The sequence below is a fragment of the Nocardioides speluncae genome, assembly GCF_003121585.1.
Classification (GTDB): domain Bacteria; phylum Actinomycetota; class Actinomycetes; order Propionibacteriales; family Nocardioidaceae; genus Nocardioides; species Nocardioides speluncae.
Map to the genome: position 1 here is coordinate 110126 of NZ_QEOO01000001.1, position 162528 is coordinate 272653.

Consider the following 162528-nt stretch of genomic DNA (forward strand, 5'->3'; position numbering starts at 1 on the left):
GTCCCGAGCCCGTCGCCGGTCTGGCCTGCCACGCGGAAGGGAGCTAGGGATGTACACGGCGGCGGTGCTTTCAACGGCGGGACTGTGCGGCGTACTGCTGACCTACCTCGCCCCGCGCGCGGTCATGGTCGTGGTCCTCGTTTTGCTGGCCTTCGTGCTTGCCGCGCTCGTCCGAGGTGGTTGGTCCCGCCTCTGAAAGTCGACGGTCGGCCAGACAGCCGAGCATCGCCGTCGCGGAGCGTCCGCGACCAAAGTAGGCGGCAGCGCCGACCTTCCGCCGATGTGCGAGGGTGCCCGGAATCGCTTCACTGCTGGGTATGACCACGGACAGCGCACCAACCACGAGCCAGCAGGCGGGCCCGGTCGCCCTGTCCGCCCGGGCACTCGGACCGGACCTGGCGCGCGGCTTCATGCTGCTGTTCATCGCGCTGGCCAACTCCCACTACTTCCTGCGCGGCGACAGCTACCGCGGCGGCTTCCCCGTGGGCGGGTCGGGCCTCGACTCGGCCGTGACCTGGGCGACCTCGACCTTCGTCGACGGCCGGGCGTTCCCGATGTTTGGCCTGCTCTTCGGGTACGGCGTGGCCCACATCGTCCGCCGCAACGAGGACCTCGGTCGCTGGCCGCTGCGCAAGCTGCTGTGGCGGCGCAGCCTGGTGCTGATCGTGGTCGGCTTCCTGCACTGCATGTTGCTGTACACCGGCGACATCCTCGCGGCGTACGGGATGTTGTTGCTGCTCGGCGCCTGGGCGGTGCGGTGGAAGGACCGCTGGCTGTTCGTGGTGGCGGCGCTGTTCTTCCTGCTCGCCTGCTTCCCGGCCATCGACGGCGCGACGATCGACACCGCCGGGCCGGACCAGGCGATGCTGTCACCGGACCTGCTCACCCAGCTCGGCGAGCGGATCGTGGTGCAGCCGCTGATCATGTTCCTCGGGCCGATCGGCTTCGCCTGCCCGTTCCTGATCGGCCTGTGGGCCGGCCGTCGCAAGATCCTGGAGCGGCCGGAGCAGTACGCCGTACTGCTGCGCTGGGTGGCCGCGATCGGGATCGGCGCTGCTGTCATCGGTGCGCAGCCGGCCGCCCTGCTGGCCGCCGGCGCCGCCTCGGCGCCGAGCGACGACGCGCTCTCCTGGTTCAGCCCGATGCACGACGCGACCGGCATCCTCGGCGGCTTCGGGTACGCCGCCCTGATCGCGCTGGTCGCGGGTCGGCTCAGCCGGCAGCCGGATGGGGAGCGCGGCTGGCTGGTGACCGCCATCGCCGCGACCGGCCAGCGGTCGATGACCTGCTACCTGGCGCAGTCGGTGGTCTGGGCGCTGGTGTTCACGCCGTACCTGCTCGACCTGTCCGACGACCTGAGCGTGACCGCGAACGCGCTGCTGGCGGCAAGTACCTGGTTCGGCACCGTGCTGCTCGCCGACCTGATGCACCGGCGCGACTACCGCGGCCCGTTTGAGCTGCTGGTCCGCAAGGTCACCTATCGACGGTGAATACTTCGCGTTCGCAAATTCTTTACCGGGGGCGGGTTTCGGGACGGCGATTTCGACGCATAACCAAGGCATGAGTCGTCGGTGACCGGGAGGTCACCCAGGCGCCCACCACAAGCCGCCCCGGCCGCCCAGCGGAGGCCGGGGCGTTCCACTGCCGGCCACCGTGCCAGGGACCCGTTTTACTCGGTGGCCGGCAGCTGGGCAGGACCCGGATGATGGAGCGCATGGCCGCGCTGACAGATCCCTTGGCAGTGCCGCTGGCAGGGCCGCTCGAGATCACCTGTGACGAGTCGGGCTCCGAGGGCGAGCGGCTGATCGGCGGCACCACCGACGTCTTCGCCCACGCCAGCGTGCAGATCGACGCCGACGTCGCCGCCGCCTGTATCGACCGGGTCCGGGTCGACGCCCGGTCGCCCGCCACCGAGGTCAAGGCGAGCGTGGTGCTGCGCCAGCAGAACCGGCGGGTGCTGGAGTGGCTGCTCGCGCCCGGCGGCCCGCTCCACGGCAACGCCCATGTGCACCTCACCGAGAAGGTCTTCCACCTGGTCGCCACCTTCGCCGCCCCGCTTGACGACCCGGACGCCACGCTGACGCTCTACCACGAGGGACCGAGGAGCCTCGGGTACGGCGCCTGGCACCGAATGCTCGCCGCCTACAACGAGTGGGTCCGCGACGCGCCCCCGGAGGCTGCGGGTGTGGTCCTGGACCCGCTGGTGCCCGCACTCGAGGCCGCGGTCCGGCACTGGGCAGGTGCCGGCCGGCCGGTCGCGATCGTGCACGACATCCAGGGCGCGCTCACCCCCGACCGGATCGCGGATCTCGAACGCCGCTGCGGAGACGACCTGGCGAGCCTGACCTTCATCGACTCCGAGACCGACCCGCGGATCCAGGTCACCGACTTCCTGGCCGGCGCCGCGCGCCGGATCGCGTCCGAGGAGCTCAACGGGCGCCGCGACGACGGCCTGGCCGCGCTGCTCCGCCCCTACGTGAGCAGCAGCTCGATCTGGGCACACGGCCCGTCGTGGGCACGGATCGGCCGCACTCCCGTCAACCGACCCAGGGGTTGAACACCCGCAGCGAGTACGGCGCGAACGCACGCACGTTGCGGGTGGCGATGCCGAGCCCGTGCACCGATGCGGTGGCCGCGATCAGGGTGTCGCGGTCCGGGCCGTTCAGCGCGGCCGCGGCGCGGGCGACCGGGGCGTCGACGGCGAGCACCCGGCCCTCGAACTCGGGCACCACCTGGTCGTCGTACCACCGTCGCGCCTCGATCCCGCGCGCCCGGTCCCGCTGCTCCAGCGTCCGCACGCTCAGCTCCAGCTCGATCAGGGTGACCACCGAGATGTGGTCGACGCCGGCCGGGCGGCGTGCCGCCCAGCGACGGAAGGCCGGGTCGCCGCCGTCCAGCAGCGAGGTACGCCGCAGCCCGCGGACCACATTGGTGTCCAGCAGCCAGCCCATCGACGGCCTGCTCACTGTGCCCAGGTGACGGTGTCGACGGCGAGCGTGACCAAGGGCAGCTCCACGACCTCGTCCATGCCGAGGGTCTCGGCGAGCGAGCGCTGTTCACCCCGGAGTGCTGCGTAGTCCTGCGCGCTGAGCAGCACGTGCGACGGCTGGCCGTGGTCGGTGATGAACACCGGGCCGGCGCTGGTCGCCTGCTGCGCGGCCTGCGTGTCCCGGCCGAATGCGCGGGTCGAGATGGACTTCATGGCCCCAACTATGCCCAACTTCCGGGAAATTTCACATCTGCAAAGACCGCGGATCTCACCGCGTTGCATGTGAACGGCGAGCACGACTCCGGCAGGATCTGCACATGAGACCGAAGGTCATCGCCCATCGGGGCGCCAGCCACGAGCTGGCCGAGCACACTCTCGGCGCCTACCTCGCCGCGCTCGACGCGGGTGCGGAGGGCCTGGAGTGCGACGTCCGGCTGACCGCCGACGGGCACCTGGTCTGTGTCCACGACCGCAACCTGCGACGGACCGCGCACAAGCGCGCGGTGGTCTCGGAGATGGAGCTCGCCGAGCTGTCCGAGCTGGACTTCGCGTCCTGGAAGAACCCGTGGGCCGACCTCGACGACGAGGCGCCCGATATCGACCCGGAGCTGGGCGGCGTACTCACCCTGCGCAAGCTCCTGGAGACGGTCGCCGGCCTGGACCGCCGGGTGGAGCTGGCGATCGAGACCAAGCACCCGACCCGGTACGGCGGCTTGGTCGAGCGCCGCGTCGTGAAGCTGCTGCGCGAGTTCGGCTGGACCGAGAAGGGGTCGCCGGCACGGGTGATGAGCTTCTCGTGGACCGCGCTGCAGCGGATCAAGCGGGCCGAGCCGGATCTGGACGTGGTGATGCTGATGGACAGCGCACAGCGGTGGCCGGTACTGAAGCCGACCATCGGCGACGACTGGCTGGTCGGCCCCGGGATCCGCGAGCTGCGCGAGCACCCCAGCCTCGGCAAGCGGCTGCGCAAGGCGGGGCACCGGATCCACGTCTGGACCGTCAACACCGAGGAAGATCTCAACCTCTGCCTCGACCTCGGCGTCGAGGCCGTGATCACCGACCGCCCGGCGTACCTCCTGGAGCTGCTGGACGGATAGATTCCGCCCTATGGGAAAGAGCTCACGCACCAAGGCCCGCGACGTCGCCACCAATCCCGGCGAGGTGGGCCCTCGGCAGCCGTGCCCGTGTGGCTCGGGCCGCCGCTACAAGGCCTGCCACGGCGACCCGAGCGGCGCGCCGGTCGCGTTCGTACGGCGGCCGTTCGAGGGCTTGCCGTCCGAGTGCGACGTGATCGCGCTCCGCGAGCTGGTCCCGGCCGCGACGGCGCCGCTCACGCTGAAGGACTCCGACAGGACGGTTCAGCTGTGCACGCTCCTGCCGGCTGCCGCGCCGGCGCTGGTCCGGGAGAGCGGCGAGATCTGGCTGGGCCTTCAGGTGCAGCACAACTTCGGTGACCCGGCCCGCGACCTCGGCGCAGTGCTGCTCAAGGCGCTGGACGCCGAGGAGGGCGTGGTCGGCCTGACCGCCCCGCCCGGTGACGGCCCGCGGCTGCAGGACCTGGTGACCGGCGACGTGCTCGCGGTGTCCGTGCACGACGGCTTCGGCTACTGGCTGTCGGATGTCGACGAGTCGCCGGAGGCGACGGCCGCGCTCGAGCAGGCCAACGGCGCCGCGAACCCGACCACGCGACTGGCGTCGGTCGAGGCGGCGTACTGGACGAACGTCGGGACCAAGGAGCACCTGCGATGGGTGATGCCGGAGCCCGAGGACGAGCTGCTCAGTGCGCTCGCCCGGCTGCACGCCGCCGGCAAGGACGTGATCGCTGAGGGCTCGCGGTTCGTCGGCATGTTCCGGGCGCATGGCCTGCTCGCACCCGTGTGGGATCTGCCGGTCGGCACCGGCGCTGAAGCGGTCGAGGACTCCGCGGCCCAGTTCAAGAGCGACCTCGACGCCGCGCTGGCCGACGACTCGCCGCTCACCAGCGAGGAGCGTTCGGCTCGCTCCGGCCTGGCCAACCGGCAGGTGACTATCCGGTGAACACCTTCGTGTCCAGGGTCACCCCAGGTTGAGAGAACTCACGTCGGAAATCTCGTCGTTTCGCTTGTGGCGCAGCATCTGACGACGTAAGTTTTCCACTGCCCGGTCGTTGTTGCATCCCCCGTCAGCAACGGCCGGGCTTTCCATGTCCCGGGCATCGAGGGGAGCCCAGCGCATGCGAGGACCCCTGCGCGCAGCGGCGGCCGTCGTCGCCGTGGCCCTGGGTGTCACCGGCTGCGGGCCCCCGAGTTCGGTGACGAGCCGAGCTCCTACTCCTCCAACTGGCCCCAGGCCGACCCCACTCCGAGCGATTCTCCTGCCGACGAGCCGGTCATCCATCTTCCGTCCTCGATCGGCGGCGAGGGCCAGGACGGCTCGGAGCCGAACTACGCCGCTGAGGTCGAGCTCCCGCTCGGCGGATCCCGCGTCGGCCGCAGCACCTGCGCGGCCAAGTCGACGTTGAGGGTCTGCTGGCGAGCCGACGATGCACTCGTCGTCTCGGTCACCGGCAGCCGGAAGCGATCCTTCGAGGACCTGGCAGCGGCTACGGACGACGGTTGGGCAGCACAGCCGGAGTCGTGAGCCGCTCTTGGTCCGATAGCCGGTCTAGTCCGCATTGCGGACATCCGTGACTCAGATACCCGTGCATCGTTCAACAAAACGCGCGAATCGACCATCGGGGGATGGTGAACCGCGAGCAAGAGGCGGTGCCCGCGACGCTCGTCCCAGCATCGCGGGCACCGCTGCCTCTTCGGCGGGTTTGGCATACCCCGGACGCCCGCGCCGTGCGGCGGTGATGTCAGGGCTTTACTTAAGTAGTCTGAAATCATGTCGCGTTCGGCCGCCGTCGCCGTCGCCGCCGTACTTGTGCTCGCCGGATGTGGGGCGCCCGACTACGGCGGCTACGACAGCGATGCCGACGACTGGCCGCAGGCGGACCCGATCTCGTACACCCAGCAGCCGGACGCCCAGCAGCAGCCGCAAGGCTCGCGACTCCCACTCAGCCTCGCCGGCGAGCCGCTCGATCCGGGTGCCGAGAGTGCGAAGTGGTTCTCGGGTACGACGCGGGGACTCACCCGGGACACCGGTCTGTACGCGCGCTCGGGCGGCCCGTTCGGGGTGGCGCTGATGGTCTACACAGGCAAGCCCGCGGCGATCGACACCATGGACAGCTTCTACCGAGGCGGCCGGGTCACCAGCGTGGGCCGGTCGGCGTGCGGGACCTACCCGGGCCGGCCGGACGCGCCGTTCTGCTGGCGTTCGGCCCGACGTCAGCTGGTGACCGTGATCGGAGTCGGCCAGCCGACCGAGCAGCAGCTGGCCCGCGCCGTCGACGAGGCCTGGACCTACCTCGAGCGCAACTCCTAGCCTTCACCCTGTGTTGCGACCGGCCGTCCTCGCCGTCACCGCCGTGCTCGTGCTCGCCGGATGTGGCGCGCCCGACTACGGCGGTCACGACAGCGACGCCAACAACTGGCCGAAGTCCGACGAGTCTTCTTCTACCGCATCGCCGGTGGGCAAGAGCCCCTCAGCCAAGCCGACGCAGACGGCCGACCCGTCTGAGCCGCCCACGGCTCCGGCGTCGCGGCTCCCGGAGAACCTCGTGGGCGTGCCCCTCGAGCCCAGGTCGAGGGCGATCGACGACGTCGTTACCGAGTTTGTGGGCGACGTGTCGGGCCTTGCCTGGGACGGTGGCATCTACGTGCGCGAGGGCGGCGACTTCGGTCTCGGCTTGTTCGTCTTCACCGGCAAGCCGCCGGCCATCGACGAGCTGGACCGCTTTCTTCGGAGCGGCTCTGTCACGAGTGTCGGCCGGTCGGCATGCGGCACCCTTCAGGCCCGTCAGGCGGCGCCGATCTGTTGGCGTTCCGCAGAACGGCGGCTCGTCTGGGTGCTCGGCATCGGTGAGCCGAGTCACCAGCAGCTCGCCGGGGCGGTCGACGAGGCCTGGGCCTACGTCAACCGACACCGGTAGCCGCGCGTCAGTCCTTGGTCTTCTGGCTCCAGGAGAGGCCCCAGCCGTACCGGTTGTCGAGGTGCTCGGCGTTGCCGACGTACACCACCTCGCGGCTGACGGTGAGCGCGCCGTTCTGGTTGGTGAGCAGCGCGATCCCGCAGGCGGGCGACTGGCCGGTGGCCTCGTCGAGGTGCACCTCGATCGGCGGCGCGCCGACCGGGTAGAGCGTGACCACCGCACGGGCGTCGGCCCAGTTGATCGCTCCGGAGTAGATCGCGGTGTAGATCAGGATCCGCTTGATCTGGTCCAGCCGGTCCAGGTTGATGGTGAGGTTCTCACCGCCCTCGCTGAAGCCGGAGCGGTCGTCACCGTCGAGCAGGATGTACGGCGGGCCGTCCAGCGAGCCGAACTGCTTGCCGAGCGCGTCCACGCCGCCCTTGAAGCCGTCCTGCATCTCGAACAGGCAGCGCAGGTCGAGGTCGACCTCGCCGGCCGCCTTGCTCTTGAACAAGCCGCGCTTGCCGCCCTGCTGCCAGTTGAGGTTGACCCGCATCAGCCCGCTCGCGCCAGCCGACTTCGCCAGCGAGATCGCCGGCGCCGCCTTGGTCAGCGTGACCTTGCTCAGGCTCACCTGCGGAGGGGGAGGACCGGCCTGGCCAGCCTGGGCGGCCTGGACGTACTGCTGCTGCCCGGCGAACTGCGGCGGGATCTGCGGCGTGTCCTCCCAGCCCTGCGGCTGCGCGGGCGGGGGAGGCGGTGCGGCGGGTGGCTGCGGCGGCTGGCTCGGCCGCTTGTTGTAGTCGATCCCCATGACGAGTCCTCTCGAGTGGATCCGGGTGGAAAGCAGGAGGGGCCGGCGTCGTCACGCGGACGACGGCGGCCCCTCCCGGCGTACTAGTGGGCATCTCCGGAGGTTCGTCGGGGTCTGAGCGGCCATGGCACGCACATCGCTGCGTTGTCGTCGGTCGACGGGCCGCCGGCCCGCCTCCCTCCGACGCCTTGCGCTGCGCGCACCCTGACCACTCAGACCCTCGATGAACCTCCGGAGATGCCCACTGGGTCGGTCTCAGACGTTGACGCCGAAGTCCGCCGCAATGCCGCGCAGGCCGGAGGCGTAGCCCTGGCCGACGGCCTTGAACTTCCACTCCTCGCCGGCACGGTAGAGCTCGCCGAAGACCATCGCGGTCTCCACCGAGGCGTCCTCGGTGAGGTCGTAGCGAGCGATCTCGGTCCCGCCGGCCTGGTTGACAACGCGGATGAAGGCGTTGCGGACCGCGCCGAAGTTCTGCTTGCGGTTGTCGGCATCGTAGATCGACACCACGAAGACGACCTTCTGGGCCTCGGCCGGCACGCCGGCGAGGTTGACCTTGATCAGCTCGTCGTCGCCCTCGCCTTCGCCGGTCAGGTTGTCGCCGGTGTGCTCGACCGAGCCGTCGGCCGACTTGAGGTTGTTGAAGAAGACGAAGTGCTGGTCGGAGATGACCTTGCCGGTGTCGTTCGTGATGATCGCCGACGCGTCGAGGTCGAACTCACCGCCGGAGAAGGTGTTGACGTCCCAGCCGAGACCCACGTTGACGGCGGTCAGACCCGGCGCCTCCTTGGAGAGTGAGACGTTGCCGCCCTTGCTGAGCGAGACTCCCATGAGCTTCCCTTTCGATTTTCCATGTTGGTTGCAATGTCAGTTCTACGCCGTCGCCCAAACTCACAACAGTCCTGGGCGACAACAGATGAGGAGTACGTCGAGTCTGTCCGACGTACCTGATTCACATGTTCGACTGCTGGGCGCGGGCGATCAGCTTGTGGCCGAGCGCACCGGCCGAGTTGGCGTCGAGCAGGTTGGTCTGCGACTCCACGATCCGCATCAGGGCGGAGTCGACCCGCAGCATCTCCGAGGACTGCATCAGGATGGTGCCGGCGCCGGTGAAGTCGTACTGCCGCTCCTCGCCGGACTCCCGGCCGAACATCCCCTGGATGCCCGCCATGAACGACTGCGCCATCCAGTTGTAGTCGTAGTGCTGCGACGGCGACGGGCAGTCGGCCCAGCCGAGCAGCGCGTCCGGGTCCGCGCGGAACGGCGGCTCCACAAAGATCACCGGGCCGTTGGACGACGCCAGGAACTTGCCGGTCCCGATCAGCGTGACGAAGCCGGGCACGATCGACTGCTTGAGCTCCAGGGACGGCTGGAAGGCGAGCAGGTTGACCGCCTTGATGGTGAGGTTGCCGTCCTCGAGGTCGTAGGAGTTGATGTCGTTGCCACGGTCACCGATGACGAGCTTGCCCTGACCGGCCGCGACCACCCAGTCCTGGGTGTACAGCGGCGACGAGAAGCGCGCGGCCACCCACGCGGCCCGCGACGCGAACGCCGCGACGCCGGAGAAGTCGATGTTGCCGTAGTAGGCGATCATCGCGCCCTTGGACGTGAACCACTCGCCGTTCAGGTCGATCGAAAAGGCGTAGTGGTTGATGTTGTCGTCGACCGGAAGCGAGTTCGGGTCGTAGATGGTGGGCATGAGTCCGCCGATCATCAGAACTTCTTCTCCGATGCTTGTACGTACACGGTGCCGTGTCCGGAAATGTGCAGTTGGAAGGCCTCGCCCGAGCCACGGCCGATCGCGTCGCGGAAGCCGACGGAGGCCTTGAGGTCGACCTGCAGTGCGCCGACGTGGCCGACGTACGCCTGGGGGTCCACGCCGACCATCTCGCCGTTCAGCTGGAGCGGGAAGGTGCCGCCGTGCGACAGCAGCGCGACCGTGCCCTGCCCGGACAACTTGGTGGTGAACAGGCCCTGGCCGGTCATCGCGCCGCGTACGGCGCCGCGGATCGCGCCGCCCATGCCGCCCCCACCGCCGACCATCTCGATGCTGGTCTGCAGGTTCGCGGAGTGGGCGAGCAGCCGGTCCGCCTCGACGGTCAGCGAGTCGCCGGTGATCTGGATAATCGTGACGTACAGGCCGCGGAAGCCGTAGAGCACTCGGCCCTGGCCCTCGGTCGCCATCATCTTGTTGGACTCGCCGGACATGACCGCACCGACTCGGCCGCCCACGCCCTGGCCCTGGCCGGCGAGCGGCCGGAACGTCACCTGGCCTTCGTAGCCGAGCATCGCGCCGCGCCGGGCCAGCACCTCCTGACCGGGGCCGACCTGGGCGCGCACGACCTTGGCGTTGATCTGTTCGAAAGTCATTCGCCCCTACCTCTCGGCCGGCTGGATGTAGACGGTGCCCTGGCCCTCGAAGCGCAGCGAGAACGGCTCGCCGCCGCCCTCGCCGACCAGGCTTCGCCAGCTCACGCCGGAGACCAGCGACATCTGGGTCTGGCCGGTGCCCGCGACGTACGCGTCCGGGTCGACGACCAGCGGCATGCCCGGCGCGACCGCGAGCGCGATCATCGGGCCGTCGGAGATGATCGCGGCCTGGCCGGTGCCCGACAGCTTGGTCGTCGCCAGGCCCTGGCCGGACGTCATCCCGCGCAGGCCGGCGAACTGGACGTCGTGCTGGATGCCCTTGGTGAACGCGAGGATGTGCTCGGACTCCACGGTCAGCGTGTCCTGCTGCAGGTCGACGACGGTGACGTCGAAGGCATCCTGGGCGAGGTAGACACGGCCGTGGCCGGTGCACTCCATGAGGTTCACGGCCTCTCCGGCGACGCGCTGGCGGACGGCAGCCCGCAGGCCACCACCGCCGCCCATGCCGGCGTTCTTGAACTCCACGTTGCCCTGATAGGCGACCATCGAGCCGGCAGCGGCCTTGACGGAATCACCTTCGAGGTCGGCGTGGAGGACCTTCTTCTCTGCGGTCAGTCTCGCCACAGAATGCCCCCTGATGCAGTGTGAGTGGGTTACGGCTAGCCAATCTTCGGGCAGCCTAGCGGTGCGACGGGTACGTCGTACCCCAGACCTGCCGGGCGCAACCCTGCGGTCTAGACGAGTGCCCTAACCGCTGCCCGTCCCGCTGATCGTCACCGAGGCATCTCGCGGAACCACCGCCGGCGGTCCGCGGGGTCGGGACCGACGCGGCGTCGGACCGGCGGCTCGGTGGTCACCGGCGCGTAGTGGTCGAGCCGGTTGGCGAGCACCGCCTCGCCGCCGGTGAGGTCGGGGAGCTGGCTGGTCAGCGCCCGGATCTGGGTCGCGGGCAGGTCGCCCTCCAGGCGGGTGACCCCGTCGCCGGGATGAGTGGTGAGTACGACGCCGCCCAGCCGCCCGAGCAGCGCGAGTACGGCGCCCAGCACCGTGGTCGGCACCTCCAGGTCGATCCGGTCAACCGGCTCGCACACCGTCGTACCCGCCTGCCGCAGCGCGGCCGTCACCACGACCTGCCCCAGGTTCCGGAAGTCGCCGGCCACGCTGGAGAAGGCCTTGTTGAACTTCTGGTGCGCGTGGCTCTGCCGGGCCCAGTAGCCGGAGTCGGTCATTGTCACCACGCAGTCGGTGACCTGCCAGCCGTGCCGGCCCTGCTCCAGCGCCTTCCGCACGCCCTCCTCGGTGGCGGCGAAGAACGCCGGCGGCATCGCGCCGCGCTCCACCTCGAGCTCGAACCGGATCCCGCTGCCGACCGGGGCCGGCTCGATCCGCAGCCCGACGGTGCCGAGGTAGGGGTTCTCGTCGACCTTGATCTGCTCCAGCGCCTGCCCGGTGCCGCGGACCCGCTCGATGCAGACCACGGTGGTCTCGCGGAAGGTGACCGCCAGCCCGTACCACTCCTGCAGCAGTGAGGCGATGACCTCCTTCTGCACCTCCCCGAAGAGGCTGACCGCGATCTCGTCGCCGGTGGTGCGGAGCGCGATCAGCGGGTCCTGCTCGGCGAGCTCGGTCAGCGCGGCGTACACGGCTCCCCGCTCGTGCGGCGTGGCCGGGACGACGACAGCCTGGAGCGTCGGCGGCACGAATCCGTCAACCTCGACCTGTCCCGGGCCGAACGAGTCGCCGATCCGGGCCGCGTCCAGCCCGCGGAGTACGGCGATCTGGCCGCCGACCGCGCGCTTGGCCGGGGCCAGCCCGCCGCCCGTCGAGACCTGCAGGCCGGTCACCCGCTCCCGCGACCGGCCGGTCAGCTGCAGCCGGTCGCGGACCGCCAGACTGCCGGAACGCATCCGGACGAAGACCCGCTTGCCGCGGTCGTCACGCTCGATCTTGAACACCACGCCGGCGGGCTCGGCCTCGACGTTGGGAGGCGACGACGGCAGCTCCGACGTGATCGCCGCGGCCAGCTTCGCCACCCCGTCGCCGGTGAGCGCGGAGCCGGCCAGCACCGGCGTCTCCTCGCTGCCCGGGAGCCGGCGCCGGATGTCGGCGCGCACGCGCTCCGGGTCGGCGCCGCGGCGGTCAGTCTTGTTGATGAACAGCAGCGTCGGCACGTCCAGCCGGCGCAGCGCGCGCCAGATCACGACCGTCTGCGGCTGCACGCCCTCGACGGCCGACAGCACCAGTACTGCACCGTCCAGTATCGCGAGCGCGCGCTCGACCTCGGCGATGAAGTCGGGGTGCCCGGGGGTGTCGACGATGTTCACGACGGTGCCGCCGGGGTCGTCCGCGACGTACGACGCGACCGCGGACCGCACGGTGATCCCGCGCCGCCGCTCGACGTCCATCGAGTCGGTGCGGGTGGTGCCGGCGTCGACGCTACCGACGGCGTCGAGCTCGCCGGCGTCGTACAGCAGACGTTCGGTGAGGCTGGTCTTGCCGGCGTCTACGTGGGCAAGGATGCCGAGGTTGAGCGAAGGGGACATGTGCATAGGGCTGTGGGCTCCGGGAGTCGACGGACGAGGGGCGGGGCGACCACAGCTGCTCGCATCGTTCGGCTCTCCTTCACATGTCGGTTTCGTTTCAACGTAGATCGGCGGGCCGTCGGCGCGCGACAGGTTTTCCGGTGTACGCCATGATTCAGCGCGTGACCGGCCCGGATCGCCAGCTCGCTGCCCACCGCCACCTGCTCATCGTCGCGGCCGTCCTGGTCGCCTGCCTGGTCGCCGTGAGCGGCCGATACGGCTACCACCGCGACGAGCTCTACTTCATCCTGCTCGGCGGCCACCCGCAGTGGGGGTACGTCGACCAGCCGCCGCTGATCCCGCTGCTCGCGCACGCCACCCACGTGCTCTTCGACGGGTCGCTGGTCGGGTTCCGGTTACCCTCGGCGCTGGTCGCCGGCGCCACGGCGTACGTCACCGGGCTGATCGCGCGCGAGTTCGGCGCCGGCGCGCGAGGGCAGGTGTTCGCGGCGGTCGCGTGGGCGATCTCTGCGGTGACGCTGGCGACCGGGCACCTGATGGGCACCACCTCGTTCGACCTGCTCTGCTGGGCGCTGGTCTGCTGGGCCGGCGTCCGGGCACTGCGCGACGGCGGCCGGGCCTGGCTCTGGGTCGGCCTGGCCGCGGGGGTCGGCATGGAGGTCAAGACGCTGATCGCGACCGGCCTGCTCGCGCTGCTGATCGGCGTGGCCGCTGCCGGACCGCGGCGCGCGCTGGCCTCGCCGCGGCTCTGGCTCGGCGCGCTGCTCGCGCTGGTCCTGGCCGCTCCGAACCTGTGGTGGCAGGCCGCCAACGACTGGCCGCAGCTTGAGATGTCCTCACAGATCGCGGCCGGCGAGTCCGGGACCAGCGAGCCGCGGTCGCTGTTCCTGCCGTTCCAGATCGTGCTGCTGTCGGCGTTCCTGGTCCCGGTCTGGACGATCGGCTGGTGGCGGCTGGCTCGCTCTGCTGATCTCGCGCTGTGGCGGGCCTTCGCCGTCGCGTACGTCGTCCTCGCCGCCTTCCTGATCGCCACCGGCGGCAAGCCCTACTACCTGTGCGGGATGTACCCGGTGCTGCTTGCCGCCGGCGCCCAGCCGGTCGTCGACTGGGCCGCGCAGGCCCGAGTGCGGGTGGTGGCGCTGGCCGCCGCGCTGGTGCTGACCGTCGCCGGCAACGCCTACCTGATGCTTCCGCTGCTGCCGCCCGGCGACGTCGCCGGATCGCCGGTGGAGGAGATCAACTACGACGCCGGCGAGCAGATCGGCTGGCCCGGCTTCGCCGACACCTTCGAGGCGGCGTACGCCGAGCTGCCCACCGCCGAGCGCCCGCGGACCGTCGTGCTCACGGCGAACTACGGGCAGGCCGGCGCGGTCAGCCGCTACACCTCGCTGCCGGTCTACAGCGGCCACAACAGCCTGCGCACCCTCGGCCCGCCGCCGGAGAGGTACGACGTGGTGCTCGCGGTCGGCTACCCGCAGACCGCGCTCGGCGACTGGTTCGGCTCGTGCGACGAGGTCGGCCGCACGCCCACGCCGTACGGCCTGGAGAACGACGAGGCCGACACCCCGGTCTACGTGTGCCGCGACCTCAGCGGCAGCTGGCGCGACCTGTGGCCGGAGATGGAGCGCACCGCCTGAGGCGCGCTTAGCTGGTGCTCTCCGCGACGACCCGGCAGTCGTCGTTTCCGACGTAGCAGCGGATCGCCGGCTGCTCCGACGCCTCGGGGAGTACGACGAACGCGGTGCCGCTCTCCCACACGATCCGGCCGGGCTCCAGGTCGGTCGGCCAGCCCAGCTGGTCGCCGTCTCCCGTGCCGTCGGCCGCGACCCGCAGGTCCGAGCCCTCGAACCAGGCCACCGCTCCGGTCGGCGACCAGGCGGCCTGGGCGCCGTCGACCGCGTGGCCCTCACCGAGGCCGGCGGGATACGGCTCTCGGTAGTTCGTCGAGGTGTCGCTGGTGCTGACCACCAGGCCGGTGCCGCCGGTCGCCACCGACTCGACCTTGTCCGGCGTGTCGAGGACGTAGGTGTTCTTCTCCCGGTCCCAGGCCCAGAGCCGGCCGTCCGGTGCGGCGATGTATGCGCGGGCGGAGCCGTCGAGAGCGACCGGCGCCGGGCCCTCCGGTCCGGGTGGGAACGGGAAGGCGGGCTGGCCGACCGCGCGTGCGGCAGAGAGGTCCCACACCAGCACGCCGGTGTGGGTCGGGAAGCGGCTGTCGGGGCTGAGTGGCCACACGGCGTACTTGGCGGCGGCGTCCACGACCGGCACCGCCGAGGCGCCGGAGCCGAGCTCGGTCACCCGGCCGGTCCTGTCGATCCGGACCACGCGGCCGTCCAGCGTGCGGAGCAGGACGTCGGGGCCGGCGTCGACCACATCGCCCCCGGGACCGCCGTACGGGATCGGCCGGCTGTCGGCGTACAGCGTGCCGTTGCTGAAGTGCGCGAGGGTGAGCGGGCCGGCACCGTCGAGGTCGGCGAGTACCGGGCCCGTGGCCTCGCCCGTCGAGTCGTCGTCGCCGCGTCCGAACCAGACTCCGGCCGCGGCCGCGGTCACCGCGATTGCGGCGATGGCCACCAAGGCTCCGAAGGCGCGCAGATCCAGTCCGCGCCTGCTACGCGGTGCGACCCGCGCACCTCGGCTCCGTTGTTCTCGCACCCTCGAAACCCTTCTCAACCCCCCAACGCGGCAGGGTAGTCGCGAACCGCGATCCGCGACCTGCCTTTCCTCATCTCGGACGCTGAGTCCGCTACCTATGATCTGGCGACCACTCCCACAGCGCCGAGATCGGCATCCCCCACAGTTTCTGTGCGTACTGATACCCGGAGTCGCTGGTGTTGAGTACGACGCCGCCGAGGAACCGGTCACCCGCATGATCGCGGAGCGTACGCAGGCCGCGGAAGTCGTCGCTCCGGTAGGTCCCGGATGCCTTCACCTCGATGCCGTAAAGGCGGCCGTCGGACAGCTCGATGATGATGTCGACCTCCACTCCAGCTCGGGTTCGGTAGTGGCTCAGCCGGAAGTCGGTGTCGCTCCAGCCCCGCTGCTTGATCAATTCGGCGACGACGAGACCCTCAAGGAGCGGTCCGAGGTGATCAGACCCGGTCAGGGAGACGAGAACGTCGTCGCTCACGTCAGCCAGGCGCATTGCTAGTGCGGGGTCGTTGACGATGGTCTTGTGTCGGCCAGCTTCGCGCCGAGTGAGGTTCGGTGTCCACGGCGGCAGCGAGGACACCAGGAACAGCGTGTGAAGCGCATCGAGGTAAGCGGTCACGGACGTTGCCGGGATGCCGGCATCGCGGGCGACTCTCGCTTTGACCAGCTCTCCGCTCTGGTTGGCGGCGAGCAATCGAAGCACGGACAACAGCCGCCCCGGCTGCGGTGTGTCGAGGATCAGGGAGGCGTCGCGCTGCACGATCCGATCGAGATAGCTGTCTATCCACATCGTTCGCGGACGACCTGCCTGGTCGCGTAGCTCCGGATATCCACCCTGGCGCAATGCGGCGACATAGTCCGCACGCCCCCACGTGGACGCGAAGTCCGGCGCCAACCTCAACGCGTCGAGTCGGCTCACGAAGTCGTCCGAAGTACCGGTCAGCTCGCCTTGGCTGAGACCGTGGAGCTTGAGTGTCACTGCGCGTCCCGCGAGGCTGTCTGGCGTCCGTTCCAGCCGCAACAGGTCGGACGAGCCGGTCAGCAGAAACCGGCCCGGCCGGCGATCTCGGTCTACCGAGGCCTTGAGGGGGAGGATCAGCCGCGGCACACGTTGGATCTCATCGATGAGCAAGGTGCCGTCGTGGAACTGCTCGGCGAACGAGGTGGGGTCGGTATGCGTGGCGGTCTCGGTCCGCGGGTCATCGAGGGTGACGCTCCGGGAGCGTCGCCCGTCGATCAGCATCTGCGCGAACGTGCTCTTGCCGACCTGACGTGCGCCCTCGACCACCACGATCGGAAACGCATCCAGCACTTCGGTCGCGACCTTGTGCAGGTGACGAGGAATCAGGTCATTGCTGCCCATGAGCGTTGATCGTAGCCGTGGGCCGTAGATTTGCCGACTCCAACTCGTAGGTTTGCCGCGCTTCGTTCGTAGGTTTGCCGGCTCCAACTCGTAGGTTTGCCGGGCTCTGGTCGTAGGTTTGCGGTCCCTTAGTTCAACGGCTCACGGGAGACGGGACAGCTCATGCAGCGCGGGCCGCCGCGGCCGGAGCCGAGCTCGGAGCCGGCGATCCGGACCACCTCGATGCCGGCGGCCTCGAGGCGGGCGTTGGTCTCGTCGTTGCGCTCGTAGGCGACCGCAACGCGGGGCGCGATCGCGAGGGTGTTGTTGCCGTCGTCCCACTGCTCCCGCTCGGCGGTGACCGGGTCCAGGCCGGTGTCGATCTGGTGCAGGGTGTCGATGTGCATCGCCTTGGCGGCGGCGACCAGGAACGGCTCGGCGGAGGCGACGTCGAGTTGCAGGTCGGCCGGGGACTCGCCGACCTCGCCGACGGTCACGGCGTACGCCCGGAGCGAGTCGGCCACGTTCGGGTACATCACGATCTTGTCGGTGTCGACCATCGTGCACACCGTGTCCAGGTGCATGGTGGCCCGCTCCTGCGCGATGGGTACGGCGAGCACGGTGTGCGCGAGACCGGCGTGGAAGACCTGGCGGGCCAGCCGCTCGACGCCGGCCGGCGTGGTCCGCTCGCCGACGCCGACCGCGATCACGCCCGGCGCCATCAGCAGTACGTCGCCGCCCTCGACGTGCTCGAAGTGCCAGCCGTGGATCTTGCGGGTGCCCTCCGGCACGTCGCGGAAGCGCGGGTGCTCGGTGTAGATCAGCTCGGTCAGCTGCGTCTCCCGCGCCCGCGCTGGCATCGCGAGGGAGGTGATCGCCACCCGGTCCCTGATCCACACCGACGAGTCGCGGGTGAACAGCAGGTTCGGCAGCGGGTCGATCAGGAAGTCGTCATGGGCGAGCAGGCTGGTGACCAGGCCGTGGCCGCCGCCGACCTCGTCGTTGCGGATGCCCGCCGTGAGGTACGACGCCAGCTCGGCCGGGCTGGCGTCGTGCAGCGCGCCGGCCAGGTAGGCGCGCAACGTGTCGCCGAGGTGCAGCCCGGACAGGGCGGTGGTGATCGCGAGGTTGCGGGCGATGTCGCTGTCAAGCGCCTCGACCAGCAGCTCGGTCAGGTAGAGGACCTCGACGCCCCGGTCGCGTAGCGCCGCCGCGAACGCGTCGTGCTCGTCCTGGGCCCGGCTCACCCACGGGATGCCGTCGAAGAGCAGCCGGTCGTTGTTGCGCGGCGTGAGCCGCTTCAGTTCCGGGCCGGGCCGGTGCAGCATCACCGTCTTCAGCCGGCCGACCTCGCTGTCGACGCCGTGAGATTCCATGGAGGGACTCTAGAACCTCCAGCCCAACAGACGGAGTCGAGCTCTAGACATCGGATATCTGGTCCGGCATTCTGGGTGCGCGCAGCGCGTGACCGCCATCACATCGCGTTGCGCCTAACGAATACCTCCGATGACTGCCACGAGTGAGGGTGCCATGACCGACCAGTTCCGTCTCGACCGACGCGGTGTGCTGAAGGCAGGAGGCGCGGCAGCCGCCGTCTCTCTCGCGTACGGCGCCGTCGGGGCCGCCGCGCCCGCCGCCGCTGGCCCGCGCTCCGGATCCCTGGTCTGGCCGCGGCTGTCGCCGAACTCGCTCTGGTACGGCAAGCCCGCGACCGACTGGCAGCGTCAGGCGCTCCCGCTGGGCAACGGCCGGCTAGGCGCGATGTTGTTCGGCGGCAGTACCCAGGAGCGGATCCAGTTCAACGAGGAGAGCCTTTGGGGTGGCGTCAACGACTACGACAACGCGCTGATGGGCCAGCCCGACGGCGCCTTCGACACCAGCGTCACCGGCTTCGGCTCCTACCGGAACTTCGGCGACCTGCGGGTCACCTTCGGCGGCACCGTCGAGGTGACCGCGCCGGGCGGCCCGTACCAGGACTCCAACAGCAACGAGAGCATCGCCCAGACCTACGACGGCAACCCCCGGACCAAGTGGTGCATCATCGGCCCGCCGGCCGAGGTGCTGTGGCAGGTGAGCCTGCCGGAGCCGGTCGCCGTCTCCTCCTACTCGCTGACCAGCGCGAACGACGTACCCGCGCGCGACCCGCAGACCTGGACCTTTGCCGGCTCGGCCGACGGCGTGACCTGGCAGGTGCTGGACAGCCAGGCGCTGGCGGCGCCGTTCGAGCAGCGGTTCCAGAAGAAGACGTTCGAGTTCACCAACACCACCGCCTACTCCTACTACCGGTTCACGTTCGAGCCGAAGGCCGGCGTCAGCCACTTCCAGGTGGGCGAGGTCGGGATCGGCGGCGTGGAGCTCCAGGGCGGCCAGGCGGTCTATGTCTCGTCGCCGAGCGGTGGCGACCTGTGGGCCACGGTCGACGGTGAGCCGGGTACGGCGTGGCGGGTGCGCCACGGCGGCGACAAGGTCAGCTGGCAGGCCGACCTGCCCAGCGGCGTCGCGCTGACGTCGTACCGGATCACCAGCGGTCCCGGCTCCCGCGACCAGGACCCGGTCGGCTGGACGCTGGCGGGCTCGACCGACGGCCTGGCCTGGGTCGACCTCGACGAGCGCACGGAGCGGTTCGCCGCTGCCGGCGAGACAAAGTCCTTCTCGGTGACGGTGCCGGTCGCGTACCCGGCGTACCGGCTCACCCTGCGCCCGAAGGCCGGGTCCGACTACGTCCAGGTCGCCGGCATCGAGCTCGCCGGCGCGGACTTCGACACCGCAGAGCGCGAGGTGCTCGCCGACTACCAGCGCGCCCTGGACCCGACGATCGGCATCCAGGTGACCCGGTACGCCGAGCGCGGGCACCGGGTGCTGCGGGAGGCGTTCGCGAGCAAGGCCGCGGACTGCCTGATCCTCCAGTACCGCACCGACGACCCCGACGGGCTGTCCGGCACGATCGCGCTCGCCTCCGCCCAGCCCGACACCCCGACCACCGTTGACGCCGACGGCCGCCGGCTCGGCTTCGCCGGCGTGATGGCCAACGACCTCAAGCACGCCTGCGCGGTCCGCGTCGTGCCGACCGACGGCACCGTCAGCAAGGACGGGACCGCGACCCGGTTCACGGGCTGCAGCACGCTCACCGTCTACCTGGACGCCCGCACCGACTACGCCATGAACGCCGCTGCCGGCTGGCGCGGCGAGGACCCCGCGCCGCGGGTGGCCGCCACCCTCGCGGCCGCCGTGGGCCAGGACTACTCGACGCTGCGGAGCAAGCAGGCCGCCTGGGTCCGCGAGCAGCTGTCGCGGGCCACGGTGACCTGGGGCGCGACCGCCGCCGCCGTCGCCGCGCTGCCCACCGACCTGCGCCGGGTCCGGTACGCCGCGGGCGCTGAGGACCCGAGCCTGGAGCAGCTGATGTTCGACTACGGCCGCTACCTGCTGATCAGCTCCTCGCAGCCGGGCGACCTGCCCGCCAACCTGCAGGGCGTGTGGAACGACAGCAACCAGCCGCCGTGGGCCTCGGACTACCACACCAACATCAACGTGCAGATGAACTACTGGGCCGCGGAGACCACGAACCTGTCGAACACGCACCGGCCGCTGGTCGACTTCGTCGAGCAGGTCGCCGTACCCAGCCGGGTGGCCACCCGCAACACCTTCGGCGCCGAGACCCGCGGCTGGACCGCGCGGACCAGCCAGAGCATCTTCGGCGGCAACGCGTGGGAGTGGAACACGGTCTCCAGCGCCTGGTACATGCAGCACGTCTACGAGCACTACGCCTTCAGCCAGGACCGCGAGTTCCTCCGCGACCAGGGTTATCCGCTGGTCAAGGAGATCTGCCAGTTCTGGGAGGACCGCCTCATCGAGAATGACGAGGGCCTGCTGGTCGCCCCCGACGGCTGGTCGCCCGAGCACGGGCCGCGCGAGGACGGCGTGATGCACGACCAGCAGATCATCTGGGACCTGTTCAGCAACTACCTCGAGCTCGCCCAGGCGCTCGACGTCGACCGCGACTACCAGGCCCGGGTCACCGAGATGAGGGACCGGCTGGCGCCGAACAAGGTCGGCCGGTGGGGTCAGCTGCAGGAGTGGCAGACCGACCGCGACGACCCCAACGACATCCACCGGCACACCTCGCACCTGTTCGCCGTCTACCCGGGCCGGCAGATCACCCCGGCCGGTACGCCGGAGCTCGCGGCCGCCGCCGTGGTCTCGCTCAAGGCGCGCTGCGGCGAGAAGGAGGGGGTCCCGTTCACCGCGGCCACCGTCTCCGGCGATAGCCGCCGGTCGTGGACCTGGCCGTGGCGGTGCGCGCTGTTCGCGCGGCTCGGCGACGGCCACCGGGCCCGGATCATGCTGCGCGGCCTGCTCACCTACAACACGCTGCCGAACCTGTTTTGCGACCACCCGCCGTTCCAGATGGACGGCAACTTCGGCATCCCGGGCGCGGTCACCGAGATGCTGCTGCAGAGCCACGACGGCGCCATCTCACTGCTCCCCGCCTGCCCCGCGGAGTGGTCGGCCGGCCAGTTCACCGGGCTCCGGGCGCGGGGAGGCTACGAGGTGAGCGCGACCTGGCGCGGCGGCCGGGTGACGTCGTACACGATCGTCGCGGACCGCGTGCACTCGCGCGCGAAGGTGAAGGTCCGGGTCAACGGCAAGGAGGTCTGGGTCCGGCCTGCGAGCGGCTAGGCCACCAGCTCGTACACCGTCAGCGCGGCCAGCGCCAGACAGACGAGCGCGCCGAGCTGGTGCAGCAGGCTGAGCCGGACGTGGTTGAGCAGCACCCGGCCGACGAGTACGGCGAGCCCGGAGACCGTCAGCAGCGCCACGAAGGCGCCGACGAAGACGCTGGCGGGCGCGTCGTACTTGGCCACCAGCGAGAGCGTCAGCAGCTGCGACAGGTCGCCCCACTCGGCCGCGAACAGCACCAGGAAGCAGGTCAGCACGATCCGGAAGCCGTGCGCCTCACCGGCCTTCGCGGCGTACTCGCGCTCCGTCTCGGCCTCCTCGGCGTCGGCCTCGCGCGACTCGCGATAGAGCAGAACCGCGCCGACTAGGAACATCACCGCAGCCGCGACCCGGACCACGTCGGTGGGCAGCAGTCCGGCCACCCCGCCGATCGCCACCGCGATCCCGGTCTGGACGGCGAACGCCAGGCCTACGCCCAGCCACACCAGCGGGCCGGGATAGCGGGTGGACAGCACCAGCGTCGCGATGAAGGTCTTGTCCGGCAGCTCCACCACGAAGATCGCGGCAAAGGCCAGGGCGACGACGATGGGGTCCACGGTCGCCGACGATACGTGGACAGTCGTCGGCGACCGCGGCCCCTACCCCACCGGCAGCTTGAGGAGTGTGCTGAAGGATCCGCCGTGCTGCGCGGCGCCCGGCACGCACGCTGGCTGCGTTGGCGTCGGTCGACGGGCCACCGGCCCGCCTCCCTCCGCCGCCTTGCCAGCGCACGCACCGGACACCGCCCAGCGACAGCCGGATCCTTCAGCACACTCCTGTGGAGTGACTAGAGGAACTGCACCCCGAAGTCGCGGCACTGCGGCTGGAAGCTCGCCGGACCGTCGGAGAGCGCGTTCAGCGTGAGCTGCATGGTCGGGCCGTCGTTGAACACCCCGACGTGGCCGGCCTGGTCCCACGGGCACTTGTCCTGCAGGAGGATGTTGGTGACGCCCGGCCCCTCCAGTACCTGCGAGGTGTACGGCGTGACCACCCGGTCCTGCTTGGTGTAGATCACGGTGTACTTCGGCCCGGCCGGGACCTGGTTGCCGTCGGCCCACAGCTCCCTGGTGTAGTCGCTGGCGTAGGTCTGGTCGGTGGCGCCGGGGAACTGCAGCAGGTTCGCCACCCCGGTGACGAAGCCGAGTAGGCCGAGGGTGTCGGCGAGGGTCGCGAGGCCGTTGAGCGTGGTGCCGTGCGAGGACGGCGCCCAGCCGACGTAGTGGGCCACCTCGGACGCGCCACCGAGCTTCTTGATGTACCACATCGGCGCGTTGCCGCCGCCCGAGTGGCCGACGATGTCGACCTTGTCCGCGCCGGTCGCCGCCTGCACCCGCTCCACGAACGCATCGAGCTCGGCCGCCGCGGTCTTGAGCGGGGCCAGCCCGCCGACCCGCCCGAGCGACGCCGCGTTCAGGCCGTGGGTGAACCCGAAGACGCAGTAGCCGTTGTTCTTCAGCCTCGGGCTGAGCTTGACGAAGTTGGCGCCGATGTTGGCGAACGTGCCCGGCAGCAGGATCACCGGGTTCGGGTGCGCCGCGGTGGGCTGGCAGTCCCAGTCGTTGCCGCCGCGCAGCGCGTTCGGCGCGAAGGCGTAGTTGTAGCCGGCCTCGATCAGGCCGCCCTCCGGCAGCGGTGCGGCCTGTGCCGCCGGTGACGTGCCGACGGCGAGCGCGACTGTGGTGGCGGCGGCAGCGACGAGCGTGCCGGCGCGGCGCACCAGGGTGATGGGTGTAGTCATTGGTCTCCCTCCCGAGACGTGACGACGATCACGTGACGACGATCACGCAAGGTTACTCGCGAGTCACTTCGTGAGGGAAGGGCTTGACCGGGAGTTGTCAGGCGGTGGCTCAGGATCCGTGGAAGAACGTCCGACTAGCGGCCACCGCGTCGGCGAGTACGTCGCTCACCGGTCGCCCCAGCGCGGCGGCGGCCCGCGCCACATCGTCGTACTCCGGCTGCGCGTTGACCAGTACGCCGTCGTGCCGGGCCAGCTTGACCGCGATCTCCTGGCCGGCGACCTCGACGGCGACCATCTCCCGGTCGAGTGCGTGCTTGCCGAGCGGCTGCTCGCGCAGGCCGATCGTCGAGGTCTGCCGGAAGATCGCCGCCCGGACCGAGGCCGCGTGGTCGGCGCGGGTCAGCACCGAGAGAGTGTGCGCGGGCCGACCCTTCTTCATCAGGATCGGGGTCAGCCAGGCGTCCGACGCACCGGCCTCGAGCAGCGCGGCGATCACGGCCGGCCACACCCGCGGGTCGAGGTCGTCGATGTTGGTCTCGATCAGCAGCGGCGCGCCGGTCGAGGCGCCGGCGTCCGCGGCGGCGCCGACGAACAGCCGCACCACGTTGGCGTGGGTCTCCGGGTCGCGGTGGCCGGCGCCGACGCCGACCTGCTCGGTGGTCATCGCCGGCTGCGGCCCGTACGCCGTTGCGAAGGTGGTCAGCAGCGCGGCGCCGGTCGGCGTACACGACTCGCCGGTGCCGGGCCCGGCCAGCGACGGCACCCCGCGCAGCAGCTCGGCCACCGCCGGCGGCGGCACCGGCAGCGGGCCGTGGGCTCCCCTCACCGACCCCGAGCCGACCGCCACCGGTGACACAACGATCCGAGCGGCGCCGATGTGGGCGAAGCCGGCGCAGACCCCGACGATGTCCGCGATCGCATCCAGCGCCCCGACCTCGTGGAAGGCGACGTCGAGCGGGTCGGCACCGTGGACGGTCGCCTCGGCGCGGGCCAACCGCTCGAAGACCCGGAGCGCGAGGTCGCGGACCGGCTCGTCGAGATCGGCCGCGCCGAGGATGGTGCGAATGTCGCGCCACGACCGGTGGTGGGCGGAGTCGGCCACCCCCACATGGCAGCGGGTCGCGGCGAACTCGTTGCGCCGTACCTGCTCCACGCGCAGCGTCACCGGTTCCGGCGACGCCGCGTCGACGGCGGTCTGGATGACGTCCAGCGGCACCCCCGCCCCGAGCAGCGCCCCGAGCAGCATGTCCCCGCTCGCCCCCGCCGACGCATCCACCCAGAGCGCCCGGCCCGGATAGTCCAGAACGTTTGACATCAAATTTCTGCCTCAGGTGATGTCGAACGTTCTGGACTATCCGGGGCTGGGCGCGGGCGGGCGTTGCGGGCGACCCGGGCGGCGAAGACGCCGGCGCCGTACCCGTTGTCGATGTTGACCACGGTCACGCCGGGGGCGCAGGAGTTGAGCATCGCGAGCAGCGCCGCGACCCCGCCGAAGGAGGCGCCGTAGCCGACGCTGGTGGGGACCGCGACGAGCGGTACGCCGGTGAGGCCGCCGACCACCGAGGGCAGGGCGCCCTCCATGCCGGCGACCACGATCAGGCAGTCCGCGGCGGTGAGCCGGTCGCGCACCCCGAGCACCCGGTGCAGACCGGCCACGCCGACATCGTCGATCTGGTCGACCTCGGCGCCGTACACCCGCACGGTGAGCGCGGCTTCGGCGGCGACCGGCCGGTCCGAGGTGCCGGCGCTGACGATCGCCACCCGTCCGGTCGGGCTGGGTAGCGGGCCGAGCGTGGCCGCGCGCGCAATCGGGTCGACGTCGGCGCCGATCGCGGCCACCGCGACGATCGCCTCGTCGGAGAGCCGGGTCGCGAGTACGGCGCGGTCGGGGTGGCGCTCGTGCAGCTTGGCCAGGATGGTCACGACCTGCTCGGCGGTCTTGCCCGCGCCGTACACCGTCTCGGTGTCGCCGGTGCGCGCCGCGCGCTCGATGTCGAGACGTGCGAACCCCAGATCATCAACACGCGGGTCCCCGGTCACGATCTGAAACCTAACCCAAGCATTCCTAGATGGCTCTGCTGGTAGCCCGGCGGGACGACGTAGATTGCGTTGTTGTCTGGATGAACTGGACGAACTGGACGTGAAGTGAGGAACTGTGCTTTTCGACAGCTATCCACCCGGTACGCCGAACTGGATCGAGGTCACCGCCCCGGACGTGGCGGCCTCGACCGAGTTCTACGGCGGCCTGTTCGGATGGACCTTCCACTCCTATGACATCGGCTTCGCCGAGCAGTACGTGCTCGCCTTCAAGGACGGCGACGTGGTGGCTGGGCTCGGCGGATCGCGGGTGGGGCAGCGTGCCGAGCCCGCCTACTGGAACGTCTACTTCGCCGTCGACGACCTCGAGAGCGCGATCAAGCGGGTCGACGTGGCCGGTGGCCGGCTGATCGCGGGACCGTACGTCGTCGAGGACGCCTGCCGGGCGGCCGTCGTGACCGACGCGCTCGGTGCCCAGTTCGGCCTCTGGCAGGCGATGGCGCTGCCCGGCGCCCGGCGCTGCAACGAGCCCGGCACGTTCCAGTGGAACGAGCTGGTCGCCGACGACGTGAGCGTCGCCGAGGAGTTCTACCGCGAGGCGTTCAGCCTCACGCTGGAGGACCATCCCGTCGGCGACGACGGACGCCCGTACCTCGGCTTCACCCTCGACGGGCACGCCGTTGCGGGCACCACGCCGTCACCCGTCGAGGGCATCCCGCCCTTCTGGAACATCTACCTCAACGTCGCCGATGCCGAAGCCACCTGCGCTCGTGCAGTCGAGCTCGGCGGGTCGGTGCTCACGCCGACGTTCGAGGTCGCGGGGATCGGCAGCGTCGCCGGCCTCCTCGACTCGCAAGGGGCGATGTTCTTCCTGCTGCAGGCCGAGCCGATGGAGCTCTACGACACCATGGTCTCGCAGCAGCACCCGGACTGAGCCCGGGCTGAGCGCGCCTGCCCATCGGTCGCCGGGTCCACCACTAGGCTCCGGCCCGTGCCGTACGTCGCTCTGGCCGTCGCCCTCCTCGCACTCGCGTGCGCGGCGCTGGCGCTGCGGCGTACCACCGGCGTGGTGCGGATCGGCGCCGACAGCGGCACCGCCCTGCCCGCCGACGTACACGGTCTCCGGCAGGAGGTCGCGGCCCTGCGGGCCGAGGCGGGCGACGCACTGCGGCACCTCGCCGTGGTCCGGTACGACGCCTTCGGCGACATGGGCGGCCACCTGTCCTGGTCGGTCGCGGTCCTCGACGACGGCGGTCACGGCGTCGTGCTGACCTCGATCCACGGCCGCAGCGAGGCCCGCACCTACGCCAAGAACATCGCCTCCTGGAGCTGCGAGCAGCAGCTGTCCCCGGAGGAAGAGGAAGCGATCGCCCACGCACGCCCGCGCTGAGCGCACGGCCTTCGCGCAACCTCGGTGGTCGCCACACGTCTAACCGGGTGTGACGACGGAAGTGAGGGGAGGGCCGGTGATGCTCGACGAGCTGTACGCCGCACACCGGCTGTCCCTGATACGGCTCGCGATCCTGCTGGTCGACGATCTTGCCTCGGCGGAGGACGTCGTGCAGGACGCCTTCGCCGCCTACGTCGCGCGGGCACCGCGCGTGGCCGACTCCTCCGCGGCTCTCGCCTACCTGCGCACCTCGGTGGTCAACGGCTCCCGCTCGGCGCTGCGCCGGAGGCGCACCGCTCGTGCCTATCAGCCGCCCCACCAGACTGGTCCCGACGGCCCGGACGAGCTGGCCGTCCTCGGCGAGGAGCACCGGGAGGTGCTGGCTGCGCTCGACCGGCTCGGCACCCGGCAGCGCGAGGTCGTGGTGCTCAGGTACTGGTCCGGTCTCAGCGAGGCCGAGATCGCCAGCACCCTCGACATCTCCCGGGGCGCGGTGAAGTCCACCGCCAGCCGCGCCCTCGACGTACTCGAGAAGATCCTGGAGGGAACCCGATGATCCCCGATCTCGAGGACCGCCTCACCGCTGCGCTCGCCGCTCGCGCCGACCTGATCCAGCCCGACGACCTGCGCCCGCTCGCCCCGCCGCGCCGCCAGCCGCGCCGCTCGGTCGCACTGCTCGCCGCTGCCAGCGTCGTGATCGCCGGAACGATCGCGGCGGTCTGGCTCACCAGTGGCGACGATCGGCCCGAGCCGGCCAAGCCACTGCCCGACGGGTACGTCGAGATCGACCGGCTGTCCGGCGATGTCGACGGCGACGGCCGCGACGATCTGGTGCGCCTCGCCCGGCCGACCGACCAAAGCCAGATCCCGTCGTCGCCGTTGCTGGTCGCAGACCTGGCGACTGCTGGCCGAGAGGTCGCCAAGCTCGATGCCGGACCGACGTCCAGGCAGATCGGCCTGACCGGGATCGGTCTGCCCGGCGAGGCCGTGGTCGTCCGTCGGCCCGAGGCCGGTGCGGACGCACTCCGGCTCGAGATCTATGCGATCGACGGCGACGCCGGGCTTCGGCGTATTCCAGAGCGCAAGCAGAACCGATCCAGCCTGACCGTACGAGCCGATCGGGCCGCGTTCGCCACCACGCCCGAGCTGACCACGTGGTCCTCGCTTGGTCGCAACCCGGACCGGCTCCAGGTTCAGAACGTTTACCGATGGGCATACCGCGACGGCGAGGTGGTCCCCGAGTCGACCGGCATCTACTGCTGGCGAGCAGGTGAGCCGGTCCCGACGATGTGCCCGGCAGTCCTTACCGTGCCGAGCGGGGTGAGCGCGACCGACTCGGTCTCGGCAGATCTGGACGGCGACGGCTTCGTCGACCCGATCGCGGTCTATCCGGCGTACGGCGCTGTCTCGATGAGCCTGATCTTCGCTCAGACGTACGAAGATGGGAAAGCCGGCGCGTACCTGCCCACGTCAATCTCGGGCCGGATCGACCGGGTTCGGCTCAGAACCGACGGCTCGACGGTGGAGGCAGTGATCGTGGAGGACGCACTCGCCTCGACGCTCTTCCACGTCTTCGGATGGGCTGACGGGCAGCTGCGAGAGCTCCGGGTGTCCAAGGACACCCCACTCCGACCGGAGACTGCGCCCGGGCTAACCACCGCGCCCGCACCCAACCGCGAACTGTTGACCTGGGAGTTCACCGAAGACTCGCCGTCTGGCGTGCGGACCGTCCAGGTCTACCGCTGGGACCTGCGGGATCGGGTTCTTGTGCCGGTCGACCTCGGCGAGCGGTGCCTCGACCCGGGACGCGGCAAGCTCCCGCGCGCGTGCTGAGGCCTACCCGTCAAACCCCTTCTCGCGGAAGGGATCGGCGGGGTAGACGCCGAGGATGGTGACGTCGGTGGTGAAGAAGGCGAGCTCCTCGAGCGCGCGCCGTACCGGCAGGTCGTCGCGGTGGCCGTCGACCTCGGCGAGGAACATGGTCGCGGAGAACTCGCCGCCGACCATGTAGCTCTCCAGCTTGGTCATGTTCACGCCATTGGTGGCGAAGCCGCCGAGCGCCTTGTAGAGCGCGGCCGGCAGGTTGCGGACGTTGAACACGAACGTCGTGACGACCGGGCCGTTGTCGACCGGCGGCTCGATCAGCTCGCGGGAGAGTACGACGAAGCGCGTGGTGTTGTGGTCCTCGTCCTCGACGTCCTCGCGCAGGATCTCCAGGCCGTAGATGCCCGCGGCCAGCGGCGGGGCGATCGCGGCCTGGCTGGGGTCGGCGTACTCCGCGACCTCGCGGGCGGCGCCGGCGGTGTCGCCGGAGACGACCGCCTTGAGCCCGAGCTCGCGGATCACCGAGCGGCACTGGCCGAGCGCGTGCACGTGGCTGTGCACCGTCTTGATCGTGTCGACCGTCGCACCGGGCAACGCCATCAGCGAGAACTGGATGCGCAGGAAGTGCTCGGCGACGATGTGCAGCCCCGAGGTCGGCAGGAAGTGGTGGATATCGGCGACCCGGCCGGCGATCGAGTTGTCGATCGGGATCATCGCCAGGTCGGCCTCGCCACTCGACACCGCCGCAAAGACGTCCTCGAACGACGGGCAGGCGACGGCCTCGGCGTCCGGGTAGCTCTGGACACAGATCAGGTGCGAGTTCGCGCCAGGCTCTCCCTGGTACGCGATGCGGCGAACGGTCACCCTGCGCATTCTGCCCCGGGTCGTGGGCCCGAGCATGCGCAGTAACGTGCGGTGAGACCCACGACCAGTTGTGATGCGCGTGATGCAGATAGTTGATGCTAGAGTCATCACCATGCGCACCACGGTGAATATCGACGACCGACTCCTTGAGTTCGCCAAGGAACGAGCCCACGAGCGGCACCTGACTCTTGGCGAGATGCTCGAAGAAGCCCTGCAGCGCTACCTGATGACACCGATCGTCGAGGAGTACCCAGAACTCCCGGTCTTCGAGGGAGGCGGCGGCTTCCTGCCCGGGATCGATCCGTCCAGCAACAGTTCGCTGTACGACGCGATGGATGAGGGCGAGGACTGGGTCAAGCTCCGGTGATCGTCCTCGACGTCAACGTCCTCGTGGCGCTCTTTCACCCCGGGCACCCACACCATGAAGCCGCCCGCGACTGGTGGCGCGGGACGCAGGAGGAAGGGATGCCGATCACGGCTCCCGACCTTGTGTGGGTCGGCTTCATGCGGGTTGTCACCAACGCCAAGGCGGTCAGTCCGCAGGTGAGCCCAACTGAGGCGTGGAGATTCGCAAGCACTTTCATGCGTCACCCGCTCTATCTGACCTACGCGCATCAGCCGCGAGTGCTTGGCGAGTTCGCCAAGCTGTGCGACGACGCTCGCGCCACGGGCAACCTCGTGACCGACGCCTATATCGCCGCCTCGGCTCGCGTGCTCGGCGCCGCGGTGGCGACGTTCGACCGCGACTTCCGCCGCTTCGACGACCTCCGCTTGGTCGAAATCGCCTGATCGGGCCGTCGTTGGCTGGCCGGTCATCGCCAAGCCAACTGGACGGGGTGGCACGCCCGACTGTGCAACTGCAAGGATGCGTCCACGTTCCAAAAGGGGAGGAGAAGGACGTGGCTGGACAAAAAAGGCGCAGTTCACGCCTGGTGGTCGGTGCCCTTGCATCGGCCGCCTGCGCACCGATCTGGATGGCTGGCGGCGCGGTCGACAAGCCGGCCCAGGCAGCGGGGTCGAGCTGTGGAGAGAACGAACCGCTCCTGGTGGGGCGAGGTTCGTCGTACTCGACATCGATCTACGGGGCCCGCGCCGCGATCGAGCGAAACGTGCCACAGCTGTGCAGTTCGGCGGGCGGCAGCCCTAGCCTGAGCACGGCCTGGGCGATGGTCAACAGCCGTAACGACTACTGGGCGCAGGCCGGCTACATCAAGGTCGGCGAGGAGAGCCCGAACTTCCCCGACCGCGAGGGGATGCTGATCGTCTCCCAGTGGATGCGGGCGAACCGTGGCCTGGTGACCAGATTCGCGCCGGACCCGGGTGGGGAGCGGATGTACTCCGCCTACCAGTCGCGCGGCGACGGCCATATCCACATGAAGGCCGACAACATCCAGATCGACGAGACCGAGTACAACCCCACCGGGGTGTGGGACCCGGCGTGGTCGGCCCAGTACGCCGGCGAGACCAGGCACTACGCCAGCGATGTCCCGGGCACCGCCTCGGACAAGACCACGTTCTCCTACCTGCAGCGGTTCGACGGCAACGGCGGCATCCACTTCGTGGGGAGCTTCCCGCTCGACGTCAACGAAGCCCCGTGGCGCTACAACAAGACGCTGTTCCCGGCCGCCGTCGGCGGTTACGGCATGAACATCTGGACAGATCCGCTCTAAGGAGGATGCCGAGATGACACTGCGCAGACTTGCCCCGATCGCGCTCGCGGTCGCCGTACCCGCATCGATCCTTGCGTACGGCGCCGCCGCCTCACCCGGCCCGGCGCCCGCCGCCGCGCCCGACCGGCCGACGTACGGCTCCCTCAACCTCAGCACCCACACCGAGCTGGCCAAGCTCGGGGTGGTCGTCGCCGAGCAGCCGGGCCGGGCGAAGACCATGCCCGGCAGCGTCACCTTCGTGGAGGCGAGCGACCGCGCCCGCGACCAGCTCGGCCTCGCCGGCTGGGTGAACGCCGACCGGGCGATCGAGGCCCTGATCACGACCCGGACCTACGGCAAGCAGCTAGCCGGCCCCAACGAGCCGTCCCAGGTCGAGCCGGAGCTCAAGAAGCAGCCGGTCTGGCTGGTCACGTTCGTGAACGCGCCGATCCCTGTCTTCGGACCGCTCACGGACCGGCCGAGGCAGGACACCGTCGCTGGTGAGTACGTTGCCGCGATGGACCTGGAGACCGGGAAGTTCCTGTACGCGGTGTCCTACTCCTCGACCGGGGTGAAGCCACCGCGGTAGAGCTCGCCGGTGGTCGCGTCGAACGCCGACCACGGGATCGCGCGGTACTTCGGGATCGCGCCCTCGTGGTCGAGCGGCACGCCCACGGCCTCGACCCACCGCACCTGGTCGGCCACGATCCAGCAGGTCCGCCAGGTGGTGTACGGGGTGCGGCCGTCGGGGTCGTGCCGGTAGCCGACCCGGAACGGCCCGTACGCCTTCTCGCCGTTGCCGAGCTCGATCGCCTCCTCCTCGGTGACCACCGGCCGCTGGTTGGCCGAGCGCCGGAGCGGGGTCGACCTGCCGACGAGCGCGCGCGCCTGCGCCAGCTCCGACTGCGGATCCTCGGTGGACGACGGGCTCGGGCTCTCGGGCAGCGCGCTGCCGCTGGGCCCGGCGGGTTCGGCCGTGTTGGACGGGGCTCGGTTGCGGTCAAGGACCAGCGTCGGCACGAGTACGGCGAGCAGCACCGCCGCGCTGGCCGCGACCACTGTGACCCAGGGCACATTGCGGCGAGGCCGCTCAGCCGTCAAGGCGGCGGACAGGTCGGGGACCTGCACCCGCTGCGCGACATCGCTCAGCATCTGCCGGACGTCGTCTTCGGTGGGCGTCATGGCTCCTCCTTCGCGGGCGGAGTTGGTACGGGTCGCAGCGGATAGTCCTCGTATTGCGCCCGCAGCCTGGCCAACCCCCGTGCAGCTAGGCTGCGGGCCGTCGTGGGAGGACAGCCCAGGACTTCGGCGATTTCGGGATAGCCGAGATCCTCGTAGTAGCGGAGCACCACGGCGGCACGCTGCCGCGCGGGCACGACCTGCAGCGCGGACCAGAGCTGGTCGCGCAGTGCCGAGGTCTCCTGCGGACCCTCGGTGACCTCGGGCTCGACCAGGCGATGCCGGAGCCGCAGCCAGCGGGCGTACCGCCGGCCCCGAGAGGTGAAGTCGTTGGTCAGCATCGAACGGGCGTAGCTGCGCGGGTTGCTGATCCGGTGCCACTCGGCCTCGCGCTCCAGCAGCTTGACGATGACGTCGTGAACCAGGTCCTCGGAGTCGGCGCGGGAGCCGGTGAGCAGGTAGGCATAGCGGAACAGGTGCGCGCTGTAGTCACGCACGAAGTCATGCACCGAGTGCTCTTCGCTCACGCGCTCCTCGATCGTCACAGCCTGAAGGCTCACACAATGGGGACGGATAACCCGGCCTCACTGTTGCAGTTCGCGGAAATTACGGCGAGCAGGGCTTTCCGGACAGACCGGACGCCGGTCGCCGGACGGTCAACGCGGGACGCGGACCAGGAGCCGGCCGTGGATGCACTCCATGTGCAGCTCGCGTCCCGGGCCGATCGAGTCGCCGTCGAGCTGGCGCGGGGTGTCGGAGGCGGCCCGGATCGAGACGGTGCGGCCGGTCATCCGGTCCAGGGTCTCGTCGGTCTGCGGGCGCCGCGCGAGCACCCGCCACACGATCGGCAGCCAGTTGATGAACCGCCGCGGGTGCAGGAGTACGACATCCAGCATGCCGTCGTCGATCCGGGCGTCGGGCAGCAGCGGCATCCCGGCCTGCAGGAAGCCGACGTTGCCGACGACCACGGTGCGTGCCCGGTGCTTGGTGTACGGCGCGCCGTCCACCGAGACCTCCACCTTCACGGCCGGGAACATCAGCGACTTCGCCCCCGACAGGAAGTACGCCAGCCAGCCGACCTTCTTCTTGATCTCCTCGTTGACGCCCTCCATGATCGCGGCGTCGAAGCCCATGCCGGCCATCACCATGAAGTTGGTGTCCTCGATGCCGTCGCCGGTCACCGCGACCAGGTCGACGGCCTGGTCCTGGCCGTTCAGGGCGACGTCGATCGCGGACCGCAGGTAGAGCGGGATGTCGAGGTTGCGGGCCAGCAGGTTGCCGGTGCCGGCCGGGACGATCCCGACCGGGATGCCGGTGCCGGCGAGCTCGGCGCACACCTCGCGCACCGTCCCGTCACCGCCGCAGACCAGCACCAGGTCGGCGCCACCGACCGCGGCCGCCTCGGCCATGCCGGTCCCCGGGTCCTCGATCGTCGTGTAGAACCAGGACGGTTCCGACCAGCCCGCCTCGGTCGCCATCGCCGAGACGATCGCCTTGAACTGGTCCTCGTCCTCGACCTTGATCGGGTTGAGGACGACGGCCAGCCGGCGCTCGCTGGCGAACACCTCCGGCAGCGGCTCGGCCTTCTCCGCGTGCCCGCGCGGCACCGGAGAGTAGAGCGCCGCGCCGAGGAGCACGAAGCCGAGCCCCAGCAGGGCGCCGCCGATCACGTCGGTCGGGTAGTGCCGGCCGAGCAGCAGCCGGTCCAGGCTGACCGCGATCGCGACCAGCGCGAACACCGCGACCAGCGCGTGCCGCGCCGCGGCGCGGCGGACGAAGGTCAGCACCAGCACCGCCCCGATGCCCGCCAGCGCCGCCGTGTACGACGCGTGCCCGGACGGGTAGCTCAGCCCGCTCAGAGCCGAGCCGGGGTCCTGCCAGGCCGGCCGGTCCCGGTCGATCAGCTCCTTGACCAGCCGGGTCGTCACGTAGGTCGCGGTCATCACGCCGGCGGTGTAGTACGCCGCCCGGCGCTTGTTGCGGACGAACAGCACGACCGAAAGCAGCGCCGTGTAGGCCAGCATCGCCAGGGTGCTGAAGGTCTCCTCGATCACCCGGAGTACGTCGCGTCCCCAGCCGGCGTCCACGCTCCAGGCATCGGTGGGCTCGCCGTAGTGATCGAGGTCCTGGAGCGGTCCCCAGTCGTTGGCCACCAACACCGCCAGGAGGATGAAGAGGCCGAAACAGAGAGCCGCCCAGCTCAGGGTCATCCACGACGATCGGTCCCGCACAGCGAGAAGTATGCCGCTCGTCTGGCTACCGACCAGCCGGTGACCCACGGGTAGCGGCACTCAGCCGCTGTCCCGGACCACGAGGGCCGGCGGGAAGATCACCCGGATCGGCTGCGGTTCGCGTTCGCCCTCGACCTGTTCGAGCAGCAGCCGGGTGGCCTGCTCGGCCATCTCGGCGATGGGGTTGCGGATCGTGGTCAGCGGGGGATCGGTGTGGTCGGCGACCCCGAGGTCGTCGTACCCGGTGACGGCGATGTCGTCGGGCACCCGCCGCCCGGCGGCGGCGAGCGTGCGCAGCGCCCCGACGGCCATCAGGTCGGACGCCACCATCAGGCCGTCGAGGTCGGGGTACTCGCCGAGGAGCGCGGCAGCGGCGCCCTGGCCGCCGATCTCGGTGAAGTCGCCGTAGGCGACCGCGTCGTCGGGCAGCCCCGCATCGCGCAGCGCGGACCGCCAGCCCTCGAGGCGGTCGACACCGGCGGCCATGTCGGCCGGGCCGGCGATGGTCCCGATCCGCCGGCAGCCGCGATCGACGAGGCGCTGGGTGACCAGCCGCGCCCCCGCCGCGTTGTCGGTGTCGACGTAGGTCACCTTGTCGGCGGCGCTCCACGGGCGGCCGATGAACGCACACGGCAGGGCCAGCGAGGCAAGGTGCTCGGCGAGCCGGTCGCCGGAGTGGTGGGAGACGACGATTGCGCCGTCGATGTGCCGGCGGCGCAGGTAGCGCAGCATCCGTCGCTCCTCCTCGCCCGGCCGGGCGAGGAGCAGCACCAGCTGGAGGTCGCGGGGCGCCAGCACCCGGTTGACCGAGCGCAGCGTGTGGACGAAGAACGGGTCCGAGAACACCCGCTCGTCCGGCTCCGGCACCACCAGACCGACCGACTCGGTACGGCGGGTGACCAGGCTCCGGGCGGCGGGGTTGGGGGTGTAGCCCAGCTCCTCGACCGCGGCCGCCACCGCCGCCTTCGCGGACGCGGAGACCCGGATGCCGCCGTTGATCGCTCGCGACGCGGTCGCCCGGGAGACACCGGCGAGACGCGCGACCTCATCGAGCGTCGGCGCGTTCCCGGTTCCCTTCGGATCGGTCGGCGGCTGGCTCACTCTGGGCACGCTATCTGTCGCCGCCAGCCGGCAGCACCGACGAGGCCGCCACGTCTCCGTAGCGGAGCCCACTGGTCTTGGGCGTCCGTAGCTGCGTCTCGAAGTCGACGTGCACGATCCCGAAGCGCTGCCCGTAGCCATAGGCCCACTCGAAGTTGTCGAGCAGCGACCAGGCGAAGTAGCCGCGGACGTCCGCGCCCGCCGCCATGGCGGCGTGCACCGCCCGCAGATGAGCGTCGATGTAGGCCCAGCGCTCCGGGTCGTGGACTGACCCGTCAGCGCCGACCACGTCGTCGTACGCCGCTCCGTTCTCGGTGATGTAGATCGGCGGGACGGCATACTCGTCCCGCAGCCGGATGAGCAGCCGGGTCAGACCCTCAGGCTGGACCTCCCAGTCCATGCCGGTCGTCGGGTAGCCGCGACGGGGGAAGGTCAGGTCCTCCCCGCCCGGGAACGCCGTCCGGGCCCGCCGCACCGGCTGCTCGACCTGTGAGCCCAGCAGCTGCTCCGGCGGGTGTGGACGGCCGGAGGCGCCCTCGCCGTGGTAGTAGTTCACGCCGAGTACGTCGAGCGGGGCGCCGATCAGGGCGAGGTCGCCGTCGCGGACGAACTCCTCCCACTGCCTTCCCTGCCAGGTCATCCCGGCGGTGATGTCGGTCAGCTCCGGCGCATAGCTCCCGCGCAGGATCGGGTCGAGGAAGACCCGGTTGAACAGGTGGTCGACCCGGTGCGCCGCGTCGACGTCGGCCGGCTCGGTTGCGTCGTACGGGTCGGGGACGGTCAGGTTGAGGGTGATGCCGAGGTCGGCGGAGGTGCCGCGGCGCCGGAGCTCGTCGACCACCAGCCCGTGGCCGAGCATCAGGTGGTGCGCCGCGACCAGCCCGGCGGCGCCCTCCTGCCGGCCCGGCGCGTGCTGGCCGCCGGTGTAGCCCAGGAACGCCGAGCACCAGGGCTCGTTGAGCGTGGTCCAGTAGGGCACGCGGTCGCCGAGGGCGTCGTACAGGGTCAGCGCGTAGTCGGCGAACCGGTACGCCGTGTCGCGGTTGGTCCAGCCGCCGGCGTCCTCGAGGGCCTGCGGCAGGTCCCAGTGGTAGAGCGTCGCCCACGGCGTGATCCCCTCCGCGAGCAGCCGGTCGACCAGCCGCGCGTAGAAGTCGATCCCGGCCTGGTTGGGCGCGCCGCCGTCCGGCAGTACCCGCGGCCAGGCCGCGGAGAACCGGTAGGCCCCGAGGTTGAGCGACGACATCAGGGCGACGTCGTCGGCCATCCGGCGGTAGTGGTCGCACGCCGCGTCGCCGGTGTCGCCCGCGACCACCGCGCCGGGCACCCGGCTGAAGGTGTCCCAGATCGACGGCGTGCGGCCGTCCTCGGTGACGGCCCCCTCGATCTGGTACGCCGCCGTGGCGGCGCCCCAGAGGAAGCCGGTGGGGAAGGTCAGCTCGTCACCCAGGTCGGTGGTCGTGCTGGTCTCGGTCGTGGTCATCCCTTGACGGCTCCTTGCATGATGCCGGCGACCAGATGGCGGCCGGACAGGGCGAACAGGATCAGGAGCGGGACGGTGGCCATCCCCGCGCCGGCCAGGACCAGGGCGTAGTCGGTGGTCTGCCCTTGGCCGGTGAGGGCGAGCCGGTCCAGCGCGATCTGGAGAGTCTCTGTCTCCTGGAGCGCGACCAGCGGCCACATGTAGTCGGTCCAGACCATCATGAACGTGAACAGGAACAGGATCGCCATCGCCGGTCGGGCGGCCGGTACGGCGACGGTCAGGAAGGTGCGGAACATCGTGCAGCCGTCCATGCGGGCGGCCTCGATCAGCTCGTCCGGAACCGCGTCGACCAGGTACTGGCGCATGAAGAAGACGCCGAACGCCGTGACCAGGGTCGGGAGGGCGACCGCGACCAGGGTGTCGAGCAGCCGGTAGTCGCGCATCAGGATGAACAGCGGCACGATCGCGAGCTGGGTCGGTACCGCCATCGTCATCACCACGAAGCCCATCAGCAGGTTGCTGCCGCGGAACCTGAGCTTGGCGAACGCGTAGCCGGCGAGCGTGGAGACGAAGGCCACCGACAGCCCGCACGCGGTCGAGACGACCAGGCTGTTGAGCATCGCCGACCAGAACTCGGTGGTGTCGAGGACGCGCTTGGCGTTGTCGAGGAAGTGGCCGCCCGGCAGGAGTGGCGGCGGGATCTGGTTGCCCTCCTCCTTGGTGTGGGAGCCGATGACGAAGGACCAGTAGAGCGGGAGGGCCGAGCCGATCACGAAGGCCGCGAGCAGGCCGTAGACGACGAATCCGGGCCGGCGGTTCATGCCTGTCGCCCCCTTGTGAGCAGGCGGGTGAGCGCGAAGTTGAGCAGCGCGATCCCGACGATGATCAGGAACAGCACCCAGGCGGCGGCCGAGGCGCGACCGTAGAACTGGTCCTCGATGCCCTTCACGTAGATGTAGAGCGTCGAGGTCATGTACTGGTGGTCGGGTCCGCCCTCGCGCTGCGGGGTGTCGTCGAACAGCCGCGGCTCGGTGAAGATCTGGAGGCCGCCGATCGTGCTGGTCACGATCACGAAGATCATGGTCGGCCGGATCATCGGCAGCGTGACGTGGAAGAACTGGCGGATCCGGCCGGCCCCGTCGAGGGCGGCGGACTCGTAGAGGTCCCGCGGCACCGCCTGCATGGCCGCGAGGAAGATCAGCGCGTTGTAGCCGGTCCACCGCCAGTTGACCATGCCGGCGATCGCGAGGTGGCTCCACCAGCGGTCGACGTGCCAGCGGATCGGCTCGAGGCCGATGCCGTCGAGCATCGCGTTGATGACGCCGTACTTGTCGGCGAAGAGGCTGCCGAAGATCAGCACCGCCGCAGTCGGCGCGACCACGAACGGGAGCAGCACGCTCATCCGCCAGAACGTCCGCCCGCGGAGCCGGGTGTCGAGCAGCGCGGCCACCGCCACCGCGACGATCACCTGCGGCACCGAGGACATCAGGAAGATGCTGAAGGTGTTGACCAGCGACTTCAGGAACACCGGGTCGGTCAGCACGAACCGGTAGTTCTCCAGGCCGATGAACTCGCCCTGCCGGTAGTAGAGGCGCTCCCAGTCGTGGAGCGACAGGTAGCCGGTGTAGGCCAGCGGGAAGAGACCGACCAGGCCGAACACGATGAAGAACGGCGAGATGTAGAGGTACGGCGACAGTTTCACGTCCCACTGCGACAGCCGTTGGCGCCGTACCAGCTTGGGGCGGCCGCCCGCCGGTGCCGCGCTGACAGCGGCTCCGGCGGGCGACTCGAGCCCCGCCCGGCGCCACCGATGGGCGCCTACTGCGCGCCGCGATGCGGGCGCGCTGGCTGCGTTGGCGGAGACTCGACGGGCCGCCGGCCCGCCTTCGCTCCGCCGCCTTGCCATCACACCCGCCTGACGACGCTCGTTACGACGCCCATCGGTGGCGCCGGGCTTAGTGCTCACTGGAGCGCTGCGACCTCGGTCACGAACGTCTCCCACGACTCCTTCGCGTCCCCACCCTGGTCGACGCGGGTGATCGCCTCCTGGAACTTGCCGAGGATGTCGGAGTAGAGCGGGCCGTGGTACGGCTGCGTGGTGATCGCACTCGCGCGGTTGGAGAAGATCTCACCGACCGGTGCGTCGTTGAAGTACGGGTCCGCCGACTTGAGCAGCGCCGGGTCCTCCAGCGCCGCGACCTGGGACGGGAAGTTGCCGTACTGCTCGAAGATCCGGATCTGCTGCTCGGGGGCGGTGATCCAGGCCGCGAACTCCTTGGCCGGCTCCTGGTGCGGGGAGGACTGCGGGATGGTCAGGTAGGAGCCACCCCAGTTGCCGCCACCACCGGGGAAGACGTCGGCGACGTCCCACACCACGCCCTTCGGCGCGGGGTTGCCGGTGTTGTCGCGGATGTTGCTGCGCATCCAGCCCGGGCACGGGATGGTGGCGAAGCCGTCCTTCTGGAAGCCCGCGGTCCAGTCGTCGCTCCACTGCGCGGCGCCGGTCGAGAGCGCGTCGGCGTTGCCGGTGACGGTGTCGTAGACCGCCCGCAGCTCGTCGTTCTCGACGTTGACGGTGTTGTCCTCCTGCTCGAACGGGAACTCGACCTGGTTGAGCATCGCCTGGGCGACGGACCCGGAGGCGTCGTACCACTGGGCGTCGCTCTTGGCGACGAACTGCTCGCCCAGCGCGTAGTAGTCCTCCCAGGTCGTCATCAGCGCGGCGACCTCGGCTCGGTCGGTCGGCAGGCCCGCCTTCTGGAAGAGGTCCGCCCGATAGCAGATGGCCTCCGGGCCGGCGTCGGTGGCGTAGCCGAGGAGCTTGCCGTCGGCGGTGGTGGCGGCGTCGGACTTGAACTCCAGCCAGCGGCCGTCGACGTCTTCGCCGGACAGGTCGACCCACCGCTCCGGCGCTGCCACCAGCGCGGGCATGAAGTCACCTTCGATCGCCACGATGTCCGGGAGGCCCTCGTTGGCCTGGAGGAGCGTGTTGAGCTCGTTCTTCCAGTCGTCCCAGAGCGAGACCTTGGTCTGCTCGACCTGGACGTCCGGGTTCTCCTTGTTCCACTCCTCGATCAGCTCGTCATAGCCGAACTCTCCGAACGTGGTGATGGTGAGGGTCTCGCCGTCGCCCAGCTGCTGCTGGTCGGCGGACTTCGTCGGGTCGTCGTCGCCACCACAGGCGGCGGTGAGCCCGAGCACGAGAGCGGTGACGGCACCGATCGCGAGCCGCCTGCGGTAAGAGGTTGGCCGTCGGACCGGCCCGGTGTCGGTGATGCGCACGGTGGCTCCTGGCGGTAGTGCTGGCAGGTGTGAGAGCGCTTCCACTCTCGTTCGCTCGTCACCATGACACGCGTCACATGTAGTGTCAATCGTTGTGCGGATTCAGGCGTAATTCGGTGGCGGTCCCGATGGAAGACGACTGGGAGCGCTTCCACCTTCGACGCCTCGATACGTCTGCTTGCCGCGGAGTTCCGTCCATCAAGCGGCGGCAGGCCCACCTGTCGAGTGATAGGAATACTTAGCAAATGACAGGCTTTCTGACACACTCGGAACCATGGACCTCGCTCAACCACTGAGTTCCCTCATCCCGAGCGTCGACGCAGATGTGCTGACCGTCCTGGCTCGAACCGAGGCACCGCTCACCGGCCGCAAGATCGCCACGTTGGCACGCCGCGGAAGTCAACCAGCGGTCCAAGCAATCCTCGACCGCCTTGTCAAGCACGGCATCGCCCACGCCCAGCCTGCCGGTCCCTCTGTGCTCTACACACTCAACCGCGACCACCTACTCGCCGAGGCCGTCCTCAACGCTGTAGGCGCGCGCGCAACCCTGCTCACCAGGCTCTGCGACGACATCAATCAATGGCCCGTGCCCGCGATCCACAGCTCCCTCTTCGGATCAACCGCACGCGGAGACGCACGCCCCGACTCCGACATCGACGTCCTCATCGTCAGACCAGACGACATCGCCGGCGACTCCCCAGTCTGGTCAGCACAGCTCGAGTCCCTGGAGAGCCGCACCCTGGAGTGGACCGGAAACCACCTCGCCTGGTTCGAGACCGACCGCGCCGGCCTGGCCAAGGCCATGGTCGACGGCGAACCACTGCTTGACTCCCTACGCGCGGACGGCATCCACCTCACCGGCGTACCCCTCGCCAGTCTCACCACCCCAACCAAGAACACCACCGGCCAGCAATGACACCCACGAACCAGAAGACCAGACCCGGCGGGCGCGGCGAGGCCAGAAACCGCCGCGACATCGCAGCCAAGTACCTCGAAGCAGGCGAGCTCGCCGCGACCGAAGAAGGGCCCGCCGCAAACAACGTCGTCGTCGGGATCTGCGTCCTCGCCGGAATCGCCGCCGGCGACGCCCTTTGCCTCACCTCCGTCGGCGAACGGTACGCGGGCCAGGATCACGCCGAGGCCGCCGCCTTCCTGCGCCGCATCGATCCGGCAAGAGGACGCGACCTCGCTGCCCTCGTCCGCCTCAAGCCCATCGCCCACTACGGCACAGGATTCGTCAAAGATGCCGAACGAACCCGTGCCCTACGCGCCGCCCGCGCCCTGGTCGAATCAGCGACCGAACGCACCACAGGATCCTGACCGGCCCGCCAGCGCTGCAGGCAGCAACGGCTCGATCCACCGCTCAGCGGTCGGTGCTGAACGCCGCGTCGAACGCAGTCGCCGGCGGGTCGAAGGCGAGTGAGCGGACGAAGCCGACCGCCTCGGCGGCGCCGACCAGCCGGTCCATGCCGGCGTCCTCCCACTCGATCGAGATCGGCCGGGTGTAGCCGATGGCGTTCAGGGTGCGGAACGAGTCCTCCCACGGTACGTCGCCGTGCCCGGTCGACACGAAGTCCCAGCCGCGCCGCGGGTCGCCCCACGGCAGGTGCGACGAGAGCCGGCCGTTGCGGCCGTTGCTCATCCGGCGCCGGGTGTCCTTGCAGTCGACGTGGTAGATCCGGTCCCGGAAGTCCCACAGGAAGCCGACCGGGTCCAGGTCCTGCCAGATCATGTGGCTGGGGTCCCAGTTCAGCCCGAACGCCGGCCGGTGCTCGATGGCCTCCAGGGTGCGCACCGTCGACCAGTAGTCGTAGGCGATCTCGCTCGGGTGCACCTCGTGCGCGAACCGGACGCCCATCTCGTCGTACACGTCCAGGATCGGGTTCCAGCGGTCGGCGAAGTCGGCGTACCCGGCGTCGATCGTGGCCTCGGAGACCGGCGGGAACATCGCGACGTACTTCCAGATCGCCGAGCCGGTGAAGCCGACCACGGTGTCCACGCCGAGCGCGGCCGCGGCCCGGGCGGTGTCGGCGATCCGGTCGGCCGCGCGCTTGCGCACGCCTTCCGGATCGCCGTCGCCCCAGACCGACGCCGGGATCATGTCCCGGTGCCGGTCATCGATCGGGTCGTCGCAGACCGCCTGCCCGACCAGGTGGTTGGAGATCGCCCACACGCCGAGCCCGTGCCGCTCCAGGATCTCGCGGCGGCCGGCGATGTAGTCCGGCTCGGCGAGCGCCCGGTCCACCTCGAAGTGGTCGCCCCAGCAGGCGATCTCGAGGCCGTCGTACCCCCAGGAGGCCGCCAGCCGGCAGACCTCCTCGAACGGCAGGTCGGCCCACTGGCCGGTGAACAGCGTGATCGGTCGGGTCATGCGGGTCATCCTCCTAGGGTCAGGCGTTCAGCTGCGCGATCAGCGCGTCGGCGTCCCGGATGAGTACGGCGCGCACGCCGGCGTTGCGGATCTCGCGGGTCTCCTTCTTGAACGCTTGGAGCCGCTGTACCGCCTTCTGCCGCGCGCCGCGCGCCGCGGCCTTGGCCGCGGCGTCCAGCTCGGCCTCGAGCGCGCGCCGCACCTTCGGCGTGATGATGCCGTCGTCGGCGTACCGCAGGATCAGCTCCTGCACGTCGGCGAACGAGGTGCGCACTGTGAAGCCGACCCGGCGGGTGGTCCGGTTGCCGGCCGTGTCCTCGGCGGTGACCACGAGCTGGTGGCTGCCGAGGGTGAGCGTGCTCAGCACCTGCGCGCCGGGCTGCGCGGTCCGGCCGTCGAGGGTCGCGGTGAGCGACGGGCTCCCCGACGTCGCGTCGGTCGCCGACCAGGTCAGGTCGAGGGCGAGCGAGTCGCCGTACGTCTCGCCGTCGGTGACGCCGTCCACGACCACGGCCGGGCCGGTGCCGTCGATCTTGACCACGCGCTCGCGCACCTGCTCGGCGTTGCCGGCCTCGTCGGTGGCGCGGTACTCCACCTTCCGGGTGCCGTCGCCGGTCAGCGCCACCGCTCCGGTGTACGGCGTCCACGCGCCGCCGTCGATGCGGTACTCGGTCGACGTGACCCCGGAGCCGGTGCCGTCGTCGGCCGCGAGCGTGAACGACGGGGCGGTGACGTACCAGTCGCTCTGCCCGTCCGGAGCGGCCGGTGAGAGGGTCAGCGTCGTGGTCGGCGCCTCGGTGTCGTCCTCGGTCGGGTCGAGGTGGAAGTAGTCGAACCCGACGTTGATCGGCTCTTCCTGGTTCGGCCCGATCGCCATCAGCCCGAGGCCGGTGAGCGGCTTGTCGAACGTGATGCCGGTCGAGCCGATCGGCGTCCAGGCGAACGCGCCGCCGTCGCTGACCTCCGCGGTGTAGCTGGTGCCGGTCTTGGTGACCCGGAGGTACCAGTAGCCGCTCTCGGAGGTCTCCGGGATCGCGATGTTGCGGTTGCCGATACCGGCGCCGGCGACCTCACCCGCGAGCTCGGCGCGGTAGTCCTCGGCCGCGCCGGGGGCGTTGTAGGCGACCACGTCGGCCTTGACGTAGTTGTCGTCATCGCCGTACATCAGCAGCCCGGCGAGCTGGTAGCGGTGCTTCAGCGGGGCCTTGAACCGCGTGGTCGCCACCCAGTCGTCCTCCGGCGGCGCCTGCAGCACGAAGTTGCGCGGGTTCACCGGGTTGTTGCCGTTGATGTCGCCGAGCTGGGTCTCGATCCGGAGCTCGCCGCCGGCCACGCTCGCGTGCCGGGCGTCGTACCGCACCGAGCGGGCCCAGCGGCAGCCGTCGAGCCCGCTGCCGTCGAACTCGTCGTCGGTCGTGAACGCCGGCGCCGCCCGGTCCGGGGTCACCCGGAACCAGTCGACGGTCGCCACCCGCGGGGTGGACCCGGTGTCGCCGGCGGCCGCGACGCCGAGGCGGGCGTCGGTCTTGGCCGGCGCGGTGCCGGACAGCGCGGTCCAGGACTCGCCGTTGGTCGAGTAGTGCGCGGTCAGGCTGGTCCCGTCACTGACCAGCTTCAGGTACGCCGTCGTCGGGAAGTCCGCGGGGACCGTGAACGAGCCGTGGTTGGTGCGGACCCCGCCGGTCTCGGACTGGAACTCGAAGAACCTCGATCCGTTCTGGTGCTTCACGAAGGCGAGCTTGTTGTACTCGTTGTCGCTCTTGTGCAGGAACAGGCCGGTGTACTGCCAGTGGCTGGCGTGGTCGAGCGTGATCTTCGTGCTCGCCTCCCACGCGCCGCTCGGCGCCGGCTGCCCGGCGAACGTGAACGGCCCGGGGCTGAACTCGTTGATGTCGCCTGCGGCGACCGGCAGCTGCAGCACCCCGCCCGCCGTCTTCACCGGGAGCCCGGTCGGCTGGCGCACGCTCCACTTGCCGTTGAGGCCGGTCGTGAACTCGTCGGAGAGCGGGCTCGCGCAGGCCAGCGCGGCGTACGTCTCCTCCGGCTCCACCGGGGCCGGGTCGGAGTCGACGGCGAAGTCCTGGAACTCGACCGCGCCGGCCGCGGTCGCGTGCGACACCGTGAACGTCCCGATGTCCTGCTCGGTCGCCGCGCCGGTCAGCGTGGCGGCCGGGCCGACCTGGGTCCAGGTGGTGCCGTTGCGCGAGGAGTACGCCGTGTAGCTGCTGCCGGCGCGCTTGATCTTCAGCCAGGTCGGGTACGCCGAGGTGCCGGCCTGGTCGGACGACTCGATGTCGCCGTCGCCGTTGGCGTCGCGCAGCCACTCGACTCCGCCGCTGGGCCGGATGCCGAGCAGCGCGTAGCCGGGCGAGGTGCCGGGCTGGGTGACGTCGTTGCGGACGATCAGCCCGGCCTTCGCAGCGCCGTGGGTGTTGGCCTGGTTGTTCACCCGGACCACTGCCTCCCACGAGTCGTCGGTGACGCCGCCGGGCAGGTAGAGCGAGCTGTACTCGTCGATGCCCTGCCAGGTGTCGTCACCGGCACCGGTGATCCGGAACGCGCCGGTCCCGATCTTCTCGAAGACGCCGTCGGCGTTGCTGAACTGCTGCAGGTCGCCGAAGAGCTCGCCGACCTGGGCGACCACGATCCGGGACTTCGTTGTCAGGCCCTTGTCGTTGGTCGCCACCGCGGTCAGGTTGTAGAGCTTCTCGGCGGTCGGCGTCCAGGTCACCGAGTACGGCGCGCTGGTGTCGCTGCCGAGCGAGTCGCCGTCGGCGAAGAACTCGACCTTGGTCACGGTGTTCTGAGCATCCGCTGCAGAAGCGGTGACCTCGACCGGCTGGTTCGGCTCCAGCTGCTCGCTGCCGGGCGCGGTGATCGCGACCGTCGGCCGGGTCGTCGGAGAGGAGCCCTGGCCGAGCGCCTCGATGAAGTTCAACTTCCGCTCACCGGCGCCCGGCAGCACGACGTACAGGTCGAACGTCTCGCCCGGGTCGGTCACGTCGACCACGACGTCGGCGTACCCGGTCCCGGTGTCGGGCACGGTGACTGTGTTGATTAGAGGCCCGTCGGCCGCGCCGCGGCGCAGCTCGATGGTGCCGGCCGTTCTTGCCGAGACCCGCAGCGCGAGCTGGGAGACCCGGTGGAGGTTGACCGGGCTGTACATCGCCCAGGCGCCTTCCTGGCCGGCGAGCACGGTGCCGCCGCCCTCGACGTCCCGGCTGGGCGCCGAGGTCATGGTCGCGGACTTGCGGTCGAAGAACTCGGCCTGCTTGACCTTGGGGAAGACCAGCGTGGTGGTCGAGCCGGTCAGCGGGTTCGCGCCACCCTCGCCGCCGTTGTCGGTGTAGCGGGCGTCCAGCGCGAAGAAGATGTTCTCGTCCGGCTGGTGGCCGCCGAGACTCGTCGGGGTGGTGCCGGTCAGGCCGGACAGCGGCGTGGTCGGGTGCGCGTGCTCGTCATGGCCGAGCGCCGGCTGGATCACCACGTCGTCGCCCGACGGCGTGCCGTCCTCGGCGTCGGTGACCGTGACGTCCCACGACAGGTCGTCACCGAAGTCGAAGAACGACCCGTTCGGCGGCAGCCCGAAGTCGAGCTCCGGCCGGGTGTTGCCGACCGTGATCGGCACCGACGTGGTCCCGTCCTTGCCGTTCGGGTCGGTCACCGTCAGCCGGGCGTTGAAGACGCCGGCGGCGTCGTAGGTCTGGGTCGCGGTCGGCCCGGTGGCGTCGGTGACGCCGTCGCCGTCGAGGTCCCAGGTGTAGGTCAGCTCCTCGTTCTCGGGGTCGGTGGAGCCAGTGCCGTCGAACGCGACGGTGAGTGGTGCCGGACCCGAGTCCTTGTCGACCGAGATCCGGGCGACCGGCGAGCGGGAGCCGCTGATGTAGTCGATCCGGTGCAGGCCGGAGTTCGGGTTGTCACGGCCGAAGCCGCCGCCCCAGTCGAGCACGTACATCGAGCCGTCCGGCCCGAACTTGGAGTCGATCGGCGCCAGGAACTGCTCCTGCGGCAGGAACGGGTTGACCTTCTCCGCCTGGCTGCCCGAGCCGGCTGCCGGGTTCTTGACGTCGATCGAGTACATCTTGTTGCGGGCCCACTCGTAGAAGAACGGCTTGCCGTCGTACGACGCCGGGAACTTGGTGTCGGACTCCAGCGCCGCGTCGTACCGGTAGAACGGGCCGCCCATCGGGGCCAGCCCGCCGCCCTGCGGGATCACAGAGGGCACCGAGGAGCGCTTGTAGCCGTAGAACATGTCGGCGGCGCGGGCCGGCGGCAGGTTGGTCAGGCCGGTGTTGCGGGGCGAGTCGTTGACCGGGTTGGCGCAGTCGAAGAAGTCGCCGACCACGACCGGCCCGGACGACGTGGTGCCGTAGTCGACGTCGCGGAACGGCTCGTTGTTGCCCATGCACAGCGGCCAGCCGTAGTTGCCGGCGCTCTTGATCAGGTTCCACTCCGAGATGCCGGCCGGGCCGCGGGTCGCGGGCGCGTCGTTGCCGTTGTCGGGTGAGTAGTCGGCCAGGCTCACCCAGCCGGTCTCCTGGTCCACCGAGAACCGGAACGGGTTGCGGAAGCCCATCGCGTAGATCTCGGGCCGGGTCTTCTCGGTGCCCGGCGCGAACAGGTTGCCGTTGGGGATCGTGTAGGTGCCGTCCGGCTCGGGGTGGATGCGCAGCAGCTTGCCGCGCAGGTCGTTGGTGTTGGCCGAGGTCTCGCGGGCGTCGTGGAAGGTGCCGTTGCGAGTCGACAGCGGCGCGTAGCCGCCGGACGGCTCGGAGTGCGGGTTGACGTCGTCGCCGACCGAGAGGAACAGGTTGCCCTGGGCATCGAAGTCCAGCCCACCGCCGGTATGGCCGGGCTCGTCCGGCAGCCGCCTCGCCGGCACCTCCAGGACCACCTTCTCGGTGGCCCGGTCGATGGTGTTGCCGCTGACGGTGAACCGGGACAGCCGGTTCTTGAAGTTCGCCGGGTTGGTGTCGTCGCCGCTCGCGGGCGAGTAGTAGACGTAGAGGTGCCCTGAGGTCGCGAAGTCGGGCGCCAGCGCGATGCCGAGCAGTCCGTCCTCGCCGCCGGAGTAGACAGGGATCGTGACCGCGGTCGTGGTGTTGTTGGTGCGAGGGTCGAAGACCCGGATCTGGCCCCGGACCAGCTCGGTGTAGAAGACCCGGCCGTCGCTGGCGACGTCCATCGCGAACGGCGCCGAGGTGTTCTCGTCGAGCGGCACCCGCTCGAAGTTGTTCCACACGGTGCCGCCGCAGTCGCCATCCTCCAGGCCGGCCGCCCACTTCACGCCGCCGACGATGTGCTGCACGAAGTCCGGCTCGCCGGTGTAGTGGGCGCCGAAGTGGCCCATCGCGGTCGCCCACGTACGGCCGCCGTCGTACGGCTTGCACCACGAGATCGGGTGGTCGTAGCCCATCGCGTTGCCGCCGGCGTCGTACGTCGTCTCGTCGGCGGTGGCCAGGATGTGTGCGGTCCCGCGGACGTTGTTCGAGAAGTTGTACCACTCGTCCGCGCGGGCCCAGCGCTGGTCGAGGTGCTGGGTCGACGGGTGGCTGCGGTCCTCGATCCGGACCGTGCCGGGCTGGCCGGGGCTGGTGCCCGTGTTCGCGTGGCCGGGCATCAGCGAGCCGACCAGGTTGTCCCACCACGGGTAGTTGCCGCGCATGTCGGTCGCGTTGTGTACGGCGACGATGCCGCCGCCCGCCTGCGTGTACCGCTCCAGCGCCGCCTTCTGGTCGGCGGTCCACGGGTCGCCCGAGGTCTGGAACATGATCAGCGCGTCGTACTCGGCCAGCGACGCGTCGGTGAACAGCGACGAGTCCTCGCTGTGCACCGAGTCGATGTCGGCGTTCGTGAGCGCCGCCTGGAGCACCGGCACGCCCTGGTCGATGGCCTCGGTGTGCCGGAACTGGGTGGTCTTGGTGAAGATCAGCACCTTGGTGGCGTGCGTGTGGCCGGGGTGGGCGTCCGCGCGGTTGAAGCCGGGGACGATCGCGATGGCGACCAGCAGCGCGAGCGCTGGGCCGAGCCATCTGCGGAGCGGGCGGGCGGGCTGCGACATGGTGGGTCCCTCCGTCGGGGGTCGGGGGTTGTGTCGTGCGTGCCGTGCGGGGTCGTGCTTCAGCTGGTCAGGCCTCGGAGAAACGTCAGTCCTGCTGTGGCCAGCTCGTCCTGGGTGTCCGCGAGCGGCCGCCAGATGGAGGCGGCGGTCGCGATGGCGTCGTTGTCGCCGGTGAACGACTCGATGCAGAGGGCGCCGTCGTACCCGATGTCGGCGAACGCCGCCATCACGCCGGGCCAGTCGTGGTGGTCAAGTCCAGGGGAGCCGCGGTCGTTGCCGCAGACCTGGACGTGCGCGGTCCGGGAGCCGGTACGCCGGATCGCGTCCGGCACGTTCCGCTCCTCGATGTTCAGGTGGTACAGGTCGAGGAGTACGCCGACACCCTCGGCCGGCAGCCCGTCGAGGGCGGTCAGCGTCTGGTCGACGGTGTTGAGCAGGCTGGTCTCGTAGCGGTTCAGCGGCTCGACCGCGACCTTGATCCCCGCCTCGATCGCGTGGTGGACGACCGGGGCCAGGTTGGTGCGGAGCTCGTCGTACGCGTCGAGCCGCTGCTGCGGCGTCATCCGCCAGGTCCGCCCGACCGAGGAGTACGCCGGCCCGCCGATGACCGGCGAGCCGACGGTCTGCGCTACGTCGATGACGTGTCGCAGGTAGTCCTGGGTCGCCCGGATCGTCTCCGGCGGCGCCGCGACCAGCTCGCGGCCCGGCGGCATCACCAGGCAGACCGTGGCCGTGAGCCCCTCGTCGGTGAGCACCTTCGCGGCCCGGGCAGGGTCCCAGTCGCCCGGGTTCTCGACAGGGAGCTCGAGCACGTCGAACCCCCAGTCCGAGACGCGTCCCGCAAGATCGGCCAGGGCGTCGTCATCGAGCGGCGACGTCCAGACCCAGGTGCTCACCCCGAGGGGATTCACGGCGCTACTCCCTTACTTCCAGGCGTCCGGGTACTCGGGCAGCTCCTCGCACCCACACATCGCGTAGTGCAGCGGCGGCATGTCGGTGTTGACGTACTCGCCGAGGTTGTCCGAGGTGATCGTGGGCTGCGGCAGCACCCACTCCTTCGGCACCTGCTCGCCGTTGAGGATCCGCAGAGCGGCGATGACCGGGGTCCGCCACTGGTACGTCGGGTAGGTCGGCGAGATCGCGGTCAGGCCGTCCTCCTGCCACTTGGTGAGGAAGTCCTGCTGGTCCTCGCCCACGATCGGCGGCACGTCCACCCCGGCGTCCTCGAAGGCTTCGATCGCCGCGACCGCGGTCGCGCCGGCGTCCATCCAGATGCCGTCGATCTGGCCCTCGCGCTGGATGTAGTCGTCGACGATGGTCTTGGTCTTGGCGGCGTCGCCGTCGGTGAACTCCACGCCCACGACGTCCAGGTCGCTGTCGTCGAAGATGTCCTTGGCTGCACTCCACCGGGTCTCGAGCACGTCGACGCCCGGGAGGATCCGCAGCGCCAGCACCTTGCCGCCGCCGTCCACCTCGTCGACCAGGAACTCGGCGCCGTCGGCACCGAACGCGTAGCCGCCGATCGGGTGGATGAAGGTGACCGGGCAGTCGGTGGTGACGCCGCGGTCGAACACGATCACCGGTACGCCGGTCTTGCACGCGCCGTCGACCGCGGGGGTCAGCGTCGAGGTGGTGTTCGGCGAGACGATGATCGCGCTGCAGTTCTCCGAGGCCAGGGACTGGATGTCGGAGATCTGCTTGTCGTCCTCACCCTCGGCGTCCAGCACCTTGAAGTCGGAGATCTCGTCGTGCAGGTCCACCTCTGCCTGCATCGTCTTGAAGCCGACCTGGCGCCACGGGTTGTTGACCGCCGCGTTGGAGAAGCAGAGTTTGTAGGGGCCCTCCTTCTTGAACTTCGCGGTGTCGACCATCTCCGGGGAGAGCATCTGCTCCCACGGCTGGTCCGCCGGTCCCTCGGCGGTGGCGGTCCGGAACCCGAGCTGGCGGTCCAGCTCGGCCTTGTCATAGAAGTCCGAGTGCGAGCCGGTGTCGCCGGAATCGTCGTCCGAGCCTGTGTCGGACGGGTTGTCGCTGCTGCAGGCGGTCGCTGCCAGCACGAGCGCGGTGGCGGCCGTGACGACTTGCCAGGTGCGCTTCATCGTTACTCCTCGAGGGTTGGCCGGCGGGCGCCGGCAGGGGTGGATCAACTGGTGGTGACGACGTCCGGTGCGGGTGGTCCGGGTTGCGCCGTACTCCTGGCCTTGCTGCGGAGGACGCGGTCGCGCCATCCGGTGTCGGCCGCGGCGTAGGCGACAGCGGCGACGATGATGACTCCCTGGACGGTCGATTCCAGGGCCCCCGAGATCCCGAGCAGGTTGAGCAGTGAGAACAGCGCCTTCAGCGTGAGCGCGCCGGCCATGGCGGCCACGACCGAGCCGCGACCGCCGCCGAGCGCCACCCCGCCGAGTACGACGGCGGTGATCGCCTCGAACTCCAGGCCGCCGCCGACCTGCGCGGAGACGCCGGAGAAGCCGCCGAGCAGGATCGCCGCGACCGCGGCGGAGATTCCGGAGACGACGAAGGCGAGGGTGCGGATGGTGCGCACCCGGCCGCCGGCCAGCCGCACCGACGTGTCGTTGTCGCCGACGGCCAGCACCAGCCGGCCCATGCCGGTGCGCATGAACAGCGCGGCGGCGGTGCCGAGCGCGAGCAGGATCAGCACCGAGTACGGCAGCTGGCCGATCCAGGGCACGTCCTCGAAGCCCATCCGCCCCCACTGCCGGAAGCTCTCGGTGAGCGCCCCGCGCGGCGCGCCGTCGGTCCACAGGAAGACCGCGCCCTCCAGGATCAGCAGCATCCCGAGCGTGGTGATGAACGACGGCACCTCCAGCACCGTGCTGATCAGTCCGTTCACCAGGCCGACCAGCGCGCCGAAGCCGATCAGGAGCAGCAGAACGGGCCAGGTACGGTCCTCGTTGCCGTCCAGCAGCCGGGCCGCGATCACCACCTCGGCGGTGACCAGCGAGCCGACCGACAGGTCGAAGCCGCCGGTGACGATCACGAAGTACTGGCCGAGCGCCAGGATCATCAGCGGCGCCGCGCGCTTGAGCAGCGCGATGTAGCCCTGCGGGTGCTCGTACGCCGGACCGGCGAAGGCCAGGGCGACCAGCAGGATCGCGAGTACGGCGAAGACCGGCAGCGTGCCGGGGGCGAGTCGCTTCATGTCCGGCCTCCCGGCTTGCGGCGGGCGTAGAGGGCGACGGCCACGATGATCACCGAGCCGCGGACCACGTCCTTGAGGAACGGGTCGACGCCCAGGTCGTCGAAGGTGGTGTCGAGGCAGGCGAGCAGCATCACGCCGCCGATGGTGCCGATCACGCCGCCCCGGCCGCCCGCGAGCAGCGCCCCGCCGAGCACCACCGCCGCGATCGACTGCAGGTCATAGCTCGCGTCGGTCCCGACGTACGGCGCGCCGGCGCCGAGCCGGCTGGCCAGGAAGATCCCGGTCGCGCCGGCGGCCAGGGCGCACAGCACGTGCGCGGTGATCACGGTCCGGGAGACGCGGACGCCCGACACCCGAGCGATCTCGGCGTCGCCGCCGACCGCGTAGATGTGGTGCCCGGTCCTGGTCCGGGCCAGCAGCCACCAGGCGAGGGCCGCGACCCCGAGCATCACCAGGAACGACACCGGCACCGGGCCGACGCGGTCGTAGCCGAGCCGCTGGAAGTCGCGGGTGGTCTCGCCGGCCGGGCCGGTGTAGCGGTGCTCGAGCACGCCCTGCAGCACCAGCGCCATGCCGAGGGTCGCGATGAACGGGTTGACCTTGAGCTTGGTGACGACCAGCCCGTTGACCGCGCCGACCAGGGCGGCCACTCCGAGTGCGGCCGCGACCGCCAGCACGATCCGGCCGTTCTGGCCGGCCATCACCTCGGCCGTGACCAGGCTGGTGAGCCCGATCAGGTGGGCCACTGAGAGGTCGAGCGACCCGGCCACGATCGCGATCGTCTGGCCGATGGCGACCAGGCCGAGCGCAGTACACAGGGTCAGGATCTTGGTGATGCCCGGCTGGTCCAGCAGCGTGCCGCCGCGCTCGGCGACTAACAGGCTGCCGACCACGAGCGTTAGCCCCAGGGCCAGGTAGACCGTTGCGGTGGAGCCCGGCATCTGCAACTTGCGCCGCGGCACCGCCGTCGCCGTACTCGCGTCGAGGGCGGTCATGACTCGGCCTCCTCACTCTGGCCGTTCTCGCCGGGCTGGCCGTGGCCGGTGGCGAGGCGCATCACGTCCTCCTCGGACGACTGCGGCGGCAGCTCGCCGGCGATCCGGCCGCGGTGCATCACGAGCAGCCGGTCCGACATCCCGATCAGCTCGGGCAGCTCGGAGCTGATCAGGAGCACCGCCACGCCGGAGCGGGCCAGGTCGCGGATCAGCTGGTAGATGGTCGCCTTGGCTCCGATGTCGATGCCGCGGGTGGGCTCGTCGACGACCAGCACGGTCGGGCCGACCGCGAGCCACTTGGCCAGCACCACCTTCTGCTGGTTTCCGCCGGACAGCAGCCGGACCTCACTCGCCGGCGACGCGGCGACGACCGTCATCTCCCGGAGCAGGTCCGCGACCGTGCTTCTGGTCCGCCGACCGCTGACAGAACGACGGACCAGCAGCACGTTGTCCTGCACCGTCTGGCGCAGCGCCAACCCCTCGCCCTTGCGGTCCTCGGTGACGAACGCGATTCCGGCCCGTACGGCGCGGCGCGGGCTGCGGATCCGGGCCGGCCGACCCTCGACCTGGTAGCTGCCGCGGGTGAACGGGGCGACTCCGCAGAGTGCCCGGGCGAGCGCCGACCGGCCGGAGCCCTGGAGGCCGGCCAGGCCGACCACCTCGCCGGCGCGGATGGTGAGGTCGATGTCGTGGATCCGGGCGTTCCCGCCGCCCGCGACCGCGATCCGCTCCTTGCCGAGCTCCTCGGCCGCGGCCAGGTCGGGGAAGAGTGCGTTCAGCGGCCGACCAACCATCAGCCGGACCACGTTGTCGGTGGTCAGCTCGCCGGTGGGCTCGGTGGCGACGTGCGCGCCGTCCTTCATCACCGTGATCCGCGAGCTCAGGTCGAACACCTCGGGCAGCCGGTGCGACACGTACAGCACCGCCAGCCCGCGGCCGGTGAGCCGGCGTACCAGGTCATAGAGCAGTGCCACCTCGGCATCGGCGAGTGCGGCGGTCGGCTCGTCCATCGCCAGCACCCGCGCGTCCAGCACCAGTGCCTTGGCGATCTCCACGATCTGCTGCTGGGCGACCGACAGCCCGGAGACCACGGCGCTCGGGCGGATGCTGGTGACGCCGAGGTCGGCCAGCACCTCACCCGCCCGGCGCTCCATCCCGGCCTTGTCGACGCGGCCGAACCGGCCCGGCTCACGGCCGAGGAAGAGGTTCTCCGCGACGGTGCGGTGCGGGAGCAGCGTGAACTCCTGGTGCACGATCGCGACGCCGGCCTCCTGGGCCTCGCGCGGCGACCGGAACCGGCGGACGACGCCGTCGATCTCGATCGTGCCCTGGTCCGGAGCGTGGATGCCGGCCAGGCACTTCATCAGTGTGGACTTGCCAGCGCCGTTCTCACCGACCAGGGCGTGGACCTCGCCCGGTTGCAGCTCGAGGTCCACGCCATGGACGACCTCGTTGCCCTGGAACGACTTGCGGATGCCGGTCAGCCGGACCACGGGCGTCCCGGGGTCCTCACCCGACCGGCGCTTGCTCAGAGTCACCACGGTCATCGCGCCACCTCGGTCCAGGCTCCGTTGTCGCTCACGGAGGCAAGCACGGTCTCGGCCAGGGTCGCTGCGCGCAGGCCGTCCTCGAAGGTGGGCAGACCCGCCGGCTGCTGGCCGCGGCTGGCCGCGTAGCTGTCGGCGACGAAGGCGTTGAAGCAGTCCTGGTAGCCCTGGGCGTGCCCGGCCGGGAGGTGGGAGAGGCGGGCGGCGTCCGGGCTCAGCGTCGCCGGGTCACGCTGCAGCAGCCGGGAGCCGTCGCGGCCGCCGACCCAGAGCAGCTCGGGGTTCTCCTGGTCGAACGCGAAGCTGGCCTCGGTGCCGGAGATCTCAAGCGTCAGCCGGTTCTTCCGGCCGGCCGCCACCTGGCTGATCACGAGGACGCCGAGCCGCCCACTCGCGGTCTCGAAGCTGACCGTCGCGACGTCGTCGTCGGTGGTCGCGTCCGGGCGGTGTACGACGGCGGCCGTGCGCGCCGACAGCCGCGCGATCCGGTCGTCGGCGACGTACTCCAGCAGGTCGCACCAGTGCGAGCCGATGTCGCCGAACGCGCGCAAGGCGCCGCCGCTGTCGGCCTGCAGCCGCCACGAGTCGTCCTCGGGCCGCGAGAGCCAGTCCTGCAGGTAGCTGCCGTGCAGCGAGGCGATGTTGCCGGCCGCGCCGGCCCGGACCCGGGCGCGCAGCTCGCGGACCATCGGGTGGAAGCGGTAGACGAACGGGACCGCTCCGACAACGCCGGCCTCGGCGGCGACGGCCACCATCGTGGCGGCGTCCTGGGCGGTGGTGGCCAGCGGCTTCTCGCAGATCACGTGGACGCCGGCGGCAGCGGCGGCGACCACGGCCTCGAGGTGCAGCGAGTTCGGCGTACACACGTGGAGTACGTCGAGCTCCGCGGCGGCGAGCATCGCGTCCAGGTCGGCGTACCCCCGCTCGGCGCCGATGGTCTCGGCAGCGCCGGCGGCGCGCTCGGGCGAGGACGCGACGACACCGACCAGGCGAGCCTGGGCGGTGCGTGCGGACCGAGCGTGCACGCCGGCGATGAAGCCCGCGCCAACGACCCCAACGCGGAGCATCCCGGCACGTTCGTCGGGTTGTTCCGCCACCGTGGTGGTGATCGCTGTCACAGACATATGCGTCAACGTAGTGAGACTTATGCATGATCGTCAAGCAAAAGATGTGGACAGTTTGGTTGTGTTTTACTGGATGACATGTCAGAAGTAGCGGCACCGGCGCGTGGAGCCGGCGATCTCCTCCAGCTGCTGCGCGACGGCACTCCGCGGACCCGCAACGAGCTGATCGAGCTGACCGGGCTGGCTCGCTCGACGGTCGGGCTGCGGGTCGACGCCCTGCTCGGGTCGGGCCTGCTCGCGCCGTCCGGCACCAGCCGCTCCACCGGCGGCCGGCCGCCCGCCCAGTTTGCCTTCAATCCGGCCGCGCGTCTCGTGCTGGCGGCGGATTTCGGCGCCACGCACCTGCTGACCGCCGTGACCGACCTCAACGGTCAGGTGCTCGCCGAGGACCGGCAGACCCTCGACATCGCCGACGGTCCCGAGGCCTGCCTCGACAAGCTGGTCAAGACCGCCACCAAGCTGCTCGACGGCCGGCAGGCCGGCGGCCTGGCCGGCGTGGGTATCGGCGTACCCGGCCCCGTCGAGCACAGCTCCGGCCGGCCGGTGAAGCCGCCGATCATGCCCGGCTGGGACGGCTTCGACATCCCCGGCTGGATCCGTGAGCACCTCGACGCGCCGGTGCTGGTCGACAACGACGTGAACCTGATGGCGCTCGGCGAGCACTCCCAGGTGCACGCCGACGTCCAGCACATGGTGTTCGTGAAGGTCGCGACCGGCATCGGCGCCGGCATCATCAGCGGCGGCCGGCTGCACCGTGGGGCCGAGGGCTCCGCCGGCGACCTCGGCCACGTCCAGTCGCCGCACGGCTCGGACGTGCTGTGCCACTGCGGCAACCGGGGCTGCCTGGAGGCGATCGCCTCCGGCCGGGCGATCGCCGGGCAGCTCCGCGAGGAGGGCGGCGCCGACGTCCACAACTCCCGCGACGTACTCGCTCTGCTGAACCAGGGTGACCAGGCGGCCACGGCTTCGGTTCGCCGGGCTGGCCGCGATATCGGCGAGGTGCTGGCCACCTGCGTCAGCCTGCTCAACCCGTCGGTGATCGTGATCGGCGGCTCGCTCGCGCACGGGGCCCCCAGCCTGCTAGCCGGCGTGCGCGAGGTGATCTACGCGCGCTCGCTGCCGCTGGCCACCGGCCACCTGCTGGTCGTGCCGTCGCAGACCGGCGAGCACGCCGGCGTCAACGGCGCTGCCGCGATGGTGATCCAGCAGTTCCTCGCGCCCGACAGCGTCGACGCCATGCTGGCCGCTGATTGATCTCGCCGGCTGCTTGGGGCTGGGGCTTTCGGGGCCGAAAATTACGCGGTCGCCGTCAGCGTTTGGTTGCGGTACTTGGTTGCGGTCGGCGGCCGGCTCACGGTCGCTTGTGGTCGACGGTCCGTGGTTGCGGTCAAGAATTGATTCGCTGAATTTCTGAATCGGCCTGTGGATAACCTCGAATGGGTGTTCGAGCGGCTCTACCATTGTGTTAGTCGAATTCGTCGATACGCCACGAGGAGGTGCCGGAAGAATGCTTGTCAATTCACCGCATCCGGTGCTTGCCTGTGCTGCTGCTATTGAGGCCGCGCTCAAAGATGTCGAGGGCGTGGAGCCCGTTTTCATGCGGACCTCGGACAAGGCCGACGCCCTGCTCGCACTGTCCCGGCTCGAGGTCCAGCTGACCGCGTTGCGGCTGCGGATCATGGCCTCGGCGGACGACGTGGCGGTCGAAACTGGTGCCCGGGACGTGGCTGCCTGGCTGGCCCACCAGACCCAGGCGAGCCCGAGGTCGTGTCGGGCCGAGCAGCACCTGGCCGCCGCTCTCGACGCGCGGTGGACCCGGCTCGCCACCGCACTCACCGAAGGTGTGGTGAACGTGGAGCAGGCCCAGGTGATCGCACGCGCGCTCGACGAACTCCCGGACGACCTTGAGCCGGAGCTGCTGGTGCAGGCCGAGGAACATCTGGTCGAAGCCGCCGGCGAGTACCGCCCTGACCAGCTGCGGGTGCTGGGCCGCCGGATCCTGGACGTCATCGCCCCCGAGGTCGGCGAAGCCGAAGAGGCCAGGCAGTTGCAGCGCGAGGAAGAGCGCGCCTGGGAGGCGACCAGCCTTACGCTGACCAGTCGTGGTGACGGCATCACCCGGCTGAGCGGGCTGCTGCCTGATGCCGCGGCGGTCAGGCTGGCCACCTACCTCGACGCCTTCACCTCACCTAGGCAGACAGCTGCTGCCGCACCTCAGCATCGCGCACGCGGCCAGGCGTTCATCGCACTGCTGGAGCACCTCGACCCGGCCAGGCTCCCCGACCACGGGGGCGATGCCACCACCGTGATGGTCACCATCAACCACGACGCACTCACCAAGGACCTCGCGGCCGCCGGCCTGGTCGGAACCGACGACAAGATCACCGCCGCCGAAGCTCGTCGGCTGGCGTGCACCGCCCAGATTGTGCCGGTGGTGCTGGGTGGGAAGTCCGAGATCCTCGACCTGGGCCGCACCCGCCGCCTGTTCGCCCGCGCCCAGCACAAGGCATTGCGACTCCGCGACCAACGGTGCCGCGGCGAGAACTGCACGGTCCCGGCACCGTGGTGCGAGGCCCATCATTTACGGCCGTGGTCAAAACGCGGAAAGACCAACCTCGCCGACGGAATCCTGCTCTGCAGCCACCATCATCACCGTGCCCACGACCCGAGATATTCAGTGGAGCGAATGCCCAACGGCGATATCCGATTCCATCGCAGAAACTAATGGACCGCAACCACAGAACGTTGACCACAACGGCGCGCAAGAATAGGCGCCGACACTGAGTTGTACCGCAACCAAAAGACGACGGTAACCACGTAACTCGGTAGTCACCCAAACCCAAGCGAGCCCTCGAGACTCGCCAGGCGGGCGCGCCGTGACCTCCGGTGCAACCGCGACGGAGTGGGGCGCGTCGGATACTGGACGTCGTACCAACTCGGACCCGGAGGACCTGGATGAGGATTCGCCTGCTCGCCGTTGCTGCTGTGCTGACCTTGGCGGCGGCCGCCTGTGGGGAGGAGGGTGCCGAGCCGGCCGCGAGCGACAAGGCCTCGGAATCGCCGACAGAGTCGGATTCGAGTCCGGGCACGAGCGCAGGTGCTGTGGTTCTCGACCAGCCCTGGCTCATCCAGCTGGCGAGCACCCACGAGAACGAGATGGGCACGACCATGGTCTACCTCCGGGTCACGCCGAGCACCGGCGCGAGCACCTCGCGACAGGTGCAGCTCGGCGGCGACAGCCTGGGCGGCAACCACCACACCCTGGTCGATGGATCCGGCAGCTGGGCGATCCCAGGCAACTACCCGGCCGACCCGAAGCGGCTCCCGATCACCTCGCTGGCCGGCGACGAGGACGGCGAGAACGGCGAGGACATCGTCCTCGACCTCCGTCAGTTCACCCCGAAGCCCGAGGCCGTGTCGTTCGACCCGAGCCGAGACGGCGTGCTTCGAGTGCTCGGCGAGGACGACTCGCTGACCGACTACGATCTCGCGACCGGCGAGAAGATGCCGGTCAACCTGGGCCGACCGGGCGCCGGGCAGGAGTACCACTGGTGGTTCAGCTCGGAGGACGGGCAGCCGCTGCCGGGCGCCCGCGGCGACGACCCCGAGCTCGGTGAGTACCAGCCGCGCGGGGCGGTCGCCGGCGACCCGGAGGCGAAGGTCTGCCCGGACGAGTACGGCGGCTGGATGCTGTCCTACCCGTTCACCGACCCCACCGGGAAGCAGTCGGCGGTCTGCCAGAACCTCGACGACGGCCCCCGGCTCCAGTTCATGGAGCGTTCCGGCACGAAGTGGAAGCAGGTCGGCACCGCGGACGTGACGCTCCCGACGAACACCGAGATCTACGCCGTCATCCCCGCGGTAGACCTCCCACGTTGATCTCGGCCGCGCCGCCGAAGGCGTTGCCCGCGATCGAGGTCAGGCCGGTGAGCCGGACGTACCGGCCGCGGGTCGCGGCGAAGGCGACGTTCTGCGGCACCGTGCTCGCCGTGAACGACCCGGTCGCGACCGGGTCGCTCCAGGTCACGCCGTCCACCGACACCGCGATCTCGTAGTCCTTGAACCGGCCGTTCGGCGCGTTCTGCCGGGTCAGGTAGGACAGCCCGGTCACGTCGTACTCACGGCCGAGGTCGAGGGTGATGTGGTGCGGGAAGCCAGGAGTGGCGGCCTGCCACTGCGTGTGCCAGATGCTCTCCGGACTGCCGTCGATGGCGTTCGTTGCGGCACCGTCCTCGCCGACGGTCTCCTCGCTGTCGACGTCGTGCACCGTCAGCGTGGTCTGGTCGATGAGATCGGGCAGCGGCTTGAGGTCGGAGTGCACGCGGAGGGTGGCCTCGGCGCGGCGGTCACCCTGGGCCGCGGAGACCGTGTGGTCGCCGTCGTACAGGGTCGCGGCGATGACGCCGTGCCGCTGGAACCGGCCGTGCTCGTCGGCGCGCACCCGGTAGGCGAGCGTGCCGTCGATCGCGATGTCGACGTACCCGGCCGCGAAGCCACTCAGGGAGAGCGGCACCCAGGTCCCGGCGTCGGCCTCCCCGTCCTCGCCGATGCTGAGCAGCGGCTGCGAGCTAAGAGCGTCAGTCTCGGCGCGGCCGTCGTCACAGACCGTGACCTTGACCGGCACCGGCTCGCCTTCGGACGGCACCAGCGTGCAGGTCGCCGAGCGGCCGAACCGGTGCCGGACCGAAGCGGTGTAGAGCCCGGCGCCGTGCAGCGCGTCCCGGACCTGCTCCTGCCGGAACCGGACCGGCAGCGACGTCGAGCCGCATCGCAGCTCGGCGGTGAGCGGGGCCGTGAGGCTGCTCTTCGACGCGGGGTCGCCGTCGGCGGTGATGGTGTCTGGCGTGATCGTGGTGCCGTCCGCGGACAGCTTGGTGCCGGGCGCGGCGACCAGGCCGACGTCGTACGACGCGGTGTACCGGCCGGCGCGGACGTCGGTGCCAGCAACGCTCGCTCGCCAGGTGGCTCGACGGCTCTCGTAGTAGTTGGTGCCGCCGCTGGTCAGGTGTACGCCGAGTCCGCCGAGCCGTTCTGCGAAGCCGGCCGGGTCCTTTCGGTCGGCGGCGGTCCACCCGGTCTCCAGGATCGCGGCCGCTCGCGGCAGCGCCAGGTAGAGCGCCTGGTCCTCGCCGCGCACCGTCTCCGACCACAGCGGTCCTTCAACCCCTAGAACGCCGGACTCGGCGACACCGCCCTCGACCGTCGTGGTCGGGTCCCAGTTGTAGTAGCGAGGGAAGTCGCAGTCGCCGGAGCAGGCCCAGTCCAGCCCGATCGGCGTGCTCGGGTCGTACTTCATGTCGAGGTAGGAGCCGTCGGCGTCGGAGATCACGGCCTTGCCGCCCTTGGCCACGAAGTCGCGGACCCAGTCGCCGGAGCCGACCCAGTACTGGACGACCGAGCCGTCCCAGTAGCCGGCGCCCTGGTCGAGCCCGGCCTCGGCGTACTCGCTCCAGCCGATGGTGCCGACGCCGGTCGCCTCGCGCACCGCGGGCACCGCCTGCCGGATGAAGTCGACGTACCGGGTGTGGCCCATCGCGTGCGACTCGTCGCCGCCGATGTGGACGTACGGCGACTCCGACATCTCCGCGACCTGGCGGAACACGTGCCGGACGAAGTCGTAGGTCGGCTGGTGCTTCTCGTCGAGCGCGGAGTAGCCGACGGCGATGGTGCCGTTCCAGTCCACGACCCCGGTCTCGGGATCACGGGCCGGCAGCGACCGGTCGGTGTTGAGCTGCGGGATCGCGTGTAGCGCCGCATTGGTGTGCCCGGGGACGTCGATCTCGGGGACGATGGTGACGAAGCGATCGCGCGCGTACTTCACGATCGAGCGGTACTCCGCCTGCGTGTAGTAGCCGGTCCGGCCGAGCTCGCGCTGGTAGCCGCGGTTCAGGTCGTTGACCGCCGTCTTCCCGGACACCGAGGTAAGCCGCCGGTAGTCGATCGTGTCGCCGGCCGCGCGGTCCTCGTTGGTGATCTCGATCCGCCAGCCCTGGTCGTCGGCGAGGTGAAGGTGGAGGTGGGACATCTTCAGCTGGACCAGGGTGTCGATGTACCGCTTGACCGCGTCGGCGTCCTGAAAGGACCGCGCCACGTCGAGCATCACGCCGCGGTAGGCGAAGCGCGGCGCGTCCTCGATGTGGACCGCGGGCACCTGCCACGGCGTGTTGATCCTCCGGCCGGCGTTGACCCAGCCGGGGAGCAGTTGGCGCAGCGTCTGTACGGCGTTGAACGCGCCGTGAGCGGTCCGGGCAGTGATGTCGACCCCCGTACGGTCGACATCCAGCACGTACGACTCCGGCGCCGGTGCGGCGCCGTCGACGGTGTAGTCGGCCGCAGGGTCGACGGTGATCGTGATCGCGCCGGAGCGTGAGCTGACCGGGACCCGGTGGCCGGTCGCCGTACGCAGCAGGCCGGCGAGGCGGTCGGCGATCGCCTTGCTGCTCGTGCCGCGGGCGCGGATGCCGGTCTGCGAGGTGACGGCGTACGGCGCGGCGCCGGCGGGCTGGTCCGCGACGACGGGTTGCGGAACCAGTGGCAGGGTGGCCGGCGCCGCGCCCTGGGCGGGCGCGTTGTCCGCGCTGCCAGGGACGGCGGCGAGCGGGACGAGGACAAGGGCGGCGAACAGCGAGCGGAGAAGCATGGGCGGCCTCCGAGAGCGGTCGGTCCAAGATCAATTATGATCGAATATGACCACAATCACGCATATTGCGTCAATGATGAGCGGGTGGCGAATTCGGCCGAAGCCCGGCGTAATCGACTGCCCGTACGTAACGAAGTCGGCCCTGTCGGCCACGGCGGATAGCCTTTCCCCGTGATCGATCCAAAGCTGCTCCGCGATGAGCCCGACCGTGTCCGCGCTGCCCAGGCCAAGCGTGGGCTCTCCGACGACGTCGTGGATCGGGCCCTCTCTGCGGACAGTGCCCGGCGGGCCGCGATCGTGGAGTTCGAGCGGTTCCGGGGCGAGCAGAAGCAGCTCGGCAAGCTGATCCCGAAGGCCACCGGCGACGAGAAGGTGGCGCTCCTCGAGCAGACCAAGAAGCTGGCGGCCTCGGTGAAGGAGGCCGAGGCGGCGCAGGCGGCCGCCGAGGAGGAGTGGAGCACCGCGCTCCGGAGCATCCCGAACGTCGCGGCCGACGAGACGCCGGCCGGTGGTGAGGACGACTTCGTGATCCTCGAGACGGTCGGTACGCCGCGCGACTTCGCCGCGGAGGGCTTCGAGCCCCGCGACCACATCGAGCTCGGAAAGCTGCTCGGCGCGATCGACATCGAGCGCGGCGCCAAGGTGTCGGGGTCGCGGTTCTACTTCCTCACCGGCGTCGGCGCCCAGCTGGAGCTGGCGCTGATCAACCTGGCGATGGACCAGGCCCGCGAGGCCGGCTTCACCCAGATGATCGCGCCGTCGCTGGTCAAGCCGCGGGCGATGGAGGGCACCGGCTTCCTCGACCAGGCCGCCGACGACGTCTACCGGGTCGAGGGTCAGGACCTGTACCTCGTCGGCACCAGCGAGGTGGCGATGGCGGCGTACCACTCCGACGAGATCCTCGACGGGGCCACGCTGCCCAGACGGTACGCCGCGTTCAGCCCCTGCTTCCGCAAGGAGGCCGGCTCGCACGGCAAGGACACCAAGGGCATCATCCGGGTGCACTGGTTCGACAAGGTCGAGATGTTCGTCTACACGACCCTGGAGGACGCCGCCGCCGAGCACGAGCGGCTGCTGGCCTGGGAGAAGGAGTTCCTCAACAAGCTGGAGCTCGCCTACCAGGTGATCGACGTGGCCGCGGGCGACCTCGGCCCGTCGGCGATGCGGAAGTTCGACTGCGAGGCGTGGATCCCGACCCAGGGCAAGTACCGCGAGCTGACCTCGGCGTCGAACTGCACCGACTTCCAGACCCGCCGCCTCGACACTCGCGGCCGCTTCGAGGACGGCACCAAGCCGATCGCCACCCTCAACGGCACGCTCTGCGCGATGACCCGGACCATCGTGGCGGTCCTGGAGACGCACCAGCAGGCCGACGGCTCGGTCCGGGTGCCCGAGGCGCTGCGCCCCTACCTGCAGGGCCGCGAAGTGCTGGAGCCGCTCGGTGGCTGAGCCGACTCCGCCGGTTGAGGAGGTTGCGCAGCAACCGTCTCGAAACCAAGGCTGGCAGCCCAAGCTGGTCGCGCTCGACATCGACGGCACCCTGCTCAAGTGGGTCGATGGTGCTGGCGCGACCCACGAGGAGATCGCCGAGCCGGTGCGCGCGGCGGTCCACCGGGCCGTCGACGCTGGCGCCCACGTCGTACTCTCCAGCGGCCGGTCGCCGCACGGCATGACCCGGATCGCCGACCTGCTCGGCCTGCCGCGGTCCGGCGAGGACCGGCTCTGGGTGGTGGCGTCCAACGGCGCGGTGGTCTTCCGCTACCCGCCGTTCGAGCTGGCGATGGAGGAGACCTTCGACCCGCGGGCCGCTGTCGAGGCGGTCCTGGAGCACCACCCGAAGGCGCTGGTCGCGGTGGAGGACCGCGCGCAGCGCGGCTACCGCCTCAACCGGCACTTCCCCGACGGCGAGCTGTCCGGGCAGATGACGATCACCTCGGTCGAGGAGATGGTCGCCGAGCCGGTCAGCCGCGTGATCATCCGCGACCCCGAGTCGACCGCCGACGACTTCGTGGCGACCACCACCAAGCTCGGCCTGCACGGCACCGACTACGTCGTCGGCTGGACCGCCTGGCTCGACCTGACCCCGGTCGGGGTCTCCAAGGCGTCCGGCCTGGAGTACGTCGCCAAACAGCTCGGCCTCACCGCCGCCGACTCGCTGGCCATCGGCGACGGCCGCAACGACCTGGAGATGCTGCGCTGGGCGGGTCGCGGCGTGGCCATGGGCCAGGCCGTGCAGGAGGTCATCGACGCGGCCGACGCCACCACCCTCGGCGTCGACGAGGACGGCGCCGCCACCGAGCTCTCCCGCTGGTTCCCGGGCCCCTAAGGCCGGAACCGTAGGCCCTCCTGCTCCAGCAGCCACTCCACTCGGAGCCGCTCGGCGTCGCGCTCAGTGCCGGGTGCGAGGGCGGAGAGCGCGTCCGGCAGGCCGAGTGCCGTCAGCGCCTGCCCGAGCGCGTCGTCGTACGCCGCGGTGGCGGCCCGGCGCCGCACCATGCTCTCGCCCGGCGTGTGCTGGTTGTGCGCGACCCGCAGCCGGCGCAGGTCGCGGACCAGATCCTCGATCGGCGGCACGAGCGGCCGCGGCGGCGGCTCCGGGAGCACGCCGAGCCGCCGGCCGAGCACGATCAGGATGCCGCGCATCCCTCCACCGTACGACCGCCCGATAGGCCCCGATAGGCTCAGAGCGTGCCGTCGCCGCCGTCGTACAAGCTCGTTGCGACCGATCTCGACGGCACCCTCCTCCACACCGACGGCACCGTCACCGACCGCACCCGCGATGTGCTGGTCGAGCTCGACCGGCGCGGAGTCCCGGTCGTGTTCGTCACCGGCCGTCCGTACCGCTGGATGGAGTCGCTGTGGGCCGACGTCGGCGGGCACGGGCTGGCGATCTGCTCCAACGGCGCGCTCGTGTACGACGTGGCCGAGCACGGCATCCGCAGCTCGCTCCCGATCGACCCCGACACCCTGATCCGGGTCGGCAACGTGCTGCGCAAGCGGATCCCGGGCACCGCGTTCGCCGTGGAGAAGACCACCGGCTTCGGCCTGGAGCCGGGCTACCTCGCCCGCACCGACCGGATCGACGGCATCCCGATCGCGCCGCTGGAGGAGCTGGTCGACGGCACCGTGGTGAAGCTGCTCGCCCAGCACGAGGAGCTGGCGGCCGACGCGTTCTGGAGCGCGGTCGAGGAGTACGTCGGCGACCTGGTCACCACCACCTGGTCGTCTACCCACGCGATGATCGAGATGAGCGCGTACGGCGTGACCAAGGCGTCCACACTGGAGCGGCTGTGCGGTGAGTTCGGCGTGGCCGGGGCCGACGTCGTCGCGTTCGGTGACATGCCCAATGACATTCCGCTGCTGCACTGGGTGGGTGCGTCGTACGCGATGGCCAACGCCCACCCGAGCGTGCTCGCCGCGGCGACCCACCAGGCTCCCGCCAACGACCAGGACGGCGTAGCGCAGGTGCTGGCAGAACTGTTCGGGATCGGGTAGGAGCGTGACATCCTGACAACGTCGTGCTTGGCCGGCTGGGAGGTAATCATGCGTCGACTGGTTCCGGGACTCGTGTTGGCGTTCGTCGGAGCGCTGATGAGCGTCGCTGTCACCCAGCTGCCCGCTCACGCCTGCTCCTGCAAGGCGTCGGACATCAGGCAGGACGTGGAGCGCGCCGACGCCGTGTTCGCCGGGACCGTGATCTCGGTTCAGCGGCCGCCGGACGAGAACGCCGGTGTGGTCGTGGTCCTGGCCAAGGCGGACCGCAGCTGGAAGGGCCGGGTGCCGGCTCAGGTCGAGCTGACCACGCCGGCCAGCCCCGGGTCCTGTGGCGTCGAGGACCTCAAGGCCGAGAAGAAGTACCTGTTCTTCGCGCAGAGCGACGACGCCAAGCTCACCATTGACTCGTGCGGCGGTACGGCGCCGCTCACTACCGCGCTCGGCGACAGCATCACCAAGCTGCGCGGCGCGGGCGAGGACCCGGCCGCCGCCGAGGAGCCCACCGAGGAACCACCCCCGCCGCCGCCGTCCGCGGACCGCGAGGTGATCGACGACACCGAGCCGGTCGGCTTCGCCCGGATCGCCGCGCCGGGCGGAGCCTTGGTGATCATCGGAGTACTCGGCCTGCTGGTGCTGCGTCGCTTCAGCGCCAGATAAAAGCGACGGATCGGGCGGGAACCGGGCGGGGTGCGGGTGCGTCTGACGGGCGTGGCATTCTGGCACCACCACAGGAGGTAGGTCATGCGTCGACTCGTTCCGGGCTTTGTGTTGGCGTTCGTCGTTGCGTTGACGAGCGTCGTACTCATGCAGCTGCCCGCCCACGCCTGCAAGTGCGTGGCATCCGACATCGCGAGGGACGCGCAGCGTGCCGACGCCGTGTTCACCGGCACGGTGGTCTCGGTCCAGAAGCCGCCGAGCGGCAACTCGCCCGAGGGCGACGGGCCCACCGGTGAGGGTAACAAGGCCGACGCGACCGGCGTGATCACGATCCAGGTCGAGGCCGACCGGAGCTGGAAGGGCCACGTCCCGACCAAAGCCGAGCTGAGCACCGCGGCCAACTCCGCCGCCTGCGGCATCGAGGACCTCGAGGCCGACAAGAAGTACCTGTTCTTCGCGCAGAGCGACGGCGCCAAGCTCACGATCAACTCGTGTGGCGGTACGGCGCCGCTCACCGCCGAGCTAGGCGCCACCATCAGCAAGCTGCTCGGCCCCGGCAAGGACACAGCCGCCGACGAGGAGCCCCCAGCGGCTCCGAGCGCGGACCGTGAGGTGGTCGAGGGCAGCGAGCCGGCCGCCTTCACGCGGATCGCCGCGCCGGGCGGTGCGCTGGTTGTGGTGGGCGTACTCGGCCTGCTGGTGCTGCGTCGCTTCACCGGCGTACGCCAGAGCTGACCGACGACACGGGGGTGGCGGTGTCACTGGTGTCCCTACGCGGCCTGCTGGTGCTGTTCGCGGTCGGAGCCTCGCTGGCGCTGTGGCAGCCGTCGGCACAGGCGAGGGCCTGCACCTGTGACGGCGACCAGGCGATGGCCGAGCAGATCGACGAGGCCGACGCGGTCTTCACCGGCACCTACCTCCGTGACGCGGAACCGACCCTGACCCCGGACGGCGGGGAGCCGGCCGAGGCAGCGCTGCGCCGGATGAGCGTCGAGGTGGAGCAGGTCCGCAAGGGCAAGGTGACGCCGCTCGTGACCGTCGTGACGCCGCGCGACGCGGCCGAGTGCGGCCTGCAGCGCATGGAGCGTGGCACCCGGTACCTCTGGTTCGTCGCCGAGGACGACGAGGTGCTGACCGCGGACCTGTGCGGCGGCACCAAGAAGGCGACGCCGCCGGTGCGCGAGGAGCTCGCCGGCCTGCTCGGCGACTGGTACGCGCCGGCAGCACTCGACCCACCCGAGGAGCGCCGCCGAGCCGCTGCGCCGAGCTCCGAGGAGACGCCGGGCTGGGTGATGGCTACCGTCGGTGGACTGTTCCTGCTGGCCGGCGGCGCGACGTACTGGCTGCTGAAGCGGCACCGCGCCGAGGTCGACGAGCGGACCGCGGCCGAGGACGCGGCCGCTCGCGGAGACGTCTCCTAGAGGTACATCCCGCTCTGGTTCTCGTCCGGGTGGCCGGGCTGACCGCCGTGCGGGGCGGAGCCGGGCTGGGACGGACCACCGGGCTGCTGCGGGCCGCTTGCGCCCGGCGGCATCATCCCCGGAGGCAGCGCGCGGCGCATCTGCTCCAGCTGAGCGCGGGCCGCGACCTGCTGGGCGTAGATCGCGGTCTGGATGCCGTGGAAGAGGCCCTCCAGCCAGCCGACCAGCTGCGCCTGGGCGATCCGCAGCTCGCTCTCGCTCGGCGTACCTTCCTGGAAGGGCAGCGACAGCCGCTCCAGCTCCTCCACGAGCTCGGGAGCCAGGCCCGCCTCGAGCTCCTTGATCGAGGACTGGTGGATCTCCTTGAGCCGGATCCGGCTGGCCTCGTCGAGCGGCGCCGCCTTCACCTCTTCGAGGAGCTGGCGGATCATGCTGCCGATTCGCATCACCTTGGCCGGCTGCTCGACCAGGTCGGCGATGTGGCGCTCCTCCTCGTCGTCGCCGTCGGTCACGACCGCGTGCTCGCTGATCGCGCTCGCCGGTACCGTGCCGACCGGCTGCCCGTCCGGCCCCACGACGATGATCTGCTCCTCCGCCTGCTCTTCGCTCATGCCGCCAACCTTATGGCCCGGTGCCGAACCGGGCGCTGGCTGAGGGTGGAGGAATCCCCGGCCGGCCGGGGATCCCTGACGTTGTGGGCCATTGCAACGCCCCACAACGTCAGGGAGTGCCCGACAAGTCGGCCTTATGTCAGCCGGATCAGTAGACGGTGACGCCGTACCTCTGCGCAGCCTCGACGACCGGCTGGTAGAAGGTGGTGCCGCCGGCGCTGCAGTTGCCGCTGCCGCCGGAGGTCAGGCCGAGGGCCTTCGAGCCGTCGTACAGCGCGCCGCCGGAGTCGCCCGGCTCGGCGCAGACGTTGGTCTGGATCATCTGCCGGACCGTGCCGCCGCCGGAGTACCGGACCGTGACGTTGAGCGCGGTGACCCGGCCGTTCTTGGTGCCGGTCGTGGAGCCGCGACGGGTCACCGACTCACCGACGAACGCGTTCGCCGCGGTGAAGCCGCCCGGGTGGCTGAGCGAGGTGTTGTCGTAGCGCACCAGCGCGTAGTCGTTGCCCGGGAAGCTCGACGCGACGGTCGGGCCGATCAGGGTGCTGTGGCTGGAGTTGGTGTACCAGGTGTCGGCCTCGTCGCCGCAGTGGCCGGCGGTCAGGAAGTAGTAGGTGCTGCCGCTGCGCACGTTGAAGCCGAGCGAGCAGCGGAACCCACCTCCGTAGATGGCGTCGCCTGCCGACCCCATCGGCCGGAACACGCCAGCGGTGCGCTTGATCGTGATCTTGGTGGCGTCACTCCCGGCAGTACGGCGGATCTCGGCCACCTCGGTGGCGTCGACCGTCTTGTCGATGGTGACCACGACCCGGTCGGTCTTGGCGTCGACGTACCAGGCGACACCGCCGACTCCGGACTTGTCGACGGCGGCACTGGCCGCCGCCAGCCGGCTGATGCCGGCGTTGTCTGCGGGCGCCGCTTGGGCGACCGGTGCGGCGAACAGCGAGGCCGAGACAGCGCTTACCGTGGCGGCCGCCGCGAGGGCGGACCGATTCCGAGCAGGGTTGCGTTGGATCCTCACAGATTCCTCCTGAGGTGAGTGGGACCGTGGCGGGGTCCCGGGCGGGGTACCGAACCCTGGCCCCCGACCACCTCACGTGGTCTAGGCCACTGCTCGGTAACTCAGGAGTATTCGCACCCGTCGCGCGCCCCGGCAAGGCATCCGGCTGGCGGATCTGGCTGCGGGATGGACGCGGGTACGGCGAGACTCAGGCCGGCTCGAACAGGTGCAGCCGGTGCGCGGTCGCGGCCGCCTCACCACGCGAGGCCACGCCGAGCTTGGCGAGGATGTTGGACACGTGCACGCTCGCGGTCTTCGCGGAGATGAACAGCTCGCCGGCGATCTCCCGGTTGCTGCGCCCGGCCGCCACCAGCGCCAGCACCTCCAGCTCGCGCTCGGTCAGCTGGAACGGCACCCGGGCCGCCTCGCTGTGCGCCCGGGCGCCGGCACCGAGCTCGACCCGGACCCGCCGTGCCAGCAGGTTGAGCTGGTCGAGGAGCGGTTCGGCGCGCAGCGGCTCGGCGAGCGCGGCGGCCTCGCGCAGCCGGTCGCCGGCTGCCTCCCGGTCGCCGAGTGCGGCGTACGCCGCCCCGGCCCGCATCAGCGCATAGGCGCGGGGGTGTGGCGCGGTCCAGGCAGCAGCCGCCTCGTCCCAGAGCGCCGGGTTGGCACCGGCCGCGCGGCTGACCTCGGCCGCGAAGCTCGCCGCGTACGCCGCGGCCACCGGCCCCGGCCGCTCGGCGTCGCCGGCGATCGAGCCGAGCCGGTCCAGCGCCGCCGTGTCGCCGGCGTCGACCGCGGCCCGAGCCGCGATGCAGAGCAGCGGCCAGGCGTAGCGCGGGCTGGCCATCACCAGCCGATCGCCGACGGCGTCGGTCAGCGCGGCGGATGCTCCGGCCGGGTCGCCCGCGGCCAGGGCCAGCTCGATGTCCAGCTCGGCCAGGGGCAGCACGAACGGCGACGGCGTCTCGCCGATCAGCTGCCGCAGCTCGTCGGCGACCCGGATCGCGGCCTCCACCTCGCCGCGGTCGATCGCGATCCGGCCCCGGAAGACCAGCAGCTGGGCGCGGCCGAACGCCGTCGGGTCCAGCGCGAGCGCGTCGTCGACCACGGCCAGCGCGTCGTCCCAGCGGCCCTCGGCGGTGAGCGCCTCGGCGAGTCCTTGGGCGATGTTCGCCGCCCCGAACCGGGCCAGCCCGAGCTGCGCGGTGCGGCGGAGGCCTTCGTGGCCGGTGGTGATCGCGGCGGCGTGCGCACCGGTCGCGGTGTGCGCCTCGACCAGGGCGGCGTACGCCATCAGCTCCAGCCCGCCCAGGTCCAGCCCGCGGGCGCGGCGCACGGTCTCTGCGAGCGCCGGGAGTACGTCGCGTCCCTGCCGCGCGTCGATCCTGGCCAGGACTACCTGCGCCTCGACGGCGTACTCCGGTTCACCGATCTGCTCGGCGAGCGCCAGCTCCTCGGTGGCGAGCGGCCGCGCCTGCGCACACTCGTCGCGCCGGATCAGCGTGCGGGCGAGCTGGCCCAGGGCCTCGGCCCGGACCACGGTCGGCTTCGCGGCCACCTCGACCGCCTCGCGCAGGTCGTCGAGCTCGCCGGGGAGCATCACCTGCAGTCGCACGTAGGCCCGCTCCAGCAGCAGCCGGGCGCGGGTCTCGGGGTCGCCGTCCGGCCCGAGCTCGCGCAGGCCCTCCTCGACCAGCTCGAGTCCGCGCGTGGTGTCGGCCGCCCAGCAGGCCGCGTCCGCTGCTGCCTCCAGCACGGTCCCGCGGTCCACCCCGATCGCGGCCGCGGCGTCCGGCGCCACCGGCCACAGTGCGAGCACCTGGTCCAGCATCCGCACCTGCTCGGGGTAGGCGAGCTGGCGTGCCGCCTCTGCCGCCGCCGTCCAGGCGGCCGTGAGGGCGCGCTCCGGCTCGCGGGCGCCGTGCCAGTGCAGCGCGAGCCCGACCGGCGCCCAGAGGTCATCGGGCTCGAGCCCCGGATCCTCCGTGAGTGCCTCGGCGTACGCGCGGTGCAGGCCGGCGCTCTCGCCGGCCAGCAGGTCGTCCTCGACCGCGGCCCGGATCAGCTGGTGCCGGAACGCGTAGCCGCCGGGGTCGCGGGACAGCACCTGGCCACCGACTGCCGCCCGCAGCGCCGCGTTGAGCTCGGCGTCCGGCAGCCCGGTGACCCGGGCGAGCAGCGGATGGCTGACCCGGGTGCCGCCCACCGCGGCTGCGCGCACCACCTGTTGCGCCGCGTCCGGCAGCTCACCCACCACCTGCAGCATCAGGTCGCGCAGCGAGGTGGGCAGCTCGGTGCGCAGCGAGCCGTCGGCGTCGACCAGCGACTCGGTGAACAGGGGTACGCCGCCGCCGCGCGCCAGCACCTCGTTGACCACCGACGGGTCCGCCGGCCGGCCGAGCATGCCTTCGAGCTGGGCGGCGACCTGGTCCCGGTTGAGCCGGGCGAGCACGGCATGGGTGACCCCGCCGAGCCGCTCGACCCGGCCGAGCATCGCCCGGAGCGGATGGCCGTCGGCCAGGTCCTCGGTGCGGTACGTCGTCACCAGCTGGACGCGGGTCGAGCACAGGTTGGGGACCAGGAACGCGACCAGGTCGCGGGTCCCGGCGTCGGCCCAGTGGAGGTCCTCGACGACCAGCACCACCGGCCGCTCCTCGGCAAGCCGTTCCAGCAGCCGCAGCAGCGCCTCGAACAGGCGGGCCTTGGCCAGCTGCGGCTCGGCGTCATCGGCGGGTACGCCGAGCGTGGGGAGCAGTCGGGCCAGCTCGCGGGCGGCGTACTCGTCGACCAGGCCGGCCACGCCGTCCGCGCCGTACTCCCGGACGACGTCGCGCAGCGCCGCCGCGAAGGGCGCGTAGGGCAGGCCGGCCTCGCTGAGCTCCAGGCAGGACCCCTGCAGGATCCGCGCGCTGCCGCGCACCCGCGCGGTGAACTCGCGCACCAGCCGGGACTTGCCGCCGCCGGCCTCGGCGCCGATCAGGGTGATCTTGGGCGTCCCGTCCGCCGATGCCTCGTGGGCCGCAAGCAGCCCGGCCAGCTCTTCCTCGCGTCCCGCGAACAGCGGGCTGACCAGGCGACTCACGCTCGCCATCTTGTCACCCGCCGCTGGTTGACGAAGTTGCGCTAGCAACTGTCTCGAAACCAAGGCCCTCACCTATGGGTGTGCCGGAGCAGGGCCGGCACGAACACGTCCCAGGACTCTGGGGGTACGTCGTGACCGACGTCCTCCAGCACCAGCAGCTCGGCATCCGGGATCGCGGCCGCCAGCGCCTCGCCGTGCTTCGGTGGGAAGTACGGGTCGAGCTCGCCCTGGACGACCAGCGCCGGAGCCGCGAGGTCGCCCCAGCCGCCGCCCTTGGGCTCGTCGAACCGCATCGCGAAGTGGTTGGTCAGCGAGGCCGCCATGTCGGTCGCCCGGGCCACGTCCCGCTCCGCCCGGGTCCGAACCGCCGCCTCGTCGAAGTACGGCGACCGGCCGGCGCACTCCCGGATCGCCTCGACCAGCTCGTCGACCACGGTCGCCGGCTTGGCCGGCTCGGTCGGAGCGCCGCCAGGCTCCTCGGCGACATCGCCGCCGTCCTCCACCTCGCCGGTCGTGGTGGTGACGAACGTCAGCGTGGCGACCCGCTCCGGGTGGTCGACGCCGAGGAACAGCGCCGTACCCCCGTTCATCGAGCGGCCGACCACGTGCGCCCGGTCGATGCCGAGCGCGTCGAGGACGCCGACCGCGTCGCGGGCCAGGTCGCTCATCGCGTACGGCGGCTCGCCGACCGGGTAGCTCACCGAGCGTCCGGTGTCGCGCTGGTCGTAGCGGACGACATACCTTCCGCCGGCCGCCAGCAGCGAGCAGAGCTCCTCCTCCCACCAGAGCATCGACGCCTGCGCCCCGTGGATCAGCAGCAGCGCCGGGTCCGCCGGGTCGCCGAAGGTCTCCACGCAAAGGGGTACGCCGTTCGCGGTGACCATTCGCTCGCTCATGCCACGGCCGCCTCTCGGGCCAGCGTGGGGAGCTCGGCCGCCGGGTGCTCCTCCGGCTCGCCCGCCAGCTCCTCGATCTGCCGGCGCGGACCGGCGGTGGCCAGGATCGAGCCGAGGATCACCAGCGGGAAGCCGACCAGCATGCCCGGGGTCAGCGGCTCGTTCAGGATGGCCACGCCGAGGACCAGGGCGACGGCCGGGTTCACGTAGGTGATCACCGTCGCCCGGGCCGGGCCGGCCTCCGCGACCAGCGCGAAGAAGATCAGGAACGCCGCGGCGGTGCAGACCAGGCCGAGCCCGATCACCGACCACACGGCCTCGGTCGAGACGGCGTGCTGCGGCCAGGCGGCCGGGGTGAACGGCGCGTACACCAGCGTGGCGATGGTCAGCGAGGTGGCGATCACGCCGAGCGGCGGTACGTCGGCCAGGTGGCGGTTGATGATGATCGGGCCGACGGCGTACCCGAAGGCGACGCCCGCGATCGCGGCCACCGCGCCGAAGTCGCTGACCTGGATGTCCAGCCCGACCAGCCCGGCAACGCCGCCGAAGCCGACCAGCAGCCCGGTGATCCGGCGCCGGTCCAGCTTGTCGGCACCGATCCGGGTCACGATCACCGCTGCGATCAGCGGCACGACCGCGATCATCAGGCCGGCCGTGGAGCTGTTGATGGTCCTCTCCGCGTGGCCCAGCAGGAACCACGGGCCGACGATCTCGACGGCCGTGAAGGCCAGCAGCGGCTTCCAGTGCCGCAGCGCCGGGCCGACGACTCCGGCGCGGACCGCGATCGGGAGCAGGACCGCCACCGCGATCAGGCAGCGCAGGAACGCCACCACAACCGGGTCGATCTCGAGAACCGCAACGCGGATCATCAGGTAGGGCACGCCCCACAGCACGCTCAGCGCACCGAACAGCATCCAGCCTCGCTTGGTCATCACTCTGCTCCGCTCTCGTTGCGGTTCTCGTCGGTGGTGTCACTCGTCTTGGTGGCCAGCACGGTCAGCCAGGGCTCATCGGAGTCCTCGAGGCTGCGCGCGGCCCAGGTGGTCGTCAGTCCGGCAGCCGCCAGCCGGGCCCGGAAGTCATCGCCGTCCCAGAAGACGACGTGGTAACGGCTGCCGGACTCGCCGACCTCCCACTGCTCGCCGACGCCCTCGCGGACCGAGACCAGGAAGCTGCCGCCCGGCCGCAGCGCCGCCGCGACCTTCGCGAGCACCCGGTCGGTGTCGTCGCGCTCGATGTGGAGCAACACGCACAGCGCCAGGACGGCGTCGTACGGGCCGCCGTACTCGTCGTAGATCGCGTCCAGCACCTCGGCCTGCTTGCCGCGGCCGCGCTGGAGCTCGACGAACGCGCGGGTGATGTCGGTACGCCGTACCGTCGGCCCGAACGACTCCACGAAGTCGGCGTCCCAGCCGGGCCCGGACCCGATCTCGAGGATCTGTCCGGTCGGCGGGACGGCGACGACCAGGCGTCGCAGCGCCGCGGATCCGACGCCATCCGGGCTGGCGGTCGACTCGGCGTAGTCCCGGGCGATCCGCTCGTACGACGCCACGGTCTCCCTGTTGCTGGTGATCGTGTGCTGGCTCATGCCCACAACCTGTTCCTAAGGCCCCCTTTGTGGCATGAGGCACCTGCCCTATCTCTCGGGGTAGGGCGGTCTCAGGAGTGTCCGGAGTAAAGAAATTCCGGACATTTCGGAATTCGGAGACATGGCATCGGAGGCATACCTACGCTGATGGCGCTTCACCACCCACCACCTGCTCCACGCTGGAAGGACCGGCACCGTGCGTCCCGTTTCTCGACCGCTCACTCGGGCGGCAACCCTGTTCCTGGCGCTCGGTCTCGCCGTCGCCAGTCCCCTCGGCGGGCTCTCGCCCGTCGCGCCGGCAAGCGCCGACGTGGTTCTCACCGACTACGGCTTCTCCAACAGCGCATGGGGCACCGAGGTGGTCGGCGGCAGCCTTCCGGTCGGCAGCGGCGCGACCGCCCACATCGTGACCTCCTGCACGCGCAAGGCCGGGCTGGACAAGACCAACGAGATCGTCGGCGTCGACCTCGGCGGCCAGGTCAAGGTCAGCGGCGTCAAGAGCCGGAGCCGGACCTACCGCGGCGGCGGCGGCTTCCACTCCTGGTCGCAGAGCTACCTCGCGAAGGTGGACCTCGGCGGCGGCGCGCCGTCCTCAAGGGCATCACCACGACGTCGCACTCCTGGGTGGACGCTGCCGGCAAGTACCACGCCTCGTCCAGCATCGGCGGCACCCTGAAGATCGGGCCGCTGCCGGAGGCGCCGCTGCCCGACCCGGGCTCGACCCCGATCCCGATTCCCGGCGTCGGCCTGCTCTCGATCGGCCACTCCAACTCCACGGTCAAGGCCGGTCAGGCCTACAACCAGCGGATCGCCGTACTGATCAAGCTCGACGCGAGCGGCAGCACCGTGAAGATCGGGCGCGCCGGCTCGATGATCGTCGGCAAGGTCAAGGAAGGCGTCATGGGCGGCAGCGCCTACGGCTCGACCGTGACCGCGCTGAACGGCGTCGTCACCTCCGGCAAGACCGCGCTGCTCGGCGTACCGTGCCAGGGCACCAACGGCAACTGGCTGCACCGCAACACCGCCGGCATCAACGTCCCCGGCGTCGCCGCGATCGGTGCCACCAACAGCGCCACCATGGGTGACCGCGGTCCGGCCGGCGCCGCCAAGGCGGTGGCCCGGAACTCGGTGGCCAGCATCAACCTGGGTGGCGGCCAGCTCGTGATCAAGGGCATCTCCTCGGAGGCCCGGGTCGAGAAGTCCAGCTCCGGCAAGATCACCACCAAGGCCACCTTCGGCGTCCTCAAGCTCACCGACCCGACCGGGACCACCCGCGACCTCTTCCCGGGCCAGACACTCGAGATCCCGGGGCTCGGCGTGATCAGTGCCGGCAAGGTCTCCAAGTCGAAGTACAAGGTGACGGCGTCCGCGGTCTACATCGAGCTCCTTCCGGGCACCCCCGGAGCGACGATCATCAAGCTCGGCAACTCGCAGGCGAGCCTGGTCCCGACCGGCTGAGCCGCGCGCGCCGGTCAGTCTGGTCACATCTGGGGCGGCCGGATCGTCAGGGGGTCATGAGCGACGGAAGAATGACGCGAGTGACCCCCGAGCCCCAGGAGTACCTCGCCCAGCAGTTCGAGGCCGACCGCACCCACCTGCGTGCGGTGGCGTACCGACTGCTCGGCTCGACGCACGAGGCCGACGACGCGGTGCAGGAGGCGTGGCTGCGGCTCAGCCGCTCCGACGCCGGCAGCATCGACAACCTCAGCGGCTGGCTCACCACCGTGGTCGCCCGGGTGTCGCTGGACATGCTGCGCTCGCGCAAGGCGAAGCGGGAGTCACCGATCGAGTTCGACGGCTACGAGGTGGCCACGCCCCTGACCACCCAGTCCGCACCGGCGGCGCAGGAGCAGGCCGACCGCGCGGACCCGGAGCGGCGCGCCGTCCAGGCGGACGCGGTCGGGCTGGCGATGCTCGTCGTACTCGACAAGCTGACGCCGCCGGAGCGGCTGGCGTTCGTGCTGCACGACATGTTCGCGCTCGCTTTCGACGAGATCGCGCCGATTGTGGACCGCTCGCCAGCGGCCACCCGGCAGCTGGCGAGCCGGGCCCGGCGGCGGGTGCAGGGGACGCCGGAGCCGCAGGCGGACCTGCCCCGCCAGCGCAAGGTGGTCGACGCCTTCCTGGCCGCCGCCCGCGGCGGCGACTTCGAGGCGCTGCTGGAGGTGCTGGACCCCGACATCGTGATGCGAGCCGACCAGGTCTCGGTGCGGAACGCGGCGGGCAAGGAAGCGGCGGGTGCGCCGAGGCTGGCCCCCCAGATCCGCGGCGCGGCTGCGGTTGCGGCGGCGCTCAAGGGTACGATGCAGGCGGCCCGGCCGGCGCTTGTCGACAACCAGATCGGCGTCGCCTGGGCGGTCGGTGGCGTGCCGAAGGCGGTCTTCGTGATCACTTTCGACGGCGACCGGATCGCCGACATCGACCTGATCGGCGAGCCCGACGGGATCGGGGCGCACCGTCTGCAGCTGCTCGACGGCTAATTCGGCCCAGATCGCGCCGCGACACGAAATAAGAAAAAACCCGGACAATTCGGGATTTACTTACATAGAACGGCCAATACCGCTACGTTGTGGGACGGCTCCTAGAAACACCCATTTCGTACGTCGGAAGGACCCTCCCAGATTATGCGCTTCGCATCCCGACCGCTCACCCGAGCGGTCACCCTGACCGCCACCCTCGGGTTGGCGGCTGTCAGTCTCAGCTCAGTCGCGCCCAGCGCGACCTCGGCCGTCGTACTCACCAACTACGGCTACTCCAACAGCGCGTGGGGTACCAGCGTGGTGGGCGGCAGCATTCCGGCCGGCAGCGGGGAAACCGCACACATCGTCACCTCCTGCACCCGCAAGGCGGGTCTGAGCAAGGTGAACGAAGTGGCCGGCGTCAACCTGGGTGACCAGGTGAAGGTCAACGGCGTCACCAGCTTCAGCCGCACGTACAAGGACTCGAAGGGCTTCCACTCGGAGTCGACGAGCGAGATCGCCAAGGTTGTTCTCGGCGACAACGCGGCAGTGATCCGTGGCCTCACCACCACCTCCCACTCGTGGGTCGACAAGGCCGGCAAGTACCACGCCACCTCCAAGATCGACGGCATCATCAAGATCGGGCCGCTTCCGGCCATCGAACTTCCGGACCCGGGCTCGATCCCGATCCTGATTCCCGGGGTCGGTCTGATCACGCTCGGCCACTCGAACTCCACCGTGAACGCCACCCAGGCCTACAACCAGCGGATCGCTCTGCTGGTCAAGGTCTTCGGCACCGGCAGCACCGTCAAGCTCGGTCGCGCCGGCTCGCTGATCGTCGGTGGCGTCAAGGAAGGCGTCATGGGTGGTAGCGGCTACGGCTCCACCGCGAACGTCGCCAACGGCACCGTGACCTCCGGCAAGACCGCGCTGCTCGGTGTGCCCTGCCAGGGCACCAACGGCAAGTGGCTGGAGCGCGACACCGCCGGCGTCAACATCCCGGGCGTGGCCCGGGTCGGCGTCACCCAGAGCGAGACCATGGGTGACCAGACCGGTCGCGCGGGCACCGCGGTCTCCGCTGCTCGCAACTCGGTCGCCAAGGTCACCCTCGGCGACAACCAGCTGATCATCAAGGGCATCCACTCGGAGTCCCGGGTGACCAAGTCGGCCAGCGGCAAGGTCACGACCAAGGCCAAGTTCGGCATCCTCGAGATCACGATGCCGGACGGCTCGACCCGCGAGCTGCTGCCCGGACGCACCATCGAGATCCCGGGCATCGCGAAACTGACGGCCGGTGTTGTGAAGAAGTCGAAGTACAAGATCAGCGTCATCGCGCTGCTTGTCGAGGTGCTGCCCGGCGAGTCGTCGTCGGTCGTGGTGCTGAAGCTCGGCAACAGCCACGCTTCGCTGGTCCCGCAGGGCTGATCTGCACTCTCGACGGGTACCCGGCCCAGGGGCCGGGCCGGGTGCCCGTCAGCAACACCGCAACACCCGCAACACCGCAACACCAAGCTGAACCCAAGGCCCCACCCGGAGACGGGGGTTGGGCGTCCCGGGGCCGCTGGTCCGGCCCCGGGCGTTTGGCTCTCCTTCTTCCTTTGCCGCCTGCACTTGCAGGCGGCTGTATTCATTTGTGGCATGACCGATGCCGTCTTTGACGCCGACACCTGGGCCTGAGTGCGGCGAGACGCCATCGGGTGGGTGGCGCGGCTGACACCGGCCAGTCCGCCCGCGCGCTGGTCGCCGGGGCGGCGCGTCGGCCGAACGGCGCCATCGTGGGTGACGGTCCGCTGCGGCCGCCGCGGCCAAGCCCCTTGACGCGCCCAGCGTGCGACCGGCCTGCCCGGCGCCAGCCGCGGGTGGGCGGTGGAATCCCCGGCCGACCGGGGATCGCTGACCTTGTTGGCCGTTGCAACGCCCGACAAGCTCAGGGAGTGCCCGACAACCCTGTCCGGTTTGCCCGGTCGACGCCGAGCAGGGTGGGCTGCTCTCGCTGATCGGGCACAACGCCGCCGGCCGGACCCTCTTCACGCTGTTGCGCGAGGGTCCCGCGGCGGCGTACGACGGGCTCGACCGGACCAGCCGGCGGACCGAGCAGTTCAACCACGACGTGCGGGTGGTCGACCCGGATGAGACCGCTGACCGGCTGACGGCGGCCGGGCTGGAGATCGTCGGCAGGTACGGCGGCCGGATCGCCAACGACCTGCTCACCGACGACGCGGCCAAGCGGGACCCCGCCTACTACGCCGACCTCGAGCGCCTCGAGCTGGCCCTGTGCGACCGGGAGCCGTACTCCCGGATCGGCGCATTCTGGCAGCTGGTCGCTCGCAAGCCGGGGCTGACGGTTTCACTAGGTACCTAGTGAAACCGTCACTTCCCGTCGGAAGTTTCGCGTGGGCTGGGACGAATTCACTAGGTACCTTGTGAATTTGCTCCGCCCGCTACGCCGCGAGGCCGCGGCCGGCCAGGTAGCCGGCCGGATCGATGGGGTCGCCGCCGCCGGGCCGGACCTCGAGGTGCAGGTGCGGGCCGGTGCTGTTGCCGGTCGAGCCGACGTAGCCGATGACCTGTCCGGCGGTCACCTTGGTGCCGACACCGGCGTCGAAGCTGGACTGGTGGCAGTACCAGATCTCGGTGCCGTCCTCGAGCTGCAGGACGGTCTTGTTGCCGTAGGCCCCGTCGTACACCGTCTCGGTGATGACGCCGGACGCGATGGCGTGGATCGGCGTGCCCTCGCCGACGGCGAAGTCCAGGCCGGTGTGGTTCGACGACCACATCGAGCCGCCGGCACCGAAGCGCGCGGTCAGGTGGTAGCCGGAGACCGGGAGGACGGCCTCCGGGGCCGGCGGCGGGGCCGGCGGGGGAGGCGGCGGCTTGAGCTTGAAGGTCTTGGCCGGCGCGGGCGGGCTGTACGGCGGGATGATGTAGGGCTTGGACTCCTCCGGCGGCGGGGTGACCGCCTGGGAGGCGCTGACACCGAGGCTGAGGACGGCGCCGGCCACGATGACCGGGGCCGCCAGCGCGGCGCGCTGCATAGGGGTATAGCGAGGCATGGTTTTCCTTCCCACGCCTGTGAGGTGAGCTGTCGGGTTAGGGCGGAGAAGGTGCCCTGTCACGTGGTGGTGACTTCACCCCGAGCGGCTGGTACGGCGGCGCCGAGCCGGCGTCGTACACAGGGACCGCGGTGTTGATGTGGGTCCCCCACTCCTACCCGTCGGATCGACTACATCCGGGCCGGCCATGGGCGGGTAGGACTCGGCGTACCCACGGCGGCTGCTAGCTGTTTGCTAGCAACAAGTGGGCCAGACGAATCCGCGTTTTCCCAAGTCAAACGGCATGAAGCCGTGAGCGTGACCACACGACTGGGTCACACTCCCGCGTGCAGAGCAAGCAAACTGCGACCGACGACACACCACGCAAAGGCGCGGATTTCAGCCGCCGACATGCACCTGTGGACGCCGAGCCGGGTCCTTCTCGCAGCGGCGCAGGATCTCGTGGGTGAGCGGCGGGATGTCGCCCTCGCCGGCCAGCAGGAAGCGCAGCGCGTTCTGACCGGGCGCCTTCTCGCTCCACTCGAAGTAGACGTGGGGGACCTGGGTGTCGTGGTCGCGCACCCACAGCAGCACCGCAGCGATCGCATTGGGCACGCTGGTACCGGTGGCGCGCAGCACCCGGTGGTGGCCGACCCGGACGCTGTCGAGTCTGACCGTGCCGACGAATTCGCTGGCGTCGGTGACCTCTACCTCCAAGAAGATCCGGTCCTCACCCTCGGTGAGGTGGTTGTCGAGCATCACCTCAAGCATCTTCTCGTCGTACTCTGCGTCGTCGCCGGCGTCGAGTTTGTTGGCGATGAAACGGATCGGCCGCGGGTCGGCGATGGCGGCGTCGAGGATCTCTCTCGCACCCGGTTCGACGTTCACCTGCTGCACCCGTAGCTCGGTGCTGCGGACCGCCCGCGACCAGATGCTGACCACCAGGATCATCACGATGAACAGCAGCGCGATCAGCAGACCCTCGGGCCGGTCGACGATGGTCACGCCGATCGTGTAGAAGAACACCGCCGACACCAGGCCGAAGAACGCTCCGGCGACTCGGTGCCCGCGTCGCCACTCGGTCAGCGTGACCGCGACGGCGGCCGACGTCATCAGAGCGAGTACGCCGGTCGCGTAGGCGCCGGCCTGGTCCTCGACGCTCGCCTGGAACAGCACGGTGACCACGATCGCGATCACCGTCATCACGACGGTGAGCGGGCGGGTGGAGCGGGCCCAGTCCGGCGCCATCCCGTAGCGGGGCAGGTAGCGCGGGACGATGTTGAGCAGGCCGGCGAGCGCGGAGGCCCCGGCGAACCACAGGATGCCGATCGTGGCCGCGTCGTACGCCGTACCGAAGGCCTCGCCGAGCCGCTCGTGGGCGAGGTACGCAAGCGCTCGACCGCTGGCCTCGCCGCCCTCCTCGAACTCGTCCTCCGGGATCAGCAGCGTGGTGGCCAGTGAGGAGCCGAGCAGCATCACGCTCATGATCAGCGCGGCGCCGGTGAGCAGCTTCTTGGCGTTGCGGATCCGGCCGGCCGGCTTGGCGTGGGTGTCGGTCGGGTCGCCCTTGACCAGCGGCATCACCACGACGCCGGTCTCGAAGCCGGAGAGACCGAGGGCCAGCGCCGGGAAGACCAGCAGCGCCGCGGCGATCACGCCGAACGGCGCCGCGTGTTCCAGGGTCATCGCGTCGGTCCAGTTGTCGAAGACCGACGGGTGCTGGAGCGCGTGGATCAGCGCCTCGATCACCACGACCAGGCTCAGCCCGAGGTAGACCACGACCAGGACGACCGCGATCCCGATCGCCTCCTTGAAGCCCTTCAGGAAGACCGCCGCCAGCAGCAGGATCAGCGCCAGCGTCACCCACACCTCACCGCCGTGCAGGGTGTCCTTGAAGAGCGGGTTCTCGATCAGGTGCGCGCTCGCGTCGGCCGCGGACAGCGTGATCGTGATGATGAAGCCGGTCGCGACGAAGCCGAGCAGCGCGAGCACCAGCAGCTTGCTCGGCCAGTAGGACAGCAGCCGCTCCAGCATCGACAGGCTGCCGTCGCCGTGCGGGCTCTCCTCGGCGACCCGTCGGTACATCGGCAGCGCGCCGAACAGGGTGATCAGTACCAGTACCAGGGTCGCGACCGGCGCCAGAGCGCCGGCGGCCAGCGCGGCGATGCCGGGCTGGTAGCCGAGCGTCGAGAAGTAGTCGACGCCGGTCAGGCACATCACCCGCCACCACGGCTTCACGTGCTCGTGCTCGACCGCCTCGGTCTCGCTCTCGTAGAAGCCGCCCGGGTCGGTCTCACCGGCGTCAAGGAACCACCGCCGGAATTTCGTTTGAGCCTTGGCGCTGCTCTTCGCGTTCACGGAGGGGAGGCTAGCGGGTGGGCTTCCGCTTCTGTGGGTACGGCGTCTCCTCGCGGGCGAGCATCTCGACGAACTCCCGGATCTTCCGCTCCCGGGTCTCGGCCCGCTTCACGGCGCCGAGCCGGTTGATCAGCGCGAACCGATTGGACGAGGTGAGGACCTCGAACATCGCCTGCGCGTCCGGGTTGGCGGCGATCGCGGCGGCCAGGTCGTCGGGTACGACGGCGGTCGCGGGGCCGGCGTACGCCTCCTCCCAGCGGCCGTCGGCCTTGGCCGCGTCGACGGCGGCGCGACCGGCGGGCCGCATCCTCCCCTCGCCCTCGAGCCGCTCGATGTGGCCGACGTTGCGGGCCGACCACCTGCTCTTCGGGCCGCGCGGGGTCATCCGCTGCAGCGAGGTCTCGGCGTCCCGGCTGCGCGCCTGGCCGTCGATCCAGCCGAAGCAGAGCGCCTCGTCCAGGGCGTTGGCGTGGGTCATCGTGGTGACGGTGCCGCCCTTCTTGCCGAGCACCAGCCAGACGCCGGGCGAGGAGTCGTGGTGCTCCTCCAGCCACGCCCGCCACTCCGACGGCTCGGTCACCAACAGCTCCTCCAGCTCCGCCTTCGCCATAGAGCGGAGCGTATCCGGAGCGATTTCGTCCCTACGATGAGCCGCGTGGATCTCCCTGCAGGCGCACCCCGCCCCACGTCCCGCCAGCTGGCGCTCTGGACGCTGGTCAGCACCGTGGCCTGGCTGGCCGAGTCGCTGGTCTCGACCGGGCAGTCACGCAACATGTACGCCGGTCAGCCCGGCGCGGCGCCACCGCTGGTCGACCTATGGGTCCCGAGCCTCGGCTCGGCGATCCTGTGGGTGCCGTTCACGGTGCTGCTGCTGTGGCTGGCCTATCGCTTCCCGGTGACCGGCGCCCGGGTGAACGTCCTGGTCCACCTGGCCGCCCTCGCGGTGGTGGTCGTCGGCCGCGCGCTCGGCGTCGTCCTGTTCAACGGCATGTTCGACTGGTACCCGAACGGCGTCCCCGGCTACGGCGAGCTGCTCAACACCAGCCTCTTCAACAACCTGGTGACCTTCGTCTTCGTCAGCGGCATCGCACACGCGGTCTTCTACCAGCACACGATGCGCACCCGGGAGGCGCAGTTCGCCGACGCGCGGATGGCCGCGCTCACCAGCCAGCTGCAGCCGCACTTCCTCTTCAACGCCCTGAACACGATCGCGGCGTACGTCCATCAGCGGCCGGCGGTCGCCGAGCGGATGATCGTCGACCTCTCCGCGCTGCTGCGCTACTCGGTCGACCGCGACCATGCGGCGCTGGTCGCGCTCGACGACGAGATCGAGATCGCCGAGGCGTACCTCGCGATCCAGCGCAACCGGTTCGCCGACCGGCTTCAGGTCGCCGTCGAGGTCGACCGGGCCGTTCGCGACGCTGCGGTGCCGCCGTTCCTGCTGCAGCCGCTGCTGGAGAACGCCGTCCAGCACGGCCTGGCCCCGCAGGACGGAGCCAGCGCCCTGACGATCACCGCCCACCGCGACGCCAAGGAGGTCGTGGTCGTCGTCGGCGACGACGGAGTCGGCGTCTGCGACGACGGGGCGGTCGGCGTCGGGCTGAGCAACGTCCGGGCCCGGCTGGCCCAGGTGTACGGCGCCGGCGCGGGGCTCACGCTCGGGCCGCGCAACGGCGGCGGCACGAACGCGACGATCCGGCTGCCCTACCGCCGGTACGCGCCGACCGCCGCGGTGCGGGCGACGAAGGAGCCGGCGTGACCATCAGCGCGCTGATCGTCGAGGACGAGCCGCCAGCCCGCGACCGGCTGCGGGAGATGCTCGCCGACCACCCGGACGTGGTGGTCACCGCCGAGGTCGGGAGCGTGCCGGCGGCGATGGCCGAGGTGGTGCGCGAGCGGCCCGACCTGATCTTCCTCGACATCGCGCTGCCCGGCGACGAAGGACTCACCCTGGTCGACCTGATCGGCCGGGGCCGCGGTGGTGGCCGGGTGCCGGCGGTGGTGTGCGTGACGGCGTACGCCGACCATGCGGTGCGCGCCTTCGACGCTGCCGTCGTCGACTACCTGCTGAAGCCGTTCTCGCGGGAGCGGCTGGCCGACTCGCTGGCCAGGGTCCGCGAGCATCTCCGCGTCGGCGCTGCCGAGCCGTCGCGGGCGGTCCGGCGGTTGCCGATCCCGGTGTCGGGTGGCGTCCGGTTCCTCGACGTACGCCGGATCGACAGCGTGCGCGCGGAGCGCAACTACGTGCGCGTCCTCGCCGGCGACCAGCGGTTCCTGGTGCGGATGACGATGAAGCAGGTCGAGGACCGGCTGCCCGCCGAGGAGTTCGTGCGGGTGAACCGGTCGCTGATCGTGCAGCTGGACCGGGTGGTGGAGATGCAGCCGCTCGCGCACGGCGAGGTGCAGCTCCGCCTGGCCACCGGCGAGCTGGTCGCGTCCGGCCGAACCTATGCGCCGCGGGTCCGGGAGGCGCTCGGCCTGTAGGCCGCGCCCTCGTCCCGCCGTACCACCAGGTCGTCCCAAGCCCGCCCGGCGGTGCCGCCGATCGCCACCAGGCTGACCTCGACAAGCCCACCACCGTTGGAGGTCACCCCGTGCGAATCGCCACCCTCGCCGTCGCCGCGCTCGCCGCGCTGGCACCGCTCGCCATGCCGTGGACCGGCGAGGCCCAGGAGGACTGCCCGGTCGAGCCGGAGCTGTTCGCGCCCGGGGTCATCTCCGGGCCGAAGGAGGAGTACCGGATCACGTTCACGCCGGACGGCCGGACGGCGTACTTTGCCCGCGCCGACGTGAGCTTCCTGGAGTCCCGCGAGGCGACCATCCTGGTCACCCGCAAGACCCGGAACGGCTGGACCGAGCCGGAGCCGGCGTCGTTCTCCGGCACCTACCCGGACATCGACCCGGTCATCACCCCGGACGGCAAGCACCTCTACTTCTCCTCGATCCGGCCGGTCGACGGCGAGCCGCGCACCGATGTCGACGTCTGGGTCGTCGACCTGCGCCGTGATGGCACCTGGGGCGAGCCGCGGCACCTCGGTGCGGTCAACCGGCCCGACAGCGACGAGCTCTACCCGACCGTGGCGCGGGACGGACGGCTGTACGTCGGCAGCGACCGGGCCGGCGGCCTCGGCGGCTGGGACATCTGGACCGCCGTACCCGACGGCCGCGGCGGCCACCGCGAGGCCACCAACGTCGGCGCTCCGGTGAACTCGGCCGACTGGGAGTTCAACCCGGCGCTCACCCCGAGCGGCCGCAAGCTGGTCTTCTCCCGGCTGGGCTTCACCCCTGACGGCGGGGTCGAGCCGCCGTGGAGCGACCTGTACGCCGCCCGCCGTACCTCGACCGGCTTCGCCCAGCCCGACAAGGTCGCGATCAGCACCGAGGACTACTGGGAGTTCCACGCCTCCTTCTCCGCCGACGGCGAGTGGCTCTACTGGATCCGCGTGGACGACAACGGCGGCGACTTCTACCGCGTCCCCACCTGGAGCGACGCCCTCTCCTAGGGCCAGGCCCAGATAGTCCAGAACGTTTGACATCACTTTTCGCCGTAAGAGGGTGTCAAACGTTCTGGACTATCCGGGCCTCACGCAATTAGTTCCCAAACTACATAGTGAAGTATCATCACGATATGGCGAAACAAGGCAGGGAGTACGGCGGGGCGCTGGACCAGCTGCTGGAGCTGACCATGCTGCTGAGTGCGGACATGGAGCGCGGCCTGGGCGAGCTCGGGCTGACCGGGCCGCGCACCCACCTGCTGTGGGTGGTCCATCACCAGGGGCCGTCGACCCAGCGGGTGCTGGCCGATGCGCTCGGGGTCAGCGCCCGCAACATCACCGGCCTGGTCGACGCGCTGGTCGACACCGGCTTCGTCACCCGAGAGCCGCACCCGACCGACCGGCGCGCGACGCTGGTGTCGCTCACCAAGCACGGCGCCACGGTGATGACCCAGATGGCGGCCGACCACGCCGAGCTGGCCGAGGGGCTGTTCGGCGGCCTCGGCCCACGCCAGTTCGGCGCGTTCGTGACGACGATGACGACCGTGCTCGACGAGCTGCGGCGACGAGTGGAGGAGGCCCGATGATGGACAGGATCAAGAAGCTGGGTGGGCACGCGAGGTTCGCGGGGCGCTACGAGATCGCGATGTACGTCTCGCTCTTCCGCTGGATCGCCCGCCGTCCCGCCGTCCCGCACGGCAGCCGCCGCTTCACCTACCACAAGCTGGTCACCCCGGTGCTGGCGCTGTGGATCTTCGCGTCGGCCGCGGAGATCCCGCTGTTCCACGTGATCACGCCGTGGGCGTCAGTGCGGATCTTGCTGCTCGCGATCAGCGTGTGGGGGCTGCTCTGGATGCTCGGCTACTTCGCGAGCCTGCGCGTCTACCCGCACTCGGCCTCGGACACCACCCTCACTGTTCGCAGCGGTGCGCTGACCCGGATCGACCTGCCGTGGGAGGCGATCGAGTCGGTCAAGCAGACCCGCCGCGACATCGAGGGCCGGTCGGCCCGGGTCGAGGACGAGACGCTGCTGCTACCGATCAACGGGCAGGTCAACGTGCTGGTCACCCTCCGCGCCGAGCGCGACCTCCGGCTGCCGCGGCGTACCGTCACCGCCACCAAGGTCGCTCTCTGGGCCGACGACCCGAAGGACCTCGTGGCCGCCGCAGCCCCGACCGCCGTTACAGGTCGATCGCGAGGTTGACCCAGGTCGAGGTCGGCTCCATCCCGACCTTCTCGTAGAGCGAGAGCGCGCCGGTCCGGGTGTCGGTGGCAAGCTCGGACCGGGGCGCGCCGTGCGCCCGCCCCTGCGCGAACGCGTCGGCGAGCAGCGCCTGGGCGAGGCCGCGGTTCCGCTGGTCGGGGCGGACGGCGAGGTGGGAGACGGAGGCACAGCCCTCGGAGATCGAGAGGACCGCCGTGCCGACGACCTCGCCGTCGGGGTCGAGCGCGAGCCGCAGGTGCCACGGCTCGAAGCCGGGGCGCTCGAACACCGTGGCGCTGAAGTCTTCGAAGGAGGCTCGCTCCCGCTCCGACCACTCCAGGAACGCGTCCTCGACCACCGTGTACGCCGCCCGGTGGTCGGCCTCGCCGGCCTCGCGGATCGAGTAGCCGTCGGGCAGCGGCCGGGCAGGTACCTCGCGCCCAGCGGGCAGTTCGAGCACCCACGCCGTCCACCGCTCGCGGTAGCCCAGCGCCCGCAGCAGTACGTCGCTCGGCGAGCCGGCCGGAACCGGCTGACCGATCACGGTCGACCCGCCCGCACGGGCCCGTTCCTGCATCCACTGGGCGAGTGCGGTGCCGATGCCGCGACCGCGGTACGCCGGGTCCACGGCCGCGTCGCCGCGGTCCGCGTCGGTCACCTCGGCGTACCCAACCAGCCGGTCGCCGTCGTACACGCCGATCGTGGAGGCGGAGACGTCGAAGCTCGGGCGCTGCCAGTCGCCGACGATGTCGGCCTCCTCGATGTGCACCTCGCCGAGGTCGTGCTTCTCCTGGGCCGCCATCACCTCGAACACCGCGGTCGACTCCGCGGGCGTGAGCGGGCGGGAGGTCAGGGGCGAAGGAAGTTCCATATCGCGATTGTGACCGTGACGGTCCGCTTGGCGCGCGTCATTTTCGCGGCTGGCTCGTCCGTGCCGCCTGTGCCGGGTACTCCCACCGGATCCCGTAGATGCCGGGCGCCGGATCGAGCCGGGCGAACTGGAAGGAGGTCCCGGCCGCGTCGCCGCTCAGGTCGGCCACCACGTGCTCGTCGGCGCCCGCCTCCTGCTGCCGGTAGCCCCAGCAGCGGGCGGGCCTGTGTGCGGCGTCGAAGTCGACAGTCAGCGCGAAGTCGCGGCACCCGGGCCGCACCCGCAGGTTCTGGTAGTTGGTGCCCAGCTGCGGCGGCATCACGACGGAGAACTCGACGTACGCCGTGCTGTGCGGCGGCAGCGGCGGGTCGAGCATCAGCTCGTGGGCGCACAGGCCATTGGGGAAGTCCCCGCGGAACCGGCCGGCGGTGACCCCCGTCGTCGCCACCACGGACGGCAGCTCGCCGACCCAGGGGAACCGCTGCAGGTAGAGGACCCGAGTCGCCGGCTGCGACCCGGTCCGGAGCAGGTCGCCGACGGTGACGTGTCGCGGGTTGCCCTGGGCGTCGACGCGGAGCCGCATCCGGCGCGAGACCCGCGGTGGGAGGCTGAGGTCGTCGGTGACCGCGCCGAGACGCGCGAGCAGCCGGCGTACCGCGTCGGGCTTGTTCCACAGCCGGACCGAGTCCGGCTCCGGCCGCGGGCCGCGCCGGCGTACCGGGGACGCGGCGCCCAGCAGGGCGAGAAGCTCGCCCGGCGGCAGGTCGAGCACGCTCTCCACCGCCGCGAGCGCCTCCCGGGTGGCGGCCCGGGAGGGGCGGGACAGCCCGGACTGCCAGGCGCTCAGGGAGCTGGTGCTGACCCGGGTGCCGCGCTCGGCGAGCCGGGCCACGATCTCCTCCAGGCTCAGCCCGCTGCCGTCGACGGCCGTGCGCAGTCGCTCCGCGAAGTCCATGCTGACGCTCTCCTAACGAGGCTGCACTGGGCGGGCGGGCGAGAGCTCCCAGCGGATCCCGTACATGCCGGAGGCCGGGTCCAGCCGGGCGAGCTGGTACGACGTGCCGATGGCGTCGCCGGTGACCTCGTGCAGCACTCGCTCGGGGGAGTTCGGGTCGGGCGTGTGGTAGGCCCAGCAGTGCACCGGCGGCCGGCGCTCGTCGAAGTGCACATCGAGGACGACGTCCCGGCAGCCGGGCCGGACCCGGATGCTGAGGAAGTCGGACAGGAACCGCGCCGGGTAGGCGATGGTGAAGCTCACCGCCGCGACCTCCCCGGGCTCAAGCGGGCGGTCGAGCAGGAACTCGTACGCCGCCAGCCCGCTTGAGGGGTCCGCCCGGAACCGGTTGAGCGACACTCCGTGGCTGTGCACGACCGACGGCACCTGGTGCAGCTGCCCGTAGTCGGACATGAAGATCAGCCGGGTCGCGGTCTGCTGCCGGCCGCGGACCAGCCCGGCCACGCTGAGCCGGAGGTGGCAGCCGTCCGGGCCGATGTGGGCGCGGAGGTGCCGGGTCAGCCGCTCGGGCTCGGACGGGTCGTCGTACACCGCGCCGAGCCGGGAGAGCAGTCGGGTGGTCACGTCGGGGTGGACCCACTTCTCGGGGCCGTCGTCGCCGCCCGACACCCGCCGGCGCTGCGTAGCTCGCTCGGGAAGCAGCGAGGCGAGGGAGCAGGGCGCGACGCCGAGTATCTCCTCCAGGTCGGTGACGGCGAGCAGGGACGCCGCGCGCACCGGCCGGGATAGCCCGGACTGCCAGGCGCTCAGCGAGCTGGTGCTGACCTTGCGGCCGCGCTCGGTGAGCCGCTCCGCGAGCTCCTCCAGGCTCAGCCCACTCACGGCGATGGCGGCGCGCAGCCCTTCGGCGAAGTTCATGGCGGCGGCTATCGGGACTGCTGGGTGGACTCGGGTGGGAACTCCCACCGGATGCCGTGGGTGCCGGGGCCGGGGTCCAGCCGGACCAGCTGGAACGCCGTACCGTCGCGGCCGCCGTCGAGCTCGTGCAGGACCCGTTCCTCGCCCTGGGGGTCGATCTGGTGGTAGGCCCAGCAGCGGCTGGGGAGTCGCGCCGGGTCGAAGTGCACGTCCAGGATGATGTCGCGGTAGTGGTGCCGGTTGCGGGCGCTGATGAAGTTCGACTGGAACCGAGGCGGGTAGGCGATCGTGAAGCCGACCGACGCCACCTCGCCGTGGGCGAGCGGCCGGTCCAGCAGGAACTCCTGAACGGTGATCCCGTGGTCGGACTCTCCCCGGAACCGGTTGAGGGTCAGGCCGTGGGTGTGGACGACGGCCGGCACCTGCGGCAGCGACCCGTGGAAGGAGAAGAAGAACAGCCGGGTCGAGGGCTGCCGCCGGCCGCGCACCAGCCCGCTGACGGTGAGCCGGCGGTGGCTGCCATCGGCGGCGATCTGGACCCGCAGGTGCCGGGAGAGGCGCTCCGGCTCCGCGGGATCGTCGTACACCGCGCCCATCTTGGCGAGCAGCCGGTCGAACACCTCGCGGTAGTCCCAGACGCCGGCGTCCCGGGTCTTGTCGTCGGCCCGGCGTCGGCGCGGCTCCTGCTCGGTCAGAAGCGCGGCCAGCGAGCCGGGAGCGACGCCGAGCACCACCTCCAGGTCGGAGAGGGCCCGCAGGGATGCCGCGCGTACCGGCCGCGACAGGCCCGACTGCCACGCGCTCAAGGAGCTAGTGCTGACCCCCTGGCCGTCCTTGCCAAGACGCTCCGCCAGCTCTTCCAGGCTCAGTCCACTGGCGGCGATGGCCGCGCGCAGCCCGTCGGGGAATTCCACAAGTTCGGGAGTGTATGTGGCGAATGCTGCCCGGCATAGTGTTGACGCTCGTGAGCGAGCCTTCGTTTAAGACCATCATCGAGCCGTTCCGCATCCACAGCGTGGAGCCGATGCGGATGACCACCCGTGCTGAGCGCGAGGAGAAGCTGGCGAAAGCGGCGTACAACCTGTTCGCGCTGCACTCCGACGACGTGCTGATCGACCTGCTCACCGACTCCGGTACGGGCGCCATGTCGACCGAGCAGTGGGCGGCCCTGCAGCGCGGCAACGAGGCGTACGCCGGGGCACCGTCGTGGTTCCGGTTCCGGGACGCGGTCCACGACCTCTTCCCGTTCACCCACCTGCTGCCGACCCATCAGGGCAGGGCGGCGGAGAAGATCCTGTTCACCGTGGTCGGCGGGCCCGGCCAGGTGATCCCGAACAACACCCACTTCGACACCACCCGCGCCAACATCGAGTTCACCGGCGCCGAGGCCGTCGACCTGGTGATCCCGGAGGGCAAGGAGCCGGCCTCGCGACACCCGTTCAAGGGCAACATGGACGTCGCCGCGCTGCGCTCGCTGTTGGAGACCCGCAGCGCCGACGTACCGCTGGTGCTGATGACGATCACCAACAACTCCGGCGGCGGGCAGCCGGTGTCGCTGGCCAACCTGCGCGAGGTCCGGGCGGTGTGCGAGGAGTTCGGCAAGCCTTTGTTCCTCGACGCCTGCCGGTTCGCCGAGAATGCGTGGTTCATCAAGACCCGCGAGGAGGGGTACGCCGACACTCCGGTCGCCGACATCGTCCGCGAGATCGCGGCGCTGGCCGACGGGATGACGATGTCGGCGAAGAAGGACCCGCTCGGCAACATCGGCGGCTGGCTGGCCCTCAACGACGACGAGCTGGCGGTGCAGTGCCGCAACCTCGGCATCCTCACCGAGGGTTTCCCCACGTACGGCGGCCTCGCCGGCCGCGACCTCGAGGCGCTGGCCGTCGGCGTCCACGAGGCCATCGACGAGGACTACCTGCGCTACCGGATCCAGTCCACGTCGTACCTCGGCGAGGCGCTGGAGGCGGCCGGCGTCCCGGTCGTCGTGCCGTTCGGTGGCCACGCGATCTTCCTCGACGCCCGGGCGCTGCTGTCCCACCTCGGCCCGCTCGACTACCCCGGCCAGGCGCTGGCCTGCGCGCTGTACGTTGAGGGCGGGGTGCGGTCCTGCGAGATCGGCCAGGTGATGTTCGGGCTCGGCGCCGACGGCGTCGAGCGGGAGGCGCCGATGGACCTGGTCCGGCTGGCGATCCCGCGGCGTACCTATACCCAGTCGCACATCGACTACGTGATCGAGGTGGTGACCCGGGTGCACGCCCGCCGTGACTCGATCTCCGGGATGACCATCACCTCACAGCCACCGCAGCTACGCCACTTCACCGCCACCTTCGCGCCGATCTCCTGACCGACATACTGGCGACTGTGCGGGAGGACGAGTTCGCCGACCAGGTGGCGCCGCTGCGCCATGAGCTGCGGGTGCACTGCTACCGGATGCTGGGCTCGTGGGACGAGGCCGAGGACCTGGTCCAGGAGGCGCTGCTGAAGGCTTGGGACCGGCGGGCGTCGTACGAGGGGCGGGCCAGCTTCCGGGCCTGGCTCTACAAGATCGCCACCAACGCCTGCCTGGACTTCCTGCGCCGACACGAGCGGACACCGGCGCCGTACGACCGGATCCCCGGGATGGAGCACGGCGACGCCGAGCCGCCGGACCGGATCGCCTGGCTGCAGCCGTGCCCGACGCCGGATGTGGCGGCCGAGGCGCGGGAGACGATCGAGCTGGCCTTCCTGGCCGGGCTGCAGCACCTGCCGCCGCGGCAGCGCGCGGTACTCGTGCTGCGCGATGTGCTCGGTTGGCCGGCGGCCGACACCGCCGAGCTGCTGGAGCTGAGCGTCGCGTCGGTCAACAGCGCCCTGCAGCGGGCCCGGCCGTCGCTGCGCGAGCGGCTGCCGGAGCGGCGCGAGGAGTGGCGGTCCCGGCGCGGGCCGTCCGGCGCGGAGCGGGAGATACTGGACCGCTACATCGCGGCGGCGCAGGCGCTGGACGGCCACGCGGTCGCGGAGCTGCTGCACGACGACGTGGTGCTGACGATGCCGCCGAACCCGTTCTGGTTCGTGGGTCGCGACACGATGCTGGCCTTCCTCGAGCCGAGCTTCGACCCGGCCTCGCCGACGTACCTCGGCGAGTGGCGGTCCATCGCGACGTCGCTGAACTCGATGCCGGCCTCGGCCAACTATGTACGCCGGCCCGGCACCACCGTCTTCAGGGCGCAGGTGGTCGACGTGCTGACGATCGTCGACGACCGGATCGTCGAGATCACCGCGTTCGAGCCGCACCACCTCGTGGGCTGTGGGCTGCCGATGGTGCTGACCGAGGAGCGGCCTGAAATTGACCGATGAGGAATCGCCGCGGGCTTCGTCGTACGGGTGAGCAGCGCACTCGGCGCCGCCGAAACTAGAGGAGTCACAGTTCATGAACACCGCCAAGGGCAAGGTCACCACCGGCGCCAGCGTCTCCCTCGACGGCTACATCGCGGGCCCCGGCGAGTCCGGCTTCGAGCACCTCTTCGCCTACATGGGCAGCGGCGACATCGAGGTGCCGACCGCCAACCCGAACATCCCGGTCCGGATGACCGCCGACAACGCGGCGTACCAGCGGGCGCTGGTGGACCGGGTCGGCGCCATCGTCGTCGGCCGTCACCTGTACGACATGACCAGCGGCTGGGGCGGCATCCACCCGATGGGCTGCCCGGTCGTCGTGCTCACCCACAACCCGCCGGCCGAGCCGGCGTCGGACCAGTTCACCTTCGTCACCGGCGGCATCGAGGAGGCGATCGAGACCGCGCACCGCCTCGCCGGCGGCAAGGAGGTCGGACTCAACGCCGGCCAGATCGCCCAGCAGGCGCTGGCCGCCGGCCTGCTCGACGAGATCCACCTGTCGCTGGTGCCGGTCTACCTCGGCGGCGGCAAGTCCTTCTTCCCCGACCTCGCCGAAGACGCCCCGCTGCTGCTCGACGGTCCCGAGGTCATCCCCGGCACCGGCGTCACCTATCTGCACTATCGGGTACGTCGGCCCTGAGGACGAGCAGCGTGGCGAACCCGCAGAGCAGCCCGAGAAAGGCACCGCCGATGACCATGCCGAGGGTGGCGACCAGCATCTCGCCCTCAGGGTCGTCGACCAGCCACCATCGGGCCATCGCAAAACAGCAGAGCGCGCCGGCCAGGGCGGTCGGCAGCGACGTTGGCGCCTTCCGCCCGGTCAGCTCGTACGCCGCCACCCCGACCGCCCCGATCACCGCACCGAGGCCCAGCCCGACGCCGATAACAACCGCATTCAGCGTCGGGCTGACCGCGGCCGCGACGATGAGCGTGCCGACCGCCATCGCGGCCAGCACCGCCAGTGCCCGCGACGGTCTGTCCTTGGCTGTCATCGCTCGCCTCGCCCCGGCAGTTTCACTAGGTACCTAGTGAAACTGTCCCAGCCCGTTGGAAACTTCGCGTGGGGTGGGACAAATTCGCTAGGTACCTAGTGAAACTTCCCCCGCACCAGATCACGGGAACGACGGCGAGGCGCCGGGTCCGAGCAGCTCTGGGGCGCCGGTGCCGTCGGCGGGGAGGATGTAGACGGCGGGCTTGCCTTCGTGGGGCTTGGCGTAGGCGATGGTGGCGTTGTCGGCCCACGCGATCTGGTCGTCGACGTTGCCGGGTTCGGCGAGGGCGACGTCCTCGCCCGACGACAGGGTCAGTACGTGCGGCCGCCAGCGGTCGCCGACCCGGTACTTGTAGGCGATCCGGGTGCCGTCGGGGGAGAGCGAGGGGCACTCGACGTGCTCGCGGATGGTGGTCAGGGTCCGTTCCGACACCGAGCCGCGGATCAGCCAGTTGGTCCCGGCCGTTCCCATCGTCGCGTAGAACGTGTCGTCGTCGGCGAACGTGATGCCCCAGAAGTTGCGGTCGACGGCGTCGTACGGCTTGCCGTCCAGCACCACGTCGAAGTCCTCCAGCGAGCCGACGTGCAGGTCGCTGTCGAGGTCGTAGAAGCCCGCGGTCGTCGAGAACTGACCGGTCTTGGCGTACGAGTCGCCGGTGCGGAACACCGTCCACGCCACGAACCGGCCGTCGGGCGAGACCTGCGCCCGGCTCGGGTTGCCCCACAGGTCGAGCCGGATCTCGGGCTTGGCCAGACCGTTGCGGTACGCCGTGAGCTCGGCGCTGAAGGGCAGGCCGCCGGCCCGCACGCAGACCAGGGTGCCGCCCCGCAGGTGCGCGCGCTGGCAGACCGGGCCGCGACCCAGCAGCTTGCCGGCGTCGGAACGCTGCTCGACCCGGCTGCCGGTGTTGGACACCAGCGTCACCGCGCCGGTGCGGTCCAGGCTGAAGCCGCGGATCTCGGCCGCCGTCGAGGTACGCCGCCACACGCCGTACCCGACAGCGGTGCCGAGCAGCGCGGCGATCAGGAGTGCGCCGACCACGAGTCGGGTCCGGCTCATGAGGACCCCCTCGCTGCCAGCCGGGTCGCCGCGAGTACGGCGGCCAGCGCCAGGCCCGCCGCGAAGACCAGGAACGCAGTACCGACCGCAAGCGACGCGGCCAATGCCCCGAGCAGCACCGCGCCGCCGGCCCGCGCCAGCGCCTGCGCGGTCTGCACCACGGCCAGCCCGGTCGCGCGCACCTCGGCCGGGATCGCGGGACCGGCGTACGCCATCAGCACGCCGTCGGTCGCGGCGTAGAAGACACCGTGCAGGCAGAGCGCGACCGCGGCGAACACCCAGCCGTCGAGCGACCCCGCCACCACCAGGTACGCCGCCACCAGCACCACGTGGCCGCCGACGAACATCGACCAGCGGCCCACCCGGTCCGCCAGCCGGCCGATCGGGATCGCGGCCAGCATGAAGACCAGCGCGGTCCCGAGCGGCAGCAGCGGCAGCACCTGGCTGGGCAGCCCCAGCTGCCGCTGCACCGCGACGAAGAAGAACAGGTCACCCGCGGTCATCAGTCCGAGCAGCCCGGCGGCGAGCGTCATCCGCCGGATCGCCGGCGCGTTCATCGACGACACCGCGCGGCGCAGGCTCACCCGCGCCCGGCCGGCAGCGCTGACCCCCGCGGCGTTCGGCACGAACAGCACCAGCACCACCACGCCCACCGCCGCGATGCAGAAGCTCGCGAAGAAGACCACGTCGTAGCCGCCGGGAATCGCCCACAGGATGAAGAACGCGACCAGTGGTCCGAGCAGCGCGCCACAGGTGTCCATCGCGCGGTGTACGCCGAACGCCCGGCCCAGCCCCTCGGTCGGGGTGGCGTGGGTGATCATCGCGTCCCGCGGCGCTGTGCGGACGCCCTTGCCAGCGCGGTCGGCCATCACCACGGCGCTCAGCCCGGTCACCGACCCCCCGACAGCCGGGAAACCTAACTTGCAGACCGCGCTCACACCGTACCCGAGGGTGGCGACGTGCTTGGGCCGGCCGAGCCGGTCGGCAGCGTACCCGCCACCGAGGCGGAGCAGCGCGGTGGCGCCGGTGTAGAGGCCGTCCATGGCGCCGAGCGCGAGGTAGCCGAGCCCGAGCCCCGCCGTCAGGTAGAGGCCCATGGTCGCGGTGATCATCTCCGCGGAGACGTCAGTGACCAGGCTGACCATCCCGAGCGCGAGCACCGCCGCCGGCACCCGCTGCCGGATTCCGGCAGCGGGTGCGGTGGCAGGTTCGGCGGCGGGACCGGCGGACCGAGCGTTGTCACCGGCGCGCATCGTGGAAAGGTACATCAGCTCAGAACTGCAGGCTCCACGAGTTGATGTAGCCGGTGTCGCGCGCCTCGGCGTCGGTCACCCGGAGCTTCCAGGTACCGGCCCGAACCTCGGCCGTGGCGTTCACCGAGAAGTTCTGGACGATGTTGTCGGCGCTGCCGCCGGTGCGGTTGCGCAGCGGGTAGACGGTGCCGTCCGGCGCGATCAGGTCGACGATCAGGTCGCCGACGTAGGTGTGCACGATGTTGACCGCGACCTTCAGCGTGGCCGGCGCGTTGCCGGCGCCGGTGACTGCCAGCGAGCTGGTGGCCGAGCTGAGGTCCGGGATGTTGACGTCGGTGGTGTTCTCGAAGAAGTCACCGCCCGCCGGCTTGGTGGCGAAGCTGCCGGTCAGCGAGAGGCCGGAGTACGCCGAGTAGCCGTACAGCATCACGTGGTAGGTCCCGGACTGGATGTTGCTGATCGTGCAGGTCTCGGCGTTCGTCGAGCCCTGGCTGCGGCAGTCGTAGGTCGAGTTCGTCGGTGCCGCGCCGTACCGGACGAAGAGGTCCATGTCGCCGGTGCCGCCGGACGTGACGAACTTCAGGTTCGACGCCCCGGCCGGAACCTCGAGCGTGTACGCCGTGCTGCTGCCTTGCGCGCCGGACAGCCCGGTCTTGGGTACGCCGTTGGTGAGGACGTTGCCGCCGCCGGCCGGGCTGACCGTCCACGAGAACGACGCGGTGCCGGTCCGGTTGGCGCTGTCCTTGGCGGTCACGGTCACGTTCGAGCTGCCGGCGGTGGTCGGCGTACCGCTGATCAGGCCGGTGCTGGCGTTGATCGACAGCCCGGCCGGGAGACCCGTCGCCGAGTAGGTCAGCGCGCCGCCGCCGGTCGACGAGGCCTGGATCTGCAGGCTGTCGGCCGTGTTCACGGTGCTGGTCTGCGCGCCCGGGTTGGTCACAGTGACGCTGCCGGTCGTGCCCTTGGACTTGCAGGTGCCGCTGACGTGGTCGGTGTAGTCGCGGCCGGCGACGGGCCGGAAGTTGAAGTCGTAGCCGGTCGCGGTCAGGTCGAACTCGCCCACGCCGAAGGTGTCGTTCTGGAACGCCTCCTGGGTGCCGTCCGAGGACTGGGTGGAGGAGTAGAGCGAGCGGCCGCCGGTGCCGATCACGAATGAGCGGAGGCCGGTCGAGCTGTCGGTGCCGTTGGACAGCGCAGGCGCGAACCGCTCGTAGGAGTGGTCGTGGCCCTGCACGACCACGTCGGCCTTGGCAGCGACCAGCGCGTCCCAGACCGCCGACATCTTGGTGTCATCACCGTGGTCGCCGGACGAGAAGCGCGGGTGGTGCCAGTAGGCCATCGTGCACGGCTGGGTGCTGGCCGCGAGATCGTTCTTCAGCCAGGTGACCTGCGCCGAGGAGGCCGTCGAGGAGACGTTGGAGTTGAGTGACACGAAGTGCCAGTCGCCGAGGTTGAAGCTGTAGTACGGCTGGCTGGACGTGCCGACCTCGACGTTGTTGTTGCCGAAGTACTGGAAGTAGCCGGACGCGCCCGAGGTGTAGTACTCGTGGTTGCCCGGCGATGGGTGGACGATGTTGTTGAACTTGCCCCAGTGAGTGTTGTAGGCGCCGTTGAACTCCGAGAGCGTGCCGCTCTCATAGGCGATGTCGCCCGGGATCAGCACCGCGTCGGGTCCGATCCCGGTGATCACGTCGTCGGTCTGGTTGCACGCCGAGCCGCAGACGTCGCCGGCGACGGCTACGGTGATGGTGGCTTCTGGGTCCTGGACGGTGGTCTGCGATGCGGCACCGCCGACATGTCCGCTGGTGAGGGTTCCGGCAGCGAGCAGAGCGCCGAGGGTGCCGAGCACGCGGGCGCGGGTGAATGAGTTCTTCATCATCGACTCCGAGACTGATGACAGGCAGGGGAACGGGTCACCGTGAGGGTCCTCGACCGGATCGGGACCGACAACGGCGCCGTACTGGATAACTCTGGATGTTCACGGGGACGTCACGGCGCGACGCCGTTCGGCCATGTTGGTCAGAAGTCTTGGACGTGGCCCGCTAGAATCGCCGGTGAGCTAAGCCGAAGGAGCCGCACGATGCCACGAGTTTCCGCCGATGTACGGCGCGATCTGCTGGTCGAGGCCGCGATCCGGGTGATGGTCCGCGACGGCGTCGCCAAGGCCACGACCCGGTCGATCGTCGCCGAGGCGGAGATGCCGCTGGGAGCGTTCCACTACTGCTTCCGCTCCAAGGAGGAGCTTCTCAACCACGTCATCGAGGCGATCTCCGGACACACCCTCGACCGGGCGATGGAGGCGCTGCAGCAGCCCGGCACGCTCGAGGAGCAGCTGACCGGTGCCCTCGACGCGTACTGGCAGCACCTGGTGGAGAACCCCGACGAGCACCGGGTCACCTACGAGCTCACGTCGTACGCCGTCCGGCAGCCGGGGCTGGAGCACATGGCCCGCAAGCAGTACGAGAACTACATCCACACCTTCACCGCGGTGCTGGAGATGCTGGCCGTGAACGCCAGCGTCAGGTGGGCGACACCGGTCCCCGTGCTGGCCCGCTACGCCACGGCGATGGTCGACGGGCTGACCCTGCTGTGGCTCAACGAGGGCGGCGACGACGGCCTGGCCCGCGCCGCCCTGGCCAACGCGATGGGCTACCTTCTCGGCCAAGCAGTGCCCGCCGCCACGGCGGCCACCGGATAGCCACCGGGCATCTCCGGACGTTCGTCTGGGCCTGAGCGGCCAGCGCACGCACATCGCTGCGTTGTCGTCGGTCGACGGGCCACCGGCCCGCCTCCCTCCTCCGCCTTGCGCTGCACGCACCCTGACCACTCATACCCTCGAAGAACGTCCGAAGACGCCCAGTAGAACGAGTTCCAGTTCGTCCAGTTGAGTCCATTGACCTGGACGATCGCCCAACTCTACCCTGACGTGACCGTCGTCACGTGCTTGGGAGGGCGCATGCGATCACAACAGAAACTGGCTCGGGGAGTCTCCGCGGTCGTCGCGGTGGCTCTCGCCGTACTCGTCGGGACCAACCTCGCCAGCACCAGCGGCGCCACCGCCAGCAACCCCTGGTGGGAGCCGATCAGCCGGCCCAGCCCGGACTCCGGCGTCAACGTGACCGGCGCGCCGTTCAAGGGCACCAACTCCGCGGGTGAGGTGCGCGGCTTCGCCGACCTGCACAACCACCTGATGACCAACGAGGGCTTCGGCGGCCGGATCATCTGCGGCAAGCCGTTCTCGGAACAGGGCGTCGCCGACGCGCTGAAGGACTGCCCCGAGCACTACCCCAACGGTGAGTTCGCGCTCTTCGAGCAGGCGACCGGCGGCGGTGCCACCCACGACCCGAACGGCTGGCCGAAGTTCAAGGACTGGCCGCGGTCGAACTCGATGACCCATCAGCAGAACTACTACGCCTGGGTCGAGCGGGCCTGGCGCGGCGGCCTGCGGGTGATGGTCACCGACCTGACCACCAACGGCGCGCTGTGCGCGATGTACCCCTACAAGGACCGCGGCTGCGACGAGATGGAGTCGATCCGGCTGCAGGCCGCGAAGACCTATCAGATGCAGGCCTTCATCGACCAGATGTACGGCGGCGCAGGCGAGGGCTGGTTCCGGATCGTCAAGAGCGCCGACGAGGCACGCAATGTGGCCAAGCAAGGCAAGCTTGCGGTGATCCTCGGCATGGAGACCTCCGAACCGTTTGGCTGCAAGCAGATCCTCGACGTCGCTCAGTGCAGCAGGGCCGACATCGACCGCGGCCTGGACGAGGTCTACGCGCTCGGTGTCCGCAGCATGTTCCTGTGCCACAAGTACGACAACGCGCTCTGCGGCGTGCGGTTCGACTCCGGCGCCACCGGCGCCGCCGTCAACGCCGCGCAGTTCTTCTCGACCGGCACTTTCTGGCAGACCGAGGCGTGCAGGGGGTCGCAGCAGGACAACCCGATCGGTCTGGCCGGCGGTGCCGCGCTCACCTCAGCCAAGGTGCCGAAGTACGCCAGGCCGGCCAAGGGCACCGAGCTGCCGACGTACGCGGCGGGAGCGCAGTGCAACGTCCGCGGCCTGACCGCGCTCGGTGACTACGCCATCCGGGGCCTGATGGACCGCGGCATGATGATCGAGATGGACCACATGGGCGTGAAGGCGGCCGACCAGGCCTTCCAGATCCTCGAGTCGGAGAACTACCCGGGCGTGATCTCCAGCCACAGCTGGATGGACTCCAGCTGGACCGAGCGGGTGTACAAGCTCGGTGGCATGGTCGCGAACTACGGCTTCAACGGCCAGTCCTTCCTCGACGGGTCGCGGCAGGGTGCGGCGCTGCGGGACAAGTACGACGTCGGCCTGCCGTTCGGTGCCGACATGAACGGCGTCGGCGGCCGGCCAGGCCCGCGCGGGGCCGGCACCGAGAACCCGGTGACCTACCCGTTCCGCAGCGTCGACGGCGGCTCGGTCATCGACCGGCAGGTCAGCGGCGACCGCACCTGGGACGTCAACACCGACGGCGCCGCCCACTACGGCATGCTGCCGGACGCGGTCGAGGAGCTGCGCAAGCTCGGTGGACAGGACGCGATCCAGGACATGTTCCGCGGCGCGGAGTCCTACCTCGACACCTGGGCCGCGTCCGAGCGCTACCAGTCGCCCACCAACCTCGCCGCGCGGGCGCCGGCAACGGCGAGCTCGTACGAGTGGTGGAACCCGTTCGTCAGCTTCGCCCCCGGCAAGGCCACCGATGGCGACCGTGGCAGCCGTTGGGCCAGTGAGTGGAGCGACCACCAGTGGCTCTACGTAGACCTCGGCCAGGAGCGGACCGTGGGTCGTGTGGTCCTGGAGTGGGAGTGGGCCTACGCCAGGGCCTACCGGGTCGAGGTCTGGCACGAAGGCAGCCAGACCTGGCGCCAGGTCTGGTCGACCGACGCCGGCGTCGGCGGCATCGAGACGGCCAAGTTCGCCCCGACCACCACTCGTTGGGTCCGCGTCGTCGGCACCGCACGCGGCTCCAGCTACGGCTACTCACTATGGGAGCTCGGCGTCTTCAGCCGCTGAGGGAGGGCTGCGGTACCGAAGGGTACGACGGATCTCGGCGCCCCCCGAGCGTCGTACTCTTCGGTACCGCGTTGGCCTGAATTCGATGGACGAGGCGTCCGGCGCGCTGCGATAGTCCGGGCCATGACGGGGACTCCCCTCGCCGACGGGCTCATCCTGCGCCAGGCGCAGCCGACCGACCTGGACCAGATCGGCGCGCTGCTGGTCGAGCGCGGCGAGCCGGACGACGCACTCGACCATCGCCTCGTCGTCGAGGATCCCGACGCTGGCTGGGCGTCCTGTGCCGTCGTCATCGACGGTGACCGGGTCGTCTCCACGGCGACGCTGCTGGACGAGCAGGTCCGGATCGGCGAACTGGTGCTGCCCAGCGGCCAGGTGGAGCTGGTCGCCACCGACCGTGCGTACGAGGGTCGCGGGCTGGTCCGGGCGCTGATGGGCTGGGCCCACGGCCGCTCCGCCGAGCGCGGCCACGTGATCCAGCTGATGATCGGGATCCCGTACTTCTACCGTCTCTTCGGCTACGAGTACGCCGTCGACATCCAGCAGGCCCGGTCCGTCGCCCGCCCGGCCGAGCCTGCAAGCCAGCCCCTGCGCGCCGCCGTACCGGAGGACCTCCCTGCCCTCGCGGCCCTGCAGGACTCGGTGCAGGCCCGGGTCGACCTGGCCATGCCGCACTCGGCCGCGTGCTGGCGGTGGCTGTTGCAGCACGACGCGAGCAGCCTCCACCTCGTTGAGCGGGACGGCGTCGTGGCTGCCGCCGGACGGGTACGGCGCGACGACGAGGAGCTGCTGCTCGCGGAGGCGGCGGCGGTCGATGCGGCGGCAGCAGTGGACCTGCTGGGCGGCGTCGGCGACCTGGCCCCGGACCGCGGGCTGCGGGTGGTGCACCGGCCGGGCACGGTCACCGGCGCCGCGTGGGCGGACCTCATCGACGACGAGCCGAGGCCCCAGGCCGAGCAGTACTACGTCCGGATCCCGCAGCCGGCGGCGCTGCTCGACCGGCTGCGGCCGCTGTTCTGGGAGCGGCTGACCAAGGCCGGAGTCGACCGGGTCGGCCGGGACATCGTGATCTCGACCTTCGGCGCGCACTACCGGATCCCGGTCCGAGCCGACGGCCTCGACCAGGTCGTCGCCGGCGGCCCGATGCAGGGCCCCGGCGCGGCCCGCGGCATCGGCGTGGCTCCCGACCAGCTGCCCGCGCTGCTGTTCGGGCAGCTCGGCATCGACGGTCTGACGCGGATCCGGCCCGACGTCTACGCCACCGACCAGGAGCTCTTCCGGGCGCTCTTCCCGCCGCTGACCGCCGACGTACTCAGCTACTACCTGCCGTTCTAGCCGAGGGCTACCGCTACAGGCCGCGCTGCGTTTGGATCTCCTCGACCGCGTCCTTGGCCTCCTTCAAGCCGACGCCGGTCGCCTGCCGGTAGAGCTTGATCGCCTCGATCTTCCGCCCCCGGAGCAGCGCCTGCTCGAAGTCCGGACCGAGCTGCTGAGGTGCGGCTTACGTGGCTACCGGAGGCAGCCCGAGATGCGTGGCGATCTGCTCGATGCGCTGCTCAAGGTGGCGAATCCGGTTCAGGATCTCGCGCTCACGGCTGTCGTCGAAGAGGCCCATGCCCGCGACCGTAGCCGAGACGACCTCGTCGCTACGCTACCGATAGCAGGCGTTCTACCCTACCTTTAGCAGGCCTCGCGCTCAGGTCTGACGGGCCTTGAGCAGCTGCTGGAACCAGCGGTAGGAGTCCTTGGGCGTGCGGACCTGGGTGTCGAAGTCGACGTGCACGAGGCCGAAGCGCTCGGTGTAGCCCTCGGCCCACTCGAAGTTGTCCATCAGCGACCACGCGAAGTAGCCGCGGACGTCGACGCCCTCGTCGATCGCCCGGGCGACCGCGCGCAGGTGAGCGTCGTGGTAGTCGATCCGCGCCTGGTCGGGTACGCCGCCGTCCGGCTCAGGAGTGTCGTGGTAGGAGCAGCCGCTCTCGGTGACGTAGACCGGCGGCAGCGCGTCGCCGTACCGCTCCTTGAAGGCGACGATGATCTCGCGCAGCCCGTCGGGGACGATCGCCCAGCCGAAGTCGGTGGTGTCGACGTCGGGGATCATCCTCGGCTCGAAGGGCAGGCCGGCGGCGGTGGCGCCCTCCAGCACCGGCGAGACCACGGGGTCGCTGCCGGGAGCGCCGACCAGGACCGGCTGGTAGTAGTTGATGCCGTACCAGTCCAGCGGCGCCGAGATCACCTTGAGGTCGTCGTCGACCGGGCCGGGCATCGCCTCGGCGAAGCCGTCCGGGTAGGCGCCGCGCAGGATCGGGTCGGCGAACAGCCAGTTGGTCAGCGTGGCCAGCAGGTCGGCGGCGCCCACATCGTCGGCGGACTCCGAGGCCGCCCACGCCGGCTGGTGATTGTTGGCGATGCCGATGTTCGACGCTCCGGCATCCCGCAGCGCGGCGACCGCAAGCCCGTGGCCGAGCAGCAGGTGATGGGCGACCGGCAGTGCGTCGAAGCCGAGGGTCTGGCCCGGCGCGTGGGTGCCGAGCGCGTGCCCGAACATGGTGACCACGACCGGCTCGTTCAGCGGCATCCACATCGCGACCCGGTCGCCGAGCCGCTCGCCGACGGTCGCGGCGTACTCGGCGAGTCGCTGCGGGGTGTCGCGGTTCAGCCAGCCGCCGGCGTCCTGGAGGGCCTGCGGCAGGTCCCAGTGGAACAGCGTCGCGGCCGGCTTGATGCCGGCCTCGAGCAGCCCGTCGACCAGGCGGTCGTAGAAGTCGAGACCCTCGGCATTGGCCGGCCCGGACCCGGTCGGCTGGACTCGCGGCCACGCGATCGAGAACCGGTAGGCGTCGACGCCGAGGTCCTTCATCAGCGCGATGTCCTCGGGGTACCGGTGGTAGTGGTCGCAGGCCACCGCGCCGGTCTCGCCTCCTCTGATCCGGCCGGGCTCGGCGCAGAAGGTGTCCCACACCGACGGCCCGCGGCCGCCCTCCTCGACGGCGCCCTCGATCTGGTACGACGCGGTCGAGACGCCGTACACGAAGTCGGCGGGGAGCTGAGGGAAGTCAGACATGTTGGCCTTTCGGGTCAGGGAATTGGCACGTGGAGATCGCGTGCGCCACGTGACACATTGTGTTTGTGACAAGGAGAAGCCTCACCGTCGAGCTGGACGACGACGTGGTGCGCCGCGCGCGGGTGCTCGCCGCGCACCGGGGAACATCGGTGAGCCAGCTCGTCTCGCACCAGCTCGAGAAGCTCGTCGATCAGGCGGAGCGACACGACGCGTCGTGGGAGCGCGCCAGAAGGGCGATGGCTGAGGCAACGCCGTGCGGTGGCCGCAATTGGACACGTGACGAGCTGTACGACCGGTGACCTCGGACGCCACTGTCGGCACGACGGCCGTCGACACGCGCGTCCTTGCCGGCTCCTGAGGCACGACGGCTGATCGCCGACTACGCAGCGTGGGAGGTGGTCTCACCGGACGCCGCGCTGGTCCTCGACGCGTCGCTCCTGGAGTCCAGTCACTCCATCTCGTTCTGGGACGCCCTGATCGTCGAGGCCGCGCGCCGTGCCGGCGCCGACGTCCTGCTGACCGAGGACCTTCAGCACGGGCAGAGCTTTGGTGGGATCACGATTCAGAATCCGTTCCACGGGCTCGACGAGGACGTCCGCTAGCACCAGCTCGCTGTCGTCGTTCATCTGAGTACGCTCAGCCCTTCGTATCGCGCGGGTGGCCGTAGAGGGTGCCGACCAGCTTCTGCAGGGCGTTGAAGTTCTTCGCCTTGAACGGCATCCCGTGCAGCTCGTTCTTCATGCCGAAGCGGGTGACCAGCACCGACTGCCGGTTGGCGAACTTGCGGATCCCGTCCTTGCCGTGCCGGGCGCCGAGGCCGGAGTCCTTCCAGCCGCCCATCGGCAGCTCCAGCGCGAAGTAGTTGGCGAGCGCGTCGTTGATGGTCACCGTGCCGGCCTGCAGCCGGCGGGCGAGCTGCTCGCCCTTGCTGGTGTCCTTGGTCCAGACCGCCGCCTGCAGACCGTACGCCGTGTCGTTGGCCAGCCGGACCGCCTCGTCGGCGTCGGCGACCTTCATGATCGGCAGCGTCGGGCCGAAGGTCTCCTCGCGCATGCAGGCCATGTCCTGGGTGACGCCGGTCAGCAGGGTCGGCTCGAAGAAGCGGCCAGCACCGGCCTTGACCCGGCCGCCGGTGACTGCGGTGGCGCCGTCCTTGACCGCCTCGTCGACGTGCCGGCTGACGATGTCGAGCTGCGGCGGGAAGGTCAGCGAGCCGGAGTCGGAGGTGCCGAAGCCGGTCGACTCGCCCACACGCAGCGCCTTGAACCGGTCGGTCATCAGCGTCACGAACTCGTCGTACACCGGCGCCTCGACGTACACCCGCTCCGAGGAGGTGCAGGTCTGGCCGGAGTTGTGCATGGCGCTGAACAGGGTGACGTTGGCGGCCCGCTCCAGGTCGGCGTCGGCCAGCACGATCACGGGGTCCTTGCCGCCGAGCTCCAGGCTGACCGGGATCAGCCGCTCGCCGCAGCGGGCGGCCACCTTCTTGCCGGTGCGGGTGGACCCGGTGAACATCAGCCCGTCGACCTGCTCGACCAGCGCTGCGCCGGTAGCGCCGCTGCCAGTGGCGACCGCGAACACGCCCTCCGGCAGGCCGACCGCGAGGCACATCTCGGCCATCAGCAGCGAGGTCAGCGGGGTGACCTCGGACGGCTTGAGGACGACGGCGTTGCCGGCGGCCAGGGCGGGGATGACGTCGCCGAAGTTGTTGAGCAGCGGGTTGTTCCACGGGCCGATCACCCCGACCACGCCGAGCGGCTCGTAGCGGATCACCAGCTTGCGGCCGAGCACGAACGGCGACCGGCTGGAGACCTTCTCGTCGGCGAGGTACTTGCCGGCGTGCTTGGCCCAGAATGAGCTGGCGAGGACGCCGTACATCACCTCGATCGTGGCCTCGTCGATCGACTTGCCGTTCTCCTCGTGGATCTGGCGGGTGAGCCGCTCGGTGTTGTCGAGGAACCACTTCTGCATCCGCTTGAGGTAGCGGGCCCGGCCGTCGAAGCCGAGCGCCGCCCAGTCCGGCTGTGCCGCGCGGGCGCGCTCCACCAGCTCGGTGACCTGGGCCTCGGTGAGGTCCGGGACCTCCTGGATGATCTCGCCGGTGGACGGGTTCTCGACCTGGATGACGGCCGGCTTGGGGGCCTTGGCGGCCTTGTCGCTCGTGGTTGCGGTCATGGCGTGGTGCTCCTAGTGCGTGGGACGAACTGGCCGGCCATCAGCACGAGGACCGGGGCGAGGACGAGGGGAAGGACGAACATCGCGCGGTGGCTGACCTGCTCGGCGATGATCGCGATGCCGAGCGCGGCGACCAGGTAGCCGACGTAGTTGGAGACGTTGACCCGGGCCAGCGCCTGGCCGCCACCGTCGGCGTCCAGGTGGCCGGCGGCCACCATCGACAGCGGCGGGATCATGGCGAGCCCCGCGCCCAGCAGGCCGAACCCGGCGATCGCGACACCGACACTCGGCGCGGCCACGACCATCGCGACCGCGACCACGCAGATCACGCCGCTGCCGCGCACGGTCGCCAGCGCGCCGTACCGGCGGACGACCTTGTCGCCGAGCAGGCGGGTGATCAGCAGGATCAGCTGGTACGCCGTGAACGCAAGCGGCGCGGCACTGTCGGAGGAGCCGAGGCCGTCGATCAGGTAGATGCCGCCCCAGGCCGACGTGGCGGCGTCGAGGAACCACATCACGAAGGTCGGGACCGCCAGCAGCAGCACCGGCACCCACGGCACGTGGTGGGTCGGGTGGTCGAGCAGGTCTCGACTGGCTCGACCCCCGACGTCGTCGAGACCACCCTCCGCGTCATCGGGAAGCGCGTGCGCCAGCAGGCTCCGGGTGAGCAGCGCGACCACCAGCAGCGCGACCGCGGTGACGATGAGGAGCGTGGCCAGCAGCGGCAGGTCGAGCTCGATCGTGATCGTGGCGTAGACGCCGCCGATCACCGCGCCGAGGCTCCACATGCCGTGGAAGCCGACCATGATGCTGCGGCCGTAGCGGTCCTGGATGCCGACGCCCTGCATGTTCATCGTCGCGTCGATGGCGCCGACGAAGAGCCCGTAGACACCGAGCACGACCAGCAGTACGGCGAGGGTGCCCGGCAGCGCGACGGCCGCGATGCACACCGCAGCGGCGGCGAGCGCCAGCCGGAGGACCCGCGCGCTGCCGAGCCGGACCGCGAGGTAGCCGGCGGCGACGCTGCCCACCGCGCACATGACCGAGACCGCGCCGAGGACGGCCAGCACCTGGTAGTCCGACAGGTCGAACCGGTCCTTGATCGTGGGCAGCCGGGTGATCAGCGAGGCGAACATGAAGCCCTGGATCGCGAACGCCGCGAAGCAGGAGGCGCGCGCGGCCCGGTCCGCTGCGGTGGGAGCGGCGTGCTCGGTCGTGGTGGTCATAGGAAGGTCTTCCCCTCGCCGCGGTAGGTCGGGACCACATCGACGATGCGGTTCCCCTCGACGAGGTGGACCTCGTCGACGTGCTCCGAGAGCTCGCCGGCCTTGGTGTGCCGGAACCAGACGTGGTCGCCGATGCCGAGCTCGTCGACCCGGTCGCCGACCAGCGGCGTCTGCACTTCGCCGGCCCCTTCCTGATCGACGAGAGACAGGCCTTCCGGCCAGACCGGGGTCGGCAGCCGGTCCTTGCCGGCGGCGCCGGAGGCGACCCAGCCACCGCCGAGGACGGTGGCGTGCTGCGGTGAGGGACGGCGTACCACCGAAAGCACGAAGTACGCCGCGGGCTCCGGGCGGAAGCGGGTGTAGAAGTCGAACAGCCGCGGCGCGAAGAGGCCGGACCCGGCCGCAACCTCGGTGACCGCGTCCTCGGCCGCGGTCAGCTCCAGGCTGCCGGTGCCGCCGCCGTTGACGAACTCCAGCGGGGCCACCTGTCGTACGGCGGCGACCGCGGCCGCGCGCCGCTCGGCGAGCTCGGCGGCCGACCGGGCCTGCATCGCCCGGACCGCGAACCGGCGCAGCCCCGGCTGGTTGTCGCCCAGTCCGGCGATCTGGCCCTCGTAGCCCATCAGCCCGACCAGCTCGAACCGCGGGTGGGCGACGACCCTGCGGGCGAGCGCGGCGGCGTCCTCCGGGGAGTGGACCGGCGACCGGCGGGCGCCGAGGTGCACCCGGCCGCCGGCCAGCCGGAGCGAGACGTCGAGCTCGAGGCAGATCCGGATCGGCGGGCCGCCTCGGCTGTCGGCGCCGACGGCCTCCGCGGTCAGGTCGAGGTGCTCGGCGCTGTCGATCATCAGCGTGACCCGCGAGGCGAGCTCGTCGTCCTTGGCCAGCCGCCGCAGCGCCTCGCGGTGCGTGGTCGGGTAGCCGACCACCACGTCCTCGTGGTCCTCGGCCAGCCAGAGCGCCTCGGGGAGCGTGTAGGCGAGGATGCCGGACATCCCGGGGACCTCGAGCGCGTCTCGGATCACCGAGCGCACCCGGATCGACTTGCTGGCCACCCGGATCGGCTTGCCGGCCGCGCGGCGTACCAGCTGGTGGGCGTTGGTGCGCACCGCGGCCAGGTCGAGTACGGCGAACGGTGGGTCGAGGTGCTCGGTCGCGGCGAGCAGGTCCGGCCAGAGAGTGCGGGCCGGGCCGTAGGGCTTGCTGAGGGTCATCGTCGGGCCTCGCTCGTTGATTGCGGAGCCGGGCCGAGAACCCGGTCGAGATAGGGGTTGGCGAACACGCCGGTCGGGTCGAGCCGGTCGCGCAGGGACACGAAGTCGTCGAAGCGGGAGTAGATCTCGCGCAGCGCCGCGGCGTCGAGCCGGTGCATCTTGCCCCAGTGCGGACGGCCTCCGGCCGCGCCGAAGACGTCCTCGCAGGCGCCGAAGAAGGTCTCGTGCGGCATCCGGTGGTACTGGTGGAACGAGATCGGGACGACGTCGCGCTCGTGCGCCACCGAGAGCGGGATGTCGTCGGCCTTCACGTAGCGGACCTCGAACGGGAACGACACCTTCTCGCCGGTCTTGTCGATCCAGCGTTTGATCTCGCGGAGGGCGTCGACGGCGGCGGCCGGCGGCACGGCGTACTCGCCCTCCTTGAAGCGGACGTTCCGCTCGGAGGCGAACACGTACGGCGCGTGGTCGGTGAACTCGCGCGCGGTGACGGCCTTGGTCACGAACTTGGTGATGCCCGGGATCGCGCGGGGCACCCGGGTGCCGAAGCGGAGCAGCGCGTCGAAGGCGACGTTGGTGACCAGCTTGTCGTCGATGGCGCGACCGAGCTTGCTCAGCGGCTTCAGCTCGGTGTCGGCGGGCAGCCGGGTGAAGCGGCGGGTGAGCGCGGTGGTGGTGTGCGGGAACCAGAAGAACTCGAAGTGGTCAGCGGCCGCGACCAGCTCGTCGAACCGCTCGAAGACCTCCTCCACCGGCATCGGCGCGTCCACGACCTGGAGCGCGTACAGCGGCACGCACTGCAGCGTCACCTTGGTGATCACGCCGAGCGCGCCGATCGAGGTGCGCGCCGCCTCGAAGAGCTCCGGCCGCTCGTCGGCGCTGCAGGTCACGACCGAGCCGTCGGCGAGCACCAGCTCCAGGCCGCGCAGCTGGGTCGACGTCGTACCGAAGCTGCGGCCGGAGCCGTGGGTGCCGGTGGAGACCGCGCCCGCGATGGTCTGGCGGTCGATGTCGCCGAGGATCTCCATGGCGAGCCCGTGGCGCAGCAGCATCGGGTTGAGCTGGTGCAGCGGGATGCCGGCCTCGACGGTGACCAGCCCGGACTCGTGGTCGACCGAGACCACGCCGTCCAGCGCGTCCGGCCGGATCTGTACGCCGGGTGCCAGGGCCGCGCCGGTGAACGAGTGTCCCGAGCCGATCGCCTTGACCGCCAGCCCGTCACGGACCGCGTCCTTCACCGCCATCGACACCTCGTCGGCCGACGCCGGCGTCACCACTCGCGCCGGTGTCACCCGCTCGGTACCCGCCCAGTTGCTCCAGCCAGCTGCCATGCGGTCCAGCATGACGTGCCTCACATGCTCCGGTCAAGTGTCTTGGTCAAATGACCTAGACTGTGGGTGCGACTCAGTCAGGTGCGGATGTCCCCAGGATTCTGGGGACATCCGTGGTCCCCGGTCGGGTGCCTCTCTTGTCGCTCCATCTGCTCACGGGCAGCCTGCCGCCGTGGCAAGTCGTCGTTGATGCAAAGGATCGACTCCAGCGCCACGAACAGGTCGTCTGCGGGAGCGAACTCCGAGTGCTGTTCAGTCATGGTCAAGGGCTCGAAGGGCGTCGATCAGTGCTCACTACCTATCGTCCCCTTCTGGGAAGGATCTTGCTGATGTGGTCGTGCAGGGGCTGGACCAGGGCGCCGTACTCGCCGTGCTCGGCCCTGAGCAAGATCCGAGCAGCAACCGCGAGCTGCGAAACCCGGCCGTCCGGCGTGTCGAGCACCTGACTGAACTGGTCCATCACCCGCTGCGCCGTCGGCGGGTGGAGGAGGCTGTGACAGAGCAGGGTGGCGGCGTCGTAGCCGCGTGGCGCAAGGCCCCAGTGCTCCCAGTCGAGCAGCACAAGGTTGGGTGCGGTGATGTTGCCCCAGTGCAGGTCACCGTGAGCGCATACCCAGTTCTCGACATCAGAGGGCACGCGGTCACCCCAGAAGACCCGCAGTCGGCGGGTGATCACCTCCTGCGTCGTCCGCTGGCGCGTGGTCACCGTCTCCGCGACGCTGTCAAGGTTGCGGCGCAGATGGGACCACCATTGGCCGGGTAGGTCAGGCGGAGCCGTGACCATGTCCTCGCCCGAGCCACCCGACACCGGCTGCTCGGCGACGAACGTGGTCAACTCGGCGCGCTGCCGCCGCCCATAGGACTCCTCGTCCCACTCGTGGGCCGCGAGCAACTCGGGCTTGGCGACATCGGCTATCCCCTCGGCGTCCGCTGTACCAGTCCAGGTATCACCGGACGCGGTCGCGAACGGCTCGGAGTGCACCCGCAGCCAGCAGGTCCCGTGGTCAGCGTGCTCGACCCGGCTCCCGATCGACCGGAGGTACCAGCCGAAGACCGGCTCGCCGGCGACCTCGGCCGACAGCACGGCGGCCGCGTGCGCCAGGTTCTCGTGCATGAACGCACGGAACTGCTCGTCGGCAGCCTCATGTGTCGTCATGGGGTGCCGATGACGTGTCGAAGGTAGGCGCTCGGGTCGCTCAGGTAGCGCCGCCAGTGGTCGACCAGTTCCAAGTCCGCCCACTTGGCCGTCTGCATGCCGTCTTGATCCAGCTGGATGATCTGCGCTCCGGGAGTCGCCGCAAGGAGCGGGGAGTGGGTCGCGCAGATGACTTGGGCGCCGATCTCTCCGAGCTGATGCATGAGTCCGACCAGCCGCAGGCAGGAGCTGAAAGAGAGAGCGGCCTCGGGCTCGTCCATGAGGAAAAGACCGGGCTGGGTGAACATCGACTCCAGGACGGTCAGGAAGCCTTCGCCGTGGCTCATCTCGGTGACGTCGTCCTCCCAGTAGCCGTGCATGCCACTGACGAACCCGAGGAGTCCGAACGCTGTCTCGGCCCGCAGGAAGAAGCCTCGCTTCTTCGATCTGGGTCCGGTCTGCATCCGTGAGCCAGCCAGGGTGTAATCGAGCCTGATCGCCTCACCCAGTGGGGTTTTGGGGCGGTCGTTGACGTACTTTCGGCCCGCCCGGCCGCCCCGCGCGTCCAGCCCGAACCCTTCGGCGATCGCCTCGACCACCGTGGACTTTCCCGAGCCGTTCTCGCCCACAAGGAAGGTCACCGGCGCCGTCAGTGCCAATCCACCCTCCGCCAACGCGCGGACCGCCGGTACGTTGAACGGCCAGGCGTCGGCAGCCGATGACGCTATGCGCCGCCGCGCATCGACGGTGACCCGCTCAACCAGCAAATGCCTCACCTCACCCGTAGTAGCTCGGCACGCAAGCTCCGACGGGCCGGCAGTTGTTGGCCGGAACGCATGCAGGCGAGCATGACGGTCCGCACTGTGGGTTGCACATGTTCGGTACACACGGCCAGGAAACCCCGCCCGCGTCGTGTCTACCATCTCGCTGAGCGAACTGCTCGCTGAGTCGTTGCTGAGTTGTCAGCCAGCGGTCGCCATCGAGAATCTCGGCGAGGCTGGCGTCTGTGACGTTGCCCGCTGGCAGCCAGCGCGAGAAGACACACGGCCAGACGTCCCCGTTGGGACCAACGGCTGCAACACCGCGGCCGCAGTTGCCACACAACTGCTCAACGTCCCCGCCTCCTGACCGGCCGCCCCGTCCTACCTCGCGCAGTTCATCGAAGCCGATCTCAGCCACGCCAATATCGCGGAGCTGCTGATACGCCTGATCCACGCGCTGACCATCGCTCGTACCCACGACGCCAACACGAAGCCGAATCCCGCGGCGTACGGCTTCGCCGATATTCGCTCGCGTCTGGCGATGCGTATCGCGCTGCGTGATCGCAGTGTGTTGGTCGGGGGAATCGGTGTAATAGGAGGTTGCGAGGCGCACCCCCGGCTTCTCGAACATCGCCCACAGCTGCGGTGGTACGCGGACCAAGTTCGAGAACACCTCGACTTCAACGTCGAGGTCCAAGGCGTGGTCGATCAGGTCTGGCAGTCCGGCATAGAGGGTCGGCTCGCCGCCGATGAACTGCACCATCTGTACGCCGAGCGCGGCTCCCTGACTGATGACGTCTCGCCACCTCTTCACGGCCAGTGAGCTGTGGCGCCCGCCCGGGCCCGAGTCCGCGTAGCAGTGCACGCACTCCAGCTGGCACTTGCCGGTGACCTCCAGCCACAGGAACGAAACTGGCAGCGAGCTCGCAGCCTCTGTCTTCATCACACCCTCCTTGATCTGCCAAAGGGGCATGGCGGACCGGGCGCGGCCTCTAGGGATGTTCGGCACGCCCGCTCCGCCGGCTTTGGGTGGTGAGTTATCGCCGACGCGCGACGTTCGAGTGATCTGCCCGCGACCCAGGTAGCGCGCTTCGGTGTTGGCGAGTGCGATAGTCATCGAGTCGCAGACTCTGCGTATGGCGGGGGCTGACGCGTCCACGCGCACGGCATCAACTGTGGCTCCGGCCCAGGCATCACTACCGCACTGGCGCCTGTGCGAGCCGCCTCGGTCATGAGCGCCTCGAACGCGGCTGGCACGCGATCGGTGCGCTCGATGAAGACGGTGCCAAGCGTGTAGCCCTGGCGCTCAGCGAATCCGGCCAGGTCGGCGGTGCTGAGGGCTAGCTCGCGGTCGGTGGCCAGTGCGTCGGCGCGAAGGTAACCAAGCACCAAGGGCCGGATCTGACTCATGGGCTGTCACGTCCTTCAGGGTCGTGTTGAGCTGACCCCGATAGCGTCACAAGCGCACACCTATGTGCGGAATGTCCTCCTGCCCGCGCAGTGCCGAACTTCCGCCGAACTTCGGTACTCCGACGCCCGATCGAGGGGTGATCACCTGCAAGACTCGCGTCCATGGCTCAACTCGAAGGCGCACCGGTCACCGTCGAGCAGATGCAGGCCCTTGCCCTCACCAACTACGGCCATTTCACGTCGATGCGGGTCGAGAACCTCCGAGTCCGCGGGCTCGACCTTCACCTTGAGCGGCTCCGGCGCGACTGCGGCGTGCTGTTCGGCGCCAGCCTCGATACCGATCACGTTCGTCAGCTCGTCCGGCAAGTCCTTGGGAGTCGAGTGGAACCGGCGGTCGCGCGGGTCACCGTCTTCGACCCAACGCTCAACCTCGGCCGCCCCGGCGATGCGGACGCTCCGAAGATCTTGGTGAGTGTCCGGCCGGCCGTCGCTATGCCTCAACCACCGATGCGGGTTCAGTCGGCCATCTACCAGCGCGACCTGCCCGCTGTGAAGCATGTTGGTCTGCTCGGCCTCTTGCACCATCGACGCCAAGCCCAACGGGCCGGCTTCGACGACACCCTCTTCATCGACAGCGACGCGCATGTGGCCGAAGGTGGGACCTGGAACGTCGGCTTCATCGACCACGACGGAACCCTGGTCTGGCCGGAAGCCGACGTGTTGCCTGGGGTAACGATGGCCCTCGTCAGCCAAGCGCACCGCGGACGAGTCGAAACCAGGCCAACATGCCTAGGTGATCTCGGTGCTCTGCGAGCGGTGTTCGCCACCAACGCCGCTTTTGGTGTCCGGCCGATCGACACGGTCGACGACGTCCAGGCTCCATGCGATCACGACCTCGTTGAGGAGCTCAGCAATCGGTATCTGGCGATCCCTGGCGACGAACTCTGACGCTTACCGACGAGCGACGAAGAAGTCTGCATGCAGCGTGTCCGGTTCGACCGAGATGGGCGTTAACCTGTCGCGCGATGACATCCGAGGAAAAGCAGTTGCCGGGAGTCCGGCGCTGGTCTGGCATCGAGGTCCGCGCGCTGCGTGAGGCCCAGCGAATGAGTATCCGCGACTTTGCCGCCCACCTCGGAGTCAGCGACCGGATGGTCTCCAAGTGGGAAGCGGGCGGAGGGGACATCCATCCACGACCGGTCAACCAGGCAGCGCTCGACACGTCCCTCGCCAAGGCAGCCGCGGAGGCGAAGGCACGTTTCGCCGTCCTTCTTCGGTCACCCGTCGAATCAGCCCCGGCCGAACACGAGATCGTGCAGGAGACAGCGATCCGGCACGCGGCCGACGGAAAGCTCATGCAACGGGTCGAGGCCGGCGTCCTTCTCTCCGGTGCAGATGACAAGCCCGTCTGGCTCGACGAGTACCTCATCGACGTCTACCCCGTCACCAACGAGGACTACGCCCGCTTCCTCTCGGCCACCAGCCATCCGGCGCCTGTCCACTGGGACGGTGGGAAGGTACCCGCGGGGTCTGACAATCACCCTGTCGTGTTCGTGACGTGGCACGACGCCACCGCCTATGCGGCCTGGGCGGGCAAGGACCTCCCCACGGGCCACGAATGGGAGAAGGCGGCTCGCGGACCCTCCGGCCGGCCATACCCGTGGGGTGACACCGCCAGTCCCGCCAAGTGCAACGTCCGCGAATCCGGCCCCGGAACCACGACCCCGGTCGATCGGTACCACTCCGGCACCAGTCCATATGGCGTCTACGACCTCTGCGGCAACATCTGGGAGTGGTGTCGAACCGAGACCGAACCCGGCCGCCACGAACTCAAGGGCAGCGCCTTTACAAGCTCCTTTACCCGAGCCGCCCCGTCCGCCTTCAACGACGCCTCCGCCAGAATGAACGACGACGACACCGGCTTCCGCTGCGTTGCAAGGCAGACGTAGCCGTGCACAGGCCGGTTCTGGAGTCGACGTGCGGCTGTGTCCGCCGACGGGACTCGCCGACCGATCCGGTCCAGATATCTGATCGGACAGCGTCGAGAAACTTGTCAGCCGCGTAGCTTGCGAGCTCGCTGGTGATAGTCCACAGGGGTGTTGTCCAAAACTCTACTCAGGATCACCCGAAAGAAGCGGGCCGGATCGACCTCCGGGGTGACCAGGTCATGCCTCAGTCGGACGCGCGGGAGCGACGTCAGCTGTTGGTTGACCTCACTGAGGGCAAGCGTTGGTTCGGGTTCGGCGTCGGTGACCACGGGCTGGCCGACCGGTGCAGCATCGTTCGGATCCTCGCCTGGCAACTCGCCACCGTATTCAGGGACGACTAGGGCGACAGCGTGGTAGGCATCGTCCTCACGTCCCAACTTGGTCAGCAGGTCAACGAGCCACGCGGCCTTCTCAGGTGTTTCGTCCCAGCAGGTCGAGCGGAGCGCGTACACGAAACCGCAGGCGGCTTGCGGGTATCGGAGGCGAAGGTTCTTCGCGTCACCGTATGACTCCTCGACACGGTTGGCGGCGTTCTTTCCGAATGACGAGTCCATACGCTTGGTGGAGATCATGATCTCTGGCCCGGTCGACCAGTGACTCATGATGACGTCGACCTGCTTCACATAGTTCTTGCCGAGTAGGTTGGCGCTTGCGCCGACGGTTCCGCCGAACGTTCCACCTTCCTTGACCCGGCTCCAGATCTCCGCCTTGGTTTTGGCGTACTGCGCGTTCGTGAAGTCGATGATGTCGCGGGCGATGATCCGCGGCGCCTGCTCCCGCGGCCAGACTGCATCTGGGTCCAGCCCAGCCCGCCTCAGCTCGTATGCCACCCAGACGTCAAATGCGAGCGCGGGGACGCCGGAGGTGGTGTCCGCGTCGAGCAGTAGGGGAACTCCGAGAAGGCGCGCGAGCGTCTCGTAGTCAGGAACGAAGGTCTCCCGGCCCTCCCATGGGTTGAGATGCCGGAACGGAGCCTCTGTGACGATGGCGTCGAAGAGCGGCCAAGCCTTCTGCTTGGTGGTCGGTTCCTTCGGCTTCTTGTCGGACACGGTCAGTTGCCTTTCGCGCGCGCCGCCCGCCGCGCGGCGAGCTGTGCATGGTCGCGGCGTACAACTGCAATTGGTTTGCTCCCCATGCCGATGCCGCGGACGAGGATGAGTTCGTCGACGAGGGCTACGGCTTCGAGCAGCCTCCCACTGTGAAGCGCGGCTGCGACCTCCGGTCGTAGGTCGCGCAGCGCATCGCGATGCTCGCGAACGAGCGCGGGCGACGGCATCGGCAGATGGTCGGCTTCCTTAGGCTCGATTTTCAGCATGCCGCCGCCGTAGGCCCGGCCGACAGTCTCTGCACCGAGCAGCGTGATGCTGTTCAGACTCGCGATTGGGAGTAGATCCATGCCGTCTCTTCGGACGTCGTCACGGAGGTAGACGCCATGGACAGAGTTCAGGTGGTGCGCGCCGGCGTAATTGGTGCAGAGCCGAGGGGTGTCGGCGTTCATGTACGTCAGCAGCAGATCGGCGGGCCGCACCATTGGCACTCGCCACCACGGCGACCGAACTCGACACTTATAGGCCCGGTGGATTTCGAGGTTCTCGCCACCGCGGATGTATCGCCACGCGGCAGCCGACGGCTCATCCGTTGGGCGGAACAGGTAGGTGGACCGACCCGCCTCGCCGAGATACGTCAAGGACTCCTGTGTCAGGGTCAGCGTCCGAAGATGCCGTGATCCCGGGGGGGAGAGCTGGACGATGTCCGACGGCTCGAGTTTCAGCTCGTCGACCTTGGATGGCGACAGCGTGAAGTACTTGTTGTTGCCGGTGACCATCCCCAGTGTCGTGGCCCCCCACGCGTTGAGCGTCGTGAAGCCATCGTGGCCGATGGCGTGTGTATACGCGGACAGGCCGTCCCGCGACAACATGCCTGCAGACCACTTCGCGGATTTGCTGGGCGGCGTCCACTTTCGGGCAACTGAGAGATCCTCAAGCCCGTCGGCGTTGTGCACCTGAAAGAGGTTCATGTGCTCTGCGCCCCGCTCGCCAGCCGGAGTGTACCCGTCTGCCAAGAGCAAGACTGCCTCGACATCAACGCCCGGAAAGACCCGTTGCTCGAACAGGACGAGGGTGATATTGGCGAAGTGATCAAGCAGGAACTGGCGCACGGGTGCCGCGTAGTTGACCGACAGCAGTTCTGCTGGCAGCACTAGTCCGAGCCGCCCGCCAGCGCGCAGGTGTAGCGCAGAGTGGATCGTGAACGCGGCCCACGAGGCAGCCAGCCTGGTCAGGTTGACACCGGCGCGTAGGGCGGCCGTCCGCGACCTTGTACGGGTCTCGCCGCTCCAGCCCTGGTAGCGGACGTATGGCGGGTTTCCGATTACGACGTCGTAGGAGCCAAACTGGTCGTGGAGAAAGAAGTCGCCCGCGTGGATCTCGGCCTTGATTCCCTCGGCTTTGAGTGTGTGTTCGGACTTCGCGGCGGACGCTGCGTGTAGCTCAACACCGACCAGCCGCCCTTTGTGCTTGCCGTGGCGACCAACCTCGTGGAGGAAGACGGCTTCACCAGACGAGGGCTCCAAGACGTCGTCACCAAGACTGCGGACAGCCCATTCAGCGATGAAGCGCGCGACTGGCGTAGGGGTGAAGTAGGCGCCGCGGGCCTTGCGCAGTTCAGCAGAATCCCCGGGCAGCATGTCGCCATCTTGCCGCACAGGTGTTCGACGCGGTGGTAGCGGCTCACCCAAGGGGTCAGAAAGCGTCAGGCGACCGAGCCTGGGCGGTGGCCAGGGCAGCGCGGCTACCGCTTGCGCCAGTGGTACTCCACCTCGGGGCGGCCGCCGCGGCCGTAGCGGGACTGGCGGTCGGCGAGGCCGGTGTCGGCGAGGTGCTCGAGGTAGCGGCGGGCGGTGACGCGGGAGGCGCCGACCGAGGTGGCGACCTCCGACGCGGACAGGGCAGCACCCTCGCGCAGCAGCGAGGTCACCGCCTGCAGGGTGTCCGCGCTGAGGCCCTTGGGCAGGTCGGCGGTGGTGGTGCGCAGCAGCCCGAACAGCTGGTCGACCTCGCCCTGCACCACCTCGGTGCCGCTCGCGCTGAGCCGCGAGCGGTAGGCGGCGTACTGCTCGAGCTTGGCCCGCAGCCCGGCGAAGGTGAACGGCTTGAGCACGTAGTGCACCACGCCCTGGGCCACCGCCCGCTTGACCACCTCGACGTCCCGCGCGGAGGTCACCGCGATGACGTCGCAGAGGTGGCCGTCGGCGCGGATCCGCTGCAGCAGCTCCAGCCCGTGCACGTCGGGCAGCCGCATGTCGAGCAGGATCAGGTCGACCGGCCCGGCGGCGAGCAGCCGCAGCGCATCCACGCCGGAGCGAGCGATCCCGGCCACCTCGAAGCCGGCGACCCGGCCGACGTACTCGGCGTGCGCCTGGGCGGCGATCGCCTCGTCCTCGACCACGAGCACCCGGACCGTCATCGCGGCACCCGGACCTCGAACAGCGCGCCGCCGAGCGGCGAGCGGGAGGCGTGTACGTCGCCGCCGTACCGCCGCGCGACCTGGCCGATCAGGGCGAGGCCGAGACCGCGGCCGAGCGAGGCGTCGCCGCGCTTGGTGGACCAGCCGCGCTCGAAGATCTTCTCCTCCGCGCCGGGCGGTAGGCCGGGGCCGGAGTCCGCGACCTCGACCGCGAGGCCGGCGCGATCGCAGACCACCGAGACCTCGACCCGACGGTCCCCGGTGACCGTCGCCGGCTCCGCGCTGGCCACCGCGTCGATGGCGTTGTCGACCAGGTTGCCGAGCAGCGTCACCATGTCGCCCGAGGCGACGAACAGGTTCTCGACCTTGGTGGCCGGTGAGACCATCAGCTCGACGCCGCGCTCGGCGGCCTGCGCGGTCTTGCCGAGCAGCAGTGCGGCGACGACCGGGTCGGCGACCGAGTCGGTCACCTGGTCGGCGAGCTGCTGCGCGGCGGCCAGCTCGGAGGTGGCGAACTCGACCGCCTCCGGCCCGCGCCCGAGCTCGATCAGCGAGACCACGGTGTGCAGCCGGTTGGCGGACTCGTGGTTCTGCGAGCGCAGCGTCTCGGCCAGCCCGCGGACGGTGTCCAGCTCGCCGGAGACCGCGCGCAGCTCGGTGTGGTCGCGCAGGGTCAGCACCGAGCCGAGCACCCGCCCCTCCCAGACCGCGGGCGCCTGGTTGACCACCAGCACCCGGTCGCCGACCAGGTGGATCTCGTCGGGCGACGTGCCCTCGCGGACGGATGTCAGCAGCGACGTCGGCAGGTCGAGCTCCGCGAGCGGCCGGCCGACGACGTCCTCGGGTACGCCGAGCAGCCGGCGGCCCTCGTCGTTGACCAGCTGGATCCGGCCGTCGTCGTCGAGCAGCACCAGCCCTTCGCGGACCGCGTGCAGCACCGAGTCGTAGTACTCGTACATCCGAGTGATCTCCTGGGCGCCCATGCCGTGGGTCTGCCGGCGCAGCCGCCGGCTGATCAGCCAGGCGCCGGCGGCGCCCACCGCCAGCAGCGCCAGCGCCGCCGGCACGATCGTCAGCAGCCGGTCCCACAGCGCGGCCTCGATCTTCTCCAAGGTGATCCCGACCGAGACCATCGCCACGACCTCGTCGCCGTCGAAGACCGGGACCACCGCGCGCATCGACGGGCCGAGGGTCCCCTTGTACTCCTGGGTGAACACCTCGCCCTCAGGAGCGTCGCCGAGGTCGCCGATGAACTTCTTGCCGATCTCGCTGGGGGTCGGGTGCGAGTAGCGGGTGCGGTCCATGGCCATCACCACGACGAAGTCGGTGCCGGTGTCGCGGCGTACCCGCTCGGCGTACGGCTGGATCACGTCCGACGGGACGGCGTCGTCCAGCGCCTGCAGCACCGAGGGCGCGTCGGCGACGGCGAGGGCGACCGCGGTGGACCGGATCTCGGCGTCGGCGCGGTGGTCGCGGCGTACCTCCAGATAGGCGAGTACGACGGACGCGGTGACCACCGTGAGCACGATCAGGGTCTGCAGCAGGAACACCTGCTGCGCGACAGAGCTCCGCCAACGCCTACTCACCTCAGTGATTGTGCCGTCTCCGGCGCATCACGAACTCAATGAACGAAAGGGTGACCCCGGTCACATTGCTCAACACCATGGTCGAAGTCCCTAGTAGCCGCCCCTGCCGCCGGAGGAAGACCATGAGCACCACAGCCAGGACCACCAGGCCCAGAGCCAAGGACCGCACCCACTACCTGTACGTCGCCGTGATCGTCGCCGTCCTGCTCGGCATCGCCGTCGGCTTCGCCGCACCGAGCTTCGCGGTGGAGCTCAAGCCGATCGGCACCGCGTTCGTCAGCCTGATCAAGATGATGATCGCGCCGGTCATCTTCTGCACCATCGTGCTCGGCGTCGGCTCGGTGCGCAGCGCCGCGAAGGTCGGCCGGGTCGGCGGCCTCGCCCTCGGCTACTTCATGGTGATGTCGACGTTCGCGCTGGCCATCGGCCTGCTCGTCGGCAACATCCTCGACCCGGGCAGCGGGCTGAAGCTCGACCCGGCGGACGCGGCCACCGCCAACGAGACTGCGGCCGAGGCCGGCCACGAGTCGACCACCGACTTCCTGCTCGCGATCATCCCCGACTCGCTGGTGTCCGCGCTGACCTCCGGCGAGGTGCTGCAGACGCTGCTGATCTCGCTGCTGATCGGCTTCGGCCTGCAGGCGATGGGCCCGGCCGGTGAGCCGGTACTGCGCGGGGTCGGCCACCTGCAGCGGCTCGTGTTCCGGGTGCTGACGATGATCATGTGGCTGGCGCCGCTGGGTGCCTTCGGCGCCATCGCCGGCGTCGTCGGCGAGACCGGCCTGGACGCGCTCAAGAGCCTCGCGGTGATCATGCTCGGCTTCTACGCCACCTGCGCGGTGTTCGTCTTCGTGGTCCTCGCCCTGGTGCTGCGACTGACCAGCGGGGTCAACCTGTTCTCGCTGCTGCGCTACCTGGGCCGCGAGTTCCTGCTGATCGTGTCCACATCCTCGTCCGAGTCGGCGCTGCCGCGGCTGATCGCCAAGATGGAGCACGCCGGTGTGGACAAGCCGACCGTGGGCGTCGTCGTACCGACCGGCTACTCGTTCAACCTCGATGGCACCGCGATCTACCTGACCATGGCCTCGCTGTTCATCGCCTCGGCGATGGGCAACCCGCTGAGCATCGGCGAGCAGATCTCGCTGCTGCTGTTCATGATGATCGCGTCGAAGGGTGCTGCCGGGGTCACCGGCGCCGGCCTGGCCACGCTCGCCGGCGGCCTCTCCTCGCACCGCCCGGACCTGGTCGACGGCGTCGGCCTGATCGTCGGCATCGACCGGTTCATGTCGGAGGCCCGCGCGGTCACTAACTTCGCCGGCAACGCGGTCGCCACCGTCGTCGTCGCCAGCTGGACGGGCGGCCTGGACAAGGTGCAGATGCGGAACGTGCTGGCCGGCAACGACCCGTTCGACGAGACCACGATGGTCGACGACCACGCCGCTCCAGCTCCGGAGGCCGCGCCGGAGCCGGTCTCGGTCCGCAAACTCGAGCCGGCATAGCCGCTCCGCCCGCCTCAACCTCCGCGGGGACGTCATACGATCCGGTCGCCACGACTGTCGATCCGTATGACGTCCCCGCGGACGTCCATGCGCGGACGCCTTACATAACCGGCAAGTGTCTGTACACTAATTGCATGTCAGCCACTTATCCCGTCACCGAAGGCCGTGCCCGGTTCGGGCAGCTGGTGCGCCGGGCCTCCCACCGTCGTGAGCGGATCACGATTACCGACCACGGCCAGCCGGCGGCGGTGCTCATCAACGCCGAGGAGCTTGCCGACCTCGAAGAGGCGAACGCGGTCCTGGAGTACAAGCTGCGCCGGGCACTCGGTGACACTGCCGAGGGTATTCCGAGTGCCGAGGCGCGACGGCTGGTCTTCGGCGACGACGCGTGAGCCCCACCGTTGTCTGGGAGCCGAAGGCGCTGGCGGCAGCCCATCGGTATGCCAAGGACGACCGGGAAGGCGTGCTGGCCGCCTTCGACGCCGCCGATGCGTTAGCGGACGAGCCGCACCCGCCGGGTTCATTCTCTTATGGGGAAGGTTTGTACCGCCTGCGGGTCGGTGACTATCGAGTTTGGTACGACGTGCGCGAAGCCGTCGTCGAGATCGTCGTCTTCCACCTCGGACGCACGCGCTAGTGGGCATCTCCGGAAGTTCGTCGAGGGTCTGAGTGGTCAGGGTGCGTGCAGCGCAAGGCGTCGGAGGGAGGCGGGCCGGTGGCCCGTCGACCGACGACAACGCAGCGATGTGCGTGCCCTGGCCGCTCAGACCCCGACGAACTTCCGGAGATACCCACTAGTGACCACTAGTCGGTCGGCACCAACTCGTCGGCGTGCTGCCGCGCCCAGCGTTGCTTCCTCAGCTCGGCCGAGGTGTCGGCGCCAGCCGGGGCCTTGCGCAGCGACGTGTTCGTGGACGTCGACAGGCCGAGTGCCTTCAGCACCAGCTTGCTGATCGCTCGCATGCCGGCAGCGTTCGGGTGGTACGAGACGCCGGCGAACAGGTCGGTGGACTGGCCTCGCACCCAGGCGGCGTCGCCGGCGCAGGCGTCGTGGCCGAGCGCCGGGCCGTAGGTGTCGACGTACAGCGCGCCCTTGCGGGTGGCCGCCTGCCGCATCACGGTGTTGAGCTTGCGGTTGAGGTAGTCGGCCCACGCGTAGTCGCCGTCGGCGAACGGGACCACGTCCGGGCAGTAGCCGGTCGGCGGCAGGATCCGCGGGTAGCCGACCAGGACCACCTTGGCGGCGGGCGCGCGCTCCTTGATCAGCGCGACCGAGCGCTCCAGGTTGCGGCCGGTGTTGTTCAGGGCCGCGGAGAGGGTGTCGATGCCGTTGATCGTGTAGTGATCGCGGCACGGCGATCCGGTCGGGTCCTCGTCGCGGTAGTCGCCGCAGCCGATCACCGAGCCGAAGACGGTGTAGTCGTTGCCGCCCATCCCGAGCGTCACCAGGTCGGTGTCCAGGGTAAGCGCCTCGAGCTGCGGCGCCTGCGTCGTGAAGTGGAGGTCGGCGGTCGGCGTCGGCTGCGACTGGGTCAGGTTGGTGGTGTCGGCCGAGGAGCAGCTGACGTCGTTGAAGGCGCCCGACTTGTAGTAGAGGCCGAGGTCGGTGGCCAGCCAGGCCGGGTAGTTGTTGTTCGAGCGGAAGCACCAGGTGCTGTTCCACGGGATCAGCGGGCCGGCAGTGTAGGAGTCGCCCATCGCGACGTACTTCTTGTACGACGGCACCGCGGCCGCCGTCAGTCCACTGGCGGTGTCGGGGGCCGCGCTGGCGGGAGCGAGTAGGCCAGCGGTCAGGCCGAGGGCGGCGACGGTGCCGGCCAAGAGGGTGCGAGTGTTCATCGTGGTCTCCTGCGGGACGGCCGGTCAGCCGGCAACGGGGTAGTGGTCGGAGTAGTCGCGGTAGGTGGTCCCGCCCGACTCCCACGGCGGTGACTGCGGTGTCAGCACCGTGTTGGTTCTGGTGGCCGGCTTCGCGTTGGCCCGCCGGTAGAGGACGTAGTCGAGCTGCTCGGGCTGGTAGCCGGCGTACCGGCTCGCGGCCACCGAGTTGGTCGACGGGTCCCAGCTGTACGGCGCGCCGGCGTACCTGGTCGGCGCGACGGTGCCGGTGAGCGCCAGCATCTGCGCGTACTCCGGCGAGGTCCTGACGACGTTGAGGTCGCCTGCGACGATCACCTGCTGCCCGGCGGGATGTCCTGGGCGTCGAGGAACGCGTTGAGCTCGGCGAACTGCGAGGCCCGGACCGCCGCGGCGTCGCCGCACAGCGAGTCCTCGGCCTGGGCGTGGGTCCCGACGACGTGCACCTTCTGGCCACCGACGTCGAGAACGGCGTACACGAACCCCTTGTTGGAGAACCAGTCGGCGCCGCAGCCCTTCTTGTAGACGTACTGGACCTGCCGCCGGATCGGCCACTTGCTGAGGATCGTGACGCCACCGTCCTCCGGGGTCAGCCAGGAGAACGCGCCCTGGGTGTCGTCCCAGCCCGACGTGGACCGGCCGAGCACCGGCGTCTGGTGCGGGTACCGGTCCGACAGGCCGGTCTTGATGGTGGTGGACGGGCCGTTGTCGAACATCTCGGAGAGCACGACCACGTCGTAGCCCTCCAGGTACGGCGCGCTGGCGAGCAGGCCGGCGCGGGTGCCGTTGCTGAGGCCGCCGATCAGCTCCGGCAGCAGCATCACGTTGCTGGCCAGCACCTTCACGCGCGGCGGGGTGACCGTCGTCGCGCCGGCCGGCGCGGCGTTAGCGGTCGTGGTGAGGAGGCAGGCGGCCGCGGCAAGGCAGGCCAAAGCAGAGCGAGCACGCATGGTGAGTCGCCTTCCGGGTCTGTCGGGTCAGTCGAGGTCAGTCGACGGTGAACAGGGGCGAGGTGCCGGAGATCGGCGAGATGTTGCCGAGCAGCCCGCGGGCGTCACCGAAGTAGCGGATCCGGTAGAGCCCGGCCGCGGCGTTCTGCGGGATGTCCCAGGTGATGGTGACCTTGGATGCCGCGACGCCGTAGCGGGCCCAGCGGAACTTCGTCGACCAGTCGCCGTCGTCGTGTACGCGCACCCACTGCCCGTCGACCTTGCGTTCGACGGTCAGGTAGGTGCCGCCGTGCCGCAGATTGTTGTTCGGGTGGGCGCCGGCGAAGACCACGCTCACCTGCTGGCCCCTGGTGTACTCCGCCGCGGGCGCGGTCAGCACGTCGCCGAAGCTCTTGAACAGCGGCGGCGCGTCGAGGACCACGTTGGCCTGCAGGGTCGGCAGCTGCTCGTGGGTGCGGTCCCGCTCCTTCTCGCCGAGCGGCAGCGTGGTGCCGTCCTTCATCAACGTCGCCAGCTCGCTGCTGACCTGCATGAACGCCGGCAGCTCGTTCTTGCCGAAGATCGTGCTGGCCTGCTCGTACTGGTTCGCGCCGTACTCCTCGGGCGTGGTCAGGTAGTGGCTGTAGGCGTTGGCGTAGCCCTGCACCAGCACGTGGTCGAGGTCGGCGCCGACGATCTCGGCGACGGTCTGCCGAAGCCGGAGACCGGACACGATCGTCACCTCGGCCGGGATGCCGATCAGGTAGAAGTCGCCGATCCGGACCAGCTGCACCGGCAGCTTCTGCTGGACCATGCCGAGCGTGCCGACCGGAAGCAGGATCTCCTTCGGCGCCTGGCACGCCTTCAGCGCGGGGCTCGCGGTGTAGAGCAGGCCGGACACGAGCGCCGCGATCGGGTTGCTGCCGTCCAGGCCGGGCAGGCCACCGCCGCCGTCCTCGGTGCTGCCGCCGGCGAACTGGCTGCCGAGCGCGGCGTCGCAGGTGTGACCGGGCTGGCCGTCGGGGGTGAACTCGCCGCGGACGGCGACGTCGCTCATGTCGACGTACACCAGGCGGGAGTCGATGCCGCCGCGGACCGGGTCGTTGCCCTCGGCGTTCTTGGCGGCGTTGTACATCCGGGTGCCGATGATCCGGGTGTTCTCGAACTCGTCCTCGGTCGGCCCGCTGCTCGGCGCCAGGTTCAGGTTGGGCGACATGTCGCCGGCGTTGGTCTGCGCGAACGACGCGACGAAGTCCGGCCGCTGCTGGGCGAGGTAGTCGACGCCGCGGACCTGCCGCTCCCAGTGGTACGACGCGTACCCCTTGTTGTCCGGGCTGATCAGCGTGTTGCCGGTCGACATGCTCGTCGCGTGCACCGGGAACCAGTTGATGATCCCGTCCAGCCGGCCGCTGCGGTGCACCTGCAGCGTGGTGCTCAGGGTGTCGGTCGCGTTCGGGAAATGCGCCTTGTCCGCGGCCGGGTTGAGGTCGAACGCCGTCCTCGCGCGGTTGACGTTGGCGTTGGTGAGGCTGTTCTGCGAGAGGGTCAGCTGCGCCGGCGCCAGGTCGGCGTCCGCCTTCACGATCGAGTCGACGATGCCGTCGACGATCGCGTTCAGCGTCTTGGCGTGGTGGCCGAGCGTGGTGACGTTGTAGAGCGTGTGGTGCGAGTAGCCACCGGGACCGGCGTGGGTGTGGGTCGCGGTGAGCATCACGTTCTGCTCGTTGTAGCGGCTGCCGAAGCGCTCGTCGAGGCGGGCCAGCACCTTGTCGCGGACCGACTGGAAGATCATGCCGACGTCGGCGGTGACGTGCACGATCCGCTGGCCGCTCTTCGGGTCTGCGATCACGAACGCCCGCGACCGGGGCCGCAGGTGCAGGCCGGTGGTGTTCTGGGTCAGGTCGGCGTAGCCCATCATCCCGGTCTCGGCCGGCTCACCGGTCGAGTCGGAGACGCCGCGGCCGACCAGGTACGTCGTACCCGTCTCGGCCGCGGCAGCTCCAGCGCTGCTGGCGTTCAGTCCCGGCACGGTGGCGGTCATGGTGATCGTGACCGCCGCGGCCGCAACTCCGGCCAGCGTGGTGTTGATGCGCCTCATCGAGATCCCTCCGGTAGCACCGCACGCCCTCCCATGAACGCGCGGTTCCACAGAGAATGACCTCTGTCACATCGATCGGTCAATAGTCTTGGTCAAACGACCGACTATTTGGACAGTGGCTGTTGCCAGGTCGGCGGCCCTGTCGGTGGCGGGCGTCAGTGGGTGGCAGCGGCCTCCCTCTCGTAGCTGAGCGCGGCCTGCTCGTCGTCCGGACGGCGCAGCAGGAGCAGGGCGCTGGCCAGCAGCAGCAAGGCGCCGGCGCCGTACCCGATGATCGGCACCCAGGTCTGCGCGAGCACGATCTTGAGGCGGTTGCCCTTGCCGTCGCTGACGTTCTGGGCGACGGTCTCATCGGTGTAGGACAGCTTGTTCTCGGCCAGCAGGTCGCCGTTCTCGAGGGTGCGGCGGCCGTGGGTCTCTACGTCGATCACGGCGCCGGTCGCCGGCTCGACCCAGAAGGTGCGCACCAGTGTGTAGAGCCCCTGGATGCCGTCGGTGACCTCGGCCGGCTCCTCCTCGAAGGAGACCTGGTAGCGGTACGTCGGTAGCCCGTCCACGTCCTCCTCGCCTTCGTAGGCGGCGGTGACCGGCGCCTCCAGCAGGTCCTCGTAGTACTGGTAGTCCTTCTTCTTCGAGTTGAACGGCCACTTGCCGAGCAGCACGGCTGGGCGCGCCTCGATGTCGTCGCGGACGTACTCCGGGTCGTCCACCCCGGCGGCGGTAAGCCGGTCGGTGGCGTAGCCGACCTCGTCGGTCTCCAGGACCCGGCTGTCCGGCTCGTCGTAGGCCTCGCACTCGGGGACCTCGTCGCCCTCGAGCTTCATCACGCAGGTGCCGTCGCGCATCACCACGACCTCGTCGTCGGAGCGCTCGGTATCGGCCTTGGTGTAGTTGGTGGCCCGGATCTCCTGCGTGGTCAGACCCTCGGGACCGTCGGTGGTGAGGGTCCCCTCGAGGATGTTCTTGACGTCGACGTCGGTCGGCGTCTTCAGCAGCTTGGGTACGGCGTACACCTGCGCAAGTACGGCGGTGACAACCAGGAATGTGCCCAGTAACAGGGCCGCGCCGGCAAGTGTGCGCGCGCGTCGAGACTGCATGTCGGATCGCTCTCCCTCCGCGGCCGAAGCCGCGTCCTCCCTCTTAGATGAGCTATCCCACGGCTCATCGCGATCTCCCGAGGATGGGCCTCAGCATGCGTCGGGGGCAAGGGTTTCCTGGCAGATTTCTAGAATCTGTTCCAGTTTTGGCCGTCTGTCGTCAGTTGGGAATGGCGACGCCCGCGCCGGAGACGGTGATGGTCGGCTCCGCCGGGTCGATCGCGACGCTGAGCTCGCTCTGCTGCCCCATGTCCTCACCCTGGCTGATCGTCAGCCGGGTCGGCTCGGTCACGGCGCCGAGGTCGCGCAGGTAGCCGCCGAGAGCGGCGGCCGCGGCACCGGTCGCCGGGTCCTCCACCACACCGCCGATGGGGAACGGGTTCCGGGCGTGCAGCCGGGTCTCGTTCTCGCGCCAGAACAGCTGCACGGTGGTCCAGCCGCGGTCGGTCATCAGTGCCTTGAGCGCCTCGAAGTCGTAGTCGAGGTCGGCCAGCCGCTCCCGCGACCCGGCGGCCAGCACCAGGTGCTCGACGCCGCCGAATGCGACGTGCGCTGGGTACGCCGGGTCCAGGTCGGTCGGCTGCCAGCCGAGGGCGGCGAGCGCCTCGGCGAGGTCGCCGTCGCTCGCCGCGCGGGTGCGGGTGGCCACGCTGCGCAGGCTCGCTGTCAGCACGCCGTCTGTGTCGTCGCTGCGCTCGGTGCCGACCTCGATCGGCCCGACGTTGGTGTCGAAGACCAGCGGGCCGGCGCCCTCGCGCTCGGCGATCGCCACGGCGGTCGCGATCGTGGCGTGACCGCAGAAGTCGACCTCCGCCAGGGGGCTGAAGTAGCGCACGGCGTACCGCCGTTCCCCGCTCGGGACCGCGAACGCGGTCTCGGAGTAGCCCACCTCCGCTGCGATCTGCTGCATCTTCGCGGCATCGAGGCCGCCGGCGTCCAGGACGACGCCCGCAGGGTTGCCGAGCGCCGGGTCGGTCGTGAACGCGGCGTACCGCAGGATCTCCGTCATCCCCCGAGTCTGCCGACCCCGACCAAGTTCACGGGTAGCCGAGCGCCTCCCGGGTGAAGAACCCGAACCGGGCGGTCTTCGTGGGCAGCTCGACCAGGTCGCCGACCTCGGCACCGAGCGTCTCGAACAGGCGCAGCGACTTGGCGTTGTCGGCGTCGGGCTCGACGACCAGCCGGCGCACCTTCTCGTCGGCCATCACCTGCGCGATCAGGAACCCGAAGATCTCCTGGGTGCGCCCGGCCCGCGCCGGCGTGTCGGCGAGGAACAGGTGGACGCCGAGATCGCCGGGCTCGCGGTCGTAGAACTGCCCGATCTCGTCGATCTCCGGGTCGTAGGTCTGGAAGATCGCGACGGGGGTGTCGCCGGCCGAGACGAGGTACGCCGCGAGGTGCGCCTGCTCGTCGATGTAGGTGTAGATCTCCTCGACCTCGTCGCGCGAGTTCTCCGTCATCCCCCAGAAGACGGCGCGCTCATCGGTGACCCAGGCGTGGATCAGGTCGCCGTCCGTAGCCGGGTCGACCGGCCGCATCCGGATGTCGGTCAACGCTCCTCCTCGAGCTGGTCCCAGTCGGTCACGACCGGCACGAACCGGCCGCTCGTCCACAAGTCGTGCTGGTCGTGGTGGTGTACGCCGTGCGGGTCGCCGGCCGCGCCGAGCGGCACCGCCCACAGGCTGCCTCGCTCGGCTCCCGGCCGGTCGGCGAGATCCCAGACGTAGCGGGCCACCGGACCGCGGACGGTCAGCGTGGTCCCGGTCAGCGGGCTGGTCGCGACCACGCAGTCGCTGTCACCCGGCATCGGCGTAGCGGGCGCGACGGGTGCCCGGTGGATGCCGAACGACTCCAGCTCGTGGATCGCGTGGAAAGTGTGGACGGCGCCCCAGGTGTCGGGAGCGTCGGCGGCCGGTACGGCGGCGACGTCGGCGAGGGCGCCGCGGAGCACCTCGCTCCGGTCGAGCCCGAACGGCCGCTCGACCTGGAGGATCACGTGCAGGGAGACCGCCACCCGGCCGGCGAGCCGGAACCACGGCGCCCAGAGGTCGCCGTACGGGTTCTCCTCGTGCAGCATGGCCAGATCGGGCGCGGCGCAGATCCGCGCCACCGCCGCATCCCGGACCGCGCTGTAGAGGGCGGCGCCGGCACTGTCGGCGTCCATCGCGCCGTCCCACTCCAGCAGCCGGCGCCGGACGTCGTCGGCCGCATCCTCGAGGTCGGCCAGGTCCTTGATCGCCGCGAGCAGCACCTGCCCGGCGTTCTGGTGGGTGTCGGTCAGCACCGCACCGGCCTGCTCGGCGGTGAGGTCGGTGCGGCCGGCCATCAGCCCGTCCAGCAGCTCGGTGATCCGGTCTGCCCGGTAGCTCGGCGCGAAGTCGTCGCCGATCTCGGCGTACTCCTCCGAGATCCGGTCGTTCGCGGTCACGATCCGGCCGTCCGCGGGCACCGGCGTCCGCGGCAGCGGCTCCACCCAGCCGGTCCAGCCGTGGCCGGCCGTGCCGTCGGCCGGCAGCTGCCAGTGCGGCTCCGGGCGCTGCGGGACCTTCCCGCCGACCCGGTGCAGCACCGTGCCCTGGCTGTCGGCGATCACGAAGTTGTTGACCGGCTCCACCCAGTGGGCGAAGGCCAGGTCCACGTCGGCGACGGTGCGCGCGCGCAGCAGCGGCAGCAGCGCCTCGAAGCCGAGGTCGCCGAGCGCCCAGGACGTCGTCCGGGCGCTCATCGCGTGCTTGTGGGGCTCACCGAGGAAGACCGGGCCGCGGCCGGTCACGATCACCTCGACCTCGACCGGCGCGCCGTCGCGTACCTCGATCTTCTCCACGTGGGCGGCGCACTCCTCCCAGCCGTCGGGGCCGAGCGCCCAGACGCCACCGTCTCGCCGTTCGAGCCGCTCGAGGTAGACGTCCTGGTAGTCGGCGGCCGCGTTGGTCACGCCCCAGGCGACCTCGCCGGCGTGCGCGAAGTGCTGGACGCCCGGTACGCCGGGGAACGCGAACCCGACCACGTCGAACTCCGGGCACGCCAGCCGCACCTGGGCGTACACATTCGGGTCCTCGAATAGCCGGTGCGGGTCGCCGGCAACAAGCGGCCGGCCGCTCGCGGTCAGCCCGCCGGCGACGGCGTACGCGTTCGAGCCGTGCGGCAGGCCCTCGGTGCGCAGCAGGTCCAGGGCCTCCTCGCCCGCGACGTCGGCGACCCGCTGCCGCCACAGCTTGGAGGCGATCGACCCGAACAGGATGTGCTGGACCAGGAAGACACCCAGCGGGGTCCACGGCTGCCACTGGCCCGGCGTCGCGTCGAGCTCGTCCAGCTCGACGGCGGTGAGGCCGCCGTCGACCGCCGCGTTGACGCCGTCGACATACGCCGACACGAACGCCTGCGCCTCGGCCGACAGCGCGTCGTACGCACGCTGTGCGGTCTCGGCAAGCCGGGTACGGCGCGCGAACCGGTCCCACTCCACGCCGGCCTCGCCGACCAGCGTCGCGGTCCGGCCCTCGGCACGCAGCCGCCCGATCTCGAGCTGCCAGGCACGGTCGGCGGCGGTGGCCCGGCCCTGCTCGAAGGCCAGCTCGGTCACCGACTCGGCGCGGACGTGCGGGATCCCCCAGGCGTCGCGATAGACCGTCATCCGGCGACCGGCGCGATCGGGTTGGGCAGGGTACCGGCGAAGATCAGCGACTCGGCCTGATCGGTGAGGTCAACCATCTGCAGAGTGTTACGCAACTGCAAGCGGTTCAGGCAACTGTGTTTGAACGCCGGCTTGAACAGGTCGTACGCCGCCGCCGTCGCCGCGAGCTCCGTGTGGTCCTCGGCGTGCTCGGCGATGCAGCGTGCCACCTCGGCCCAGAACTCCTCGCCGACCAGCACGCCGTCCTCGTCGAGGATCGCGCCGAGGTAGCGCAGGAACCCGTCGAAGACGTCGGTGTGCACCGCCAGCGGCCGGACGTCGGCCGGCACGTCGGCGCGGATCCGCTCCACCTCGGGCGGCAGCGGCAGGTCGCCCATCACCGCGACCTCCTCGCCGATGTCCTTCATGAACATCCGCACCGGCACGTGGTCGCGCAGCACCATCACCAGGTTCTCGCCGTGCGGCATGAACGCCAGCTCGTAGCGCAGCAGGCAGTGCACCAGCGGCCGCAGGTAAGCCCGCAGGTAGCTGCGCACCCACTCGGCCGGCGCCAGCCCGGAGGCCCGGATCAGCGCGCCCGCCAGCGACCGGCCCTCGGCGTCGCGGTGCAGCAGCGAGGCCATCGTGGCTGCCCGCTCGCCGTCGCCAAGCGCCGGCGCCGGCGACTCGCGCCACAGCGCCGCGATCATCTTCTGGTACGGCGTGCTCCGGCCCTCCCCGGCCGCGGCCCAGGTGTGGAAGGCGTCGCCGGTGTAGCCGATGGCCGCCCGCTCGCGGAGCACCGCGAAGCCGCACGCCTTCAGCTCCACGTCGTCCGCGACGATGCTCGCGACCCAGTCGTTGATCGGTGGCGTCACCGACATGTACTTGGGCGACAGCCCCCGCATGAAGCCCATGTTCTGGATCGACAGCGCCACCTTGACGTAGTGGCGCTCCGGCCGGCTGGTGTTGAAGAAGGTCCGGATCGACTGCTGTGCCCGGTAGTCGTCGTCTCCGGAGCCCAGGAACACCAGGTCGCGGCGGGCCAGGTCGGGCGCGAAGGTGATCGCGAGCTTGTTGACCCACTGCCACGGGTGCACCGGCAGGTAGAGATAGTCGGCCGGGTCCAGGCCCAGCCGCGCTAAGGCGTCGGCGAACCGATCGCATCCCTCCTTCCCCAGCTCGGTCTCGTACAGCTCGGACTCGACCATGCCAGCCCCCACCGACAAGTTGGCCCGGTCGCGGCGTACCGCCAGCCAGACCAGCCGCACGTCCTGCCTGGCCTCGGGCGCGTACGCCGCGAAGTCGTCGCCGCCGAACCCGATCCGGCCGTTGTTGGCGACGAAGGCCGGGTGGCCCTCGGTCATCGAGCCCTCGATGGTCTGGTAGTCCGCGTTGGCCAGTTCGGCGGCGGTCGCGGTCGAGTTCGCGAGCTTCCAGGCGCTCGACGACAGCGTGCTCGCGAGCTCCTCGAGGTAGGTCGGCAGCAGCTGGTCCGGGATCCCCAGCTGCGGCGCGAACTCGGCCACGAACGCCAGCGCGTCCAGCGGCTCCACCCGCCCGTCGACCTCGCGGGTGAGCGTCGGCAAGTCGATGACCCAGTGCTCCAGCGGGTGGACTCGCGCGCTGAAGGAGTACGTCGACGCTGGGCCGGTCAGTTCGTAGTGGTCTCGACGACGGCCCCAGCGCCCCGGCCGCGTGACCGCGGCCGCGGCGCTGCGGTTGCTAGCGCTCGCTGCTCGACCACCCGAACGGACCGGAGCGAGCAGGCGTTCGTGGGCGAACTCGGAAATTGCCTTGGCCACCAGTTGCCGCTGGGCGCGCTCCATCAGCTCGGGCGTCAGGTGGGCGGCGTACCGGCCGAGGCCTGGGCCGAGCGACGACGACTCCCAGGCCGAGCGGCTGCAGACCGACAGCATTCCGGTCTTGCCGGTGAGCACGACCTCGCGTAGCTCGACGAAGCCGGCGGCGATGTTCTTGGCCCGGATCTTGTCGTTGCCGACGTCGGGCTCGACGACGACCCGCTCGGCCCCCGGCTGCTTGAAGCAGAAGTCCATCACCGCGGCGAAGACGGCGCCGGTGAAGCCGGGTCGCGGCTTGTCGGTGGGCGCGACCAGCACGTGCATGCCCAGGTCGCCGGGGGCCAGTTCGGCCGCGCCAGCCAGCTCGCTGAGGGCCGGGTCGTAGGTCTCGGCGAGGAACGCCGGCACCCCGTCCACCCGGCCGAGCCAGGCGTGGTGGTGCGGGTCGTTCGCGATCTTGGTGTACTCCTCGGCGACGTCGGCGACCGACGCGCCCTGCATCATCCAGTAGACCGACCGCGGGTGGGTCACCCACGCGTGCAGCCGGGCCAGGTGCTGCTCGAGGTCGAGCGGCTCGAAGGTGATCATGCGGTGCCCACCCTGAACCGGTCCGGCACCCCGAACTCCTGGAACGCGATCCGCTTCTCCACCGCGTAGACCTCCCGGCCGAGCATCGCGGCGATCAGCACCGAGTTGCGGTAGGCGCCCATGCCGAGGTCGGGCGCGACGAAGCCGTGGGTGTGCTCCTCGCCGTTCTGCACATAGATGTCCGGCGCGATCGCGTACGTCGGGGACACGGCGTACCGCCCGTCCTCGCCCCAGGTGATCCGGTCGCGGACGCCGTCGAGGAAGGCCGGCACCTTCGGTGCGTAGCCGGTGGCCAGCACCAGCGACTCGGTGCGCAGCCGGAACGACTCGTCGACCTCGGTGTGGTGCAGGTCGACGTCGTACGCCGATCCGTCCCATGCCGCGCCGGTCACCGCGGTCGAGGTCAGCAGCGTCGTCGGGACGCCACCGTGCACCTGCTTGGTGTAGAGCGCGTCGAAGATCGCGTTGATGGTGTCCGACGAGATGCCCTTGTAGAGCGACCGCTGCTCGCGCAGCAGCCCGGCCCGGGTCTCCGGGGTCAGGCCTTGGAAGTACGACGTGTACTCCGGCGAGGTCATCTCGAGGGTGAGCTTGGTGTACTCCATCGGGAAGAACCGCGGCGACCGGGTGACCCAGTTCAGCTCGTAGGTGTCCGGCGAGCAGTCGGCCAGCAGGTCGGCGTATACCTCGGCCGCGCTCTGGCCGCTGCCGACCACGGTGATCGAGCGGGTCTCCTGAAGGGCGGACTTGGTCTGCAGGTACGCCGCGGAGTGGCAGGCCGGGCCGCCGAGGCCGCGCAGGCACTCGGGCGCGACCGGCTCGGCGCCGACGCCGAGCACCAGCCGGCGGCCGCGGAAGACCTCGCCCGACGAGGTGGTGACGACGTACGCCGACCCGTCGTGCTCGACCGACGACACGGCCGCTCCGAAGCGGAGGGTCGACAGCCGGTCGGCCGCCCACTGGCAGTACTGGTTGTACTCGGCCCGCAGCGGATAGAACGACTCGCGGATGTAGAACGAGTAGAGCCGGCCGGTCTCCTTGAGGTAGTTCAGGAAGGAGTACGGCGAGGTCGGGTCGGCCATCGTCACCAGGTCGGCCAGGAACGGCACCTGCAGGGTGGCGTCGTCCAGCATCATCCCGGGGTGCCAGTCGAACCGGTCGCGGGCCTCCAGGAACACCCCGTCCAGCTCGCCGGACTGCCGTAGCGGCTCGGTCAGGCAGGCCAGGCCGAGGTTGAACGGGCCAAGCCCGACGGCGACGAAGTCGTGAGTATGGGTCATCGCGCTACTCCTGCCGGGACGAGCAGGCCGATGTCGCGGCCCGCGAGGACGTAGGGAGACACCACCGGCTGGGCGGCGATCTGCTCGCAGACCAGCTCCTCGCCGATGGACCGGATCTGGTCGACGATGCCGACGATGTCGGCGAGGGTCGCCTTGGGGTTGAGCAGCGTGAACTTCAGGAACTGCCGCCCGTCCACCTTGGTCGCGGCCACCATCGCCCGGCCGCGGGCGTACAGGGTGGCCCGGATCTTGGTGTTGAGCAGCGCCAGCTCGTCCTCTCCCGAGCCGGCGGGCGCGTAGCGGAACACCAGCGTCGACAGGTTCGGGCGGGCGGCGACCTCGATGTCGGCGGCCGGCGCGATCGCATCGTGGACCTCGGCGGCCAGGTCGATCACCGCGTCGAAGTACGCGCCGATCGTGTCCGGTCCCATGATCCGCAGCGTCAGCCAGAGCTTCAGCGCGTCGAAGCGCCGGGTGGTCTGCAGGCTCTTGTCGACCTGGTTCGGGTCGGCCGACTCCTTCGGGTTGAGGTAGTCGGCGTAGTACGACGCGTGCCCCATGGTGCCCGCGTCGCGGACCAGCACCGCGCTCGACGAGACCGGCTGGAACCAGGTCTTGTGGTAGTCGATGGTCACCGAGTCGGCCTTCTCGACGCCGCTCAGCAGGTGCCGGCGCCGGGTCGAGGCGAGCAGCCCGCCGCCGTACGCCGCGTCCACGTGGAACCACGCGCCGTACGTCCGGCACAGGCCGGCGATCTCCGGCAGCGGGTCGATCGCGCCGAAGTCGGTGGTGCCGGCGGTGGCCACGACCGCCATCGGCACCAGCCCGGCGGCGTCGCACTCGGCGAGTGCCCGGCCGAGCGCGACGATGTCCATCCGGCGTCGCTCGTCGGTGGGTACGGCGACCACGGCGGCGTCGCCGAGCCCGAGCAGCCGGGCGCTCTTCTGGACGCTGAAGTGGCTGTCCGCCGAAGCGAAGATCCGCAGTGAGGCCAGCTCCGCGCCGCGAGCCATGATGTGGCCGCGGGCGAGCAGCAGCGCGTGCAGGTTGGACTGGCTGCCGCCGCTGGTGAAGACGCCGTCGGAGTCACTGGTGTCCCAGCCGATCCGGGCGGCGGTCCAGTCGATCAGCTGGCGCTCGATGAAGGTGCCGCCGACGCTCTGGTCGAAGGTGTCCAGCGAGGAGTTCACCGACGAGATCAGCAGCTCGCCGAGCAGTGCCGGGACGACCACGGGGCAGTTCAGATGGGCGGCGTAGCCCGGCTCGTGGAACCAGACCGCGTCGTCCAGCCAGAGCCGGGAGACCTCGTCGAGCGCCGCGGCGGTGTCGCCGAGCGGGCTGTCGAGGTCGACGTCGCGGACCGGCTTGGCCGCGCGCTCCGGGCCGACTCCGGTGGCCGGACCGGTCACCCGGTCGAGGTGGCCGGCGAGGTGGTCGAGGCCGCCGCGCACGGTGGCGGCGTACTCCGAGACGTTGTCGGGGTGGAAGAGGTGGTGCAGGGGAAGGTCTTCCGAGCGTGACACCGAGTTCCTCCTGGCAGGTGAAGTTAGGTAAGCCTTACCTTAGAGGAGGTCAGCGGGACGCGCCGAGCCCGGTCCACGTGAATCAGGTCACGGCGAGCGCGAGGCCCCTATCGCTGAACAAGTTGACTGTTAGCGCGACCCCGACGCGGGAGTGTTAAGTGTTAGCCCGCCGTACCGATTGTGTGCGCGCTCCCGCCCGGCCGACCGTGGTCAGACGAGTGGTCGACGGAATCGGGAGCGAAGATGAGAACGCTGGTCAGGGTTGTCTCGGCGGCACTTCTGCTGGGTGTGGGGCTGGTAGCGCCCGCCGTGGCGGGGGCGGAACCAACCGGTGAGATCCGGTACGCCGGTGGCGAGTCGGCAGTGCCGGACCGCTACCTGGTCGTCCTGCGCGACGATGCCGCCTCCGTGCGTGAGGACGGCGCCGCGTCGGTGACGCGGGACCTGCTCGCCCGCTACGGCGGCGTGCGCAAGCACGCGTTCGAGAACGTGTTCCGCGGCTACTCCGTGGTGATGCCGGAGGCGGCGGCCGAGCGGCTGGCCGCCAACCCGGCCGTGTCCTACGTGGCCCAGACGCACCTCGTACGGCAAGCGCAGCAGTCGGCCGAGCCTCAGCCGAACCCGCCGTCGTGGGGGCTCGACCGCGTCGACCAGGTGGACCTGCCGCTGGACAAGTCGTTCACCTACCCGAACTCCGGAGAGGGCGTGCACGCCTACATTCTGAGCAGCGGCATCCGGCTGACGCACCAGGACATCGCGGGCCGGACCGTGGACGACCCGGACTTCTCCGGGGAGACCGACGGCACGTCCAACGAGTGCCCGACCAACGGCCACGGCTCGCACGAGGCCGGCACGATCGGTGGCACCCAGTACGGGATCGCCAAGAGGGTGACGCTGCACAGCGTCCAGACGGTCGGCTGTGGCGGTTCGGCGCCGGATGACAACCTGGTGAAGGCGCTCGACTGGCTGGTGGCCAACCACCAGAAGCCCGCGGTGGCGAACATGAGCCTGACCGCGGACACGCACCCGTACAAGCCGTTGCAGGACGCGGTGAAGCGGGCGGTGGCGGCCGGCGTCACGGTGGCCATCTCGGCGGGCAACCACGGCGGCGACTCGTGCAACTACACGCCGTCCGACGTCACCGAGGCGATCATCGCCGGCGGCAGCGACATCGACGACACGATCCGGGACGGCACGAACACCGGCAGGTGCATCGACCTGTTCGCCCCGGCGGGCAACATCGTGTCCCTGAACAGCAACAGCGACACCGCCACCTCCACCCGCAGCGGCACCTCGTTCGCCTCCCCGCACGTGGTGGGCGCCGCGGCGCTCTACCTGGCGGCCAACCCGTCTGCCACCCCGCAGCAGGTGGAGCAGGGCCTGGTCGGGCTGGCGAGCACCGGGAAGCTGACCCAGATCAAGGACTCCCCGAACAAGCTGCTCAACGTCCGCAACATCGGCGGTGACCTGGACACCCAGGCCCCGACCGTGCCCGGCAACCCACGCTCGACGGGTACGACGGGTACGTCGGTCTCGCTGGCCTGGGACGCGTCCTCGGACAACGTCGCGGTCGCCGGCTACGACGTGTACAACGGCTCGACCAAGGCCGCCTCGGTCACCGGCACCACCGCCACGGTCACCGGCCTCAGCCCGGACACCGAGTACACCTTCACGATCCGCGCCCGTGACGCGGCGAACAACGTCTCCGCCGACAGCGCCGAGGTCCGGGCGCGCACCGAGCCTGGCGGCGGCGGGGACGAGGAGCCGCCGACCACGCCCGGCCGCCCGCACAGCACCGGCGTCACCGCGAGCTCGGTCTCGCTGGCCTGGGACGCCTCGGTCGACGACACCGGCGTCACCGGGTACGACGTCTACCGCGGCAGCACCCTGGCCACGACCGTCACCACGACCAGTGCGACGGTCTCGGGACTGGCCGCGGGCACCGAGTACTCCTTCACGATCGTCGCCAAGGATGCCGCCGGCAACGCGTCCAAGCCGACCCGGGCGGTGGTCGCGCGTACCTCAGGCGGCGGGGACACCCAGGCGCCGACCGTGCCCGGCAACCCGCGCTCGACCGGAGCGACGAGTACGTCCATCTCGCTGGCCTGGGATGCGTCCTCGGACAACGTCGGGGTCGCCGGGTACGACGTGTACAACGGGTCGACCATGGCCACCTCGGTCACCGGCACCACCGCCACCGTGACCGGGCTCGCGCCCTCGACCGAGTACACCTTCACGATCCGGGCGCGCGACGCGGCCGGCAACACCTCCGGACCATCCGCAGATGTCCGCGCGTACACCACTGGGACGAGCGGCCGCACCTTCACCAACGGCACGGACTTCCCGATCCGGGACTACCAGCGGACCTACAGCTCGATCCGGGTCCCGCTGACCGGCAGCGCGGCCACCACGGTCACGCTGTCGATCACGGTGAGCCACACCTGCGCGGAGGATCTCGGGATCTCGCTGTTCGATCCGAACGGACGGGCGTACCCGGTGAAGTACAGCGGCTCCGGCAACTACCCGTGCACCCCGTGGAACGGTCCCAGGTCGTTCACCGTGCCGCAGGTGTCGTCACCGGCGGGCGGCACCTGGCAGCTGCGGATCACCGACTACGGCCCGGGCGACATCGGAACCCTCGAATCCTGGTCGATCACCTTGTGACCGGTGCTGGCCGGGTGAGCGCGTCGCCTAGCTCGCTGCGGCGGTAGAGCACGCTCCGGCCGTGCCGGGCGGAGCGGAGCAGGCCGGCGTCGCGGAGCACCCGCAGGTGCTGGTTGACCGCGGACGGGGTGACGCCGGAGCGCAGCGCGACCTCGGTCGACGAGGCGGGCTCGGCCAGCTCGGTCAGCAGCCGGGCCCGGACCTCGCCGAGGATCGCCGCGAGCGCGGCGGGTGCGGGCGCGGCCGTCGCGGGCTGCCAGAGGGTGCCGACGCCGCGGGCGGCGTACATGATCTGCGGGGCGGCGTCGTCATAGATGGGTACGGCGGTGCGCGCGACGAACAGGCTCGGGCACAGCGTCAGGCCGCGGCCTCCGGTCTCGACCCGGCGCGGCGCCGGCCGGGGGACCGCGATCCGCACGATCGGGCTGACGAAGGTGATCCGCTCCGACAGCCCGCTGAACATCTGGGCCGGCCCCTGGTCGGTCATCACCCGGCCGCGGTGCACGACGTCGGCCTCCAGCACCGTCCGCATCCGGTCCCAGACCGGCGCGAAGATCACGTCCCAGTAGCGGCCCAGGGTGTCCGCGATCCGCTCGCCGGCAGCCTTCGGGTCGCCGGCCAGCTCGGCCGGCAGCCGGTCCCCGTGCACGCCGGCGAGGTCGCGCGCGACCTCCTCGGGCGGTGTCCGGCGGATCGCCTCGAGCTGGTCGGCGAAGCGGGTGAGCGGGCTGGTCGGCACCGGTGTCAGGTAGTCGGGCGTCCAGGCTCGCTGGTTGGTCAGCGCCCGCAGCATCGCCAGGTCGGCCGGCCCGACCTCGGCGAGCACCCGGCGTACGAACGGCAGGTGCCACGGGTAGCGGCCGGGGTCGTGCAGCGCGCGCAGGCTGAGGGTCAGCTCGCCGAGCGGTGAGATCGCGAAGCGGACGTCGAGAAGGTCCTGCTCGCTGAGGACGTACTCCATCTTCATCAAGCAATACGCTACATCGATTCCGTGACCGGTCGGTTCCGGAGAGGCTCTCCTCATGGTCCTTCGCCAGCTCGTCGCCCTCACCGCCGTGATCGCGGTGGGCCGCGGCATCTTCTACACCGTCAGCGCGCTGTTCCTGACTCGGGTGGTCGACCTGTCGCTCGCCGAGGTCGGCCTCGGGCTCACCCTCGCGGGCGCCGCGGGCGTGGTGGCGGCGCTGGTGGGCGGTGCGGCCGCCGACAGGTTCGGCGCGGTGCGGACGCTGACGCTGACCGTCGTCCTGCAAGGACTGGTGCTGGCGGTCTACCCCTGGGTGCCGGACTTCCTGACTTTCGTGCTGACGGCGAGCGTGCTGTCAGCGGCGTTCCAGGCGGGCAGCTCGGCCCGCGGCGCGATCGTGGCGGTGGCCTTCGCCGGCGCCGGCCGGGTCGTCGCCCGGGCCCGGATGCGGGTCGCCACCAACCTCGGCATCTCGCTCGGCGCGGTCTTCGGCGGTGCCGCGATCTGGCTGGACACCGCGGCGTCGTACCGCGGCGTACTCATGCTCGCGGCGGTCCTCTATCTCGGCGCCAGCCTGCTGGTCCGCCGGCTCTCCGGCGCGCTCGCGGAGGTCACGGAGCAGCGTCATACGAACCGGTCGCAATCGGAGCCGGATCGTATGACGCATCCGCTGGACCGCTGGGCGCCGTACCGCGACCGGCGCTACCTCACCCTGGTCGCGCTGTCCGGGATCTCGTTCCTGCAGATGGGCGTCTTCGAGGTCGGCGTACCGCTCTGGATCGCCGGCGAGACCGAGGCGCCGGCCTGGCTGTACGCCGCGCTGCTGCTGGCCAACACCGCGCTGGTGATCGGGCTCCAGGTCCGGCTGTCCCGGTCGTCGGAGACGATCGCCGGTGCCGGACGAGCGTCGCTGCGGGGCGGCGTGCTGATGGCGGTCGCATGTGTGGCGTACGCCGTCGCGGGTACGCCGGGCGCGGTCGCCGCCGTCTGCCTGCTCACCGTCGCGGCAGTGCTGCACACGCTGGCCGAGATCCTCTTCTCTGCCGGCACCTGGGCGCTCGGCTACGAGCTCGCCGACGAGGCCCGGCCCGGCGCCTACCAGGGGCTGATGACCTTCGGTAACGCCGCCGGAACCATGGTCGCGCCGCTGGTCGTCACTACCGCGCTCGGCCACGGGTACGGCGGCTGGAGCGTGCTCGCGGCGGTCTTCGGTGTCACCGGCCTCGGCCTCTTCGTCCTTGCCGCCCGCGCCGCCGGCCCGTCTCCCGCGGACCCCGACCAGATGGGTGGACACCGCGCGGCGTCGTCCAGCAGGATGTAGAACACGTTCTAGGGAGGTCGTGTCATGGGGCAGTGGAGCCGCACCGAGCTGGAGGACGCGTTCGGGCACTACCAACACGTGGTCGCGGGCTGCTGCAAGACCGGTGACTGGAAGCCGTTCGCCGAGATGTTCGCCGCGGACGGGGTCTATGTCGAGCACGCCTACGGCACCTTCACCGGCCCTGCCGAGATCTACCCGTGGATCGCGGAGACCATGGGCACCTTCCCCGGCAACGAGATGGTCGCCTTCCCACCGAGCTGGCACTCCGTGGACGAGGAGAAGGGCTGGGTGATCTGCGACATCCGCAACCTGATGCGCGACCCCGGCGACGGCACCGTCTTCGAGGCGTCCAACCTCACCGTCCTACGGTACGCCGGCGACCGGCTGTGGGCGGGCGAGGAGGACGCCTACAACCCCGCCAACTTCCTCACGATGGTCAAGGCCTACCTACGCCACTCCGCCAAGCTGGACACCCTCTCCGCCGAAGCCCGCACCTGGGCCGAGACGATGAAGATCAGCCTCGAACCCAGGCCCTAGGCCGGGCCAGAGATCAGCCGGCGGCCTGGGTCGGGCTGCCGCCGCCGTCGGTCGGGGTGGCCGACTCCGACTCCGGGGTCGCCGAGGGCTCCGGCGCCTTGGCGAAGGGGTTGATCGCGCCGAGGTTCGGCGGCTCCTGCGACAGCGTGGCGCGCACGTGCGGCCAGCCGCCGAAGCCGCCGGTCGGCACCACCTGGAGGTCGATCCGCCACTGGCCGACGTACGCCGAGTGTGGGAGGCCGTCGAGGTTCTTGCTGACCCAATCCGCGGCCGCCTCGACCCCCGGATCGTCGAGGGCGCCGACGACCTTGGGCAGCAGCCGGGTGATCGCACCGCTGTTGGCCGAGATGCTGGTGGCGAGCCGGCCCTCGACGATGATCGTGGTCACCCCGGAGCCGGCGTCGACCAGGGCGAGCTGGGCGGAGGCGAGCTTGTTCGCGGCTCCCTTCACCTTGTACGCCGGGTCCACGCAGCCGAGTGCCGGCCGCGGCGTACCCCACTCGTCGGTCTCGGTGAACTCGCAGGTCAGCTTGGCCTTCTCCAGGATCGGCAGCGCCGTCTCCTTGGTCACCGACAGCGGGTCGAAGGCCGGGTCGGCGGACTCGGTGCCGTCCCAGCCCTTGGCGGTCAGCATCGTGCTCCCCGGCTCGTTCGGGACGGGTGCCGCGCTGCCCCAGGACAGGTTGGTGCCCTTGGCCATGAAGACCTGGACGTCCTCCGCGGGCAGCAGTGCCTTGGCCAGCAGCTTCCGCGCGGGGTCGGTGGGGCCGCCGGACGCCTCGATCCGGGCCAGCACGATGGTGCCGTCGGTGGCCGCCATGAACCGCAGGCTGGACACGGTGGGGTAGCCGGGATCCTTGCTCCCGGACTTGACCAGCGCGCCCTTCGAGCAGACCCGCAGGTCGAGCGCGGTGTCGCCGTGGATCGTGCAGTCGTAGCCCTGGCTGGTCAGGGTCGCGTCGACCTTGTCGGCCTGCTCGGGCATCGCCTCCCACTCGCCCTGCAGCCCAGGGACGGCCGACGCCGCCTGGCTCGGCTCGTCCTTGTCGTCGTCGCCCTGCCCGGATCCGGAGTCGCTGCAGCCGGCGAGTGAGCCGGCGAGCGCTGCGGCTAGTGCGGTCGCGGTGGCGAGCCGAGCTCGCCAGGGGCGCCCGAGATACGTCGTGTCGTCCATGATCCCTCCCGAATCGTGACGGCCTGGCGAGTGTAGCCAGGTGGGATCCGCGAAAGGTACCCCTCGGTAACAACCCCAGTATTTAAGACGCGGCGTTCCGGAGGAACTCCTCCAGCAGCGGACCGGCCGTCCGCGACCCGGACTCCCCGCGCTCCACGAACACCGCGACCGCGAGGTCACCCTGGGCGGCGATCATCCAGGCATGGGTGGGCAGGTCGGTGCCGGAGCCGAACTCCGCCGTACCGGTCTTGGCGATCACCGGCGCCCCGGGTACGTCGGCCAGGAACTCACCGCTGCCGCCGGTCACCACCCCGCGCATCAGCGACCGCAGCTGGTCCGCCTCGGCCTTGGTCAGCGGGCTGGCGGGGACGGTCTGGGTCACCTCGTGGCCGGTGATCAGGCGCGGCAGCACGGTGTGCCCAGCGTTCACCGACGCGGCGACCGCGGCCATCGCCATCGGCGAGGCGAGGACCTTGCCCTGTCCGATCAGCGACGCCGCATCTTCGGTCTCCGACTCCGGCTCGGGCACCGAGCCGAAGTACGCCGGGAAGCCGAGGTCGTGGTCCACGCCGATCCCGAGCGCGGCGCCCGCGTCGATCAGGTCGCCGGGCTTCAGCTTGTCGCGCGCGGAGATCAGCGCGGTGTTGCAGGACTCGGCGAACGCCTGCTTCAGCGGGATCCGGCCGAGCGCACCGGACGGGTAGTCGTCGTAGTTCTTGAAGCTCTTGCCGTCGACGGTGACCGTCGGCGTACACGACACCGGAGAGTCCGGCGTCAGTCCGGCGCGCAGCAGCGCGAGCGTGGTGACCGCCTTGAACGTCGAGCCGGGCGCGTACTGGCCGAAGGTCGCGGCGTTGAGGCCGTTCGCGCCGGGGCCGCTGGCCGCGGCCAGGATGTCGCCGGAGGACGGGCGGATCGCGACCAGCGCGGAGGCCGGCGTCACGTCGGCCAGGGTCTGCTCGGCGAGCGTCTGCAGGTTGAGGTCGAGCGTGGTCTGGAGCGGCTTGCCGGGCGTGGCCGGGGTCGAGAACAGCTCGCGGTCCTTGCCCTTCTTCGACCCGGCCTCGATCAGGAGCCCGGGCGTGCCGCGCAGCTCGGCTTCGTACCGCGCCTGCAGGCCGGAGAGCCCGACCTGGTCGCCCGCCTGCACCTTGCCGTCGGACTTGTCGATGACCTCCTTGGTGGCCTCGCCGACCGTGCCCAGCAGCGGCGCGGCCCACTCGCGGGTCGGTGCGAGCGGGATCGTCGTCGGGTACGCGACCGCGCCCGGGATGTCGGCGTACGACGCAGGGACGGTCTCGCGGGCGTCGGTCGCGCGCAGCACCAGCGCCTCCACGAACGCCTGCGCGCCGGCCGCCTCGACCAGCTTCAGGTACGGCGCCACCTGGATGTCGAGCGCCTGGGCGATCGCCCGCGCCGACGACTCGTGGTTGGCCTTTTCGGTCTTGGTCTTGTCCAGGCCGTAGCGGATCACGGCCCGGTCGGTCACCAGCTTGTCCTTCGCGGCGCCGAGGATGTCGCCGCGCTCCGGCGTCAGCGTGACCGCGTCGAGCACCTCGCCGTCGGCCAGCGACGGCTCCACGATCGTCGACCGCCAGTCGACCAGCCAGTCGTCGCCGTTCTTCTCCAGGTCGGCGGACGACTCGTAGGCCCACTCCTTGCCGGCGACGTCCCAGGTCCAGGTCAGGGTGGCGGTCGCCTTGTCGCCGTTCTCCTCGACGCGGGTGGCGGTGACCTCCACGGGTATGTCGGCGAGGTCGTCGGTGATCGTCTCGAACGCCTTCTGCAGGTCGGCCCCGTCGGTCGCCTCGACCCCGGCCAGGTCCCGCCCGGCCAGGCCCGCGGCCAGGTCGTCGGCCGCGTCCTGAGTCGACGGCCCGTCCTCCCCGCTGCACGCGGCGAGGCCGGCGGTAGCGAGGAGGACGGAGGTGAGCAGGCTGGCGCTGGTACGGCGACTCATGGCCCCCATGTTGCCGGGACCACCGAAACACTTGGGTTAGCGACGCCGGGTGCGACCCCACGGCTTGAAGATCGAGAGGTACATCGCGAAGGACAGCGCGGTCAGCGACACCGCGGGCGGGAAGAACATGCCCGAGATGTCGGTGTCGTTCGGCGTGCCGGCCCCGAGCGCCCGGCCGTACTCCACGGTCTCGGCCATGTCCGGGCGCAGCGCGAAGAACACCAGCACGACCAGCGCCACGTTCAGCACCAGCTTGACCGCCACCCACTTGTAGCGGACCAGGCCGTACTTGCTGCCCAGCCCGAGCATGATCCCGCTGACCAGGCAGACCATGCCAGAGACCAGCATCGGCCAGACCGCGACCAGTCCCAGCGCCTGGTACGCCGTCGCCTGGGTCTGGGTGTCGGAGGAGAACCAGCCCACGCACACCAGCACCGCGACGATCACGTCCACGCCGATCCAGATCCCCGCGCTGACGATGTGCACGAGCAGGACCAGCTTGCGCGCCTTGCCCGAAAACCGCCACGGCTTGCGGCCCTGGGCGGTCGTCTGGGTGGTCGTCGTCGGTCCGAGGTCCGTTGTCGTAGCCATGCCTCAACGCTCGCGTGCCGCGGCCCCCGCCGCGTCCGCTACATCGCGTCACCGCCGTACGCCGATCTGCGTAGGGGCCGGATAGTCCAGGCCGGTTGACATCACTTTTAGCCCGGAAAGTGATGTCAAACGTTCTGGACTATCGGGATCTGGCGCCTCAGGGCCTAGATTGCGGGCTTATGACAATCGCTCCGGCGACGATCCCGGCGTTGCAGGACTGGGAGCCGGGCACGGGCACATTCTCGCTGGGCAGCGACCCGGCGGTCGTCGTACCCACCGAGGACCGGGACGTGCTCGGCGACACCGCCGAGCTGCTCGCTGAGGAGCTGAAGGCGAGCACCGGGATCGGCACCCGCGTCGACTACGGCGGCCCGCTCCGGCCGGGTGACATCGCGCTCGCCCTCACCGAGACCGACGACCTGACCGGCGCCGAGGGCTACCGGCTCGACATCGGCGACGTGCTGCGGGTCAAGGCCGCGACCGGCGCCGGCGTCTTCTACGGCACCCGCACCGTGCTCCAGCTGCTCCGCACCGACGCTCCGATCCCGGGTGGACGGGCGGTCGACTGGCCGCGCTACCCGGAGCGCGGGCTGCTGATCGACATCGGCCGGCGGCACTACTCCGCGGAGTTCCTGCGCCGGCAGATCCAGGCGATGGCCTACCTCAAGATGAACTACCTGCACGTCCACCTGACCGAGAACGCCGGCCTCCGGATCGAGAGCGAGCTGCACCCCAGCGCGGTGCCGGAGGAGCGGCTCAGCAAGGCGGAGTGGGCCGAGCTGGTCGCCTTCGCGCAGCGGCACCACGTCACCGTCGTACCCGAGATCGACATGCCCGGCCACATGCGCGGCCTGCTCGCCGCGCACCCCGAGCTGCAGCTCACCAACAACCGCGGCAAGGGCAACGGCGCCCGGATGGACGTCACGCTGCCCGCGGCGCGGCAGTTCGCGAAGGAGGTGATCGGCGAGTACCTCCCGCTGTTCCCGGGCCCGTGGTGGCACCTCGGCGGCGACGAGTACCTGCCGGCGATGTCCTATCGGCGGCACCCGAGCCTGCTGACCTTCGCCCGCGAGACGTACGGCACGACCGCCAACGGCAAGGACACCCTGCACGGCTACCTCAACGAGCTCGCCGAGTACGTCGCCGGCCACGGCCGCCGGGCCCGGATCTGGAACGACGAGGCCGGCGGCGCCCGCGTGGTGCGGCTCGACCCCAGCATCGTGGTCGACTGGTGGACCGGCTTCAGTCCGATCTCCGACCCGCGGCCGCCGTCGCCGCGGCTGCTGGTCGACCGCGGGCATGAGGTCTCCAACCACGGCTGGTGGCCGACGTACTACAACTCGCCGGCGTTCCCGATCCCGGACATGCGGATCGCCTACGAGTCCTGGCGGGTCAACGAGTTCGTCAGCCTGCCGTACCTGACGTCGAAGCTCCGGCTGCCGGCGGTCAAGCTCGGCGCCGACGAGCCACGCAACCGCGGCGCCAAGCTGTCGATCTGGAGCGACGGCCGCAAGCAGAGCGAGGACGAGATCGTGCGTGACTCGCTGCCGCACCTGCGGGTGATCGCCCAGCACACCTGGGAGTCGCCGCTGCCCGGCGACTACGACGCCTTCCTCGCCATCGCGAAGGTCGTGGGTACGGCGCCGTACGAGCCCTAAGCGAGGTCGATGATCTGGCGCAGCACCTCGCCGGAGGCGAGGGCGTCCATGCCGGCGTTCACGTCGTCGAGGGCGAGGTGCGAGGAGACCAGCCGCTCGACCGGGAGCCGGCCGTCCCGCCACAGCTCCACGAAGCGCGGGATGTCGCGGCTGGGCACCGCCGAGCCGAGGTAGCTGCCGACGATCGAGCGGCCCTCGGCGACCAGCGCGGTCGGCGAGATCGCCGCCCGAGCCTCGCCCGGCGGCAGCCCGACAGTGATCGTCGTACCCCCGGGGCCGGTGAGCCCGATCGCGGTCTCGAAGGCCCGGATGCTGCCGGCCGCCTCGATCACCGCGTCGCCCCGCACGGACGCGGCGACCGCCTCGTCGGGTGCGTACGCCGCTGCGGCACCCAGCGCCAGTGCGGTCTCCCGCTTGCCGGCGACCGGGTCGACCGCCACCACCTCGACGCCGTCGTGGGCGAGGCCGGTCAGCACCGCCGCCATGCCCACTCCACCGAGCCCGACGACCACCAACCGCGACCCGGCGGCCGGCCGGGCGACGTTGACGACGGCTCCGCCGCCGGTGAGTACGGCGCAGCCCAGGACCGCGGCGGTCGCGAACGGGAGGTCGGCGTCCAGCCGGACCAGCGAGTGCTGGTCGACCACGGCATGGGTGGCGAAGCCGGAGACCCCGAGATGGTGGTGCACCTCCGCGCCGCCGCGGCTCAGCCGGCGAGACCCGGACAGCAGCGTCCCCGCGCCGTTGGCGACCGAGCCCGGCACGCACGGCCGGACCCCACCCGCGGCACACCCCTCGCACGACCCGCAGCGGGGCAGGAACGTCATCACCACGTGGTCGCCGACCGCGAACTCGGACTCCGGCGACCCGACGGCCTCGATGACCCCCGCCGCCTCGTGACCGAGCAGCATCGGCACCGGCCGCGGCCGGTTGCCCTCGACGACCGACAGGTCGGAGTGGCACAGCCCGGCGGCGTGGATCCGGACCAGCACCTCACCGGGTCCCGGCGGCGCCAGCTCGAGCTCGTCGACGGTGAGCGGCACGCTCTCGGCGTACGGCGTCGGCCGTCCCAACTCCTCCAGTACCGCGCCCCGGATCCTCATGCGCGCGTCCTCGCGCGTCGGCTCAGCTGGATCGGCTGGCTGTTTCCGTCGACCACCTTGGTCAGCGCCGTGGCGATCGCGCGCGCCTGTGGTCCGGTGAGATAGCGGCCGAAGTGCTGTTGGATGCCGTCGGCGTAGATCGGCGCCGTCTGGTCGAGCGCCTCCCCACCCGCGGCTGTCATCACGGCCCAGGTGACTCGTCCGTCGCTCGGGTCGCCCCGGCGCTCGACCAGCCCAGCCGAGCCCATCTCGTCGACCAGTCTGCTGACGCGGGTGCGGCTCAGCACCACCCGTTCGGAGAGCTCCTGCATGCGCAGCCCGTCCGCACCGCAGGGCCGCAGCTCGAGCAGTACGTCGTACCAGGACAGCGGAATCGGAGCGCGGCGCTGGACGTCTGCTTCGACGGCTCGCACCGACGCACTGTGGGCCAGCAGCATCGCTCGCCACGCGTCATGGATGTCGCCCATGGAGGCCATCGTAGTCAGCAAACAATTGCGTGCGCGCGCACATATTGTTAAAGTGTGTGCGTCCGCACATAAATTGCCCGAAAGGAAACGCACATGTCACAGACCATCGGCCGCGACGACGTCAAGGCGATGATCGACGCCGGTGAGGCCATCGTGATCGAGGCGCTGCCCGCGAGCTACTACGAGGACGCGCACCTCCCCGGCGCCATCAACATCCCTCACGACGAGGTCGAGGAGCTGGCCCCGCAGCTGCTCACCGACAAGCAGGCCACGCTCATCGTGTACTGCGCCGACCTGGCCTGTCCGAACTCGACACTGGCTGCCCGGCGTCTCGCCCGGCTGGGGTACGGACGCGTCTTCGACTACGCCGAGGGCAAGGCCGACTGGATCGGCGCGGGCCTCCCGACCGAGTCGAGCGTCAAGGCCTGAGGACGCTCCAGCCGGGTCGGCCCGAGTCGTCCATCCAGGTTCGCCAGAACGCCACCAACTGTCCATGGGCGGGCCAGTTCCGCCGCCTTAGGGTGTGCGCCATGAGGAGCAGACGACTTGGGCCGGCCACCATTCTGGCCGCGATCCTGGCCACGCTTTCCACGCTGCAGCCGACCGCTGCAGCCCCACAAACAGCTACCGAGGCGCCGCCTAAAGCGGCGGCCGCGGTGACCGTCAAGGTGATGAGCTTCAACATCTGGCTGGGTGGCACCCAGGTCAACTTCAGCCAGGTGGTGCGGGCGATCCAGACCGCGGGCGCCGACATCGTCGGCGTCCAAGAACCGGGTGGGAACCTGGCCCGACTGGCCACCGAGCTCGGCTGGTACCACCACGCCGGCCAGAACGTCGTCAGCCGCTACCCGCTCGTCGACCCCGGCGACGGCGGCCCCTATGTGTACGCCACGGTGGCGCCCGGGCAGGCGGTCGCGGTCTCGAACGTGCACCTGACCGCCTACCCGTACGGCCCGTACGACCTCCGCGACGGCTCCAGCCTGTCCACCGTCCTGGCGAACGAGCAGCGGATCCACATGGCCGAGATGGACTCGCGCTTCGACGCGCTGCCCGCGGTCGCGGCCAGCGGCGTACCGGTGTTCCTGACCGGCGACTTCAACGTGCCGTCCCACCTCGACTGGACCGAGGCGCGCAGGCCCGAGCACTTCGGGTACGCCGTCCGCTGGCCGGTCTCGGCCGAGCTCGAGCGGCTCGGCTTCCGTGACCCGTACCGGCAGGTCAACCCCGACCCGTCGGCCGACCACGGCCACACCTGGACCCCGGGATACCCGCCGCCCAACACCGAGCCGGACGAGGTGCACGACCGGATCGACTTCGTCTACTCGATCGGCCCGTCGACGACGACCGCCTCGCAGGTGGTCGGCGAGTCCAGCGCCAACGCCGACATCGTCGTGTCGCCCTGGCCCTCGGACCACCGCGCGGTGGTGGCGACGTTCACCGCGACCCCGGCGCCGCTGCCGCACTCGGTCGCCACCGACCGCGCCGACTACGCGCCGGGCGCGCCGATCAAGGTCGACTTCGCCGGCCCCGGCAACTCCCGGGACTGGATCGGGATCTACCGCGAGGGTGACACGCCGGGCAGCGTCGCCTCGCGGTACTGGAAGTACGTCGGCGGCTCGCAGACGCCCGGCGGGGCGGTCACCAACGGCTCGGTGACCTTCGACGCCACGTCGCCGGGCGAGGAGGCGGGCACCTGGCCGCCGCCACCCGGCAACTACCGAGTGCACCTGCTGGAGAACGACGGCCATCGGATCCTGGCCTCGGCCTCGTTCCGGGTGCTCTCAGCCGCGCAGCTGCCGACGGTGGCCACGGGGAAGTCGACGTACCGCTCGGGCGAGAACGTGTCGGTCACGTTCAGCAACGCGTCCGGCCACGCGTCGAGCTGGGTCGGCATCTACCCGGCCGGCGTCACGCCGGGAACCCAGGCGTCGCTCCGCTGGGCGTACCTCAACGGCCGGACCAGCGGCAGCCAGACCCTCGGCCGCCAGCAGTCGGGGAGCACCTGGCCGCTGCCGCCCGGCAGCTACCGGGTCCACCTGTTCCGCGACGGTGGGTACGTCGTGGACGCCAGCGCGACGTTCACCGTCGTCGCGCGCTGACCGCCTTGTAACGCGGAGTTATGCACACTGCTACCCGGTAATAACGCGGCGGCAGAGTGGATAACTCCGCGTTACATGAAGCAGCCGCGGCCCCAGGGAGGGGCCGCGGCTGCTTGTCTTTGGCTGGCTCGAGTGCCGGTCAGGCGGCGTGGTGGGGAACGTGCTTCGGCGCTTCCACCACGGGCGCGGACCAGCGCGCCTCCATGTATGTCCGACCGCGTGCGTCTTGCACGGGCACCCAGGTGAGGGTCAGGCCGGAGGGGCGCTCAGCCACTTGGTTGTCTCTCATGAGACACCTCCTGTTCACTTTTCGTTCACCTAAGGTACGACATTCGGCTACCGAAATCCAGGCAATCCCCACTTTGGGGTGTCAGAAGCCTGTTAGGGCGCGGCCCGTGCTCCACCTGAGCGCCGTTTCGGCCCGCTATCTGCGGTCGCTCACTCCACTGGCCGGTTGCCGGGTCAGCTGTCGAGGCTCAGCAGCGTCCGCAAAGCCGCCGTACAGTGCGCGACCTCGTCGCTGAGCGGACGCGGGCGCTCGCTCACCGGGTCGGCGGTCCACTGCAGCGCGCGATCCTCGACGTACGCCGTCCACGCGTGGACGACGTCGAGCGCGGCCGGGCCGAGCTCGAGCCGCTCGGCCAGCTGGTCGGCGATGGCGGCGCGCAGGCTCTCTACCCGGTCGCCGCCGAGGGCGAGCGCGCCGCTGCCGAACACCAGCGCCAGGTAGAAGTCGCGGCGCCGCTCGATCTGGGCGAAGTAGCGCTCGACGAACTGGGTGAGCGCCTCGTCGCCCGTGGCCCCGTCATCCGGCGCGATGTTGCGCCGCACCCGGCGCACCGCGGCGCCGATCACCGCGTCGTGGTACGCCGCCTTGGTCGGGAAGTAGTGGAACAGTAGGCCGCGCGAGATCCCCGCCTCGGCCGCAACCTCGTCCACCGACACCGCCTGGATCGGCCGCTCCACCAGCTTGCGCAGGCCGATGCCGAGCAGCTGCCGGCGACGCTCGTCGGGCGCGAGACGGGTCCGTGCAGCTGGCTCCGGGGACGTGGTCACGCTATTGAGCATTGCTCAACAACTCGCTATCGTCAACGTCATGGACTTCGCTCCCTCCGCGCGTGCCGCCGACCTGACCGCCCGAGTCAAGGCCTTCATCGAGACCGAGATCGAGCCGGTCGAGGCGGGCTACCACCACGAGATCGCCGCGACCCGCGAGCGCGGCGGCGACCCGTGGCAGCCGCTGCCGCTGATCGCCGAGCTGCAGGAGAAGGCGCGGGCCCAGGGCCTGTGGAACCTCTTCCTGCCGAAGGAGCACGCGGGTGAGTACGCCGCCCGGTTCGGCACCGACGGCGGCGAGGGGCTGACCAACACCGACTACGCGCCGATCGCCGAGCTGACCGGCCGGTCCTTCATCGCGCCGTACGTTTTCAACTGCAACGCGCCCGACACCGGCAACATGGAGGTGCTGCTGAAGTACGGCGACGAGGCGCAGCGCAAGGAGTGGCTGGAGCCGCTGCTCGACGGCCGGATCCGCAGCGCGTTCACGATGACCGAGCCCGACGTCGCCTCCTCCGACGCCACCAACATGGAGGCCACCGCGGTCCTCGACGGTGACGAGATCGTGATCAACGGCCGCAAGTGGTGGTCGACCGGCGTCGGCCACCCGGACTGCAAGATCTTCGTCTTCATGGGGCTCACCGACCCCGACGCCGGCCGGCACCAACGGCACACCATGGTCCTGGTCCCGCGGGACGCTCCGGGCGTCAAGGTGGAGCGGATGCTGCAGACGATGGGCGTGTACGACGAGCCCTTCGGCCACGGCGAGGTGTCGTTCACCGACGTCCGGGTGCCGGCGAGCAACGTCCTGCTCGGCCCCGGCCGCGCGTTCGAGATCGCCCAGGGCCGGCTCGGTCCGGGCCGGGTGCACCACTGCATGCGGCTGATCGGGCTGGCGGAGAAGGCGCTCGAGCTCGCCTGCAAGCGCGGCCTGGAGCGGACCGCCTTCGGCAAGCCGCTGGCCAACCTCGGCGGCAACCGGGAGCGGATCGCCGACGCCCGGATCGCGATCGACCAGGCCCGGCTGCTGGTCCTGAACGCCGCCTGGAAGCTGGACACCGGAGGCTCGCCGAACGCGATCAACGAGGTCAGCCAGATCAAGGTCGCGGTCCCGAACATGGCCCAGCAGGTGATCGACTTCGCCATCCAGCTGCACGGCGGCGGCGGCCTCAGCAACGACTTCCCGCTCGCCGGCGCCTGGATCAATGCCCGTGCGCTTCGGCTGGCCGATGGCCCCGACGAGGTGCACCGCGGCGTCGTCGCCCGCCTCGAGCTGATGAAGTACGGCGCCTCCCGGTGAGGTATGCCCTCGTGGCCACGCTGACCGTCGTCGCCGCCGCGGCTGTGGCCTGCGGCAAGCCGGTCACGACCACGGAGCTCGACGACGCGGTCGGTTCGCTGTCGGGCGTGACCTCGACAAGCGTGTCCTGCCAGGAGCCGTTGCCCCGGTCCTACGACTGCCGAGGCGCCGTCGAGATGGAGCCCGAGACGCTCACGGAGGACCAGATCCTCGCGGTCAAGGCGGCAACCAGCGATCTGGTCAACGATCGCGACCTGAGCGTGACGATCAGCGCGGGTGAGTCGTTCGCGCTGACCTATGCCAAGTCCGCCGCCGTCGACAAGGGCCTCGCCAGCGTGTTGGTGTACGCCGCCACCACCGATGGCGTGACCGGCCTGGCCCTCGCCGCCGACAGCCGGACGGGTGACCTCCAGCTCGAGAACGCGCCGTACTCGGAGGTTGTCGGCCACGTCGACGAGGTGATGAGCCGCGCCGAGATCAAGGAGCTGGCCGCCCACACCGAGGAGCTGGTCGTCAACACCGGCACGGGCGGCGCCTCGGCCGGCGACGAGATCGCCCTGGGTGAGCGGCTCGACGAGGAGTACGGCGTCACCGGCGGCGCGCTCGCCGCCGACCGGCTGGAGCTGCAGCTCGCCGAGGGCACCGATGTCGACGAGGCCGAGACCTTCGCCGGCGAGCAGCCTGAGTTCGACAAGATCGCCGTGGTCGACCTCGGCGGTGCCCAAGACGACGTGTCACTGAGCGGTGCGTCCAGCGAGGCGGCGCCGCGGATGAAGCGGATCGTCGACGTGGCCCGCGAGCGGCCGGGATTCGAGAGCGCCTCCGCCAACGGCGAGACGCTCAACGTCGTGATGGCGACGCTCGACGACGTCGATGCCCTGCACGATGCCCTCACCGCCGAGGCGGCCGACGACTACGAGGCAACCGGCGTGTCCTATGCGACGCCCGACGCGGTCGTCGCTCGCGGGCCGGGTGAGGAGCTGCATACCGAGGTGGCCAGGGACCTGGTCGGGCAGGATCGATGGGAGCTGATCGGCGTGCGCGCCGACGGCTTCGGCACAGTGCTCAAGGTCTCGCCCGCGCCCGGGCCGGTCGACCTGCGCGAGCTCGGCGCCGCCCTGGCCGAGACCGCCCTCGCCGAGGAGCCGATGCGGGTGGAGCTGAGCTGGATCGGCGACGACGACAGGCGCAACGAGGCGTCGTTCGGCAGCGGCAGCGCGGAGATCGAGCCGGAGCTGTTCGGCGAGAACAAGGACGATGCCGACGCGCTCCGCGACGGCTGGGCGGAAGGGTTCGAACGATGACACAGGGCAGACGAGTACTCGTCACCGGCGGTGCGTCCGGGCTGGGCGCCGCGCTGGTCGAGGCGTTCGCCGCCCGCGGCGACCGGGTGGTCTCCACGGACCTCGCCGGTGCTGACCTCAAGCTCGACGTGACGTCGGACGACGACTGGGAGCGCGCCCGCGACTGGGTCGAGGAGCAGTGGGGCGGGCTCGACGTACTCGTCAACAACGCCGGGATCGCCGCCGGCGGCCGGATCGACGTGGCCGGCTTCGACGAGTGGCAGCGCGGCATCGAGATCAACCTGTACGGCGTGGTCCGCGGCTGCCGCACCTTCGTGCCGATGATGAAGCGCCAGGAGGGCGGTCACATCGTGAACACCGCCTCGATGGCCGGCCTGGTCCACCCGCCGGCGATGGCGCCGTACACCGCGGCAAAGGCGGGCGTGGTGGCGATGAGCGAGTCGCTGCACTTCGAGCTGTCGCCATGGCGGATCAAGGTGCAGGCGGTCTGCCCGTCGTACTTCCGCACCAATCTGGCCAGCTCGTTCAGCGGCGCGGACCCGGTGCCGGCGGTGATGATCGGCCGGCTGGTCGACAAGTCCCCGCTGGGCGCCGAGGACATCGCCGCCGAGGTGATCGCCGGGATGGAGACCGACGACCCGCTAATCCTCACCGACGAGGTCGGCCGGGTGGCCTACCGCGACAAGCACGCCGACCCCGACACCTACCGCAAGCAGCAGCACGGATACGGCGCGAAGATAAGAGCGCTCACCGATTCAGCCGAGACGCCGAACCACACGAGCCAGGAGACAGACAGATGAGCAAGGGCACGATTCTGATCACCGGAGCCAGTTCCGGCCTGGGCGAGGAGATGTCCCGCCAGTTCGCCGAGCTCGGCTACGACCTGGCGCTGTGCGCGCGGCGTACCGACCGGCTCGACGCACTCAAGGCCGAGATCGCCGCGGCGCACCCCGACCGCCGGGTCGAGCTCAAGGCGCTCGACGTGAACGACGACGACGCGGTGTTCCGGGTGTTCAAGGAGTTCGCGGCCGAGTTCGGCAGCATCGACCGGGTGATCATCAACGCCGGCCTCGGCAAGGGCGCGCCGCTCGGCACCGGCCGGTACGATGCCAATAGGCAGACCGCGATGACCAACTTCGTGGCCGCGCTCGCCCAGACCGAGGCGGCGATGGAGATCTTCCGGGCCCAGAAGAGCGGCCACCTGGTGATGATCTCGTCTATCTCCGCGCTGCGCGGGATGCGCAAGACGATCACGACGTACGCCGCCACCAAGGCCGGCGTCGCCGCCCTGGCCGAGGGCCTGCTCAACGAGAACGTCAAGAAGAAGGGCATCGACGTCTCGATCATCTACCCCGGCTACATCCGCTCGGAGATGAACGAGAAGGTCGCCCAGAAGGCCAAGTTCATGGTCGACACCAAGACCGGCGTGAAGTCGATGGTCGCGGCCATCGAGAAGCGCAAGGAGAAGGCGTACGTCCCGGCGTGGCCGTGGGTGCCGATCGGTTTCGTGCTGAAGAACGCGCCGATGTCGGTGGTCCGGAGGACCTTCTGAGCGGCGAGGTCGCGGGCGCCCGGGCGGTCCGCGACGAGGATGCCTTCGACGTCGAGCGGGTGGCCGGCTGGCTGCGCGAGCACGGCGACGCCGCCCTGGCCGGCACGCCCGAGGTCCGCCAGTTCTCCGGGGGCGCGTCCAACCTGACCTACCTGCTCCGCTACCCCGAGCGCGACCTGATCCTGCGTCGGCCGCCGGCTGGGCACAAGGCCAAGAGCGCGCACGACATGGGCCGGGAGTTCACCATCCAGTCCCGGCTGGCGCCCGTCTTCCCGTACGTCGCGCCGATGGTGGCGTTCTGCGACGACGAGTCGGTGATCGGCTCGCAGTTCTACGTGATGGAGCGGCTGGTCGGCCCCATCCCCGCGGTGGACCTGCCGGCGGGCGTCGAGCTGACCCCGGAACAGGCCCGGAGCCTGGCCACCAACACCTTCGACCTGATGATCGACCTGCACGGCGTCGACGTCGACGCCGCGGGCCTGCGCGACCTCGGCAAGGGCGAGGGGTACGTCGCCCGCCAGGTCGGCGGCTGGTCGGGTCGCTACCGCAAGGCCCGGACACCGGACGTCGGACCGATGGAGAGCACCATGGACTGGCTGGACGCCCACCAGCCTCCCGACCGTCGTACCTGCCTGATCCACAACGACTTCCGGATGGACAACATCGTCTACGCGCCGGACGACCTGACCCGCCCGATCGGGCTGCTGGACTGGGAGATGGCCACCCTCGGCGACCCGCTGATGGACCTCGGCGGCGCGATCGCCTACTGGGTCCAGGCCGACGACGACGCCGAGATCCAGCTGGCCCGGATGCAGCCCTCCCACCTGCCCGGGATGCCGACCCGACAGGGGATCTTCGACTACTACGGCGAGCGCACCGGGCTGGAGGTCGGCGAGCGGGACCGGGTGTTCTACGAGGTCTTCGGGCTGTTCCGGCTGGCCGTGATCGCCCAGCAGATCTACTACCGCTACTACCACGGGCAGACCACCAACCCGAGGTTCAAGGACATCGGCGTCTGGGTGGACATCCTCGACCGCCGCTGCCAGCGGCTGATCGCGGCGGCCGGGTCGTGAGCGTCGTACTCCTGGTCCGGCACGGGCAGGCGTCGTTCGGCGCCGCGGACTACGACGTGCTCTCCGAGGTCGGCCACGAGCAGTCGCGGGTGCTCGGCAAGTCACTGGCCGCGCGCGGGGTGACCCCGGACGTCGTGATCCGCGGCGGACTGCGGCGGCACCAGCAGACCACCGACGAGCTGGTCGGCGCGGCCGGCTGGGGCAACCACGGCGAGGTGGTGGTCGACGACGGGTTCGACGAGTTCGACCACCTGCAGATCATCGAGGCGTACCGGCCCACACTGCGCCCGGACCAGGCCTTCCAGGAGGCCTTCGGGCTGGCCATCGCGCGCTGGGCGTCGGGCGAGTACGACGCCGACTACCCCGAGCCGTTCACCGCCTTCGAGGCCCGGGTGGTCGCGGCCGCCGAGCGGCTGAACGACGTCGTCCCGGAGAAGGGGCTCGCGGTGGTGGTCACCTCCGGCGGGCCGATCGGCGTCCTCACCGCGCGCCTGCTCGCCGGCGAGCCGGCGTCCTGGGGCCGCTTCAACAGCGTCGCGGTCAACACCGGCGTCACCAAGCTGATCAGCGGCCGCAACGGCCTCTCGGTCGTCTCCTTCAACGAGCACACCCACCTCGAACACGACCGCAGCCTCCTTACCTACAGGTAACCGACTGGCGGGCGGGCTATGGACAGCCCGGCCAGGTACGCGCGAGGATCCGAGGCGGGGAGGGCCCGACAGACGAGAGGTTGTGTCATGCCCGAGTCGTTCCTGGACCGCTTCACCGACAGCGAGGTCTCCCGGATCCGTGAGGCTGGGACCGAGGTGACCGTCCCGGCTGGTTGGTCGCCGATCTGGGAGGGCACGCCGTCGGACAAGGCGTACGTGCTGCTGGAGGGCGAGGTGTCGGTCCGGCACGGCGCCGAGGAGTTCGCCGTACTCACCCCCGGCGACATCATGGGTGAGACCTCGATCGTCAACCACCAGCTCCGCAACGCGACCCTGGTCGCGACCAGCGACCTGCGCGCCCTGCACCTGACCCGGGAGACGATCGAGAAGCTCTCGGCGGACATCCCGTCGTTCCGCGAGGCCCTCGACGACGCGGTGGCCCGGCACACTCCGGGCGGATGACCGACGACCCACCGGAGCTCGTGTCGCCGGAGGAGATCGAGCGGCTGCTCATGGGCGCCAAGCCCACGCTCACTCGGCAGCAGGTGGCCGCCAAGGCCGGCGTACCGATGGAGGTCGCAACCGAGCTGTGGCACCTGCTCGGCTTCGCCCACCACGAGGACAGTGACGTCGCCTTCACCAAGGCCGACGTCAAAGCGCTGGCGGCCGCCGCGGAGCTGATGGGGCTGGGTCTGGTCGACCCGGAGTCGCAGGCGGCGATGGTGCGGACCTGGGGACGCAGCTTCGCCCGGCTCGCCGAGTGGCAGACCGACCTGCTCGCGGATGTGGTCGCGGCGCAGCCCGAGCCGGCCCGCGCGCTCAGCGGCGTGGTCGGGCAGGTGCTGCCGCGGATCGAGTACCTCCAGGAGTACATCTGGCGCCGGCACCTGGTCAGCGCGGCGGCCCGGCTGCTGGCGGTGAGCGCCGAGGGGCTGCCGAAGCTGGCGGTCGGCTTCGTCGACATCGTCGGCTACACCTCGATCTCCAAGAGCCTCAGCGAGCGCGAGCTGGTCGCGCTGATCGAGTACTTCGAGGACGAGGTCACCCGCGCCGTGGTGGACGCCGGCGGCCGGGTGATCAAGACCATCGGCGACGAGGTGCTGTTCGTGGCCGACAGGGTGCGCGCCGCTGCCGACGTCGCGCTCGACATCACCGCGCGCGGCGCCGTCGCCGACGACCGGTTCCCGCAGGTCCGGGCCGGGGTGGCGTACGGCGAGGTGCTGAGCCGGCTCGGCGACGTCTTCGGGCCGACCGTCAACATCGCCTCCCGCCTCACCTCCGTGGCCCGGCCCGGGACCGTGCTCGTCGACCGCGGCGCTCGCGACTCGCTGGTCGGCGTCGAGCCACGGGTGGAGCAGGACGACGCGGCGCCGCTGGCCGCGATCATCGACGCGATCGACGTACCCGGGCTGGTGGGTGCCGAGGAGGAGGTCGGCGGCACCGCCGACCTTCCCGGCTACCGGCTCCGGCGGATGCGCCGTACCTCGGTCAAGGGCTACTCGCGCCTCGAGCCCTGGGTGCTCCGCCGGGCACCGGACCCGCGGCTCAGATCGGCTGGCCGACCGGGCGCAGAGTGACGCTGTTGATGTCCACGCCGGCGGGCTGGGTGAGCACCCAAAGCAGCGTGGCCGCGACCTGGTCGGAGGTCATCATGCCGGTGTCGGGGCGCTCGTCCCCGGCACCTTCCCAGAACGCCGTCTCGGTGCGGCCGGGCGAGATCAGGGTGACGCCGATGCCGTCCTCGGTGACGGCCAGGCGGGTGTTCTCGGACAGACCGGTGACCGCCCACTTGGTGACGCCGTAGATGTTGTCCGGTGACCATTTCACGCCGGCGACGCTGCCGACCAGCACGATCCGGCCGCGGGTCTCGCGCAGCGCCGGGATCGCGTGGTGCACCAGCAGCGCGGGGCCGAGGACGTTGGTCAACACCATGTCCTTCCAGCCCTCCGGGTCGCCGTCGGTGATCGCGTCGAAGGTGGCGTAGCCGGCGTTGGCGACCGCGTGGTTCAGCCGGCCGAAGCGCTCGACGGTGTCCGCGACGGCGCGCCGTACCGACTCGTTGTCGGCGGCGTCGCCGGGCAGGAGCAGTAGCTCGTCGGGGCGGCCGAGCTGCTCGGCGAGGTCCTCGAGCCGCTCTTTGCGGCGGGCGGTGACGGCGACCCGGTGGCCGAGGTCGAGGAGCTGGCGGGTGGCGGCGGCGCCGATCCCGGTGGAGCCGCCGGTGATCAGGGTGACGGGTGATTCGGTCATGGCCCGACGCTAGAAATGTGAGTGCGCTCTAAGTCAACCCGTTCGACAGTTGACGCCGAAACCATCCATGACGAGGCGTTGGTTCGCTGCTACGGTCTGTCCGCATCAGTCCTTTGGGGGGACCCGTGTCGTCAAACTTCTGGCCTACGCCTGCCGTGGTCGCAGTCGTTGCTGCGCTCACGCTGTCCGGCTGCAGTGTTTTCGGCTCGGAGGACGACTTCAGCATCAGCGACGCTCTCGAAGAGCTGCCCTACGCCGAGACCGACGGCCTGGTCACGGTCGAGGTGGCCGACCTCGACCGCGCTACCGAGCTGGCCGACATGGAGTCACCCGAGCCTGGTGACTCCGACGCCGCCGGCGAGTGGCTGCGGGGGTTCGACGGCCCGGTGTTCGTGCCCTTCTCGTCGTTGCTCGGCGTCCAGTACCTGGTGACCGGGCAGGGGCGGGAGCAGGTCGGGTTCGACGTCACCGAGGTGAGCGCCTTCGCCGGTGTCAGCGACCCGGAGCGACGGTTCGTGGTCGAGGAGCTCCGCGACGGCGCCGGGCTGAAGGACGGCCTGCCGGAGCGCGACGGCGTACGGCAGACCGCCGAAGGCGAGATCGGTGAGTTCGACGCGGGCTCGGCCGACTCAGGCGACGGCCCCTACGTCTTCGTGACCGCTCTCGAGGAGAAGAACGGCCGAGTGGCTTTCGCCAACCAGGCCGGGCTGGTCAGGGACTGGAAGGACGACGACGGCGAACGGCTCTCCGACCACGACGCGCTCGGCGCCGTCGCCGAGGCGCTCGACGATGCCGAGTCGTACGCCGCGACCCTGGTCGCCGGCGACCTCACCTTCGCGCCGTCCGTCGCGGCCGACCCCGACGTGTCCCGAGCGCTGGAGTGCCCGATCTCCGCCGAGTTCGATGCCGTCGGCGTGGGCCAGGCGTTCGACGGCGACAGCCCGCGGATCTTCGTCTCCTACCACTTCACCGGCGAGTCCGACGACCTCGAGAAGCAGGTCAAGGCCGCCTGGTCCGACGCCGAGGTCGCCCAGCTCTCCCGCCCGGTCAGCGACCTGGTCGACCTGAAGTCCGTCGAGTCCGACGGCGACGTCGTCACCGCCGAGCTAGCCCCCGTCGACGACCGCGCCGACGTCGTCTACCGGATGCTCGTCGCCCGCGACGTACCGCTCGCGCACTGCTGAGAGCGGGGGCAGTTTCACTAGGTGGGTCACATCGGTGAGTGCAACATCCTGCTCCTGATGGGTGTGTCGCATGGCTGGTCCGGTGTTCTCGTGGCGGATGGTGCCGTCTGTGTT

At 70.4% G+C, this 162528-nt stretch carries 149 protein-coding genes and 1 riboswitch; of the genes, 66 read left to right on the forward strand and 83 right to left on the reverse strand.

What is annotated here, in order from left to right:
• Positions 1-49: 49 nt before the first annotated feature.
• The 3 genes from DDV73_RS28160 to DDV73_RS00610 all read left to right on the forward strand — a co-directional run bounded on the left by DDV73_RS28160 (position 50) and on the right by DDV73_RS00610 (position 2557).
• Positions 50-196: a hypothetical protein gene (locus DDV73_RS28160; protein ID WP_161962245.1), complete on the forward strand. Its 147-nt coding sequence runs from the start codon at positions 50-52 to the stop codon at positions 194-196.
• A gap of 121 nt (positions 197-317) precedes the next feature.
• Positions 318-1490: a DUF418 domain-containing protein gene (locus tag DDV73_RS00605; RefSeq protein ID WP_109505307.1), complete on the forward strand. Its 1173-nt coding sequence runs from the start codon at positions 318-320 to the stop codon at positions 1488-1490.
• 224 nt (positions 1491-1714) lie between these two features.
• Positions 1715-2557 (forward strand): DUF3800 domain-containing protein, encoded by an 843-nt coding sequence (locus tag DDV73_RS00610; RefSeq protein ID WP_109505448.1) that lies wholly within the window; start codon positions 1715-1717, stop codon positions 2555-2557.
• Here the strand turns inward: DDV73_RS00610 and DDV73_RS00615 are convergent.
• Together DDV73_RS00615 and DDV73_RS00620 are read right to left on the reverse strand one after the other, a co-directional pair.
• Positions 2538-2966: a PIN domain-containing protein gene (locus DDV73_RS00615; protein WP_154402551.1), complete on the reverse strand. Its 429-nt coding sequence runs from the start codon at positions 2964-2966 to the stop codon at positions 2538-2540. The genes DDV73_RS00610 and DDV73_RS00615 overlap by 20 nt on opposite strands.
• Positions 2963-3202, reverse strand: coding sequence for a type II toxin-antitoxin system Phd/YefM family antitoxin (locus tag DDV73_RS00620; RefSeq protein WP_161962246.1), 240 nt, complete (start codon positions 3200-3202; stop codon positions 2963-2965). Before DDV73_RS00620 ends, DDV73_RS00615 begins: the two co-directional genes overlap by 4 nt.
• Positions 3203-3306: 104 nt before the next feature.
• On the opposite strand from DDV73_RS00620, the gene DDV73_RS00625 reads away from it, so the two are divergent.
• The 4 genes from DDV73_RS00625 to DDV73_RS00640 all read left to right on the forward strand — a co-directional run bounded on the left by DDV73_RS00625 (position 3307) and on the right by DDV73_RS00640 (position 7001).
• Positions 3307-4086 carry a glycerophosphodiester phosphodiesterase gene (locus tag DDV73_RS00625; protein WP_109505310.1) on the forward strand — a complete coding sequence of 260 codons (780 nt, stop codon included), beginning with the start codon at positions 3307-3309 and terminating at the stop codon, positions 4084-4086.
• Between the two features lie 10 nt (positions 4087-4096).
• A complete protein-coding gene (locus DDV73_RS00630) occupies positions 4097-5026 on the forward strand; it encodes a DUF5926 family protein (protein ID WP_109505311.1) in 930 nt (309 codons plus the stop codon).
• A gap of 828 nt (positions 5027-5854) precedes the next feature.
• Entirely contained in the window at positions 5855-6394 is a 540-nt protein-coding gene (locus tag DDV73_RS00635) for a hypothetical protein (protein ID WP_109505312.1), read from the forward strand.
• Between the two features lie 10 nt (positions 6395-6404).
• Positions 6405-7001, forward strand: coding sequence for a hypothetical protein (locus tag DDV73_RS00640; protein WP_109505313.1), 597 nt, complete (start codon positions 6405-6407; stop codon positions 6999-7001).
• Between the two features lie 7 nt (positions 7002-7008).
• Here DDV73_RS00640 and DDV73_RS00645 read toward each other — a convergent pair whose 3' ends face one another.
• From DDV73_RS00645 to DDV73_RS00670, 6 genes are all read right to left on the reverse strand, one after another.
• Positions 7009-7794 carry a TerD family protein gene (locus tag DDV73_RS00645; RefSeq protein WP_206050628.1) on the reverse strand — a complete coding sequence of 262 codons (786 nt, stop codon included), beginning with the start codon at positions 7792-7794 and terminating at the stop codon, positions 7009-7011.
• 255 nt (positions 7795-8049) lie between these two features.
• Positions 8050-8625 (reverse strand): TerD family protein, encoded by a 576-nt coding sequence (locus tag DDV73_RS00650; protein ID WP_109505314.1) that lies wholly within the window; start codon positions 8623-8625, stop codon positions 8050-8052.
• Positions 8626-8746: 121 nt separating this feature from the next.
• A complete protein-coding gene (locus DDV73_RS00655) occupies positions 8747-9508 on the reverse strand; it encodes an AIM24 family protein (RefSeq protein ID WP_206050629.1) in 762 nt (253 codons plus the stop codon).
• A complete protein-coding gene (locus tag DDV73_RS00660) occupies positions 9508-10164 on the reverse strand; it encodes an AIM24 family protein (RefSeq protein WP_109505315.1) in 657 nt (218 codons plus the stop codon). The genes DDV73_RS00655 and DDV73_RS00660 overlap by 1 nt, the downstream gene beginning before the upstream one ends.
• A 6-nt stretch (positions 10165-10170) precedes the next feature.
• Positions 10171-10788, reverse strand: coding sequence for an AIM24 family protein (locus DDV73_RS00665; protein WP_109505316.1), 618 nt, complete (start codon positions 10786-10788; stop codon positions 10171-10173).
• Positions 10789-10937: 149 nt separating this feature from the next.
• A complete protein-coding gene (locus DDV73_RS00670) occupies positions 10938-12707 on the reverse strand; it encodes an elongation factor G (protein ID WP_206050630.1) in 1770 nt (589 codons plus the stop codon).
• A 161-nt stretch (positions 12708-12868) separates the two neighbouring features.
• Between DDV73_RS00670 and DDV73_RS00675 the strand changes: the two genes are divergently transcribed.
• On the forward strand, positions 12869-14344 hold the full coding sequence (locus DDV73_RS00675; protein WP_161962247.1) for a glycosyltransferase family 39 protein: 1476 nt from the start codon (positions 12869-12871) through the stop codon (positions 14342-14344).
• Between the two features lie 7 nt (positions 14345-14351).
• On the opposite strand, the gene DDV73_RS00680 is transcribed toward DDV73_RS00675, so the two are convergent.
• The 3 genes from DDV73_RS00680 to DDV73_RS00690 form a co-directional block, all read right to left on the reverse strand.
• Positions 14352-15281, reverse strand: a complete 930-nt coding sequence (locus DDV73_RS00680) for a hypothetical protein (protein ID WP_109505319.1) — start codon at positions 15279-15281, stop codon at positions 14352-14354.
• A 172-nt stretch (positions 15282-15453) separates the two neighbouring features.
• Positions 15454-16722: an ATP-binding protein gene (locus DDV73_RS00685; RefSeq protein WP_109505320.1), complete on the reverse strand. Its 1269-nt coding sequence runs from the start codon at positions 16720-16722 to the stop codon at positions 15454-15456.
• Positions 16723-16850: 128 nt separating this feature from the next.
• A complete protein-coding gene (locus DDV73_RS00690) occupies positions 16851-18077 on the reverse strand; it encodes an arginine deiminase (protein WP_109505321.1) in 1227 nt (408 codons plus the stop codon).
• 154 nt (positions 18078-18231) lie between these two features.
• On the opposite strand from DDV73_RS00690, the gene DDV73_RS00695 reads away from it, so the two are divergent.
• Positions 18232-21381, forward strand: coding sequence for a glycosyl hydrolase family 95 catalytic domain-containing protein (locus tag DDV73_RS00695; RefSeq protein ID WP_109505322.1), 3150 nt, complete (start codon positions 18232-18234; stop codon positions 21379-21381).
• On the opposite strand, the gene DDV73_RS00700 is transcribed toward DDV73_RS00695, so the two are convergent.
• The 4 genes from DDV73_RS00700 to larB form a co-directional block, all read right to left on the reverse strand.
• Positions 21378-21977: a TMEM165/GDT1 family protein gene (locus DDV73_RS00700; RefSeq protein WP_109505323.1), complete on the reverse strand. Its 600-nt coding sequence runs from the start codon at positions 21975-21977 to the stop codon at positions 21378-21380. The genes DDV73_RS00695 and DDV73_RS00700 overlap by 4 nt on opposite strands.
• Before the next feature lie 230 nt (positions 21978-22207).
• Complete coding sequence (locus DDV73_RS00705; RefSeq protein ID WP_109505324.1) at positions 22208-23158, reverse strand: esterase/lipase family protein; 951 nt, start codon at positions 23156-23158, stop codon at positions 22208-22210.
• 109 nt (positions 23159-23267) lie between these two features.
• Positions 23268-24473, reverse strand: coding sequence for a nickel pincer cofactor biosynthesis protein LarC (gene larC, locus DDV73_RS00710; protein ID WP_109505325.1), 1206 nt, complete (start codon positions 24471-24473; stop codon positions 23268-23270).
• Positions 24473-25198 (reverse strand): nickel pincer cofactor biosynthesis protein LarB, encoded by a 726-nt coding sequence (gene larB, locus DDV73_RS00715; protein ID WP_109505326.1) that lies wholly within the window; start codon positions 25196-25198, stop codon positions 24473-24475. The genes larC and larB overlap by 1 nt, the downstream gene beginning before the upstream one ends.
• 115 nt (positions 25199-25313) lie before the next feature.
• Between larB and DDV73_RS00720 the strand changes: the two genes are divergently transcribed.
• The 4 genes from DDV73_RS00720 (at position 25314) to DDV73_RS00735 (ending at position 28418) form a co-directional block, all read left to right on the forward strand.
• A complete protein-coding gene (locus DDV73_RS00720; protein WP_109505327.1) occupies positions 25314-26129 on the forward strand; it encodes a VOC family protein in 816 nt (271 codons plus the stop codon).
• A 57-nt stretch (positions 26130-26186) separates the two neighbouring features.
• Positions 26187-26585 (forward strand): DUF4446 family protein, encoded by a 399-nt coding sequence (locus tag DDV73_RS00725; protein ID WP_109505328.1) that lies wholly within the window; start codon positions 26187-26189, stop codon positions 26583-26585.
• A gap of 79 nt (positions 26586-26664) precedes the next feature.
• Positions 26665-27141 (forward strand): SigE family RNA polymerase sigma factor, encoded by a 477-nt coding sequence (locus DDV73_RS00730; RefSeq protein WP_109505329.1) that lies wholly within the window; start codon positions 26665-26667, stop codon positions 27139-27141.
• Complete coding sequence (locus DDV73_RS00735; protein WP_109505330.1) at positions 27138-28418, forward strand: hypothetical protein; 1281 nt, start codon at positions 27138-27140, stop codon at positions 28416-28418. The genes DDV73_RS00730 and DDV73_RS00735 overlap by 4 nt, the downstream gene beginning before the upstream one ends.
• Positions 28419-28421: 3 nt before the next feature.
• Here the strand turns inward: DDV73_RS00735 and DDV73_RS00740 are convergent, their stop codons facing one another.
• A complete protein-coding gene (locus DDV73_RS00740; protein WP_240617030.1) occupies positions 28422-29273 on the reverse strand; it encodes a prephenate dehydratase in 852 nt (283 codons plus the stop codon).
• Between the two features lie 112 nt (positions 29274-29385).
• On the opposite strand from DDV73_RS00740, the gene DDV73_RS00745 reads away from it, so the two are divergent.
• The 4 genes from DDV73_RS00745 (at position 29386) to DDV73_RS00760 (ending at position 31511) form a co-directional block, all read left to right on the forward strand.
• Positions 29386-29640, forward strand: coding sequence for a type II toxin-antitoxin system VapB family antitoxin (locus DDV73_RS00745; RefSeq protein WP_161962248.1), 255 nt, complete (start codon positions 29386-29388; stop codon positions 29638-29640).
• Positions 29637-30062 (forward strand): TA system VapC family ribonuclease toxin, encoded by a 426-nt coding sequence (locus DDV73_RS00750; RefSeq protein ID WP_161962249.1) that lies wholly within the window; start codon positions 29637-29639, stop codon positions 30060-30062. The genes DDV73_RS00745 and DDV73_RS00750 overlap by 4 nt, the downstream gene beginning before the upstream one ends.
• 377 nt (positions 30063-30439) lie before the next feature.
• Positions 30440-30943: a hypothetical protein gene (locus DDV73_RS00755; RefSeq protein WP_154402553.1), complete on the forward strand. Its 504-nt coding sequence runs from the start codon at positions 30440-30442 to the stop codon at positions 30941-30943.
• 13 nt (positions 30944-30956) lie between these two features.
• A complete protein-coding gene (locus DDV73_RS00760; protein ID WP_109505335.1) occupies positions 30957-31511 on the forward strand; it encodes a hypothetical protein in 555 nt (184 codons plus the stop codon).
• Here the strand turns inward: DDV73_RS00760 and DDV73_RS00765 are convergent.
• The 8 genes from DDV73_RS00765 to DDV73_RS00800 all read right to left on the reverse strand — a co-directional run bounded on the left by DDV73_RS00765 (position 31478) and on the right by DDV73_RS00800 (position 40198).
• On the reverse strand, positions 31478-32104 hold the full coding sequence (locus DDV73_RS00765; RefSeq protein ID WP_109505336.1) for a hypothetical protein: 627 nt from the start codon (positions 32102-32104) through the stop codon (positions 31478-31480). The genes DDV73_RS00760 and DDV73_RS00765 overlap by 34 nt on opposite strands.
• A complete protein-coding gene (locus DDV73_RS00770; protein WP_206050631.1) occupies positions 32101-32646 on the reverse strand; it encodes an RNA polymerase sigma factor in 546 nt (181 codons plus the stop codon). Before DDV73_RS00770 ends, DDV73_RS00765 begins: the two co-directional genes overlap by 4 nt.
• A 111-nt stretch (positions 32647-32757) precedes the next feature.
• Positions 32758-34332: a bifunctional phosphatase PAP2/diacylglycerol kinase family protein gene (locus DDV73_RS00775; RefSeq protein WP_240617031.1), complete on the reverse strand. Its 1575-nt coding sequence runs from the start codon at positions 34330-34332 to the stop codon at positions 32758-32760.
• A gap of 60 nt (positions 34333-34392) precedes the next feature.
• Complete coding sequence (locus tag DDV73_RS00780) at positions 34393-35433, reverse strand: LacI family DNA-binding transcriptional regulator (RefSeq protein WP_206050651.1); 1041 nt, start codon at positions 35431-35433, stop codon at positions 34393-34395.
• A 10-nt stretch (positions 35434-35443) separates the two neighbouring features.
• Positions 35444-36916 (reverse strand): GH1 family beta-glucosidase, encoded by a 1473-nt coding sequence (locus DDV73_RS00785; RefSeq protein WP_206050632.1) that lies wholly within the window; start codon positions 36914-36916, stop codon positions 35444-35446.
• A complete protein-coding gene (locus tag DDV73_RS00790; protein WP_109505340.1) occupies positions 36913-37737 on the reverse strand; it encodes a carbohydrate ABC transporter permease in 825 nt (274 codons plus the stop codon). Before DDV73_RS00790 ends, DDV73_RS00785 begins: the two co-directional genes overlap by 4 nt.
• On the reverse strand, positions 37734-38822 hold the full coding sequence (locus DDV73_RS00795; RefSeq protein ID WP_109505341.1) for a carbohydrate ABC transporter permease: 1089 nt from the start codon (positions 38820-38822) through the stop codon (positions 37734-37736). Before DDV73_RS00795 ends, DDV73_RS00790 begins: the two co-directional genes overlap by 4 nt.
• Before the next feature lie 56 nt (positions 38823-38878).
• Entirely contained in the window at positions 38879-40198 is a 1320-nt protein-coding gene (locus DDV73_RS00800; protein ID WP_240617032.1) for an ABC transporter substrate-binding protein, read from the reverse strand.
• 274 nt (positions 40199-40472) lie between these two features.
• Between DDV73_RS00800 and DDV73_RS00805 the strand changes: the two genes are divergently transcribed.
• Positions 40473-41114: a nucleotidyltransferase domain-containing protein gene (locus DDV73_RS00805; protein ID WP_109505342.1), complete on the forward strand. Its 642-nt coding sequence runs from the start codon at positions 40473-40475 to the stop codon at positions 41112-41114.
• Positions 41111-41518 (forward strand): hypothetical protein, encoded by a 408-nt coding sequence (locus tag DDV73_RS00810; RefSeq protein WP_109505343.1) that lies wholly within the window; start codon positions 41111-41113, stop codon positions 41516-41518. The genes DDV73_RS00805 and DDV73_RS00810 overlap by 4 nt, the downstream gene beginning before the upstream one ends.
• A gap of 43 nt (positions 41519-41561) precedes the next feature.
• On the opposite strand, the gene DDV73_RS00815 is transcribed toward DDV73_RS00810, so the two are convergent.
• From DDV73_RS00815 to DDV73_RS00850, 8 genes are read right to left on the reverse strand one after another with little or no spacing between them, the layout of a single operon-like run.
• Positions 41562-42569, reverse strand: coding sequence for a sugar phosphate isomerase/epimerase family protein (locus DDV73_RS00815; protein WP_109505344.1), 1008 nt, complete (start codon positions 42567-42569; stop codon positions 41562-41564).
• Between the two features lie 19 nt (positions 42570-42588).
• Entirely contained in the window at positions 42589-48630 is a 6042-nt protein-coding gene (locus tag DDV73_RS00820; protein WP_109505345.1) for a ThuA domain-containing protein, read from the reverse strand.
• A gap of 59 nt (positions 48631-48689) precedes the next feature.
• Entirely contained in the window at positions 48690-49541 is an 852-nt protein-coding gene (locus tag DDV73_RS00825; protein ID WP_109505346.1) for a sugar phosphate isomerase/epimerase family protein, read from the reverse strand.
• Between the two features lie 12 nt (positions 49542-49553).
• Positions 49554-50729, reverse strand: a complete 1176-nt coding sequence (locus DDV73_RS00830) for an ABC transporter substrate-binding protein (protein WP_109505347.1) — start codon at positions 50727-50729, stop codon at positions 49554-49556.
• A 44-nt stretch (positions 50730-50773) separates the two neighbouring features.
• Entirely contained in the window at positions 50774-51793 is a 1020-nt protein-coding gene (locus DDV73_RS00835; RefSeq protein WP_109505348.1) for an ABC transporter permease, read from the reverse strand.
• Positions 51790-52788: an ABC transporter permease gene (locus tag DDV73_RS00840; RefSeq protein ID WP_109505349.1), complete on the reverse strand. Its 999-nt coding sequence runs from the start codon at positions 52786-52788 to the stop codon at positions 51790-51792. Before DDV73_RS00840 ends, DDV73_RS00835 begins: the two co-directional genes overlap by 4 nt.
• A complete protein-coding gene (locus DDV73_RS00845; protein ID WP_109505350.1) occupies positions 52785-54335 on the reverse strand; it encodes a sugar ABC transporter ATP-binding protein in 1551 nt (516 codons plus the stop codon). Before DDV73_RS00845 ends, DDV73_RS00840 begins: the two co-directional genes overlap by 4 nt.
• A complete protein-coding gene (locus DDV73_RS00850) occupies positions 54332-55459 on the reverse strand; it encodes a Gfo/Idh/MocA family protein (RefSeq protein ID WP_240617033.1) in 1128 nt (375 codons plus the stop codon). The genes DDV73_RS00845 and DDV73_RS00850 overlap by 4 nt, the downstream gene beginning before the upstream one ends.
• A gap of 78 nt (positions 55460-55537) precedes the next feature.
• Between DDV73_RS00850 and DDV73_RS00855 the strand changes: the two genes are divergently transcribed.
• The 3 genes from DDV73_RS00855 (at position 55538) to DDV73_RS00865 (ending at position 59338) form a co-directional block, all read left to right on the forward strand.
• Positions 55538-56713 carry an ROK family transcriptional regulator gene (locus DDV73_RS00855; RefSeq protein WP_109505351.1) on the forward strand — a complete coding sequence of 392 codons (1176 nt, stop codon included), beginning with the start codon at positions 55538-55540 and terminating at the stop codon, positions 56711-56713.
• Between the two features lie 343 nt (positions 56714-57056).
• The gene (locus tag DDV73_RS00860; protein WP_240617034.1) at positions 57057-58184 is read left to right on the forward strand and encodes an HNH endonuclease signature motif containing protein; all 1128 of its coding nucleotides are present in this window, start codon (positions 57057-57059) and stop codon (positions 58182-58184) included.
• A 230-nt stretch (positions 58185-58414) separates the two neighbouring features.
• Positions 58415-59338 carry a hypothetical protein gene (locus DDV73_RS00865; RefSeq protein ID WP_154402554.1) on the forward strand — a complete coding sequence of 308 codons (924 nt, stop codon included), beginning with the start codon at positions 58415-58417 and terminating at the stop codon, positions 59336-59338.
• Here DDV73_RS00865 and DDV73_RS00870 read toward each other — a convergent pair.
• Complete coding sequence (locus DDV73_RS00870) at positions 59310-62099, reverse strand: glycoside hydrolase family 20 protein (RefSeq protein WP_109505354.1); 2790 nt, start codon at positions 62097-62099, stop codon at positions 59310-59312. The two genes, DDV73_RS00865 and DDV73_RS00870, sit on opposite strands and share 29 nt — an antisense overlap.
• A 171-nt stretch (positions 62100-62270) precedes the next feature.
• Between DDV73_RS00870 and serS the strand changes: the two genes are divergently transcribed.
• Both serS and DDV73_RS00880 read left to right on the forward strand, forming a co-directional pair.
• Positions 62271-63548, forward strand: coding sequence for a serine--tRNA ligase (gene serS / locus DDV73_RS00875; protein WP_109505355.1), 1278 nt, complete (start codon positions 62271-62273; stop codon positions 63546-63548).
• On the forward strand, positions 63541-64425 hold the full coding sequence (locus DDV73_RS00880) for an HAD family hydrolase (protein ID WP_206050633.1): 885 nt from the start codon (positions 63541-63543) through the stop codon (positions 64423-64425). The genes serS and DDV73_RS00880 overlap by 8 nt, the downstream gene beginning before the upstream one ends.
• Here the strand turns inward: DDV73_RS00880 and DDV73_RS00885 are convergent.
• The gene (locus tag DDV73_RS00885; protein ID WP_109505356.1) at positions 64422-64742 is read right to left on the reverse strand and encodes a hypothetical protein; all 321 of its coding nucleotides are present in this window, start codon (positions 64740-64742) and stop codon (positions 64422-64424) included. The two genes, DDV73_RS00880 and DDV73_RS00885, sit on opposite strands and share 4 nt — an antisense overlap.
• A gap of 45 nt (positions 64743-64787) precedes the next feature.
• Here DDV73_RS00885 and DDV73_RS00890 point away from each other — a divergent pair, with 45 nt between their 5' ends.
• From DDV73_RS00890 to DDV73_RS00905, 4 genes are all read left to right on the forward strand, one after another.
• The gene (locus tag DDV73_RS00890) at positions 64788-65594 is read left to right on the forward strand and encodes an HAD family hydrolase (RefSeq protein WP_109505357.1); all 807 of its coding nucleotides are present in this window, start codon (positions 64788-64790) and stop codon (positions 65592-65594) included.
• A gap of 48 nt (positions 65595-65642) precedes the next feature.
• Positions 65643-66251, forward strand: coding sequence for a hypothetical protein (locus tag DDV73_RS00895; RefSeq protein ID WP_154402555.1), 609 nt, complete (start codon positions 65643-65645; stop codon positions 66249-66251).
• An 84-nt stretch (positions 66252-66335) separates the two neighbouring features.
• Positions 66336-66986 (forward strand): hypothetical protein, encoded by a 651-nt coding sequence (locus tag DDV73_RS00900; RefSeq protein WP_154402556.1) that lies wholly within the window; start codon positions 66336-66338, stop codon positions 66984-66986.
• Positions 66987-67006: 20 nt separating this feature from the next.
• Positions 67007-67672: a hypothetical protein gene (locus DDV73_RS00905; protein WP_154402557.1), complete on the forward strand. Its 666-nt coding sequence runs from the start codon at positions 67007-67009 to the stop codon at positions 67670-67672.
• Here DDV73_RS00905 and DDV73_RS00910 read toward each other — a convergent pair.
• From DDV73_RS00910 to DDV73_RS00935, 6 genes are all read right to left on the reverse strand, one after another.
• Positions 67669-68283 carry a bacterial proteasome activator family protein gene (locus DDV73_RS00910; RefSeq protein WP_109505361.1) on the reverse strand — a complete coding sequence of 205 codons (615 nt, stop codon included), beginning with the start codon at positions 68281-68283 and terminating at the stop codon, positions 67669-67671. The two genes, DDV73_RS00905 and DDV73_RS00910, sit on opposite strands and share 4 nt — an antisense overlap.
• Before the next feature lie 148 nt (positions 68284-68431).
• Positions 68432-69304, reverse strand: a complete 873-nt coding sequence (locus tag DDV73_RS00915; protein ID WP_109505362.1) for a S1 family peptidase — start codon at positions 69302-69304, stop codon at positions 68432-68434.
• A 187-nt stretch (positions 69305-69491) separates the two neighbouring features.
• On the reverse strand, positions 69492-72368 hold the full coding sequence (locus tag DDV73_RS00920) for a helix-turn-helix transcriptional regulator (protein WP_161962251.1): 2877 nt from the start codon (positions 72366-72368) through the stop codon (positions 69492-69494).
• A gap of 68 nt (positions 72369-72436) precedes the next feature.
• Positions 72437-73264, reverse strand: coding sequence for an alpha/beta fold hydrolase (locus DDV73_RS00925; protein WP_109505364.1), 828 nt, complete (start codon positions 73262-73264; stop codon positions 72437-72439).
• Complete coding sequence (locus DDV73_RS00930) at positions 73261-74196, reverse strand: DMT family transporter (RefSeq protein ID WP_109505365.1); 936 nt, start codon at positions 74194-74196, stop codon at positions 73261-73263. Before DDV73_RS00930 ends, DDV73_RS00925 begins: the two co-directional genes overlap by 4 nt.
• The gene (locus tag DDV73_RS00935; RefSeq protein WP_109505366.1) at positions 74196-74852 is read right to left on the reverse strand and encodes a class I SAM-dependent DNA methyltransferase; all 657 of its coding nucleotides are present in this window, start codon (positions 74850-74852) and stop codon (positions 74196-74198) included. The genes DDV73_RS00930 and DDV73_RS00935 overlap by 1 nt, the downstream gene beginning before the upstream one ends.
• A 196-nt stretch (positions 74853-75048) precedes the next feature.
• Between DDV73_RS00935 and DDV73_RS00940 the strand changes: the two genes are divergently transcribed.
• From DDV73_RS00940 to DDV73_RS28570, 5 genes are all read left to right on the forward strand, one after another.
• On the forward strand, positions 75049-75528 hold the full coding sequence (locus DDV73_RS00940; RefSeq protein WP_109505367.1) for a choice-of-anchor P family protein: 480 nt from the start codon (positions 75049-75051) through the stop codon (positions 75526-75528).
• On the forward strand, positions 75477-76310 hold the full coding sequence (locus DDV73_RS00945) for a choice-of-anchor P family protein (protein ID WP_109505368.1): 834 nt from the start codon (positions 75477-75479) through the stop codon (positions 76308-76310). The genes DDV73_RS00940 and DDV73_RS00945 overlap by 52 nt, the downstream gene beginning before the upstream one ends.
• 80 nt (positions 76311-76390) lie before the next feature.
• Positions 76391-77332 (forward strand): sigma-70 family RNA polymerase sigma factor, encoded by a 942-nt coding sequence (locus tag DDV73_RS00950; RefSeq protein WP_240617035.1) that lies wholly within the window; start codon positions 76391-76393, stop codon positions 77330-77332.
• Between the two features lie 144 nt (positions 77333-77476).
• A complete protein-coding gene (locus DDV73_RS00955) occupies positions 77477-78736 on the forward strand; it encodes a choice-of-anchor P family protein (RefSeq protein ID WP_109505370.1) in 1260 nt (419 codons plus the stop codon).
• Positions 78737-79220: 484 nt separating this feature from the next.
• Positions 79221-79673 (forward strand): class I SAM-dependent methyltransferase, encoded by a 453-nt coding sequence (locus DDV73_RS28570; protein WP_154402558.1) that lies wholly within the window; start codon positions 79221-79223, stop codon positions 79671-79673.
• Positions 79674-79752: 79 nt separating this feature from the next.
• Here DDV73_RS28570 and DDV73_RS00965 read toward each other — a convergent pair whose 3' ends face one another.
• The 3 genes from DDV73_RS00965 to DDV73_RS00975 all read right to left on the reverse strand — a co-directional run bounded on the left by DDV73_RS00965 (position 79753) and on the right by DDV73_RS00975 (position 83311).
• Positions 79753-80364 carry a M23 family metallopeptidase gene (locus DDV73_RS00965; protein ID WP_109505372.1) on the reverse strand — a complete coding sequence of 204 codons (612 nt, stop codon included), beginning with the start codon at positions 80362-80364 and terminating at the stop codon, positions 79753-79755.
• Positions 80364-80546: riboswitch (cyclic di-AMP (ydaO/yuaA leader) on the reverse strand. Its footprint overlaps the gene before it by 1 nt.
• Before the next feature lie 196 nt (positions 80547-80742).
• Entirely contained in the window at positions 80743-82701 is a 1959-nt protein-coding gene (locus DDV73_RS00970) for an APC family permease (RefSeq protein ID WP_109505373.1), read from the reverse strand.
• 10 nt (positions 82702-82711) lie between these two features.
• Positions 82712-83311 (reverse strand): YdeI/OmpD-associated family protein, encoded by a 600-nt coding sequence (locus tag DDV73_RS00975; protein WP_109505374.1) that lies wholly within the window; start codon positions 83309-83311, stop codon positions 82712-82714.
• Positions 83312-83356: 45 nt separating this feature from the next.
• Between DDV73_RS00975 and DDV73_RS00980 the strand changes: the two genes are divergently transcribed.
• The 5 genes from DDV73_RS00980 (at position 83357) to DDV73_RS01000 (ending at position 87399) form a co-directional block, all read left to right on the forward strand.
• Positions 83357-84460, forward strand: coding sequence for a sensor histidine kinase (locus DDV73_RS00980; protein WP_109505375.1), 1104 nt, complete (start codon positions 83357-83359; stop codon positions 84458-84460).
• On the forward strand, positions 84457-85185 hold the full coding sequence (locus DDV73_RS00985) for a LytR/AlgR family response regulator transcription factor (RefSeq protein ID WP_109505376.1): 729 nt from the start codon (positions 84457-84459) through the stop codon (positions 85183-85185). Before DDV73_RS00980 ends, DDV73_RS00985 begins: the two co-directional genes overlap by 4 nt.
• A gap of 110 nt (positions 85186-85295) precedes the next feature.
• Complete coding sequence (locus tag DDV73_RS00990; RefSeq protein WP_109505377.1) at positions 85296-86204, forward strand: TolB-like translocation protein; 909 nt, start codon at positions 85296-85298, stop codon at positions 86202-86204.
• 125 nt (positions 86205-86329) lie between these two features.
• The gene (locus DDV73_RS00995; protein WP_109505378.1) at positions 86330-86782 is read left to right on the forward strand and encodes a MarR family winged helix-turn-helix transcriptional regulator; all 453 of its coding nucleotides are present in this window, start codon (positions 86330-86332) and stop codon (positions 86780-86782) included.
• On the forward strand, positions 86779-87399 hold the full coding sequence (locus DDV73_RS01000; protein ID WP_154402559.1) for a hypothetical protein: 621 nt from the start codon (positions 86779-86781) through the stop codon (positions 87397-87399). Before DDV73_RS00995 ends, DDV73_RS01000 begins: the two co-directional genes overlap by 4 nt.
• Here the strand turns inward: DDV73_RS01000 and DDV73_RS01005 are convergent.
• The 4 genes from DDV73_RS01005 to DDV73_RS01020 are packed head-to-tail and all read right to left on the reverse strand — an operon-like array spanning position 87377 to position 91057.
• Entirely contained in the window at positions 87377-88270 is an 894-nt protein-coding gene (locus DDV73_RS01005) for a GNAT family N-acetyltransferase (RefSeq protein WP_109505380.1), read from the reverse strand. The genes DDV73_RS01000 and DDV73_RS01005 overlap by 23 nt on opposite strands.
• A 37-nt stretch (positions 88271-88307) precedes the next feature.
• Complete coding sequence (locus DDV73_RS01010; RefSeq protein ID WP_109505381.1) at positions 88308-89225, reverse strand: helix-turn-helix domain-containing protein; 918 nt, start codon at positions 89223-89225, stop codon at positions 88308-88310.
• A gap of 12 nt (positions 89226-89237) precedes the next feature.
• On the reverse strand, positions 89238-90143 hold the full coding sequence (locus tag DDV73_RS01015; protein ID WP_109505382.1) for a helix-turn-helix domain-containing protein: 906 nt from the start codon (positions 90141-90143) through the stop codon (positions 89238-89240).
• A gap of 8 nt (positions 90144-90151) precedes the next feature.
• Entirely contained in the window at positions 90152-91057 is a 906-nt protein-coding gene (locus tag DDV73_RS01020; protein ID WP_154402560.1) for a helix-turn-helix domain-containing protein, read from the reverse strand.
• A 50-nt stretch (positions 91058-91107) separates the two neighbouring features.
• Here DDV73_RS01020 and DDV73_RS01025 point away from each other — a divergent pair, with 50 nt between their 5' ends.
• From DDV73_RS01025 to DDV73_RS01035, 3 genes are all read left to right on the forward strand, one after another.
• Entirely contained in the window at positions 91108-92490 is a 1383-nt protein-coding gene (locus tag DDV73_RS01025; RefSeq protein ID WP_240617036.1) for a tryptophanase, read from the forward strand.
• A 17-nt stretch (positions 92491-92507) separates the two neighbouring features.
• Positions 92508-93482 carry an RNA polymerase subunit sigma-70 gene (locus DDV73_RS01030; RefSeq protein ID WP_206050634.1) on the forward strand — a complete coding sequence of 325 codons (975 nt, stop codon included), beginning with the start codon at positions 92508-92510 and terminating at the stop codon, positions 93480-93482.
• Positions 93483-93555: 73 nt separating this feature from the next.
• Positions 93556-94161, forward strand: a complete 606-nt coding sequence (locus DDV73_RS01035) for a dihydrofolate reductase family protein (protein WP_109505386.1) — start codon at positions 93556-93558, stop codon at positions 94159-94161.
• On the opposite strand, the gene DDV73_RS01040 is transcribed toward DDV73_RS01035, so the two are convergent.
• The 4 genes from DDV73_RS01040 to DDV73_RS01055 form a co-directional block, all read right to left on the reverse strand.
• Positions 94127-94513, reverse strand: coding sequence for a hypothetical protein (locus tag DDV73_RS01040; protein ID WP_154402561.1), 387 nt, complete (start codon positions 94511-94513; stop codon positions 94127-94129). The genes DDV73_RS01035 and DDV73_RS01040 overlap by 35 nt on opposite strands.
• A 120-nt stretch (positions 94514-94633) precedes the next feature.
• Entirely contained in the window at positions 94634-95572 is a 939-nt protein-coding gene (locus DDV73_RS01045) for a TolB family protein (RefSeq protein ID WP_109505388.1), read from the reverse strand.
• Positions 95569-96825, reverse strand: coding sequence for an MFS transporter (locus DDV73_RS01050; RefSeq protein WP_240617037.1), 1257 nt, complete (start codon positions 96823-96825; stop codon positions 95569-95571). Before DDV73_RS01050 ends, DDV73_RS01045 begins: the two co-directional genes overlap by 4 nt.
• Positions 96826-96844: 19 nt before the next feature.
• The gene (locus DDV73_RS01055; protein WP_109505390.1) at positions 96845-98704 is read right to left on the reverse strand and encodes a proprotein convertase P-domain-containing protein; all 1860 of its coding nucleotides are present in this window, start codon (positions 98702-98704) and stop codon (positions 96845-96847) included.
• Between the two features lie 201 nt (positions 98705-98905).
• Here DDV73_RS01055 and DDV73_RS01060 point away from each other — a divergent pair, with 201 nt between their 5' ends.
• From DDV73_RS01060 to DDV73_RS01070, 3 genes are all read left to right on the forward strand, one after another.
• Positions 98906-99523, forward strand: coding sequence for a TetR/AcrR family transcriptional regulator (locus DDV73_RS01060; protein ID WP_109505391.1), 618 nt, complete (start codon positions 98906-98908; stop codon positions 99521-99523).
• A 258-nt stretch (positions 99524-99781) separates the two neighbouring features.
• On the forward strand, positions 99782-101866 hold the full coding sequence (locus DDV73_RS01065; RefSeq protein WP_109505392.1) for a galactose-binding domain-containing protein: 2085 nt from the start codon (positions 99782-99784) through the stop codon (positions 101864-101866).
• A gap of 123 nt (positions 101867-101989) precedes the next feature.
• A complete protein-coding gene (locus DDV73_RS01070; RefSeq protein WP_109505393.1) occupies positions 101990-103201 on the forward strand; it encodes a GNAT family N-acetyltransferase in 1212 nt (403 codons plus the stop codon).
• A gap of 13 nt (positions 103202-103214) precedes the next feature.
• Here DDV73_RS01070 and DDV73_RS29645 read toward each other — a convergent pair whose 3' ends face one another.
• Together DDV73_RS29645 and DDV73_RS01080 are read right to left on the reverse strand one after the other, a co-directional pair.
• On the reverse strand, positions 103215-103328 hold the full coding sequence (locus DDV73_RS29645; protein ID WP_109505454.1) for a ribosomal protein L7/L12: 114 nt from the start codon (positions 103326-103328) through the stop codon (positions 103215-103217).
• 234 nt (positions 103329-103562) lie between these two features.
• Positions 103563-104930 (reverse strand): GH1 family beta-glucosidase, encoded by a 1368-nt coding sequence (locus DDV73_RS01080; RefSeq protein WP_109505394.1) that lies wholly within the window; start codon positions 104928-104930, stop codon positions 103563-103565.
• 65 nt (positions 104931-104995) lie between these two features.
• Here DDV73_RS01080 and DDV73_RS01085 point away from each other — a divergent pair, with 65 nt between their 5' ends.
• Together DDV73_RS01085 and DDV73_RS01090 are read left to right on the forward strand one after the other, a co-directional pair.
• Positions 104996-105229 carry a DUF6364 family protein gene (locus tag DDV73_RS01085; RefSeq protein ID WP_154402562.1) on the forward strand — a complete coding sequence of 78 codons (234 nt, stop codon included), beginning with the start codon at positions 104996-104998 and terminating at the stop codon, positions 105227-105229.
• Between the two features lie 45 nt (positions 105230-105274).
• Entirely contained in the window at positions 105275-105532 is a 258-nt protein-coding gene (locus tag DDV73_RS01090) for a PIN domain-containing protein (RefSeq protein ID WP_161962252.1), read from the forward strand.
• Positions 105533-105566: 34 nt separating this feature from the next.
• Here the strand turns inward: DDV73_RS01090 and DDV73_RS01095 are convergent, their stop codons facing one another.
• The 7 genes from DDV73_RS01095 to DDV73_RS01130 all read right to left on the reverse strand — a co-directional run bounded on the left by DDV73_RS01095 (position 105567) and on the right by DDV73_RS01130 (position 113889).
• Entirely contained in the window at positions 105567-107105 is a 1539-nt protein-coding gene (locus DDV73_RS01095) for an aldehyde dehydrogenase family protein (protein WP_109505397.1), read from the reverse strand.
• Positions 107102-108331 (reverse strand): MFS transporter, encoded by a 1230-nt coding sequence (locus tag DDV73_RS01100; protein WP_109505398.1) that lies wholly within the window; start codon positions 108329-108331, stop codon positions 107102-107104. Before DDV73_RS01100 ends, DDV73_RS01095 begins: the two co-directional genes overlap by 4 nt.
• The gene (locus tag DDV73_RS01105) at positions 108328-109545 is read right to left on the reverse strand and encodes an alanine racemase (protein ID WP_109505399.1); all 1218 of its coding nucleotides are present in this window, start codon (positions 109543-109545) and stop codon (positions 108328-108330) included. Before DDV73_RS01105 ends, DDV73_RS01100 begins: the two co-directional genes overlap by 4 nt.
• Complete coding sequence (locus DDV73_RS01110) at positions 109542-110876, reverse strand: D-arabinono-1,4-lactone oxidase (protein WP_109505455.1); 1335 nt, start codon at positions 110874-110876, stop codon at positions 109542-109544. The genes DDV73_RS01105 and DDV73_RS01110 overlap by 4 nt, the downstream gene beginning before the upstream one ends.
• 298 nt (positions 110877-111174) lie before the next feature.
• Positions 111175-112032: a phosphotransferase family protein gene (locus DDV73_RS01120; protein WP_109505401.1), complete on the reverse strand. Its 858-nt coding sequence runs from the start codon at positions 112030-112032 to the stop codon at positions 111175-111177.
• Positions 112029-112787, reverse strand: coding sequence for an AAA family ATPase (locus DDV73_RS01125; RefSeq protein WP_420818463.1), 759 nt, complete (start codon positions 112785-112787; stop codon positions 112029-112031). Before DDV73_RS01125 ends, DDV73_RS01120 begins: the two co-directional genes overlap by 4 nt.
• Before the next feature lies 1 nt (position 112788).
• A complete protein-coding gene (locus DDV73_RS01130) occupies positions 112789-113889 on the reverse strand; it encodes a radical SAM/SPASM domain-containing protein (RefSeq protein ID WP_206050635.1) in 1101 nt (366 codons plus the stop codon).
• A gap of 455 nt (positions 113890-114344) precedes the next feature.
• Here DDV73_RS01130 and DDV73_RS01140 point away from each other — a divergent pair, with 455 nt between their 5' ends.
• Both DDV73_RS01140 and DDV73_RS01145 read left to right on the forward strand, forming a co-directional pair.
• Positions 114345-115130, forward strand: coding sequence for an aminotransferase class IV family protein (locus tag DDV73_RS01140; RefSeq protein WP_109505403.1), 786 nt, complete (start codon positions 114345-114347; stop codon positions 115128-115130).
• A gap of 77 nt (positions 115131-115207) precedes the next feature.
• Positions 115208-116131 carry an SUMF1/EgtB/PvdO family nonheme iron enzyme gene (locus tag DDV73_RS01145; protein WP_109505404.1) on the forward strand — a complete coding sequence of 308 codons (924 nt, stop codon included), beginning with the start codon at positions 115208-115210 and terminating at the stop codon, positions 116129-116131.
• 104 nt (positions 116132-116235) lie between these two features.
• On the opposite strand, the gene DDV73_RS01150 is transcribed toward DDV73_RS01145, so the two are convergent.
• The 4 genes from DDV73_RS01150 to DDV73_RS01165 form a co-directional block, all read right to left on the reverse strand.
• On the reverse strand, positions 116236-117219 hold the full coding sequence (locus DDV73_RS01150) for a hypothetical protein (protein WP_109505405.1): 984 nt from the start codon (positions 117217-117219) through the stop codon (positions 116236-116238).
• 2 nt (positions 117220-117221) lie between these two features.
• The gene (locus tag DDV73_RS01155; RefSeq protein ID WP_109505406.1) at positions 117222-118856 is read right to left on the reverse strand and encodes an N-6 DNA methylase; all 1635 of its coding nucleotides are present in this window, start codon (positions 118854-118856) and stop codon (positions 117222-117224) included.
• 104 nt (positions 118857-118960) lie between these two features.
• Complete coding sequence (locus DDV73_RS01160; protein WP_109505407.1) at positions 118961-119635, reverse strand: response regulator; 675 nt, start codon at positions 119633-119635, stop codon at positions 118961-118963.
• The gene (locus tag DDV73_RS01165; RefSeq protein WP_206050636.1) at positions 119632-121221 is read right to left on the reverse strand and encodes a sensor histidine kinase; all 1590 of its coding nucleotides are present in this window, start codon (positions 121219-121221) and stop codon (positions 119632-119634) included. The genes DDV73_RS01160 and DDV73_RS01165 overlap by 4 nt, the downstream gene beginning before the upstream one ends.
• A gap of 122 nt (positions 121222-121343) precedes the next feature.
• Between DDV73_RS01165 and DDV73_RS01170 the strand changes: the two genes are divergently transcribed.
• The 3 genes from DDV73_RS01170 to DDV73_RS01180 all read left to right on the forward strand — a co-directional run bounded on the left by DDV73_RS01170 (position 121344) and on the right by DDV73_RS01180 (position 123357).
• A complete protein-coding gene (locus DDV73_RS01170) occupies positions 121344-122720 on the forward strand; it encodes a cation:dicarboxylate symporter family transporter (protein ID WP_109505409.1) in 1377 nt (458 codons plus the stop codon).
• Between the two features lie 134 nt (positions 122721-122854).
• Entirely contained in the window at positions 122855-123112 is a 258-nt protein-coding gene (locus DDV73_RS01175; RefSeq protein ID WP_109505410.1) for a type II toxin-antitoxin system Phd/YefM family antitoxin, read from the forward strand.
• Positions 123109-123357: a type II toxin-antitoxin system RelE family toxin gene (locus tag DDV73_RS01180; protein WP_109505411.1), complete on the forward strand. Its 249-nt coding sequence runs from the start codon at positions 123109-123111 to the stop codon at positions 123355-123357. The genes DDV73_RS01175 and DDV73_RS01180 overlap by 4 nt, the downstream gene beginning before the upstream one ends.
• A 167-nt stretch (positions 123358-123524) precedes the next feature.
• Here DDV73_RS01180 and DDV73_RS01185 read toward each other — a convergent pair whose 3' ends face one another.
• The 11 genes from DDV73_RS01185 to DDV73_RS01230 form a co-directional block, all read right to left on the reverse strand.
• Complete coding sequence (locus DDV73_RS01185) at positions 123525-124559, reverse strand: SGNH/GDSL hydrolase family protein (protein WP_109505412.1); 1035 nt, start codon at positions 124557-124559, stop codon at positions 123525-123527.
• 24 nt (positions 124560-124583) lie between these two features.
• Entirely contained in the window at positions 124584-124982 is a 399-nt protein-coding gene (locus tag DDV73_RS28575; protein WP_338066369.1) for an endonuclease/exonuclease/phosphatase family protein, read from the reverse strand.
• Positions 124892-125527 (reverse strand): exonuclease/endonuclease/phosphatase family protein, encoded by a 636-nt coding sequence (locus DDV73_RS01190; RefSeq protein WP_206050638.1) that lies wholly within the window; start codon positions 125525-125527, stop codon positions 124892-124894. Before DDV73_RS01190 ends, DDV73_RS28575 begins: the two co-directional genes overlap by 91 nt.
• 37 nt (positions 125528-125564) lie before the next feature.
• Positions 125565-127604 carry a neutral/alkaline ceramidase gene (locus DDV73_RS01195; RefSeq protein WP_109505413.1) on the reverse strand — a complete coding sequence of 680 codons (2040 nt, stop codon included), beginning with the start codon at positions 127602-127604 and terminating at the stop codon, positions 125565-125567.
• A gap of 155 nt (positions 127605-127759) precedes the next feature.
• Positions 127760-128701 (reverse strand): porin PorA family protein, encoded by a 942-nt coding sequence (locus DDV73_RS01200; RefSeq protein ID WP_109505414.1) that lies wholly within the window; start codon positions 128699-128701, stop codon positions 127760-127762.
• Between the two features lie 160 nt (positions 128702-128861).
• Complete coding sequence (locus DDV73_RS01205; RefSeq protein ID WP_109505415.1) at positions 128862-129710, reverse strand: PhzF family phenazine biosynthesis isomerase; 849 nt, start codon at positions 129708-129710, stop codon at positions 128862-128864.
• 28 nt (positions 129711-129738) lie between these two features.
• A complete protein-coding gene (locus DDV73_RS01210; protein WP_109505416.1) occupies positions 129739-130254 on the reverse strand; it encodes a GNAT family N-acetyltransferase in 516 nt (171 codons plus the stop codon).
• Positions 130251-132332, reverse strand: a complete 2082-nt coding sequence (locus DDV73_RS01215) for a penicillin acylase family protein (RefSeq protein ID WP_109505417.1) — start codon at positions 132330-132332, stop codon at positions 130251-130253. Before DDV73_RS01215 ends, DDV73_RS01210 begins: the two co-directional genes overlap by 4 nt.
• The gene (locus tag DDV73_RS01220; protein ID WP_109505418.1) at positions 132329-134701 is read right to left on the reverse strand and encodes a GNAT family N-acetyltransferase; all 2373 of its coding nucleotides are present in this window, start codon (positions 134699-134701) and stop codon (positions 132329-132331) included. The genes DDV73_RS01215 and DDV73_RS01220 overlap by 4 nt, the downstream gene beginning before the upstream one ends.
• Positions 134698-135981 carry a lysine N(6)-hydroxylase/L-ornithine N(5)-oxygenase family protein gene (locus tag DDV73_RS01225; protein ID WP_109505419.1) on the reverse strand — a complete coding sequence of 428 codons (1284 nt, stop codon included), beginning with the start codon at positions 135979-135981 and terminating at the stop codon, positions 134698-134700. The genes DDV73_RS01220 and DDV73_RS01225 overlap by 4 nt, the downstream gene beginning before the upstream one ends.
• The gene (locus DDV73_RS01230; protein WP_276310064.1) at positions 135978-137504 is read right to left on the reverse strand and encodes a pyridoxal phosphate-dependent decarboxylase family protein; all 1527 of its coding nucleotides are present in this window, start codon (positions 137502-137504) and stop codon (positions 135978-135980) included. Before DDV73_RS01230 ends, DDV73_RS01225 begins: the two co-directional genes overlap by 4 nt.
• A 243-nt stretch (positions 137505-137747) precedes the next feature.
• On the opposite strand from DDV73_RS01230, the gene DDV73_RS01235 reads away from it, so the two are divergent.
• The gene (locus DDV73_RS01235; protein WP_109505420.1) at positions 137748-140168 is read left to right on the forward strand and encodes a fibronectin type III domain-containing protein; all 2421 of its coding nucleotides are present in this window, start codon (positions 137748-137750) and stop codon (positions 140166-140168) included.
• Here DDV73_RS01235 and DDV73_RS01240 read toward each other — a convergent pair.
• A complete protein-coding gene (locus DDV73_RS01240) occupies positions 140158-141135 on the reverse strand; it encodes an ArsR/SmtB family transcription factor (protein WP_109505421.1) in 978 nt (325 codons plus the stop codon). The genes DDV73_RS01235 and DDV73_RS01240 overlap by 11 nt on opposite strands.
• Before the next feature lie 55 nt (positions 141136-141190).
• Here DDV73_RS01240 and DDV73_RS01245 point away from each other — a divergent pair, with 55 nt between their 5' ends.
• Entirely contained in the window at positions 141191-142456 is a 1266-nt protein-coding gene (locus DDV73_RS01245) for an MFS transporter (RefSeq protein ID WP_109505422.1), read from the forward strand.
• Positions 142457-142480: 24 nt separating this feature from the next.
• A complete protein-coding gene (locus tag DDV73_RS01250; RefSeq protein ID WP_109505423.1) occupies positions 142481-142993 on the forward strand; it encodes a nuclear transport factor 2 family protein in 513 nt (170 codons plus the stop codon).
• Between the two features lie 13 nt (positions 142994-143006).
• Here DDV73_RS01250 and DDV73_RS01255 read toward each other — a convergent pair whose 3' ends face one another.
• The 3 genes from DDV73_RS01255 to DDV73_RS01265 all read right to left on the reverse strand — a co-directional run bounded on the left by DDV73_RS01255 (position 143007) and on the right by DDV73_RS01265 (position 146718).
• A complete protein-coding gene (locus tag DDV73_RS01255) occupies positions 143007-144167 on the reverse strand; it encodes a hypothetical protein (protein ID WP_109505424.1) in 1161 nt (386 codons plus the stop codon).
• Between the two features lie 82 nt (positions 144168-144249).
• Complete coding sequence (locus tag DDV73_RS01260) at positions 144250-146127, reverse strand: penicillin-binding transpeptidase domain-containing protein (RefSeq protein WP_170125993.1); 1878 nt, start codon at positions 146125-146127, stop codon at positions 144250-144252.
• A gap of 36 nt (positions 146128-146163) precedes the next feature.
• Complete coding sequence (locus DDV73_RS01265) at positions 146164-146718, reverse strand: hypothetical protein (RefSeq protein ID WP_240617039.1); 555 nt, start codon at positions 146716-146718, stop codon at positions 146164-146166.
• Positions 146719-146897: 179 nt separating this feature from the next.
• Between DDV73_RS01265 and DDV73_RS01270 the strand changes: the two genes are divergently transcribed.
• Complete coding sequence (locus DDV73_RS01270; RefSeq protein ID WP_161962253.1) at positions 146898-148376, forward strand: beta-N-acetylhexosaminidase; 1479 nt, start codon at positions 146898-146900, stop codon at positions 148374-148376.
• Here the strand turns inward: DDV73_RS01270 and DDV73_RS01275 are convergent.
• Positions 148373-149479: an alcohol dehydrogenase catalytic domain-containing protein gene (locus DDV73_RS01275; RefSeq protein WP_109505427.1), complete on the reverse strand. Its 1107-nt coding sequence runs from the start codon at positions 149477-149479 to the stop codon at positions 148373-148375. The genes DDV73_RS01270 and DDV73_RS01275 overlap by 4 nt on opposite strands.
• Entirely contained in the window at positions 149476-149946 is a 471-nt protein-coding gene (locus DDV73_RS01280; RefSeq protein ID WP_206050639.1) for a MarR family winged helix-turn-helix transcriptional regulator, read from the reverse strand. The genes DDV73_RS01275 and DDV73_RS01280 overlap by 4 nt, the downstream gene beginning before the upstream one ends.
• A gap of 93 nt (positions 149947-150039) precedes the next feature.
• On the opposite strand from DDV73_RS01280, the gene DDV73_RS01285 reads away from it, so the two are divergent.
• Both DDV73_RS01285 and DDV73_RS01290 read left to right on the forward strand, forming a co-directional pair.
• Positions 150040-150375 carry a rhodanese-like domain-containing protein gene (locus DDV73_RS01285; protein ID WP_109505429.1) on the forward strand — a complete coding sequence of 112 codons (336 nt, stop codon included), beginning with the start codon at positions 150040-150042 and terminating at the stop codon, positions 150373-150375.
• 101 nt (positions 150376-150476) lie between these two features.
• Entirely contained in the window at positions 150477-152045 is a 1569-nt protein-coding gene (locus tag DDV73_RS01290) for an endonuclease/exonuclease/phosphatase family protein (RefSeq protein WP_109505430.1), read from the forward strand.
• 462 nt (positions 152046-152507) lie between these two features.
• On the opposite strand, the gene DDV73_RS01295 is transcribed toward DDV73_RS01290, so the two are convergent.
• Positions 152508-153101 (reverse strand): TetR/AcrR family transcriptional regulator, encoded by a 594-nt coding sequence (locus DDV73_RS01295; RefSeq protein ID WP_206050640.1) that lies wholly within the window; start codon positions 153099-153101, stop codon positions 152508-152510.
• Positions 153102-153141: 40 nt separating this feature from the next.
• Between DDV73_RS01295 and DDV73_RS01300 the strand changes: the two genes are divergently transcribed.
• The 8 genes from DDV73_RS01300 to DDV73_RS01335 all read left to right on the forward strand — a co-directional run bounded on the left by DDV73_RS01300 (position 153142) and on the right by DDV73_RS01335 (position 160557).
• Entirely contained in the window at positions 153142-154401 is a 1260-nt protein-coding gene (locus DDV73_RS01300; protein ID WP_109505432.1) for an acyl-CoA dehydrogenase family protein, read from the forward strand.
• 11 nt (positions 154402-154412) lie between these two features.
• On the forward strand, positions 154413-155705 hold the full coding sequence (locus tag DDV73_RS01305) for a hypothetical protein (RefSeq protein ID WP_109505433.1): 1293 nt from the start codon (positions 154413-154415) through the stop codon (positions 155703-155705).
• A complete protein-coding gene (locus DDV73_RS01310) occupies positions 155702-156505 on the forward strand; it encodes an SDR family NAD(P)-dependent oxidoreductase (protein WP_109505434.1) in 804 nt (267 codons plus the stop codon). The genes DDV73_RS01305 and DDV73_RS01310 overlap by 4 nt, the downstream gene beginning before the upstream one ends.
• The gene (locus DDV73_RS01315) at positions 156502-157257 is read left to right on the forward strand and encodes an SDR family oxidoreductase (protein ID WP_109505435.1); all 756 of its coding nucleotides are present in this window, start codon (positions 156502-156504) and stop codon (positions 157255-157257) included. The genes DDV73_RS01310 and DDV73_RS01315 overlap by 4 nt, the downstream gene beginning before the upstream one ends.
• Complete coding sequence (locus DDV73_RS01320; protein ID WP_240617040.1) at positions 157194-158330, forward strand: phosphotransferase family protein; 1137 nt, start codon at positions 157194-157196, stop codon at positions 158328-158330. Before DDV73_RS01315 ends, DDV73_RS01320 begins: the two co-directional genes overlap by 64 nt.
• The gene (locus DDV73_RS01325; protein WP_109505436.1) at positions 158327-158980 is read left to right on the forward strand and encodes a histidine phosphatase family protein; all 654 of its coding nucleotides are present in this window, start codon (positions 158327-158329) and stop codon (positions 158978-158980) included. Before DDV73_RS01320 ends, DDV73_RS01325 begins: the two co-directional genes overlap by 4 nt.
• 87 nt (positions 158981-159067) lie before the next feature.
• Positions 159068-159442: a Crp/Fnr family transcriptional regulator gene (locus tag DDV73_RS01330; protein WP_109505437.1), complete on the forward strand. Its 375-nt coding sequence runs from the start codon at positions 159068-159070 to the stop codon at positions 159440-159442.
• Positions 159439-160557 (forward strand): adenylate/guanylate cyclase domain-containing protein, encoded by a 1119-nt coding sequence (locus tag DDV73_RS01335; RefSeq protein WP_109505438.1) that lies wholly within the window; start codon positions 159439-159441, stop codon positions 160555-160557. The genes DDV73_RS01330 and DDV73_RS01335 overlap by 4 nt, the downstream gene beginning before the upstream one ends.
• On the opposite strand, the gene DDV73_RS01340 is transcribed toward DDV73_RS01335, so the two are convergent.
• Positions 160526-161230 (reverse strand): SDR family oxidoreductase, encoded by a 705-nt coding sequence (locus DDV73_RS01340; protein ID WP_109505439.1) that lies wholly within the window; start codon positions 161228-161230, stop codon positions 160526-160528. The two genes, DDV73_RS01335 and DDV73_RS01340, sit on opposite strands and share 32 nt — an antisense overlap.
• 125 nt (positions 161231-161355) lie before the next feature.
• On the opposite strand from DDV73_RS01340, the gene DDV73_RS28330 reads away from it, so the two are divergent.
• Positions 161356-162414, forward strand: coding sequence for a hypothetical protein (locus DDV73_RS28330; protein ID WP_206050641.1), 1059 nt, complete (start codon positions 161356-161358; stop codon positions 162412-162414).
• Positions 162415-162528: the final 114 nt, after the last annotated feature.

Bases quoted from the DNA above. Each gene is read 5' to 3' on its own strand.
- DDV73_RS28160 (WP_161962245.1), top strand. From the start codon at position 50: ATGTACACGGCGGCGGTGCTTTCAACGGCGGGACTGTGCGGCGTACTG.
- DDV73_RS00605 (WP_109505307.1), top strand. From the start codon at position 318: ATGACCACGGACAGCGCACCAACCACGAGCCAGCAGGCGGGCCCGGTC.
- DDV73_RS00610 (WP_109505448.1), top strand. From the start codon at position 1,715: ATGGCCGCGCTGACAGATCCCTTGGCAGTGCCGCTGGCAGGGCCGCTC.
- DDV73_RS00620 (WP_161962246.1), bottom strand. From the start codon at position 3,202: ATGAAGTCCATCTCGACCCGCGCATTCGGCCGGGACACGCAGGCCGCG.
- DDV73_RS00625 (WP_109505310.1), top strand. From the start codon at position 3,307: ATGAGACCGAAGGTCATCGCCCATCGGGGCGCCAGCCACGAGCTGGCC.
- DDV73_RS00630 (WP_109505311.1), top strand. From the start codon at position 4,097: ATGGGAAAGAGCTCACGCACCAAGGCCCGCGACGTCGCCACCAATCCC.
- DDV73_RS00635 (WP_109505312.1), top strand. From the start codon at position 5,855: ATGTCGCGTTCGGCCGCCGTCGCCGTCGCCGCCGTACTTGTGCTCGCC.
- DDV73_RS00645 (WP_206050628.1), bottom strand. From the start codon at position 7,794: ATGGGGATCGACTACAACAAGCGGCCGAGCCAGCCGCCGCAGCCACCC.
- DDV73_RS00650 (WP_109505314.1), bottom strand. From the start codon at position 8,625: ATGGGAGTCTCGCTCAGCAAGGGCGGCAACGTCTCACTCTCCAAGGAG.
- DDV73_RS00655 (WP_206050629.1), bottom strand. From the start codon at position 9,508: ATGATCGGCGGACTCATGCCCACCATCTACGACCCGAACTCGCTTCCG.
- DDV73_RS00660 (WP_109505315.1), bottom strand. From the start codon at position 10,164: ATGACTTTCGAACAGATCAACGCCAAGGTCGTGCGCGCCCAGGTCGGC.
- DDV73_RS00670 (WP_206050630.1), bottom strand. From the start codon at position 12,707: ATGTCCCCTTCGCTCAACCTCGGCATCCTTGCCCACGTAGACGCCGGC.
- DDV73_RS00685 (WP_109505320.1), bottom strand. From the start codon at position 16,722: ATGGGCAGCAATGACCTGATTCCTCGTCACCTGCACAAGGTCGCGACC.
- DDV73_RS00690 (WP_109505321.1), bottom strand. From the start codon at position 18,077: ATGGAATCTCACGGCGTCGACAGCGAGGTCGGCCGGCTGAAGACGGTG.
- DDV73_RS00695 (WP_109505322.1), top strand. From the start codon at position 18,232: ATGACCGACCAGTTCCGTCTCGACCGACGCGGTGTGCTGAAGGCAGGA.
- DDV73_RS00705 (WP_109505324.1), bottom strand. From the start codon at position 23,158: ATGACTACACCCATCACCCTGGTGCGCCGCGCCGGCACGCTCGTCGCT.
- larC (WP_109505325.1), bottom strand. From the start codon at position 24,473: ATGTCAAACGTTCTGGACTATCCGGGCCGGGCGCTCTGGGTGGATGCG.
- DDV73_RS00730 (WP_109505329.1), top strand. From the start codon at position 26,665: ATGCTCGACGAGCTGTACGCCGCACACCGGCTGTCCCTGATACGGCTC.
- DDV73_RS00735 (WP_109505330.1), top strand. From the start codon at position 27,138: ATGATCCCCGATCTCGAGGACCGCCTCACCGCTGCGCTCGCCGCTCGC.
- DDV73_RS00745 (WP_161962248.1), top strand. From the start codon at position 29,386: ATGCGCACCACGGTGAATATCGACGACCGACTCCTTGAGTTCGCCAAG.
- DDV73_RS00755 (WP_154402553.1), top strand. From the start codon at position 30,440: ATGGTCAACAGCCGTAACGACTACTGGGCGCAGGCCGGCTACATCAAG.
- DDV73_RS00760 (WP_109505335.1), top strand. From the start codon at position 30,957: ATGACACTGCGCAGACTTGCCCCGATCGCGCTCGCGGTCGCCGTACCC.
- DDV73_RS00765 (WP_109505336.1), bottom strand. From the start codon at position 32,104: ATGACGCCCACCGAAGACGACGTCCGGCAGATGCTGAGCGATGTCGCG.
- DDV73_RS00785 (WP_206050632.1), bottom strand. From the start codon at position 36,916: ATGACCACGACCGAGACCAGCACGACCACCGACCTGGGTGACGAGCTG.
- DDV73_RS00790 (WP_109505340.1), bottom strand. From the start codon at position 37,737: ATGAACCGCCGGCCCGGATTCGTCGTCTACGGCCTGCTCGCGGCCTTC.
- DDV73_RS00795 (WP_109505341.1), bottom strand. From the start codon at position 38,822: ATGGCAAGGCGGCGGAGCGAAGGCGGGCCGGCGGCCCGTCGAGTCTCC.
- DDV73_RS00805 (WP_109505342.1), top strand. From the start codon at position 40,473: ATGGACCTCGCTCAACCACTGAGTTCCCTCATCCCGAGCGTCGACGCA.
- DDV73_RS00810 (WP_109505343.1), top strand. From the start codon at position 41,111: ATGACACCCACGAACCAGAAGACCAGACCCGGCGGGCGCGGCGAGGCC.
- DDV73_RS00815 (WP_109505344.1), bottom strand. From the start codon at position 42,569: ATGACCCGACCGATCACGCTGTTCACCGGCCAGTGGGCCGACCTGCCG.
- DDV73_RS00820 (WP_109505345.1), bottom strand. From the start codon at position 48,630: ATGTCGCAGCCCGCCCGCCCGCTCCGCAGATGGCTCGGCCCAGCGCTC.
- DDV73_RS00830 (WP_109505347.1), bottom strand. From the start codon at position 50,729: ATGAAGCGCACCTGGCAAGTCGTCACGGCCGCCACCGCGCTCGTGCTG.
- DDV73_RS00835 (WP_109505348.1), bottom strand. From the start codon at position 51,793: ATGAAGCGACTCGCCCCCGGCACGCTGCCGGTCTTCGCCGTACTCGCG.
- DDV73_RS00840 (WP_109505349.1), bottom strand. From the start codon at position 52,788: ATGACCGCCCTCGACGCGAGTACGGCGACGGCGGTGCCGCGGCGCAAG.
- DDV73_RS00845 (WP_109505350.1), bottom strand. From the start codon at position 54,335: ATGACCGTGGTGACTCTGAGCAAGCGCCGGTCGGGTGAGGACCCCGGG.
- DDV73_RS00850 (WP_240617033.1), bottom strand. From the start codon at position 55,459: ATGTCTGTGACAGCGATCACCACCACGGTGGCGGAACAACCCGACGAA.
- DDV73_RS00855 (WP_109505351.1), top strand. From the start codon at position 55,538: ATGTCAGAAGTAGCGGCACCGGCGCGTGGAGCCGGCGATCTCCTCCAG.
- DDV73_RS00860 (WP_240617034.1), top strand. From the start codon at position 57,057: ATGCGGACCTCGGACAAGGCCGACGCCCTGCTCGCACTGTCCCGGCTC.
- DDV73_RS00865 (WP_154402554.1), top strand. From the start codon at position 58,415: ATGAGGATTCGCCTGCTCGCCGTTGCTGCTGTGCTGACCTTGGCGGCG.
- DDV73_RS00870 (WP_109505354.1), bottom strand. From the start codon at position 62,099: ATGCTTCTCCGCTCGCTGTTCGCCGCCCTTGTCCTCGTCCCGCTCGCC.
- DDV73_RS00885 (WP_109505356.1), bottom strand. From the start codon at position 64,742: ATGCGCGGCATCCTGATCGTGCTCGGCCGGCGGCTCGGCGTGCTCCCG.
- DDV73_RS00895 (WP_154402555.1), top strand. From the start codon at position 65,643: ATGCGTCGACTGGTTCCGGGACTCGTGTTGGCGTTCGTCGGAGCGCTG.
- DDV73_RS00900 (WP_154402556.1), top strand. From the start codon at position 66,336: ATGCGTCGACTCGTTCCGGGCTTTGTGTTGGCGTTCGTCGTTGCGTTG.
- DDV73_RS00910 (WP_109505361.1), bottom strand. From the start codon at position 68,283: ATGAGCGAAGAGCAGGCGGAGGAGCAGATCATCGTCGTGGGGCCGGAC.
- DDV73_RS00925 (WP_109505364.1), bottom strand. From the start codon at position 73,264: ATGAGCGAGCGAATGGTCACCGCGAACGGCGTACCCCTTTGCGTGGAG.
- DDV73_RS00930 (WP_109505365.1), bottom strand. From the start codon at position 74,196: ATGACCAAGCGAGGCTGGATGCTGTTCGGTGCGCTGAGCGTGCTGTGG.
- DDV73_RS00935 (WP_109505366.1), bottom strand. From the start codon at position 74,852: ATGAGCCAGCACACGATCACCAGCAACAGGGAGACCGTGGCGTCGTAC.
- DDV73_RS00955 (WP_109505370.1), top strand. From the start codon at position 77,477: ATGCGCTTCGCATCCCGACCGCTCACCCGAGCGGTCACCCTGACCGCC.
- DDV73_RS00965 (WP_109505372.1), bottom strand. From the start codon at position 80,364: ATGCCTCGCTATACCCCTATGCAGCGCGCCGCGCTGGCGGCCCCGGTC.
- DDV73_RS00975 (WP_109505374.1), bottom strand. From the start codon at position 83,311: ATGGCGAAGGCGGAGCTGGAGGAGCTGTTGGTGACCGAGCCGTCGGAG.
- DDV73_RS00995 (WP_109505378.1), top strand. From the start codon at position 86,330: ATGGCGAAACAAGGCAGGGAGTACGGCGGGGCGCTGGACCAGCTGCTG.
- DDV73_RS01000 (WP_154402559.1), top strand. From the start codon at position 86,779: ATGATGGACAGGATCAAGAAGCTGGGTGGGCACGCGAGGTTCGCGGGG.
- DDV73_RS01005 (WP_109505380.1), bottom strand. From the start codon at position 88,270: ATGGAACTTCCTTCGCCCCTGACCTCCCGCCCGCTCACGCCCGCGGAG.
- DDV73_RS01010 (WP_109505381.1), bottom strand. From the start codon at position 89,225: ATGGACTTCGCGGAGCGACTGCGCACGGCCGTCGACGGCAGCGGGCTG.
- DDV73_RS01015 (WP_109505382.1), bottom strand. From the start codon at position 90,143: ATGAACTTCGCCGAAGGGCTGCGCGCCGCCATCGCCGTGAGTGGGCTG.
- DDV73_RS01035 (WP_109505386.1), top strand. From the start codon at position 93,556: ATGAACACCGCCAAGGGCAAGGTCACCACCGGCGCCAGCGTCTCCCTC.
- DDV73_RS01040 (WP_154402561.1), bottom strand. From the start codon at position 94,513: ATGACAGCCAAGGACAGACCGTCGCGGGCACTGGCGGTGCTGGCCGCG.
- DDV73_RS01045 (WP_109505388.1), bottom strand. From the start codon at position 95,572: ATGAGCCGGACCCGACTCGTGGTCGGCGCACTCCTGATCGCCGCGCTG.
- DDV73_RS01050 (WP_240617037.1), bottom strand. From the start codon at position 96,825: ATGCGCGCCGGTGACAACGCTCGGTCCGCCGGTCCCGCCGCCGAACCT.
- DDV73_RS01055 (WP_109505390.1), bottom strand. From the start codon at position 98,704: ATGATGAAGAACTCATTCACCCGCGCCCGCGTGCTCGGCACCCTCGGC.
- DDV73_RS01060 (WP_109505391.1), top strand. From the start codon at position 98,906: ATGCCACGAGTTTCCGCCGATGTACGGCGCGATCTGCTGGTCGAGGCC.
- DDV73_RS01065 (WP_109505392.1), top strand. From the start codon at position 99,782: ATGCGATCACAACAGAAACTGGCTCGGGGAGTCTCCGCGGTCGTCGCG.
- DDV73_RS01070 (WP_109505393.1), top strand. From the start codon at position 101,990: ATGACGGGGACTCCCCTCGCCGACGGGCTCATCCTGCGCCAGGCGCAG.
- DDV73_RS01080 (WP_109505394.1), bottom strand. From the start codon at position 104,930: ATGTCTGACTTCCCTCAGCTCCCCGCCGACTTCGTGTACGGCGTCTCG.
- DDV73_RS01095 (WP_109505397.1), bottom strand. From the start codon at position 107,105: ATGACCGCAACCACGAGCGACAAGGCCGCCAAGGCCCCCAAGCCGGCC.
- DDV73_RS01100 (WP_109505398.1), bottom strand. From the start codon at position 108,331: ATGACCACCACGACCGAGCACGCCGCTCCCACCGCAGCGGACCGGGCC.
- DDV73_RS01105 (WP_109505399.1), bottom strand. From the start codon at position 109,545: ATGACCCTCAGCAAGCCCTACGGCCCGGCCCGCACTCTCTGGCCGGAC.
- DDV73_RS01110 (WP_109505455.1), bottom strand. From the start codon at position 110,876: ATGGCAGCTGGCTGGAGCAACTGGGCGGGTACCGAGCGGGTGACACCG.
- DDV73_RS01120 (WP_109505401.1), bottom strand. From the start codon at position 112,032: ATGACGACACATGAGGCTGCCGACGAGCAGTTCCGTGCGTTCATGCAC.
- DDV73_RS01130 (WP_206050635.1), bottom strand. From the start codon at position 113,889: ATGACTATCGCACTCGCCAACACCGAAGCGCGCTACCTGGGTCGCGGG.
- DDV73_RS01140 (WP_109505403.1), top strand. From the start codon at position 114,345: ATGGCTCAACTCGAAGGCGCACCGGTCACCGTCGAGCAGATGCAGGCC.
- DDV73_RS01145 (WP_109505404.1), top strand. From the start codon at position 115,208: ATGACATCCGAGGAAAAGCAGTTGCCGGGAGTCCGGCGCTGGTCTGGC.
- DDV73_RS01155 (WP_109505406.1), bottom strand. From the start codon at position 118,856: ATGCTGCCCGGGGATTCTGCTGAACTGCGCAAGGCCCGCGGCGCCTAC.
- DDV73_RS01160 (WP_109505407.1), bottom strand. From the start codon at position 119,635: ATGACGGTCCGGGTGCTCGTGGTCGAGGACGAGGCGATCGCCGCCCAG.
- DDV73_RS01170 (WP_109505409.1), top strand. From the start codon at position 121,344: ATGAGCACCACAGCCAGGACCACCAGGCCCAGAGCCAAGGACCGCACC.
- DDV73_RS01175 (WP_109505410.1), top strand. From the start codon at position 122,855: ATGTCAGCCACTTATCCCGTCACCGAAGGCCGTGCCCGGTTCGGGCAG.
- DDV73_RS01185 (WP_109505412.1), bottom strand. From the start codon at position 124,559: ATGAACACTCGCACCCTCTTGGCCGGCACCGTCGCCGCCCTCGGCCTG.
- DDV73_RS01190 (WP_206050638.1), bottom strand. From the start codon at position 125,527: ATGCGTGCTCGCTCTGCTTTGGCCTGCCTTGCCGCGGCCGCCTGCCTC.
- DDV73_RS01195 (WP_109505413.1), bottom strand. From the start codon at position 127,604: ATGAGGCGCATCAACACCACGCTGGCCGGAGTTGCGGCCGCGGCGGTC.
- DDV73_RS01200 (WP_109505414.1), bottom strand. From the start codon at position 128,701: ATGCAGTCTCGACGCGCGCGCACACTTGCCGGCGCGGCCCTGTTACTG.
- DDV73_RS01205 (WP_109505415.1), bottom strand. From the start codon at position 129,710: ATGACGGAGATCCTGCGGTACGCCGCGTTCACGACCGACCCGGCGCTC.
- DDV73_RS01215 (WP_109505417.1), bottom strand. From the start codon at position 132,332: ATGACGGTCTATCGCGACGCCTGGGGGATCCCGCACGTCCGCGCCGAG.
- DDV73_RS01220 (WP_109505418.1), bottom strand. From the start codon at position 134,701: ATGATCACCTTCGAGCCGCTCGACCTCGAGCAGCACCTGGCCCGGCTG.
- DDV73_RS01225 (WP_109505419.1), bottom strand. From the start codon at position 135,981: ATGACCCATACTCACGACTTCGTCGCCGTCGGGCTTGGCCCGTTCAAC.
- DDV73_RS01235 (WP_109505420.1), top strand. From the start codon at position 137,748: ATGAGAACGCTGGTCAGGGTTGTCTCGGCGGCACTTCTGCTGGGTGTG.
- DDV73_RS01240 (WP_109505421.1), bottom strand. From the start codon at position 141,135: ATGAAGATGGAGTACGTCCTCAGCGAGCAGGACCTTCTCGACGTCCGC.
- DDV73_RS01245 (WP_109505422.1), top strand. From the start codon at position 141,191: ATGGTCCTTCGCCAGCTCGTCGCCCTCACCGCCGTGATCGCGGTGGGC.
- DDV73_RS01250 (WP_109505423.1), top strand. From the start codon at position 142,481: ATGGGGCAGTGGAGCCGCACCGAGCTGGAGGACGCGTTCGGGCACTAC.
- DDV73_RS01255 (WP_109505424.1), bottom strand. From the start codon at position 144,167: ATGGACGACACGACGTATCTCGGGCGCCCCTGGCGAGCTCGGCTCGCC.
- DDV73_RS01260 (WP_170125993.1), bottom strand. From the start codon at position 146,127: ATGAGTCGCCGTACCAGCGCCAGCCTGCTCACCTCCGTCCTCCTCGCT.
- DDV73_RS01265 (WP_240617039.1), bottom strand. From the start codon at position 146,718: ATGGCTACGACAACGGACCTCGGACCGACGACGACCACCCAGACGACC.
- DDV73_RS01270 (WP_161962253.1), top strand. From the start codon at position 146,898: ATGACAATCGCTCCGGCGACGATCCCGGCGTTGCAGGACTGGGAGCCG.
- DDV73_RS01275 (WP_109505427.1), bottom strand. From the start codon at position 149,479: ATGAGGATCCGGGGCGCGGTACTGGAGGAGTTGGGACGGCCGACGCCG.
- DDV73_RS01280 (WP_206050639.1), bottom strand. From the start codon at position 149,946: ATGGGCGACATCCATGACGCGTGGCGAGCGATGCTGCTGGCCCACAGT.
- DDV73_RS01285 (WP_109505429.1), top strand. From the start codon at position 150,040: ATGTCACAGACCATCGGCCGCGACGACGTCAAGGCGATGATCGACGCC.
- DDV73_RS01290 (WP_109505430.1), top strand. From the start codon at position 150,477: ATGAGGAGCAGACGACTTGGGCCGGCCACCATTCTGGCCGCGATCCTG.
- DDV73_RS01300 (WP_109505432.1), top strand. From the start codon at position 153,142: ATGGACTTCGCTCCCTCCGCGCGTGCCGCCGACCTGACCGCCCGAGTC.
- DDV73_RS01310 (WP_109505434.1), top strand. From the start codon at position 155,702: ATGACACAGGGCAGACGAGTACTCGTCACCGGCGGTGCGTCCGGGCTG.
- DDV73_RS01315 (WP_109505435.1), top strand. From the start codon at position 156,502: ATGAGCAAGGGCACGATTCTGATCACCGGAGCCAGTTCCGGCCTGGGC.
- DDV73_RS01330 (WP_109505437.1), top strand. From the start codon at position 159,068: ATGCCCGAGTCGTTCCTGGACCGCTTCACCGACAGCGAGGTCTCCCGG.
- DDV73_RS01335 (WP_109505438.1), top strand. From the start codon at position 159,439: ATGACCGACGACCCACCGGAGCTCGTGTCGCCGGAGGAGATCGAGCGG.
- DDV73_RS01340 (WP_109505439.1), bottom strand. From the start codon at position 161,230: ATGACCGAATCACCCGTCACCCTGATCACCGGCGGCTCCACCGGGATC.